This window comes from Colwellia sp. C1TZA3 (assembly GCF_007954265.1).
GTDB lineage: Bacteria > Pseudomonadota > Gammaproteobacteria > Enterobacterales > Alteromonadaceae > Cognaticolwellia.
This window is the reverse complement of sequence record NZ_VOLS01000001.1, coordinates 57672-222538: the sequence shown is the minus strand read 5'-3', so window position 1 is coordinate 222538 and position 164867 is coordinate 57672. Positions and strand designations below refer to the sequence as shown.

The following is a 164867-nucleotide window of genomic DNA, read 5'->3' as shown; positions in this document are numbered from 1 at the left end:
TAGTTAAAATAGCTCAAGGCTGTGTTGCTCTCAATCCCAATAGCCAGCTATTGCTCAATCGAGCGCCTTACCTTGAGTTATTTTTCCTGCGCACAACAAGATCACAAACTTAATGGAACTGGTATAATTTAACTTAATGAACGAAGCAGAAGGTAAGCTAATATGACTGACTATAAAGTAAAAAAACACCAAAAAAATCAAGGTGGTTGTGAATTGGGCCGTGGGGTTATTAAAGATAATTTTTTAGCAGCGGTTGTAACGTCAAGACGGTATAAACAGCAAATAGTTATCGCTAAAAAAGGTAAGGGTGCTTATCAAAGAACGCAAAAACATAAAGGACAAGAGTCCTATTTAATAGCGGCTTAAACCATCGGGTTATAACCATTATTAAATAGGGTTTTTAAGCTTTATCACGTTTACCTAACACTTATCAGTGAGTGTTAGCCATGAGCACTTACAGGTGAATTTTTCTCAAGACTTGATTGGATTTTTCAAGTTGACCTTGGTGTTCAAGTACTTGTGCAAAAGCCAGTAAGTCGACTTTATCGTATTGCTTCTTTTCTAAGTTGACTAAGCTATTAAATGCCTTCTCTGCTAACGACCATTGCTGTGAAGCCGTGGCAAAGTGAGCAACCAATGACAACCAAAGGGCATTTTGTGGCGCACTGTGTAAATGTTTTTGTGCCGCTGCCATTAACTCATCAGCTTGGCTAATAGGTAATGTTCTGACCGCTTTTAGTAAGTCAATTGCCGCCCCTTTCTTTATTATCGGTAATAACAATTTTGCTAAAGGTGCATTAACTTGGTTTTCTGCTAGGACCTGACAATAAGCAAGCACGACTGTTTCTGATTGCTTCACTTTTTTTGGCAGTTGCTGATAATAAGCCATCAAGGTATTATTATCATGTTGCTTAATCTGACTATTAAAGGCGCCATAAAATGCTTGCTGTTGCCATTGCGTAATAGTTTGTGGATTAATCGATTTTTGCTTTTCGGCACTATTCAGTTGCTTAATAACATAGTCAAAACGCTGCTCAATTAAGCTTAACTCTATTTCTAACGACAATAGTCGTGCGTCATGACCAATATGTTTATGGTGTTGATCAATTACAGCGCGTGCTTGTGGGTAATTATGCTGACCGATCAGTAATTTTATTTTAATTAATACCGCTTCTAACCCTGCGTCTTTTAAGCTGCTAGTTGTTTTTTCTAGCAAGGATAAATAGTGGTCGGTGTTTGGTTTTAACGCTTGTTTTTGCGCAGCATCTGCGGCAACAAGGTATGCGATATGCTCAAAAGATGATGTATTAGCTGATGATTTAGCTAATAAGTGCTCAGCTTGTTTATAATCACCTAACACGTAGGCTGCAATGCCTTTGTTAAAATCTTTAAGCGCACGCCGACGACTGGCAAAAGCAATTTTATTCCAAGCAGCAAAGCTAAAGTTTAGTCCACCACGGAAAAATTTAAGGCTAAGTAGTAAGGTAATAAAAACCAACGTTAACATGATAACGCCAGCAACCACGGTTGATTCTATAACCGTTTCGCCAAAAGATATTTGCATATAGCCAGGGTCACTAATCAGTGTTGGAGCAAGGGCGACTAATGAGATTATAAAAACGATAAGTATAATTATTTTTATCATTACGCGCCCTCTTGCTGATCAACATTAACCGGCTCAATGACAGTTTCTTTTAACACTTCAGCTGCACTAGGCTTTTCTTTTGAAGGTATCACAAAGTTCTTTTTACGAGCTAATAACTGTCTAACGGCTGCTAGCGAATCTAATCTACTTGGGTATTCAGCGCTAATAACTTCATTTTTTAGCTTTAGAATAATATTTGCAAAGTTCTGATTGCTGATATCTTCCATATCAAAATAATCTTTAAGCCAATGATTAATTTCATTTAGTGACTGCTGATAAACTTCTTGATTCATTTTACTGGCAGCCCATATGGCGGTTTGTAACTTTAAGTTCAAATTTTCACGTAAGTTTTGTGTAAACTCCGGGGACATTAATGGCTTTGAATCTGCTGATTTTTTACTGATGGTAAGAAATTTAGCAGTAATACTGTGCCATGTTTTGGCAAGGTTTTCCCGCCAATCACTGGCATTTTCTGTTAATTCAACATCAATTTCTTGGTCATTATTTGCTGAAATATTAGTCATTGCCAGTGGTAATTGTTTAGTTTGTTGAGCAAGTGTCATCAGTTTTAAAATAACGTTATCTGTTGCTAGTTTTGGTAGCAATTGTAGCTTGGCGATATCTTGTTGAATAATTTGGCGCAAGGCGAAAAACTGTGGGTCATTTAATTGCTCAATCCGCAAGTTGGCGTCATTAAGTAAGGCAATAGCGGCACTAGTTTCTTTTTCTAGCCACAAGCTTCTTGACGCTACTCGAATAAGGTACTCCGCTTCTTGTAACAACCAATCACTAGGTTGTTTCTGACCTAAACTTGCTACTTGCTGTTGTAATTGTGTAATAGTTTCACCGTGGATTTTTGCCAGATTATCACGTTGCTCAAGGCTTTTGTGCAGCGCGTTTAGCTCAGTTGCACTTGCTTGTTCACGTTGTAAAAATTGCTCAGCAATATGCTGTTTATTTTCTAACAATTGTTGCGAGATTTGCTGCTGATTCTCTACTAATTGGCGTTTTACAAGCTTATTGAGTTGCAAGTTATACTGAGCTTTTTGTTGTTCACTCCAATAATAGTGACCGGCACTGGCGGCAATAGCTAATAGTGCCATAATTAACGCCACAACCGCCGTTTTTGAAATTTTCTGTGTACTTTGCTTAGCACGAGTTACTGTGCTTTTTTCTGCTGGCGTTGCTGTGCGGTCAGTTTTTGACTTGTTTGAAGTGGTAGATGCGGTATTTTTCACAGGTGCGGTGCTCTTATCATGGTTTTTACTTGATGATGGCTGAGTCTGACGGGTGCTTTGTCCAGCCGTTGCCGTGCTTTTAGCTTCATTTTTATTTTGTGCTTTATCTTCAGGTATATAGGGAACTTTATCTGGCGTTTGTGCTGAAGATTTTTCGCTATCCTCAACTGTTGCCGGTTTATTCGAAGACACAGTTAATGGTGCGCTGATAGTACTTGAAGTAGACAAGTCGGCTTGATTTTCAATGTTGTCGTCAGCAGCTGAAGTATTATCAGCTTTGGTTTGCTCGGGTTTTTTTTTATCGCTCATGAACTGATCCCATCTTACATGTTGGCGCTAAGCATATTAAATATATTAGGCTAATATGCTGTTTATATCACTTGCTATGACTTAATTCCTGGCCATAGGCTAGCGCATTAATAATGGCAGTGGTATTGGCGCCATGGGCATTTATTACTCGGTTAATACCCATTTCTTCTGCTTTGAGCGCAATTCTATTACTTGCCACAATCCACAGACATTGCTCTTGCCAGTAATTGTCTGAATTATCAATTAAGCTTACTATGAATTCTAGTAAAGCGTTACTAGTGATTAAGATACAATTTATCTGCTGTTGATGCCATGTTTTGATGACTTTTGGCGAGCAGTTTCGCCAAACACGCTGATAACTTTCTAAATAATGTACTGAGGCGCCGCGCCGTCGCAAATCTTCTGCGATAAGCTCTCGGCCACCATCACCACGGACAATGAGCACGTCTTTTGTTTGCACGTTTTGTAATGGCTGCAACGCCAACAGACCCTCGCTATCGTGCTTTGTAGGGACCAAGGCGTTTATGCCTAAAGTTTTTAATGCTTGCTCAGTGGCAGCACCAACGGCAATAACCTCTTTTGTCGACCATAAGGATATGGGCATCAGTTTATTGGCAAACTCTACTGCCGCGACGCTAATAAATATCACCAGCGGGCGAGTTAGTTGACGTTGTAATGCGCGTAATTGCTCAAGGCTGGCACCGTCTTGATAATCAAAGCACGGTTGACAATAGCTTTGATACCCCTGTTGTTGCAGACAACCTTGCAGATCGCGCCCAGCTTTTTCAGGGCGCGTGATTAATATTTTAAGCTTATGCTTGGTCATACACCTGACGGAGAATTTTGCCGGCACCTTTAGCCAATAATTGCTCGGCTAGCTGGTTACCTAATTGCGCAGCTTCATTAATGCTGCCACGAATTTCGCTGGTTAATATTTCACTGCCGTCAACCGAACCAACTAAACCTCGTAAATATATTTCTTGATTTTCAAGTACAGCATAACTGCCAATAGGTACCTGGCAACCGCCTTCAAGCGTACGATTCATCGCACGTTCTGCCACTACGCGAATACGAGTTTCTTCACAGCCTAACGGGGCTAATAATGCTTTAATAGTGACATCATCAATACGACATTCGATACCAACTGCACCTTGGCCATTCGCCGGTAACATTACCTCTGGGGCAATATATTCGCGAATACGTTCAGGCATTTTTAAGCGAATAAGCCCAGCTGCAGCTAAGATAATGGCGTCATACTCACCATTGTCGAGTTTTTTAAGCCGGGTATTGACGTTACCACGTAGGTCGCGAATATCTAGATCAGGTCGCAGGGCCTTAATTTGACATTGACGACGTAAACTTGAGGTACCCACAATGGCACCTTGGGGTAAGTCGGCCAAGCTATTAATAGTGTTAGAGACAAAAGCGTCACGTGGGTCTTCGCGCGGACAAATAGTGTCTAGCCCTAAGCCTTCTGGAAACTCAACGGGCACATCTTTCATTGAATGTACGGCTATATCAGCACGATCTTCTAATATTGCCACTTCAAGTTCTTTAACAAATAAGCCTTTTCCACCCACTTTGGCGAGTGGCGTATCAAGAATAATGTCACCTTTGGTGGTCATGGGCACTAATTCAACATGTATACCCGGATGAAAATGCTCAAGTTTTGCCTTAACATATTCTGCTTGCCATAACGCCAGCGCGCTTTTTCGCGTTGCAATACGTACGGTTTTTTGGGTCATTTTAGTTACCTTATTTAATATTTATTGCTCAGTAATGACAATAGTTTCTTCTGCTTGTTTGCTAACCGCATTAGATAAAAACTGCCATAGCTCTCCGCCGCCACGTTTATCAAACCACTGATCATTTTCAAAGTGAAAGTGGTGGCCATTAAATTTTGTTGCTACCCAAATTTCACGTAAGGGTGCTTGCTTGTTGATGATGATTTTACTGGTGTTTTTAAAGGTGAGGGTTAACATCCCGCCAACACCTTCATAATCGATATCACAACCACAATTTTCGATGGCTTCTTCTATCGCTAGTAAGATGTTTTCTGCGGCTAAGTTGTACTGACTATCATTCATTAACTGTTCCTTTTTACTTGCGCTTTAAGATTGTTTACGCTTTGCTTGGTATTTGTTGGTCATGGCATTATAAAACGTCTATCATGGGAAAAAAATCGAATAAATCAATTATGCGTAAAGAAATTGCAATTATTTTTTTCAGTTTGCTTAGTTTAGCATTCATAACAGGCTGCGGCATTAAAGGTCCTTTATATCAAACTCCTGAGCAACAGCAAGAGAACTTACCAAAAACAAGCCAAGAAACTGATAAAAATAGTGATAAAAGCAGTTTAAAACTTTAGGAATAACGGCATTGGACTTTTTTAATCGTAAACAACATGCATTATACGCTGAGCAATGTCCGGTTGCTGAGTTAGCAAAGCAATACGGAACACCGCTTTATATCTATTCACGCGCGACTATTGAGCGCCATTGGCATGCTTTTGATCAAGCGGCTGGAGAACGCCCACATCTGGTTTGTTATGCTGTTAAAGCCAATAGTAATATTGCGGTTTTAAATGTCATGGCGCGTTTAGGGTCAGGCTTTGACATCGTCTCAAAAGGCGAGTTGATGCGGGTGATTGAAGCCGGTGGTGATGCAAAAAAGGTAGTATTTTCAGGTGTCGGTAAAACCTCAGAAGAAATCACTTACGCGTTAAATCTGGGTATTTATTGTTTTAATGTTGAGTCAGCTGCAGAGTTAGACCGTATCCAATCTGTCGCAGAAGGGCTAAACAAAATGGCGCCGATTTCATTACGGGTTAATCCTGATGTTGATGCCGGCACCCACCCTTATATTTCAACGGGTTTAAAAGAGAATAAGTTTGGTATTAGTATTGAGCAAGCGCCTAAGTTGTATCAATACGCCGCCACCTTGTCCCATATTAATATTCAAGGGGTTGACTGCCATATTGGTTCACAGCTTACCGAAATATCCCCGTTTTTAGACGCACTCGATCGGGTATTAAAGTTAGTTGACGCATTAGCCGAACAAGGTATTACATTATCCCATATCGATGTGGGTGGTGGTTTAGGTGTTTGTTACGACGACGAGCAGCCGCCTCACCCTAAAGAATATGCTCAAGCGATTGCAGAAAAATTAACTGGTCGTGATCTAACGCTTATTTATGAACCCGGCCGTGCCATTATGGCCAATGCCGGTATTTTGGTGACTGAAGTAGAATACATCAAAGTCAGTGAAGAGCGTAATTTTGCTATTGTTGATGCGGCGATGAATGATTTGATCAGGCCGGCATTATATCAAGCATGGCAGGCGATTATTCCGGTTGAACAACGTGATGATGTCACCAGTGCGCAATACGATGTAGTTGGTCCAATATGTGAAACCGGTGATTTTCTCGGTAAAGATCGCACGCTGGCGATAAGTACAGGCGATTTGCTGGCGATACGCAGCGCTGGAGCCTACGGTTTTACCATGAGTTCAAATTACAACAGTCGGCCGCGTGCTGCTGAAGTGATGGTGGATGGTAGCGCAAGTTATTTAGTTAGAAAACGCGAAGCCTTAAGTCAATTGTGGCTGGGTGAAAGCTTATTACCTTTATAGTGTGAGATTGGATGTAGATGTTAGTCAATTTTTCTAAAATGCACGGTTTAGGTAACGATTTTATCGTCATCGATAATGTCACCCAAAATGTTTTTTTATCAAATGAGCAGATTAAACAGCTTGCCGATCGAAATTTTGGTATTGGTTTTGATCAAGTGCTCATTGTTGAACCTCCTTATGATCCAGATTTAGATTTTCATTATCGAATTTTTAATGCTGATGGCAGTGAAGTTGGGCAATGTGGTAATGGTGCACGTTGCTTTGCGAAATTTGTGCGTCTAAAAGGTTTAACCAATAAACATAAAATAAAAGTGTCAACGCAAGCAGGCAAAATGACCTTGTTTATTGAGCGTGACGGCAATGTCTCGGTCAATATGCCGGTGCCTCAATTTGAACCAGCGAAAATTCCGTTTACCGCGCAAAAAGCAGAAGGTACTTATATTCTGCGTAGTGATGACGAAACCGTGCTTTGTGGTGTGGTATCAATGGGCAACCCGCACTGCGTGTTAACGGTAGATAATGTAAAAGAAGCACAGGTAGCCCTATTGGGCGAAGCTTTGTCACTGCATGAACGTTTTCCTCAACAAGCAAATATTAGCTTTATGGAAGTGGTTTCACCTGAATATATTAAACTGCGAGTTTATGAACGTGGTGCTGCTGAAACGCTCGCCTGTGGTAGTGGCGCATGTGCTGCTGTTGTTGTTGGCCAAATGCAAAAGAAACTTAATCGCCAAGTTTTAGTTGATTTGCCTGGCGGACAATTGAAAATTTTTTGGAAAGGCCCCGGTAATTCAGTCAAAATGACAGGTCCGGCTGTGCATGTGTTCGATGGGCAAATAAATCTATGAATGAAGATAAAAATAAAGTTATGCAAGCAAGTGAACAGACCCTAAAATCAGCTGACGAAATACAGCTAACCGATGAATTAATTGTTAGTTATTTGCAAGAACATCCTGAATTTTTTAATCGTCAAGCCGAGTTTGTTACTAGCTTAAGGTTGCCAGATCATCAACGCGGCGCTATCTCTTTAGTTGAGCGTCAATTGTTACAACAGCGGGAAAAAATTCATAATCTGGAAGAAGAGATCACACAATTACTGGTAATCGCAAACCAAAATGAACAATTATTTGCCTTATATAGCGATCTTTATTTACGTTTATTAGACTGCACAACCGCAGCAGAATTACTTGATTGTTTGCATCAGGCTACCACTCAGTTGTTATCGTTTGATGCCTTCAAAGTATGGTTAACAAAGCCTGCTGCGGTTAATCACAGTGCTTTAATTACTGATGATTGCGCAGAAATAATGGCCAGCCGATTAGATAAAGATGAATATTATTTTGGCCGCTTACAACAACGTGAACAAGCATTAATTTTTGCTCAAGCAAGCACAGGATCTGTGGTTTTAGTACGACTAACGCACAACCAAGAAGATATTGGTTTTTTAGCTATTAGTAGCCGAGATGCTGAGCATTTTGATCCACGTATGGATACTTTATTGCTCAACCAATTTAAAAAATTGGTAGCAAAACTTTTACATCAATATATCTATTAGGTGCAAACATTGTGAGATTTTATCGCCGATTACACCCTTTTCATGCGATTAGCTTTGATTTAGACGATACGCTGTATAGTAATCAACCGATTATGGTGGCGACTGATAAAAAGATGGTCGCTTATTTAAACAAAAGCTTGAGTGATTATGGCATTAATAGCCAGCTATATAGTTTTGATTTTAGCTTTTGGACGCCTTTTCGCCAGCAAGTTATCGCGCAATCACCAGAACTACAGCATGACGTTGGTTTGTTACGAGAAAAAACTTATTACCTAGGCGCACTGTCGCTTGGCCTAACGAGTGTAGAGGCTGATATTTTTGCCGCTACCGCTTTAGTGTATTTTATTGAACAACGCAGTAACTTTATTTTACCGCAACAGACCCATGATTTTTTAACTTTCCTTAAGGGTAAAATGCCGTTAGTGGCAATTTCCAATGGTAATGTTGATACGCAAAAAATAGGTATCGCAAAGTATTTTACCGAGCACTTTCATGCCTCGATTGCAAATAAATTAAAACCTGACCGCGATATGTTTGATAAAACCTGTGCGGCTTTGCAAATTTGTCCTGAACAACTACTACATGTCGGTGATTGTGGTAAAAATGATGTTTTTGGTGCTATTAATGCGGGCTGTCAAACGGTGTGGTTAAATCCATATAAAGTGGGCAAGCCGCTAAAAGTTCTCCCGACTCTTGCACTTGACAACATTGAGCAACTTGCCAAAATATTGACATAAATGATTGTATTTATTGCTTTAAACCCAGGAATTTAAAGTAATACTGTAAAAATATCGTCTTGAAAGAAATTAACCCTACGTTGATCATTGATTAGTCGACCTGGCATAAGGATAGCGTTATCAAAATAGTGCTGAACTTGCTATGATAGGGTTATATTTTCGCTTTTTGATTTTACCTTGCTATGGATGTTTCTGAATTACTTGAATCGTTGAACGATAAACAACGAGATGTTGTTGCTGCACCACTACAAAATATGCTGGTGCTTGCCGGCGCCGGTAGCGGTAAAACCCGGGTTTTAGTGCAACGTATTGCTTGGTTAATGAAGGTTGAACACGCATCTCCTCATAGTATTTTAGCCGTAACTTTTACCAATAAAGCGGCGGCTGAAATGCGGGCCCGTGTTGAACAAACCGTTGATGGCAATGTACACGGCATGTGGGTTGGTACTTTCCATGGTTTAGCGCATCGTTTATTGCGCATGCATTTTCAAGAAGCGAAATTGCCACAAAGTTTTCAAGTGCTTGACTCAGACGATCAGCTGCGCATGATTAAACGTATTGTTCGCTCGTTAGAGCTTGATGAAAAACGCTGGCCTCCCAAGCAATTTCTTTGGTATATCAATGGTAAAAAAGATGAAGGCTTACGGCCGCAACATATTGATAGCCAACATGACGTGACTGAAGAGCTTTTTGTTAAAGTTTATCGGGTTTATCAAGACACTTGTGACCGCGCCGGCTTAGTCGACTTCGCCGAATTATTACTTCGCGCCCATGAACTTTGGTTAAATAATCCCGAGTTATTACAACATTATCAACAGCGTTTTGCTCATGTTTTAGTTGATGAGTTTCAAGACACTAACGCGATTCAATATGCTTGGCTAAACTTGTTAGGCCGAAAAAGTGGCAATGTCATGATTGTCGGTGACGATGACCAATCTATCTATGGTTGGCGTGGCGCAAAGATTGAAAACATTCAACGTTTTTTACAAGATTTTGACGGCGCAAAAACTATTAAACTTGAGCAAAATTATCGCTCATCCGCCAATATTCTTAAAGCCGCTAATCAGCTGATTGACAACAATAATAATCGTCTAGGCAAAGATTTATGGACTGAAGATGAAGCCGGTGAAAAAATATCTATTTATACTGCATTCAATGAGATAGATGAAGCACGTTTTATTGCTGGACGCATTGCTGATTGGCAAAAAAATGATGGTTCACTTGATGATGTTGCGATTTTATATCGCAGTAATGCGCAATCGCGTTTAATGGAAGAAGCGTTAATTCAAGCGAAATTACCTTACCGGATATATGGTGGTTTACGCTTTTTTGAACGTCAAGAAATTAAAGATGCGCTGGCTTACTTACGATTATTAAATAATCGTGATGATGATGCCGCGTTTGAGCGGGTGATTAACACCCCAACCCGTGGTATTGGTAATCAAACGCTGAGTTTAGTGCGCGATGGCGCAAGAAGCTTAGAGTGTACCTTGTGGCAAGCCTGCCAACACATGGTGCAGAACAAAGAGCTTAAAGGTCGCAGTGCCAAGGTTATTCAACAGTTTATCAACGTCATTGATCAGTTAGAAGACGACTCAAGCAAGTTAAACCTTGACCAACAAGCCAACTATGTTATTCAACACTCAGGCTTAAAGGCGATGTATCAAGCCGAAAAGGGTGAGCGCGCAGAAGCGCGTATTGAAAACTTAAACGAGCTAGTTAATGCTTGTCAAACCTTTGAGGTTGACCCAGAGCTTGAAGAAGAGCAAAGCCCACTTACCGCCTTTTTAACCCACGCAGCGCTAGAGTCTGGTGAGTCACAAGCTGATGAGTATGAAGCTGCTGTGCAGTTAATGACTATGCACTCAGCTAAAGGCTTAGAGTTTCCATTGGTTTTTATTGCCGGTTTAGAAGAAGGTATGTTTCCTTCGCAGCAGTCGGTTGAAGATCATGGTCGCTTAGAAGAAGAGCGACGTTTATGTTATGTCGGTATGACCCGAGCGATGAAAAAGTTATATTTATGCCATGCAGAAAGCCGTCGATTGTATGGTCAGGAAAAAAATCACAAGCCAAGTCGCTTCCTCAGAGAACTACCTGATGATTGTACCGAAGCCATTCGCCTGCAAAATCAAGTGAAGAAACCCGTTACAACAGGGAAATTTTCCTCGGCCCTGACCTTAGAAACCTTTGGCAATTCAGGTTTTAAACTTGGCCAAAATGTTCGCCATAAAAAGTTTGGTGATGGTGTGGTATTAAACTACGAAGGTAGTGGTCCGCAAAGTCGTATTCAAGTTAACTTTGCCGACGTGGGTTGCAAGTGGCTTGTTGTTGCTTATGCGAACTTAGAAACATTGTAAATTTTCCAACCAGTACACAGTTAACCGCTGCAACAAGTTTAAGATAAGTTGCAACGGCCTAACCCTATGGCGGCTATTAGTGTTGTTTAAAATACATCTGGCAGATAAAACCGTCTAAGTTATCACCCTCTGCGCTCATGTTGTCTTATACCAGTTCCATTAAGTTTGTGATCTTGTTGTGCGCAGGAAAAATAATTCAAGGTAAGGCGCTCGATTGAGCAATAGCTGGCTATTGGGAGTGAGAGCAACACAGCCTTGAGCTATTTTAACTAGTACAAGTGAGTAATAACTTAATGGGATTGGTATCACTATGTTGAGGCTGCTTTTATTGCTCGTCTTCTCGCTTTTACTGAATCAAAACTAAATATTGCTAATGCGGTCCAGATACAGGCAAAAGTAATTAATTTAGCAAAATATAATGGCTCTTGGTAATAAAACGTTGCCAAAATAAACATGATGCTTGGGCCAATGTATTGAAAAAAGCCTAAAGCCGTTAAGGTCATACGTTTTGTTGCAGCAGAAAAGCATAACAAGGGCGCGGTAGTGACAATACCAGTACAAATCAAGAGCATATTTAATGAGATATCGTTGTCTAACATATTGGTTGTACTTGTTTTTAAAAACACTAACCAATAAATTAAGGCTATTGGTAGCATCATCAGTGACTCGATGAGTAACCCAACAAACGAGTCTAAAGGCATGGTTTTGCGTAATAAGCCATAAGTACCAAAAGTGGCGGCCAATGCTAATGAAATCATCGGTAGTGAGCCCACCATAAAGAGTTGAATCATCACACCGATAAAGGCGAGTCCAACGGCAAATAGCTGCCAAGGTCGCAAGCGTTCACCTAAAAATATAACCCCTAATGCGACACTGAAAAGTGGATTAATGTAATAGCCCAGGCTGGCATCAAGTAAATGACCATTGTTAACCGCCCAAATAAACATAAACCAATTTATGGCGAGCAGTGTCGCTGAAATGGTTAATCGCAGGACTATTTTCGGCTGAGTAATGGTGGCAATAAAATGGCGTGATCTTTTGGTAAGTAGTACCACTAAGATTAATAAAACCGTTGACCAGACCACACGATGTACTAAAATTTCATCAGCATTAATATGGTCTATTAATTTAAAATATAGCGGGGCGATACCCCACATAGTATAGGCACTAATGGCACTAATAATACCGCCACGTAAGGCAGTTTTTTCGGATATTGGCATGGAATAAATTATGGGTTGAGGTTGGTGAGATAATAACCATAATAGCATTGTTTAGCTAAACAACCCATGTTAATAATAGTGATGGCGACTGTTATCCCACCATGTAAGTGCCCGTACCAAAAGCAATATGGTCGCCTTTTTCATTATGCATCTCCATGCGAGCGACTGCCACCTTGCTGCCACTACGAATAATTTTTGCTGTCGCAATAAATTTCTCTCCACGTCCAGGTCTTAAAAAGTCGGTACGTAAATCAATTGTGCTTAAACGGCCCAAGCTTTGTGCAATTATCTCGGGTGATAATTCAGGCAATTGAGTGAGGATATTTGCCGCAGCAACAACGCTACCGGCCAGATCAAGCGCGGAAGCGGTAACGCCACCATGAAGGATTTTTTGTGCTGGATTACCAATTAGCTTGTCGTCCCAGACAATGCTAACAGCTGACTCTTGGCTATTAAATTGGGTAATTTCTAAGCCCAATAGTTTGTTAAATGGCATGGCTTGGTTCCAATATTGAGCAAGCTGCATAAACGTCTCTTCATGTGTCATAAGCTTTCCTTTTGGTCAGATGAGATAAAAGAATAACAATAATTACGCTGATATTGAAAATAAATCTCCCACAAAGGCGTTACTACGTTAAAATGTTGGCTGATTTCACCCAATGAAGATTGTCTGTTGCAAGCCACTTCCCCTACGACATTAACTGAAGCTCTTAAACATCATTTTGGTTATCAGAGCTTTCGTGCTGGCCAAGAAGAAATTATTAATTATGCACTTCAGGGCCGCGACAGCTTAGTGTTAATGCCTACCGGTGGCGGCAAATCAATGTGCTATCAGTTGCCAGCAACCTTAATGCCGGGTGTCACTATTGTTGTTTCGCCATTAATTGCGTTAATGAAAGACCAAGTTGATGGCTTAGTTAGGCAAGGTATATCAGCGGCTTATGTCAACTCTTCACTCGACACTGAGACTATTAATGATATATTTCGACGTTTAGGCCAAGGTGAAATAAAGTTACTTTATGTTGCCCCTGAACGGCTGAAAAATTATTATTTCATCCAAGGTTTATCGCAACTTAACATTAGTCTATTTGCGATTGATGAAGCTCATTGTATATCGCAATGGGGCCATGATTTTCGCCCTGCGTACACGCAATTACATCTGCTAAAGCAAAATTTTCCGCAGGTGCCTGTGATGGCATTAACCGCAACAGCGGACGTAACAACACGCCGAGATATTTTACAACAGTTGGCTTTGCATGATCCCTACATCCACCTTGATAGTTTTGACAGACCTAATATTCGTTTTACCTTAGCGGATAAATATCAAGGTGAGCAACAAGTTAGGGGTTATATTAGTAAACGTAAAGACGAATGTGGCATTATTTATTGCAATAGCCGTTGGCAAGTTGAAAAACTTGCAAAAAACTTAGCACAAACGGGTATTAACTGTGCGGCTTATCATGCTGGATTAGAGTCTGACATTCGTAATATTATTCAAGATAAATTTGCTAAAGACGATATTCAGATAGTGGTGGCAACAGTAGCTTTTGGCTTGGGTATTAATAAATCCAATGTCCGTTTTGTTATTCACTATGAGCCACCAAGAACAGTAGAGTCATACTATCAAGAAATAGGTCGTGCTGGCCGTGATGGTTTACCCGCAGAGGCGCTTTTTCTATATGATGAAAAAGACGTTGAACGCATTAATAAACGTATTGCAGAAGGTGAAAACGAACAACGTGTTAACGTTGAATTACAGCGTTTTCAGGCGATGCGAGGTTTTATTGATGCGCAAACCTGTCGGCGTAGAGTGGTATTAAATTACTTTGCCGAGTTTACTGAGAAAAGTTGTGGTAACTGTGATATTTGCTTAGATCCACCGAGTCAATTTGACGCTACAAAGGCAGCGCAAATGGTGCTTTCTTGTGTCTATAGAATCCAAGGAAATGGCGACGTTGAGCATGTTGTTGCAGTCTTACGTGCTGAACTCAATGATAAAATTATCGCACTGGCTCATGACAAAGTATCAACCTTTGGTATTGGCAGCGACAAAACGCCTAGCTATTGGTTTTCAATCGTACGGCAATTAATTCATTTAGGTTATTTACAACAAGATATCGCTGCCCAGTCGAATTTATGTCTAACACAAGCGTCCGGTGGAGTTTTAAAAGGACAACAGCCGTTGATGTTGGCCACTCCTCGTTTACAAAAAGCGAGCTATTGGCAGGGTAATAAACGCGATAAAGTCTACGATAGAGCGTTATTTGCTAAGCTAAGATCATTGCGTAAAGAAATAGCTAGTCTTGAAGACATAGCGCCGTTTATTGTCTTTAACGATGCCACATTAGCGGAATTGGCCAGAGTAAAACCTTTAACTTCAAGACAAATGCTTAATGTCAGTGGTATCGGTGACACTAAGCTTGCACGCTATGGTGAACCGTTTCTCTCTTTGATTAAACAGCACCAAAACTAAAGCCAAAGCGAGAAAAAGCTGCGAGAAAAGGCAGAAACAAAAAAAGCGCTTAACAGCGCTTTTTTAACCTAAAAAATTAAGGTTATTTAAGGCTTGAGTAGTATGCTGAAATGTTAGCAATATCGTCGTCAGATAGTCCCATTGCCATTGGGCCCATTACTGCGTTTTTACGTTGGCCTGATCTAAAGTTTTTTAATTGCTGAGCTAGGTAAGCTTCTTTTTGGCCGGCAAGGTTCGGATACATTGGAATAGCGGAAATACCCGCAGCACCATGACAAGCTGAACACATGGCAGTTTTTGCTTTGCCAGCAGCTGCGTCACCAGCGAATGCAGGTGAAGCCATCATAACAGTAGCAGCAATGGCTAAAGTAAATTTTTTCATAAATATTATCTCTCTTTGGTCAATAATTTTTAAAGGATCCTCAGTTGATTATATGTAAAAAGTATACGGTTGTCGTGGCTTTTTTTACGATCGTATCAGGATGAAAGTTTATCTAATATTTTGTGGCGCTAAGACAAGTTTTAAGCAACTGATTACTGTTAACTTAACTGAACTTAAACAAAGAAGAAAATTATATGCAGATAAAAAATAATATAGAAATTATCAATGTTGAAGAAATAAATCCGAGCACATTACAGCTCAGTTTTAATGTGGAGTGGACAATGGATTATAAAACCGCGGTTGTTGATTATGTTTTACTCAGTCTATCGGCAAAAGTATTAGAGGTTTTACAAGGTGCAGACCTGCATTGCTTAAGAATAAAGTATAGTGGCTATGAATTTTTACTAAACTTTGAAGAATACAGTCATGCTTGTTGGCTCGAGTGTATTACAGAGCAAGACCTAACTGGACTGCAGGAAATTAAGCTGCTGCTGTCATCAGGCTCTTAGTGAATGATCAGGGGGACTTTCATGAGACTTTCAGTAAATTTTTTAATAAACCATGATGTTAATTTAACAATATAAGGTTAAAAAGTGATGGAAAAAAATCTCGCCGTACTTATTAGTGAACTAACTAATACCAGTTCCATTAAGTTTGTGATCTTGTTGTGCGCAGGAAAAATAACTCAAGGTAAGGCGCTCGATTGAGCAATAGCTGGCTATTGGGATTGAGAGCAACACAGCCTTGAGCTATTTTAACTAGTACAAGTGAGCAATAACTTAATGGGATTGGTATAACACTCAGTGATTAATTAACTATGTGCGATACTAACGTGATTAGTTTGGCGCTTAGCATGATGGCTAATAAGTGCACGGGTTTGGCTGATAATGTTATTAGCACTTGTGGTGACATTATAATCACTGACCCCCATACTGAGGGTTATTTGCGGTAAGCGAGTACCTGACTTACTGCTAATAAACCTTAGTTTTTCTACGCTCTGTCGAATTTTTTCAGCAATTTCGCCGGCCATACTACGTTCAACATCAGGTAGCAAGATCAAAAATTCATCACCGGCAGATCTTATCGGTAAACCACTTTCATCAACATAACTGCTAATTTTATTGGCTATTTTTGTCAGTAACACGTCGCTGATCAGTGGGCCCAAACTTTCATTCATCTGTGAAAACTGATCAATATTAATCACTATCGCCGCCACCTGCTTATTGGGGTCAGCAGACAACCAAAGGTCTAAATGTTTTGCCATAGCTTTACGATTATATAACCCCGTTAAGGGGTCTAAATAAATTTCTTTTTTTACATCCTCTAATTCTAAGCGCAATGCCTCAGTTGACTGTGTTGATACCAGTAGTTGCTCAACAATTTTTTCTTGTTCGAGTTTGAACTGCTGTGTTGTCTGGCGGATTTGTTTAATTGCAATAAGTATTTCGCGTTTATCAGTAGAGTTTAAACGGGTAATATTATCATCCAGTTGAGTTACTAATTGCTTGGTACAAGAGGAAGATTGTTTACTGTTGGCTTGTAAATCGATTAATACTTCATCAATGTCGTCAATTAACTCACCTCGAAAGGCACTTTGCACTAAAATATATTGGTTGTATGTTTGTTCCAAAAAGAAATTATCAAGCCTTTTAACGCAAGCTAATTGTTTTTCAATGACGGCATTAAGTCGTTTTGAATGCTTATTAAGATAAGCGTAACTTACCGCGTAATTAATCGGCGTCGCCGCTATATGCCATAACTGTAATTGTTTTATCGCAGCATGCATTTTTTTTTCGGCTGTTACTATAGAATCATGGTACTTCATTATGCCAACCTTTGATCTACGGTATTTGCTAATAATAGCTGGAAAGCTATTCTGTAATAATTTTAGTGAAAGTACCACAATAAAAAGTATTAAAAACAACAATAAAGCTAATCATACTGGTCTACCTCTTACCTAGCTGGTTACAGGCAAGCCGATAAAGGCTTATCCTTCTTGGTAGTGATAGCACTGGCCTTTTTTTCTTTTTATCTTAAGCATTTATGGCGTTATCTTCAATGTAGACCTAGTTAAACCGATGTGTTTAATCAGCTAGGATGAACCTGTTCACCTTAGCCTTTCTTAACTTGTACAAACCAGTATTTTTAAGCGCAGTGGCTAATTTCTAAGTGAAATACCAATCTCATTAATTATTTGATCATTTCACCTGGTTAAAAAAACCGACTACTGCGTTATTTATTTAATAATTATAACAACTAGTTATTGAAATAAATGCCTTGTATTTGGTCGTTTTTCCTGTGAATAAAGTAGACCGCCTAATTAATGAAATTGGTATAAGCCCCCTGTGTCAGGATTGTTGTCGCCTCAATTAATTTTATAAATAAACAGGGGGCGGTAAGTTTAAATTAGTGGATTATCAAAGGTATTCAAGTCGATTTAAAGAAGCACGATTAGAAAATTATTGTGGCAGAGAAAACTTTTCTTTATAAATACTTATGTTTTGTTATGGTATTTAATTATTGAGTTTTCTATGTAAATTAATTGCCGAGATTTTATTATGAAAGTGTTATTAATCACCTTATTTGTACTATTTTTTGTTATGGCTTGTCAGTCGTCAAAGCTGCAAGTCAGCTTAGTAAACCATGATCTTGCACAGGTCATTAAAGACTATCAGGACTTTAAGAGCCAACAAAGCCCATTTAATCAAGATATTGCTGGCGAAACTAATCGCGAATTACCTGATTTATCGCCAAAGACTCTACAGCAGCAAGATCAAGATTTACGTGCTATTTATCAACGTTTAGCACAAGTTTCCGTTCAAGGTCTTCAGCAGGATGAGGTGATTAATCATGCGGTCTTGTCGTACACGATAAAAAATCAATTGGATAGTTATACCAATAAAGAGCATTACATGCCGCTAACGGCCGAGTCAGGTTTTCATGTTTGGATCAGTCGCATTAAAAGCCAAGCGAGTTTTAAAACAGAACAAAATTATCGTGACTATCTCGCTCGATTAGGCGCCTTACCAAGATATTTTTCTCAGCAAATTTATTGGATGAATAAAGGCATTGAAGACGGTATAACCCAACCTAAAATAGTCTTACAAGGTTTTGAAGAGTCGATTCAAGCTTTTATAAAAACAGACGCGAAGTTAAGCAGCTATTATCAGCCGTTTTTAGCGCTGCCTGAGTATTTTAGCCAAGCACTTAAGTTGGAACTACAAGCACAAGCTGCCGACATTATTTTAGCCCGTGTTATGCCAAGCTATCAAAAATACTATGATTATATGGTGCAACGTTACCAACCCAATGCGAGAACAAATATCGCTGCCAGCTCTTTACCTAATGGCGAAAATTATTATCTCAATCGGTTACAGCATTATACTACCTTGCCGATTTCAGTTGATGAGGTGCACAACACAGGTTTAGCAGAGGTGAAACGCATCAGGCTTGAGATGGATAATATTATTCAGCAATTAGACTTTACCGGCAGCTTTGCTGATTTTGTCCATTTTTTGCGTACCGATAAACAATTTTATGCCACCAGCCCAGAGGGATTGTTAAAAGAAGCCTCATTTATAGCGAAAAAAATGGATGCTCAATTACCTAAGTTATTTAAAATTTTACCACGCACACCTTATGGCGTTATTGAGGTACCCGCTAACATCGCCCCTAAATATACCACTGGACGATATTCTGGCCCATCAAGAGATGATCAGGCAGGTAATTATTGGGTGAACACTTATCGTTTAGACCGTCGACCCTTATATGTTCTAGAGGCGTTAACCTTACATGAAGCGGTACCAGGTCATCATTTACAAGGTTCAATTGCCCGAGAAATGCAGCACGTGCCTAAATTTAGAAATAATACTTATATCTCAGCGTTTGGCGAAGGTTGGGGGCTTTATTCCGAGTATTTGGGCTTAGAAGTGGGTTTTTATAAAAGCCCTTATAGTAACTTTGGCCGATTAACTTATGAAATGTGGCGTGCTTGTCGACTGGTGGTTGATACCGGTATGCATGCGAAAGGCTGGAGTCGCGAGCGAGCGATGAACTATTTAGCCAACAATACGGCCTTATCGCTGCACAATGTTAAAACTGAAATTGACCGCTATATTTCTTGGCCTGGCCAAGCCTTGTCTTATAAAATGGGCGAATTAACCATTAAAAAGCTTCGTAAAATGACTGAGCAAGCGTTAGGTCAACACTTTGATTTAAGAGAGTTTCATGATCAAGTTTTAAAAAACGGCTCGATGCCATTATCAATGTTAGAAAATGTAATTTTTGAATATGTTGCAGAAAAAAAGGCTAAACAGGACGAGTTATTAAGCGTAGATTAATGCAGCAATAAAAGACAGTAGCGACAGGTTGTTAGAAATAATAACGACCAGTTGATAACTTAAGATAAGCTATGTTTTCAGTATGCTCAGATTAGCTAAGCGAATAAAGTGACAAACTGAGCATAAAAGGCTACAAAGCTGATCTTATATTTACATTATTACATGGTATAAATTTCACCCTAAAAAATAGACAATTTTTAAGCCATAATAGGAAGTCAAGTTGCAATGAAGCGAATGCTATTGGGTATTTTAATCAGTTTTTGTGTTGCGCTTACTGGCCATACGGACTCAATTCGCAGCGATAAAAGCTATCGTCAATTGCTTGATGCTTATTATTTTCAAGATAAAGAGTTATTGATTACTCAAGATGTTGTTGACGTTGCACAAGCGGTGGTAAACAACGGTAATCAGTACAGCCATTACATGGTTGCCAAAGCATTTTCTTTATTGTCAGATGTGGCATTTAATCGCGGTAACTTGTCAGTAGCATTGCAATTTGCCCAATATGGTAGCGAAACAGAGCAGGCTGATGTCGATTTACAGCTAAACTTATTGTTGAAAGTTGCTCGCGGTTATTATGCACAAGGTAAATATATTCAGTTAAGAGAGACTGCCCAAAAAGCAGCATGGTTGGCTGAGCAAGCCAGTAATATGAATTATCATGTGCAGGCACTGGCTTATTCAGTGGTGGCTTATGCTTTAAATGATGACTATGCGTTAGCGGTAAAAGCGTTAACTAAAGTTGAAAATATACTGAGCCAAAATCGGCAAAGTGTTGATCAGATCACCCTCCTAGAAATTATTGCTGAAGCGCATTTCTATTTATCAGAATATAGTAATGCGGTAGAGCTGCTCAATCACGTATTACAATTACGTACAGATACCTCGAGAACAGCAGGTATTGCCCGCAGCTATTATTTAGTTGCGAATGCCTATTATCAATTACAACAATATGATGACGCTTATAATGCGTTTTGGCAGTCTCTACAATTTGCCAAACAATATAAATTGCCTATTCGCGCCGCCTATGCCGAACTGGGTTTAGGGCAAGTGTTATACCAGCAGCAGCAGTTTAAGCTGGCAAAAGCGCGTTTGCTTAATGCCCAAGCCGTTTTTAATCAGCATAATTTAGTCAGGTTTAAACTCTCCGCACAAATTGCTTTAGTAAAAGTCTTGTATGCTTTGGATAAGCCTACAGAAGCTGATGCTATGCTGCTATCTACTCAGTCTTTAGCCGAAAGTGTGGTGCTGTCACCACAGCAAATAGTCTTGTTTTTATTGCTGACAGACTACTACAGTCAACAAAAGCAATTTGAGCAGGCAATCGCAGCACAAAAGCATTATTTAACCTTATATCAAGCGTTATACCCAAAGGTCAGTGTAAAAAATTCATTGGCAGCTATCGCTACATTAGCCAGTAATAAAGCTAAAAAATTAGCCTTGAATTTAGCAGAAAAAAGCCAGCTGAGTTTGGTGTTTACTGAAAAATATAATCGCCAACAAAGGTGGATTATATTACTTGCTAGCATGCTAGGTTGTACGGTGATTTTTATCATTTATTTTTGCTTCCAAGAACATCGTAAGCGACTTAATCGTAGCTATGATGAAATAGAGTTACCTCAAACCTATTTAACACAAGCTGTTCAAACCAAACGTTGGTATCAACAGCAATATAAAGTGGCAAGAAAGTATCAATACAATATTTCAGTCGCTTATTTAAAGGTTGAAAACTGGCAGGAGCTCAGTTTTCGCTTTAATCGTAAAGTTTTAACTGATGTTAGCCTAGTATTAGCTATTATTATTAATGAAAACCTTGATGCGGAAGATTATGCCGGTGTTATCAGTGATGGGGAATACTTGTTTTTGTGTCCACATCAAACGCCTGAGCAGGTACTTATTAAATTTACCCGTATAAAGCAGGCAGTAAAAACTCGGTTTTTTGCTAACTTGGGCGATTATTCCGTTAATGTTATTTTTTCGATTGCTGCACCCAACATTCAGGATATTGATCCCTATGTTTTTCTTTCTCGATTGAGTGAATGTTCTGATAATAAGGAATAGCAGTATAATGCTGACTAGGTGTGGCCATTTATTTAATTATTATCGCTGCAGCTTATTAGACCAATCCCATTAAGTTATTGCTCACTTGTACTCGTTAAAATAGCTCAAGGCTGTGTTGCTCTCAATCCCAATAGCCAGCTATTGCTCAATCGAGCGCCTTACCTTGAGTTATTTTTCCTGCGCACAACAAGATCACAAACTTAATGGAACTGGTATTATTAATTAACTTGGTATTACACAACCATTGTCAATGACATCGCAAAACAGCCACGATTATTAATGGCTGTTGGTTATTTAAATAAGGGGTTGAACTAAGCTCTAATGATAACACTGTGCAAGGTATTAATTTCACCATCATCAGAAATTGTTGCGGTATTGTTGTCGCATAACAAAATTGCGATATTACCAGATTTAGTATGACGAATAAAAGATAGGTCATAACCAAATTGTGTCAGACTGCTGGTAGCAAATTTTTGCGCCAGCGACAATTTATCCCACAAGTTTGTTTGTTGCGGTGTATATTGGCGTCTTTCTAATAATATTTCTGGTTCAAAAACTGCGTGCACGATGGCCTCTTTTCTATATTGCTAAGACATAATGTTATAAATATCATGTATCTAGTTAAAGTAACATAGCTTATATTTTTTTTAATATCAATCATTAAGTTGTTACTGTTTGCTAACCATTTTATCGCTAGGCTAATATTATTTTTACTGATATTTTTTCAAAAGTGTAAGTTTAAAGATTTAGTACGTTATTTTTAAAGCGATAGCAGGTTATAATGCTTTTAATTAGTCACGATTAATTAGAGTTAAATTTTTATGAGTCAGGTATTAAAAGATCTTTCTGCGCTGTTAAAACTAGAAGTAATAGAGCAAGGTATTTATCGCGGTGAAAGTCAAGATTTAGGTTTTAAAGCGTTATTTGGTGGCCAAGTGATGGGGCAGGCATTATCAGCAGCACAAGAAACTGTGTCGGTAACCCATAATGTGCACTCATTCCATTCCTATTTTTTAAGACCGGGCGATGCCACTAAACCTGTGGTTTACCAAGTAGAAAACATTCGTGATGGCCGCAGTTTTAACACTCGACGTGTTAATGCTATTCAAAATGGTCAGGCTATTTTTTACATGACTGCCTCATTTCAGCAGCAAGAAGAGGGTTTTGATCACCAAGATGTTATGCCATTGGTGCCTGGTCCTGAAGAGCTAAAGTCATATACAGATTTTATTTTTGACCATCAAGCGTCAATTCCAGAAGAAATTCGTGGTAAATTTTTATCTGAGAAACCGATCGAAACAAGACCTGTAGAGCAGTATAACTGGCTAAAACCAGAAAGAACGGCTGCTAAGTGTCAGATGTGGATAAAATCGAATGGCAGCTTGCCTGATGATCTTCGTATTCATACCTATTTATTAGCTTATACCTCGGATTTTTCTTTTTTGCCAACCGCCTTATTTCCACATGGGGTAAGCTATTGGCAGCCAAATTTTCAATTGGCAACTATCGATCACTCGATGTGGTTCCATCGCCCATTTCGTATGGACGAATGGCTACTTTATTGTATGGATAGTCCGTCAGCGAGTAGTGGTCGAGGTTTAGTAAGAGGGCAAATATTTAACCGAGCAGGTCTATTAGTCGCCTCTACTATGCAAGAAGGCGTTATGCGTCAGCGTTAGCCTTGGCATTTTGCCAGTCGTAGCCACTGGGGTGTTGAAACACTCGTAAATGAAAAAGTGGCGCGGCAGCATATAGATGGTCGAATATATCCGCTTGTATTGCTTCATAGTTAACCCAATCTTGATCACGACTGAAAAAGTATAACTCCAGCGGCAAGCCGACCTCTGTTGCCTGTAGTTGCCTGACCATACAAGTCATTTCATGATGAACCTTTGGGTGTTGTTTTAAATAGGCGCTAATATAAGCTCGAAAGGTACCAATATTGGTTAACTGCCGAGTGTTTATAGCGGCGGCACTACCGCTTGCTACCTGTGTCGCTTGTTGACGAATTTCAGTTTTTTTTTCAGTAATATATCCCGTAATAAGTTGTACTGACTTTAGTGTTTCAAGTTGTTCGGGGTTATAAAATCGAATACTACTAAGATCAATAACGATAGCGCGTTTTATTCTTCTACCACCTGAGTTCAGCATGCCACGCCAGTTTTTAAATGAATCACTAGTTAAGGCATAAGTAGGCACTGTTGTTACAGTATTATCAAAGTTCTTCACCTTTACAGTATTGAGCCCTATTTCAATGACATCGCCATCAGCACCATATTTGGGTAACTCAATCCAATCGCCAGGGGCGACCATTTTGTTAGCTGAGATTTGAATACTGGCCACTAAGCCTTTAATAGTGTCTTGAAAGACTAAAATTAACACCGCAGTTAAGGCACCTAAACCACTGAGTAAATACAGTGGTGAACGGTCTAATAATAGCGAAGTTGCCAGTATTGTTGCTACTAAATAAACCACCAGTTTAATGACCTGTAAGGTCGAGTTTAATGGTAAATAGCGTTCGCTAGCTTTTTGTTGATAAAGACTATTGATCACATTAAGTACGGCACTAATACTGCGCGCAACCTGAAAGCAAATACCAATTTTTGCAAACACCATTAGAACAACAGCGAGCAATGACTCAGCATCTAGAAAAAAGGGTGTCAGTAATAACAATAATACAAAAGGCACCAGTAGTGAGATACGTGAAAATACGTGATGATCAAATAAGTGATCATCCCATGTGTTTTTTGATGTGCTAATTAATTTATGAATAAGTGCAAGCACATAGTTTTTTGCGATATAAAAGCTAACACTGCATAATAATAAAATTAATAAACAACCAATAATAACGCTACTTAACACTATGTATGGCGCATGAATGCCCTGTTCAGTTAACCATGAGGTGATTATTGCCTGCATTACATATCCTTTTTAGCTTGTGCTTCAAGCTGGATCATTTTTTTATCTTTATCAAGCCAAAGTTGGTTAACCCATTTCTGAAATTGAATTTTATAAGCCCGATCATTGACATAATCACCCTTGAGTGAGTCATCAATATCTTGAGTTTCAATGGCAATGTTTACTTGTTTAATCTTTCCTGACAAGAAGTCAAAGAATTTTGGTGCGCCATCAGGATAGTAAATAGTTACGTTAACCACTTTACTCAGGTTACCTTTCATTGCTTGCAGTACAAAACCAATGCCGCCAGCTTTTGGTTTTAATAGCCGTTGAAATGGCGAATTTTGTTGCTGGTGTTTTTCTGCTGTAAAGCGTGTGCCTTCAATAAAGTTCATTACACTAACGGGTTTGTGTTTAAATTTTTCACAGGCCTTTTTTGTGGTCTCGATATCTTTGCCGATAAGATGTGGGTTTTTCTTTAAAAAATGTTGGCTATAACGTTTCATAAAAGGAAAGTCGAGGGCCCACCAAGCTAAGCCAAGTAAAGGGACATAAATTAACTCTTTTTTTAGAAAAAACTTTAAGAAGGGTATTTTACCGTGTAACACTCGTTGTAATACTAGGATATCAATCCAGCTTTGATGGTTACTAATCACCAAGTACCAGTCTTTCATTTTTAACTTTTCTAAACCCGTGACATTTATTTTAGTTTTGGTGAATACTTTTTGAATAAAAGTATTGCAGAGCACCCAATTACTGGCCAACTGATCCAGTAAGTAACTAAAAAATTTTTGCCATTGACTTAACGGCACTAACGCCTTTAATAGCGAGCATATAAGTATGGGTATAAGCCAGAGTATAGTGTTGGCAATATACAAAATAACAGAGATACAGCCAATAATTGGGCCAGGTAAAAAATGTAGCATATAAAAAACCAAAACTTTCAAGACGATAATTACTGTTTATAATCTTAATGGGTTTTAGCCTTGTTTTCAGTAAAAATATTTAAAAACTTGTTGGATAGGTGATAAAAAACCTAGAGCAGCCTTATTTGTAGTGCAGCTTGAAATCGTGACGAAAGCTAAAAAAATAGTATTTAATACCAGCTTTGCCAAGCAAGGCTGACAGTAAGTTCAATAGATATTGGTGTTAGCAAAGAAAAAGTCAGTTGGATGAAAACGCATCATAAATTTATTACCAAGGGCTTTTGCTGAATAAATTACCATTTTAACATGGCAAAATAATAGCTTAGGGAAGTTAATTTCATAAAGCCTGAGAAAATAGCAGATATAGCTATAAATTAATTGCCAAGCAACTACGTTTCAAGGCAAGCTAAGTAAATAAAAAATAGGGGGTTATCATGAAGTTTAAACGTGTGGTGATAAAGGTTGGCAGTGCTTTGGTGGCTCCAGATGCCAAGGGCTGTAGCGGCAAGTATATCCTTGCCATTGCTCGCTTTATCAGCCAATGTCAGCAAGCAGGTAAAGAAGTTATTTTGGTTTCATCTGGCAGCGTTGCCGCGGGCAGAAGTTTGATTGCGCACGGCTCTCCTAACCCTTCAATTCCGACCAAACAGGCAATGGCTGCCGTTGGACAAATGAAAATGATGGCGAATTGGCAACGTTTTTTTGATCTGCCGTGCAGCCAGTTGTTGATAACTCACGGGGATTTAAAAGATCGTCAACGTTATATTAATATTAAAAATACCTTAAGAATACTACTAGCTAATGGTGTTATTCCTATTGTTAACGAAAACGATACGGTGGCAACAGAAGAGTTAAAAGTTGGCGATAATGATAATTTAGCAGCCTTGGTTGCCTTAGTCAGTGAAGCAGACAGTTTATTTATTTTAAGTGATGTTGATGGTGTATTTGAGGCAGATCCGCGCTTAAATCCACAAGCTAAGTTAATTCCTGTTATCGCTAAAATCGACCAGTCAGTTTATGCCATGGCTGGTGCCACCAATAATCCTATCGCTACCGGCGGAATGAAAACAAAAATTCAAGCAGCAGAAAAAGCAGTAGAAAATGGTATTGACACTTATATCTTAAACGGCAGTCGTGGCGAAGTATTTGAACAAATTTTACGTGGTGATAACCCAGGCACGCACTTTGTTGCTCAACATGGGGCAACACGGGCCCGTAAACATTGGTTAAAGCACACCTTAAAAAGCAATGGCATGGTGTTAGTAGACACTGGCGCTCTCAGTGCCTTAACCAAGCAAGGAGCTTCTTTATTGCCATCAGGAGTGACTAAAGTTAGCGGTGATTTTAAAGCCGGTGATTGTCTTGATATTTATGATGCTAAAAGTGGCCAGCAGATTGCAAAAGGCATTAGCCAATATAATGCTCGAGATTTACAGCGCATTAAAGGTTATAAAAGTGATGAAATTGCCGCTCTGCTAGGTTGCTGCCCAAGTCAGGTGGTTGTGCACCGTGACGATATGGTGGTGTTAATTGCACAATAATAGGATATTTTAGGTGAGGTAAAATCAGAGTCGAAAGACCCTGATTTAATGATTAATAGCGCTTTTAGCTTTTAATCCACATTACTCAGCGATATATGAACAGCAATAGTCGGCTAATTCACTGACTTTAACATCAAAGGACGCATTGGCTGGCACATTAAAAGCTTGATTAGCGGTAATGGTTTGCCAAGTATCACTGCCTGGCAATAGTACACTGAGCGTACCTTGCTGAATTTCCATTAACTCTTTTTCTGCAGTGGCAAAAGTATACTCACCGGGCATCATAATACCTAAAGTTTTAATCGAGCCATCAGCAAAAGTGACTTTTCTGCTGGTCACTTGGCCATCAAAATAAATACTGGCCACTGATGAAATACTGACGTTATTGAATTGTGTCATTAATCTTCCTTTTTATTCTTACTAAAACAGCACGTTCGCGCTGCATAAAAAAAACGGTATTGCCAAATGTGCCAACACCGCTTGTAATAAATGCTTTAACTATTAACTATTAACTATTTGCTTCAACTATGCGCTTCATATCAGTCATGTAGCCACGTAATTCTTTACCAATAGCTTCAACGCCATGGCTGCGAATAGCTTCGTTAACTTCGATTAAACGCGCGTTATCAACACCATTAGAGCTAGATTTTAAGCCTTCACCCAATTCTTCTAGGGTTAATTTGCTGGCAAAGTCTTCCAATAAAGGTACAGCAGCGTGTGAGAATAGGTAGTTACCGTACTCTGCCGTATCAGAAATAACCACGTTCATTTCGTATAGCATGTTGCGGGCGATAGTGTTAGCAATTAACGGCGTTTCATGTAGCGACTCGTAGTAGGCAGAAGCATTGATAATGCCTGAGTCAACCATAGCATCGAAGGCTAATTCAACACCGGCTTTAACCATAGCGACAACAAAAATGCCTTTGTCGTAGTATTCTTGCTCAGAAATTTCGGTATCGCATACCGGCGCTTTTTCAAAAGACGTTTCAGCGGTCTCTTCACGCCATTTTAATAGGTTAGCGTCACCGTTGTCCCAATCTGCCATCATACCTGCAGAGAAACGACCTTCGATGATGTCATCCATATGCTTTTGAAATAAAGGACGTAAAATCTCTTTTAACGCTAGAGACATATCAAAGGCTTTTATTTTCGCTGGATTAGATAAACGGTCCATCATGTTGGTGATGCCGCCGTACTTTAAACCTTCAGTAACACCTTCAATGCCGTATTGTAATAATTTGCGGGCATAACCTGCGTCAACACCTTGCGACAACAATTGCTTGTGACCCAAGATGGCTGCGGTTTGTAACATACCACAAAGGATAGTTTGTTCGCCCATTAGGTCCGACTTAACTTCTGCGATGAATGAAGACGCTAAAACACCAGCGCGATCGCCACCCGTCGCTGAAGCGTATGCTTTAGCGATAGCCCAACCATTACCTTGAGGATCGTTCTCAGGGTGAACAGCGATAAGTGTTGGCACACCAAAACCACGTTTGTATTCTTCACGTACTTCAGTACCAGGACATTTAGGTGCCACCATCACTACCGTAATGTCAGAGCGGATTTGCATGCCCTCTTCAACAATATTGAAACCATGAGAGTAAGCTAAAGAAGAGCCTTCTTTCATCAGTGGCATAACGGCACTAACGGCAGACGTGTGTTGCTTATCAGGTGTAAGATTTAACACTAAGTCGGCTTGTGGAATTAATTCTTGATAGCTACCTACAGTAAAGCCATTTTCGCTCGCCCACTGATAAGACTGGCGTTTTTCTGCAATGGCAGCGTCACGCAAGGCATAAGAGATGTTTAATCCGGAGTCACGCATATTCAAGCCTTGGTTAAGGCCTTGAGCGCCACAACCAACAATAACAATATTCCAATCTTTAATGAAATTACAACCATCACTAAACTCTGCACGATTCATGAAGCGACATTTACCCAGCTGTGCTAGTTTTTCGCGTAAACTCAAGGTATTGAAATAGTTAGCCATCTTGCTCTCCTGTACTTGGTTATTGACCAAGAAAATTAGTTAAGTGGTCAATTTGTTGACCTTAGCGCTATCATAGCGAAAATATATCGTTGCTTAAAATGATATATTTGCATTGTAGTGTTGCAATATTTGCAATACAGTTGCTTAGCGCTAGTTACCTTTAAGGATTTTTCGTGGAATTAAAGTCATTGCGGATGTTTGTTGATTTAGCAAAATCATTACATTTTGGCAAAACCGCTGAACTTCATCATGTCAGCCCTTCAACCTTAAGCCGAGTTGTCCAGCGATTAGAGCTTGAGTTAGGCAGTGCGTTATTGCACCGAGATAACCGTACTGTGGTGTTAAGTGAGGCCGGGAAACAGTTTTTACAATTTGCTGAGCAACAACTTGAGCAGTGGCAGTTACTACAACTTTCATTGAATCAAAAACAAGCTGAATTACAAGGGAAGTTGCATATTTATTGTTCTGTAACCGCGGCCTATAGTCACTTGCCACCATTACTTGAACGTTTTCGACAACAGCACCCGCTGGTTGAAATTATGTTAACAACCGGTGATGCCGCCGATGCATTAGAGCAAGTTGAAAAGCAAGCGGTTGATTTTGCTATTGCCGCTAAACCTGAGCAACTGTCACGCATTTTTACTTTTCACCATCTGGCAAAAATACCCTTGTCTGTGATCGCCCCCACCATGGTGTGTCAAGTTCAGCAGCAAATTCAGCAAGACTTTGTTTGGTCTGACATACCGATTATTTTGCCAGAGCATGGCCCAGCACGAAAACGTTTTGAATATTGGTTTCGTAAGAAGCAACAAGGTAAAGCCTATATTTACGCGACAGTTTCGGGTCATGAAGCCTTGGTCAGTATGGTGGCTTTGGGCTGTGGTGTTGGTATTGTGCCAAGAGTGGTAGTAGAAAATAGTCCGGTGAAAGATCGGGTGCAATATTTAGCAGATGTCGGTGCAATTGAGCCCTTTGACCTAGGTATTTGCTGTTTAAACCAGAGCAGGGAACAACCGCTGATTCAGGCTTTTTTTGATGCAATAAAGTAAAATTATCATACAATAATAAAGTAAGTAATTGTATGATAATTATTTATACAGCTTTTTGATCTAGTGATACAAATTTTATAAGGAAATAATAAAAATGTTCAAGTTGAGATGTCTATGCCTAAGTTTTTTATATTTTTTTTCACCTCTGTCTTTCTCTGGGGCCACCGAATGGATTGATTTTAAGTTATACCAATCCCATTAAGTTATTGCTCACTTGTACTAGTTAAAATAGCGCAAGGCTGTGTTGCTCTCAATCCCAATAGCCAGCTATTGCTCAATCGAGCGCCTTACCTTGAGTTATTTTTCCTGCGCACAACAAGATCACAAACTTAATGGAACTGGTATTAGTTAATGGCCATGTCAAAATTCCAGTAGCAGTATCAGGTATTGACGGTTACGCCATACTTGACACCGGTGCGCAAATTAACAGTATTAATAGTGCCTTTATGCAAAAAAATGGCCTTGGATTTAACACAGGAAAAAAAATTAAACTGCAGGGGGTTTATGGTACTAAAACCCGAAAAAATTATAATAATGTACTGGTTAATTTACTGGGCACTGAGTTTTTGTTAGATAATGTTGTTGAGAGTTTTATTGGGCATCATAGTGATCAGCTGCTGCTTGGTGCGGGTTTTTTCAGCAACTTTGTGGTGCAACTTGATTACCCAAAGAGAAAAATACGGTTAATTACCCATGACTTAATTGACATGCAAAAACTAGCCAATGTTAAAATGCAATATTGACAAATATTCACGACAGCCTATTGTTAATGTGCAACTTAATAATGAAAAATCTGTCTGGTTAGTGCTAGATACTGGTAATTCTGGCGGGCTAATGTTGAAAAGAACAGCGGCCAAGCATTTTGATTGGTTGAGTAAATTTGAAATAAAGAGTGGCATCTCTAATGGGGTTAATGCTTCAGGTCTTCATGAAGTATTTCGCCTGCCAGTAATGAAAATTGGTCCGTATGAATTAGAAAATGTACTCACTAGTGTGCCGGGTAAAGACCAATCAGCTAACCTTTCCTCTCAAGGTAGTCGGCTTGGCAGTCGTATGAAAGGGGAAAATATTAAAGGATTACTTGGCTATGATGTGCTTAAACATTTCATAGTTACCATTGACTACAAAGGTGGCCATATGCACATCGTTGCACCTTAAAGATTAAAAATGGCATGATTAAATAGCAATAGCATCGGTTAAATGGCGTAATATTCTATCCATAGCGCGATATGATAAGGCTTCAATTAAGTGCTTACGTTCGATGTGCTCGAGCGCTGCCATATCGGCCAGTGTTCTGGCGATTTTCAGTATTTTATGGTGAGCTCTGGTCGATAGATTGAGCTTTTCAATGGCTAATTCTAAAAATTCATTATCATCAGGGGTCAGTTGACAGAAGCTTCTGACTTCAGCACTACTGAGTTGTGCATTTGCTTTACCTTGGCGTAAAATTTGTTTTTGGTGGCAAATGCTAACCCGTTTCTGAATAGTGCTACTAGACTCACCTTTACCATCATCGTTCGCCCACATGCCTCGCGGTAACCTAGTTACTTCAATTTGAATATCAATACGATCTAAAAATGGCCCTGAAAGTCGATTGAGGTAACGTAAAACCTGCTCAGGTGTACTACGCTTGTCATTGTAAAAGCCGGTTGGGCTTGGGTTCATGGCGGCGACGAGTTGAAATTGTGCGGGGAAGGTTTGTTTGACCAATGCACGTGAAATAGTGACTTCGCCAGATTCCATCGGTTCGCGTAAAACGTCGAGCACTTTGCGCTCAAATTCGGGCAACTCGTCGAGAAAGAGCACGCCGTTATGGGCTAACGAAATTTCACCTGGCTGCGGATAACTGCCGCCGCCAACCAGGGCCGCTGAAGATGCGGTATGATGCGGCGCGCGAAACGGCCGTGTTAACCATGATTCAGGACTAATATCTTCATGGCAAATCGATTGTATAGCGGCACTGGACAACGCTTCTTGCTCGGTCATCGGAGGTAAAATGCCAGGCAAACGACTAGCAAGCATAGTTTTTCCTGTACCAGGAGGGCCAATAAATAGTAGGTTATGACGGCCACTAGCGGCAATTTCTAGCGCGCGCTTAGCTAATGGTTGACCGACAACATCGGCGATATCATGTTCACTCTTGGTTTTATATGCTTGTAATACTCTTGTTTGAACCAGTGGCAAGCTTTGTTGTTTTAGAAAGTGTGGAAAGAGTTGCTTTAAATGTGACAGGCTTAATATTTTTACTTGTTGTACCCAGCTCGCTTGTTCGGCGTTTACTGTCGGTATTACCAGTGTCCGGCCACTTTTTTTACAGGCCATTGCCATGGGTATTTCACCTATAATAGCGCGCAGTTCACCTGATAAGGCTAACTCACCAGCAAATTCATATTGGTTTAAATCTGCTTCAGGAAGTTGGGCAGCAGCGGCAAGAATACCTAAGGCAATAGGCAGATCGAAGCGGCCGCCCTCTTTGGGTAAATCAGCTGGGGCTAAATTTACTGTAATACGCTTAGCGGGAAATTCATAACCGCAATTAATAATGGCGCTACGCACACGATCTTTGGCTTCTCTAACCGATGTTTCAGGTAAACCAACGATATTAAAGGCTGGCAAGCCATTGGCTAAATGCACTTCTACCGTGACTAAGGGCGATTCAAGTCCGACACGAGCTCGACTGAAAACACAGGCTAAAGCCATAAAAATCCATTTTATTTTAACAATTAGTTACTATAAGCATAGCTAAGTAAAATTGTTTTAGCGAAAAATAAAGTGACTAAAATATACTCGTAGAGCAAAGACAGAATGACAGTTATAACTAGGAAAATAGTTTTCACTAAAAAACTCTAACAAAAATACTTGCGCTTGTTATTAGAGCTATGGTACTAATCTAATCACGCTAGAGCTTATTAGTACTGAAACTAATTAACTGACAGAAAATATAGATAAACATGAAAAATTATAGCTCAATGATTATTAACGTCCTCATCGTGGTGATTCTTAAATCGCCGCGGGGGTAATTGTTGAGCTAAAGAAAATAAAAAATCTTAAAATAACAAACCCCCCGCTCCGCAAGGACCGGGGGGTTTGTCGTTATTACACCGCGCGCAGCGCACAAGCATTATTAACTTTTGGGAGCATACTTGTACATCACAAGATAGTTACACGGTATTATGAAAATATATAACCAGTGAATAAAATGTGATCGCATAGTAGAACTAACACATGACAACTGAAAAGAAATTAACCGGCGCAGGCTTATTATTTAACGTGCTAGAGCAGCATGGCGTTGAGCATGTTTTTGGCTACCCTGGTGGCGCAATAATGCCAATCTACGATGCGCTGTATGATAGTAAAGTAGAACACTTTTTGTGTCGACATGAGCAAGGCGCTGCATTTTCTGCCGTAGGTTATGCCAGAGCATCGGGTAGAATTGGTGTTTGCTTTGCCACATCGGGCCCGGGCGCGACTAACTTGATCACCGGCCTGGCTGATGCCCTAGCAGATTCAATTCCTGTGGTTGCCATTACTGGGCAGGTAGCTACCGCGGCTATGGGCTCTGATGCCTTTCAGGAAATTGATATTTTCGGTTTATCACTTGCCTGTACTAAGCATTCTTTTCAAGTTACCGATATTAATGATTTAGAAAAGGTCCTACACCAAGCCTTTGCTATTGCGTTAGAAGGCAGACAAGGACCTGTATTAGTTGATATTCCTAAAGACATTCAAATTACAGAAGTTAATCGCTATTTAGATGAGTTAGTTAACTTGAAAAACAAAGTGAAATTACCACCGGCGAACGTTGGTAGTGCTATCGCTTTATTAAACCAAGCTAAGCAACCTATTCTTTATGTTGGCGGCGGTGTTGGTATGGCCAACGCCATCGATGAGTTACGAGACTTTGCCAAAATAACAGGTTTGCCGAGCGTTTCTACGCTGAAAGGCTTAGGCGCTATTGACCCTGAAGATGAAAATTACCTTGGCATGTTGGGTATGCATGGTACTAAGGCAGCGAATATAGCGGTACAAGAATGTGATTTATTGATTGCAGTAGGGGCGCGTTTTGATGATCGCGTTACCGGTAAGTTAAATGAATTTGCGCCGCATGCGAAAGTGATTCACTTTGATATTGATACCGCAGAAATTAATAAACGCAGAATTGCCGATGCGTCAATATTAGGTGATTTAAAGGTTAACTTACCTGCACTAGCCATTCCGTTAGCTATTACACCTTGGCAAGCGGTTTGTCAGGAGATGGATAACAACTTTGCTTGGGATTATAATCACCCAGGAGAGTCAATTTTTGCGCCTGCCGTGTTAAATGAAATTAGTAACAAGATGCCAAAAAATAGCTGCGTAACAACCGATGTTGGTCAACATCAAATGTGGGCAGCACAACATATGGTATTTGACGATCCAAGTAACTTTTTAACCAGCGCCGGTATGGGTACCATGGGCTTTGGTATACCTGCAGCAGTGGGTGCACAAGTGAGTCGACCAACCGACTGTATTATTGCCGTTTCAGGCGATGGTTCTTTTATGATGAATGTGCAAGAGTTGTCAACGATTAAGCGCTTTCAATTGCCAGTTAAAATCGTACTTATTGATAATGCCAAGTTAGGTATGGTGCGCCAATGGCAAGACCTATTTTTCAATGGCCGATTAAGTGAAACTGATTTAGCGGATAACCCTGACTTTATTATGCTAGCCAATGCCTTTGATATTAAAGCAAAAATGATCACCAAAAAGTCACAAGTAAGCGCCGCTATTGAAGAGATGCTTGAACACGATGGGCCTTATTTACTGCAAGTTAAAATTGATGCACAAGAAAATGTTTGGCCGCTTGTACCACCGAATACCGCTAACGATAAAATGATGGAGAGCAGCTAATGAATAACTATCAATTAATGATAACAGCGGATGATAAGCAAGTAGTACTTGAACGAATCTTACAAGTGACCCGCTATCGCGGTTTTTTAATCAGTGGCATGAATGCAAAAGTTAACACGGGCACCAACATAGGCACCATTGAATTATTGGTCAGAAGTGAACGTCCTATCGAACTTTTGGTTGATCAAATTAATAAACTGATCGACATCAAAGAAGTCAAGGTAGACAATAGCGCATCCTAGCAGTGCAGAGCACAATGTTAGATTAAAACCAATGACAACCACCAATATAGGTTAATTAGTTAAGCTATTTTTTAAAGTTAGCTGATTGATACGCATAAAATTTAGGAAAAAAAATGGCAAAAGTTAACGCAGAACTAATTTGGTTTAATGGAGAACTCATGCCGTGGCAAAATGCTACGGTGCATGTCATGAGTCATGCTCTACATTACGGTTCATCAGTATTTGAAGGTATTCGTGCTTATGATACCCACAAAGGCACTTGTATTTTTCGTTTAGAAGAACATATCGACCGCCTATTTGATTCAGCGAAAATTTATCGCATGAACATCCCTTTCACGAAAGCAGAAATCATTCAAGCGTGTAAAGATGCTGTGGTAAAAAACAATTTAAAATCTGCCTATTTACGGCCCTTAGCCTTTTTAGGTGATATTGGCATGGGTCTTCGCCCACCGATTGACGCCGTCGCCGATGTGATGATTGCCGCCTTTAGCTGGGAAGCTTACTTAGGTGCTGATGCTATTGAAAATGGGGTTGAAGTGGGGGTATCAAGTTGGAACAGACTTGCGCCTAATACTATGCCAACCGCAGCAAAAGCCGGTGGTAACTATTTGTCTTCACAGTTAATTTCTACTGAAGCTGCTCGCCATGGCTATGCCGAAGGTGTGGCTTTAGATGTGAACAACATGGTCAGTGAAGGCGCAGGTCAAAATTTATTTTTAATTCGCAAAGGCGTTATTTATACCCCACCAGGTACCGCTTCAATTCTACAAGGTTTAACGCGTGACACCGTATTTTTCCTTGCCAAGCAGTTAGGCTACGAAGTGCGTGAAGAATCAATTTCTCGTGAATCTTTATATCTCGCCGATGAATTCTTTATGTGTGGCACCGCAACTGAAGTGGTACCCGTGAAGTCAGTCGATGGTTTGCCGGTAGGTAATGGTGCCCGTGGTCCTATGACTAAAGCGCTTCAAGCCGCATTTTTTGGTATTTTTGACGGTAGTACCGAAGTGCCTGAAGGTTGGTTAGATAACGTAGAATAAGGTTTAATTCTCAAGCTAAGTAAAGCAATTAAATCTGTATTTAGTACTAGCTGAGTTCGCCCCCATACCATCAACGTTGGGGGCTTTAATTAGTTTGGCGATAGGCCCATATTAACCCAATGCTAGTCGCTCAAGTGAGCCGTGTTCGCTGGTTGATAAACGCTGAACAAATCCAAAAAATAATAGTTATTTTAAAAGCCCATTGTCGAGTGAATTTTTAACATAATTTTTAACATTTATTGCGCTTATTAATAGCCACATATATATAGGAACTAAGGTCATGCCAAAATTAAGATCAGCCACTTCTACTCAAGGCCGTAATATGGCTGGAGCTCGTGCGCTCTGGCGCGCAACGGGTATGACAGATGGTGATTTCGGTAAACCTATTATTGCTGTCGTTAATTCCTTTACGCAATTTGTGCCTGGTCATGTGCATTTGAAAGATATGGGCCAATTGGTTGCCCGTTCGATTGAAGGTGCTGGCGGAGTAGCAAAAGAGTTTAATACCATCGCGGTTGATGATGGTATCGCCATGGGTCATAGCGGCATGCTTTATAGCTTGCCTTCACGTGATTTAATTGCCGATTCAGTGGAATACATGGTAAACGCGCATTGTGCTGATGCCATGGTCTGTATTTCAAACTGTGACAAAATTACCCCAGGGATGTTAATGGCGGCAATGCGCTTAAATATTCCAGTCATTTTTGTTTCTGGTGGCCCGATGGAAGCGGGTAAAACTAAGCTTTCTGATCAAATTATCAAACTGGATTTAGTTGATGCCATGATTCAAGGCGCTGATCCATCAGTATCTGACGCGCAAAGTGACCAAGTAGAGCGTTCAGCCTGTCCTACCTGTGGTTCTTGTTCAGGTATGTTCACCGCAAACTCAATGAACTGCTTGGCAGAAGCGTTAGGGCTAGCACAACCAGGTAATGGTTCAATGCTAGCAACTCATGCTGATCGTGAGCAATTATTTGTCAACGCCGGTAAAGAGATTGTTAAGTTAAGTAAGCGTTATTATCAAGAAAATGACGAGTCAGCATTACCCCGCAATATCGCCAATAAAGCGGCTTATGAAAATGCCACCTGTTTAGATATTGCTATGGGCGGCTCGACTAATACTGTATTGCATTTAATCGCCGCAGCGCAAGAAGCTGATGTTGATTTTACCATGAAAGACATCGACCGTTTATCTCGTATCGTGCCGCAGTTATGTAAAGTGGCCCCTTCTACACCCAAGTATCATATGGAAGATGTACATCGCGCCGGTGGTGTGGTGTCTATTTTAGGTGAGTTAGCACGGGCTAATTTATTAACCACCAATATTAAAAACGTTTTAGGTTTAACGCTTGACGAAATGATAGCAGAGTACGACATTACTTTAACCAAGAACGAAAAAGTAAAAGAATTCTTTCGTGCCGGCCCTGCTGGCATTCGCACCACTAAAGCCTTTAGCCAAAGTTGTCGTTGGGATACCTTAGATGACGACCGTGCTAACGGCTGTATTCGTTCACTCGCTAATGCCTACTCCTTAGAAGGTGGTTTAGCGGTGTTAGGCGGTAACATTGCCCCTGATGGCTGTATTGTTAAAACGGCAGGGGTATCGGATGAAAACTTAGTCTTTACCGGACCGGCTCATGTATTTGAAAGCCAAGACGCCGCAGTCGCTGGTATTTTAGCTAAACAAGTCGTGGCTGGAGAAGTAGTCGTTATTCGTTATGAAGGGCCAAAAGGTGGGCCAGGCATGCAAGAAATGCTCTACCCAACAACCTATTTAAAATCGATGGGCTTAGGTAAAGCTTGTGCGTTATTAACTGATGGTCGTTTCTCAGGAGGGACTTCTGGTTTATCTATTGGTCATGTTTCTCCTGAAGCAGGCAGTGGCGGTACTATTGCCTTAGTAGAGCAAGGCGACATTATTCATATTGATATTCCTAATCGCGTTATTGAATTAAAGGTCAGCGCAGAAGAATTAAGCCAACGTCGCAATGCTATGAACGCTAAAGGTAAAAATGCTTGGAAACCTATTAATCGTATACGCCCGATCAGTTATGCGCTGAAAAACTACGCTATGCTAGCAACCAGTGCCGACAAAGGGGCTGTGCGCAATCGTGAATTATTAGATAGTAACTTCAATGGTGAAAATCAATGACTGATGCTGAACAAGTAGCCTTAGTTGAAGCACAGGCTATACAAGGCCAAGGCTTAGACTATTTACGCAAAATATTGCTTGCGCCAGTTTATGATGTGGCAATTGAATCACCGTTAACGCCATTCACTAAGTTGTCAGCACGTTTAGGCAATCAAATTTCACTTAAACGAGAAGATCAACAACCGGTACATTCATTTAAGTTACGTGGTGCCTATAATAAATTAGTTAACTTGTCTAAGCAGCAATGCTTAAACGGTGTTATTGCTGCATCGGCAGGTAATCACGCACAAGGCTTAGCATTAGCGGCTGATAAAATGGGTGTTAAAGCGACCATTGTTATGCCGATTACTACACCTGACATTAAGGTAGATAATGTTCGGCGTTTTGGCGCTGAGGTGCGTTTAGTAGGTAAGAACTTTAACGAAGCGCAACAAGCTGCCAGAGCTTATGCATTGGCTGAAAATAAAACTGTGGTGCCGCCGTTTGATGATGTTGATATTATTGCTGGCCAAGGCACGGTGGCAAAAGAGTTATTACAACAACACCCTCACATGGATGCGGTTTTTATTCCCGTTGGTGGTGGTGGTTTGTTGGCGGGCATGTCGGTTTACCTAAAACAATTACAACCCCATATTAAAGTTATTGGTGTTGAAGCTGAAGATTCTGCCTGTTTAAAAGCAGCATTTGCCGCCGGTAAACCGGTTGATTTGGCGCAAGTTGGCTTATTTGCTGATGGTGTGGCTGTTAAGCGCATTGGTGAGCATACCTTTGATTTAATTAAGCATTACTGTGACGACGTGATAACAGTTACTACAGATGAAATTTGCGCGTCGATAAAAGATATTTTTGAGCAAACGCGGATGATCGCAGAGCCTGCTGGCGCATTATCCTTAGCAGGATTACAAAAATATTGTCGTACTAGTCAAGGTGATGAGTCTTTAGTCGCTATTCTTTCTGGCGCTAATATGAACTTTCATACCTTGCGATATATTTCAGAACGTTGTGAATTGAGTGAGCAAAAAGAAGCTGTGTTTGCGGTCAAAATTCCGGAAGAAAAAGGTAGCTTTAGAAACTTTTGTAAGGCACTTTCAGGACGGGTGATCACTGAGTTTAATTACCGTTATGCCGATAACGCTGAGGTGGCAAGCCCAACACAACGTGCCAATATTTTTGTTGGTGTGCGCCTAAGTGGTGAAGCGACTGACCGAGAAAATCTAAGCCAAAGCTTGCAGCAACAAGGTTATGAGTTAGCTGATTTTACGGAAAATGAATTGGCTAAGCTGCACGTGAGATACATGATTGGCGGTAAAAATGAATTGTCAGCGCAAGAGCGTATTTTTCGCTTTCAATTTCCTGAATACCCTGGCGCGTTAGAGAAATTTCTAGATACTTTGGGTGAGCATTACAACATTACCTTGTTCCATTATCGTAATCATGGTGCAGCTTTTGGCCAGGTATTAGCAGGCTTTGAAGTACAAAAAACACAGGAAACTGATTTTTTTGCTCATTTAAAAACGCTAGATTATGAGTGGCAAGAAGAAACTGACAACCAGGCTTATCAAGCCTTTCTCACCTGATTTTTCCTTAGTGTGATTTTTGTAAAAAAGCAGCGTAAAGCTGCTTTTTTTTGTAATGTCGTATATTAGCTAGACTCTTAAATGAGCAGATAATTAATGGTTAGAGTAAAAAACTACGGCGTCATAAAATTTATAAGGTGAATAATACCAGTTCCATTAAGTTTGTGATCTTGTTGTGCGCAGGAAAAATAATTCAAGGTAAGGCGCTTGATTGAGCAATAGCTGGCTATTGGGAGTGAGAGCAACACAGCCTTGAGCTATTTTAACCAGTACAAGTGATCACTTAATTAATCAAATTGGTATAATACCAGTTCCATTAAGTTTGTGATCTTGTTGTGCGCAGGAAAAATAATTCAAGGTAAGGCGCTCGATTGAGCAATAGCTGGCTATTGGGATTGAGAGCAACACAGCCTTGAGCTATTTTAACTAGTACAAGTGAGTAATAACTTAATGGGATTGGTATAACATATAAAAAAGGAAATTTTATGTCAGACATTCAAGCCAATGTGCCAGAGCCAAGTACCTCTCCCAGCCCAATAATTGCAAACTTAGTACCGATTGCCATCAGCGAACGTATTGACGCAATGGATATTCTTAGGGGTTTGGCACTGGTTGGTATTCTCTTAATGAACATTGAGTGGTTTAACCGCGCCATGAGCAGTTTAGGTAGCCAAGACACCAGCTTAACCGGTCTAGACCATGCGATAGGCTGGCTAATTCGTTGTTTTGTCGAAGGTAAGTTTTATAAGTTATTTGCTTTGTTATTCGGCATGGGCTTTGCGGTGATACTGATTAGGGCGAAAGCGGCAGATCGCCCCTTTGGTGCTTGGTTTTCACGTCGTATGCTGGTTTTAATGGTCTTTGGTTTTCTGCATATGGTGTTTTTATGGGGCGGTGATATTCTTCATGATTATGGCTTTGCCGGCTTGTTATTGCTGGGTTGGGTGACCTTACTCAAAAAACCACAATTTCAGCAATATGATAATCCGAAATCATTTTTCAAACTTGCGGTGGTGTGGTTGTTGGTCCCTATTTTTATTTCTGTGTTAACCGGTATTGGTTTTGGGTTAAGTCATGATACTCAAGCCTTAACCGCCCAGTGGCAGGAGCAAATAAACGTTACTGAACGGGTTAAGGCAATACATTTAGCGCAGGCAGCATTAGATCAACAAGACAGTGACGCGCTAACAGCGACGACAGCAAAAAAATTAATAGCAGTAGAATCAACAATACCTGATATTAACGCTGTCGAGCAGCAGAGAGTGAGTGAGCTGACGGTGGATGTTAATACACAGCAATCAAGCTTGCCTTCAGATCCAACCTCAATCTCAAGGCCAGTAAAACCGACAATTGATAGCGCTGACGCCGTTGAAGAAGATCTCGAATTTTCTGCTCAAGCATCAATAGAATTGCAGGCGCAAGCAATAGTTGCTCAGCAAGCAGAAATGCAAACCGACGAGGCTGAAGAAATTACTGTCTTTACAGAAGGTAGCTATTGGCAGGCCACAGAGTTTCGTTTTGATTTTGCCTTATTTATGCTGACGTTTACCATCCCCTTTGCTTTTACTATGCTACTGCCGATATTTATTTTAGGCTATTGGTTAGTGTCTAGTTCGATAATGAAGCACTATCAAGAGCACGCTGGAGCTTTTAAAGTCATGGCCTATGTAGGTATTGGGCTAGGAACAGTATTGGAAGTGGGAGGTTTGTTAGTCGCCCAACACCCGGTTGCGAAGCAAGTGATGTTATTACAAGTGGTGGGTGAAACATTATTTCTTATTGGCCAGTTTGTCATGACGGTTGGCTATTTTGGCTTGATCATGGCTTTATTAACTCATAATAAATGGCACAAGCCTTTAGCCGTATTCATCCCCATGGGTAGAATGGCATTAACCAATTACATTATGCATTCAGTGATTTTAAGCAGTATATTTTATGGTTACGCGGGTGGCTATTTTGGTGCAATATCTCGGGCACCACAAATGTTAATTGTTTTCGCCATTATTGCCTTGCAACTAGGGTTTTCACGCTGGTGGTTAAATCACTACGCTTTTGGGCCATTAGAGTGGCTATGGCGCTGTTTATCTTATAAAAAGCTACAAACCATGCGTCTGTAATAAATACGCTGCTTTGTAAGGCCTTTAATTGCTTTAAGGCCTTACAAACAGTGCTATTGTGCTGCTAGTTTTACTTCTAATTCTGCAACTTTCGCTTCAAGATCGGTCAATTTAGCGCGGGTTTTAATTAACACTTGGGTTTGCACATCAAATTCTTCACGGGTTACTACGTCAAGCTGTGACAGTTTACGCTGCAAGACAACTTTAGTTCTATCTTCCATGTCATGGGCAAAATCTTTTAAGCCGGCAGGCATTGAATCAGTGACTTGTTTGGCGAGTTCTTCTATTTTTTTAGCGCTAATCATTAGAAAGTTCTTTTTTGGTAAACAATGTACTTATTGTAAGCGCTTTTGATCATAATATCTTCATTAAAGCCGCTAAAAAATTAGCTAACTAGACAGAAAGTTGATGTTGTCTTGCGATAAAAACAGGTAAAATCGACAGCCGACTATCTTATCCACCAATTGAGTCAAAGCGCAGCAATGAAACTAAACCCAGGTCAAAATGAAGCAAAAAAATATGTTGAAGGTCCATGCTTAGTACTAGCGGGGGCTGGCAGTGGTAAAACTGGGGTTATTTGTCAGAAAATTGCGTACTTAATTCAAAACTGTGGTTATAAAGCCAAGCATATTGCCGCGGTAACCTTTACCAATAAAGCGGCACGTGAAATGAAAGAGCGGGTGGTTAAAATGATGGATAAGTCACTGACCCGTGGCTTAACAGTATCGACCTTCCACTCCTTGGGCTTAGACATTATTCGTCGAGAATTAAAAACCTTAGGCTATAAGCCAGGCTTTACCTTATTTGATGACCAAGACAGCTTGGCATTATTAAAAGAGCTTACCCAAGAGCAACTTGATGGCGATAAAGATTTAATCAATAAATTGCAGATGATGATTTCCAATTGGAAAAATGATTTGTTACTGCCAGACGCCGCGATGAAACAAGCTAGCGATGCTGATGCTCAACTTTTTGCCGAATTTTATGCGCTGTATCAAAAGCATATGAAAGCCTATAACGCGCTAGACTTTGATGACTTGATCTTAGTGCCAACATTATTAATGCGTAATTACCCAGAAGTACGGACGCGTTGGCAGCAAAAAATTCAATATATGTTGGTAGACGAATACCAAGATACTAATGCCAGTCAATATGAATTAATCAAGCAAATCACCGGTCAGCAAGGCTTATTGACCGTAGTGGGTGACGATGACCAATCAATATACTCATGGCGCGGGGCTAAACCGCAAAACTTAGTGCTATTAGGTGAAGACTACCCTAATCTTAAGCTGATTAAACTTGAGCAAAACTATCGCTCTAGTGGCCGTATTTTAAAATGTGCCAATACGCTGATTGCTAATAATCCTCATGTTTATGATAAAGCGCTATTTAGTGAGCTCAATTACGGCGTTGAGTTACGGGTGCTACAAACTAAAAATGAAGACCATGAGGTTGAGCGAGTGGTGGGTGAACTAATCGGCCACCGCTTTTTAAATAAGAGTAAATATAAAGATTATGCGATTTTGTATCGTGGCAATCATCAGTCGCGCTTACTTGAAAAAGCGCTGATAACCAACCGTATACCTTATAAAATCAATGGTGGTACTTCGTTTTTCTCCCGCGCTGAAATCAAAGACATGATGGCGTTTTTAAGGGTGTTAGTAAATCCGGATGATGATAACGCCTTTTTACGGATTGTAAATGTCCCGCGCCGAGAAATTGGCCCAACAACTTTAGAAAAACTGGGTAGCTACGCCAATATGCGTCAAATTAGCATGTTTGCAGCCAGTTTCGAATTAGGCTTAGAGCAACATTTAGGTGGTCGCGGTCTGATCAGTGTGCAAAAATTTACCCATTGGTTAGTGGCAACAGCCGATCAGGCCGAGCGTGGCGATACCTCGGTGGTATTGCGCTCAATGGTACGTGAAATTAACTATGAAGATTGGTTATACGATAGTTCACCAAGTGCAAAAGCTGCTGAAATGCGGATGAAAAATGTTACTCAGTTGTTTAGCTGGGTAACACAAATGCTCGAAGGTGTAGAAGATGAAGAGCCAATGACTTTAGCGCAAGTCGTTACACGCTTAACTTTACGTGACATGATGGAGCGTAATGAGGATGAAGAAGACACTGACCAAGTTCAGCTGATGACTTTGCATGGCTCAAAAGGGCTAGAATTTCCTTATGTTTTTCTCATTGGTATGGAAGAAGGTTTATTGCCGCATCAAACCAGTATGGATGAGGGTAATGTCGAAGAAGAGCGCCGTTTAGCCTATGTGGGTATTACTCGGGCCAAGCGAGAGTTAATATTTACTTATGCGCGCGAACGGCGACAGTATGGCGAAGTTTCTCGCACAGAAGCCAGTCGGTTTTTACATGAGTTACCGCAAGATGATCTAAGCTGGGAATTGACGCAAACTAAGCAAAGTATCGAAAAAAAGCAAGCGACAGCAAAAATGGGTGTGGCGGGTTTACGTGAGATGCTAAAAGATAAAAAATAATATACACTAAAACTAACCTAGTTACATTTAGTTACATTGATTGGAATTATTTAAATGACTTTCTTGTTTTAAAAATCGATGGTTAAGTTCATATTTTCAATAAAATAATACTTACAGCAGGAAATAAAATGATGGAGCGTTCAGTATTAGAAAAAATGCTACTGATATTCAGTGCGTTTACAGTTATTATTATCTCACCATTTGTTTATTTACGCTGGCTTGATGGTGATCTTGTGATGGCGATTATTGATGCCACTATTGTGATTGTAACAGCTGCTTTTTTTGTTTTTGTTTATATTTCCAGAAAAGTTAACACGGCAAAGCTTTTATTATGCAGCTTTTTGGCGGTCACTATCGTGACCACTGTCGCTATTCGTGGTCAATCACATTTATTTTGGTTGTACCCTTCAATAATTGCCTTTTTTTATATGATACCCGCGCGACCTGCAGGTCTCATCTGTTTTGTTGCTATTGCGGTAATTGCTAGCACTTTATGGCCCACGATTAGTCTCTTAGAGTTTTTAACCATCAATTTCAGTCTATTTTTAACTGCTGTATTTTCTTATGTGATTTTTGACAACTACAGTAAAACCAACAGTAAGTTAGTTTTGTTAGCCAGCATTGATCCCTTAACTTTGTCGGGTAACCGCCGTGCTCTAGACATTAAGCTTGCAAAAATTTTAGTTGATCAAAAGAGAGTCCCCTCAAAAGTGTCGTTATTATTATTAGATGTCGATTACTTTAAAAAAATTAATGATAGCTATGGCCACGCAAACGGCGATACTGTGTTGGTCGAGTTGGTGGCATTGATTCAAAAACACAGCAGGTCACTGGATGATTTATATCGCTATGGTGGCGAAGAATTTATTCTTTTACCGTTAACAGTTAATCTAGCTGAGGCAAAACGAGTTGCTGAAAAGCTATGTGTTTTAATTGCAGGCACTATTTTCCCTAATGATATTTCAGTTACTGTCTCTATTGGTGTCGCACAATACCGAGCAGGTGAAACGGCAGAAGCTTGGATTTGCCGTGCAGACGCTGCGCTATATCTAGCAAAAGATAGTGGCCGAAATCGGGTGGTTGTAGAGGCAGAAGTTGCAGAGAACGATAGCTAGGGTATAGAGAGTTATCTATACCCTAGCTATCGTTATTGAGCTTGGTATTACTCTTTTATTTCTACAATGGCTTGGCGATTTTCTAAATGTAAACCGTTAAAAAATTTCAATAATGTGTCATCGTTACAGGCACGGAAGTGTTTATGTTCGGGTTTACGGAAAAAAGCACTCAGCTCATGTTTACTTAAGGTTAACTCAGCAGAATTGAGCAAGGTAATAATATCTTCAGCCTTTAACGCCAAAGCGATTTTTACTTTATTAAAGACAATATTGTTATTTATCGGCTGATTCAACTGCGCTTGCGCACCCTCTTTTGCTCCTCGACATTCGATGATTAAGCCATCAAGAAAACTCGCTAAAATGTTATCAGCGATACGAGCAAATGATTGTTCACCGTTTTTACGGAAAAAATTGCTAATTTCTTCATCAGTTTGTCGGCATTGTGCCAATTGAAAAATAGCCGCTATTTTTTCGTTGCTTAGGGTAAATATATAACGAATGTGATGTAAAACTTCGTTGTTAGTCATGTGTTTTCCTGTTGAATTCATTTGGTTTTTATTACTTAATATTTAACATAAAGTACTGGGTTCTGGCGCTGTATGTTGTAAGTTTTAAAGCTTATTAAGTAAAGCTAATGGTCAAGCAAATAATAACTGTGGCTATAATGGCCAATTTTGTTATGTGCTTGCTGTGTTTTTGCTGCTGCAACTGTATCTGTTGCAGGGTAATTAATTGCTGACGCTGCGCTGCTCGATTAGTTTTTAAGTAATCGTAGACTAAGTCAGGTATTTCCGGCAGCTTTTCATTCCAAAAGGGTAAGTTGTCTTTTACTTTCTTAACAACCGCTTTAATACCCATTTGTTCTTTAACCCATTTTTCTAAAAATGGCTTGGCTGTTTGCCAAAGATCTAAAGCGGGATAAAGCTGTCTGCCTAAGCCTTCAATATAAAGTAGGGTTTTTTGCAGTAATACTAGCTGGGGTTGTAATTCCATATTAAAGCGACGTGCGGTATTAAAAAGATTGACTAATACCTGACCAAAAGAAATTTCAGACAAAGGTTTATTGAAGATGGGCTCACATACTGTCCGTATGGCAAACTCAAATTCATCAACGCTAGTGTCACTGGGCACCCAGCCTGAATCAACATGTAATTGTGCCACTTTGCGGTAGTCACGGTTAAAAAAAGCAACAAAGTTTTCCGCTAAATAACGTTTATCTTCGCGATTTAAGGTGCCAACAATACCGTAATCAATGGCAATCCAAGTGGGGTCGTTAGGGTTTGTTGCATCAACAAATACGTTACCTGGGTGCATGTCAGCATGAAAAAAGCTATCTCGAAATACTTGGCTGAAAAATACTTCAACACCACGTTCAGCGAGTAGTTTCATATTAACATTTTTTGCCAGTAAGGCCTCAATGTCACCTACACCTATACCGTATATGCGCTCCATTACCATGACGTTTTTCGAACAGTATTCGCTGTAGATTTCTGGCACATAAAGCACCTGATCGCTATCTCGCCCTTGGCTAAAATTGCGTTTTAACTGCATAGCATTAGCGGCTTCACGGTTTAAATCTAATTCTTCTAACATGGTTTTTTTATATTCAGCGACAACTTCTAGAGGACGTAAACGTTTGCCATCGGGTAACCAACGAGCGACAATTTTGGCAAAGAGTGACATCACGTTCAGGTCAGCTATGATGGTTTCTGTAATGTTCGGCCGCAATACCTTTAACACTACTTCTTGTTCACCATCTTGCTGTAACAAGGTAGCGGTATGTACTTGAGCAATCGACGCTGATGCTAAAGGGCTGAGATCAAAATCTTTAAATTGTTGTGCAAAAGCTTCTGCGCCGATGGCCGCGATAATAATTTTTTCGGCGTCTTCGCCAGCAAAGGCAGCAACCTTATCTTGCAATAAGGTTAATTCATTGGCGAAGTCGTCAGGCAATAAATCTCGGCGGGTTGAGAGCATTTGGCCAAATTTAACAAATACCGGACCCAATGATTCTATCGCCATTCGAAAGCGCTGCGCCTTACTTATGTCTGGGTGTTTGTTTCGTAGCCAAAATAATGAGCTGCGTAATATTCTTAGATACCACGGCAGATATTTTTCAGGTAGAAGTTCATCAAGCCCAAACTGAAGAAAGGTTTTTACTATTTTGTATAAACGTTTACTGCTCACCACAGACCCTTATGATAATTTGCTTATGTGTTTAGTTAATTTATCAAGTCGTTGGCTTAAAGCACTAACTTGTTGTGCAACATCTTCAACATCATGATTAAAATAAGACATTTCAGCGGCTGTTATTATTAGGCGCTTCTGATCTATTAGCCATTCGCTGGCATCTACTTGAATTTTTGTCCTAGCAAAATTTAATTTATTTAGTAGCTTACGACCCAGTTGGCCTAATTTGTAGGCAGGAATATCACCAATACGTTTGGCTAACTCACTTTGCCAATCAATATCAAGTGTTTGCGCAATGTCGGCAAAGCGCTGCGCTACTTTTAAATCACCTTGAATATCGAGCTTGTCTTTCTTAATTAAATCAGTAAGTTGTTGTTCTTTTTTTAATTCAATTAAGCTGCTAATACTGGTGATTAAACAGCAATCGTTATGTTCATCATTACTGCTAACATGAATTTTTTCATCACTAACGGTAAAGCTTAAAGGAAATGGTAATTCGGCAAGTTTAATGGTGAGTGTTTTCTCAGATAACGGCTTTAAGGCCCGAATACCGTGCAAATTATAACCCAGAAACTGATTGATAACGGTTTCAAGCACTGCACTTAGGGTTTGAGCAAACATAAGTTGCTGACTAATAGTTTGAGGCATAAGGTTAAAACTTATAACCTTTATGCAAGGCTACAACCCCACCAGTTAAATTTTTGAAACTGGTTTGTTCAAAGCCAGCAGCATCCATCATGGTTTTCAGGGTTTCTTGATCAGGGTGCATACGAATAGACTCTGCTAAATACTGGTAGCTATCACCGTCTTTTGCCACTAACTCACCTATTTTAGGTAAGATGTTAAAAGAATAGAAATCGTAGGCTTTATTGACTATTTCATGTTCTGGTTTTGAAAACTCTAACACCAATAAACGGCCGCCAGGCTTGAGCACACGATACATAGAGCGTAATGCCATGTCTTTATCGGTAACATTGCGTAAACCAAAAGCAATGGTGATAATATCAAAGGTATTATCTTCAAACGGTAAATATTGCGCGTTGGCTTGCACGTATTCAATATTTTGCACTAAGCCACGGTCGCGCAATTTATCACGCCCAACATTGAGCATCGAGCTATTGATGTCTGCTAATATTACTTTACCTTCACGGCCAACAAGTTGAGAGAATTTTGCTGTTAAATCGCCTGTGCCACCAGCTAAATCTAATACTTTATTACCCGGGCGTACGCCACTGGCATCGATAGTAAAACGCTTCCATAAGCGATGGATACCGAATGACATTAAATCATTCATCACATCATATTGCTGAGCAACAGAATGAAACACGCTGGCCACTTTCGATTCTTTTTCATTTTTTTCGACCGTTTGAAAACCAAAGTGGGTCGTGTTTTCGTCACTATTGTCATTATTAATCGGATGATTTTGATCGTGTGAAGACATCATGATTTCGCTGTTAACTATAATTAAGCTTAGTTTACCGCATTTTTTTAGATTAATTAACACTTGAGATCATGGTAGTGGTTATTAATCAACTTGGTACAACATAAGTTTGGGATAAAAAAAGCTTTTTGGTAATTGATTTTCATCGCTATTTTTGTCGTTTAAAGGTCATAGATAAATGGCTTCATTTGTTTAAGCCCTTGGCATTAAGCATTAGAGTACTTTTCACGGTTGGCTAACCAGCGATTAATTAGGGCGTTTGCCTGCTCGGGGTATTTTTGCCATATCAGGTGAGCATCTTGTTGGACTTCTGGTATTAAGTGGGCATCTCGCTGCAGGTCAGCAATTTTTAGATCAGCTAGACCGGTTTGTTTGGTGCCAAGCAATTCACCAGGCCCGCGAATTTCGAGATCTTTTTGTGCGATAACAAAGCCATCATTGCTTTCCCTAAGTACTTTTAAACGTTTGGTTGCGGTTTTAGTCAAGGGTGCTTTGTACATTAATACACAGTGAGACGCCACTAAGCCACGACCAACACGGCCGCGTAATTGATGTAGTTGTGCTAGTCCTAAACGTTCAGGGTTTTCAATCACCATTAAACTAGCATTAGGCACATCCACACCCACCTCAATAACGGTTGTCGCAACTAACACGTCAAGTTCGCCAAGTTTAAAGCGCTCCATCACGGCTTGCTTTTCATCCGCCTTCATTCGGCCATGCACTAAACCAATTTTTAGGGTGGATAATTGTGCTTGTAAATACACCGCGCTATCTTCTGCGGCTTGGCATTGCAAGACCTCGGACTCTTCAATTAAGGTACATACCCAATAGGCTTGGCGGTTATCCTTGGTACAACCTTGACGAATGCGTTCAACCACATCATCTCGGCGACTATCCGGCAAGGCTACTGTAGTGATAGGGGTGCGTCCTGGCGGTAATTCGTCAATGACTGAAGTGTCTAAATCGGCATAAGCAGTCATCGCTAAAGTACGTGGAATAGGGGTTGCAGTCATGATCAACTGGTGTGGGTAATTACCTTGCCATGCGCCTTTTTCACGTAACGATAAACGCTGATGGACACCAAATTTATGTTGTTCATCAATGATAACCAGTGCGAGTTTGTTAAATATAACTTGCTCTTGAAACAAGGCATGGGTGCCAATAACCATTTGCATATTGCCATTTTCTATCTGCTCTAAAGCATGGCGTCTTGCTTTAGCTTTGGTTTTCCCCACCAACCAGCCGACTGAAATACTCAGTGGCCCAAACCATTTTTCAAAATTAATCGCATGTTGTTCCGCTAATATTTCTGTTGGTGCCATTAGGGCGACTTGAAAGCCTTGGCCAATAGCAGTTAATGCGGCTAACGCGGCAACCAGTGTTTTGCCTGAGCCGACGTCACCTTGTACCAAGCGCATCATCGGCATAGGTTTTAGTAGGTCGGTGCGTATTTCTGCGGTGACTTTGGCTTGTGCGCCTGTGGGTGAAAAGGGTAATGACGCTAAAAAGCTTTGCTCTAGTTGAGCATCTATAGCCAAAACAACGGCGGGGTGGTGATCATTGGCGGCGCGTAACTTCAACATACTGAGGTTATGGGCTAATAACTCTTCTTTAATCAACCTCAGTTGTGCGGGGTGTTTGCCATCTTCCATTAATACCACTGAGGTTTCTGGTGGTGGCCGGTGAATTAAGGCTAGCGCCTCAGCTAAGCTGTATTGTTGCTGGCTAATTTCAACCGGCAATAATTCTTCTACTTTGCCGCTTTGCAAATGCATTAACGCTTGCTCAGTTAGGTTGCGTAAAGAGATTTGCCTTAAGCCGTCGGTGGTTGAATAAACCGGTGTCAGGGTTTCTTCAGCAGCGGTTAATGCTTGATCTTGATCTAGGGCTTTATATTCTGGGTGTACCATTTCAAAGCCACGCATGCCGCGATTAACTTCACCATAACAGCGAATGTTGAGCCCAACAGCTAAGCTATTTTTTTGACTAGCAGAAAAGTGAAAAAAACGTAGATTGATACTGCCAGTGCCATCATTGATAGTCACTAGCATCATTCTGCGCTTGCCCTGTATGATCTCATTTTGGGTGACTTCGCCAATAATATTGGTGAAAAGTCCAGGCATAAGCGCACGCACCGCACTAACACGTGTGCGGTCTTCATAACGTAGCGGTAAATGAAAAAGTAAGTCTTGCAATGACACTAGACCAATTTTTTCCAATTTAGTGGCCATTCCAGGGCCGACACCTTTTAAGGTGGTGACGGGGATTTGGGCTAAATTAGTTAATGCTTCCGTTGCTCGAGGCACCGCAGGCTCCTTTGCCATTAGTTTAAAGTTTATGCGTCGTCTATTTTTTGCCAAGCATCTTGGGTCATTTGCATTTGTTGCCACCATTGCTCAGAGGCAACAATTTGCCCAGCCTCATCGATCGCAGGATAGGGCAAGCCTTTACGTTGGCAGGCGCTGGCAAAAATAGGATGGCCACCTTCAAATAATTTCTGTTGACGGCGTTGCTGGCTTATTCTGGGCTGTTGATATAAACCCGCCGCTTGACGCTGGCGTTGGGCTTCATACAAGACAACAGAACAAGCAACAGAAACATTTAATGACTGCACCATGCCCACCATAGGAATAACGATGTCTTGATCAGCCATTTCAAGGGCTTTAGCCGAGGCGCCAAACTTTTCTTGTCCAAGAATAATAGCGGTTGGCTTGGTGTAGTCAATCTCGCGAAAGTCTACGGCGGTAGCCGATAAATTTGTTACCAAGACCTGCATACCTTGTTTTTTTAACTCGATAATTGCGTCTTCAGTGCAATTGTAATTATGCACGTCTATCCAGTTTTGACTCCCCGCGGCACTGCCACCAGAAATACGCATGGTTTCATTTTTCCATACTGCGTGTACATCACTAACACCAACAGCATCTGCGGTGCGAACTACGGCGGCTAAGTTATGAGTTTTGTGCACGCCCTCCATACATATGGTTAAATCAGGTTGGCGCTGATCTAACATGCTGTTAATTCTTTGTAGTCTATCCGGAGTCATATACTGGTTCTAAGGTTGAGTAAAATATTGGCAAGCCTCTATCAGTGTTGCTTGCCGCTAGATAGTGTTACTGCTTAGCGTTAACTGTAATTGGGTAATTCCATAATACCGTCAATTTCGATGGCGACGTCTTTTGGCAACCGTGCTACTTGTACCGCAGCTCTTGCTGGATAGGGCTGTTGAAAATATTGACTCATAATTTCGTTAACTGTTGCGAAGTTGGCTAAATCTTGTAAAAATATATTCACTTTTACCATGTCATTGATATTGCCACCTGCCGCTTCACATACTGCAACAATATTTTTAAATACTTGTTGTGTTTGTTCAGCAAAGTCTTCAGAAACTATTTCCATAGTGGCGGGTACTAAAGGAATTTGACCTGACAGATAGACGGTGTTATTAACTTTTACCGCTTGGCTATAAGTACCGATTGCACTCGGAGCGTTTTCTGTATTAATAATTGTTTTCATAATTTTCCTAAGTTTTCCTATTTGTTACGGACAACACGTTGAACGTCGCCCATAACTTTAATTTTTCGGATTATTTTGGCAAGATGAACCCTGTTCCGACACGTGATTTCCATATCAATTAGGTACAAGCCAGACTCTTTCTCACCGGAATTGAGCGTGTGTACATTTGAGCCAGAACGGGCAACAACATTGGTTAAGGCGGCAAGTGCACCTTTATGATTGAGAATTTCGATACGTAATTTAGCAATAAAATCGCGGTCGATATCAGTATCCCACCGGACCGGGAACAAGCTACCTTGTTCATGACCTTTATTATTTCTACAGCCATGTTGGTGAACCATTAAGCCTTTACCTGGACTTAAATAAGCTAGAATAGAATCACCGGGAATAGGTCTACAGCACTTACCATAACTGACCATCATGCCTTCGGTGCCTTTAATGGGCATTTTATTCTTAGTTTTGGGTTGTATATCTGACTCGTCAGTAAATTCGTCTTTTAAACGTTTAGCGATACCTATACTTAGTGCATTGCCAAGGCCAATATTGATCAGTAAATCTTCAGTGGTTTTATTGCCAGTGTCTTTAACCACTTGGTTGAGTTTTTCTGCGGCAATATCTGCAAGTTTTGTCGCCCCAAGCGCGTGGCTAAGTAAGCGCCTACCTAAGGCAAGTGACTCGGTTTTTTCTTGCGAGCGCAAGTAAGTGCGAATTTGCAAGCGGGCTTTTGCGGTAACAACAAAGTTAAGCCAAGTCGCATTAGGTCGGGCAGCCGAAGAGGTGACCACTTCAATCGTCTGGCCTGAATCTAAGGGATGGCTTAATGGAAAGGGCTTACGTTCCACTTTTACGCCCACACATGAGTTACCCACGTCGGTATGCACTGCATAAGCAAAATCGACCGCTGTTGCCCCCATAGGCAATTCAATAATACGGCCGTCGGGAGTAAAAACATAAATTTCTTCTGGAAAAAGATCTGATTTTACATTTTCGATAAACTCAAATGAGCTACCCGCACTTTGTTGTAATTCTAATAAACTTTGCATCCAGCGACGTGCTTTCATTTGCGCTGTTGTGCCAGTGTCTTTGCCGTCTTGTTTATATAACCAGTGAGCCGCTACACCTTTGTCTGCCATTTGGTCCATATCGTGGGTACGAATTTGAATTTCAACCGGAATACCATGAGGGCCAATTAAAGAAGTATGTAGTGATTGATAACCATTAGTTTTTGGGATGGCAACATAATCTTTAAAACGTGATTCAATCGGTTTATATAGGTTATGGGCTGCACCTAAAGCGCGATAACAGTCATCGATTTTATCACCCACAATAACTCTAAAGGCATAAATATCCATCACTTCATTAAACATTAATTCTTTATTTTGCATTTTTTTATAGATGGAATAAAGGTGTTTTTCTCGGCCAATAACTTGGGCTTTAATGCCATTTTCCGCTAGGCGGCGGGTCAACTCTGCTTGGATATTGTTGACAATTTCTTTACGGTTGCCACGTGCTTGTTTTACCGCTGACTTTAATGCCCGTGAACGCATCGGATAGAGGGCTTCAAAACCTAAGGTTTCCAGTTCATTCTTGATGTCATGAATACCCAAACGATTAGCTATTGGCGCATAGATATCTAAGGTCTCGCGGGCTATTCGTCGACGTTTATCAGGCCGTAATGACTCTAAGGTCCGCATGTTATGGGTGCGATCGGCAAGCTTAATTAAAATAACACGAATATCTTGCACCATGGCCAAGACCATTTTGCGAAAGTTTTCCGCTTGCATTTCTTCTTTATTATCAAATTTTAGCTTGTCGAGTTTACTGACACCTTCAACCAGCTCTGCCACCGTATGGCCAAATAATTCGGCTAACTGGTCTTTGGTGGTAGCGGTATCTTCAATCACATCATGCAGCAAGGCTGCCATTAAAGTTTCGTGATCTAAATGCATTTTCGCAAGGTTAAGCGCAACCGCCACTGGGTGGGTTATATAAGGTTCACCACTTGAGCGCATTTGGCCGTCGTGTGCTTCACGCGCAACAATGTAGGCCTGCTTTAATAGGTCAATCTGTACTTTTGACAGATAACTTGATACGTGTTCTTTTAGTGGTTCAAAAAGGTACACTCAGTAATTCCTTAATGATGAGAGTGACTCAGATTTCAGTGATAAGTTTAGAATACGATTATTTTGTCGCTATGCCAATGTTTAAGCGCACTAGCATGGATTTTTATCATTAATTTACTAAAAAATGAACAGATAATAAAAAACGCGTAAATTACTGTGAGGTAATTTACGCGTTTTAATGTCGTCACTAACGTTAAACGTAAGTAAAAATTATTGGTTGCCACCGACAATGGCAGCAATCTTATCTAATTCTTCATCATCTTGTTGTACTTGCTCATGACGATCAGACTTGTCCATTACTGCAGTGGTAATAAGACCGGCTTCGATTTCACGCAAAGCTATTACTGTTGGTTTGTCATTTTCAGGGTCAACCAAGGGGTCTTTTCCACCCGTAGCAATTTGACGAGCACGACGAGATGCAATTAGCACCAAATCAAAACGGTTACCGACTTTATCTACGGCATCTTCAACAGTTACGCGAGCCATTTGGTCACTCCAGCAATTAAATTTATAAAATAGTCGCGTAGTTTACTTGATCTACGGGTAAGTAAGCAAGCGCTCTACGCTAATAATTCTTCGAATAAGCCTTGATGTTCGCTGGCTTGTTGGCTGCGCTTTAAACGCTGATTTTTTACGACGGTGGTCAAGTCTGCTAAGGCTTGCTCAAAATTATCGTTGATAATAATGTAGTCAAACTCTTGATAATGCGAACATTCTGTCTGTGCTTGTGCCATGCGCGTTTGAATAATCTCTTCACTGTCTTGGCCACGGCCACGTAAGCGCTCTTCTAATGCTTGTTTTGATGGCGGGCTAATAAAGATGGTAGTTACGTCTGGCTTTTTTATTCTAACTTGCTGTGCACCTTGCCAGTCAATATCAAGAAAAACATCAATACCTTGTACAAGCTGTTGATCTATAGCTATTTCACTGGTGCCATAAAAGTTACCAAATACGGCGGCATATTCGTAAAAGTGTTTATCAGCAATGGCACGCTTAAACTGCTCTTGACTAACAAAGTGATAGTGTTGACCGTCAACTTCACCGGGGCGGGGATCGCGCGTTGTGTGTGAAACAGAAACTTGCATGGGTCTCGGTGATGTTTGTTTAAGTAAAGCGGAGATTAAACTCGATTTACCTGCGCCACTAGGGGCAGATAGAATGAAAAGGTTGCCTTTAGTTGTCACAATTTATCCTTGGTAGCTGAGTAAATAACAGCTAATAGTAATGCCAATTACTATAATGAATTGAGCACTATTTCAATTGGCGTAGTCAATATTAATAGCGCGCACTATACCTAAAATTTAGTTTGTTTCCCATTAATTTGTCTTTGCAATAATAGGTGTTTGCTGATGAAATTAGTCAATATTGACAGAGCTTTACTGTTTGTTCTGCTCTAGATCGAGCAGGCTAAAGGCATTTCGATGGTCTTTTTTAACTAAATATAATCTTTCATCGGCTTGCTGCATAACTTGATCTACGGTGAGATTGTTATGTGGAATGACTTGTATAGCGCCAATACTCACCGAAACATGGCAACCAGTGTCAACCGCGTGGTGTTCAATAGCGAGCTCAGTTATGCTGTTAAGACAAATAGACAGCACGGTTGACGCCGTACAGCTTGTTACTACCGGGAAGTAAAAATGAAACTCCTCACCGCCACAGCGAAAAACAGCGCCATTATAATCGTATAAGTTACGTTTAATGGTTTGAGCAATTTTTCGTAAAACCACATCACCTTGTGGATGACCATAATGGTCATTATATTTTTTAAAGTGGTCAACATCGATAATACCATACACCATAGCACTTCGTGTTTGTCTGGCGCAGAGCCAACTTTCGTTGCTATCTTGTAGCCATTTTCGCCGATTCGGTAACTCGGTTAAGCTGTCAAATAAAGCAATATTTTTCAATAAGTTATTTTGACGGATGATTTCTAAATGGGTATTAACCCGCGCCCTAACAATACTATAATTAAAGGGCTTTTGAATATAATCACACGCGCCGAGCATTAAGCCTTTTTCTTCGTCTTCGACCTCTTGTAAACCGGTAATAAAAATCACCGGAATACTGGTTAGTTTAGGATGTTTTTTTAGCTTTTCCATAAGCTCAAAACCGTTTTCTTCGGGCATGAGTACATCAAGTAAAATAATATCAGGGTTTTCCTGCAAAGCGAGCTGAAAACCTTGTTTAGCACTTTTACAAGCGACCACGTTATAGTGATCTTTAAAAATAGATGCCAGTACTTTTAAGTTGATGCTTTCATCGTCAATACACAATAGCGTGTAGCTTTGTTCATGCGCCCTACGGCGTTCTTCCTTGTTGAGTGATTGCATTATATCTCTATACCCAAGCTACTTAGCGTTGCTTATTTTTTGCTCTAAGGCTAATAATGCCGTTAAAGCTTCATCAAAGTCAAAGTTGTTGACTAACTTTTCGATGTTAGCTATGTGTTGATGGTAGGGTGTTTCATAACCAAGTACCATTAATTGTTGGCTAATGTCTTGTGCTTGAATATTAGCAGATATTAAGCAAGGTTTTAATTTTGCTATAATTTTTTCCACTTTTTTGCTGTTAAGTTGTTGATCATTATTCGTTAATGTTAGCGGATGATAAATGTTATTTAATTGCTTAATAATAAGGTCTAAATCTGTGACCACTTGGTTGAGTTTTAATTCAATATATGGACCTTGATGATGAATTTCGTTTTCCAGGGCGTTAGCACTGGCCGCTAATTCATACGCGCCAATATATTGTGCGGTTGACTTTAGCGAGTGCGCGCTGCGATAGAGAACTTCTGTTTGCTTCAAGTTATAAAATTGCACCATGGCTGGTGCTAGTACTTGATAATTTAGGCAAAAATCATCAATTAATTCAGTATAAAGACTTTCTTTGCCTTGCAGGTTTTTGAGCGCGTCATCAACCGATAAAATGGTTGTTTGTCGAAATTTGGCTAATTTTTGCTGGCTGTCGCTCAATTGTGCTGAGCTAGCAGGCTTATGCTGCAGAGTAGCGTCTGGCTTAACTAAATACTGACGGAGTGTTTGATATAATAACTCTGGATCAATAGGTTTGGTGAGGTGTAGGTTCATGCCTGCTGCGATACTTTTTTCTATATCGCCTTTCATTGCGTGTGCGGTCATGGCAATAACGGGTAAGTCTTGTAATGTTAAAGTTTGACGAATTTCTTTTGTTGCCGTTAAACCATCCATCTCTGGCATTTGAATATCCATTAAGACTAAATCGAAAGCGTGAGTGGCCAACTTTTCTAAGGCAATAAGGCCATTTTCTGCACACTCAATGGTAATTTTTGTGTCAGCTAGAAACTCTTTTGCGACTTGTTGGTTGATCATATTATCTTCAACCAACAAAACGCTATAGGCACTTAAATTTGGGACTATCAGTTCTGGTTGGACGTTATCCACAATAATATGTTCGCTCTCTTTATTTAATAATTCAATAATGATGTTAGTTAATGTCGATGGGTTAATTGGTTTTTCAATAAATTGTTCAATACCAGTATTAATGGCTAAAGTTTTTGCTTCGTCTTTATCAAAGGCAGAAATCATTAAGATATGAGGCAGTTTTTTCTGTGTTTGTGCTTGAATATGTTTTGCTGCTTGGATGCCATCCATCTTAGGCATTTTCCAATCCATCATGACCATATCATAGGGGGTGTTATTTTGTTGTGCAGAAAGTACCGCCGCGACCGCTTGGGCACCATCTTTGACGCCATCGGCAGTAATTTTATTATAAGCTAAGGCTTCAATTAAGACCTTTCTGGCGATATCGTTATCATCGGCAACTAAAACTTTTAAGTTAGGTAGTACTTGTCGATTAATGGTTGGGACAATGTCAAGCGCGGGTTGAGCATGTTCAAAACTTGCGGTAAAGCTGAAGGTTGAACCAACATTGAGTTCGCTTTTAAGGGAAATTTCTCCATGCATCAGTTCAGCCAATTGTTTACTGATGGCTAAACCTAAACCCGTGCCCCCGTATTTACGGGTGACTGAATCGTCAGCTTGGGTAAACGATTGAAATAAGCCTTGTTGCTGTTGTTGGCTCATGCCTATACCCGTGTCGTGTACCGAGAATTTTAGGCACGTTGTTTGACTATTCTCACTGTGTTTTTCAATGCAAATATGAATAGACCCAGCATGGGTAAACTTTAAGGCGTTATTGGCCAAGTTCACGATAACTTGCTGTAAACGCAACGGGTCGCCCTTGATTATTTTTGGTACATCAGGCGCTATATCAATAACAAACTCTAACCCTTTTTCATGTACTTTATAGGTACAAACATTAACCACACGTTGCAGCATATCGTCTAGAGAAAACTCAATGTGTTCTAGGGTGAGTTTTTCGGCTTCTATTTTAGAAAAATCTAAAATATCGTTAATTAACCCTAATAATGATTTTGAGGAGTCTTGTATTTTGTCTAAATAATCTTGTTGTGTTACTGAAAGCTCGGTGCGCAAAGCGAGCTGACTTAAACCAATGACTGCGTTCATGGGGGTTCTGATTTCGTGACTCATATTGGCTAAAAAATTAGACTTAGCTTGGCTTGCTTGTTCTGCTTTAATTTTTTCTGCGGCTAATTCTTTGGTGCGTTGAAAAATTTGATCTTCAAGATTACGACTATAATTGACTATCAGCTGATACAGTTTGGCGTTATCAAACGAAATAGCAGTTTGATTGGCAAGCAACTGCAAAACATTCACCCGTTCATTGCTAAATACGCCTTCAACATCGTAATGCTCAAGATAGACAATGCCTTGTAAATTACCTTTGACGATGCTGGGAAAACAAAGTATTGATTTTGGCTGATGGTCTTCAAAGTAAGGATCAGATAAAAATTGCTCTTGAGCACTTATATGCGTTAAAACTTGCGCTTTTAGGGTACGTGAAACCAGGTTAATGATCGAGTAAGGCAATAGTTGCTGTTGGGTATTGGCCATACCATCACGAGATAAAGCAATTTCGATATTTAAAATCCCATCACTTTGCAATAATAAGGCGCCATTTTGAGCGCCGGCGTTTTCAATAATGATAACCATCATTCGGTGTAAAAATGCTGATAAATCTACTTCACCACTTAAGGTTTCAGAGGCTTTTAGTACCGAGGTAAGATCAAGCTCTTGAGCATTATTGTGTTGTTTATCACTTGGCAGGTTATCGCGGTCATGACGTTGTGCAATTAACAGTGATTGGCGTAAGGTTAATAATTGTTGCGCTTTATGCTTGGCCCCCCAGATTTGGTAGCCGTTAAATGCTTGTTGATAATATTCTGTTGCTAGCGATTTTTTATTGGCGGCTAACCAATAGTTACCAGCCAGTTCATTAGCAAGGGCAACATGATGATGCGCTAAGTGTTGCTTTGCTAGGATAATAGCTTGATCATAGTTTTGCCATGCGGCGCTGTCTTCTAATAAGCACTGTAATTCAGCTTGGATAAGTTTTGCTTTATGACGATAATTTTCGGGACTGTTATTGGCCCATTGCGTGATTAAATCAAGGCTAGTATTTATCTGTACAATATTTTCATGATAATGATTTTCTTGTGGCTCAGCGGCTTGATTATGACAATGCTGAGCACAGATTAGTGCGGCGTAAAAGTGAAACTCACCAAAATGATATAAAGAAACCACGGCATGTAGATAAGGCTGTGCAAGCAGCATTTGCGCATGAGCTTGAGCGATATTATTAAATAAATAAGCTTGGATCATCAGTGCTAAATGATAGGAAAATAACGTATTAATATTCTTAGTTTCTATAAGGGTAGGTAGTTGTAATTTCTCATTAAAATACTCACCCTGTAAGTTTTTTATGTCGGTATTTTCATCTTGAAAATTGTTAATTAACTGTTGCCACACTTGCATTATCACCTGTTGATAATGCTGTTTTTTGCTTTGCATTAACTCAGCATATCGTGCCATCATCTTTTTGCATATACTAAGTTCCTTACCACTGAATAAACTGTGCATGCTATGCAGTAGTGCACTGTTAAAAGCATACTCAACACTGCCGCACCCAATACCCTGATAAAAATTTTTTTCCAGTGGTTTTAAAGTTTCACTCAGTGGCGATGTCCAGTGAGTAATTGAGACATTATAGATGAACTCAACCTCTACATAAATAGGCTCAGAGGGGTATTGTAGATTGACTTTTTTTGCTAAAGCGGCAAAATCTGAGCCCGCTTTAAAGCGACTGAATGCTCCACATAATAATAGTCCATGGCTAACAAATACTTTCGCACTTAACGCTGAAAGCCCAGCAGTTAAACATAACTCAAGTGCCGTGTAAGCAATACGCATATAGGCTACAGGGCTTAATAAGTAAGCGGGAGTTTGAATGGCGTTAAGGATATCTAAGGCTAATAATTGACGTTTGTCGGTCATAGCTGGCAAATGAATCAGGTCGGTAATTTTTTCAGGTTTGTAATATTGCTCTATGGCTAAATAGTTTAGGGATTGGTCAGCTTGAGGTAGTGTAATCGCAATACCAGCTAATGTGGCGATACCCAAATCTAACGCTTTTTGCATTTGGTTTTGCGCAATAAGTGACAACACTTGAATTTTGGCAAAACGTGCTTGAGCAATAACGTCGTTAATTAGCGCAAAGTGTTGTTGAAAATGTAAATTACCTTGGCCGTAGTCTTGCAGGAAATACAGCGCATTGGCTTTGCCTAAGGTGATGCGAACGCTTAAAGCATATTCTTGCTGCCAGTAAAGTTTGCCTAAATAGTCTTCAGCCTGCTCAAAGTAATAAAGTGCACTATTGTAGTCATTTATTTCTAAAGATTTTTCGCCGGCAATATCATTAAAGTGTGCTAATAATTTTTCATTACCTTGTTCAATATATAAAGATGAGGCTAAGTTTAGATGCTCAATGTAATCAAAAACATTCTCTTCAGTTGCTGAGTTTTCTGGTGTTTTGGTATAGATAGCAGATATGAAATACTGCGCAACTTTGTAATGGATAAGTGCTTTTGCTACCGGATTAGTCAGCAAGTAAGCACTTTGTTGTATTTTATCATGCGCAAATTTAATTTGTTCTAATGCCTCCATTGACTGATTTTGTGAATAGGCAATAATTAAACCATCGGTAATTAAAGGCCGTAATGCTTGCTCAAGCTCTTGATTAGTTACGCCAAGCACCTGTGTTAATAACTTAACGGGGATAACGCTACCAATGCATGCTGCATGATATAATATGTTTTGACCTGCTTTTGAAACATGGGTTAAGCGTAAGGCCATTATTTCAACCACGTTGTCGGTTGCTGTAAGCTTGTGTGTTAGTTGCTCATCCCAATGCCAGTGATTTTGTTTATTTCTAGTTAATATGCCTTGTTCATTTAAAGACTTAATAAATTCTTTAATATAAAAAGGATTACCGGCAGTTTTCTCAATAACGATCTTAACTAAATGTTGTGTTTTTTCAGGCTTTAGTGACAGTGATGCGGCGATAAACTCTGTGATTGCGCGGGCATCCAGTGCTAATAAATTAATCTGCGTGTGAAAAGCCTGAGTTTGTTTTATAGCTTCTAAGAGTAAATTTAATGGCTGGGTAGCGATTATTTCATTGTCTCGAAACGCAATAATTAGCAGTAAATTAGTACTATATTTAGCCTTTACTAAATACTGCAACAATTGAATACTGGCGATATCAGCCCATTGCATATCATCAATAAAAATTGTTACAACGCTATTTTGCTGGCCAAAGGCTTGTAAAAAATTGACCAGCGTTGCGTTAAAACGATTGCGAGTTTCTGCTGCTGGCAATTCAGCAAGGGTGGGTTGTATGCCAAGAATAAGCGCAAGTTCTGGCACCTGTTCTATCAATAATTGGCCGTTACCTTGCAAGGCGGTTAGCAAGACTTTTTTCCAGTTGCTCAGGCTCTTTTCACTCTCACCCAGCAGTTGCTCAACAAGTTCGGACATCGCTTGAATTAGTGCAAAATAGGGGACGTTTTTTTTATATTGTTCATATTTACCTTGAACACAATAACCTTTTTTTTCAATGATCGGCCGATGTAACTCTTTAATAAGGCGTGATTTCCCCGACCCAGAGTGGCCACTGATCAAACAGATTTTACTGCTTTTATCTTGTTCAACCGCGTTAAAGGCTTGTAATAAAATATCTTGTTCTTGTTTACGCCCAAAAATAGCAGCTGAAAAAATAAGCTTATTACTAACGTCTTGTTTACCTAATGTAAATTCTCTAACCTTGGCGAACTTTTTTAAGTCGGTAGCGCAGTGAATAAAGTCTGCTTTAAGCCCAACAGCGGTTTGATAGCGTTGAGAAGGTTCTTTTTCTAATAACTGTGCCAGTATTTTAGCGACTGCTGCGGGTACGTCGGTATTGTATTGGTTGGCAAGTTTGGGTTTTTTGGCAATGTGAGCATGAACGAGTTCCATCTCATCAGCATAAATAAAAGGTAAGCGACCAGTAAATAAGTTGAATAAGCTTGCACCGATAGAGTAAAAGTCAGAGTAAACTTCAATGGCATGATTCATTCGGCCACTGGCTTCAGGTGCTAATGTTGCTAAATAAGGTCGTTCAACATTACTGTTGGTGGTTTTTTTATGCAGTGCAGATATTTTTGTCGCAAAACTTAAATCGTACAATAGTGGCTGAAAATTTTCATCAATATAAATATGATCAGGGCAAATGTTATTTACAATGAAACCGAGTTGATGTAGTTGGGCATAAAGTTCGCAAATATTGATAGAAATTTGTAATTTATTGGCCAATGATAGCGGGGTTAATGACAAGTCAGTCAGCGATTTTGTATGTGGTGGGAAAGGCAATAACGCGTAGCAATATTGCGCTTCGTCATAAATTTCAAGTGGCGCAACTAGTTGCTTAATGGGTAATTGATCTTGCAAGGCTAAACAACTTTTAAAGCGGACAAGTGCTTGGTTATTAGTTGTTTTTTTTAAGCGCTTAACTAAAAATTGTTGCTCTTTATCATTTTTGACAACAAATATTTTTACCAAGCTTGAAACTTCTTGCTGTTCTTTTACGAAGTTGTAGCCTTGAAAATCTATCATTTGCATTATACCAAGTTGATTACATGTAAGACATATTCAAATGTTGTTAATTTGGGATAAACAGCATACAAATTTTATTATAATATTTGATTTATTATTAGCTAGACTTGGGGGGGGTGAATGTTCGAGCGTTACTTCACCTTGTTTTAAATACTTAATTTGCTTTTATTGTTTGTGCTCAACTCGCGACTAAGCCTCAACGCTGTACTATTATTTAATCGGTTGGCTATGCATTCATCATTTGTTATGTAATTAGCTTAGCACCGCGATATTCAATGTACAGACGAATTAGTCATCGGAGCTAAAAAAGCTTCATTGTTACTACTTATACCAATCCCATTAAGTTATTGCTCACTTGTACTCGTTAAAATAGCTCAAGGCTGTGTTGCTCTCATTCCCAATAGCCAGCTATTGCTCAATCGAGCGCCTTACCTTGAGTTATTTTTCCTGCGCACAACAAGATCACAAACTTAATGGAACTGGTATTACACTAATGTTATAACACCGTATCTTTTTTATTTTAACCATTAAAAATGAACAGGTAATTAATCAACTGGGTATATAAAACGCCGTGTCTTAATTCTGCCAAGATTTAATCTGGTTAAATTTTACTTTAATTACGACACAACTTTTGTGTGGCAGCTGAATAAGCAACGGCCAATGCAGCAGTTGCTCGCCGTTTACTCTTTATTTATATGGCGGCACACAGTTCAATGTTATTACCGGCAATATCTTTTAAATAGAGTGAACGGCCCATCCCTTGTGCGCCATATCTTTCTTCAAATTCACCAACCTCGACACCTTTACTTGTAAGGTAGGATTTTAATTCGTTTTCATCGAATTTTTCTATTTGCAGGCAGAAGTGCTCAAGGTTGTTGCCGGTAGCTTGTGGCGCAGGACCACCAGCCTTACCTAAGGCGGCATTTACATCCACTATATCGATCAAAGCAGAGCCAGCACGGAGCTGAGTTAACCCGATATTATCTGGTAATGTGCGCTCTACCACACAGCCTATAACTTCGCAGTAGAAGTTAATAAGCGCCTGATATTTTACTGTGCGTAATACGATATGATCTATTGCTTTGGGTTTAATCATAAATATATCCTTTGATAAAACTTGTGGCACTAATGGCCATAGACGCCTGTATGGTTTTCGATGACGTAATGATTTCTTTCTGGTTTAGCATACTATACCCGTTACCTTTCTTGTTTTTCTTTTTTAAAGAGACTGATGCCGAAATTATGTTTAGTTTAGTGCCATTATCTGCCGAGGGGATGAGCTAAATCTGAAAAATACTTGCTAAGGAACTTTTAAAAATGCAGTGGTCTTTGGGAGTTATGTTGGTGGTGGTTGCGAGTAAAAGCGCAAAGCACTCTAGGCATTACGTTAATGCCTAGAGTGCTTTAACAATAACCTAGAGTACTTTTGCGATTGATTGCGCTAAGTAGTCGACGTTGCGATTAGCAATGCCGGCAATACTCATGCGGCTTGAACCCACCATATAAATACTGTACTCGTCTTGTAACTGTTGAACTTGCTCAGGGGTTATGCCTAAGAAAGAGAACATACCTTTTTGGCGAGGAATAAAGCTAAAGTCGCGTGTTACGCCATTTTCAATAAGCTTATCAACGAGTAGTTGGCGATTACCGTTAATGCGGTTACGCATTTCTTGCAGTTCACTGTGCCATTGGGCGCGTAATTCGTCTGAATGCAAAATGGTTTCTACTAAGGCCGCACCATGTGCTGGCGGCATTGAATAAATACAGCGCACAACACTGAGCAATACTGAATTAGCGATATCAACACTGTGCGAGCTTTCAGCAATAATTGAACAAGCGCCAATACGTTCACGATATAAGCCAAAGTTTTTTGAACATGAACTACAAACGATCATTTCTTTAACGCTATCAGCCATTAATCGTAAGCCGTAAGCGTCTTCGTCTAAGCCTTCACCAAAACCTTGGTAAGCCATATCAATAAGTGGTAAAAAGCCAATGTCTTTTGTTACTTCAACAATTTGTTGCCATTGCTCGTTGCTTAAGTCCATACCACTTGGGTTATGACAACAAGCATGTAGTAATACGGTATCATCGGCTTTAACTTCTTTTAAGGCTGCTAGCATGCCATCAAAATTAAGGGTTTTGTTTTCATAGTCATAATACGGGTAAGTTTTAACATTTAACCCTGCGGCTTGAAATACCCCAGTATGATTGGCCCATGTTGGGTTACTTACCCAAATCGTTGCGCCCGCTTTACATGAATTGATAAATTCAGCAGCGACACGTAATGCTCCTGTGCCACCGGGAGTAGAAACGGTGCGGGTACGATTTTCTAATAATACTTTATGGTGACCAAAAATTAATTTAGCCATTTCTTCGTTAAAAAGTGATGAACCTGTTGGGCCAATATAAACCTTGGTATCTTCGGTATCAAGTCGATGTTTTTCAGCAGCTTTTACACATTTTAAAATAGCAGTATGACCGGCTTCATTTTTGTAAACACCAACACCTAAGTCGATTTTTTTAGGATTTGAATCTTGACGATATTTAGCCAACAAGCCTAAAATAGGATCGGCAGGCAACGCTGATAAACGACCAAACATTTTGGGTGTACCTTTTACGAAGAGAGGGAGTTGAGCGATTGAACTCCGAGTTTGGAGTTGCGGCATTAATCCCTGTTATTAAAGGGCTAGCATAACGGCTATCAGGTTAAAATCAAAGCATAAAGATTAAAAAAATCTGCAGTAGATAAGCTAAAAAAATGGGTTGATAGCTGATGGCTACAGTTGGCGTATATGTAAAAAAATATACCTAGAGGATTGAATCAATTATGTTTTACTGCAAGGTTTAGCTTTTTTATTTATGTGGTTAGATTTAAATTTTTGGTCTTCGAAAATCCCACATGTTGGAATTTATAGCCAATATATTTAATCGCTGATTGAGAAAATTCATTTTTACGCCGATTTGTTAACTTACTGTTGCCGTAAAGCTAGATAATAAACATAGGTTTTGGAGCAAGGCGTTAGCTATCACTTTTAAGTGGTTACTGACGCCTTATAAAAAATAAGTGTTTTAAAATTTAGTGGTAATTGCCGCAATAAAACCGATAACACCACCAAAAATACCCCCCCAAACCACTAACCAACCTAAGTGCTCTTGGATCATTTTTTGCACAATTTCTTTAACTAATTGCGGCGTTAATTCGTTGAGGCGTTTTTCAATAATATCGCTTACCTTGTCGCGCATGCCGGCCATAATGCTTGGTTGCTCTAATTCTGCACGCAAAATGGCATTGAATTCTTCACTTTGGCTTATTTCAATAACCGATGCACGCATTTTTTCAATAAAGGGCTCACGCATCGGTTGTAGTGCTTCAGTGCCGCCTAGCATTGCTAACATGCCACCAAAAGAAGACTGTTCAATGACGATAACTAAATTATCAAAGGCAGGTGATAAGTCGACTTTATTAATAACCGGTGCAAGGTTAATTGCTGCGGCAGGGTTATCGTCACCGGCTAAAAAACGGTCAATATTTTCTTCAGTAAAAAATTGCTCCATCATTAAAGCGCGAATGGCAATTTTAAAGTCTTCAAAGCGTGCGGGAATAACCCCTGAACCATACAAAAAAGGCACGCGTTCAAACAACATATGAATAGCAAGCCAGTTGGTTATTGCGCCAGACAAGGCAAATAAACCTATGGTGAAAATAATATTGTTGCTGACCATGTAGCCAATAATAATAGCGATTAGGGCTAAAAAGTTGGTGATAAAACTCTTATTCACAAAAACTCCGTCAATGTTAAGGTCAGTTATACCAATTTGATTAATTAAGTGATTTACTTTTTCATGAGGAAAAATGGATAAATACAAGGCATAAAGTTTAGTCAGTAGTTATTCACCTTATAAATTTTATAACGCTGTAGTTATTCATTTTAACCCTTAAAAATGAGCAGGTAATTAATCAACTTGGTATTATTTAATTTTGCTTATGGTATCAATTGCCTGCGGTTGCGCCAATAATTCATTCGTTAAATACCATTATTGGTAAAAATATCAGCAAAGGGTATTTCTGCTGATTTGCTATTTACGGTGAAATATTAAACAATTGTTGATGTGGTCATATAAAAATAATACAGGGATTTCATGAAACTTCGTAAAATATTTTTAAGCCAAATGATGTTTTTTGGTAGCTTAGCTTTGTCGTTAAGCGGCACGGTTAATGCCGAGCAAAGTGTCCAAGAGCAAATAATGGCAAAAGTTGCTGCCGAAAACGCCATTAAAAATCAAGATGAATGGCGTACAGTCGCTCTTGAAAATATGGTATTGCTAACTCTGCCCCACGGCCAAGTGGTGATTGAATTAGCGCCGCAATTCTCGCCAAAGCATGTTGAACAGTTTATGCGTTTAACTAAGTCAGGGCATTACGACAGCAACAAGTTTTATCGAGTTATTGATGGTTTTGTTGCACAGGCTGGCCCCGAAGAAGACAACAGCGCTGATAGCTCAGTGCCTTTGTTAGCGCTTGAAGGTGAGTGGCCAACAGATAAAAACTGGTCGTTTACTTTAGTGCAAAAACAGGATTTATTTGCTGAACAAACGGGCTTTAAAGACGGTTTTGCACTGGCTCATAACCCGAGTGAAAATAGGGCATGGCTGACTCATTGTCCTGGCATTATTGCCATGGCACGTGGTAACGATGCCAATTCAGGCTCTAGCCACTTTTATATTACCAATGGCCAAGCGCCAAGGTATTTAGATCGTATTATGAGCATATTTGGTCGCGTAATTTATGGCATGAATCATGTGCAGGCGATAACACGCACCGCCACTATCGAGGGTGAGACTGAAGTGGCAAGTGCTGATTATACGCCTATTGTGTCGATGAAAATGATGGCGGATGTACCAGCAGCCAAGCAAATTCATTTAGCGGTGAAAAATACCGAAAGTAAATTATTTGCCACCAAGTTAACCGAGCGTATTAAACGTGATAATGCTTTCTTTTTTAAGAAGCCACCGCCGGTACTTGATGTCTGCCAAACCCCAGTATTAACGCGCTTACTTGCTCATGAGGAAACAGATAACCTCACTCGGTAAATAAGTCGTAAAACTGACTAGGCTGAATTATTTTAATCGCCATTACGGCTTAGTATTACGGCTTAGTATTACGGTTTAGCATTGCGTTGTTTATATAGCTCTTTTGCTTTACGGCCTTTGCGATAGAGTGCTGGCCGCAATGCCCTTCTAAGTTTTGGAAATAGATAAGACACGGTTGTTAGCCAGCCACTGGCTTTGGGTAATGATATTTCTGTTGCTTCACCGCGAGCAATGCTAACAATAGCATTGGCAACTTGTTGAGCAGTGCTCATCGCTTGTGAGAATACTATGTCTTCTACCTGATCTATTTCTGACATAATAAAGCCGGTATCTATTGGCCCAGGTGAGACTACGCCAACATATATCCCGGTACCTTTTAGTTCATCGGCTAACGAGTAAGTAAATGCTCGCAAGCCTGCTTTTGTCGCCGCGTAAGTCGCTGCGCCCTGCAACGGCGTTCTACCGGCTAGCGAGCCAACATTGACTATGGCACCGCCACCAGCTTGGCGTAAATATGGCAACATTAAGCACGACAATTGGATCGGCGCACGTAAGTTAATATCAACCATTTTTGCCAGATCATTTGCGTGGTTACGCTCTACGCCACCACGTTGATGAAAACCAGCATTGTTGATCAAAACATCAACTGAACCAAAAACCTGCGCTGCTTTGAGCAGCAGGTTTTCATTAGCGCTGGGGTCGTTAATATCCATGGCAATATTGATGACCGATGTTATCGTTGCTAGCTCTGCAGTAATTTTATCTAATGCGGTTTGTCCGCGAGCGACTAATACTAAATTTGCCCCTAAGTGGGAAAAAGTTCTTGCCGTTGCAGCACCGACACCGGCAGATGCGCCAGTAATGATGACTGTTTTACCTGTAAAATTATTATTCATCATGCTCCGTTCTCTTTTTATGGCTGCTGCATTGCGGCTGTATGGGTTTGGTGGTGTTGGTGATGTATGTATTTTGTTACAGACTATTGTCTAAATTAATACTAAAAATAGTGAAAAAACATCATCAATTTCATAAGATATCAGCATAACAACAAAGGGATTGATAATGAAAATAAAATATTTAGCAGTGGCGATTGTTGCCAGCTGCACGCTTTCGGCTTGTGTCGCCACCCAAACTAACCAGAATTCCACACCACAAAGTGCCGCCATTACCACCAATACCAACAAAGTATTCAGTCAAAATTATGTTTTTAAAGAATTAGACAATGGTTTACGCGTGCTGATTGTAAAAACCGATTACCCTGATCTGGTCTCTGTGCAAATTCCGGTCTCAGTTGGCTCTCGTGATGAAGACGAAGTGGGTAAAACCGGCTTTGCACATTTTTTTGAACATATGATGTTTAAAGGCTCAGAGCAATTTCCACAAGCGGTTTATGCTGATTTATTTAAAAATGCCGGTGTTGATAGTGGTGCTTACACCACTAACGATTACACCAACTATCATTTAGATTTCTCTAAAGATCATTTAGATAAAGTATTAGAGATTCAAGCCGATCATTTTAAAAATCTAACTTATACCGAAGCACAATTTAAAACCGAAGCATTAACAGTTAAAGGTGAATATTTAAAAAATAATGCTAGCCCTGTGCGTAAATTACTGGCGGCTGTGCGTAAAGAGGCCTTTGACACTCATACTTATAAACATACCACCATGGGTTTTTTTGAAGACGTAGAGGCTATGCCCGAGCAAGCGGCTTATGGCAAAAAATTCTTTAAACAATTTTATAAGCCGGAATATGTCTCGTTAGTTATTGTTGGCGATGTCGAGCCAGCAGCCACCATGGCAATGGTAGAAAAACACTGGGGTAATTGGCAAAGGGGTGATTTTGTTAATGACATTACGCCAGAGCCAAAACAACAGACGGCTAAATATGTCCATGAAAAGTTTGAGGGTTTACCAGGCCATTGGTTATTGGTGTCGTATAAAGGTACTGATTGGCAACCGAAGGACAAAGATCGTGCGGCATTAGATTTAATCTCAGAATTATACTTTTCTAATAACTCAGCGTTATATCAGGATCTCGTGGTTGATAAACAGTTGGCAAGCCAAATGTTTAATTACAATCCAGCGACAAAAGATGCCGGTTTACGCCACGTATTTATTAAAGTGAACGAAGAAAAAGATTTAGCGATTGTGCGTGATGCAATCAATCAAACTTACGCGCAAGCGCGCACTGAATTAGTTTCAACAGAAAAACTTGATAATTTAAAATCGAACTTAAAATATAGTTTCGTTAACAGCTTGGATTCTTCAGAGTCAATTGCCTCTACACTAGCGAGCTATATGCACTTTGATCGCGACCCAGAAACCATTAACCATCTTTATAACAGCTTCGATAATATCTCGGCTGATGATATTAAGCGTATAGCGAATAAATATTTTATTGATGATAACCGGACAACTGTTACGTTATCGGCGCTAGAGCAGGTGACCGGTTTTGAGCAAGAAGTTGCTTTAAATGCCGCAGTGGCAAAACGTGAAGCGCAAAAGACCCCACCGAGTAAAGCACAATTTGCGCTATTAGATAACACTAATGACTCACCCCTGATTGATGTTAACTTTTTGTTTTATACCGGTGCAGCAGCTGATCCCGCGGGTAAAAAAGGCGTTGCAGCGTTAATGGCAAGGATGTTGACCCAAGGGGGGTCGCAAACGCGCAGTTATAAAGTAATACAACAAGGTTTATATCCATTAGCTGGACAGTTTTCGTCTCAGCTAGATAAAGAAATGCTCTCGTTTACCGGTCGTGTGCATAAAGACAATGCTGAACTTTGGTATCAATTAATCAGTGATCAATTACTTAATCCAGGCTGGCGCGCAGATGACTTTAAACGTCTGAAAAAAGAGTTAATTGACGGTATTAAATCAGGACTTAAATCATCTAATGATGAAGAACTAGGTAAAGAAGTGCTTTATAGCGAACTCTATCAAGGTCATGTTTACGAGTATTATAATAGCGGCGACTTATCTGATTTAGAAGCTATTACCCTTGATGATGTAAAGGCTTTTTATCGCGCACAACTTACGCAGGCTAAATTGCATGTTGGTATTACTGGCGCACTGCCAAGTGATTTAAAAGCACAATTGTTGAGTGATTTTTCAACCTTACCTGTGGGTGATGAAAAACGTTTAAGTATTGCAAAAGCGCCGGTGTTAAAAGGGCATCATGCGACTATCGTTGAAAAAAATGCGCAATCAACCGCGGTTTCATTCGGTTTTCCAATCGACACTATCCGTCACGATAAAGATTGGGCCGCGCTATGGTTAGTGCGTTCATACTTTGGTGAACACAGAAGTTCAAACAGCTATTTGTATCAACAAATACGCCAAGCACGTGGTATGAACTACGGTGATTATTCATATATTGAATATTTCCCACGGGGCATGTACCAAACTAAGCCCGATGCAAACTTAGGCCGTTCAAGTCAAATCTTCCAAGTATGGTTACGGCCATTACGTTCAAATAATGATGCCCATTTCGCTACACGCGCCGCTTTATATGAATTGGACAACTTGATTGAACAAGGTATGAGCGAAAAAGACTTTCAAGCAACGCGTAATTATTTAACCAACTATGCGCCACAACTGGTAGCCAGCCAAGATCAACAATTGGGTTATGCCTTAGATAGTGAGTTTTATCAAACGGATGAATTTGTTAAGTATGTGCGGGAACAATTTGCAAAACTATCTTTAGCTGATATTAATCGAGTGATTAAAGAGAACTTACAAACTGATGATATTCATTACGTCTTTATTTCAGGTGACGGCGAAGACATGAAAAAACGCTTGTTGTCAGAGCAAGTTTCACCATTGAAATATAATGCTGAAAAACCGGTTGAGTTATTAGCAAACGATAAAATTATCGAAAGCTATAAGCTAAGTTTACCAAGCAAAAATGTTGAAGTAATCGCGGTTGATGCGGTATTTAAATAGTTTTATTTACCTAATAAAATTAACAGTAGACCTTCATTTTATTAGTTAACTTCATCAGTTAATTATTTTAATGAAACACCACGCTGGCCGTGGTGTTTTTATGTACAGGATGTACGGTATTTCATGGATACATGGATACATGGGTGCAAAGGAGCGTGTATATGTATGGTATACCGCGGGTGCAGGGTACACAGGAGCGGGTATATGCAAGACAAGTGGTAGTATTGGCTTTTATAATGTTATTTATTCATGCTTAATTGATACAATGACTTATTCTCGTTCATCTGCCATTCATTTTTCCTTGGTATGATGAAAACAAGTTAGTTCAATTAGTATTATTTTCTTTAAGGTCTTATTTATGCAGTTAAAAAAATCCATCATCAGTTTAGTGGTTCTTTCCTTAGCGTTCAGTGGTTGTGCAAGCACTAATAAAGAAAAAGGTGCCGCTATTGGCGCGATTACTGGCGCGATTATCGGTAAGTCGACCAGTAACCATAAGAATAAACGTGCTGTTTGGGGTGCTGCCATTGGTGCACTTGCTGGGGTGGCTATTGGCGATTATATGGATAAACAAGAACAAGAGTTTCGTGATGAATTATCAGGCTCAGGTATCGAAGTGGTACGCGAAGGCGATAATTTACGTTTAATTATGCCAGCCAATATCACTTTTGCAACTGGCCAAGCTTATATTACTACTGGATTTTACAATACCTTGGACGCTATCGCACGGGTGTTAAATAAATACGAGAAAACCTTGTTAAGTATTGAAGGCCATACTGATAGCCAAGGTGCAGCACAGTTTAATCAAGACTTATCTGAGCAACGTGCCGGCAGCGTTAAGCAATATTTAACCAATCAAGATATTATCGCTAGTCGTTTAAAGACCATAGGTTATGGTGAATCTCGATCGGTGGCTGATAACATGAACGCCAATGGCCGGGCACTTAATCGCCGAGTTGAAATTCAAATCATTCCAAAGCAAACATAGCCCAAAGCAAACATAGCCCAAAGCAAACATAGCCCAAATTATTAGGCCAAAAGTAAGATAAAATACCGCGTAATGTCGCGGTATTTTTCAGTTTAGCGTATCGCAAACTCAATAGGTTAGTTTCTTTTGGTTTCATCAACCATAGCTTGCTGTTCAAACAATAGGTTTTTATCAAACGATAATTATCCCAATGGATTCATAAGTTAGGCTGATTGGTATCACTAGCCTAGCAAGGTGTTTCGCTATACTATGATGGTTAAATGAGTGTTTGGTTTTTTGCATTTTTACGTTAACACCGCCCTTTATCGCCAGTTATTGAAACGATAGTACAACTTATGAAAACAAAATTAATTACCCGAGCGGGTTATGTTTTATTACAACAAGAGTTAAATAAACTGTGGCGAGAAGATCGCCCAGAAACTACCCGTAAAGTATCATGGGCGGCAAGTTTAGGTGACCGTAGTGAGAATGCTGACTATCAATACAATAAAAAGCGTCTGCGTGAAATAGACCGCCGTGTGCGTTACTTACGTAAAATACTTGAAGAGCTAAAAATTGTTGATTACGGCGCGCAGCAAGAAGGCAAAGTATTTTTTGGCGCTTGGGTGAGTTTAGACAATGACGATAATGAAACGCTAAAATTTCGTATTGTTGGCCCAGAAGAGATCTATGGTCGCAACGATTTTTCCTCAATCGACTCACCTATTTCACGCGCCTGTTTAAAAAAAGTAGTTGATGACGAAGTAGTAGTGAAAACACCGACAGGTGACAAGATTTGGTACGTTAGTGCTATTGAGTATGAGCAATAATGCTATTGATGAGTTTTAAACAAAAAAGCCAGCTTAACGCTGGCTTTGTTTTTCTATTTTTTGGCTAATATTACTGCGCTATTTTTACACGAATTTTGTTTTTTGCGATCTTAGTTTCATGTAGATTAGATAAAGCTAATTTTGCTTCTTTTTCATCTGGCATTACCACAAAAGCGAAACCTTTTGATTTTGCCGTTTCTTGGTCTAAAACTAAGTTACATTCAGTGACAGTGCCATGAGCAGAAAAGAGAATACGGAGTTCCTGTTCGGTTGTCGTACGAGAAAGGTTGCGAACTAAAAGTTTCATAATTGACCATAGGTATGTGATTGCGACCATAATTATCTCATAGTTTGGCAATAGACCAAGCTATTTTCTGTATTTGGGCAAAATAACTTAGGTATAATCGATGCATTGCTACAAGGTTATTGTGCAGCATTTTAAATATTTTGATAATGACGGCTATTTATCTAGATGTTAATTTAATGCTTAGCTTACAAAATCAATTGCTGCAATGGTATGTTTTCACCCCGTTCGCTTACCTGCGCTAAGAGTAATTCAGCGGTTGCAATAGCGTCATTTAGCGCGTTGTGGGCATAGTGCTCAGGTAGATCGTACTTTGCCCGTAAGGCTAAAAGCCTTAACTCAGAGGGATCGTAAGCGACATCTCTTTTATCGAGTCTTCTTTTAGCAACCACTAAGGTATCTATAATGGGAAATGGTGGCGCCATACCATAGAGTTCAAGACAAGCCTGTCGCAAAAATTGTCGCTCAATACGGGCAAAGTGCACTAACATGACTCTACCTGCAAGGCGCTTAAGTAACTGTTCTACAACCTCCGCTAAGGGTTTTCCTTGGTCTTTTTGGTCATCAGTAATTTGGTGAATGGTAACATTATTGGCTTTTAAGCTGCCTTTAGTGTTAATAATTTGATGATAACTGCTGCCAAGCTTTATTTGATTATTGCTTAACTCTACGCAACCCACACTGAGCAATTTATCTTGTACGGCATCTAAACCCGTGGTTTCAAAGTCTACCGCTAAAATGGGGATATGATTCAACGGAGTGTAAAGTGGTGGAAAAGGTACACTGAGAAAGTCGCGCAATGGCCCTGCAGGTGCTTTTTTTAGCATACGTTTACGTTGTGCTTCTAAGCCGACTAGCCAGCGAGTTAATGGATGATGGTTTAACATGATAAATGGCTATCGCTAATAGGTTGATTGACGGCTGTCTTGCATGGTTTTAATCACTTTAAAAGCATCTTTTAAGTGTTCACGCTCGAGTTTAGATATTTCTTTTGGTGACAAATAGTTATTGGGTTGCTGTCCTTGTTGTAATTTGTTGGCTTGGTGCATCATGCGCAGCATGCTTAAAAATTCATAGGCATCAATAAGGTTTGCTGCCGATGCTTTGGTTAATGAAGGTGTTCCGGCGGCCTGTTTTAAGCGCTCTATGGTATTTACCGAAGAAATTCCTTCAGATAATGCATAAATGCGGGCCAGATCAACTATTGGGGCGATACCGTTGTGTTTTAAATCCAGTGTGGCTTTATTCTCACCATCTTGAATTAAAACAAAATCACGGAAAAAACCCAGTGGCGGTCTTAAATTTAAAGCATTACGCGATAAGTGCGCAATGAATAGTGTGCTACTTCGGGTTTTTTTTAACATTTTTACCCGTACCTGCTCGAGTAAACTGCTCTCGCCATAAACGGTGATTAAGTCAAAAAAAGTACTGCAATGAATTAATGCCTTTGGCTCTGGTGTGTTAATCCACTGAGCAAAATATTGTGACCATTTTTTCTGTGTTTGGCACCACTGTGGGTTTGTCGCCATGACATTACCCGGACAATAAATAAAACCACAAGCCGCTAAGCCATCAGAAACAAAAGTGGCCAGATCTTTAAACCAGTAACCGTGCTGTGGTTGCATGTCGTTTGAGATGATCAGGGCGTTGTCTTGATCTGAATGGGCAAATTGCTCTTGTCTACCTTGTGAGCCTGCAGCTAGCCATGCGTAAGGCACGGGTGGTGGCCCTAATAATTTTTCTGCCATTTCAATTAATCGGATGGTGAAAGCCATGGTAATGGCACTAATGCTTTTGCCGACATGATCAGCGGTAGTACCTAATTTTGCCATACGAATTTGCAGTTTAGGTATCATGCTACTGATTTCGGTGAGTTCGTCGACAGATTTTGCTTTATGAATAACACTGGTAATGTTGACAGCATTTTGCCCTTCGTTATTCATTAAATCCGTCACTGTGACCATGCCTTTGAGTTCGCTATTGGCGGTGACAGGTAAGTGATGTATATGTTTTTGTGTCATCATCATTAACGCATCATAGGCGGTACTTTTAATATCGATTGTCGTCATGTCGTCGGTCATAATGGCGCTAACAGGTTGGTCAATACCTAAGCCTTGCGCCACACAGCGACGGCGAATGTCTTTGTCGGTTACTATGCCAAGTAGTTGGTTATTTTGTATGATAACTAAACATGAAAAACCTTGTTCGGTCATCAAAATAGCCGCTTGTTGAATACTGGTGTCAGGACTTACGGTAACAACAGGGTCATGACAAAAATGAGCGATTGAACTATTGAGTAATGAAGAATTTAAAATAGCATCTTCATTAACTTGCAGCATTTTCTTGTTAAGGCGTTGCTCAGACGTTTGCTGAAAAAATGCCAGCACATCGGGATATTCATTGACCAGCTGGTGGAAATTATTATAGTTAATACTGTAGAGCAAGGTATCTTCATCAGAGGTGACTTTGGCCTTATCATTATTATTTAGGCAAAAAGCCGTACAAATATCACCTTCACTATACTTACCCAATAACTCTTTATTTTCAGTAGTATAGCTTAATGCCCCTTTGCGCAATATATAGAGATTTTTTTCTACAATACCCTCGGGTGGTAGCGACTGGCCACGACGCACATAGCAAATACTGATCTCTTTAACGACTTGTTCAATGATATTACTCGGCAATAAATCCATCGGAGGAATCGCTTGTATAAATTCACTGATTTCGATTAAGGCTGAGTCCATGGCAATATCTCCAATAAGTATCCTTAGTGTATTTAGAGGAATTGTAGCGCTTAAGTCAACTGTTTCACCTGTGTTCTAGACTAAAGTTTAATATGAGAGTCGAAAAAAGCTTGGTAGTGTGTAGCCTAGAGTAGGTTAAGTATTCATTTATCCACGTTCGCTTGTGCTAGCGGGTCGAATTAATAGTCAACCTTACTTTAAACAACGGGTATAAAGCGTATAAAAATCATAAAACGCTGTGCCTATTAAGCTAAACAGGTTTAATAGGAATAATTGCTAGGAGAGAATGATGGAAGGTAATGCAACATATTGGTCAGAGAATCTGCGCCTAATATTTATAAGTCTTGCTATTTGGTTCGTGGTTTCATTTGGTTTTGGTTTGCTTCTTGTTGAGCCATTAAATGAAATACGTCTAGGTGGGTACAAGTTAGGTTTCTGGTTTGCACAACAAGGTTCGATTTACACATTTGTCGCTTTAGTTTTTTGGTATACCAAAAAAATGAACGACCTTGATAAAAAATATAACGTGGAGGAATCATAATGGATGAGTTAAAACTCTATACATACATTGCTGTGTTCGGTTCTTTCGCCGTTTACTTTGGTATTGCTTGGTGGGCGCGTGCAGGTTCAACGAGTGAGTTCTATGTCGCTGGTGGTGGCGTTACGCCAATGCAAAATGGTATGGCTATCGGTGCCGATTGGATGAGTGCTGCGTCATTCATTTCAATGGCTGGTATGATCTCATTTTTGGGTTATGGCGGTTCTGTATTCCTAATGGGTTGGACCGGTGGTTATGTATTACTCGCTATGTTACTCGCACCTTATATGCGCAAACACGGTAAATTTACTGTACCTGAGTTTATTTTTGATCGTTATTATTCGAAAACTGCACGTGTTGTTGCGGTTGTTTGTTTAATTATTGCGTCATTAACTTATATCATTGGCCAAATGAAAGGTGTGGGTGTTGCTTTCTCTCGCTTCCTAGAAGTTGATTACGATTTAGGCTTATACATCGGTATGTTCGTTGTTTGGGTTTATGCTGTACTTGGTGGTATGAAAGGTATTACTTACACGCAAATAGCTCAGTACGTGGTATTGATTTTTGCTTACACCATCCCCGCTGTGTTTATTTCACTGCAGTTAACGGGTAACCCTATTCCGCAATTAGGTTTAGGTTCTACGCTAGCTGACGGTAGCGGTGTCTATTTACTTGATAAGTTAGACCTTGTTGTAACAGAGTTGGGCTTTAAAGAGTACACCACTGACAACATGGGTGGTTCAGTAAACATGTTCGCATATACCTTGTCACTGATGATTGGTACTGCGGGTTTACCTCACGTTATTATGCGCTTCTTCACTGTGCCTTCAGTAAAAGCGGCACGACAGTCAGCGGGTTACGCATTAGTTTTCATCGCTTTGTTATACACAGTTGCTCCTGCAGTTGGCGCGATGGCACGTTTAAACTTAATGAACACTATTGAACCAGCAGCGGGTCAAAACCTTGTTTATGCTGAACGTCCTCAGTGGTTCAAAGATTGGGAAAAAACGGGTCTATTACAATATGAAGAAAAAAATGGCGATGGTAAAATCCAATACACTGCTGATAAAGCAACCAATGAAATGGTTAAAGTTGACCGTGACATTATGGTATTGGCTAACCCAGCAATCGCTAACTTACCAAACTGGGTCATTGCGCTAGTAGCAGCAGGTGGCTTAGCCGCAGCATTGTCTACCGCAGCCGGTTTATTATTAGCGATATCCTCCTCTATTTCCCACGACTTAATGAAGGGGATATTAACGCCTGATTTGTCAGAGAAAAACGAGTTACTGGCAGGTCGTGTTGTCATGACAATATCGGTTATGGTTGCAGGCTGGCTGGGTTTAAATCCGCCTGGTTTTGCCGCAGGAACGGTTGCGTTAGCCTTTGGTTTAGCTGCGTCATCAATATTCCCAGCGTTAATGATGGGTATATTTGCTAAGAAAATGAGTGGTACTGCAGCGGTTACAGGTATGATTGCAGGTATCGGTGTAACTATGCTGTATGTATTCCAGCATAAAGGCATTATGTTTATTCCTGGTACTTCATTCCTTGGTGACATGGGTCCTAATTGGTTCTTTGGAATTTCACCAAATGCCTTTGGCTCAGTTGGTGCTTTTGTTAACTTTGCAGTAGCGTTCGCTATGTTAAAAGTAACAGGTCCAGCCCCAGCTCATATTCAACAAATGGTTGAAAACTTCCGTACACCACATGGTGGCGTATCGGTAGCACATGATCACTAAATAGTTTTGCAACTACTTATGGATTGACGACTTAAAGCCCTATTTAATTTCTATAAATAGGGCTTTTGTATTTTTTATTAAGATATAATACTTGTTGAATTAGGTCAGTAGTCGATTATTGATTTTAATAGGTATAATGATTAAATAGAGACTTGCCTCAGCAGGATGACGACGTAAAACCATGCCACATCAATAGATGCGCTATTATTGCACAGGAAAAACTAACAAGTGCATGAAAACGTCGATGCAACTGGTACAACATAAATTGAAGGATACGTTATGAACAAACACACTAAAACAGCTATTATAGTTGCCCCTATCCTGACTATTTTAGGCTTTGCATTAGCTGACTTATGGGAAGAGAATAGCGCTAGTCAAACACGTGCATTTAAATTGCTTCCCTTTGGGCATTGTGATGTTATTAATCAAAAATGTATTTTGAAGTCAGGCGAATTTGAAGTCAATATTTATGATGAAGCGGGCATGACCACATTAAATACTACTTTTCCACTTGATAGCGCGACATTCTTTATAGTCGATCGCGACAATAAGGCGAGTGCCTATCCACTAGGCATGATTGACAGCCCTTATTACTGGAAGAGTCCAACGCCATTACGCAATAATATTAGTGATAAAGGTGATAAGCAAAAGTTACGGGTTATTGCTAACATTAAAGGTGGACAGTACATTGCCGAGTTTTATAGCCAAACAGTCAATTAGTAGCACTATTTAACTGCGTGGCAATACTGAGAAATAGTGGCTAGCCTCAATCATGTTTAATTGCCTCTGAAGCGAGTATCTTAAGGTGATTTAGGTATAATCAGATGATTAATATCAGTTGTAGAGAAATGTTATGTTTCCAAATTGGCAATTAGCAGGCTTAAGTTTTGCTTATATAGGTTTGCTGTTTTTTATTGCTTATGTCGGAGATAAGTATCGCCATAAATTATTACGAAAAAGCCAAGCGATAATTTATGCGTTAACTTTAGGCGTTTATTGTACCTCGTGGAGTTTTTTAGGCACCACTGGGCAAGCGTCGAGTAATTTTATCTCACATTTACCGATATATTTAGGGCCGATACTCCTCTTCCTATTCGCTTGGCCATTCATTCAACGCATTATTCGCGTTAGTTTAAAGTTAAATCTTACTTCAATCGCTGATTTATTAGCGGCTCGCTTTGGTAAGTCGCATAATCTAGCGATTTTAGTAACCATAGTGGCGTTAGTGGGCACCATGCCTTATATTGCGCTGCAATTAAAAGCCATTGTTTATACTTTTCAACAGCTGCAAGCGGAGCAAAGCCTAGCCAATTGGCATTTTGGTTTAATCGTTAGTTTGGTCTTAGCTGGTTTTACTATTGTATTTGGTGTGCGTAATATCGATGTAACTGAGCGTCATCCGGGTGTCATGCTCGCGATAGCTTTTGAATCTTTGGTTAAGCTGTTTGCTTTCCTTGCTGTTGGCATTTTTGTTACCTATGTACTCTTTGATTCGCCAATGGAAATTTGGCGCCAATCGTCCACTACTCTGCATCTTGAAGAGCAACTCAACTTCCCTAATGTTATGTCAATGTTCGCTATGTTAGTGATCACCATGGCGGCATTTTTATCATTACCACGACAGTTTCAGGTCATGGTGGTTGAACTTAAAGATGAAAAAGATACTTGGCTGAGTCGCCGAATTTTTCCACTTTATTTGTTAGTGTTTGCAATTTTTGCTGTGCCATTAGGGCTAGCGGGTCATTTACTATTAGGCGATAGTGTTCCGTCTGATGCTTACGTACTGTTTTTACCTTGGTATCAGCAACAGCCTTGGTTAACCTTATTAACCTTCTTGGGGGCAATATCTGCTGCTAGCTCTATGGTGATTATTTCTTCTATTGCTTTGAGTACCATGCTCAGTAATGAAATTGTTTTTCCTTGGCTATATCGGGCAAATAAACATCATGAAACAGATTATGACAACTTTCGTTTGCGACTATTAACTATTCGTAAAATTTTGATTTTATTTGTTATTCTGCTTGGATATGGTGTTTTTTTGATGACCTCACCAGATACATTAAGTTCTTTAGGTGAAATAGCGTTTGGTGCTTTTGCCCAATTAACACCAGCATTAGTCGCTGCTTTTTATTGGCGTAGAGCCACTTTAACTGCGGTTTATGGTGGCATTGTGATTGGTTTTGGTGCTTGGTTAACGCTGAACTTTCTGCCACAGTTTGGCCTTTATCCAAACCCATTTGAAGGAGGGTTTCTACCGGCTAATTCCATGGCAAGTTTGTTGTCTTTATCAGCCAATATCATTGCCATGTGGTTACTGTCTCATGTTAGTCGTCAAAGTGTGCAAGAGCGTATGCAGGTATCCTTGTTTATGGAATACCAAGCGCCAAAAGTTTTACAGTTACAGCGCAATAAGCAAATTAATTATCAAGAGCTTGAGTTATTACTCTCGCGCTTTGTTGGTGAAGAAAAATCCAGCGCTAGCTTTATACAATTTCAGTGTTCAACAGTAAAAACACAAATGAGTAATGTTGCGTATAACCAGAAATTATTGCAGCACACTGAAAATACCTTAGCGAGTGTAATGGGGGTATCGTCTGCGCGTTTAGTCCTATCTTCGGCGTTGGATGGGCGTGATATTGCTTTAGATGAAGTGGCAGTATTGGTGGAGGAAGCGTCGAGTCAACGCCAGCAATATAGTCAAGACTTATTGCAAAGTGCGATCGAAAATGCCAGTGAAGGGATCTCCATCGTTGATAGTGATTTAAACCTTGTTGCTTGGAATAAAAAGTATGTTGATTTATTTAGTTACCCAAGTGAGCTAATTTTTCAAGGCAGTCCAGTCAGTGATTTAATTCGTTTTAATGTGCTTCGAGGTTTATGCGGTGTTGGTAAGGTTGAGCAGCAAGTGAATAAGCGTCTTACGCACCTACGCAATGGCAGTCCGCATAGTTCTGAACGAGAAGATAGTAACGGTAGAGTCATACGCATTGAAGGTAATCCACTGCCAGGTGGTGGTTTTGTTATGCTATTTTCGGATATTACCGTCTATCGTCAAGCGGAAAGAGGCTTAATTGAAGCGAATGTTGATTTGGAAACTCGGGTGCTTGAGCGCACACAAAAATTAGAGCAAACCAATGATGCCTTAGCTTTAGCACGTGAAAAAGCTGAGCAATCGCATATCAAAAAAAGTTTATATTTAAAGGCTTGTAGCCATGACTTAATGCAACCATTAGAAGCTGCACGCCTATTTACCTCGGCTTTAGCTAGCCAAGGTAATTTAACGGCAACGCAACAACGACAAGTAGACAATATTGACCACTCTTTAAAAGTTGCCAATGATTTAGTAGCAGATTTAGCAGAAATTTCGCGCATTGAAAGTGGTAATATAAAACTTAATATCAGCTGTTTTTCAGTGAAATCTTTATTTGATGATCTTGCTAAAGAATTTTCTGCCAGTGCTGTGGAACACAAGGTAGATTTTCGAGTACGTGCTAATTCGTTGTGGTTACGTTCAGACCGAAATTTATTGCGCCGAATTTTGCAAAATTTAATTGGCAATGCCTTTCGTTATGCCAGTCCAGGTAAAATATTGTTAGGGGCACGCGCGAAAGGAAATATTGTTGATATTCAAGTGCTAGATAATGGTCCGGGTATTCCTGAAGAAAAACAAACCATGGTCTTTGAGCAATTTACTCAATTAGATAATCAGCAGAGTTCATCAGCAGGAGGCTTAGGCTTAGGGCTGAACATTACCCAAAGTTTAGCTAAACTATTGGGTCATCCTTTAGCGCTGAGCTCGCAAGTGGGGATGGGCTGTAAATTTACTGTTGGGGTTGAACGAACTCAAGCACAACGAGAATTGGCCGCTGCAAAACCTGTGGTTAACTTAGGCTTAAGTGACGTTACGGTTATGTGTATCGATAATGACCCCGATGTATTGAGTGGTATGGTTGAGTTATTATCAGTATGGGGTTGCAATGTATTGGCCGCTGATTCATATCATCAAGCACGGTCAATTTTTGAAGATCATAAAAACGAGATCGACATATTGTTGGTTGACTATCAACTTGACGGTGACTTTAACGGTATTGCGTTAATTGCAGAGCTAAGAGAGTTGAGCAGACACTACGTGCCTGCGGTGTTAATTACCGCAACCACAGATAGCAATCTTGAAGAAAAAGCTCTAGTAGCAGATATTGGCTTTATGCGTAAGTTGATTAAACCTGCCGCGCTTAGAGCAATGATGAGCGCAATGTTAACGAAAAAAATGCAAGAAAAATATTTGCAATAATGGCCAGTTGGTTAAGCTTAATAATGATAAGTCGAGGTTATTTAAGCTTAGGTCATGACACACTAACAATCTTGCAATTGTACGTCAGAAATATCAAGTTGAGCAATAACGATAACCGCTTGTGTGCGGTTACGAACATCAAGTTTACGAAATATTGCCGTGGCATGCGCTTTAATGGTCGCCTCTGAGACATTTAAATCATAGGCAATTTGTTTATTAAGTAAGCCTTGGGCGAACATCATTAAAATTCTATATTGTTGCTGAGTCAGACTAGCAACGCGCTCTGCGATATTGTTATTGTCTTGCATTGGTGACGATTCACTGTAGGCCTCGGGTGTCCAAATATTACCTAATAATACCTGTTGAATGGCACTATAAATGTCATCAACCGGGGTCGACTTTGGAATAAAGCCTGAAGCACCATAGCCCATAGATTTATGTATGGTTTCGTGATCTTCGTGAGCCGATACCACTACAACTGGTATTTGTGGAAAATGATTACGTACGTGGATCAAGGTATTAAAACCATGTGCACCGGGAATATGTAAATCGAGTAAGAGTAAGTCGCTGTCGTTATTATCGCGTAGTTGCTGCTCTAGTTCAGCTATAGTTTGTGCTTCCAACCAATGTGTTTGCGTTAACTTTAACTTTAATGTGCCTAATAACGCTTGCCTAAATAATGGATGATCGTCAGCTATTATAATTTTTTCTGGCTGAATCATGTCGTTATTTCCTTTGTAAAATTTATAGGATGCCAACCTTATTTTAGGTTGTTTACAATTAGTTGTTCATTAGACTTTAGTCTAATGAACAACTAATACCAGTTCCATTAAGTTTGTGATCTTGTTGTGCGCAGGAAAAATAACTCAAGGTAAGGCGCTCGATTGAGTAATAGCTGGCTATTGGGATTGAGAGCAACACAGCCTTGAGCTATTTTAACCAGTACAAGTGAGCAATAACTTAATGGGATTGGTATAATATATGGCTTGATAGGGTCGGTACGAAAATCATGATCAGTTGCTGAATTCTTCTGCGGCACCATATCCATATGAGCTTGTAAAATAACGCCCTTTTTATTTTCCATACCTGCTGTAGCGGGTTTTTTAATAATGAGGTTGCCGATAGCGTCTTCTTTAACACTTAGTCCGAGTTCAGTTGCCCAAGCTTGGATCCAAAACGATATTTTTTGCTCATGTTTTGATGAGTGTGGAATGCTACAAATTTTATCAAAAATGCGCCATAACTTGTTTGGTTGTAGTTGTGCTAATGTGCTCAATAAAGCTCCTTAAAATTTTTATTTGCCAAGGAAAATTGACTTATCGTTGTAACGATATTTTTTCAACAAAGCTCTATTTATCGGCCATTAAAAATTGCCATTGCTCATTAAAATCATTACTGGGTTTTTTGGTAAAGTCAGAGCGGACATATTGATTAATTTTACCCTCAGCATAGGCCATTAAAATATTGGCCAAGGCCTGTTCTGAAATAGTGAAGCCCTTGCCTTCACGCAGCTTTCGCTCACGTAAAACTTGCTTAAATTGTGACTCAAGCTTTTCAAAAAATTGATTAACACGAGCGCGTAGACGTTCGTTTTCACCCATTAGTGCATCACCAGCAAGAATGCGGCACATGCCTGGATTACGCTCAGCAAAAATAAGTAATACGTGTAAAATATGATGGCAACGGATCAGGGCTTCCTTGTGATCAGTTAATATCAGGTTTACGCGAGAAAAAATGGATTCTTCAATAAACTCTATCAAGCCTTCAAACATCCGAGCTTTTGATGGAAAGTGGCGATAAAGCGCCGCTTCAGAAACACCCACTTCGGCGGCAAGTTTTGCTGTGGTGATCCGTTGCCCTGCACTGGTTTGTAGCATATGAGCAAGACATTCTAAAATTTGTTGTTTACGATTAGGTTTTTGAGTTGCCGACATAAAACTGATTCTCTATTTTTATTATATTTTTAGCCGTCATAGCATCAAATTAGTAAATTACTTTGATGCTATGACGGCTAAAAGATTAGCGTGATTGTATAGCGTTATTCAGCTGATTTTCAACCATAAAATCAGCAGATCTAGATTAATTCTTTAATCGTGAACTTTGCCGTGTTTGCTGAATATGCTGGACTAATTGCTTGGCAAGCTCATTTTTACTCATTAAAGGTAAAACTTTTTTATCACTGGCGGTAAACACCGTTAAAGCATTGCTGTCACTGTTAAAGCCTTGGCCCGTTGTGGCAACATTATTTGCGGCGATCATATCAAGATTTTTACGGGCTAATTTATCACGGGCATAATGCTCAATATTTTGCGTTTCAGCGGCGAAACCGACGGTAAAGGGTTTATTTTTTAGTGCGGCAACATCAGCGACAATGTCAGGATTTTTGATCAGATTAAGTTGCATGGTATCGTGAGATTTTTTAATTTTTTCACTGGCGATATGGTCAATACGGTAGTCAGCCACAGCAGCACAAGCGACAAAAATATCGGCATCAGATGCGAGCGCTAAAGCCTGTTGATGCATTTCTGTGGCACTAGTTACCGCTATTTTTTGGCAACCTTGCGGGGTAGCTAAGTTAACCGGCCCTGAAATAATGGTAACCTCTGCGCCAAGGCTTTGCGCAGCACTGGCAATGGCAAAGCCCATTTTTCCTGAACTATGATTAGAAATATAACGCACCGGGTCAATCGCTTCGCGTGTTGGCCCCGCGGTAATTAACCATTTTTGCCCAGTTAAAGATTTTGGCTGATTTAAGTTGATGTTATTATTATTTATTTTTTCGATTGCTTGGCAAGTTAATTCAACCAACTCAGCCACGTCTAACATCCGGCCTAAGCCGACATCACCGCAAGCCTGTTCGCCAGCACCTGGGCCAAAAATGGTGTAGTGCCATGACATTAAGGTTTGCATGTTTTTTTGCGTGGCTGGGTTATGCCACATTTGTTGGTTCATTGCCGGTGCAATAGCAACCGGTGCTGCGGTCGCTAAACAAAGCGTGGTTAATAAGTCATTTGCCAACCCAGCGGAAATTTTAGCGATAAGGTCAGCTGTTGCTGGCGCAATTAAAATAAAATCAGCCCATTTCGCCAGTTCAATATGGCCCATAGCTAACTCTGCTTGCGTATCTAATAAACTACTTGATACTGCATTGGCGGAAACCGCTTGCAAGGTTAATGGCGTAATAAAGGCTTGAGCGCCTTCTGTCATCACAACACGTACATCCGCACCTTTATCTTTTAATCGACGCACTAGCTCTGGCGTTTTGTAGGCGGCAATGCCACCACTGATACCCAATAGGATTTTTTTACCCTGAAGAATCTGCATAAACTGCTAATATTAATAACGACAATGGGCGATAAGATAGCATTATCGCACTTTTATTAAAATCACTTTGCAAGGATGCACCTATGTTAAAAGACTGGCCAGACTGTGAAAAACCCCGAGAGAAGTTATTACACCTTGGCGCAAAAAGCTTAAGTGATGCCGAACTGTTGGCAATATTCTTACGTACAGGCGTTAAGGGCTGTCATGTTGTTGACCTGGCAAGAAATTTATTAAAAAGTTTTGGCAGTATTTCGCAAATATATCAAGCGGGATTAGATGACTTTTGCCAGCACCATGGCTTAGGTGTTGCAAAATATGTTCAGCTACAAGCATGTTTGGAAATGTCGACACGCTATTTAGCCGAGCAAATGCAAATGGGGCAGGCGTTAACGTCTTCACTGAGTACACAGAACTTTTTAAAAGCTGAACTACGTCATGAAACCCGAGAAGTATTCGCTGTGCTGTTTTTAAATACTCAGCATCAAGTGATAAAATTTGAACGGTTATTTCACGGTACTATTAATGCTGCTGCAGTTTATCCACGCATTGTGGTTGAGACCGCACTAAAATATCAAGCGGGTGCGGTTATTCTCGCGCACAATCATCCTTCGGGTATTGCTGAGCCAAGTATTGCCGATAATCAAATTACTAGCCGATTGGAGCAAGCACTGGCATTAATTGATATAAAAGTACTTGATCATATTATTGTCGCGGGTTGTCATTGTTATTCGTATGCGGAACATGGCCGAATGATTGAATAATGTGTGGTTATTTTAGTAAGCTACTTCAGCCATTAAATAATACTTTGCCTGACAAGTAAAAAACCGCATCACAGAAGAGCGTTTTCGTTTTGGCAGATTAACCTTGAGTAAAACAATAATAGCACAACGGCAAGCAATGCCACTTGATACTCAATTAGTTAAGTTAGCTATTATACCAATCCCATTAAGTTATTGCTCACTTGTACTCGTTAAAATAGCTCAAGGCTGTGTTGCTCTCAATTCCAATAGCCAGCTATTGCTCAATCGAGCGCCTTACCTTGAGTTATTTTTCCTGCGCACAACAAGATCACAAACTTAATGGAACTGGTATTATTCACATTTTGACCAATGAACTGAGTAAAAAAGATCAAAAATAAAGATCAGACAAATGCTTAGCGGCTAAAATAAGCTAAAAATGTGCTATTAATATTCGATTAGAACGATAATAGCTCATGAAACGCTACATTTAGGTCAATTATTCAATCTAAGTTATTGAATTGTAATGTCTTTCAAAACTATTCACTTTAAAGGTGATTAATACTGGTATTCATTTTTCACTTTCACTATAATATGCCACCTTTTTCAGGATCCCGAGGCGACGGTCTTGGGGAAATACAGCACGACCTGAAATTAATTTTGGAGTACTCATATGTCTAAAGTTTGCCAAGTAACAGGCAAAAAGCCAATGGTTGGAAACAACCGTTCGCACGCAAGAAACGCGACTCGTCGTCGTTTTTTACCTAACCTTCAAACTCACCGTTTTTGGGTTGAGAGTGAAAATAGTTTCGTTAAATTACGTTTAACTCCGAAAGGAATGCGTATTATCGATAAAAACGGTATTGATGCAGTATTAACTGATATCCGTGCCCGTGGCGAAAAAGTTTAAGGAATTGCAATGCGCGATAAAATTCGTTTAGTTTCTAGTGCTGGCACTGGCCATTTTTACACTACTGACAAAAACAAAAAAACTATGCCTGAAAAGATGGAGATCAAAAAGTTCGATCCTCGCATCCGTCAGCATGTTATGTACAAAGAAGCTAAAATCAAGTAATTGATACTTCTTATTTAAAAACCCGGTTTATGCCGGGTTTTTTATTGCCTAAAGAAAATTGCTCAGTTAAGCATAGGGCAAATAAAAAAGGATAAAGCGCTTAATGCGCTTAATGCGCTTTATCCTTTTTTTTTGTTTTTAGACTAGTTTATGATTGCTGTTGTTTAATCCAGTCCATGGTTAACTCTTCAAGTAATGCCATTGGTAAGCTGCCATTTTTTAGCATTTGATCATGAAACGCTCTTACATCAAACTTATTGCCTAATACTTGTTGCGCTTTTGCCCGTAATTGACGAATTTTAAGCTCACCAATTTTGTATGACAAGGCTTGTGCTGGCCAAGTAATATAGCGGTCAATTTGGCCAATAACATCAGCCATGCTTAAGGCGGTATTGTCGGCTAAATAATCAATCGCTTGTTGGCGAGTCCAACCTTTGGCATGAATGCCTGTATCGACCACTAAGCGACAAGCACGCCATGCCTCGTAGGTTAAGCGGCCAAAGTCACTGTATGGGTCTTGATAAAAGCCCATTTCTTTACCTAAGCGTTCAGAATATAGCCCCCAACCCTCACCATAGGCGGCGTGGTATAAAGTTTTACGAAACTCGGCCATATCAACTTCTTGGGCAATAGCACTTTGAAAGTGATGCCCGGGCTCTGCCTCATGAAAGGTTAATGCCTCTAAGGTATATAAAGGTTGGCTTTTTAAATTTTTAGTTTCTAAAAAGTAGGTGCCTGATGTGGTACCACTACCATCGGAGGCCACATAGTAAGCACCGCCGTTTGGACTTGATTTAATGTCAAAAGTTGAACGCGGTAATACTGAAAACCATTTTGGTAATTGTGCAGCCATTTTACGGGTGATATAGCTGGCTTTTTCTAACATGTCCATCGCACTGTCGGTGTAAAATTGCTTATCGGTGCGTAAAAATTTAATGAAGTCTTTAAATTCACCTTTAAAGTCGACCGCGGTAATAATTTGCTGCATTTCTGTGCGAATGCGACTGACCTCATCTAGACCTATTTGATGAATTTCATCAGCCGATAAATCGGTGGTGGTGTAATACTCGATTAAGTATTGGTAGTATGCTGCGCCGCCTTCGACACTACTAATGCCAGCAGTGGTTCGACAGTGGGTCATATATTCTTTGGTAAAAAAATCATAAAAATCTTGGTATTCGGGTAAAACAGTATCTTTAATTAAGGTTTTTACTTGCTGGCGATATTGCGCTTGCTGTGCGGCTGAAATTGCTTTGGGCATATTCAGCATAGGTGCATAAAAAACACTGTTTTGTACATCGGCGACTAAATGCTTACTGATTGATTTTTCATAGCCTTTAAAGCTTTCGCAGTAATGGGTATGACCTAAGACAACGGCTTGTTTTAGGTCAACTATATGTGCTTGGTTATAACGTGGGTAATCAGCGAGACTGATTAAATAATTACGATAGTCTTGTTCGGTTAAAAATGACATGTTGGCTGGAGCGCCGGCAAAGTAACTATGAAAGCCTGAATAATAGGTTAATGGATAAAGGTGATCTTGAAATTGATAACTTTTTGCTTCTGCTTCGCGTTCATATTTAAATAAGCGATAGCTGACCTGATCAGCACCTGAGAGTTTATTAACATCAATACTGTCAATACGGTTGAGTAATTCATTATTGTATTTTGATCGACGTTCGCGGCCATTTGCTGACATTTCAGGTAACTTACCCTTCATGCGAAAGGTATCAGGGTCTTTTCGAAAAAATACTTGTTCTTGATTTGCCGTTTGCCAATGCTCATCGAGTAACTGTTGAAACTGTTCACTGTTTTGGTTGGCAAAGGTGCTGGTTGTGTTAAATAAGCTACAGAGTAACAATACGCCAACACTTAATGGTTTTAGTTTCATACAAAGCCTTAATTTTGGGGTGGTATTATTGCTATTAGTGTAAAGCTATATTCTAATAAGCTCAATTTTTTGTATGATGAAAATAATAGGCAGTACTGAGGTGTAATATGATCAAATTATCAAAAACTGGCTGGAATAACGTTATTATTATCGTGGTCATGGGCTTTATTTTATTGATTAACGCGACGAATAAAAAAATTTATTCGTCTGATGAAAGCACTGAGGCTACTAGCCATCAAGATATTGCCTTAGTTGGAGCGCAAAACATTATTTTAACACTCAGCATTAATAATGTCGTCACTATTGAGCGGATAGGCCGCACGTGGCGGGCAATACCGGCTAATATTTCTGGCCAAGCATTAGCACAAATGATGATGTCTTGGCAGCAAAGTAGTGGTGAGGCGATGGCTCAAGCACCGGTAGTTGATCGACAATTCTCCTTGGATGTAAAGCTCGACATTGCGGGCAAAGCACGACCATTAGCGTTAAGTTTCTATGCCACAGAGCAGCAATTATTAATTTTTAATCAAACATCAGCACAGTGGCTTGTTATGCCGATAGCTCTGTATGGGCAATTATTTCCAGCAGAAATTTTTGCTAATTAACTAGCGTTAATTTATTCACCTTTAACCTTAACCTTAACCTTAGCCAATGCAGTAGAGGCAGTAAATTTATGAGAAGATGTGCAATTTTATCCATGGACAGTTTGGCAGGCTTTGAAGCCTATGATTGTTTGATTGATCAGCCAATGCTTGCTTTAGGCTGGCAAACCGAAGTTATTTCCTGGCGTGATAGCCGGGTAAATTGGTCAGACTATGCCGCAGTTATTATTCGTAGCCCATGGGATTACCAAGATGACATGGAAAGTTTTCTCAAGGTTCTGTCGGCTATTGAGCAATCAAGCGCTCAGTTAGAAAATAGCTTGAATGTGGTGCAGTGGAATATTAATAAAAGTTACTTAAAAAGCTTAGCAGCAGAGCAAGTAACGATTGTACCGACATTATGGCCACAGGCTTTTGACGCTAATAATATGGCAGGATATTTCAGCCACTTTGCTACTGAGCAAATAGTTTTAAAGCCGCGAGTCAGTGCCAACGCCGACAATACATTTTGGCTAACAAAAGCCAACTACCAAGATAAAGTGGCTGAGCTAAGTCAAGCGTTTACTAGCCGAGAGCTAATGGTGCAACCTTTTATGACTGCAATTTGCCAAGAAGGTGAATTTTCGTTGTTTTACTTTAATGGCCAGTACAGTCATACAATATTAAAAACCCCAGCCCAAGGTGATTTTCGTGTTCAAGAAGAGCATGGTGGCGGCTTATTATCGGTAATGCCTGAACCCTCATTATTAGTAGCAGCGAATAATACTATGCAAGCTATCAGCAAGCTCCATGGTGAATTACTCTACGCACGTATTGACTTTGTTCGCCATCAAAACACCTTTGCCCTGATGGAAGCGGAGTTAATTGAACCTTCGCTTTATTTTAATATGGACGATGCCTCAGCTCAGCGTTTTGCTGCAGCTTTTGATATCCGTATGACAGCGCTTGAGGTTAAGTCATAAAGTACTGGGCAATAAAAAAGAGGCCGTAGCCTCTTTTTTATGTACCGGATGTCACGATCACATGGTTGTGAAAGCGTGGCGAAGCACGTTATACCAATCCCATTAAGTTATTGCTCACTTGTACTAGTTAAAATAGCTCAAGGCTGTGTTGCTCTCACTCCCAATAGCCAGCTATTGCTCAATCGAGCGCCTTACCTTGAGTTATTTTTCCTGCGCACAACAAGATCACAAACTTAATGGAACTGGTATTATTAATTTATTTTAAGGTTAATAAATGATTTACCAGCTTAATATAATCTTGTTCAAAATTGTTTCTATCTAAACCCGCTGGATCAACACGGTATTTACCATTAACAATCACGGTAGGTACTGCCGTTAAAGCGCCTTTATTCGCAAAATAGTCTTGCTGCTTCTTCATTGCATTTGCTTTGCTAACTACGCCAAAACTTTTCATTAACTTATCAAATTTTTCACCATCAGCACCGTTTAGTACGAAAACATTTCGGATATCTTTTTCTGAAGTAAATACTGCTTTTTGGATATGGATGTAATTAAATAATGCGCCAATAATTTTCTTCTCTAAACCCATTTTATGGGCAACAACAACCGCTTTACTGAGCATTTGTTGTACTTTAGGTGAAGCGGCACGTAAAAAGTCAACATGGTTCATTTCAAAGTCAGCATCTGCTGGTATTGATGTTTTTAATGTCGCCATAAAGGGTTCAAATTTAAAACAATGTCCACAATAAAAAGAGAAAAATTCACGCACTTCTGATTTTGAGGAAACGTCCTCATTCACTGTAGTGTAATGCTCACCTTCAGTATAATCTGCGGCGAATGAGAGTACGGGTAATAACATTAAAGCGAATAAGCTCACTAACTTCTTCATAAAATAAAACTTCCTAATCATTAATAAATCAAAATCAATCGCACCATGCCTGCTTAATAAGCGAGCAAGCTTAGCGGCGGTTGCTGTAATGCTGACATTTGCTCTTTAAGCATCAAAATTTGTTGTTCCCAATATTTCTCAGTATTAAACCACGGAAAATTATGAGGAAAAGCAGGATCTTGCCAACGTTTACATAGCCAAGCCATATAATTAACTACTCGCATAGTACGCAATGATTCAATTAAAGGCAATTGATTGGTTTCAAAGCTATAAAATTCATTGTAGCCAGTTAATATGGTATCAAGTTGTAATAACTGTTGCTGGCGATCACCACTAAGCATCATCCAAATATCTTGTACAGCAGGTCCCATACGACAATCATCAAGATCTACAAAGTGCGGCCCTTTATCGGTCCACAAAATGTTACCGGCATGACAATCACCGTGCAGGCGAATTTGTGAAGTAGGTCGGTATTGCTGACTTGCCATAGTGATCACTTGTTCTAAAATAGTGAAAAAAGGCAAGCTTAAGCTAGTAGGCACAAAGTTAGATTGTTCAATAATAAGTTGTGCTTGCTGGAGCATTTCTTCACTACTAAATGTCGGTCGTTCGCTAAAGTCTTTTTGAGCGGCAACGGCGTGAATTCGTCCTAAAAACCGGCCCATCCACTCGAGTTGCTCTAAGTTATCAACCTCAAAAATTCGGCCACCACGACAAGGAAATATCGCAAACTGATAGCCTTTGAATGAAAATAAAGACTCGCCATCAATTTTCATTGGTGCTACCAAGGGCAGCTCGCTTGCGTCTAATTCAAAGGAAAAATCATGCTCTTCCCTAATTTGTGCTTCTGTCCAGCGTTGTGGACGATAGAACTTAGTCACATACTTGGTTTTAGCCATATCATGAAATTGATAAACTCGATTTTCATAACTGTTTAAGGCTAGCAAGCCACTATCAACCGTTAAGCCTGTACTTTCCAAGCCATCTAGAATTAAATCGGGTGATAGTGAGGTAAAATCAAATACTGACATTAGCGTTTATTAAAGAAGCGGCTTTCATGTTCAAGCTTGACCTCATCCTTCTCTGATACTAATTCAATCACAAAACTTATATCTGTCATATAGCTTTCTAATTCGTCAGGGTCAACCGAAAGGCTAATCGGTAAAGTATAGACTTTAGCCGCTTTAACAAGTACTTCCTGATCGCCGTTCCATTTAGTGTTGTTGATACCCTTTACTGACAGGCGATAACGGTTATCTTTTTGTGACTTATTGAGAATCTTTAGGGTGTAAACATTTTCAATATCACCATTGAAGTTCTCTTTGGCTAACTCATTTCTATCACGAATAATTTCCATCGATACCGGCACTCTGTTGACCATTTCTAAAACCAATAAGCTGGTCATCACAAATAATACCAGGGCATAACCAATAAGTTTAGCACGAACAAAGTGGACTTTTTTACCTTCTAATTCATGCTCAGTGGCATGACGAATTAAGCCTTTATCATACCCCATGCGATCCATAACATCGTCACAGGCATCAACACAAGCACCACAATTGATACATTCATATTGTAAACCATTACGAATATCAATGCCGGTAGGGCAAACCTGAACACATAAATTACAGTCAATACAATCACCTAAGCCAATATCTTTTGGCACGTCTTTTCTGGTACGTGGACCTCGGGTTTCACCACGTTTGGCATCGTAAGAAACGGTTAAAGTGTCTTTATCAAACATCGCGGATTGAAAGCGGGCATATGGGCACATATGTAAACACATAATTTCTCGCATCCAGCCGGCGTTACCGTAGGTACAAAAAGCAAAAAACCATACTGTTGCTGCCAAGGCAAATGAGGCATTAAAAGTGAAAAAATCAACAAATACCTCGCGCATAGGGGCAAAGTAACCGGCAAAGGTTAGTGCGGTTAAAATAGAAATTAAGCCCCAGCAAAAGTGTTTTAGCGTTTTACGCCAAAACTTATTGATATCCATTGCTTGGCTATCGAGTTTTTTACGTTGGTTGGCTGTGCCTTCTATTTTTTCCTCAAACCAGATAAATATGAAGGTCCAAACGGTTTGAGGGCAAAGGTAACCACACCAAACTCTGCCTAAAAAGGTGGTAATAAAGAACAGCAGAAAGGCACTAAGAATTAAGAGCCACGCCAATAGTGTGAGATCTTGTGGCCAAAGCGTGACACTCCATAGCGTAAAACGTTGCTCGCCAATATCAAACAAGATCGCTTGGTGGCCGTCATATTGTAACCAAGGTAAACCAGCAAATAGCGCTAAAAAGAAAAAATTCATTTTTTTGCGTAGCTTTTGAAACACACCTTTTACTTTGCGAACATAGATTTGGTCACGAGGTTTATACGTATCGCTTTTGGCGGGCTGATGAATTTGAACATTTTTAATCGGAATATGCTGACTAACGTTAATGTTTTTATCTTTTGATTTCAAAGCGGATCCTTTATGTTGGTAATGCCGGATAATTATAACGGATTCGTACTGATTACCCATCAAAAAAATAGCATAATATTGCTTTGTTAGTACGAAATTGATTACTCTAGCGCTATTAGCATAACATTTAGCTTAAGGAAGCAATAATACCACTTGTGGTTAATTAAATAACCACAACGAGTTGTTGATTATTTGTACGCAGATATGATTATAAGGCAAGAGATGAAAAAATTATTGATCTTGATTGTGGCTAGCGCGTTATATTTTCATTATTATCCTAATGAAAAATTAAACCGCTGGATATTTGAGCAAAAACAAGTCGTACTGAGTTATTTTTCAGCGGCGACTGACACCAAAATAGGTTTAAAGTCAGATAAAATATATCAAGATTTATCACGAGATTTTAGCCAATTTAATCGCCAAGAAATAGCTTACGTGGCAGAAATCACCAGCAGCCGTGAAAAAGTAAAAAAGTTTAATGAGCAATATTGTAAAAGTAAAAAACAAACACCAAAACTACATCGCGATAATTTAACTAAAGTGTGTCGAGCCATCAGCCAATACAGCAACTTATTATAATGAGTTGCTGCAGCCCATTGCTCAATGGGCTGCGACTGTTTGAGTTAGCACGGCTATACAACAGCAAGGTAATCAAGATGATAACAAGGTGTGCTAATCGCCTTTTTAGAGCCTAATCGCAATAATTACGCTGAAAGCCTAGCTAATAATTTAGCAAAACTATTTGCACTGTCTTGCGCTAAGGTATGTTCTGAGCCGCGGATCACCCAATGACCATTGACCATCACATCTAAAACAGGGTTACCTTGGCTAGCAAAAATAACACTGTCGAGTAAGTGAATATCGTCATGGGCAAATAAACGTAATTGGCTGTCATCCAAAACCAATAAATCAGCTTGCTTGTTAATGGCTAATGCACCGGTATTACTGTTAGTGCTTTGTGCACCACCAGTAGCAGCTTTTTGCCATAAATTAAGCCCAACAGACTTTTGCTCGCTGGTGGCTAACAGGGCGCGTTGTTGCTTACTTAAGCGCTGAGCATATTCAAGCCAGCGTAATTCTTCGATTGGATTGACTGAAATATGGCTGTCTGAGCCAATAGCAAAGGTGCCATTGTCCAGCAAAAATTCATCAGTTGGGAAGATACCATCACCTAAATTAGCTTCTGTGGTAGGGCAAATGCCGGCTACAGCTTGGCTCGCAATAATCCCTTTACGCTCTTGTTCATCGATATGGGTGGCGTGAATTAAACACCAATGCCGGTCTAAATCTGCATTATTGAGTAACCACTGGACTGGTCGTTGACCATAATGAGCCAGACAGTCTGCTACTTCTCTTTGCTGCTCGGCAATGTGGATATGAATCGGCGCTTGTGCATCGAGTGCTCGAACATGCTCAACAGCCGCTAAGAGCGAACTTTTATCCACTGCACGTAAAGAATGTGGCGCAATACCGACATTGCAATTAGGCTGTAATTTGGCCAGCGCAAAACAATCAGTGACTAAGTCATTAAATTGTGCCACTGAATTAATAAAGCGCTTTTGTCCGTCAGTAGCGGCCTGTGGGCCAAAACCACTGAACCTATACAATACCGGTAATAATGTTAAGCCGATACCTGATTGCTCAGCCGCAGCAAAAATAGCTTGGGCCATTGTGGCTAGGTTTTGATGGTTTTGGCCATCAATATCATGATGAAGATAATGAAACTCAGCAACTCGGGTGTAACCCATTTTCAACATTTCAATATAAAGTTGGCTAGCAATCACTTGGACATCTTCTGAGCTTAACTGTCCCAAAAACTTATACATAACATTGCGCCAAGTCCAAAAACTGTCTTGACCTTCGCTGCCTTGTTCACTAAAACCGGCAAAAGCGCGTTGAAAAGCATGAGAGTGACAATTGACCATGCCAGGAATAACCACACCATTAGCACGCTCAGCGCCTGTGACATATCCTGCAGTAATATCAGTGATCACGCCTTGTTCAATCGTCAACGTTTGCTCGTTAGCCCAACCATCAGCTAATAAGATTTTTTTAGCAAAAAGTTTCATCTATTCACTCCCTTACTCAGTCGCTTGTTTGGTGTTGACAGTTGCTTTAATGGCAGGAAAATTTATCAGCGTGTTAACCAGTGCAGCAAGTTTGGGTTGTACCTGCAATGCTAAACTTTGGTTATAAGTCATAGCTTGCTCATCCATATAAGTGTGCTGCGATAGCTCTAATTGAATAGCATGAAAATTATCATGAGGTTGACCGAATGCTCGCGTAATATAGCCGCCTTTAAAGCGACCATTACAAACCATAGTGTAAGGTGCGTAATCTATATCCACTAAAGCCGCCATAAGTTCAGGCGCACAACTTTTGCCATCGGCATTACCAAAATTAAAATCAGGTAATTGACCTTGAAAAAATCTTGGTACATGTGAGCGAATAGAATGAGCCTCAAGTAAAACCGCTCGACCAAATTCAGTTTTTATTGCTTGCATGGTTGACGCTAAGGCCTGATGGTAAGGTTGCCAATAATATGCAACGCGCTCGGTTATTTGTTCCGCACTCGGTGCACAGCCTGCTTGATATAAAGGCGATAAATCAAATGCGGTGGTGGGGCAAAGCTCGGTATTATTTGCACCTGGGTATAAATCAATACCATCAGGATCACGATTTAAGTCAATAACATAACGGTTATATTTAGGGATTAATAGATAGGCGCCAAGCTCTTTTGCAAAGGCGTATAAACGATCCATAGCCCAGTCAGTATCGGCAGCTTCACGGCCTTTAGCGGTCATCATTTCAGCAATATCTGCGGGTATTTCTTCACCATTGTGTGGCATGCTGATTAGTAAAGGCACAGAGCCTTTAATTAAGGTGTAACTGTTTGACATGAAAACCTCTTAAATTGTATATACAACTTTACTGGGCTTAATTTACCACTTTGATGATAAAACAGGAAATTATTTCTATTTATAGCATCAAGTTCATTGAGCTGAACTTTGCTAAATTGACAAATATAGCTAGTTATACCAATTTGATTAAATGTATTGATGCCAGTGGTTAAAATTGCTTATTATGAGTGGCTACTTTTATCTAGTGATTTTATTAATCGCTTTTATCAATCATGATGTACAATATTAATCACTTTATTTAAAGTCGTACTTATTCAATAATAACGATATAGTCAGTGACAACATTATTTTAGAAATTATAAACGGAGCCATTATGTTAGAAAATAAAGAGCAACAAAAAGTCCCTAACGTTACTTTCACATTAAGAGCAAATGACGAGTGGACAACGCGCACTAGTGACGAAATTTTTAATGATAAAACGGTAGTGGTCTTCTCTCTACCCGGTGCTTTTACACCAACCTGCTCATCTTCACATTTACCACGTTATAATGAATTAGCACCTAAACTCTTTAAAAATGGTGTCGATGAAATTATTTGTATGTCAGTGAATGACACTTTCGTGATGAATGCTTGGGCACAACACCAAGATGCAGACAACATTAGCTTTATTCCTGATGGCAACGGCGAATTTACTGACGCCATGGGCATGTTAGTTGATAAAGCTGCCATTGGTTTTGGTAAACGTAGCTGGCGTTATGCGATGTTAGTTAAAAATGGCATCATTGAAAAAATGTTTATTGAACCTGATTTACCCGGCGACCCATTTGAAGTATCTGACGCCGATACCATGTTAAATCATATTAACCCGTCAGCCTGTCAAACTTCAGCGGTTATGGTTTTTAGCAAGCCAGGTTGCCCACATTGCAAAAAAGCAAAAGCATTGTTAAACGAAAAAGGCCTAACATTTGAAGAGTTAGAAGTGGGCAAAGATGTTAACTTGACGATGTTTAAGGCGATAACTAATGCAGACACCGTACCGCAAATTTTTATCGACGGACAACATATTGGTGGCAGCGAAGCATTGGCAGCGCAATTGAGTTAATCGTTGAGCAAGCGCAAGGCGGTTGCATTTCGTAGAACGATTAAAAAAACGACGCCTTAGCGTCGTTTTTTATTTTTGGTTTTCGTCACCAATAGTATCATTAATCCCGTTGGCATTAGCTTACGCCATGATAGAATAGCGCCTAAAACCACTAAGGCGAAAAATATGGATCACCAACCCTACAACCCATTGCACGGCGTAACATTAAAAGTTATCGTGACGCAATTAGTCGATCATTTTGGTTTTGATTATCTTGGTAAAGAAATAAAAGTTCGCTGTTTTACTGATGATCCTAGCATTAACTCAAGCTTGAAATTTTTAAGAAAAACCCCTTGGGCCAGAGAAAAGGTTGAAGCACTTTATATTCAACACAAAACCAAGCTTGACGACGAAGTCGACTCTGCTTGAAATAGCATGGTATATAGCACAAAAGTATTGAACAACATGGCAAGAAAATGCCAGACTGCTGAAATATAATCATAATAACGTCTACAGCATGAAAAACACCCATCATTATATTCTTACTTGGCAGTGCCCTGATACCTCAGGTGTGCTGGCAAAAGTCAGCCAGAGTTTATTCGAACACGGGGCCTTTATTACTGAAACTAGCCAATACAGTGACCCCTATACCGAGACATTTTTTTCACGCATTGCTTTTGATGATCGAGAACTGACCGTCAGTTTTGCAGCCTTCAGTCAAGCCATTGATTTATTAGCAAAACCGTTAAATATGCATTATCAACTGAGAGAAAGAGAGAACTTTCCTAATGTGGTGATTGCGGTGTCAAAAGATGACCACTGCTTAGTGTCGCTATTAACGAAATGGAAAGCCGGTGTGTTACCGGTTAATATTGTCGCGATTACCTCAAACCATCAAAATTGTCAGGCACTTGCCCAGTGGCATAACGTTCCCTTTCACCACTTGCCGGTTAATAAAGACAATAAAGCCCAGCAAGAGCAGGCATTATTAGCTATTTATCAGCAATATAATGGCGACTTATTAGTACTTGCCCGTTATATGCAAATATTGTCAGACCAGCTTTGTTATAACCTACGTGGCCAAGCGATTAATATACACCACTCTTTTTTACCAAGCTTTAAAGGCGCAAAACCTTATCATCAAGCCCACAAACGTGGTGTTAAAATCATCGGTGCTACAGCACATTATGTCACCGCTGACCTTGATGAAGGGCCGATTATTGTCCAGGAAGTGAAGCCGATTAATCATGGTTTTACTATTGAACAAATGGTGCATCTCGGCCACGACTTAGAAGCTATTGCCTTATGTAATGCCGTGAAAATGCATGCTGAGCAACGCATTTGTATCAATAAAGATAAAACGGTTATTTTAAGTTAATAGCAATTGAAGTCGTCAGTCGCTAAGGCTTATTTTCAAGCTGTTTTATTGGGTTAACTCTGCTACATTGGAGCACAAATATCTTGTCAACATTTGTGCGCTAATATGATCCAATATCAAATTTCCCCTCTGAACCCAAATAGTCATTTATTTGAGGTGTTATTGTCATTTAAAAGTACCCCAGGCCAAAGCTACACTTTGTCTTTACCCGCCTGGCTACCCGGCAGTTACATGATCCGCGATTTTGCCAAGAACATTACGGAAATCAGCGCGTTTGATAGCAATGAGCAAGCGATTAGCTTAAGTAAAGTTGATAAACAAACTTGGTCATTGCAGGCCAGTAATGATCAAGTTCAAGTGCGCTATCAAGTGTTCGCTTTTGACTTATCAGTACGCACGGCTTACCTAGATAGCCAGCGCGGATTTTTCAATGGCAGCTCAACCTTTTTGCAAGTACAAGAGTTAAGCGAACAAGCATGTAAGTTAGTAATTGCACCCTCAACGTTAGCTGAACATAGTCAGTGGCGAGTGGCGACGGGCTTAACACGAGCGAAAGCAACAGAAAAATACCAATTTGGTGAATATATTGCTGATAATTACCAGCACTTAATTGACTGCCCAGTCGCTATTGGTGACTTTGACAGCACTGAATTTACGGTCGAAGGGGTAGTGCACCATTTAGTATTTACCAGTAAACACTATGGCGATACTCAGCGTTTGGCTGCTGATATTAGTAAATTGTGTCAACATCATATTAGCTTATTTGGTGAAGCACCTTTTCAAGAGTATTGGTTTATCACTCATTTACAAGCGCACGGTTTTGGTGGATTAGAACACAAAAACTCCACTATTTTACAAGCCAGTCGCTTCGATTTACCCAACCCTCAACAAGCAGCAACAGAGCTAAATGAGAATTATAAAACCTTCTTAAGCTTGTGTTCACATGAATACTTTCATGCTTGGAATGTTTGTCGGATAAAACCAAAAGAATTTGTGCCTTACAACTTACAACAAGAAAGTTATACCCAACAGTTATGGGCCTTTGAAGGCATAACATCTTACTTTGATGACTTTTCACTTTTTCGTACTGGCTTAATTAACTTTGAAGACTATTTAACACTATTAGCGAAAACAGCCACGCGGGTTTATCGCGGTGTCGGTGAATTAAAACAAAGCGTCACCGCTTCAAGCTTTGACGCTTGGACCAAGTTTTACCAGCAAGGCCCTGATGCGGTTAATAACATTGTTAGTTACTATACCAAAGGAGCGTTAATTGCTTTATGGTTAGACTTAACCATTCGCAGCAAATCAAACAACCAATATAGTTTAGATACCTTAATGCGAGAGTTATGGATTCACTTTGGTCGCACTAATATCGGTACCAGTGAAGAAGACTTTATCAACATTGCTAACCTGCTATGTGGTGAAGATATTTCATCAAGATTTAAACAGCATTTATACAACAATGAGCGTATTGATCTAACCGCTGAGCTAGCAACGTACGGTGTTGAATTACAAAAACAAAAATTCAAAAAATTAAACAGTGTAGAAACTACGTCTGCAGTGCATTACCACGCTTATTTAGGTGCACAATATAAAGCACAAGCGCTTGGCTTAACCATTACGCAAGTACTGGAACAGTCACCGGCCGCAAAAGCAGGTTTAGCGGTTAATGACACACTGCTCGCGATAGATAAAATCAAAGTAACTGAGCAATCAATACAAGCCATACTTGATCATCACCCTGCAGGGCGTGAGTTAACTTGTGATTTCTTTCGTGATGACCAATTGCTAAGCGCAACATTGCAAGTGATTGACTCGCCATTAGCGGGTATCGCCTTTAAAGTTGTCGATAATAACTTAGTGAAAGCTTGGCAGGATATTATTCCTAATGGATAAATTTGCTTTGTAAACTTGTCCTGTAAATGAAAGCGTACGTAATTACTGACAACATTTAGTGATTAAACTCGCTAGAAAATTAGCGCGCCTTATCAAGTTATGGTAAAAATTAACTCAATTCGAGAGCCGTTTAACTGCTAACTTAACTTTAACTTAAGTAATAATATTATGATTAATGTAAAACGTTTACACCATGTGGCCTATCGCTGTAAAGACGCGAAAGAAACGGTTGATTGGTATGAAAAACATTTAAATATGGTACTGACTGTCGCCATTGCAGAGAATGAAGTGCCATCAACAAAAGCCCCAGATCCATACATGCATATATTTTTAGACGCAGGTATGGGCAATGTGTTGGCTTTTTTTGAACTCCCTAACTCTCCTGAAATGGGCCGTGATGAAAACACCCCGCAATGGGTACAACATATTGCTTTAGAAGTTGAAGACGTTGACGCCTTGGTTTCAGCAAAAAATGACTTGCAAGCACATGGTTTAGACGTTTTAGGCCCAGTTAATCATGGTGTATTTAGATCTATTTATTTCTTTGATCCCAATGGCCACCGCTTAGAATTAGCGGCGGACATAGGTACGGTTGAGCAATATGCTGAACTTAAACGGGTAGCACCATTGATGGTTGAAGAATGGTCAACAACTAAAAAAGCACCAACACATGCGGCTTGGTTGCATCAACTAGACGACTAATACATAAAATAGCGCTACAAGTCTCTATTAACGAAGAGTTTCGTAATTAGGGAGCAAAAAAAAGCTCTACATTTGCCCGATCTTGTTGACATAAAGTAAGGTGATTTTTTGTTAGAAAATAAAGCTACATTTATTAACAAATAATTACAACTAAAAACAATGACTTGCTAAACATTAGACTTTAGTGCAATAAATAAACGAAAAAATAGCTTGAAGCTTTACTCAACTCACGTACAGTGTGGCTAGCTACATAGATAGCACTCGACAAAATGGATAGTATTTGCATGGAAAGCAAGAAGCGTTAACTAACGCAGTATATTATTTAAAATAGGGATTGTTTACTAAAACTCAGGATGAGTACTGAAATATTTTGCCCAAAAGGGCATCAGGGATAAGACTAAAAAAGTGTCAGGATGACCGAAAAAAATAAAACTTAGCACAAACAATAACAATAATAATATTGAAAACTATAAAATTCACATGGATTGTAACAAAAGGCTAGGACAGCCATTTAAGAATCGGAACTATAGATGCTGGCTTATGTCACATTTTCTCCAAAAGCGACGTTATTAACGTCGCTTTTTTTCTTTCTGTCGCTGTTTAGTGTAGAATGTCGTAAAATAAAAGCAATTGTTTATTATTTTAAGTTATTACTATGTCTCGTACTAAAAAATCACGCAAACCCGGCACCGGTTCTCTTGGCATCGTTAAAGATGACAAAAAAAAACTAGTCGAACCAACACCTCGCAGAGCCAAGAAAGCAAATGGTAAAGCAGCGGGTAATCGCCAAAAAGAAGCCAGCCCTACTATTACTAATGGCCAGAATTCTGCCAAAAATAAAGATCCTCGCATTGGTAACAAAACACCTATTGATTTAGGTAAGCAAGTGGCGGCACCGATTAAAACCAAACCAGCTAAAAAGGTTCAAGACAACTCACCTATTGCCGCAATTCGTGCAGTTGAAGTTAGTGAGTCATTAGCCGAGCAATTAAGCCGTATTGAACAGGACGCTAGATTGCTTGAAATACTTGAAATGCAAGATGCTGACGCAACACTAACGCCTGAAGATGTTAGCTATTTCAATACGCTAATGGAACAGCATGAAAAAATTAGTCAAGCATTAGGCCTTGATGATGAAGATGAGATTGTAGCACCCAATAAAAAGTCAGACTCTGAAGATGACTTATGGGATAAGTTCGATAATAGTGATTTATCAAAATTTGAATAGGAGTATTTAATGCTATCCAACCCTTGGATATACCTAGCTTTATTAGCTATCGTTATTATTGGTGTATTAGCAGCAGTAGCCACTAGGTTGCTACGCCAATTGAAACAACAAAAGCTTGAGCAAGAGCAGAAAAAAATAGATCAACAACAAGCCCTGCAACTGCATGATAAAAAAATTATCTCCAGTGTTATTATTATTGTGCGCGCGATGAAAGAAGAACAATGCGACATCGGAGAAGGTTGTTGGCGCTTAAGTGTATTGCTAGATTCATTAAAGTTAAGCCAAGACTTAAATGTGCAATTTCCAGCAGTATTTAAGTTTTATGAAGCGATAAAACATATGCCTATTTTAGCGGCACGTAAAAAACTTGATAAACAGTCTCGGATGAGACTTGACTTAGAGCGCATGAAACTTGAGGCAGAAATGGCCGAAGATATTCGCCAAGATATCGAATTACTGCACCAATACGCTAATGAACGAAATAGCATGCTGAGTGAGTCGCCAGTTTAACTTAGCTTCAAATAATAAGACGGTTAGTTTGCAGCTAACCGTTCACCCCCTGTAGTCATTAATCAAATCAGTGATAAATACCGATAAGTGACAATGATGCCGTTAGCATTGAGCCTGATCAATGTTTGCGCGGCTAGTTTATCTATAATAGTGTCAAATAGATAAACTGGAATGCTTATGCAAGCAGCTCAATTTTTTGATAGCGTACTCTTAAAAAAATATAATACTAATGGCCCACGCTATACCTCATACCCAACCGCCTTAGAATTTCATGATCAATTCAAACATGAACATTTAAAGCAAGCGATAATCGCATCACCGAACCGTGAATTGTCTTTGTATGTGCACATTCCTTTTTGTCACAGTCTTTGTTATACCAGTTCCATTAAGTTTGTGATCTTGTTGTGCGCAGGAAAAATAACTCAAGGTAAGGCGCTCGATTGAGCAATAGCTGGCTATTGGGATTGAGAGCAACACAGCCTTGAGCTATTTTAACCATTAAAAATGAGCAGGTAATTAATCAACTTGGTATTACTACTGTGGCTGTAATAAAACTATTATCCGTCACCGTGATAAAGCTGATATTTACCTTGAGTTTCTTGCACAAGAAATTGCCTCTAAAGCCACATTATTTAAAGACTATACCGTTAAGCAACTACATTGGGGCGGTGGTACACCCAGCTTTTTACGAGATGAACAAATGACCAAGCTAGTGGCACGGTTAAAAGAGAAGTTTACCTTTGCAGAACAAATCGACATGAGTATTGAAATAGACCCACGTGAAATTGAAATGAACCTAGCTGAACATCTTTATAGCCTAAGTTTTAATCGTTTAATACCAATTTCATTAATTAGGTGGTCTACTTTATACCCAGGAAAAACGACCCAATATAAGGCATTTATTTTAATAATACCAGTTCCATTAAGTTTGTGATCTTGTTGTGCGCAGGAAAAATGACTCAAGGTAAGGCGCTCGATTGAGCAATAGCTGGCTATTGGGAGTGAGAGAAACACAGCCTTGAGCTATTTTAACTAGTACAAGTGAGCAATAACTTAATGGGATTGGTATAACTCGTTGTTCATGACAATATGCTCCTGCATTGTTTAATAAGCTGCATCCATGCAGCCATAATGAGTAAATAAATAACGCCGTAGTGGATTGTTTTGACCAGGTGAAATGATCAGATAATTAGTGAGATTGGTATTAGTTCTCTAGTTTCCCTAAACTAAATCTATGTTCCGCGCTGAAAAATACTAATTCAGTGCCGTTACCATTGTTGTCTTCACGGGCTAAATCTACCCATTGATAATAAACATTACGATGCACCTTCGCCTGCAAATTTCGTCTGACCGTGACATATAAACCACCATCTTCAGTGATTTCTAATGTATGCTCAGCATTTAAGGTAAAGCTGTCATCTAAATTAGTGGTCACTTGCATACTGGTTTTTTGCTCATCTAACCATTGCCATTGGGTTAAAATAAATGGCGCATCAGCAACCACAATGCCAATTTTTTCGACAGGTGTGACTAAAAAATAGTTGTCATCTTCTTTTTTTAATACTGAGGCAAAGAGCTTAACCAAAGACAAACGTTTAAAGGCTGTACCGTTGTAAAACCAACTGCCATCTGATTTTATCTCTAAATCTATATCACCACAAAAAGGAGGATCCCATAACTCAACTGGCGGCATCTTTTTCACATGACCTTGTTGCGAATCGGAGATTTGGGCAGAAATTTTTTCTAATGACATAATAGTTATCCTAATTACTGACTTTATCTAATGGTAGCAAGTTAACAGTAAAACTTAAAATAGCCAGATAAATAAGCGTTTTTATCCGCTTATGTGCAGTATCTAAAATCATTAAACGCTAGAGTAGTTAAATTATCGCCTAATTTAACTACGCTCTATAACTTTATTTTTCGTTAACGAATTAAATGATAGCGATACTAACTAATCATTATTTACCCACACCGTAAAATTCAATAAAAGTGAGTGAAAAAACAATATTTTACTTGTCATGCCACTATAAAATGCAATACAATCCTCGCGCCTTACCACTAGGCGCTTTCAGTAATATCAGTGGTGGCTATAGCTCAGTTGGTAGAGCCCCGGATTGTGATTCCGGTTGTCGAGGGTTCAAGTCCCTTTAGCCACCCCATTCTTCCCCTTTAAAATCAAAGCCTCTGGGCAATCATCTACTATAATTAGCACTTTCTGATAACTGCTCCTGTGCATATTCTGTGAGTATTTGAAGCTAATTAGGTCTAATCTACTACACGTATATCCAACTTCTAGCGCATATCCTCACCATCGACCGGAACTGATTAACTTTGCCTGATTAGGGAGTTTACTGTCTGGTTCCTGTGCTGTTTTCAAAAAGTAGATATGCAATGTAGCTATAACAGCCAAAAGAGTATGCTTAAAGAAGTGCCTATGTAAGAATGGTAAATTATTACATCGATACTTTAATGCATCACAAAAATTAGGGATGATTTATGACTGTTGGTTCAAAGTGGTTTAAGTTTGACTTCCACAACCATACTACAGCTTCTGATGACTATCAGGACAATACAGTTACAGATAGAGAATGGTTACTAGCTTATATGCGTCAAGGGGTTGATGCTGTAATCATCAGTGATCACAATACAGCGGCTAAAGTAGACCCTTTAAAAAATGAATTACTTGCAATGCAACGGGATTTTTCTACAGGGGAGCTTCCTGACTTTAAACCTTTGGTCATATTTCCCGGAGTAGAGCTAACAGCTACAGGTGACGTACATATATTAGCCATCTTTGATCAAGATAGTACCACTACTGATATTGAACAATTAATTGGGCAATGTAACGGTGGGGAAAGTATACAAAGAGGCGCACGGAATCACGAACTTGTTTTACAAAATACTGTTACCCAAATCATTGGTAATATTAATAGAAACCCTCATGCTATCAGTATTCTTGCGCACATAGACTCAAGAAAAGGAATACTTGAAACCACTAACCAAACTGAGCTAGAAGCAGCTTTCAATGCGAAGCCAAATGCAGTTGAAATTAAAGGTGAGCTATCTGAAATAACAGATGGTACAAGTCGTCGTTTAATTAGCCAGATTTCAAAAGTAAGAGGGTCAGATGCGCATCGCCCTGATAGAGCTGGTACTCGTACATGTTGGCTTAAAATGTCAGAGTTGAATTTTGATGGTTTAAAGATCGCATTACTTGATCATAAAAGCTGTGTACTTCTGGACTCTGAACCACCACAAGTACCTGCGATGCACCTTACTAAGCTTCAAATAAAAACCCGTCTATGTCGTGAAGATGGAGGGGAAGCAGTATTACTTGAACTTAGCCCTTTTTATAACGCTATTATAGGTTCACGTGGAAGTGGAAAATCAACATTGATTGAGAGTATTCGTTTAGGAATGCGAAAAGACCAAGATCTACCTGAAACTATATCAGATCAAATAAGTAGTTTTAAAACTGTTGGTGAGGGAATGAGTTCAGATTCTTCAATTGATTGTTTTTATAAGAAAAATGGCACAGACTACAAGCTTAGCTGGCGCGTGGGTGATATTACATCATTACAAGTCTTAAGCGATGGTATCTGGGAGGATGATACAAATTGGTCTAATGATAGGTTTAATATTTCTATTTTTAGTCAGAAAATGCTTTATCAATTGGCTTCAGATCAAGGTTCATTTTTAAAAGTATGCGATGAAAGTACTTTTGTAAACAAGCGCGCTTGGAATGAGAAAAAGGAACGACTTGAGAGAGAATACAAAAATGAACGTATTAAGTTACGAGGCTTATTAAGCGAAAAATTGTCTGAGTCTGCTTTACAAGGTGAGTTAATTGACGCAGAACGAGCAATTGATCAGCTAAAAGATAGCTCTTACTATGGTGTAAGAACCACCTTGAATGAACTTGAGTCAAAACTAACACAAATAGACCAAAAATTTCAGGATGAAAATACTATTCTTGAAAGTGTTCTTAGTTCTTTTCCTGAAATTCAAGAAGTTGAACAAAGTGCTTTAGAAGTTGCTGAAGGCCAATCTGATACAGAAACTACTGAACAAGAACAGATCGCCCCTGAATACACATCATTTCTTGATCAATTTGATACGATAAAAGAACTATTTAAAGCACAAATTGTAACGGCTATAGAAACTGCCCAAACCAGTCTAGATCAATTACAAACTGACCAATACGTTACGACTTTAAAAGCTAATATCTTAATTGCGCGTCAACAAGTTGATACAGAAGCTGAGAGACTCCGTACAGAAGGCTTAGACCCTGAAACATTAAATGCACTTGTACTACAAAAAAATAGGATAACAGCCGACTTGCTGGTATATCAGGATCTTGATTCAAAAATCATCACATCAGAATCTGAAGTATCTAGGTTAGCAGATGAAATGTTAGAACATCGTAAAGATCTAACTTTACAAAGAAATAATTTCATTGAATCACTTGAACTTGATGGTTTACAAATAAAAATATTGCCATTAAATGCAAGGCAAGATCAAATAATAAGTGGCTATCAAAGTGCTACAGATATCAGTTCATTTAATGATCGCATATATGATTCAGAAGCAGGAACAGGTATTCTCAAAACATTTATCGAACACCCTACGTTTTCACCACGTCAAGTTGATATTGATATGAAATATCAATATTTAGATGAATTAAAAGAACTTCATAGAGAAGTGTCTGCTAACAACTTAACTAACGCTAATCATATTCATGGCTCCCTAAGAACAAGAGTTTCGTCTTTATCAGATGAAGCTATAGATAAGTTATTTTGTTGGTTTCCAGATGATGGTATCCAAATTCGCTACAGAGCATTAAGCGGTAACATGGAAAATATAGAAACAGCATCACCAGGACAAAAAGCAGCTAGTATGCTTGAGTTTCTATTATCTTATGGAGATGACCCTCTTATACTGGATCAACCTGAGGATGACTTAGATTGTTTAATGTTAAGTAACAGTGTTATTCCAGCAATAGTAACGAATAAACAACGAAGACAGCTTTTAATTGTTTCACATTCTGCACCTATCGTTGTTAATGGGGATGCTGAGTATGTGATATGTATGAAACACGATTCGCAAGGATTACGCTCTAATATAAAAGGTGCTCTTCAAGAACAAACAGTTAAAGATAATATTTGCAATCAAATGGAAGGTGGGGAAACAGCATTCCGCTCTAGATTTAACAGGATATTGAGTTAACCGTAGCGCTAACGTAACTCGTGAACTGAATCTAAAAATCGGTTCATGATTTATACTTTTTATTACAAAAAAATGATCTTTGAAAGTTTTAAGAAAACATAACGTCCAAACGCCCAACATGCCCGTTAGAAAGAGTTGGCTAACTAATAAAGTTAGCCTGTATTTTATATTTTAATTAATCATCCAAGATAAAACCAACAATCCCCCCAACAGCAACACCTATTACGATGCCTTGTGGACCAAATCGTGCGCCTATCAATGCACCAGTCGTTGCTCCTTTCATAGCGCTATCTGAAATGTTATTACTCATTCAATTATTTTCCTTAGTTTTTGTAGTTCATACTGACAGCCGAATATTTAATACGTTTTCCAGTGAAGATTATTTTAGGTAAGTAAGTCATTACACCATTAAATTTAATGGCGTAATGACCACTCAGTTTTAATGGACCACTTGCTGTAGCTAACCCCTGCCCATAAAAGGGCGTGTTGGGCGTTTCATTTATAGATAAAAACAAACAGGTGCTGTAAGCTGGTATTATTAAGTGACCATTAGGACTAGATTATGCAATCAAAATTTTCAGAAGATGTCATTCCATTATCAGATCTTAAAATCAATCCGGGTAAGGTAGTTAATCATGCTAAAGATTCACATCGACCGATATTAGTAACAAGTCGTGGCCGTGGTATCGCTGTTGTTCAAGGCTTAGATGATTATGAAAAAGCGATTGAAGAACTCGCTTTTACTAAAGCGATAGCTAAAGGCATGTTAGATATTAAAGAAGGTAATAAATCTAGTCTCAACGATGTTAAAGCAAGGCTTGGTTTATCTTTGTGAATATTGAGTTTTCAGAATCTGCTATATATGATTTGGAGGACATCATAATATATTACACGGAGCAACAAGTACCGCTTGTTGGCGAGAGTGTTATTTCTGCAATAATCGCTCATATTGAAACATTACCTGCTAACCCTAAAATAGGCAGACAGGTACCTGAGTTTGCTATGTCATCAATCAGAGAGTTAATTCATTCTCCCTTTCGTATCGTTTATGTATTAAACGATACGAATATTCAAATAATCAGGGTGTGGCGAAGCGAAAGATTAATGCAATTACCATAAAGTAATCTGGTGCTATTCTGTGAGTTTACCAAACCAATTGATTACGTTTTATTCCAAGGTATAACATGAGTAACAAACGTAGGTTCTAACGTTATACAGCTTAATGGAACTGGTATAATACGCTGCATCCATGCAGCGATAATGATTGAATAAATAACTATCATTAAACGCTGCTATTTTATGAGCCATTAAGTACGATTAGATAGTAAAGGTGCTTATTGCTTGATATAACTAGATGTTTTAATAAGGATGTCTTTATTATGATTTCATTATCCGCAGAGCAATGCCGTGTTATTGGTGTGATGCTAGAAAAAGAAACCACCACACCTGAGCAATGTCCGCTTTCTATCAACAGTATTACTTTAGGCTGCAATCAAAAAAGTAACCGTGACCCTGTGATGTCACTGGCAGAAAATGAGGTGCAAAACGTCGTTGATGAACTGGTACAAATGAATCAGTTAATGCTTGATCACCAAGCTTCAAGCCGAGTAAATAAATACTTTCACCGTTTCTGTAATACTGAATTTGGCAATTTACAATTTTCAGCTCAGCAAAGAGCCATTATTTGCCTGTTATTCTTAAGAGGACCCCAAACGCCGGGAGAATTAAGAACACGTACTAATCGTTTAGCTGATTTTGCCGATGTCAGTGAAGTTGAAACGGCCTTAAATCAATTACAAAACCTCAACAATCAAACCCTGGTCAAAAAACTCGAACGAGAGCCAGGCAAGCGCGAATCACGCTATGTACATTTATTCTCAGACCTTGACGAAAGCGACTTAGCTGAATCAAACGTTACTCAAGCAGAAAATATTGCCTCAGCCAGTGATCATCAATTAACTCAGAGAGTAACGGCGTTAGAGCAACAAGTGGCTGCATTAACAGCACAAATGGCCTGTTTAACTGAGCTGCTTGAAGACAAGTGATGATTAATTAAACGCAGTGTGGAGTCAGTCTAGCTAACACTTATACTTGATTCAATTCTTTTGATTATTATTGCAGATGCACTAATCCAGTATCGTCACGTTCAAAACCATGACAGATATAGCCGCTTGGTGGGCGTTTTTTCTTGGCAACTTGATGGAAATGCTCGAAGCCGACTGAAAAGGCAAATGGGTTGGCGTTGTAGTCGGCATAAGATTGATCACTGCCGTTTTTTGCTTCTCTGGCGCCAGCAGTGAATGAGCTTAAAAAGTCATCTCTGTTATTGAGCAAAATGCTGGAGGCGCCACTGGTGCCTTCAACCAGTTCAATTGCACCGAGGGCAATATACTTATCAACAACTACGTTATTGAAGACACCATAGTATTGTTCAGTTTCTTTATCATAAGCCACAGGTGAGTCATCGGTGGCTTCCATTAAAGAGACAAATAACTCTCTTACTTTTTTTGAAATCATAAACTATTCCTTTTCAAGCCGTATTTGCGTTGTCAGCTTAGACCTAAGCTTTAACGCTTGTTTGCTATTACAAAGCTTTCATTAATTTACACGGCGATGCTGTGCGTATTGCTATAGCGTAAGGCGAACTTTAGCGGGTTAAGTTGATACCAGCCAACTTAGCCCACATTGCGCTTAGCTAATGACTATATTAACTGCCTAATATTTTAAGTGGTAGCGACAACGCGTCATTGCCTGTTTGGCCCACTAGCCAAATAATGGCAGATAGACTCCCAACGGTAACGACATACCATAATGCGGATACAATTTGTGCATAGCGATTAAGTGGCAGTAACTGGCTTAAATGCCGGCGTTTGTATTCAAAAAATATTTCTATGCTACCAATAGCCAGTAAAAATCCTAATAGCGCTAAACCAAAGTAATAGCTGAGATAAATACCCAGTGCTGCGCCTAATGCACAAGCGACTAAACCTACTTTAGAATTGATCGAAAAAGCGATACTTTTCAGAATATGGCCACCATCTAACGGCAATATGGGCAATAAATTAAATAAATTGAGCAGGGCATTAAATACTGCCAAGCCGGCTAGTATTTCTATATCGGTCAGCCAATAACCCACTAAGCAGGCGAGAGAAAGTATTAAGCCAAAAAAGGGTCCCATAATTGAAATAACAATATCTTGCCAACGGGTATTAATTTTGTCATCGCTCAACGCTAAACCGCCGACAAATGGGATGAGATATATGCCTTTAGTTTTCAAACCAAAGTATTTCATCGCTCTGATATGACCATATTCATGAAAAACGAGGCAAAGAATAAGTGCAATGGCAAACTCAATAGAGAACAACCAGCTATAAGCCGCTAAACTGCCGGCAGCAAACAGCACTTTAATCACCTTAGCACTTTTCAATAGCTTTAAGCCAAGGCCGGCCATACCGACTAAACTAAATTTAATCGGTTGTTTTTCACCTTGGATAATTTGACGTTGTTCTATGTCTTTTTCATGAAGGGTATTGTCGTGTAACAGCTCATTACTGACTAACAGTTGAAATTGCAGCGCAAAAGGTTGCCATTGCAGTGAGCCATTTAGCTCAACAGGTAATTCGCCTTGTTCACTTTGTAGGGTAAATTTATGTGAAAATGACTCACTGTCGGCATTAGCATTAATTTGTGAGACACATTGCTCATCCCAAAATAGTTGCTGCCATCCTGCCATTGATCCTTCTAATCTTAGTGTTTTTCCTAGACATTCTACTTCTAATAATTGCAATTAATTAACTCAGCATATAAAACCTTGCCCGATTATCGCTATATTTGCAGCAGCATCAAGGTTTATTGACAAAACATTCACTACAGTTCATGTTTTTAAAATGTTTGGAGGCCATTTATTTGGCTCTGTTGTCGTTAATTTTTGGCGCCTTAGATAGTATTAACTTGGTTATTGATATTTTTTCCATCAGGTTAATTGCCTGTTTAATGGTTGAAAGACTGAAGTCTGACCGACAAAAAAATAGCCCAACGCTATATTATTATCCGTAAAAGCAATTTTAGCTAAAAGACTTACCTTTTCCCTAAGCATCGACCGTACTGTGGGGTAGAGCCATTTATTTTTTATTGATCAGTTCGTGTTACCGCTAAAACACTGGTGACTAGGTAATCAATATGTTGCTCTGGAATTGATGCCAGATTAATGCGTCCGTTATTCAAACCGTATATGGCATATTGCTCTCTGAGTATTTCCATTTGCTCTGCTGTTGCGGGTAACATGGAAAACATGCCTTCTTGAGATAAAATATAATCAAAATAATTATCGCCTGAGTGTTGACGAAAGGCCGCACAAAGCTTTGCTCTTATGGCTTTAATTTTAATATTTATCTGTGCAAGTTCATCCGACCAAACTTTGCTCAGCTTGGGGCTTTTAACAATGGTTTTTACAATTTCAGCGCCGTTAGACGGGGGCACCCAATAAGTGGTTTTACTCATAATAGCGAGTTGAGCTTGTGCCTTGTCTGCTTCCTCTGCTGTTGGACTTAGAATATAAGCCGCGCCAACTCGATCACTGTATAAACCGAAGTTTTTCGAACAACTTACGCAAAGTGCTAGGCGTTCAACCGTATTGGCGATAGTCAGTAAGCCGGCAGCATCCTCATTTAATCCGTCAGCAAAGCCTTGATACGCGGTGTCGATTAAGGGTAAAAAGCCAGTAGATTTTGCTAGCTGGGCAATTTGCTGCCAATGTTGCAATGTTAAACGCAACCCTGAAGGGTTATGGCAAGAGCCGTGCAATAGCACAACATCATTTTTGCCTAATGCTTCAAGGATATTGAACATACCAATTTCATCAAGCATCATGGTTTTTTTGTTAATAAAAGGGTATTCCTCATAAGCCAAATCGGCGGCTATAATGGTTGGAATATGGTTAGCATAGGTTGGATCACTTACCCAAATTTTGGCCTCAGGGTTGGCGAGCTTAATTAAATCTAATATAGCTCGTAAGCCGCCACTGCCGCCCGCTGTTTGAATGCCATTAACGAAGCCATTTACTGTTTGGTTTGCAAACACCATCTCTTGTAGTAGTTGCACATATTCAAGATCACCTTTTGAACCAACATAGCTTTTATTTCGACCGGCATTGGCGAGCTGTTGATCGGCTTGCTTTACTGCTTGCATTAGCACAACCTTGTCATTGGTATCTTTATAAATACCTACGGTTAAATCAATTTTAAAAGGCCTTTCATCTTTAGATGAACGCGCCATTAAATCTATAATTTCGTCAGCAGCAGGTAGGGGAATATTGTCAAACATGAGCTCTCTTTAATTAACTAATAAATAATAACGTAATCGAATACATTGAATACGGGATTATACGCTATTATCTGTGAAGATTTCTGCTAGGGTTACAATGCAAACCCCCATGTAAAGTATTAGCTTCGATAACTGCATCGGTTAAGCTCAAGGCAGAAAGTTGATAGTCATATTATTCAACTTTTCCATAAATTTAATAAACACCAAAGGCTGATACATTAAGTACCAGTCTTTAAGTTTAGCTAAAGCACATTGATGTTGATCAGCACTTCGCCATGCTAAACTTTCAACTCAGAAAAACTAGCTGAATGAGATGTTACGATTTATGCTGGTTAAGTTATTCAGTTTCAGAATACCCAGACCAAATATCGGCATTGATTGTGGCTTTCTTTTTGCGTTTTTTCTTACCGCTGCCTTCAGGCGCAGCCATGGGCTTACTTTCAGCTAATAGTTCGGCTAACAGTTGCTCATTGATCACCTCATCAACTTCAAAACCCTCAACTTGCTCACGTTCAAGGCGAATTTCATTCTTCTTTTCGATGACCTTAAAGTGATGATAATCTTCATGATCGATAAGTGATATCGCTAAGCCTACTTCGCCAGCACGGCCACTTCTGCCGATACGGTGCATATAGTCTGATGGACTTCTAGGTAAATTAAAATTGATCACCACAGGCAGCTTTTCAATATCTAGACCACGGGCAGCAATATCAGTGGCAATGAGTACTTCAATCTCGCCAGCTTTAAAACCGTCAAGCACTCGACTACGTTCGCCTTGGCCTTTATCGCCATGAAATACAGCAGCGGTAATGCCACGTTTAGCCAATTTCTCAGCTAAATGTTCACAGTGGTGTTTGGCATTGACGAAAATAAGCGCCTGTCGCCATTGCTGTTGCTGAATTAAATGCGCTAACACCGCTGTTTTTTCGCCCTGGTTAACAGTAAAAACCCGTTGTACCAAGGTACTGGCATCGCGACTTTGTAATTGTATTTCAATTGGGTTGTTAAGCAGTTCTTGGGTTAATGCCTTGACTTGCTCAGGGAAGGTCGCTGAAAACAATAAGGTTTGCTTTTTCTTCGGCAATAAAGCTAACAGTGCAGAGAGTTCTTCAGTAAAGCCCAGGCTTAACATTCTATCGGCTTCATCAAGTACTAAGGTGTTGACCTTATCGAGCTTAATCGCATTACTTGAAATTAAATCCAGTAAGCGACCTGGTGTTGCGACTAAAATATCACTGCCACCACGTAAGGCCAGCATTTGAGTATTAACGGAGACACCACCAAAAACTGCCACAGTTTTAATTTTGCCGTTAAAATGCACAGCATAAGATTTAATGCTATCAGCCACTTGCTTGGCAAGTTCACGGGTAGGCACCAAAATTAAGCCAATAACATAGTTACCTTTGCTGCTATTACCCGCTAATGATTTTTCAGTGTGCGATTGCAAAGCAAGTTGCTGTTGCTGTATTTTTTGCAATAGCGGCAAGGCAAAGGTGGCGGTTTTACCCGAGCCAGTATTTGCCCCGGCAATTAAGTCACGTCCGGCTAATACACTTGGAATAGCTTGCGCTTGAATGGGCGTGGGCTGTTGATATTCCAGCTCAGTTAATCGGGCTAACAAAGGTGGAATAAGGCCAAGTTCTGTAAAGTTGGCTGGTGTTGTGACAGAGGTCATTAATATAAAGGGCCCAAAGCTAAGGTAATAACCTGTTATTTTAGCCTATTTCTGCTCTGTTAAGTTAGTGAAATTGATCTAAAGAGTGGCGTAATGTTATTGAGTTTTATTTAAGGTAAGCACAGTGCGAGTTTGACTCGACATTGTGACGATAGAGTCAAGGAAGATAAAATGATTTGTCTTAGTACATGCGCTTTTAAGAAACCCAGGGATAGCAACCATCGGCACAATAAAACTGATTTACTGTCAATTGAAGATACATTTTGCTTTTAAAGCAAAGGCACTTCAACATGAGTCAATTTTTGCCGATGGTATATTTACATTTTTATTGTGGGATTTCAGCGTTTAGGAAATCTTCCTGATGTGCATCACCCGTTGAATTGCTTAAATTAGCATTAGTCTCACTATTGTTAAGTAACCAATCTCTTGTCTCAGCAAAAGCACTCCCGTCAGGGTGTAGTGAGATGGTTTCTAAATAAAGTGCTAAAACACCAGCAACGTGAGGAGCTGCCATAGAGGTACCACTCATGGTTGTTGTTCCGCCACCACTTTTGGTCGATAGTATATTTACTCCAGGTGCTGCAATAGCCACTGGCGCAGATTGGTGCTTAGTCCAGTTTGCTGCTCCATTGCCCCAGTTCGAAAAGCTGGCCCAATCATCATTTATATTGGTTGCACTTACTGTGATCACTGCGTCGTCATAGGCTGCAGGTGTAGCTTGGTCAGCATTTTCACCATCATTTCCTGCTGCTACAGCAAAAATTACGCCTTGATTTTTAGCATTACAGATAGCGCGATGAAAGTTATCGTTACCAACAAAACCGTTGTTTGTACAAGTGCCAGTTTTAGTTCCACTACCACCTAAACTCATGTTAGCAACTACAGGTACAGCTAAAGACGCAGCCTGTTGTGCTACCCAGTCAATGCCAGCAATAACACCTGAATTAGAACCACTGCCCGCCGCATTTAATACTTTAACTGCGTGCAAAGTCACCGCTGGTGCAACGCCAATAACATCTAAATTATTATCTAACGCGCCAATAGTGCCAGCAACGTGCGTACCATGGCCTTGGTCATCATCCCAACTATTTGCACAGTCTAAGCCGAGACACATTTCCACACTATAGCCATTTGATATATTGCTAGCTAAGTCATCGTGGTCAGAATCTATACCGGTATCAATAACATAGACATGAACACCCGCACCAGTATTTTCAGTGGTATTAGCACCAATTCGGCTCACTCCCCAAGGGCTTTGCTGCTGATCTGTTTGACAACCAAATAAAACGTTACAGGCAGCTATTTGATTTGAATTGCTTTTGGTTGCGTGTACGTTGCCATCTACTGAAACACTTAAAACGCGTTGATCCTGATTTAGTTGTTCTAGCATGCCCGTTGGAACTGTCGCAGAAAAACCTTTAAAAACATGACTGTAAGTGTACTTGCTGGTTATAGCGTAATCCTTGATAAACTCAGAGACACTAGCGATTTGGTTAGCATTAAGGCTAACAATGATATGACTTAATAGGGCATCTTCTGCAGCAACCGCAGGCAGTGCAATACAAGAGGAAATCATTAAACTTATTAATTTTTTTTTCATTTTGGCTCCACATAGCATTAAGTTTCTTAAGTTACTCTAAGATTGAGCAGTTAATTTTTATTTCTATAAGATATAAAAATATGTTGTTAACAATGTAGAGTCTAGATACCGGTTAGGCCATCAGGGAAAACCCCTATCTTTTATAATAATAATCCCCTATTGCTTCAGTTGAATTTTATGAAATCACAACTAAATATCTGTTTTACTGAATAAAAAAAGCTTTTTAGAGAAGATGCTATTGAAGATGTTTGTCTCGAGTGCAAGTGATATCTAGGTTATTAATCTTGTTAGCCCAAAAAATTTATTAGCATGGGCACCATAAGCTGCATTGAAGGTTTTAAGTCTCAGTGGTATTATTCGTATGAAATATGAGTAATCCGCAATCAGTAGCAAACCCTGAAAGTTCTATTACTGTACTTAATACTTTTATCCTGTTGAAAAGATATAACGACTTAACTTTTCAACTTACCCATCTATTTGAGTTCTTAATAATTAAAACCTTATGGCTAAAAACACGTTTACACCTGAGTTACTTGAACAACACTTTACCAAAAATGAATGGAAAAAAGGCACGAGAATTTTTCAGGCTAAAGGTATTAAAACCTGTGCTCTTGATGGTGACACAATTCGTGGCGTAGTTTTTAGCGAGCGCTCTCGCCAGGTAGGGTATTTAACACGGTTAGTTTTTGAAGAAAAACAGGATGATATTGCTAGTTATTGTGACTGTTATATTGGTCGTGATTGTAAACATGGCGCCGCTTTAGCGCAGTATTTTGTTGATGAACACTTTGATCACAATAGTATCGCTTCATCTGAAAAAATAGTGGATAAATGGTTGACCCGCTTTCAAGCCCAGCCAAGCAGATATCAACCTAACAGCCAACAAAAGTCGTTATTGTACTTTTTAAAGCCCAACAGTTACAACGACGATGATTATTTTACCTTAGGGATTAAATCAGCTCGACCAAAAAATAGTGGTGGTTGGAGTCATGCGCTTGGCAGTGAATATTCTGCCAGTTCGTTAATTAATAGTGCCTATGCGACGAACGAAGATGTTGGGGTGCTAACCGAGCTTATTCGCACCAATCAATATGGCGATAACATTAAATACTTTGATTTATTTGCCCGTATTATAAAAACTAATCGCTGCTTTTGGCAGACAAATTATGACTTGAACGACGCGATTACCTTAGGCAAACCTTTAGAAGCGCAATGGCAGTGGCTAGCATTGGGTAACCATTTACATACCTTGCAGCTGGTTTTTATGCAGCCATCAAGCAGTATTCTTATTATCAAAGCACAACCGTTGTGTTATTACGATGAAGAGCAAAATTGTTTTGGGGAAATTAATACCAATACTCAATGTGATTTTGAAGCCGACTTACTCAATTCACCTATTTTTGAAGAAGACAAACTACCTTGGGTAATGAGTAAGCTGTCAATGTCATTAGGTGATGCGGTGCAGCGCTTGCCGAAACCAAAAACAGAATTCTCTCAAGAGTTAACTAAGCCTGAAGTGCATTTGCACTTCTCTACGCCTGCAGAAGCTAATCCACAGTCAGGTTTTGTACGGGTTAATTTCTCTTATCAAGGTAATTTAGTTAATCCGCATAATGACAGTGTCACAGTTTCACCTGTTAACCTAACGGACAGTGACGGCGCTAGTAAGGTAAAGCTTTATCGAGACTTATCTTTTGAACAAACAGTTATTGATAAACTGACGACGTTAAAGTTTAACGCTCAGCCTAAGCCCAAGCGTTACACTTTTACCAATGAAGACTATTTGAATAAAGACAAAGTGCCTAAGTTTTCAATGCTAATGCAAGGGCGCTATACTTGGCATCACTTTTTACATCAAGAATTACAAGTACTTAAAGATTTAGGCTGGCATATTAGCTTTGCGGATAATTTTTATTATAAAGCACTGTCCACCGATAGCATATTTGATGCTGAAGTAATTGAAACTGATGATCATGATTTTTTCTCATTAGGGTTAAACTTAACCATTGATGGTAAGAAAATGCCGGCGTTTCCTATTTTACTAGGTGCCATTGAACAGCTACCTAAATCAGTATTATTTGATCGTGATAAAGCTGATGGCGACAAAGTGGGTAGCGAAAAAACACAGCTTATTGCCCCTGACTCACCTATTTATGTTGATTTAGAAAATGGTGACTTTGTTGCCTTGCGTTATCAAAGCGTACAGCCAATATTAAAACAATTTATTGAACTGTTTATGCCCAATGCCTTAAATAAAGATGGCACGATGGAGTTATCACGCTTTCAAGGACATCAAACACTATCGATGTTAGATGACCAAGGCATGATAGCAACAGGCACCAGTAAGTTAAGATCATTGGCTGATAAACTGAAAAACTTTCAACAAGTTACCACCGTGCCTGTACCCGCAGGTTTAAACGCCACGTTAAGAACTTATCAGCATCAAGGACTAAATTGGTTACAATTTTTACGCGAGTATCAATTAAACGGTATTTTGGCAGACGATATGGGCTTAGGGAAAACCATTCAAGCCTTAGCGCACTTACTGGTTGAAAAACAGCAAGGTCGACTTAATAAGCCGGTATTAATTGTAGCGCCCACCAGCGTAATTTTTAACTGGGCAAATGAGATAGAAAAATTTACCCCGCAACTTTCATATCAAGTATTACATGGTAGCAAACGTCAGCAGCACTTTGATTGCTTTGACCGGGGTGAAGGCGGTGAAAATCCAGTTGATATTATCATTACCAGCTATGCGTTAATCATTAAAGACTTAGAACATTATTGTGACCAACACTTTTATTACCTTATTCTTGATGAAGCGCATTATATAAAAAACACTAAAACTAAATTATATCAAGCGTTTATGACACTGAAGGCGCAGCATAAACTATGCTTGACGGGCACGCCTATGGAAAATCATTTAGGTGAGTTTTGGGCGCAATTTAATTTTTTATTGCCAGGATTTTTAGGCGGACAAAGACAATTTACCAAGCTTTTTAGAACCCCAATAGAAAAACATGGTGATCATGAACGTAAGCAGCTATTAAACCAGCGTATTAAACCGTTTATTTTACGCCGAACTAAAGACAAAATAGCCACAGAGTTACCACTAAAAACTGAAATAATTCAAAAGTTACGTATTGAAGGTAAGCAAGCTGAGCTCTATGAGTCAGTACGCTTGGCTATGGACAGTCGCTTAAAAGATATTATTGCCGATAAAGGCTTAAAACGTAGTCAGATAGAAGTTTTAGATGCATTATTAAAACTAAGACAGGTATGTAATCATCCTAAGTTGTTATCACTTGATGGTGCTAAAAAGGTCAACCAATCGGCTAAGCTTGATTATTTAATGGAAACGCTGCCAGAGCAAATTGACGAAGGCCGTAGAATATTAATATTTTCACAGTTTACCAGTATGCTGGCTTTGATAGAGGCAGAGTTGATTGAAGCGAATATTGGCTATGTTAAATTAACCGGTTCAACCACCAAAAGGCAAGAGGTCGTTGATAAGTTTCAAGGCGGTGAAGTGCCGGTATTTTTAATTAGCTTACGAGCGGGCGGTGTCGGCTTAAACTTAACTGCAGCCGATACCGTTATTCATTTTGACCCTTGGTGGAACCCAGCGGTAGAAAACCAAGCCACAGATAGAGCGTACCGTATTGGCCAAGACAAACCAGTTTTTGTGTATAAATTGATTATTGAAAATTCAATAGAAGAAAAAATTCAAAAAATACAACAAAACAAAGCCGAGCTTGCAAAAGCCTTGTTATCTGAAGAAGTCAGTGATAATAAATTGAGTTTAACCGATGATATTTTAAGTTCACTGCTTGCACCGCTAAGCTAGCCTAAAAGATAATACCCATTAAATTAATGGGTATTATTTTGCCGCGAAAATACAGCAACCACCTCGCTTAAATAGCTCAAGCTAATAACTGAAGATACTGCATACCTGATGACGAATATAGCCAGAATAACAGCGCTAAATTAATTATTACCGTGCTCCAAAAAACATTTTTGAAGGTGTTTTTTGAGGATTTATGCCGAATAATTTGTTGTGCAAGAGCTGCACCTGGCCAACCGCCTATTAAAGCAAGAATATGCAAAGTGCTTTCTTGAATGCGCCATGCACCACGTTGTGCTTTTGATTTATCGACCGCATAACTGAGAAAAGTTAAAAAACTCAAACCTATATAGAGAGACATTAATTTTTGTGGCAGATAGCCCAAAGTAAAAGTGATCATGACGGTGGCTAAAAAAATTAGCGAGAGATAAATAGGATATGGATTGATTTTTTTAGGCTGCTTTTTCTTAAATTTTTCACCTAAGAAGGTAGCATCACAAGCGCAGTATCGACCCGCTTTATCTTTGGTGATTGAAAAAGTAATTATGTCACTAATTTGCGGTATTCTATTGCTATTAGCAAAAGCAGATTGATGAATAAAGACCTGACTGACAACATCATTGGGGGCAATAAAGCCAAAAGCTTTATCAGCATGCCATTTTGTTAACTTCCCTTTAAAGCGCATTGTGTTGTTTCCCTTCTACTTTGCATCTTCCTGATGAGTTATACCAAGGTGGCTAATGAATTGGCTAATTTGATCTTCAACTTGGTCTTCAATTAGATTTTCAATTGGGTATGTAATTCAGTATTCATTATAGCTATGTCGTAACTATCTCATAACATTAAATAAAATGCCAGACAGTAGCTTAGTTTTTTAGTGGTTAAAATTACAACATAAAACTTTATCAAAAATTATTAAATTCGCACGCTAGCGTCGCTTTTATGATTGTCATACCATGGTGCTATATTCTCTTTAATAACGGTTATTTATGCGCCTTAGTTTATTTTTTTTACTTTTTATTCTGGTCACTTTTCACTCTGCTGCCCAAACACCCTTGAATTTTTTTAATCTCGATAAAGTGCCTGAATTAGGCAAAATGACCAACTTTAACGCTAGCGCTTTGTGTGATGTCGCGAAAGCAACGCAGCGTTATTTAACAACATTTTCAGCGGACAAGTTTGCTGTGCACGCAGGTAAAGTATTCGATCACAGTGTAACGCTGGTGAGGGTAGAAAAAACGCTAGCATTTATTTGTCAAACTTATCGTGAAGATGTGCGAGCAAAGCGCCATAGTCGATTGCATGATGAAAGCTTTTTAACCGCAAATTTTGACTTTTATCGTTGGACGCCAGATGTAGCTACGGCAAAAAAAATTGCACTAAAAAGCACTCATGCCAGAAAAACTAGTATGTTAAATGCCATTTCTAGTGAAAAAATATTTCTAACTAAATATTACACTAAACTATTAACCGCCAGCGCAGTTAAAACCTCAGTCTATAATCAAGCACTTTATGCGCTGCCTTATGATGAATTAGCTTTAACACTAACCGAAGCCAATAACGACCTAACAATTACCCGTCACCAATATACCCGCCAAGACATTATTGCTGGCGCTTTAACAGAAAAAAAATTAGCTAAGGCGTTAATTTGGCTAACTGAGGAAGCCTTACATGATGTGTTATTACAAGGTACCGGTGTGGTTGATGTTAATGGCGTGCGACGCTATTTTAATGTTCATCGTAATAATGGTATTGCTTATGACTATGCCATAGGTAAACGTGAACAAGCACGTTATTGGTATTTTGCAGAGGTACCTAGCATTATGGGTTATGGCAAAACACTTGAGAGTAAAATAGCGCTGAAACCACAGGTTTCTTTTGCTGGTAATGTGGCAGAGCTTGGTTTAGGTAAGTTGTTTATGGTGAGTTATCTGCAGGCGGATAAAAAAATATCACGCTTAGGTGTGCTCGCTGATCAAGGTGGCGCCTTTGATAATAATCTTTTTCAGCTCGATCTATTAACTGATAGTTATTATGGTTGGCAAGATTATCATCAAGCCAATAAGCACTTACCTGATTACGCTAAAGCCTGGTTAATGTTAATGAAGCCATAATAGCCCACTAATGCTAATTTATACTTACAATTATAAGCTTGCTTGACGCCGTTATTATTATATTAAGAACTTTGAATTTGATATAACGCCAATAAATGCTTTATATTAATTAGGAATGATAAATAATACAAATGATATTGATTCCCATTCAACTATGTGATTAAATGCCTGCAATCAAACTAATTGTTTCTTTTATAGGCTTATCCATGCAAATTTCTTCTCTTTTTCAACCCGCGTTGCTCGCGCTATCTGTCGCTAGTGCTATTTTAAATATTGCTGTTGCCGATGATGATATGGAACATTTAACTATTTTTGGTAATGACCAATCAGTTAATGATGTACCTGGCAGTGCTCATATGATTTCTCAGGCAGAATTAGAGAAATTCGATTTTACCGATATTATGCGTACCTTAACATCAGTGCCGGGTGTTTATGTTTTAGAAGAAGATGGTTACGGTTTACGTCCAAATATTGGTATGCGCGGTACCGGCCAAAACCGTAGTGAAAAAGTGACTATTATGGAAGATGGTGTTTTAGCTGCACCTGCGCCGTATTCAGCACCTGCAGCGTACTACTTTCCAACCGCGGGTCGTATGCAACAAATTGAAGTGCTAAAAGGCACATCAAGCGCAATGTATGGTCCACGCACTACCGGCGGGGTGATAAACATGCTCTCTCGTACCATCCCTGAAGCAGCATTAGCAGGACAAGTTAATTTAAGTGCTGGCCAAGACGGTTTTGCTAAAGCTCATGCCTATGTTGGTGGTGCAGGTAAAAATGTTTCGTCAGTGGTGGAAATATTTCGTTATCAAGCGGATGGTTTTAAAACGGTCAATCATACGGGTGATGATACCGGCTTTGTAAAAAATGACATCATGGCAAAAATGATGATCAACAGTGATACTGATGCAAAATATTATCAAGAATTAGAATTTAAATTAAAATATTCAGATGAAAATTCAGATGAAACCTATATGGGTTTAACTGACGCTGATTTTAACACCAATCCATATTCTCGCTATTCTGCATCACAGTTAGATAATATGGATACTGAGCATAAACAGTTGCAAATTAACCATCATATTCAGTTGTCTGATCGCTTTAATTTAGGCACATCAGCTTACTATAATGAGTTTAGCCGTAACTGGTATAAAACCAGTAAAGTTAATGGTAAGAGCTTAAGCAGCGGTGCCATCAATGATGCTGCTGCGTTCGATAATGGTACCTTTAGCGATGAAGAAATCAGTGTCGATGTTAAAGCCAACAATCGTGCCTATCAATCAAAAGGCATTCAAACGGTATTAAATGCTGACTTTGGCGCACATCAAGTTAAATTTGGTGCCCGTTACCATGAAGATGAAATGGACCGCTTTCAATGGGTTGATAACTATACGCTCGACAATAGCTATGAAATGAACTTGATCAATGCTGGTATCCAGGGTACGAATTCTAATCGTATTGATTCAGCAGAGGCGATAGCTTTATTTGTGCATGATGAATATAGCGTGGGTGATTTCATTATCAATGCCGGTTTACGTTACGAAGATATGACTATTTCCCGTAAAGGCTGGGCAAAAGGGGTTATCGATAGAAAGGCACCTTTAAAGAAAGATTTGAGCAATGACGTTGAGGTGTTGTTACCGTCTTTAGCCGTAACTTACCGTATTAACAATGATTTAATTATTATTGGTGGCGTACAAAAAGGCTTTGCGCCGCCGGCACCTGGCAATGATAAAGCAGAAAATGAAGAAAGTATTAACTATGAACTGGGCTTTCGTTACAACCAGCAAGCATTCAACGGCGAAGCCTTATTTTTCTATTCTGATTATGAAAATATGCACGGCAACTGCACTGCGAGTCAAGGTTGTGATGAAGAAAATATTGGCAACCAATATAATGCTGGTGAAGTAAAAGTTTCTGGTTTAGAAGTTAAAACCGGTTATGAGTTTTTTGCTGGTGCATTAAGTATTCCGGTTGATTTAACTTATACCTTTACCAGCACAGAGTTTCAAAACTCTTTTCAATCAGGTTTAGACACTTGGGGCAATGTGAACGCGGGTGACGAATTATCTTATGTGCCAGAAAATCAGTTGCAACTTAGTGTTGGTTTGGTTGGCGAGCAATGGCGTAGTGATATTTTAGTACGTTATGTTGATGAAATGCGCACTACTTCAGGCCAAGGGGCAATTACTGAAGGCGAGTCAATTGACAGCCGTACTGTTGTTGACATGGCCGCTCATTATAATCTTGCTGATAATCAAGAGATTACCTTAAATATTGATAATTTACTTGATAAGCAATATATGGCGACACGTACACATGGCTCGATTATGGCAGGTAAACCACGCAGTTTAACGCTAGGTTACAAGTATAGCTTTTAAGTTACTGCGACCCTTGTTTTAAAAGCGAGCCACTGAGCTCGCTTTTTTGTTTGGTTAAAGCAGGTGATACTGGTTAAAATGAGTCAACATTGGCCATAATACCAAGTTGATTAATTATCTGCGCTTTTTTTATGAGGAAAAAGGTAATCACTTAATTAATAAAATTGGTATAAGTTATTGTTAATAAATGGCTTTTGTCTTTGGTTAGATGATTGAGGCTAAGTTTGTACTCGGCTATAAATAAACCAGATTAAATAGCAGGTTATGATCTGTTGAGTGCGACCAAACGGATTGATTTTCGCTAAGGCGCCAATAAAAAATTTAACTAACTTACTGCAGCAATAATGCGTTAATTTCTTGTTGATAAGCTAATTTTTTCTCTTGATTAAAGCCCACGTGTGCGCTGACGATTTGGCCTTCTCGGTTAATAATGAAGCTGCTGGGCATGCCCTTTAATTGGTACTTTCTTGCAATGGTGCCTTTAGGGTCATAAATAACTGGGAAGTTAGCCGGTATTTGCGCTAAAAATTCATCGGCTAATACTCGACTATGATCTAAGTTAATACTAAGGATGACTAAGCCTTGTGCTTGATACTGTGCGCTTAAGTTATTCATCCAAGGGAATGATTTACGGCAAGGAATACACCATGAGGCCCAAAAATCAACATAGACAACCTTACCTTTTGCGTTGTCAAGTTGCTGATCTAGTGACTCAATAGCACTTAGGTTAGTACTTAGGTTAATCTCTTCGCTAGCCCATAGTGGGCTAGAAAAAGTCAGTAGTATAATGAAAAGAAGCATGTTTTTAAATTTTAGTCTCACGATATAGTCAACATTATTAACACATATTTTAGACATTTAACCACGTTAAGCGGTATTAGCAAAGTGTCGTTATTGTTTAATAGACTTATCAATGGCAACATTGCTGGGTTTTTAATAGTCGAATGAAGTAGTCAAGCTAGGGAATACCTTATGATCATCAAAATATTGAATCAGAAAAAGACATCTTTTTTCTTTGCTAGCCTGCTGACTATGTTGGTCAGTACGCCGCTACAAGCTGCGCAGAGCCAATCACTTGAGATGAAGCAATGGTTAAAGGCACGCTTTGGCGCTCAACATCAGGCACTCATTCCCATTGTTGCGGTGGCAGATATGCTTTATAGCTGCCAACAGCAGAAGCAAAAAGGTGAAAATTTAACCATTAAAGCCTTAATTACCCAATTGGATAAAAATACTTTAGCGGAGCAACTCATCACTTGTTTGGCTGGTGAGTCACCTAAGTCAAATATTGCATTAAATTATGCTTTGCAGGGCTGTTTTCATGAGCAATTTAATCACTTATCTTTAGTAGAAAAGCAGCAAAAAATGGCTTTAGTGAGACAGACTATTGCCACGCTTTCAAGGAGTGAACGACAAAAAAGCTTTACCCAATGTGTTACTGATCAAGCGATTCACTATTTGCGTTAGCGATGGTACTGATACTAAATTGCTTAACATGATTACTGAGGTGGTTTTTTGCCATCAACAAATGAGCTTGGTAGTATTTCGACCCCAACCCAACGGCCAATTTTTATCACTAGAGGTATAGTAATAGGAGCAAAGGGCAGAATAGCGAAAATACCAATGCCAAGGCCCTTTAAAATATCAATAAACTGTTGGTTGGCAATGCGCATTTCTTCGGCACTTGCTTCACGCTTAGTGTAGCGCTTGTATATACTGAGCATTGCTCTGGTTTCTATTCTCTCTTGAGCTAAGGCTATTTTCACCTTAACCATACTGCGCTTAAGCTGGACAATATTGCGCCTTTTACTGATGCGTAAAACACGTAGGGGTACTTTGTGAAAATGGATCCAAATACTCATTAGCATATTCTGCCACAATAAGACCAGTTTCACTAATTATCTGGTCTACTTTACACCCAGGAAAAAAAGCCAAATACAAGGCCTTTATTTTAATAACTAGTTGTTCATGACAATATGCTACTGCATTGTTTAATAAGCTGCATCCATGCAGCGATAACTATTAAATAAATAATACCAAATTGATTAATTATCTGCTCATTTTTAACCAGTATAAATGAGCAGATAATTAGTGAGATTGGTATCACTAGCCAAAGTAATACCAGTTCCATTAAGTTTGTGATCTTGTTGTGCGCAGGAAAAATAACTCAAGGTAAGGCGCTCGATTGAGCAATAGCTGGCTATTGGGATTGAGAGCAACACAGCCTTGAGCTATTTTAACTAGTACAAGTGAGCAATAACTTAATGGGATTGGTATAAGTCATTCAATTAAAGACATGCCGCCTGTAGTTAGGTTGATCAGTGCCAGTGTGGCATATCAGTTAAGCTGTCATTTGCTTTGTTTTACTAGGTAGCGTTGTGGTCAATAATTAATTTAAATGATAAAATTTACATAATATATACTTTAAATAAGCTTTATTGTAACATCGTTTGTGATAGATACGATAAAGTTGAGACGGAACAGGTTTTTATATTTCAAGTAAGCTGATTTATAGTTAACCTTTATTAAAAATAAAAATGGAACAAGTATGATGGGATATGAAACACCGAAAATTTTGGTAGTTGATGATGATATGCGTTTACGTGCCTTACTAGAGCGGTACTTAGTTGAACAAGGGTTTGTTGTTCGCAGTGCGGCAAACTCAGAGCAAATGGATAGATTACTCGAGCGGGAAAATTTTCATCTATTAGTACTCGACTTAATGTTACCAGGAGAAGATGGCTTATCTATTTGTCGCCGCTTACGCCAAAACTCTAATGATATCCCAATTGTTATGTTAACAGCCAAAGGTGATGAAATAGATCGTATTATTGGCTTGGAGCTTGGCGCTGATGATTATATGCCTAAACCGTTTAACCCACGTGAATTATCAGCTCGTATTAAAGCGGTGTTACGCCGTCGAGTGCAAGAAGCTCCCGGTGCCCCCTCACAAGAAGAAAATGTTATTGCCTTTGGTGATTATAAGCTTAATCTCGCCACTCGTGAAATGGTTAAAGGTGATGTTAACATGCCATTGACTAGTGGAGAATTTGCGGTATTAAAGGCACTGATCACCCACCCTAGAGAGCCACTATCACGTGATAAGTTAATGAACTTAGCGCGTGGCAGAGACTATTCTGCTTTAGAGCGCAGTATTGATGTACAAGTGTCACGCTTGCGTCGTATGTTAGAAGAAGACCCAGCAAAGCCACGTTATATTCAAACGGTTTGGGGTTTAGGTTATGTATTTGTTCCTGAAGGAAGGTCGGTTGGATAAATCTGCTAAAATGCATTGAAAATAACACTAAGCTAGTAAAAGTCTATGAAAATATTGCCGCGCAGTGCCTTTGGTCAAACGGTGCTCTTAATTGGTGTTTTGCTGTTAGTAAACCAAGTCGTATCATTTATATTGATGTCGATATATATTATTCAACCCAATGCGCAACAGGTTAACCAGCTATTAGCAAAACAAGTACGTGTTGTATTTATCGATATCGCTGATGAAGCAATAAGCCCCGCTATGGGTGAGGCGTTTCAGCGAGAAACCGGTATTGGTGTTTATCGCGAAGCTGCAGCGATGAAACTGGGTTTGCAACAGGCGGTATATTACGCTTTTCGTTCTGATGAAATGTCTAGCTTATTAGGTGGTCCAGCAGAAGTGAGGATTTCTCAAGGTGACGAATATCTATTTTGGATTCGCCCACCCCAAGCGCCGGAATACTGGATTAAAATCCCTATTAATGGCTTAAGAGAAGAAAGTTTTTCACCCCTTATTTTCGTGCTAATAATTTTAGGTATTTTGAGTGTGATGGGCGGCTGGTTATTTGTTCGGCAACTTAATCGTCCGTTAGCTGCATTACAACATGCGGCCCATGATGTAGGTCGTGGTGACTTTCCTGAGCCATTAACAGAAATAGGTACCACTGAAATTGTTGCAGTAACTCGGGCTTTTAACCATATGTCGAAGGGCATTAAGCAACTAGAAGACGACCGAAATTTATTGATGGCAGGTATATCTCATGATTTACGCACACCCTTAACACGTATCCGCTTAGCCACCGAAATGATTGCTGAGGATGAATTTTTAAAAGCTGGTATTGAAGGTGATATTCAAGACATGAATACCATCATAGACCAGTTTATTGATTACATTCGCCATGATAGTAAAGATAAAGCTGAGTTAAGTGATATCAACCTCTTGATCGACGAAGTGGTGCAGTCTGAAAGTATTTTAGAACGAGAAATTATTTTTACTGCCCAGCCGCTACCTAAAGTTCCGCTGCGTTATGTTGCTATGAAGCGAGTATTAGCAAATTTAATTCAAAATGCCCTACGTTACTCCGATGGTAAGACTACTGTAACTAGTTCATTTAATAAAGATAAACAAGAGGTTTGTTTTTGTGTTTTTGATGAAGGCCCAGGTATTGCTGAAGTGGATATTGAACGTTTATTTCAGCCTTTTACGCAAGGTGATGAAGCAAGAGGCACTGGCGGTAGTGGCCTAGGTTTAGCTATTATTAAACGTATTGTTGATACCCATGGTGGCCGGGTTGAGTTGTCTAATCGAGTAGCAGGAGGGTTAAAAGCGAAAGTTTGCCTACCTATTAGCCATGGCTAGTCAATTTTATTGAGTTTGAAAATAGTAATTATTAAAAAGCCGTCATAGTTATGACGGCTTTTTATTTTATTGTAGTGCTGATTGAATTAGAGTTTAGGACCTGCCGCCACTAACGATTTACCGTTGTCGGTATCAGTAAACTTATCAAAATTATTGACAAAACGAGTGGCTAAGTTTACGGCTTTATCCTGCCATTGTGCTGGCTCAGCATAAGTATTACGTGGGTCTAAAATACCATCATCAACTCCGTCAATGCTGGTTGGAATATCTAAGTTGAACAAGGGTAAAACTTTTGTCTCTGCATTATCAATTGAGCCATCTAGAATCGCATCAATAATAGCACGCGTATCTTTAATTGAAATACGTTTACCTGTGCCATTCCAACCGGTGTTAACCAAGTAGGCTTCAGCACCAACCGCTTGCATACGATTGCGAAGCACTTCAGCGTATTGTGTTGGGTGTAGACTTAAAAACGCGGCGCCAAAACAGCTTGAAAATGTTGGTGTCGGCTCTGTTATACCACGCTCAGTGCCGGCAAGTTTTGCTGTGAAACCTGATAAGAAGTAATACTCTGTTTGTGCAGGGGTTAATTTAGCAACAGGTGGTAGGACACCAAAAGCATCAGCCGTTAAGAAAATAACTTTTTTCGCATGACCGGCACGAGAAACGGGTTTAACGATATTATCAATATGATTAATGGGGTAAGAAACACGGGTATTTTCAGTTTTCGAATTATCGTCAAAATCAATCGTGCCTTTTTCATCAACCGTAACATTTTCTAGTAAAGCGTCACGACGAATAGCATGGTAAATATCAGGTTCATTCTCTTTACTTAGGTTGATGGTTTTTGCGTAACAACCGCCTTCAAAGTTAAAGACACCGTTTTCATCCCAGCCATGTTCGTCATCACCAATAAGTTGGCGTTTAGGATCAGTTGATAATGTGGTTTTACCCGTACCAGAAAGGCCGAAGAAAATCGCTGTGTCACCATCTTCACCAACGTTAGCACTACAATGCATTGAGGCTATGCCTTTTAGCGGGAGAAAGTAGTTCATCATTGAGAACATACCTTTTTTCATTTCGCCGCCGTACCAAGTACCACCGATAAGTTGTACTTTTTCAGTTAAGTTAAAGGCAACAAAGTTTTCTGAATTTAAGCCTTGTGCTTGCCAATTTGGATTGGTGGTTTTTGCGCCATTCATCACAATGAAGTCAGGTTCGTAATCTTCTAATTCTGCATCAGTAGGGCGAATAAACATATTTTTAACAAAATGTGCTTGCCAAGCTACCTCAGTAATAAAGCGCACTTTTAAGCGAGTATCTTCATCTGCGCCACAAAAGGTATCAACAACAAATAAACGTTTGCCGGATAACTGCTCAGTTACTAAGCTTTTTAGACTAGTCCAAGTCTCTTGGGTCATGGGCTTATTGTCATTTTTACCTTGATCTGACCACCAAACAGTATCGCGCGTAGTATCGTCACGAACAATATATTTATCTTTAGGTGAGCGGCCAGTAAAAATGCCAGTATCAACTGAAACCGCGCCGAGTTCGGTAACGACACCTTTATCAAAACCACAGAGATCAGATCTTGTTTCCTCAGCAAAGAGCAACTCATAAGATGGATTGTAAACTATCTCAGCAACATTACTGATGCCGTATGAAGATAAATCGATTGAGTTTTCTAAAGCTGCCATTGCGAATTCGCTCCTAAAGGTATGACGATTTTTTAAATGATTAGTTTCGGTGTTCCGAGTTTGGAAAACAATTTTAGGCGATCAATGAACAAAACGAAAGTGTTTTTTCTTTCGTTGTGAAAGTTTTCATACTAACTTTCATTAATTTTTAAGCAAAGACCTTTATGATGAAAAATAATTAATGAAAAGGTTATGGGTAAATACAGCGAAGTTCCTCTTTGTATTTAATAAAAACAAAGAGTTATGGGTTTTAATTTGTTGACTGACTGGTCAGGAAGGCATCACTTAAACTGTGTTGTAAAAGTAATATAAAATTTGAATATGTTCTAAAAAATTGCGAATAAAAACAAATTTTCCATTCGCAGACTTTCCTAACGAAACTTTTAGTAATGATGGTTAAATTTTTTATCAGAAAACATCGGGCTGTCAAAGTCAGTTCGAAAGCTCACACAAGCTATGTTTAATCGAATATTCCATCTTCACTGTTTGTCTCTGAACCACCATCAAGAATTTGACTGCTAATGTCTTGACTAATGTATTCAGTAGGCGCTGTGCCTAATTCAAAATATTCAAACCGACTTGATCTATCGGTTTTTGTGCTTAATTTACCTGATACTTTATCTATGCGAACTGACATCAAAGCTTCTGGCTGTTCAAAAGGCTCAACAGGAAGCTCTGCGAGTGCCACTTTCATAAAGTTTATCCAAGCGGGCTGAGCTGATTTAGCACCAAACTCTTTACCCGTGGTTTGCTCTTTACCTAAGTTGCTGTTGTAGGTTGTTTGACCCAGTTTACGGCTGGGGTTGTCAAAGCCTATCCACGATGTTGTGACTAATCTGCGACTATAGCCAGAGAACCAAGCGTCTTTTGCTTGATTGGTGGTGCCTGTTTTACCCGCAATATCTCTACGTTTAAGTGCTCGTCCACGAAAGCCAGTACCTTGCCAAAAAGGTTTTATGTTCCAGTCCGCACCCCAGATGGCTGAGTTAAGTGCTTCGGTCATTAAAAAGGCATTTTGAGCACTAATAACACGCTGAGCTTTATTAACTGTTTTTGGTGCCAGCTGGTTATCTTCAGCCACCGCTGAGTCATAGTTTTCGAGCATATCAATCTTGCCAGCGATGTCATCAAAAATATCATTCTCTTCTGTAGTAATTTTTGTTATGGCCTCTTCGCAACGATCACATGCTATAGCCGGATTGGCTTGAAATAAGACCTTGCCAAATGAGTCTTCAATACGTTCAATTAGGTAGGGTTGAATTAAAAACCCACCATTAGCAAAAGTAGCGAAGCCAGTCGCCACTTCCAACGGCGTTAAAGATGCCGAACCAAGTGCTAAAGACTCGTTACGCGGTAAATCATCAGGATCAAAACCAAAAGAGGCTAAATAAGGAATAATTTTATCTAGGCCAACATCTCGAAGTAAACGCACTGCGATAACGTTTTTCGACTGTGCTAATGCTAAACGCAGTCGAATTTCGCCATTATAAACCGGTGGCGAATTTTTTGGACGCCAGACCACGCCTGAGCTTCTATCCCACTGGTTAATTGGTGCATCATTGACTATCGATGCTAACGTATAGCCGCTGTCTAACGCTGCTGAGTATATAAAAGGCTTAATGTTAGAGCCGACTTGGCGTTTTGCTTGGGTAACACGGTTGAATTGGCTATGCTCAAAACTAAACCCCCCCACAGCCGCTTTTATGGCGCCATTATCCGTCGCTAGCGAGATCAGTGCTGAACTGACATCGGGTAATTGGCTTAGGCGATAGCCAGATTCTGTCGCAGCAACCATAACAACATCACCGAGTGTGAGTACATCACCAGCTGTGACGGGTGGCGATGCTTGCTTGTCATCATTAATATAAGCTCGTGCCCACGATAAACCCTGCCAGCTAATTTGTACTTCAGAGCCATCTTGTAATTTTACTTGTGCAGCCCGCTCAAAGGTTGCTGTAACAACCGCAGGTACCAATGAGTGATAGCTCGACATAGAAGCGAGTGCTTTTATCACTTCGTCGTCACTTATTGGCGTACTTGCAACAGTGTTTAAGTCATCTATACCCGTAGCTTGAGCTTTATCATCAACAGGGCGTAAAGTGCTAAGAGGGCCGCGATAACCATGGCGTTGATCGTAAGCTAAAATGTTGTTAACCACCGCTTGTTGAGCGGCATATTGCAGACTTGAGGTGACGGTAGTAAAGACTTTATAACCACCAGTATAGGCGGCTTCTTTGCCAAAACGATCGATCATTTCTTGATGGGCCATCTCGGCGATATAAGGCGCGCTCAACTCAATTTCCGCACCATGTTTAATGGCAGTAATCGGTTCTTTGTTTGCTGCTGATAACTCTTCAGCACTGATATAGTCAGCGCTATACATACGCTGCAATACCACTGTTCGTCGTTGCATTGCTCGATCTGGCCGACTAATTGGGTTCATGGTTGAGGGCGCTTTTGGTAAACCGGCTAATACCGCTATTTGTGCTAAAGTCAGTTCCTTAGTTTCTTTACCATAATAGACCTGTGCGGCGGCACCAAAGCCGAAAGAGCGATGGCCTAAGGAAATTTTATTCATGTAGAGCGTAAGAATTTCATCTTTGGTTAACAGGCTCTCAATATGGAAAGAAATAAATATTTCGCGAATTTTTCGGACATAGGTTTGTTCACGAGTTAGAAAAAAATTACGTGCTACCTGCATAGTGATGGTACTTGCGCCACCTTTGTTTTGTCCGGTGAGTTGTCCTAAAATAGCTCGACCCATACCAATAGGATCAACGCCAAAATGGAGATAAAAGCGGTCATCTTCAGTGGCTAAAATGGCATTGATTAACTGCTGTGGCATTTCTTCTAAGGTAAGGGGAATACGTTTCTTTTCACCAAATTGGGAAATTAGTTTACCGTCAGCACTAAAGATTTGCATTGGCGTTTGCCATTGTAAATCTTTTAGTGATTCTACACTGGGTAAATTTGAACGCATCGACAAGTAAATTCCGGCCAATACCAAAATTCCAGCAAATACCAATACAACACCCGTTTTTAACAGGTTTTTTATAGAAAACACAAAAAAAAGCTCAATAAAAGTTATAAAATTAGAAATAATAGTACTAGTATATCCTGTAAAAGCATGTGATAAATGAGTTTATGCCAATTTTTTATCTAATATTGTAAAAATAAAATGTTCTAGAAGGATTCTATGTTAAGTAGTTTATGGAAAAAAAAGACCACTTTAATGGTTGGGATTGACATTGGTTCTCACTCTATCAAAGCGATTCTACTAAACCAAAATGATAATGGCTATGTGCTTGAAACTGTTGCGATTGAGCCGATGCCAAGAGGAGCTATTGTTGATAGAGAAATCCAAGACATTGATGCTGTTGGTAAAGTTATAGCAAAAATACGAAAAAAAATTTCCTCGTCTGTGCGACAAGCCGCGTCTGCGGTATCGGGACAAACGGTGATCACAAAAATAATCTATATGGATGTAGCATTAACCGAGCAAGAGTTGGCTAGTCAGATAGAAATTGAAGCTGATAGTTTAATTCCCTACCCCCTTGATGAAGTCAGCTTAGATTTTGAGTCACTGGACATTAATGAATCAGACCCGAGTAAAATGAACGTTTTACTCAGTGCAGCGCGTACAGAGTCTGTCGAAGCAAGAGTTGCTGCATTAGAGGCGGGTGGTTTCGACACTAAAGTTATTGATGTTGAGTCTTACGCCATTAGTCGCGCCTATGATTTAATCTTAAGACAATTACCTGACGATGCAGCTAACAAAGTCATTGCTACCGTCGACTTGGGCGCAACCATGACCTTATTTTCGGTCACTGAGTCGGGTAATCATATTTATAGCCGTGATCAACTATTTGGCGGTGAACAATATACGCGTTCTATTGTTTCTTATTATAATAAATCCTTTGAAGAAGCAGAGTTGGCGAAATTAACTGATGATCTGCCACCTAATTATACCTTTGAAGTTTTAGCACCTTTTCATACCGTATTAGTGCAACAAATTCGTCGTGCAATTCAAATGTTTTTGACCACCAGTGGTAAAGCAAAAGTCGATTACCTGGTTATTTCTGGCGGTAGTGCTTTAGTAGAGGGCGTTAAGCAACTCTTATCAGAAGAACTGGGTATTCATACGGTAGTAGCTGATCCTTTTGCTGGCATGGAAATTTCGAGTACGATCAATCAAAAAGCGTTAGCTAAAACAGCACCACGCTATATGGTGGCAGCTGGTTTAGCATTAAGGAGTTTTTCCCCGTGGCATATATAAATCTATTACCATGGCGCGAAGCAGCTGAAAAAGCCCGACAACGAGAATATTTTACCTTGCTGACCCTAGTTGCAGTAGTGGCATTGTTCATCGTGTTTTCAGTGAATCAGTTTTATCAAATGCGTATTGATGGTCAGAATACCCGTAATGAATTTTTACAAAATGAAATTCAAGTACTGGATCTACGAATTGCGAAAATAAAGTCGCTTAATAAAAAGAAAAAAGAGCTTAAAAAGCGCACCAGTGTTGTTGAGCAACTGCAACGTAGTCGTAATGTTGTGACCCAGGTGTTAGACGAAATAGCTAAAGTAGTCCCCAATGGAATTTATCTTACCCGTCTAGAAAAACAAGATAATAGCTTAAATATTATTGGTAAAAGTGAGTCGAATAATCATTTAGCTAACATGATTAGGGAGATTGAACGCTCTGATCTATTTGAAGACGCGATACTTGAGTCAATTACTTCAAACGATGCAAAAAGTAAATTATTAAGTGATTTTAAAATGCGTGTCCGCATTAAAGGTTTGATTAATTTGAATGAACCGACTGAGCGAGGAGCACCATAATGAACTTTGATTCATCAGCATTTATGGCGCAATTTGAAGGCTTAGAGCTTGATAATATTGGCCAATGGCCAAAAGCAGCTAGAATAGTATTATCAATATTTTTAGTGGTTTTAGTCTCAAGTTTGGGTTATGTGTTAATGATCAGTGACCAAATTAAGCAACTTGAACGTGTGACGGCACAAGAGATAACCTTTAAGCAAGAATACCAAGCTAAATATCATGTAGCCGCTAATTTAGAAATATTTGAACAGCAAATGATCGAAGCAGAAGCGCTGTTTGCCAAGCAGTTGAAAAGTTTACCTGAAAGCCATGAAACGCCAGGCCTGCTAGATGACATTACCTTTGTCGGTACCACTACCGGACTTGATTTTGTTAAATTAAATTGGCAGCCAGAAATAGAGCAAGAAATTTATGTTGAGTTACCCATCGATATTGAAGTGTTAGGCTCTTATCATCAATTTGGTGAATTTGTCAGTCGAATTGCTGGCTTACCGCGTATAGTTACCCTGCATAATTTTGACATTCATATGAAAAACCAAGCTTCGGGATATTTAAAGTTAAAACTTCAAGCTAAAACCTACCGTTATCGGGAGGCAGACAAATAATGAAAAAATTTATTATATTAAGTGCTGTTTTACTGACCGGTTGTTATAGCAACACCGATGATTTGCAACAACATATTGCTGATGTCCAAGCGAGCAGCTCTAGTACAATAGAGCCAATGCCTAAAGTGATAGTTTTTGCTCACTTTGATTATTCGGCAAATATACTTCGTAGCCCGTTTGATGTGCCAAAACCTGAAGCTATTCAAGAAAAAATTCAACAAATGTCAGGCTGCTTAAGTCCAGATCCGCGTCGAAGAAAGCAGCCTTTGGAGAAGTTTTCATTAAGTGATTTAGTGATGCGTGGCACCTTAGGTGAATTAGGTGTTACTTGGGCACTGCTTGAGGCGTCTGACAATACCTTGCACAGAGTTGCGGTTGGTAGTTATGTCGGTTTATATTATGGGCGAATTACCACGGTAAGCCAAGACAATGTAAAAGTATTAGAATTAATCCCAGATGGTGCAGGTTGCTGGGTGGAACGTGAAACTGTCGTTACCATGACACAGGCAAGTGCAGAGGGGCAAAGGAAGTAATGTTGCTATTTAATAAAATAAAAAACGATAATCTTATGACACATTGTAAAAAAATAAAGTTAATGACGGTCGCCTATCTATGCATGCTATCTACTTTTTCTTGGGCGAACGAATTAACAGGCATTAGCTATAACACCATTCAAAATAATGAAATTGAATTGGTATTCGAGCTATCAGATAAAATGGTTGTGCCACCAAAAGTGACCACGTCAATGACGCCGGCACAAGTAAAAATAACCTTTGATGCTGAGCAATTTAATCCTGCGATAGCGACTACACTGATTGAGCATGCAGGGGTAAAAGATATCACTGTGCAAAAAGTGGCTGGTAAAGTTGTTGCCAATGTAAATTTGCAGCATTTATCAATTTTCGACGTTATCCAAAAAGATAATACCTTTGCTTTAACTTTAAACACCGGCCGGGTAAATAACGCGGTAACGCAGCTAATCCCCCTTGGACATGGTTTTATAAATCAGATAGATAATATTGATTTTAAACGTGGTCAGCAAAATGAAGCACAACTTTTGGTTAAGCTTATCGATAGTAAGGTGGCTGTCGATGTCAGTGATAAACTCGGAAAACTTTATATCGAATTTCATAATACTGAAATTCTAGAAGATCACATTTATAAATTAGATGTCACTGATTTTGGCACACTGGTTACCGGTATTGAAACCTTTAAAGAAGGACGTAATGCGCGCCTAGTGGTTAATATTGACGGACCGTTTGAATATAAGCATCAACAGTTTAATGATGTGTTTTCATTGACAATAAACGCTAAAATCAAAGAGGACGGTTACCTAGGCGAAGAAGAAAATTTTAGTGGTAGGGCAATATCATTAAATTTTCAAGATATTTCGGTACGCACTGTCTTGCAAATTATTGCTGATTATAACGGTTTTAATTTAGTGACCAGTGACACGGTTGTCGGTAATATTACCTTGAGATTAGATGGCGTACCTTGGGATCAAGCGCTTGACATTATTTTAAAGGTCAAAGGCTTAGACAAACGCATGCAAGGCAATATTCTTATGGTTGCGCCCAGTGATGAATTAGCCGCTCGAGAAGCACGTGACTTGCAGGCCCAGCAACAAGTTGAAGAACTAGCACCGTTATATTCTGAATATGTGCAAGTTAACTATGCAAAAGCCGCTGAATTTGCTGAATTAATTAAAAATGAAGACAACAGCATCTTATCTACGCGCGGCAGTGTCAGTGTTGATGAAAGAACCAACACCTTACTGCTCCGCGATACCGCTAAAAGTATCGAAGACATTAAGCGTATGGTCTTGGTATTAGACATCCCTGTTCGCCAAGTGATTATCGAATCTCGTATGGTGACAGTAAAAGATAACATTAATGAAGAATTAGGTATTCGCTGGGGCGTAACAGACTCTGATGGTGAGTCTTCAACATCAGGTACTTTGTCAGCTGCTGGAAATAGCTCCATTCCTTCACTAAGTGAACGATTAAATGTAAATCTACCGGTAGCAAACCCAGCGGGCAGTATTGCTTTTCAAGTTGCCCGCTTAGCTGATGGTACTATTCTTGACCTTGAATTAAGTGCGATGGAAAAAGAAAATAAAGGCGAAATAATTGCCAGTCCGCGCATTACAACGGCAAATCAAAAAGAAGCTTATATAGAGCAAGGTGTGGAAATTCCATACCAAGAAGCTGCATCAAGTGGTGCTACATCAACACAATTTAAAAAAGCGGTATTAAGCTTAACGGTAACACCGCATATTACCCCTGATGATAGAATTATTTTGGACTTGGTGGTAACGCAAGATACGGTGTCTGATCTTTCAAATGGCACGGCACCTGCTATCGATACCCAGAGAATAGGTACGCAAGTTTTAGTGAATAATGGCGAAACCATCGTACTGGGTGGAATTTATCAACAACAAATTATTAGTTCAGTGTCAAAAGTACCTGTTTTGGGCGATATTCCCTATTTTGGTTGGATGTTTAGGAATAGCAGTAACTTTAATGAGAAAAAAGAACTGCTAATATTCGTTACACCACGCATAGTTACCGAAAGATTTTAAGTTAATTTGCCTGTAAGGTGGTGTTTTCATCTTACAGGCTTGCAATTTGTACCCAACAATTGCGATAATTGCGCCCTTGAAATTTTCGAGAGAGGTTCTCTCTTACCTGTTCACGTAATAAATAAACGAGTATTAATTAATCTAATGGCAGAAAAACGTAATATTTTCCTTGTAGGCCCAATGGGCGCAGGCAAAAGCACCATTGGTAGAGAATTAGCGGATAAGCTACATCTAGAGTTTTTTGATTCAGATCAAGAAATCGAACGTCGTACTGGTGCAGATATCGCGTGGGTTTTTGATCTTGAAGGCGAAGAAGGTTTTCGTATCAGAGAAGAGTCAGTTATTGAAGACTTAAGTGAAAAACAGGGAATTGTTTTGGCTACTGGTGGTGGATCTGTGATCAGCGCTCAAGTACGTAATCGCTTGTCAGCACGCGGCATTGTAGTTTATCTAGAAACAACCATAGATAAACAAGTTGCTCGTACTCAAAGAGACCGACGTCGTCCGCTACTACAAACTGATGAAGAACCGAGAACAGTACTTGAAAACTTAGCTGTAGAGCGTAATCCGTTATATGAAGAAATTGCCGATGTTATCGTGCAGACGGATGACCAAAGTGCGAAAGTTGTTGCAAGTAAAATAGTTGAACGCTTGGACTTTTAAACGACATATCTATGACAACACTTCAGGTTAAACTGGGCAAACGCAGTTATCCAATCTACATAGACAGCGGACTATTAGCAAATAGTGAACTGTTGTCTAGTCATATCCGCAGTAAGCGTGTCTGTATTGTCAGTAATGACATCGTTGCACCACTTTATTTAGAGCAAATGAAACATAGCCTCAGCGGTTTTGAGCTTGATGAAGTGATATTACCTGATGGTGAAGCGCAGAAAAGCTTAGCAAATTTTGAACGGATAATGTCACATCTGCTAGCGGGTAATCACGGCAGAGATACAACCTTAATCGCGCTAGGTGGCGGGGTGATTGGTGATATCACAGGCTTTGCTGCCGCGTGTTATCAGCGTGGCATTGATTTTATTCAAATACCCACTACTGTACTGTCTCAAGTTGACTCTTCAGTGGGTGGAAAAACAGCCGTTAATCATCCTTTAGGCAAAAATATGATAGGCGCGTTCTATCAACCTAAAGCGGTATTTATTGACCTAGCAAGCCTATCAACTTTACCGGTTAGAGAATTTAATGCTGGCATGGCTGAAGTTATTAAGTACGGTATATTAGGTGATGGTGATTTTTTTACTTGGCTTGAACAGCATATTGACGCAATAAAAGCGGGTGAAAATAAGATTTTAATGCAGATGATTGAACGTTGCTGTCAATGCAAAGCCAACATTGTTGCTGAAGATGAAACAGAAACCGGTGTGCGTGCTTTATTAAATCTAGGACATACCTTTGGCCACGCTATTGAAGCTGACCAAGGTTACGGTAATTGGTTACATGGTGAAGCTGTTGCTACTGGCATGGTACTTGCTGCTAAGTTATCAGTAACAATGAATTTGCTTGAAGTGTCAGATCTTCGTCGTATTGAAACTTTACTGTCTGCCTTTGATTTACCGTTAATTGCACCAGAAAATATGGGTTTTGATGAATTTATTTGTCATATGCGTCGCGATAAAAAGAACTTAGCCGGAAAGCTACGTTTTATTCTTCCAACCGCTATTGGCCAATCTGAAATCAATGACGAGGTTAGTGAGCAACACCTTCAACAAATTCTGTAATTTTATTCAGCATAGGTGAAGCATGTCAGCGTTAATGAAAAATATTGGCATATCTAATGATAATACCAGTGTCACTAAAATTAGTGCCTACGCACGCATAGACTATATTCTACGTTTTTCAAAACAAGCTATTTTAGTTATCGACGAAAGCGCTGAACAAAACGCTCCTATTTCCAGCCAGTTTCTAGCCAGTTTACCAGAGCAGCATAATGCTGCCTATATCTCACTTTCTGCCCAGTTTAATAATATTCAAATTCGTTGCCGTATAATCGAACAGTTATATACGGGTGAATTATTTGACCCAGAAATATCGTTAGCCGTTAGTGTGATTAATTTAGCGAAAAAATCGCAGCAGAGTATTAGTATTGTGCTCGACAGTGCTCAGCATTTATCATTGCAGTTATTTCATGAGCTATCACAACTAGCCGCTATCGCTAAAAAAGCCAATTTGATGGTTAATATTGTGATGTTTGGCTCCGCACATGCGGGTAAAACTGTGGCGAATAATAAAAGCTTATTTGACAATAAACTGACATTATTATCGGCACAATCAGGGCAACTCCTGTCAACGACATCGGCAATATTTAAAAACACTCGGCCAAAATGGCATTTTATTAATCAAAATAAATGGTTAATTGGTGCTTTAGTCTTTTTACTTGGCCTAGCCATCTTGGTGGTTAATTTATTACAGTTAGACAGTTTTAATTTTTCAAGACTAGTCATCGCTAACAAGCAAGCAGACATATCATTAACCGAAGTATTAGCAAAACCGCAAACCATGGTATTAGCTATTAATCGTGCAGAGATTGCTGAGCCTGAAACTAAAACTAAAACTAAAACTGAAACTGAAAGTACTAAGCTTGCCGCCAGACCTAAAGATATTTATTCTTCGTTAATCAATCCATTACCAGTGTTGCCGAAAAAAGTGCCAGCGTTACCGGCATCGCCTGCTGATGTTATATCTGCAATAACAGCAGAAAGTGCAAATAGTCTAGCAGCCACTGGTACAGTGTTTAAGCCTTTAGCGAGTCGGCGTAAAGTACAGGCGATAATAGAGCAGAATAAATTAGCTAATCAAGTTACCGTCAACAATGATTACTACAGTAATAACCTTGGTTATGTTATTCAATTAGCCGCCTATAGCGATGTGAAATTGCCAAGTACATTATTTGAGGATTTAACGACAATCGACTATCAGGTTTATCAGCGTTTATTAAATAATAAACCGCTAATAGTTATCACCAGCTCTGTGTATGCAGATAAATCAGCGGCACAGTCTGCCTTAGCAGGGTTACCAAAATCGTTATCAGCACGGCAACCCTGGATAAAGCCAGTTACAGTTATTAATAACGAAATCAATGTATTTCTGCTCTCCCAATAAAGGCTAATTCAGGATACAATCCCCGCTTACTTTTCAGATGCTCAGTATCTGTTGCTAAATTTTTGGATTTGTAGGTGCTATGAAGAAAAAACATCGAGCTTTTTTAAAATGGGCGGGTGGTAAATACGCACTAACCGATGTCATAAATTCTATTTTACCAAAAGGAAATCGTCTGATTGAACCTTTTGTTGGCGCCGGTTCTGTGTTTCTAAATAGTGATTATGACGAATATTTACTTAATGATATAAATCAAGATCTGATCAATTTATATCGTATTGTGCAGCGAACACCAGATAAATTTATCGCTGATGCTCGTCGATTTTTTTCACCTGAAAATAATCAGGCAGAAAGTTACTATCAACTGCGAAAAGACTTTAATGCCAGCTCAGACCCTTACTTTAGATCGCTAGTGTTTCTCTACATGAATCGCCATGGCTATAATGGTCTATGTCGATACAATAAATCTGGCGGTTATAATGTACCTTTTGGTCAATATAAACGTCCCTACTTTCCTGAAGCTGAGCTGCATTATTTTGCCGAAAAAGCGGCAAAAGCGGTCTTTATTTGTGATGGTTATCGACAAACCTTTGCTCATGCGAAATCAGGCGATGTGATTTATTGCGATCCTCCTTACGTGCCGCTAAGTAAAACAGCGAGCTTTACCAGTTATTCAGGTAACGGCTTTGGTTTAGATGAACAAGCTGATTTAGCTAATGCGGTAGAAGAAGTGACCAAAAGTCGCCAGATATCAGTATTGATCAGTAATCACGATACTATCTGGACGCGAAAAATATATCAGCATGCAAAAAAACATCATGCTATAGAAGTGTCTCGAACCATTAGTCCAAAAGGTAATAACCGTAATAAAGTGTCAGAGTTACTCGCGCTTTATTAAGTAATGGCCACTAAAGCAATTAAAATGGGTGTATCTACTTACATCAAGTGATGCTTAATAGTTAACAAAAGATAAGATAAATCAATGTTTTAAGGTGAAGTTATAAGCCCTTATTTTTAATGATGTTTAACGTTTAGTTCACCGGTACTGAAACTTTGCTGTACTAACTAGGTAAAATGAAACTAACAATGGCAATTAATGTGGCAATAAATAACACCACGGCAATTAAACCAGCAATAACGAAATGACTAAATTTACCTTGAGTAAAGTCTCGTTCCCTATTCTTATCACTTTGCACGCCAAAAAATGCTGCGCCAACACTTTTGAGTGTTTCTTTAAAGTTGCTTGAAGCCATTACTATCCTTAATTGCCAAAGTGGCAAATTTGTATATTACCTTAGGGTCTAGTCAGTATGTTCTAATGCACAGTCTCGATCAAGTGCTGCTAATATAACCGTATTTTTTAAGGTTTTGTCTCGCCAGTTACTTTAGTATTGACATTTTAACGAATTTGTTCAATGTTAAGCAGTATTATCGATTGTTAACTCACCCGATTGCGCAAGCAAGTACTGAAAAACTTCACTTGATTAGCACGACCACAATCAAATGAATATATTCACTATTTAGTGAGCTCAATAGCAATCTACTCACATCACAAAATGCATGAAATATAGCTGATATACTTACACATTTAGTTTGTTCTAAGCTGGTTACTTAAGCGTTAGAATGACCGCACTATTATTTTAATGGCTATTACAGATACGAATGGAACTCATGTTGAAAAATTTCTCTGGTGATACTAAGTTTACTGCAAAGGTCAAAATTTTATTAATTAAAATTTACGGACCTAGTCCTTTAAAAGATTCTGTCTTGGAAAGGGCCATAGCATTTTACGAGCTAGAGTCGCTCTCACAAGGCAAAGTTAATGTCCTTAAAAATGAAATGACCAAGTTAGTACAAATTGATAGTGACAAAAGCAACAAGAAACTTTTTAACCTTGAACGTGAACAGCAAGTATACTTAAAATCGATAAGTGCAGAGCGTAATGAACGCGCGCAACATTTACAGCAGATCTGTCGAGATATCCTCGAACTATGTGAAGGTGAAAGTCTGGTTGAAACTAAGCGCAAATCAGCAGAGCTATTAGGCACTATTCAATTATTATTGCCGACTGAAGGCAGTAAAGTAGCTGTTGAAAACGAGCGCAGTAAACCTTTGTATAGAGCTGTACTGGCTTTAAGGTTGCTAGATCAAGCTTGCTTAAAAAATCCTTCGTCAGCAGACGCTTTAACACAAGAATTAGCTGACATAGTGGCTGTTGATTTTAATGAATTACGTAATGGCAGCGCAGAGGCCTTTCGCCAATTTGCCGATGATGTGAAAATCCCGGTGATAATGGCTGCCATACTACAAGATATTGGCCATTATCATCCTAAGGCACAGAACATCATAAAAGGTCTTGACGGCAAGTTAGACCATTTTCGTACTTTACAGGTTGCAGAGCGTAAGGCCTTATTACAGATTAACTATCGTGAAACCACTAAGTATCTTCTCAATGGTATTGGTGCGGTAAATTATCTAGGTGACTCTGTTGCTGAAAGAGAGGCTTTCGCGAGTACACAAATCAAAACCTTGCGTTTTGTTAAGCAACTGCTAATGAGTAGTGTCCAACCGAAGTTAGGTGTGGGTAATCTATTAAAAATACCCCAAATATATACCAGCATTGTCTTATCAACTAAAGATAATTATAACTACAAACTATTACCGAGAGTATACCAAGTCTTATATAAAAATGCTGAGCGAGGTCGTTGTAGTCGCAGTGTTGTTGATGCTTTATATCAAATTACTGGCGATTTTCCACAAGGATTTGGGGTGATATACATGCCAAATGATGTTTACCAGGAAGCTCGCTACGAATATGCGATAGTCACTCAGCTCTATCCTGATAAACCTAATGAACCTAAATGCCGTGTAACCTCTAGACACCTGACCTTTATTGGCCATGGCCATGACTTGGTAGTAAAAAAAAGCAATAACTTATACTTTGTAGAAACAGCGCAAAATTTTTCCAGTATGAGCAAAGCGCGGCTAAATGAAATTCTGTCATTGTTGTCATCAAACTATCTTGAACGAAAAGAACTCGATTTATTGCCACGTTGTTGGCAACCAGTGGAATACTTTTCCAACAAAGTTAACCAAAAACTCTGGAGTCGTGCCCGCTAAGCATAAATAGGGTCTACATTAGCGGGTAAGCTTAATTTTATTTCGCCAACTGCCTTTTTTGACTTATTAAAAGTTAAAAACAGTAATGATGAATAACTTTAGTCAGTAACAGCTCAGTTTTTGTAATTTCACTATGGGCTAAATATTCATTAGGTTGATGTGCCTGATCAATTGAACCTGGGCCCATAACAATAGTTTGACAACCCAATTGTTGAATAAATGGTGCTTCTGTTGCGTAATTTACCGCGCAACAAGTATGGCCAGAAATTTTTTCAGCGGTCAGGACTAATTCACTTTCAGCTGTTTGTTGAAAACTGGGTGAACTCGGGTCAAGCTCGTCTATGGTCAGTCGTCCGGGATATTTTTCAGCAATAGGCTGCAAAGCTTTTGCTAACCACGCCACTAGTTCTTCATCTTTCATACCAGGTAAAGAGCGCATATCAATATCAAGCTCACAATGACCACAAATTCGATTCGCATTGTCACCACCTCTAATAGCTCCTAAATTCATTGTCGGTGTTTGAACATCAAAAGCTTCATTTTGATAGCTTAGGCTGAGTTTTTCTCTAAGTTTGAATAATCCACTGATCACCTGATGCATTATTTCAATGGCGTTAACCCCGCTTGCTGGTTTGCTTGAATGTCCAGCCTGGCCCTTAATGCTAATTTTATGAGACATATGGCCTTTGTGCATCACCACCGGCACTAAATTTGTTGGCTCACCTATAATAGCAACGTCAGGTTTTATTATTTCACTGTTAGCAAAAAATCGTGCGCCAGCCATGGTGGTTTCTTCATCGGCAGTCGCTAAAACGTATAACGGCTTCTTTAATGAACTTAGGTCAATGTGTTGACAAACTTGCAAAATAAAAGCAAAAAAACCTTTCATGTCACAGCTACCCAGGCCAAAAAGTTTATTATCGTTATCCGTGATTTTTAGTGGATCTGATAACCAACTGTTTTCATCAAAAGGCACGGTGTCGCTGTGGCCTGCAAGTAATAAGCCCCCTACGCCGGTACCTAATTTAGCTAACATATTAAACTTACCTTTAGTGTCTGGAACCGCTTGGATAGTGACAGTAAAGCCTAAGGTTTCAAACCAAGCTGACAGTAAATTTATTACCCCTTCATTACTTTGATCCCAGCTCGATTGCGAAGAGCTAATACTTGGCTGGGCGATTAATTGGCTAATGGCTTGGGTAAAATTGGGGAGTTTTTTATTTAGCTTTTTCATTATATTTAACAACCTAGATTATTTTTGGGTAATTATGCCGATAAGTTGCATAACTATTTATATGGTGGTACTTTAGCAACACAATGTAAAGAGCCTAATTCAACCATACTATGAAAATGTTTATAATGTATCCAACGAAGCGACGACAATAGCGTCAAATATTAGTTCTGTAAGTCTCGATTTTCTAGATAGTGATATGTTTTTGGTCATAAAGCTAGAAAATAATGGGTTGAAGCTGAATAGAATTGCAAAATTCACGCATAAATAGTACCGTGAATTTTGATTTCTAATCGTAAGCAAAATGGTAAGTAAATGAACGTCATAGTTATTGGTGCAAGTGGGTATGTTGGTGCTGAATTAATTGGCTTATTAACCCAGCATAATAAAATATCAATTCAACATTTATTGGTGTCTGAAAACAGTACGTCTAGTGGTAAAACTTTTGCACAATTACATGCTCGTTGGCAAGGCGTTTGTGATTTGTCCCTACAGCCATTTTCTGCACAATGGTTTGAGCAATATATTACTACTCCTGAGCATAACATTGATGCGGTATTCTTTGCCACACCACATGAGTTCAGTGCGCAATGGGCCCAAGCCTTTATTGAGCAAGATATTAAAGTATTCGACTTGTCGGGTGGCTTTCGTTTAAAAGACGCGAAACAATATCCCGTGCATTACGGTTTTGAACATCAAGCGTTAAATGCCCTACAGCAGGCGCAATATGGTTTAGCCGAATGGCAAGCTGCTGAGATTGCTACCAGCCATTTAATTGCTGTGCCAGGTTGTTATCCCACCGCCAGTTTATTAGCGTTAAAGCCCATCACCAATAATGGCCTGCATCAAGAAAATTCATTAGTTGTAGTTAATGGTATCAGTGGCGTCACTGGCGCTGGTCGTCAGGCGTCATTAGCGACAAGTTTTTGTGAAGTGAGCTTAACTCCATACAATATTTTGCAGCACAGGCATCAGCCCGAAATTAGTCAAGAAGCTAACGTTGAAGTGATTTTTAATCCGCATTTAGCGCCCTATAAACGCGGGCTATTAGTGACGGTGACCTTACAATTAAAAGCTGGGGTTACTGCTGAGCAAGTTGACAATGTCTTTGTGCAAGCCTACCAAGATACGCCACTGGTAAGAATAGTAAACACTTGGCCTAAAATAGATAATGTTGCCCATACGCCATTTGCAGATGTACATTGGTTAGTTGATGAAGAAAAACAGGTGGTGGTAGTAAGTTGCGCTATAGACAACTTGTTAAAAGGTGCGGCGTCACAAGCCATACAATGCGCTAATATTAGCTTGGGCTTGCCCAGCCAATATAGTTTATTAAGCGCAGGGAACTGTTTATGAAAAAGCCTGTGGTGATTAAAATTGGCGGTGCTATTTTAGATGGCTACAATCAAGGCAATAGCTCTGCCTTAGCTGCATTGTTAACGGTAATTGCCAGTTTAAAAGATCAACCGGTAGTGATTGTCCATGGTGGCGGTTGTGTGGTTGATGAGATGCTGGCCCAAGCAGGATTTGTTACTGAAAAAAAACACGGTTTACGGGTGACACCGAAAGCGCAAATACCGATTATTAGTGGTGCGCTAGCCGGTAATGTTAATAAAGCTATTGTGGCGAGAGCGGCTAGTTTAAAACTACCCGCTGTTGGTTTGTCACTTACTGATGGCCAAATGGTGCAGTGTCAATTAAGCCCATTAGCGTTAGGACAAGTGGGTGTACCTAAGCCCTATAGTAGCGCGCTACTAGATACGCTATTAAAAGCAAAATTTTTACCTATTGTTTCATCCATTGGTGCTCTAGGTAATGGCGACTTAGTGAATGTAAATGCTGATGATGCCGCGGTAGTGATATGTCAGTTGCTTAATGCTGATTTATTGCTGCTAACTGATGTTAATGGCGTTAAAGGCGCAACGGGCGAGTATTTAAGTTCACTGAACGCTCAGCAAGCAGAACAACTGATTAAAAGTGGTGTTATTGCCGGCGGCATGACCGCTAAGGTAAACGCGGCATTGCGAGCGGCGAATCAGTTACGACGAAGTATCGCGGTTGCCAGTTGGCAATCGCCAGAGCAAATTGTCGATTTGCTCAACGGTGTCAGTATTGGCACTCGTATACAACCTACGGGTTGTTAATTTCATATAAGCCATTTCAGTGGGCATAAGACCAGCTGTTTACCCGTTTCGCACAGGATTAAAGATTGATGAACTTACCACATTTCTTGGCTGATGATCAGCTAAATAAAGAACAAATACTCGACTTGATTGCCTTAGCACGTGATATAAAACAGCAACCAAAAAATTACGCTCAGGCCTTGGCAGGTAAGTCAGTCGCAATGATTTTTGAAAAGCCCTCGTTAAGAACCCATGTTAGTTTTGATATTGGCATTAATAAATTAGGTGGTCATGCCCTGTATTTAGGCCAACAAAATGGTAAATTAGGTGAACGTGAGCGCGTTAGCGACTATGCTAAGAACCTTTCTTGTTATGCTGATGCTATTGTTGCACGTGTTTTTAGCAACGATTCGATAGACCAATTGGCTCAACATGGCAGTGTCCCGGTGATTAATGCGTTGTGTGATGTCTATCACCCATGCCAAGCATTGGCTGACTTTGTCACCTTAGCAGAAAATTTTTCTGAGCTGAGCAAAGTAAAACTTGCCTATATCGGTGACGCGAACAATGTTTCGAACTCATTGATGTTGATGGCGGCAATCTTGGGTGTTGATTTTACTTTAGTCTGCCCAGCAGGGTATGGTCCGGATGAACAAATATATAATAAAGCCGTGAGCTTTAGTGCAGCATCAGGAGCTAAATTCTTGTTAACTCATGATATAGCTGAACTAGGACAACAAGATGCTATTTACACTGACACTTGGATATCTATGGGTGATAATGCCAATGTTGCTGATATATTAGCGACCTTTAAACCGTATCAAGTAAATTATCAAGTAATGGCAGCTGCAGGGGCGAGTATTGTCATGCATTGCCAACCAGCGCATCTTGAAGAAGAAATTACCACCGAGTTGTTTGATAGCGAAATGTCAGTGGCTTTTCAATCAGCTGAAAACCGCATGTGGGCACAAAATGCAGTGTTAGTGACTTTACTAACAGATTAATGCCGCTGTTGTTATGAACAGGTAAAGCAAATTAAATTTAAAAACTATTTCAAACTAGCCAATTATTCATTGTTGGTTAGGCCGATAATAAAAATTATTAAGGAATTAAATCATGGCGTTAGCCGAAAAAAAAGACATTAAAAAAGTAGTATTGGCCTATTCAGGTGGTTTAGATACTTCAGCTATCATCCCGTGGTTAAAAGAGAATTATGATGGCTGTGAAGTGGTGGCATTTTGTGCTGATGTGGGGCAGGGCGAAGAAGAACTTGTCGGCATTAAAGAAAAGGCCATCGCATCAGGCGCTTCAGAGTGCTATGTAGTTGACTTAAAAGAAGAATATGTAAAAGACTATATTTACCCTATTATCAAAACCGGTGCGGTTTATGAAGGCCAGTATTTATTAGGCACGTCAATGGCACGGCCAGTGATTGCCAAAGCTCATATCGAAATTGCTTTAAAAGTTGGCGCTGATGCGGTTTGTCACGGTTGTACCGGTAAAGGTAACGACCAAGTACGTTTTGAAGCCTGTTTTGCTGCCTTAGCACCACAGTTAACGGTTATTGCCCCTTGGCGTGAATGGGATATGGTTTCACGCGAAGACCTATTAGATTATTTAGCTGAGCGTAATATCCCTTGTGCGGCATCATTAACTAAAATTTATAGCCGTGACGCTAATGCTTGGCATATATCGCATGAAGGTGGCGAGCTAGAAGACCCTTGGTGTGAGCCTTCAAAAGAAGTGTGGACTATGACAGTTGACCCTATGGACGCACCCAATGAAGCGGGCAAAGTCATGCTCAGCTTTGATAAAGGTGAGTTAGTTGCTGTCGACGGCGAGCCAATGTCAGCCTATCAGTCATTAATGTATTTAAACGAAAAAGCCGCTGCACATGGTGTTGGCCGTATCGATATTGTCGAAAACCGTTTAGTTGGTATGAAGTCTCGTGGTTGTTATGAAACCCCAGGTGGTACCGTTTTAATGGCGGCTTACAAAGGGCTAGAGTCATTAATATTAGATAAAGAGTCATTAAAGTATCGCGAATCTGTTGGTCATGAATTTTCACATGTTATTTATGATGGTCGTTGGTTTACACCTCTGGCGAAAGCGCAACTTGCCTCTGCTGCCTCTTTTGCTGAAAAAGTAACCGGTGATGTGGTGGTCAAACTTTATAAAGGTATGGCACAAGTGACTCAACGTCGTTCACCAAACAGCTTGTACTCAGAAGCGTTTGCTACCTTTGGCGCTGATGATGTTTATGACCAAAAACATGCGGAAGGTTTTATTCGTTTGTTTAGCTTATCAAGTAGAATTACCGCACTTAAACAAGCAGACTCAGTAATTACTGCAAAAAAATAAAGGTAGAGGAATTTAGTCATGGCATTATGGGGTGGACGCTTTAAAGAGCAAGCCAGTGTACAGTTTAAAAAGTTTAATGACTCTTTACCTGTTGATTATCGTTTGGCAGTGCAAGACATTGTTGGGTCTATTGCATGGGCTGAAGCATTAACCACGGTTGATGTGTTAAGCCAAGCAGAGTTTCAGCAATTAAAAGCAGCGTTGTTAGAATTAAAAGCTTCAGTTGAAGAAAATCCAAAGCAAATTTTAGCGTCTGACGCAGAAGATATTCATAGTTGGGTGGAAATTAACCTGATAGAAAAAACCGGTGATTTAGGCAAAAAGTTACATACCGGTCGCAGTCGTAATGACCAAGTAGCCACTGACTTAAAACTTTGGTGTAAAGAAACTGGCAGTGATTTACTTTATGCTTTAGTGAATTTACAACAGGCGGTATTAGATCTGGCTGAACGTGAACGTAATACGGTATTGCCCGGCTATACCCATTTGCAACGCGCCCAACCGATAACTTTTGGCCATTGGTGTTTGGCTTATGTAGAAATGTTTAACCGTGATATTGGTCGCCTAAAAGACGCCTTATATCGCGCTGACACATCACCACTAGGTTCAGGTGCCTTGGCCGGTACAGCGTATCCGATTGACCGTGAGCTACTTGCCCATAATCTTGGCTTTCGCAGTGCAACACTGAATAGTTTAGATGCGGTTTCAGACCGTGATCATGTCATTGAATTATTATCCACCGCTAGTATTAGCATGATGCATTTATCGCGTTTTGCTGAAGACTTGGTTTTTTACAATTCAGGTGAAGCCGGTTTTGTAGAAATGAGCGATTTAGTTAGCTCAGGTTCGTCATTAATGCCCCAAAAGAAAAACCCAGATGCCTGTGAATTACTGCGCGGTAAAGCAGGGCGAGTGATGGGTTCACTCACCGGTATGATGATGACTATGAAAGCTTTGCCACTGGCATATAATAAAGACATGCAAGAAGATAAAGAGGGCTTATTTGATGCCCTTGATACTTGGCAAGAATGCATGCAAATGGCAGTGTTAATTGCTGAAGGCTTAACGGTCAATCGTGCGCGTACTTTAGCCGCGGCTCAGCAAGGTTACGCGAACTCAACCGAGCTTGCTGACTATCTTGTTAGTAAAGATATTCCCTTTCGAGAAGCCCATCATATTGTTGGTGAAGTGGTGTTGGCGGCCATCGATGCTGGACATGCGTTGGAAGATTTTTCGATTGCACAATTACAAAAATTTAGTGACAAAATTGAACAAGATGTCTACCAACACTTATCGATTGAATCTTGTTTAGATAAGCGAGATGCCATCGGTGGCACTTCGCCTCAGCAAGTCGAAAAAGCCTTAGCAGAAGTTCAGTCAGGTAATATTTTAGCTGATAACCAAGACACCTTAAACACCCAAGTTTTAGGCGCGCCGAGTAAAACACAAATTAACTTGACCTTAAAACAAGTAAAACAACGTTTAAATGCCCAACGTGCCGCAGCCATGTCGGTGCGAAGAGCAAGAATGTCAGATATTGACAGTATCTCGGCTTTGGTCGATTACTGGGCCGAGCGCGGTGAAATACTGCCACGCAGTCGCGATAATATTATTCACGCGGTACAAAATTTTGTTGTTGCTGAAGTTGATGGAGCTGTAGTGGGCTGTGCGTCACTTTATATCTACCAAACAGGTCTTGCCGAGATCCGTACCGTGGTGATTGATAAAACCGCCCATGGTCAAGGTCAAGGGCAAGCACTGGTGCAATATTTATTAGAATTTGCTCATCAAATGCAACTGCAAAAAATTATTGTGCTGACTTATATTCCAAACTATTTTCAACAGTTAGGTTTTAACTTAATTGATAAAAATTCTCTAGCAGACAACATCATAGAAGACAGTGAGCAAAGCCCTCATAAAGACCCTGCCGATGAAGTTGCTATGGAATATATTGTTAATCGTTGTGCTGAAAAAGTTTAGCCACTTTAATGTTTATAGCCACTCAACCCTAAGTTGCCCAAATCTATATTTTGGGGTTGAGCGGGTATTTATAAGTTATCTATAAGTTATACATAAGCGATAAATATTAGTGATCAGATGTCATGAATAGTAATGAAGATAATGTAAAGTGGTTTAGGAATGCAGCGCCCTATATAAATGCGCATCGTGGTAAAACCTTTGTCTTGATGTTTGGCGGCGAAGCTGTTCAGCACGCAAATTTTGCCAATATCATTCATGATATTGCTTTACTAAGAAGTTTGGGTGTTAAGTTGGTCCTGGTGCATGGTGCGCGTGTGCAAATCGAAGAACGGCTCAAAGCTCGTGCCCTACCACAACAAATTGAAGGTAATATACGTATTACTGACGCCGACACCTTGATGGCGGTAAAAGACGCCACGGGTTCGTTGCGTATTCATATTGAAGCGTTGTTAACCATGGGCTTAGTTAACTCGCCGATGCACGGCGCGCAAATTCGGGTTAGTACCGGTAATTTTGTTATTGCTAAGCCCATTGGTGTGCGTGATGGTATTGATTTTAAGCATACCGGTTTGGTGCGGCGTATTGACGCGGAAGGTATTAATACTCAATTAGATTTTGGTTCAATAGTGTTGTTGTCGCCGGTGGGTTATTCATCAACCGGTGAAGTGTTTAATTTAGCGCTAGAAGATGTGGCAGCAAAAACTGCGATAGCGTTAAAAGCCGATAAACTGATCACTTTAACTGAGCAAGCGGGCTTACTTGATAAAAAGGGCGCTTTAATTCGAAGTTGTGGTGTGGCGACGGTCAGCCAATTACTTGCTGAGCAAGATGATCATGTTCAGCAGTTACTGTTAAAAGCGATTATACAATGTGGCAAACAAGGGGTTGAGCGTTGCCATAGTGTTAGTTACACCAGTGATAGTGCTTTATTGCAGGAGCTATTTACCCGTGATGGCGCAGGAACTCTAATTGCCAAAGATCACCAAGAACAATTGTCAGCGGCTAGTATTGATGATGTCGGCGGCATAGTAGAGTTAATTGCGCCACTGGAAGCAGAAGGTGTGCTGGTTAAACGCTCGCGCGAGTTACTCGAAATTGAAATCGACCGCTTTACCGTGATTAAAAAAGAAGATGTGATTATCGCTTGTGCGGCACTTTATCCTTACCCAGAGGCAAGAACAGGTGAAATAGCTTGCTTGGTTATTCACCCAGATTATCGTGGTGGTAATCGTGGTATTCGTCTTATTCAAGCACTAGAACAGGCGGCGAAAAGACAGAACCTTACGTCAATTTTTGTCTTGACCACTGTGAGTGCACACTGGTTTATTGAACAAGGCTATAGCGAACAAGCTATTGATAAGTTACCAGAAGGTAAGCAGGAAATGTATAATATTCAGCGTAAGTCAAAGGCGTTTACTAAGCTTATTTGATCACCTTTGTAAATTTAATAGTAAAAGCAACCACATGGTTGCTTTTTTTATGTCTATAAATCCAGGAGTTATACCAGTTCCATTAAGTTTGTGATCTTGTTGTGCGCAGGAAAAATCACTCAAGGTAAGGCGCTCGATTGAGCAATAGCTGGCTATTGGGAGTGAGAGCAACACAGCCTTGAGCTATTTTAACTAGTACAAGTGAGCAATAACTTAATGGGATTGGTATAACTACTGACTAAATTTTATGCCTTGTATTTAGCCATTTTTCCTCATGAAAAAGGTGATCACTTAATTAATCAAATTGCTATTAGACGAGTAAATTATTTATAATAATAGGTAAATTTGAGTTATAAACTTCTCTCGGCGCGCTGCCATTGTTTACGGTCAGCGTATTCAGTACGGTAATTCAGGCAGAATATAATGACAAACTGGCTATTTATACCAATTGGCTGGCGAAGTGCTACGGTGTTAGTGAGCGATGTTGTTGGCCAATTTTAAAATAATTTAAGTATTGCTGCTACTGTTGGTACTGAGCGAGTTAAAATATCCTATGAGACTTTTTTGGCGCAGTTGTGACAGGACATTAAAACCAAGCGAGAACAAATATTCGCAGGTCTTAAAATGTTGCAACAGCTTGATGCACCCCTCGAAGGTATGATGATTAACCACAGTGAAAATATCGCTACCGATAAATATCATAATAAATATTACACTGAAGGTAATAATATCATTAATCTTTCCGCAAGAAAGCGTGGTTAACTGTAGCTAATAGAGTTTATACGGTGGCTGTTTTTGCGTACAATAGGGCAAATTTTTTATAGTCACTGTTATGAAAACACGCGCTAACTTTCCTTTACAAGCATTTAATAGCTTAAACGTGCCAGCTGTTACCGCTGAGATATTTCTCCCATCTACCGTTAAAGAACTGTCTGAAATAACCACGGATAAAGCGCTTAGGTCTTATATTCTTGGTGAAGGCACAAACACCTTGTTTTGTCAGGCAAAGGCACCGACGATTATTAAACCCAGGCTAATGGGTATTGAGGTCACTGAAAATGATGAATATTTTCAGGTCAGCGCCGCTTGTGGTGAAAATTGGCATAATTTGGTTTTGTTTTGCATTAGTCATGCTATATATGGTTTAGAAAATTTGGCCTTAATTCCCGGTAGTGTCGGTGCCGCGCCGGTACAAAATATTGGTGCTTATGGTATTGAGGTGAGTGACTTTATTGAGCGTGTTACTTGGTATGATTTTGCCGAAAAAAAGTTGGTGGATTTTAGCAACGCAGCGTGTCAATTTGGTTATCGTAACAGTATTTTTAAACAGGCATTAAATGGCAAAGGCATTATTACCCATGTGCATTTTTTATTACCAAAAGCCTGGCAGCCGGTTGACAGTTATCAGGGCTTAAACACTATTATCTCTCCGGTAACCCCACAGGCCATCATGGCAAAGGTTATACAGCTGCGTCAGACAAAATTACCTGATCCTAAACTACTGCCTAATGCGGGCAGCTTTTTTAAAAATCCGCTCGTTACTGAAGATTTTTTTCATGCTTTACAGCAGCAGTATCCGAAAATACCTTATTATCGACAACAAAGTGGTGAGATAAAATTAGCCGCGGGTTGGCTGATTGAGCAAGCAGGTCTTAAAGGCTTTCGTGACGGGGGCGTCGGTGTGCATGAAAACCAAGCCTTAGTGATCATTAACTATGACAGTAAGCATGGTCAGGATATTGTCGCGTTATCAGTCTATATTCAGGAAAAAATTATGGCTAAATTTAATCTTCACTTGATACCTGAAGTTAGGTTTATTGGCGCTGATGGTGAGCTAAGTCATACTAATAGAGGGTGTCAGTAATGAAAGCAATTCGTGAACAGTTGATTAAAAAGCTGGTTAAAGGTGAGTTTTTGTCAGGGCAAGTCATAGGTGAAGAACTCGGCGTTAGTCGCGCGGCTATTTCAAAGCATATTAGTGCACTACAAGAAATGGGCTTTGATATTTTCAGTGTTACTGGCAAAGGTTATCGCTTAGCCGAACCCATTGAACTGCTCAACGAAAGTCTTATAGTTGCAGAGTTGGCCGAGCAAAACACTAGCGCCAAGGTAGAAGTTCATAACTTAATCGACTCAACTAATAGTTATTTAATGCGCCGTTTGCCAAACCAAAATGTTGTTGGGCAAGCCTGCATTGCTGAATATCAAAGTGCTGGGCGAGGGCGCAGGGGCCGAAAATGGATTTCACCTTTTGGCTCACATATTTACTTATCTATGTATTGGTATTTAGAGCAAGGCATGTCAGCAGCCATGGGCTTAAGTGTGGTTGCGGCACTGGCAGTGAGTGATGCAATAAAGGCCCTTTATCAGGTTGATGTTGAATTAAAGTGGCCAAATGATATCTATTTTAATGGCGTTAAACTTGCGGGCATCTTAATTGATCTCGAAGGTCAAGCGATGGAGCCTTGTCATTGCGTTATTGGCATTGGTCTCAATATTAAAATGCCAGCTAAGAGTGCGGTATTGGTCGATCAACCCTGGATTGATTTGTCGAGTGCTATTGGCGTTGATATTGATCGAAATATTTTAGCTGCTAACATCATTGCAGCTTTGCTTAGACGCTTAAAAGTACATAGCGAAACAGGCATCAATACCATGGTTGCTCAGTGGCACACACAAGACTTTTACTTTAACAAACCGGTGGCTTTGATTACTGGCGAAAAAGTGACTCGGGGTATTTGTCGTGGTATTAACGGCCAAGGGGCATTGATGTTAGAGGTTAATGGCCAAGTAAGTCCAGTATACGGTGGTGAAGTTAGCTTAAGGGCTAGGTTATGAGACTGTTAGTTGATGTCGGTAATACACAGGTAAAATATGTTTTTCAAACTCTTGGGAGCTCTGCACCACTTTCTGAGATTGTTTATCTCGACTATCACGCTTTTCAAACGCAGTTATCACAAGGTAAATTTTCACAGGTTAGCGAAGTTATTCTTGCTAACGTGCATGGTAACGAAGTGTACGATGCGATCGAAAAGTGGGTAGCACGCTATAATATTGCTTTTGTACAAGTACACAGTACAGCAAATGCCTTTGGTATATCTTCGTCGTACCAGCAGCCAGAAAGTTTAGGCGTTGATCGTTGGCTGGCTATGATAGGGGCAAAACAACTTTATCCACAACAAAATATACTGGTTATTGACGCAGGCACGGCGACAACCGTTGATCTGTTAGCGGCTAATGGCCAGCATTATGGTGGCTGGATCATGCCGGGTGTACAAACGCTATTTGATAGTTTATTAACCCGCACCACTAAAATTATTGCTACACCTAAAGTTACCGCAAGTATAGCTTTTGGTCAGGACAGCTCAAGTTGTTTGAACCATGGCAGTTGGGCCATGACCATAGGAGCGATTAAAGAAGCTATTATTCAAGCAAATAGTTTATTAACACTCGACAAGGTACTGATAACCGGTGGCAATGGCGAACAAATTGCTCAGCTACTGGCTGAACACTGTCAGCTTGAGCCAAAGTTAGTTTTTCTTGGTTTAAGCTGTTTTTAAGCGAGTTCGGGTAAGTGTTTATAGTTAAAAATTTGTGATTGTGGGTAAAAAACCATCAAACGCATAAAAACATGCTTATTTTTTGCATTTTGCTGTTGCAAGCACGAAAACATTACTCTAGAATTCGCACCACTTAATGTAGTGCCGACTTAGCTCAGTTGGTAGAGCAACTGACTTGTAATCAGTAGGTCGCCAGTTCGACTCCGGCAGTCGGCACCATTAATACATTACTTGTAATGTGACATTAAAATTTGGAGGGGTTCCCGAGTGGCCAAAGGGATCAGACTGTAAATCTGACGGCTCAGCCTTCGGTGGTTCGAATCCACCTCCCTCCACCATTTTAACAGAGATAATCTGATAGAATTTAGCGGGTGTCGTATACTGGCTATTACCTCAGCCTTCCAAGCTGATGAAGCGGGTTCGATTCCCGCCACCCGCTCCAGTCTTTATAAAGAAATGCTGATATGGCTCAGTTGGTAGAGCGCACCCTTGGTAAGGGTGAGGTCGGCAGTTCGAATCTGCCTATCAGCACCATTTCTTTAGACCTTCTATAGATTAATCAATGTTGACTAAAAATTAATAGATTTAATCTACCCAGAGGTACTTTAAGATGGCTAAAGCAAAATTTGAACGTTTAAAACCGCATGTTAACGTTGGTACTATCGGTCACGTCGATCACGGTAAAACAACTTTAACAGCCGCTATCTCTGCGGTATTAACTAAAGTTCACGGTGGTGAAGTTAAAGATTTCGCCCAAATCGATAACGCCCCTGAAGAACGTGAACGTGGTATTACCATTAACACTTCTCACATCGAATATGATACTGCTGCACGTCACTATGCACACGTAGATTGTCCTGGTCACGCCGATTACATCAAAAACATGATCACCGGTGCTGCACAAATGGATGGCGCTATCTTAGTAGTTGCTGCTACAGATGGTCCTATGCCACAAACACGTGAGCACATCTTGTTATCACGTCAAGTTGGCGTTCCTTTCATCATAGTATTCATGAACAAATGTGATGTTGTTGATGATGACGAATTATTAGAATTAGTAGAAATGGAAGTGCGTGAACTTCTTTCTGAATATGACTTCCCAGGTGATGATTTACCGGTAATTCAAGGTTCAGCACTTGGCGCTCTTCAAGGCGACGAGAAATGGGAAGCGAAAGTAATCGAACTTGCTGATGCATTAGATAACTACATTCCAGAGCCAGAGCGTGCAATCGACGGTGCATTCATTATGCCTATCGAAGATGTATTCTCAATTTCAGGTCGTGGTACGGTTGTAACAGGTCGTGTTGAACGCGGTATTGTTAAAATTGGCGATGCAGTTGAAGTTGTCGGTATTCGTGACACACAAACATCGACTTGTACGGGTGTTGAAATGTTCCGTAAATTGCTTGACGAAGGTCGTGCAGGCGAGAACTGTGGTGTACTTCTTCGTGGTCTTAAGCGTGAAGACGTTGAACGTGGTCAAGTACTATGTAAGCCTGGTTCAATTTCTCCTCATACTAAGTTTGAGTCAGAAGTTTACGTACTAAGCAAAGATGAAGGTGGTCGTCATACGCCATTCTTTAAAGGCTACCGTCCACAGTTTTACTTCCGTACAACGGATATTACTGGTGCAGTAGAGCTTCCTGAAGGTGTTGAAATGGTTATGCCAGGCGACAACTTGAAGTTTGTTGTCGAGCTAATCAACCCAGTTGCGATGGACGAAGGTCTACGCTTCGCTATCCGTGAAGGTGGTCGTACGGTTGGTGCTGGTGTTGTATCTAAAATTATCGCTTAATTTTAGTCTCCACTAATACTTAAAAAGACGCTTTGGCGTCTTTTTTGTTTTGTGGACTTATTTTAGTGAAGTGTAAGTAGGTTAATAGATGCGGGTGTTGTATCTGCTTTTACCTTAACGAGTTATTGCTTAGTTTTAGTCTCCACTAATACTTAAAAGGACGCTTCGGCGTCTTTTTTGTTTTGTGGCTTAGAAGCTAGATTTGAGTGGGAATACTATTTATAAAAGCCAATAAGTAGGGTGAAAAAGCAAGGCTGTTGCAGCATCTACTTAAAACTCGAAAATAGTCCTTGAGTAAAATATTTTGATTAGTATAATAGCGCCTCACTTCTAGAGTCTCTCTTAATTCCCAAACAACTAAGAATCACTCGGTAAGTGTAAGTACAGATTGAAGGGGTATAGTTCCAATTGGTAGAACAGCGGTCTCCAAAACCGACGGTTGGGAGTTCGAATCTCTCTACCCCTGCCATATTTGAGTAAAGTGCTTATTAGTTAAATAATAGGGGCTTTAGATTTTAACCTCGATTATATCGGGGTGCTTTGTCTTAGATTAGACACGTAATTACAGGTAGTAGATATGAATGCAAGTACTGAAACTGAACCAAGTGGTTCATTTGATTTTTTAAAGTGGAGCGTAATCGTTTTGCTTTTGGCTGGCGCTGTTTTTGGTAATTACTTTTTTGCTGAACAATCAGTTCTCGTTCGCGCCATAGCGGTAGTTGCTGCTATTGTTATTGCAGGGCTTATTGCTATGCAAACAGTCAAAGGTCGTACTGCTGTAGCATTTGCTAAAGAGTCTCGCACTGAAGTACGCAAAGTGGTTTGGCCAACACGTCAAGAAGCCGTGCAAACAACGGGTATAGTATTAGTAGCAACATTAATTATGTCTTTATTGCTTTGGGGTTTAGATTCAGTTCTGTTCTGGGTAGTTGGATTAATTACTGGATTAAAAGTAGGTTAAGGTACCGTCATGACTGAAGAAATTACAATTACAGATACGCCTGAAAAAAATAACAATCCTAAATTACGTTGGTATGTAGTCCAAGCGTTCTCTGGTTATGAAGGTCGTGTACAAAAAACACTAGTTGAGCATATTGGCATTCATGGCTTAGAAGAAAAGTTTGGTGATATACTTGTGCCGACTGAAGAAGTCATTGAGATGCGTGCTGGGCAAAAACGTAAAAGTTCACGTAAATTCTTTCCAGGCTATGTTTTGGTTCATATGGAATTAGACGATGAATCATGGCATTTAGTTAAAAGTGTGCCACGT

The 164867-nt window shown here is 39.7% G+C and carries 138 protein-coding genes, 6 tRNA genes and 1 pseudogene (1 of these 145 only partly in view); 86 read left to right on the top strand and 59 right to left on the bottom strand.

The window, feature by feature from the left end:
• The first annotated feature begins 162 nt into the window (after window positions 1–162).
• Entirely contained in the window at window positions 163–366 is a 204-nt protein-coding gene (arfA, locus tag ESZ39_RS00985; RefSeq protein WP_146877922.1) for an alternative ribosome rescue factor ArfA, read from the top strand.
• An 88-nt stretch (window positions 367–454) separates the two neighbouring features.
• On the opposite strand, the gene ESZ39_RS00980 is transcribed toward arfA, so the two are convergent.
• The 5 genes from ESZ39_RS00980 to cyaY all read right to left on the bottom strand — a co-directional run bounded on the left by ESZ39_RS00980 (window position 455) and on the right by cyaY (window position 5279).
• Window positions 455–1645, bottom strand: coding sequence for a heme biosynthesis HemY N-terminal domain-containing protein (locus ESZ39_RS00980; RefSeq protein ID WP_146877921.1), 1191 nt, complete (start codon window positions 1643–1645; stop codon window positions 455–457).
• Window positions 1645–3192, bottom strand: a complete 1548-nt coding sequence (locus ESZ39_RS00975) for a uroporphyrinogen-III C-methyltransferase (protein ID WP_146877920.1) — start codon at window positions 3190–3192, stop codon at window positions 1645–1647. The genes ESZ39_RS00980 and ESZ39_RS00975 overlap by 1 nt, the downstream gene beginning before the upstream one ends.
• A 67-nt stretch (window positions 3193–3259) precedes the next feature.
• Window positions 3260–4018, bottom strand: a complete 759-nt coding sequence (locus tag ESZ39_RS00970) for a uroporphyrinogen-III synthase (protein WP_146877919.1) — start codon at window positions 4016–4018, stop codon at window positions 3260–3262.
• Window positions 4005–4937: a hydroxymethylbilane synthase gene (gene hemC, locus ESZ39_RS00965; protein ID WP_146877918.1), complete on the bottom strand. Its 933-nt coding sequence runs from the start codon at window positions 4935–4937 to the stop codon at window positions 4005–4007. The genes ESZ39_RS00970 and hemC overlap by 14 nt, the downstream gene beginning before the upstream one ends.
• Before the next feature lie 21 nt (window positions 4938–4958).
• Window positions 4959–5279: an iron donor protein CyaY gene (cyaY, locus tag ESZ39_RS00960; RefSeq protein ID WP_146877917.1), complete on the bottom strand. Its 321-nt coding sequence runs from the start codon at window positions 5277–5279 to the stop codon at window positions 4959–4961.
• An 83-nt stretch (window positions 5280–5362) separates the two neighbouring features.
• Between cyaY and lptM the strand changes: the two genes are divergently transcribed.
• The 6 genes from lptM to uvrD all read left to right on the top strand — a co-directional run bounded on the left by lptM (window position 5363) and on the right by uvrD (window position 11471).
• Window positions 5363–5560 carry an LPS translocon maturation chaperone LptM gene (gene lptM, locus ESZ39_RS00955; RefSeq protein ID WP_146877916.1) on the top strand — a complete coding sequence of 66 codons (198 nt, stop codon included), beginning with the start codon at window positions 5363–5365 and terminating at the stop codon, window positions 5558–5560.
• Window positions 5561–5571: 11 nt separating this feature from the next.
• Window positions 5572–6822: a diaminopimelate decarboxylase gene (gene lysA / locus ESZ39_RS00950; RefSeq protein ID WP_146877915.1), complete on the top strand. Its 1251-nt coding sequence runs from the start codon at window positions 5572–5574 to the stop codon at window positions 6820–6822.
• Between the two features lie 17 nt (window positions 6823–6839).
• The gene (dapF, locus tag ESZ39_RS00945) at window positions 6840–7670 is read left to right on the top strand and encodes a diaminopimelate epimerase (RefSeq protein WP_146877914.1); all 831 of its coding nucleotides are present in this window, start codon (window positions 6840–6842) and stop codon (window positions 7668–7670) included.
• The gene (locus ESZ39_RS00940; RefSeq protein ID WP_223270188.1) at window positions 7667–8377 is read left to right on the top strand and encodes a DUF484 family protein; all 711 of its coding nucleotides are present in this window, start codon (window positions 7667–7669) and stop codon (window positions 8375–8377) included. Before dapF ends, ESZ39_RS00940 begins: the two co-directional genes overlap by 4 nt.
• Before the next feature lie 11 nt (window positions 8378–8388).
• Window positions 8389–9114 (top strand): HAD-IA family hydrolase, encoded by a 726-nt coding sequence (locus tag ESZ39_RS00935; protein ID WP_146877913.1) that lies wholly within the window; start codon window positions 8389–8391, stop codon window positions 9112–9114.
• A gap of 182 nt (window positions 9115–9296) precedes the next feature.
• Window positions 9297–11471 (top strand): DNA helicase II, encoded by a 2175-nt coding sequence (uvrD, locus tag ESZ39_RS00930; protein ID WP_146877912.1) that lies wholly within the window; start codon window positions 9297–9299, stop codon window positions 11469–11471.
• A 308-nt stretch (window positions 11472–11779) separates the two neighbouring features.
• On the opposite strand, the gene rarD is transcribed toward uvrD, so the two are convergent.
• Together rarD and ESZ39_RS00920 are read right to left on the bottom strand one after the other, a co-directional pair.
• Window positions 11780–12691: an EamA family transporter RarD gene (gene rarD, locus ESZ39_RS00925; protein ID WP_146877911.1), complete on the bottom strand. Its 912-nt coding sequence runs from the start codon at window positions 12689–12691 to the stop codon at window positions 11780–11782.
• A gap of 91 nt (window positions 12692–12782) precedes the next feature.
• A complete protein-coding gene (locus ESZ39_RS00920) occupies window positions 12783–13238 on the bottom strand; it encodes a thioesterase family protein (RefSeq protein ID WP_146877910.1) in 456 nt (151 codons plus the stop codon).
• A gap of 123 nt (window positions 13239–13361) precedes the next feature.
• Between ESZ39_RS00920 and recQ the strand changes: the two genes are divergently transcribed.
• The gene (gene recQ / locus ESZ39_RS00915) at window positions 13362–15164 is read left to right on the top strand and encodes a DNA helicase RecQ (RefSeq protein ID WP_411266847.1); all 1803 of its coding nucleotides are present in this window, start codon (window positions 13362–13364) and stop codon (window positions 15162–15164) included.
• 82 nt (window positions 15165–15246) lie between these two features.
• Here recQ and ESZ39_RS00910 read toward each other — a convergent pair whose 3' ends face one another.
• On the bottom strand, window positions 15247–15546 hold the full coding sequence (locus ESZ39_RS00910; RefSeq protein ID WP_146877908.1) for a c-type cytochrome: 300 nt from the start codon (window positions 15544–15546) through the stop codon (window positions 15247–15249).
• A gap of 194 nt (window positions 15547–15740) precedes the next feature.
• Between ESZ39_RS00910 and ESZ39_RS00905 the strand changes: the two genes are divergently transcribed.
• The gene (locus ESZ39_RS00905; RefSeq protein ID WP_146877907.1) at window positions 15741–16055 is read left to right on the top strand and encodes a DUF3630 family protein; all 315 of its coding nucleotides are present in this window, start codon (window positions 15741–15743) and stop codon (window positions 16053–16055) included.
• A gap of 302 nt (window positions 16056–16357) precedes the next feature.
• Here the strand turns inward: ESZ39_RS00905 and ESZ39_RS00900 are convergent, their stop codons facing one another.
• Window positions 16358–17371, bottom strand: a complete 1014-nt coding sequence (locus tag ESZ39_RS00900) for a GGDEF domain-containing protein (protein WP_146877906.1) — start codon at window positions 17369–17371, stop codon at window positions 16358–16360.
• A 733-nt stretch (window positions 17372–18104) separates the two neighbouring features.
• Here ESZ39_RS00900 and ESZ39_RS00895 point away from each other — a divergent pair.
• Both ESZ39_RS00895 and ESZ39_RS00890 read left to right on the top strand, forming a co-directional pair.
• On the top strand, window positions 18105–19886 hold the full coding sequence (locus ESZ39_RS00895) for a DUF885 domain-containing protein (protein WP_146877905.1): 1782 nt from the start codon (window positions 18105–18107) through the stop codon (window positions 19884–19886).
• A gap of 225 nt (window positions 19887–20111) precedes the next feature.
• On the top strand, window positions 20112–21947 hold the full coding sequence (locus tag ESZ39_RS00890; RefSeq protein WP_146877904.1) for a hypothetical protein: 1836 nt from the start codon (window positions 20112–20114) through the stop codon (window positions 21945–21947).
• Between the two features lie 311 nt (window positions 21948–22258).
• Here the strand turns inward: ESZ39_RS00890 and ESZ39_RS00885 are convergent, their stop codons facing one another.
• Window positions 22259–22513 (bottom strand): hypothetical protein, encoded by a 255-nt coding sequence (locus ESZ39_RS00885; RefSeq protein ID WP_146877903.1) that lies wholly within the window; start codon window positions 22511–22513, stop codon window positions 22259–22261.
• A gap of 255 nt (window positions 22514–22768) precedes the next feature.
• Here ESZ39_RS00885 and tesB point away from each other — a divergent pair, with 255 nt between their 5' ends.
• On the top strand, window positions 22769–23626 hold the full coding sequence (tesB, locus tag ESZ39_RS00880) for an acyl-CoA thioesterase II (RefSeq protein ID WP_146877902.1): 858 nt from the start codon (window positions 22769–22771) through the stop codon (window positions 23624–23626).
• Here the strand turns inward: tesB and ESZ39_RS00875 are convergent.
• Both ESZ39_RS00875 and ESZ39_RS00870 read right to left on the bottom strand, forming a co-directional pair.
• Window positions 23610–24866 (bottom strand): mechanosensitive ion channel family protein, encoded by a 1257-nt coding sequence (locus ESZ39_RS00875; RefSeq protein ID WP_146877901.1) that lies wholly within the window; start codon window positions 24864–24866, stop codon window positions 23610–23612. The genes tesB and ESZ39_RS00875 overlap by 17 nt on opposite strands.
• Entirely contained in the window at window positions 24866–25771 is a 906-nt protein-coding gene (locus ESZ39_RS00870) for an acyltransferase (RefSeq protein ID WP_146877900.1), read from the bottom strand. Before ESZ39_RS00870 ends, ESZ39_RS00875 begins: the two co-directional genes overlap by 1 nt.
• 434 nt (window positions 25772–26205) lie before the next feature.
• Between ESZ39_RS00870 and proB the strand changes: the two genes are divergently transcribed.
• The gene (gene proB / locus ESZ39_RS00865; RefSeq protein WP_146877899.1) at window positions 26206–27312 is read left to right on the top strand and encodes a glutamate 5-kinase; all 1107 of its coding nucleotides are present in this window, start codon (window positions 26206–26208) and stop codon (window positions 27310–27312) included.
• A gap of 81 nt (window positions 27313–27393) precedes the next feature.
• Here the strand turns inward: proB and ESZ39_RS00860 are convergent, their stop codons facing one another.
• Window positions 27394–27711 carry a pyrimidine/purine nucleoside phosphorylase gene (locus ESZ39_RS00860; RefSeq protein WP_146877898.1) on the bottom strand — a complete coding sequence of 106 codons (318 nt, stop codon included), beginning with the start codon at window positions 27709–27711 and terminating at the stop codon, window positions 27394–27396.
• A 109-nt stretch (window positions 27712–27820) separates the two neighbouring features.
• Window positions 27821–29305 carry a ketol-acid reductoisomerase gene (gene ilvC, locus ESZ39_RS00855; RefSeq protein ID WP_146877897.1) on the bottom strand — a complete coding sequence of 495 codons (1485 nt, stop codon included), beginning with the start codon at window positions 29303–29305 and terminating at the stop codon, window positions 27821–27823.
• Between the two features lie 173 nt (window positions 29306–29478).
• On the opposite strand from ilvC, the gene ilvY reads away from it, so the two are divergent.
• The 3 genes from ilvY to ESZ39_RS00840 all read left to right on the top strand — a co-directional run bounded on the left by ilvY (window position 29479) and on the right by ESZ39_RS00840 (window position 31512).
• Entirely contained in the window at window positions 29479–30354 is an 876-nt protein-coding gene (gene ilvY, locus ESZ39_RS00850; protein WP_146877896.1) for an HTH-type transcriptional activator IlvY, read from the top strand.
• A gap of 332 nt (window positions 30355–30686) precedes the next feature.
• Complete coding sequence (locus tag ESZ39_RS00845; RefSeq protein ID WP_146877895.1) at window positions 30687–31097, top strand: aspartyl protease family protein; 411 nt, start codon at window positions 30687–30689, stop codon at window positions 31095–31097.
• On the top strand, window positions 31078–31512 hold the full coding sequence (locus tag ESZ39_RS00840; RefSeq protein WP_146877894.1) for an aspartyl protease family protein: 435 nt from the start codon (window positions 31078–31080) through the stop codon (window positions 31510–31512). Before ESZ39_RS00845 ends, ESZ39_RS00840 begins: the two co-directional genes overlap by 20 nt.
• A gap of 18 nt (window positions 31513–31530) precedes the next feature.
• Here the strand turns inward: ESZ39_RS00840 and ESZ39_RS00835 are convergent, their stop codons facing one another.
• On the bottom strand, window positions 31531–33054 hold the full coding sequence (locus tag ESZ39_RS00835; protein ID WP_146877893.1) for a YifB family Mg chelatase-like AAA ATPase: 1524 nt from the start codon (window positions 33052–33054) through the stop codon (window positions 31531–31533).
• Between the two features lie 525 nt (window positions 33055–33579).
• Here ESZ39_RS00835 and ilvG point away from each other — a divergent pair.
• The 6 genes from ilvG (at window position 33580) to ESZ39_RS17915 (ending at window position 42372) form a co-directional block, all read left to right on the top strand.
• Window positions 33580–35244 carry an acetolactate synthase 2 catalytic subunit gene (ilvG, locus tag ESZ39_RS00830; protein ID WP_146877892.1) on the top strand — a complete coding sequence of 555 codons (1665 nt, stop codon included), beginning with the start codon at window positions 33580–33582 and terminating at the stop codon, window positions 35242–35244.
• Entirely contained in the window at window positions 35244–35486 is a 243-nt protein-coding gene (gene ilvM, locus ESZ39_RS00825; RefSeq protein ID WP_146877891.1) for an acetolactate synthase 2 small subunit, read from the top strand. Before ilvG ends, ilvM begins: the two co-directional genes overlap by 1 nt.
• Before the next feature lie 113 nt (window positions 35487–35599).
• Window positions 35600–36526, top strand: coding sequence for a branched-chain amino acid transaminase (locus ESZ39_RS00820; protein WP_146877890.1), 927 nt, complete (start codon window positions 35600–35602; stop codon window positions 36524–36526).
• Window positions 36527–36806: 280 nt separating this feature from the next.
• Complete coding sequence (gene ilvD, locus ESZ39_RS00815) at window positions 36807–38678, top strand: dihydroxy-acid dehydratase (RefSeq protein WP_146877889.1); 1872 nt, start codon at window positions 36807–36809, stop codon at window positions 38676–38678.
• Complete coding sequence (gene ilvA, locus ESZ39_RS00810) at window positions 38675–40255, top strand: threonine ammonia-lyase, biosynthetic (RefSeq protein ID WP_146877888.1); 1581 nt, start codon at window positions 38675–38677, stop codon at window positions 40253–40255. The genes ilvD and ilvA overlap by 4 nt, the downstream gene beginning before the upstream one ends.
• A 485-nt stretch (window positions 40256–40740) precedes the next feature.
• Window positions 40741–42372: a DUF418 domain-containing protein gene (locus tag ESZ39_RS17915; RefSeq protein WP_223270187.1), complete on the top strand. Its 1632-nt coding sequence runs from the start codon at window positions 40741–40743 to the stop codon at window positions 42370–42372.
• Window positions 42373–42425: 53 nt separating this feature from the next.
• On the opposite strand, the gene ubiK is transcribed toward ESZ39_RS17915, so the two are convergent.
• Window positions 42426–42677 carry a ubiquinone biosynthesis accessory factor UbiK gene (gene ubiK, locus ESZ39_RS00800; protein WP_146877887.1) on the bottom strand — a complete coding sequence of 84 codons (252 nt, stop codon included), beginning with the start codon at window positions 42675–42677 and terminating at the stop codon, window positions 42426–42428.
• Between the two features lie 177 nt (window positions 42678–42854).
• On the opposite strand from ubiK, the gene rep reads away from it, so the two are divergent.
• Window positions 42855–44873, top strand: a complete 2019-nt coding sequence (gene rep, locus ESZ39_RS00795) for a DNA helicase Rep (RefSeq protein WP_146877886.1) — start codon at window positions 42855–42857, stop codon at window positions 44871–44873.
• 128 nt (window positions 44874–45001) lie between these two features.
• Entirely contained in the window at window positions 45002–45988 is a 987-nt protein-coding gene (locus ESZ39_RS00790; protein WP_146877885.1) for a GGDEF domain-containing protein, read from the top strand.
• Window positions 45989–46035: 47 nt separating this feature from the next.
• Here ESZ39_RS00790 and ESZ39_RS00785 read toward each other — a convergent pair whose 3' ends face one another.
• The 15 genes from ESZ39_RS00785 to ESZ39_RS00715 all read right to left on the bottom strand — a co-directional run bounded on the left by ESZ39_RS00785 (window position 46036) and on the right by ESZ39_RS00715 (window position 68091).
• The gene (locus ESZ39_RS00785; protein ID WP_146877884.1) at window positions 46036–46515 is read right to left on the bottom strand and encodes a DUF1456 family protein; all 480 of its coding nucleotides are present in this window, start codon (window positions 46513–46515) and stop codon (window positions 46036–46038) included.
• A 94-nt stretch (window positions 46516–46609) separates the two neighbouring features.
• Complete coding sequence (gene ubiB / locus ESZ39_RS00780) at window positions 46610–48175, bottom strand: ubiquinone biosynthesis regulatory protein kinase UbiB (RefSeq protein ID WP_146877883.1); 1566 nt, start codon at window positions 48173–48175, stop codon at window positions 46610–46612.
• A 9-nt stretch (window positions 48176–48184) separates the two neighbouring features.
• A complete protein-coding gene (locus ESZ39_RS00775; RefSeq protein WP_146877882.1) occupies window positions 48185–48826 on the bottom strand; it encodes an SCP2 domain-containing protein in 642 nt (213 codons plus the stop codon).
• Window positions 48827–48830: 4 nt separating this feature from the next.
• A complete protein-coding gene (gene ubiE, locus ESZ39_RS00770) occupies window positions 48831–49619 on the bottom strand; it encodes a bifunctional demethylmenaquinone methyltransferase/2-methoxy-6-polyprenyl-1,4-benzoquinol methylase UbiE (protein ID WP_146877929.1) in 789 nt (262 codons plus the stop codon).
• 206 nt (window positions 49620–49825) lie between these two features.
• Complete coding sequence (gene recG / locus ESZ39_RS00765) at window positions 49826–51925, bottom strand: ATP-dependent DNA helicase RecG (protein ID WP_223270186.1); 2100 nt, start codon at window positions 51923–51925, stop codon at window positions 49826–49828.
• 29 nt (window positions 51926–51954) lie between these two features.
• A complete protein-coding gene (trmH, locus tag ESZ39_RS00760) occupies window positions 51955–52665 on the bottom strand; it encodes a tRNA (guanosine(18)-2'-O)-methyltransferase TrmH (protein WP_146877880.1) in 711 nt (236 codons plus the stop codon).
• 80 nt (window positions 52666–52745) lie between these two features.
• Window positions 52746–53135 (bottom strand): RidA family protein, encoded by a 390-nt coding sequence (locus tag ESZ39_RS00755; protein WP_146877879.1) that lies wholly within the window; start codon window positions 53133–53135, stop codon window positions 52746–52748.
• Between the two features lie 17 nt (window positions 53136–53152).
• Complete coding sequence (spoT, locus tag ESZ39_RS00750; protein WP_146877878.1) at window positions 53153–55258, bottom strand: bifunctional GTP diphosphokinase/guanosine-3',5'-bis pyrophosphate 3'-pyrophosphohydrolase; 2106 nt, start codon at window positions 55256–55258, stop codon at window positions 53153–53155.
• A gap of 210 nt (window positions 55259–55468) precedes the next feature.
• Window positions 55469–55744, bottom strand: a complete 276-nt coding sequence (rpoZ, locus tag ESZ39_RS00745) for a DNA-directed RNA polymerase subunit omega (protein WP_146877877.1) — start codon at window positions 55742–55744, stop codon at window positions 55469–55471.
• Window positions 55745–55818: 74 nt separating this feature from the next.
• On the bottom strand, window positions 55819–56442 hold the full coding sequence (gene gmk, locus ESZ39_RS00740) for a guanylate kinase (RefSeq protein ID WP_146877876.1): 624 nt from the start codon (window positions 56440–56442) through the stop codon (window positions 55819–55821).
• Between the two features lie 192 nt (window positions 56443–56634).
• Window positions 56635–57591, bottom strand: a complete 957-nt coding sequence (locus ESZ39_RS00735; protein WP_146877875.1) for a diguanylate cyclase domain-containing protein — start codon at window positions 57589–57591, stop codon at window positions 56635–56637.
• Window positions 57592–57609: 18 nt separating this feature from the next.
• Window positions 57610–64308: a response regulator gene (locus tag ESZ39_RS00730; RefSeq protein ID WP_191321672.1), complete on the bottom strand. Its 6699-nt coding sequence runs from the start codon at window positions 64306–64308 to the stop codon at window positions 57610–57612.
• A 691-nt stretch (window positions 64309–64999) separates the two neighbouring features.
• On the bottom strand, window positions 65000–65404 hold the full coding sequence (locus tag ESZ39_RS00725) for a VOC family protein (RefSeq protein ID WP_146877873.1): 405 nt from the start codon (window positions 65402–65404) through the stop codon (window positions 65000–65002).
• Window positions 65405–65723: 319 nt separating this feature from the next.
• Entirely contained in the window at window positions 65724–66911 is a 1188-nt protein-coding gene (locus ESZ39_RS00720) for an amino acid aminotransferase (RefSeq protein WP_146877872.1), read from the bottom strand.
• A 469-nt stretch (window positions 66912–67380) separates the two neighbouring features.
• Window positions 67381–68091 carry a DUF445 domain-containing protein gene (locus tag ESZ39_RS00715; RefSeq protein WP_146877871.1) on the bottom strand — a complete coding sequence of 237 codons (711 nt, stop codon included), beginning with the start codon at window positions 68089–68091 and terminating at the stop codon, window positions 67381–67383.
• Between the two features lie 360 nt (window positions 68092–68451).
• On the opposite strand from ESZ39_RS00715, the gene ESZ39_RS00710 reads away from it, so the two are divergent.
• Complete coding sequence (locus ESZ39_RS00710) at window positions 68452–69402, top strand: peptidylprolyl isomerase (protein ID WP_223270185.1); 951 nt, start codon at window positions 68452–68454, stop codon at window positions 69400–69402.
• 68 nt (window positions 69403–69470) lie between these two features.
• Here ESZ39_RS00710 and ESZ39_RS00705 read toward each other — a convergent pair whose 3' ends face one another.
• Entirely contained in the window at window positions 69471–70301 is an 831-nt protein-coding gene (locus tag ESZ39_RS00705; protein ID WP_223270184.1) for an SDR family NAD(P)-dependent oxidoreductase, read from the bottom strand.
• A gap of 163 nt (window positions 70302–70464) precedes the next feature.
• Between ESZ39_RS00705 and ESZ39_RS00700 the strand changes: the two genes are divergently transcribed.
• The 3 genes from ESZ39_RS00700 (at window position 70465) to greB (ending at window position 75150) form a co-directional block, all read left to right on the top strand.
• Window positions 70465–73353, top strand: coding sequence for a M16 family metallopeptidase (locus ESZ39_RS00700; RefSeq protein ID WP_146877870.1), 2889 nt, complete (start codon window positions 70465–70467; stop codon window positions 73351–73353).
• A 358-nt stretch (window positions 73354–73711) separates the two neighbouring features.
• Window positions 73712–74341, top strand: coding sequence for an OmpA family protein (locus ESZ39_RS00695; protein WP_146877869.1), 630 nt, complete (start codon window positions 73712–73714; stop codon window positions 74339–74341).
• 335 nt (window positions 74342–74676) lie between these two features.
• Window positions 74677–75150, top strand: coding sequence for a transcription elongation factor GreB (gene greB / locus ESZ39_RS00690; RefSeq protein ID WP_146877868.1), 474 nt, complete (start codon window positions 74677–74679; stop codon window positions 75148–75150).
• Window positions 75151–75220: 70 nt separating this feature from the next.
• Here the strand turns inward: greB and ESZ39_RS00685 are convergent, their stop codons facing one another.
• The 3 genes from ESZ39_RS00685 to ESZ39_RS00675 form a co-directional block, all read right to left on the bottom strand.
• Window positions 75221–75457 (bottom strand): RNA recognition motif domain-containing protein, encoded by a 237-nt coding sequence (locus tag ESZ39_RS00685; protein ID WP_146877867.1) that lies wholly within the window; start codon window positions 75455–75457, stop codon window positions 75221–75223.
• A gap of 185 nt (window positions 75458–75642) precedes the next feature.
• Window positions 75643–76341 carry an exonuclease domain-containing protein gene (locus ESZ39_RS00680; RefSeq protein WP_146877866.1) on the bottom strand — a complete coding sequence of 233 codons (699 nt, stop codon included), beginning with the start codon at window positions 76339–76341 and terminating at the stop codon, window positions 75643–75645.
• Window positions 76342–76356: 15 nt separating this feature from the next.
• Window positions 76357–78198, bottom strand: a complete 1842-nt coding sequence (locus ESZ39_RS00675; RefSeq protein ID WP_146877865.1) for a putative nucleotidyltransferase substrate binding domain-containing protein — start codon at window positions 78196–78198, stop codon at window positions 76357–76359.
• A 289-nt stretch (window positions 78199–78487) separates the two neighbouring features.
• On the opposite strand from ESZ39_RS00675, the gene ESZ39_RS00670 reads away from it, so the two are divergent.
• The 4 genes from ESZ39_RS00670 to ESZ39_RS00655 all read left to right on the top strand — a co-directional run bounded on the left by ESZ39_RS00670 (window position 78488) and on the right by ESZ39_RS00655 (window position 84769).
• Window positions 78488–78739 (top strand): DUF4212 domain-containing protein, encoded by a 252-nt coding sequence (locus tag ESZ39_RS00670; RefSeq protein WP_146877864.1) that lies wholly within the window; start codon window positions 78488–78490, stop codon window positions 78737–78739.
• Window positions 78739–80478, top strand: coding sequence for a sodium:solute symporter family protein (locus ESZ39_RS00665; RefSeq protein WP_146877863.1), 1740 nt, complete (start codon window positions 78739–78741; stop codon window positions 80476–80478). The genes ESZ39_RS00670 and ESZ39_RS00665 overlap by 1 nt, the downstream gene beginning before the upstream one ends.
• Window positions 80479–80757: 279 nt before the next feature.
• Window positions 80758–81198, top strand: coding sequence for a hypothetical protein (locus tag ESZ39_RS00660; RefSeq protein ID WP_146877862.1), 441 nt, complete (start codon window positions 80758–80760; stop codon window positions 81196–81198).
• Window positions 81199–81331: 133 nt separating this feature from the next.
• A complete protein-coding gene (locus ESZ39_RS00655; protein WP_146877861.1) occupies window positions 81332–84769 on the top strand; it encodes a PAS domain-containing hybrid sensor histidine kinase/response regulator in 3438 nt (1145 codons plus the stop codon).
• Window positions 84770–84831: 62 nt separating this feature from the next.
• On the opposite strand, the gene ESZ39_RS00650 is transcribed toward ESZ39_RS00655, so the two are convergent.
• The 4 genes and pseudogenes from ESZ39_RS00650 to coaBC form a co-directional block, all read right to left on the bottom strand.
• On the bottom strand, window positions 84832–85491 hold the full coding sequence (locus tag ESZ39_RS00650; protein WP_146877860.1) for a response regulator: 660 nt from the start codon (window positions 85489–85491) through the stop codon (window positions 84832–84834).
• Window positions 85492–85745: 254 nt separating this feature from the next.
• A pseudogene (locus ESZ39_RS00645) lies at window positions 85746–86045 on the bottom strand (cytosol nonspecific dipeptidase); the annotation flags it as partial.
• Between the two features lie 73 nt (window positions 86046–86118).
• Window positions 86119–86703, bottom strand: a complete 585-nt coding sequence (gene slmA / locus ESZ39_RS00640) for a nucleoid occlusion factor SlmA (RefSeq protein WP_146877859.1) — start codon at window positions 86701–86703, stop codon at window positions 86119–86121.
• 145 nt (window positions 86704–86848) lie between these two features.
• Window positions 86849–88093 carry a bifunctional phosphopantothenoylcysteine decarboxylase/phosphopantothenate--cysteine ligase CoaBC gene (coaBC, locus tag ESZ39_RS00635; protein ID WP_146877858.1) on the bottom strand — a complete coding sequence of 415 codons (1245 nt, stop codon included), beginning with the start codon at window positions 88091–88093 and terminating at the stop codon, window positions 86849–86851.
• 83 nt (window positions 88094–88176) lie between these two features.
• Here coaBC and radC point away from each other — a divergent pair, with 83 nt between their 5' ends.
• The 3 genes from radC to rpmG all read left to right on the top strand — a co-directional run bounded on the left by radC (window position 88177) and on the right by rpmG (window position 89905).
• A complete protein-coding gene (radC, locus tag ESZ39_RS00630; RefSeq protein WP_146877857.1) occupies window positions 88177–88854 on the top strand; it encodes a RadC family protein in 678 nt (225 codons plus the stop codon).
• A gap of 649 nt (window positions 88855–89503) precedes the next feature.
• Window positions 89504–89740: a 50S ribosomal protein L28 gene (rpmB, locus tag ESZ39_RS00625; protein ID WP_146877856.1), complete on the top strand. Its 237-nt coding sequence runs from the start codon at window positions 89504–89506 to the stop codon at window positions 89738–89740.
• Window positions 89741–89749: 9 nt separating this feature from the next.
• A complete protein-coding gene (rpmG, locus tag ESZ39_RS00620) occupies window positions 89750–89905 on the top strand; it encodes a 50S ribosomal protein L33 (protein WP_070375415.1) in 156 nt (51 codons plus the stop codon).
• A gap of 148 nt (window positions 89906–90053) precedes the next feature.
• Here rpmG and ESZ39_RS00615 read toward each other — a convergent pair whose 3' ends face one another.
• Window positions 90054–91796: a DUF885 domain-containing protein gene (locus tag ESZ39_RS00615; RefSeq protein ID WP_146877855.1), complete on the bottom strand. Its 1743-nt coding sequence runs from the start codon at window positions 91794–91796 to the stop codon at window positions 90054–90056.
• Between the two features lie 107 nt (window positions 91797–91903).
• Between ESZ39_RS00615 and ESZ39_RS00610 the strand changes: the two genes are divergently transcribed.
• Together ESZ39_RS00610 and ESZ39_RS00605 are read left to right on the top strand one after the other, a co-directional pair.
• Window positions 91904–92401 carry a hypothetical protein gene (locus tag ESZ39_RS00610; RefSeq protein ID WP_146877854.1) on the top strand — a complete coding sequence of 166 codons (498 nt, stop codon included), beginning with the start codon at window positions 91904–91906 and terminating at the stop codon, window positions 92399–92401.
• 68 nt (window positions 92402–92469) lie between these two features.
• Window positions 92470–93360: a RimK family alpha-L-glutamate ligase gene (locus tag ESZ39_RS00605; protein ID WP_146877853.1), complete on the top strand. Its 891-nt coding sequence runs from the start codon at window positions 92470–92472 to the stop codon at window positions 93358–93360.
• A 256-nt stretch (window positions 93361–93616) separates the two neighbouring features.
• Here ESZ39_RS00605 and ESZ39_RS00600 read toward each other — a convergent pair whose 3' ends face one another.
• From ESZ39_RS00600 to ccoG, 3 genes are read right to left on the bottom strand one after another with little or no spacing between them, the layout of a single operon-like run.
• Window positions 93617–94249 (bottom strand): thiol:disulfide interchange protein DsbA/DsbL, encoded by a 633-nt coding sequence (locus ESZ39_RS00600; protein WP_146877852.1) that lies wholly within the window; start codon window positions 94247–94249, stop codon window positions 93617–93619.
• Between the two features lie 53 nt (window positions 94250–94302).
• Window positions 94303–95280, bottom strand: a complete 978-nt coding sequence (locus tag ESZ39_RS00595) for a serine/threonine protein kinase (RefSeq protein WP_146877851.1) — start codon at window positions 95278–95280, stop codon at window positions 94303–94305.
• A complete protein-coding gene (gene ccoG / locus ESZ39_RS00590) occupies window positions 95280–96713 on the bottom strand; it encodes a cytochrome c oxidase accessory protein CcoG (protein ID WP_223270183.1) in 1434 nt (477 codons plus the stop codon). Before ccoG ends, ESZ39_RS00595 begins: the two co-directional genes overlap by 1 nt.
• A 222-nt stretch (window positions 96714–96935) precedes the next feature.
• On the opposite strand from ccoG, the gene ESZ39_RS00585 reads away from it, so the two are divergent.
• Window positions 96936–97292, top strand: a complete 357-nt coding sequence (locus ESZ39_RS00585; RefSeq protein WP_146877849.1) for a hypothetical protein — start codon at window positions 96936–96938, stop codon at window positions 97290–97292.
• A 125-nt stretch (window positions 97293–97417) separates the two neighbouring features.
• Here ESZ39_RS00585 and ESZ39_RS00580 read toward each other — a convergent pair whose 3' ends face one another.
• Both ESZ39_RS00580 and hutG read right to left on the bottom strand, forming a co-directional pair.
• Entirely contained in the window at window positions 97418–98782 is a 1365-nt protein-coding gene (locus ESZ39_RS00580; protein WP_146877848.1) for a formimidoylglutamate deiminase, read from the bottom strand.
• A 12-nt stretch (window positions 98783–98794) separates the two neighbouring features.
• Complete coding sequence (gene hutG, locus ESZ39_RS00575; protein ID WP_146877847.1) at window positions 98795–99613, bottom strand: N-formylglutamate deformylase; 819 nt, start codon at window positions 99611–99613, stop codon at window positions 98795–98797.
• A gap of 334 nt (window positions 99614–99947) precedes the next feature.
• Between hutG and ESZ39_RS00570 the strand changes: the two genes are divergently transcribed.
• The 9 genes from ESZ39_RS00570 (at window position 99948) to ESZ39_RS17910 (ending at window position 107306) form a co-directional block, all read left to right on the top strand.
• Entirely contained in the window at window positions 99948–100676 is a 729-nt protein-coding gene (locus ESZ39_RS00570) for a glutathione peroxidase (RefSeq protein ID WP_146877846.1), read from the top strand.
• Window positions 100677–100841: 165 nt separating this feature from the next.
• Window positions 100842–101084 (top strand): VF530 family DNA-binding protein, encoded by a 243-nt coding sequence (locus ESZ39_RS00565; RefSeq protein WP_146877845.1) that lies wholly within the window; start codon window positions 100842–100844, stop codon window positions 101082–101084.
• A gap of 88 nt (window positions 101085–101172) precedes the next feature.
• Window positions 101173–102033: a formyltetrahydrofolate deformylase gene (purU, locus tag ESZ39_RS00560; RefSeq protein ID WP_146877844.1), complete on the top strand. Its 861-nt coding sequence runs from the start codon at window positions 101173–101175 to the stop codon at window positions 102031–102033.
• Between the two features lie 105 nt (window positions 102034–102138).
• On the top strand, window positions 102139–103932 hold the full coding sequence (locus ESZ39_RS00555) for a M61 family metallopeptidase (protein WP_146877843.1): 1794 nt from the start codon (window positions 102139–102141) through the stop codon (window positions 103930–103932).
• A 168-nt stretch (window positions 103933–104100) separates the two neighbouring features.
• On the top strand, window positions 104101–104634 hold the full coding sequence (locus ESZ39_RS00550; protein ID WP_146877842.1) for a VOC family protein: 534 nt from the start codon (window positions 104101–104103) through the stop codon (window positions 104632–104634).
• 655 nt (window positions 104635–105289) lie between these two features.
• Window positions 105290–105862: a Der GTPase-activating protein YihI gene (yihI, locus tag ESZ39_RS00545; RefSeq protein WP_146877841.1), complete on the top strand. Its 573-nt coding sequence runs from the start codon at window positions 105290–105292 to the stop codon at window positions 105860–105862.
• A gap of 9 nt (window positions 105863–105871) precedes the next feature.
• On the top strand, window positions 105872–106372 hold the full coding sequence (locus tag ESZ39_RS00540; RefSeq protein WP_146877840.1) for a DUF2489 domain-containing protein: 501 nt from the start codon (window positions 105872–105874) through the stop codon (window positions 106370–106372).
• A gap of 177 nt (window positions 106373–106549) precedes the next feature.
• Window positions 106550–106816, top strand: a complete 267-nt coding sequence (locus ESZ39_RS00535; protein WP_317615699.1) for a hypothetical protein — start codon at window positions 106550–106552, stop codon at window positions 106814–106816.
• 256 nt (window positions 106817–107072) lie between these two features.
• The gene (locus ESZ39_RS17910; RefSeq protein WP_223270182.1) at window positions 107073–107306 is read left to right on the top strand and encodes a hypothetical protein; all 234 of its coding nucleotides are present in this window, start codon (window positions 107073–107075) and stop codon (window positions 107304–107306) included.
• 270 nt (window positions 107307–107576) lie between these two features.
• Here the strand turns inward: ESZ39_RS17910 and ESZ39_RS00525 are convergent, their stop codons facing one another.
• Window positions 107577–108125: a DUF1285 domain-containing protein gene (locus ESZ39_RS00525; protein ID WP_146877839.1), complete on the bottom strand. Its 549-nt coding sequence runs from the start codon at window positions 108123–108125 to the stop codon at window positions 107577–107579.
• Window positions 108126–108458: 333 nt separating this feature from the next.
• Here ESZ39_RS00525 and ESZ39_RS00520 point away from each other — a divergent pair.
• Window positions 108459–108534, top strand: a tRNA-His gene (locus ESZ39_RS00520).
• Window positions 108535–108871: 337 nt separating this feature from the next.
• The gene (ppl, locus tag ESZ39_RS00515; protein ID WP_146877838.1) at window positions 108872–111601 is read left to right on the top strand and encodes an anti-phage protein Ppl; all 2730 of its coding nucleotides are present in this window, start codon (window positions 108872–108874) and stop codon (window positions 111599–111601) included.
• 175 nt (window positions 111602–111776) lie between these two features.
• On the opposite strand, the gene ESZ39_RS18220 is transcribed toward ppl, so the two are convergent.
• The gene (locus tag ESZ39_RS18220; protein ID WP_262984475.1) at window positions 111777–111911 is read right to left on the bottom strand and encodes a hypothetical protein; all 135 of its coding nucleotides are present in this window, start codon (window positions 111909–111911) and stop codon (window positions 111777–111779) included.
• A gap of 252 nt (window positions 111912–112163) precedes the next feature.
• Here ESZ39_RS18220 and ESZ39_RS00510 point away from each other — a divergent pair, with 252 nt between their 5' ends.
• The 3 genes from ESZ39_RS00510 to ESZ39_RS00500 all read left to right on the top strand — a co-directional run bounded on the left by ESZ39_RS00510 (window position 112164) and on the right by ESZ39_RS00500 (window position 113646).
• Window positions 112164–112436, top strand: coding sequence for a type II toxin-antitoxin system Phd/YefM family antitoxin (locus ESZ39_RS00510; RefSeq protein WP_146800359.1), 273 nt, complete (start codon window positions 112164–112166; stop codon window positions 112434–112436).
• Window positions 112433–112720, top strand: a complete 288-nt coding sequence (locus tag ESZ39_RS00505) for a type II toxin-antitoxin system RelE/ParE family toxin (RefSeq protein WP_146877837.1) — start codon at window positions 112433–112435, stop codon at window positions 112718–112720. The genes ESZ39_RS00510 and ESZ39_RS00505 overlap by 4 nt, the downstream gene beginning before the upstream one ends.
• A 260-nt stretch (window positions 112721–112980) precedes the next feature.
• Window positions 112981–113646 carry a YceH family protein gene (locus tag ESZ39_RS00500; RefSeq protein WP_146877836.1) on the top strand — a complete coding sequence of 222 codons (666 nt, stop codon included), beginning with the start codon at window positions 112981–112983 and terminating at the stop codon, window positions 113644–113646.
• Between the two features lie 67 nt (window positions 113647–113713).
• Here the strand turns inward: ESZ39_RS00500 and ESZ39_RS00495 are convergent, their stop codons facing one another.
• The 5 genes from ESZ39_RS00495 to ESZ39_RS00475 all read right to left on the bottom strand — a co-directional run bounded on the left by ESZ39_RS00495 (window position 113714) and on the right by ESZ39_RS00475 (window position 120198).
• Window positions 113714–114118 (bottom strand): hypothetical protein, encoded by a 405-nt coding sequence (locus tag ESZ39_RS00495; protein ID WP_146877835.1) that lies wholly within the window; start codon window positions 114116–114118, stop codon window positions 113714–113716.
• Between the two features lie 190 nt (window positions 114119–114308).
• On the bottom strand, window positions 114309–115388 hold the full coding sequence (locus ESZ39_RS00490) for a site-2 protease family protein (protein WP_146877834.1): 1080 nt from the start codon (window positions 115386–115388) through the stop codon (window positions 114309–114311).
• 341 nt (window positions 115389–115729) lie between these two features.
• Window positions 115730–116923, bottom strand: a complete 1194-nt coding sequence (locus ESZ39_RS00485; RefSeq protein ID WP_146877833.1) for an aromatic amino acid transaminase — start codon at window positions 116921–116923, stop codon at window positions 115730–115732.
• 337 nt (window positions 116924–117260) lie between these two features.
• Window positions 117261–118598 carry a DEAD/DEAH box helicase gene (locus ESZ39_RS00480; RefSeq protein WP_146877832.1) on the bottom strand — a complete coding sequence of 446 codons (1338 nt, stop codon included), beginning with the start codon at window positions 118596–118598 and terminating at the stop codon, window positions 117261–117263.
• A 325-nt stretch (window positions 118599–118923) separates the two neighbouring features.
• Entirely contained in the window at window positions 118924–120198 is a 1275-nt protein-coding gene (locus ESZ39_RS00475; protein ID WP_146877831.1) for a S8 family serine peptidase, read from the bottom strand.
• Between the two features lie 502 nt (window positions 120199–120700).
• Here ESZ39_RS00475 and ESZ39_RS00470 point away from each other — a divergent pair.
• Entirely contained in the window at window positions 120701–124045 is a 3345-nt protein-coding gene (locus ESZ39_RS00470; RefSeq protein WP_146877830.1) for a DEAD/DEAH box helicase, read from the top strand.
• 76 nt (window positions 124046–124121) lie between these two features.
• Here ESZ39_RS00470 and ESZ39_RS00465 read toward each other — a convergent pair whose 3' ends face one another.
• Window positions 124122–124727, bottom strand: coding sequence for a cold shock and DUF1294 domain-containing protein (locus ESZ39_RS00465; RefSeq protein ID WP_146877829.1), 606 nt, complete (start codon window positions 124725–124727; stop codon window positions 124122–124124).
• 304 nt (window positions 124728–125031) lie between these two features.
• Here ESZ39_RS00465 and ESZ39_RS00460 point away from each other — a divergent pair, with 304 nt between their 5' ends.
• The gene (locus ESZ39_RS00460) at window positions 125032–126156 is read left to right on the top strand and encodes an MltA domain-containing protein (RefSeq protein ID WP_146877828.1); all 1125 of its coding nucleotides are present in this window, start codon (window positions 125032–125034) and stop codon (window positions 126154–126156) included.
• A gap of 206 nt (window positions 126157–126362) precedes the next feature.
• Window positions 126363–128537 (top strand): TonB-dependent receptor family protein, encoded by a 2175-nt coding sequence (locus ESZ39_RS00455; protein WP_146877827.1) that lies wholly within the window; start codon window positions 126363–126365, stop codon window positions 128535–128537.
• Between the two features lie 330 nt (window positions 128538–128867).
• Here ESZ39_RS00455 and ESZ39_RS00450 read toward each other — a convergent pair whose 3' ends face one another.
• Window positions 128868–129395 (bottom strand): TlpA disulfide reductase family protein, encoded by a 528-nt coding sequence (locus ESZ39_RS00450; protein WP_223270181.1) that lies wholly within the window; start codon window positions 129393–129395, stop codon window positions 128868–128870.
• 114 nt (window positions 129396–129509) lie between these two features.
• Between ESZ39_RS00450 and ESZ39_RS00445 the strand changes: the two genes are divergently transcribed.
• Window positions 129510–130004 (top strand): hypothetical protein, encoded by a 495-nt coding sequence (locus ESZ39_RS00445; protein ID WP_146877826.1) that lies wholly within the window; start codon window positions 129510–129512, stop codon window positions 130002–130004.
• A gap of 32 nt (window positions 130005–130036) precedes the next feature.
• Here ESZ39_RS00445 and ESZ39_RS00440 read toward each other — a convergent pair whose 3' ends face one another.
• On the bottom strand, window positions 130037–130399 hold the full coding sequence (locus tag ESZ39_RS00440) for a hypothetical protein (RefSeq protein WP_146877825.1): 363 nt from the start codon (window positions 130397–130399) through the stop codon (window positions 130037–130039).
• 686 nt (window positions 130400–131085) lie between these two features.
• Between ESZ39_RS00440 and ompR the strand changes: the two genes are divergently transcribed.
• Both ompR and envZ read left to right on the top strand, forming a co-directional pair.
• Complete coding sequence (gene ompR / locus ESZ39_RS00435; RefSeq protein WP_146877824.1) at window positions 131086–131814, top strand: two-component system response regulator OmpR; 729 nt, start codon at window positions 131086–131088, stop codon at window positions 131812–131814.
• A gap of 45 nt (window positions 131815–131859) precedes the next feature.
• Window positions 131860–133155 carry a two-component system sensor histidine kinase EnvZ gene (gene envZ, locus ESZ39_RS00430; protein ID WP_146877823.1) on the top strand — a complete coding sequence of 432 codons (1296 nt, stop codon included), beginning with the start codon at window positions 131860–131862 and terminating at the stop codon, window positions 133153–133155.
• An 86-nt stretch (window positions 133156–133241) separates the two neighbouring features.
• Here envZ and pckA read toward each other — a convergent pair whose 3' ends face one another.
• Complete coding sequence (gene pckA / locus ESZ39_RS00425; protein ID WP_146877822.1) at window positions 133242–134852, bottom strand: phosphoenolpyruvate carboxykinase (ATP); 1611 nt, start codon at window positions 134850–134852, stop codon at window positions 133242–133244.
• A 460-nt stretch (window positions 134853–135312) separates the two neighbouring features.
• On the bottom strand, window positions 135313–137916 hold the full coding sequence (locus ESZ39_RS00420) for a penicillin-binding protein 1A (RefSeq protein ID WP_223270180.1): 2604 nt from the start codon (window positions 137914–137916) through the stop codon (window positions 135313–135315).
• A gap of 132 nt (window positions 137917–138048) precedes the next feature.
• Here ESZ39_RS00420 and ESZ39_RS00415 point away from each other — a divergent pair, with 132 nt between their 5' ends.
• The 9 genes from ESZ39_RS00415 (at window position 138049) to ESZ39_RS00375 (ending at window position 146895) form a co-directional block, all read left to right on the top strand.
• A complete protein-coding gene (locus ESZ39_RS00415) occupies window positions 138049–139128 on the top strand; it encodes a pilus assembly protein PilM (RefSeq protein WP_146877821.1) in 1080 nt (359 codons plus the stop codon).
• On the top strand, window positions 139116–139694 hold the full coding sequence (locus ESZ39_RS00410; RefSeq protein WP_146877820.1) for a PilN domain-containing protein: 579 nt from the start codon (window positions 139116–139118) through the stop codon (window positions 139692–139694). The genes ESZ39_RS00415 and ESZ39_RS00410 overlap by 13 nt, the downstream gene beginning before the upstream one ends.
• A complete protein-coding gene (locus tag ESZ39_RS00405; protein WP_146877819.1) occupies window positions 139694–140299 on the top strand; it encodes a type 4a pilus biogenesis protein PilO in 606 nt (201 codons plus the stop codon). The genes ESZ39_RS00410 and ESZ39_RS00405 overlap by 1 nt, the downstream gene beginning before the upstream one ends.
• Window positions 140299–140832 (top strand): pilus assembly protein PilP, encoded by a 534-nt coding sequence (locus ESZ39_RS00400; protein ID WP_146877818.1) that lies wholly within the window; start codon window positions 140299–140301, stop codon window positions 140830–140832. Before ESZ39_RS00405 ends, ESZ39_RS00400 begins: the two co-directional genes overlap by 1 nt.
• On the top strand, window positions 140832–142880 hold the full coding sequence (locus tag ESZ39_RS00395; RefSeq protein WP_146877817.1) for a type IV pilus secretin PilQ: 2049 nt from the start codon (window positions 140832–140834) through the stop codon (window positions 142878–142880). The genes ESZ39_RS00400 and ESZ39_RS00395 overlap by 1 nt, the downstream gene beginning before the upstream one ends.
• A gap of 144 nt (window positions 142881–143024) precedes the next feature.
• A complete protein-coding gene (gene aroK, locus ESZ39_RS00390; RefSeq protein ID WP_146877816.1) occupies window positions 143025–143543 on the top strand; it encodes a shikimate kinase AroK in 519 nt (172 codons plus the stop codon).
• 11 nt (window positions 143544–143554) lie between these two features.
• Complete coding sequence (gene aroB / locus ESZ39_RS00385; RefSeq protein WP_146877815.1) at window positions 143555–144619, top strand: 3-dehydroquinate synthase; 1065 nt, start codon at window positions 143555–143557, stop codon at window positions 144617–144619.
• A 22-nt stretch (window positions 144620–144641) separates the two neighbouring features.
• Window positions 144642–146000: an SPOR domain-containing protein gene (locus ESZ39_RS00380; protein WP_146877814.1), complete on the top strand. Its 1359-nt coding sequence runs from the start codon at window positions 144642–144644 to the stop codon at window positions 145998–146000.
• Window positions 146001–146079: 79 nt separating this feature from the next.
• Window positions 146080–146895 (top strand): Dam family site-specific DNA-(adenine-N6)-methyltransferase, encoded by an 816-nt coding sequence (locus ESZ39_RS00375; protein WP_146877813.1) that lies wholly within the window; start codon window positions 146080–146082, stop codon window positions 146893–146895.
• A gap of 163 nt (window positions 146896–147058) precedes the next feature.
• Here ESZ39_RS00375 and ESZ39_RS00370 read toward each other — a convergent pair whose 3' ends face one another.
• Window positions 147059–147250 (bottom strand): DUF2970 domain-containing protein, encoded by a 192-nt coding sequence (locus tag ESZ39_RS00370; protein WP_146877812.1) that lies wholly within the window; start codon window positions 147248–147250, stop codon window positions 147059–147061.
• 418 nt (window positions 147251–147668) lie between these two features.
• On the opposite strand from ESZ39_RS00370, the gene ESZ39_RS00365 reads away from it, so the two are divergent.
• Complete coding sequence (locus tag ESZ39_RS00365) at window positions 147669–149117, top strand: hypothetical protein (protein ID WP_146877811.1); 1449 nt, start codon at window positions 147669–147671, stop codon at window positions 149115–149117.
• 73 nt (window positions 149118–149190) lie between these two features.
• On the opposite strand, the gene argE is transcribed toward ESZ39_RS00365, so the two are convergent.
• Entirely contained in the window at window positions 149191–150351 is a 1161-nt protein-coding gene (gene argE, locus ESZ39_RS00360) for an acetylornithine deacetylase (protein ID WP_146877810.1), read from the bottom strand.
• Between the two features lie 312 nt (window positions 150352–150663).
• On the opposite strand from argE, the gene argC reads away from it, so the two are divergent.
• From argC to nusG, 18 genes are all read left to right on the top strand, one after another.
• The gene (gene argC, locus ESZ39_RS00355; RefSeq protein WP_146877809.1) at window positions 150664–151704 is read left to right on the top strand and encodes an N-acetyl-gamma-glutamyl-phosphate reductase; all 1041 of its coding nucleotides are present in this window, start codon (window positions 150664–150666) and stop codon (window positions 151702–151704) included.
• On the top strand, window positions 151701–152492 hold the full coding sequence (argB, locus tag ESZ39_RS00350) for an acetylglutamate kinase (protein WP_146877808.1): 792 nt from the start codon (window positions 151701–151703) through the stop codon (window positions 152490–152492). The genes argC and argB overlap by 4 nt, the downstream gene beginning before the upstream one ends.
• A 68-nt stretch (window positions 152493–152560) precedes the next feature.
• Complete coding sequence (locus tag ESZ39_RS00345; protein WP_146877807.1) at window positions 152561–153475, top strand: ornithine carbamoyltransferase; 915 nt, start codon at window positions 152561–152563, stop codon at window positions 153473–153475.
• Between the two features lie 112 nt (window positions 153476–153587).
• Window positions 153588–154832 (top strand): argininosuccinate synthase, encoded by a 1245-nt coding sequence (locus ESZ39_RS00340; RefSeq protein ID WP_146877806.1) that lies wholly within the window; start codon window positions 153588–153590, stop codon window positions 154830–154832.
• An 18-nt stretch (window positions 154833–154850) separates the two neighbouring features.
• Window positions 154851–156812 (top strand): argininosuccinate lyase, encoded by a 1962-nt coding sequence (argH, locus tag ESZ39_RS00335; RefSeq protein ID WP_146877805.1) that lies wholly within the window; start codon window positions 154851–154853, stop codon window positions 156810–156812.
• 122 nt (window positions 156813–156934) lie between these two features.
• On the top strand, window positions 156935–158242 hold the full coding sequence (gene argA, locus ESZ39_RS00330; protein WP_146877804.1) for an amino-acid N-acetyltransferase: 1308 nt from the start codon (window positions 156935–156937) through the stop codon (window positions 158240–158242).
• 624 nt (window positions 158243–158866) lie between these two features.
• Window positions 158867–159004: a hypothetical protein gene (locus tag ESZ39_RS17680; protein ID WP_191321671.1), complete on the top strand. Its 138-nt coding sequence runs from the start codon at window positions 158867–158869 to the stop codon at window positions 159002–159004.
• Between the two features lie 70 nt (window positions 159005–159074).
• Window positions 159075–160106, top strand: coding sequence for a UDP-N-acetylmuramate dehydrogenase (gene murB, locus ESZ39_RS00325; RefSeq protein WP_146877803.1), 1032 nt, complete (start codon window positions 159075–159077; stop codon window positions 160104–160106).
• On the top strand, window positions 160106–161080 hold the full coding sequence (birA, locus tag ESZ39_RS00320; protein ID WP_146877802.1) for a bifunctional biotin--[acetyl-CoA-carboxylase] ligase/biotin operon repressor BirA: 975 nt from the start codon (window positions 160106–160108) through the stop codon (window positions 161078–161080). Before murB ends, birA begins: the two co-directional genes overlap by 1 nt.
• Complete coding sequence (locus tag ESZ39_RS00315) at window positions 161077–161802, top strand: type III pantothenate kinase (protein WP_146877801.1); 726 nt, start codon at window positions 161077–161079, stop codon at window positions 161800–161802. The genes birA and ESZ39_RS00315 overlap by 4 nt, the downstream gene beginning before the upstream one ends.
• Window positions 161803–161945: 143 nt before the next feature.
• Window positions 161946–162021 (top strand) — tRNA-Thr (locus ESZ39_RS00310).
• A gap of 34 nt (window positions 162022–162055) precedes the next feature.
• A tRNA-Tyr gene (locus ESZ39_RS00305) sits at window positions 162056–162140 on the top strand.
• Window positions 162141–162169: 29 nt separating this feature from the next.
• A tRNA-Gly gene (locus tag ESZ39_RS00300) sits at window positions 162170–162244 on the top strand.
• Window positions 162245–162260: 16 nt separating this feature from the next.
• A tRNA-Thr gene (locus tag ESZ39_RS00295) sits at window positions 162261–162336 on the top strand.
• A 76-nt stretch (window positions 162337–162412) separates the two neighbouring features.
• The gene (tuf, locus tag ESZ39_RS00290) at window positions 162413–163597 is read left to right on the top strand and encodes an elongation factor Tu (RefSeq protein WP_146877790.1); all 1185 of its coding nucleotides are present in this window, start codon (window positions 162413–162415) and stop codon (window positions 163595–163597) included.
• Between the two features lie 392 nt (window positions 163598–163989).
• Window positions 163990–164066 (top strand) — tRNA-Trp (locus tag ESZ39_RS00285).
• Window positions 164067–164174: 108 nt separating this feature from the next.
• Window positions 164175–164558, top strand: coding sequence for a preprotein translocase subunit SecE (gene secE / locus ESZ39_RS00280; protein WP_146877800.1), 384 nt, complete (start codon window positions 164175–164177; stop codon window positions 164556–164558).
• A 9-nt stretch (window positions 164559–164567) separates the two neighbouring features.
• Window positions 164568–164867: the 5' portion of a transcription termination/antitermination protein NusG gene (gene nusG / locus ESZ39_RS00275; protein ID WP_146877799.1), read on the top strand. The gene runs 279 nt beyond the window's last position; only the first 300 of its 579 coding nucleotides appear in the window; its start codon is at window positions 164568–164570; its stop codon lies beyond the right edge, outside the window.

What these genes read in the sequence shown, in the direction of transcription:
- ESZ39_RS00480 (WP_146877832.1), bottom strand. Translation starts at nt 118,598, where the DNA reads ATGACCTCTGTCACAACACCAGCCAACTTTACAGAACTTGGCCTTATT.
- rpmB (WP_146877856.1), top strand. Translation starts at nt 89,504, where the DNA reads ATGTCTAAAGTTTGCCAAGTAACAGGCAAAAAGCCAATGGTTGGAAAC.
- ESZ39_RS00400 (WP_146877818.1), top strand. Translation starts at nt 140,299, where the DNA reads ATGAAAAAATTTATTATATTAAGTGCTGTTTTACTGACCGGTTGTTAT.
- ilvA (WP_146877888.1), top strand. Translation starts at nt 38,675, where the DNA reads ATGACTGATGCTGAACAAGTAGCCTTAGTTGAAGCACAGGCTATACAA.
- purU (WP_146877844.1), top strand. Translation starts at nt 101,173, where the DNA reads ATGAAAAACACCCATCATTATATTCTTACTTGGCAGTGCCCTGATACC.
- ilvM (WP_146877891.1), top strand. Translation starts at nt 35,244, where the DNA reads ATGAATAACTATCAATTAATGATAACAGCGGATGATAAGCAAGTAGTA.
- ESZ39_RS00595 (WP_146877851.1), bottom strand. Translation starts at nt 95,280, where the DNA reads ATGTCAGTATTTGATTTTACCTCACTATCACCCGATTTAATTCTAGAT.
- ESZ39_RS00670 (WP_146877864.1), top strand. Translation starts at nt 78,488, where the DNA reads ATGGAAGGTAATGCAACATATTGGTCAGAGAATCTGCGCCTAATATTT.
- ESZ39_RS00725 (WP_146877873.1), bottom strand. Translation starts at nt 65,404, where the DNA reads ATGATTAAACCCAAAGCAATAGATCATATCGTATTACGCACAGTAAAA.
- rpoZ (WP_146877877.1), bottom strand. Translation starts at nt 55,744, where the DNA reads ATGGCTCGCGTAACTGTTGAAGATGCCGTAGATAAAGTCGGTAACCGT.
- ESZ39_RS00540 (WP_146877840.1), top strand. Translation starts at nt 105,872, where the DNA reads ATGCTATCCAACCCTTGGATATACCTAGCTTTATTAGCTATCGTTATT.
- ESZ39_RS00980 (WP_146877921.1), bottom strand. Translation starts at nt 1,645, where the DNA reads ATGATAAAAATAATTATACTTATCGTTTTTATAATCTCATTAGTCGCC.
- ESZ39_RS00870 (WP_146877900.1), bottom strand. Translation starts at nt 25,771, where the DNA reads ATGCTACATTTTTTACCTGGCCCAATTATTGGCTGTATCTCTGTTATT.
- ESZ39_RS00495 (WP_146877835.1), bottom strand. Translation starts at nt 114,118, where the DNA reads ATGATTTCAAAAAAAGTAAGAGAGTTATTTGTCTCTTTAATGGAAGCC.
- ESZ39_RS00685 (WP_146877867.1), bottom strand. Translation starts at nt 75,457, where the DNA reads ATGAAACTTTTAGTTCGCAACCTTTCTCGTACGACAACCGAACAGGAA.
- ESZ39_RS00415 (WP_146877821.1), top strand. Translation starts at nt 138,049, where the DNA reads ATGTTAAGTAGTTTATGGAAAAAAAAGACCACTTTAATGGTTGGGATT.
- ESZ39_RS00940 (WP_223270188.1), top strand. Translation starts at nt 7,667, where the DNA reads ATGAATGAAGATAAAAATAAAGTTATGCAAGCAAGTGAACAGACCCTA.
- ESZ39_RS00615 (WP_146877855.1), bottom strand. Translation starts at nt 91,796, where the DNA reads ATGAAACTAAAACCATTAAGTGTTGGCGTATTGTTACTCTGTAGCTTA.
- ESZ39_RS00445 (WP_146877826.1), top strand. Translation starts at nt 129,510, where the DNA reads ATGATCATCAAAATATTGAATCAGAAAAAGACATCTTTTTTCTTTGCT.
- hemC (WP_146877918.1), bottom strand. Translation starts at nt 4,937, where the DNA reads ATGACCCAAAAAACCGTACGTATTGCAACGCGAAAAAGCGCGCTGGCG.
- radC (WP_146877857.1), top strand. Translation starts at nt 88,177, where the DNA reads ATGTTAAAAGACTGGCCAGACTGTGAAAAACCCCGAGAGAAGTTATTA.
- ESZ39_RS00370 (WP_146877812.1), bottom strand. Translation starts at nt 147,250, where the DNA reads ATGGCTTCAAGCAACTTTAAAGAAACACTCAAAAGTGTTGGCGCAGCA.
- ESZ39_RS00380 (WP_146877814.1), top strand. Translation starts at nt 144,642, where the DNA reads ATGTCAGCGTTAATGAAAAATATTGGCATATCTAATGATAATACCAGT.
- rpmG (WP_070375415.1), top strand. Translation starts at nt 89,750, where the DNA reads ATGCGCGATAAAATTCGTTTAGTTTCTAGTGCTGGCACTGGCCATTTT.
- lptM (WP_146877916.1), top strand. Translation starts at nt 5,363, where the DNA reads ATGGGAAAAAAATCGAATAAATCAATTATGCGTAAAGAAATTGCAATT.
- ESZ39_RS00895 (WP_146877905.1), top strand. Translation starts at nt 18,105, where the DNA reads ATGAAAGTGTTATTAATCACCTTATTTGTACTATTTTTTGTTATGGCT.
- ESZ39_RS00555 (WP_146877843.1), top strand. Translation starts at nt 102,139, where the DNA reads ATGATCCAATATCAAATTTCCCCTCTGAACCCAAATAGTCATTTATTT.
- ilvC (WP_146877897.1), bottom strand. Translation starts at nt 29,305, where the DNA reads ATGGCTAACTATTTCAATACCTTGAGTTTACGCGAAAAACTAGCACAG.
- ESZ39_RS00735 (WP_146877875.1), bottom strand. Translation starts at nt 57,591, where the DNA reads ATGCAATCACTCAACAAGGAAGAACGCCGTAGGGCGCATGAACAAAGC.
- pckA (WP_146877822.1), bottom strand. Translation starts at nt 134,852, where the DNA reads ATGGCAGCTTTAGAAAACTCAATCGATTTATCTTCATACGGCATCAGT.
- ilvD (WP_146877889.1), top strand. Translation starts at nt 36,807, where the DNA reads ATGCCAAAATTAAGATCAGCCACTTCTACTCAAGGCCGTAATATGGCT.
- rarD (WP_146877911.1), bottom strand. Translation starts at nt 12,691, where the DNA reads ATGCCAATATCCGAAAAAACTGCCTTACGTGGCGGTATTATTAGTGCC.
- ESZ39_RS00755 (WP_146877879.1), bottom strand. Translation starts at nt 53,135, where the DNA reads ATGAAAACAATTATTAATACAGAAAACGCTCCGAGTGCAATCGGTACT.
- slmA (WP_146877859.1), bottom strand. Translation starts at nt 86,703, where the DNA reads ATGTCGGCAACTCAAAAACCTAATCGTAAACAACAAATTTTAGAATGT.
- ESZ39_RS00840 (WP_146877894.1), top strand. Translation starts at nt 31,078, where the DNA reads ATGTTAAAATGCAATATTGACAAATATTCACGACAGCCTATTGTTAAT.
- ESZ39_RS00730 (WP_191321672.1), bottom strand. Translation starts at nt 64,308, where the DNA reads ATGATAGATTTTCAAGGCTACAACTTCGTAAAAGAACAGCAAGAAGTT.
- ESZ39_RS00375 (WP_146877813.1), top strand. Translation starts at nt 146,080, where the DNA reads ATGAAGAAAAAACATCGAGCTTTTTTAAAATGGGCGGGTGGTAAATAC.
- ppl (WP_146877838.1), top strand. Translation starts at nt 108,872, where the DNA reads ATGACTGTTGGTTCAAAGTGGTTTAAGTTTGACTTCCACAACCATACT.
- ESZ39_RS17680 (WP_191321671.1), top strand. Translation starts at nt 158,867, where the DNA reads ATGTTGCAACAGCTTGATGCACCCCTCGAAGGTATGATGATTAACCAC.
- aroK (WP_146877816.1), top strand. Translation starts at nt 143,025, where the DNA reads ATGGCAGAAAAACGTAATATTTTCCTTGTAGGCCCAATGGGCGCAGGC.
- ESZ39_RS00465 (WP_146877829.1), bottom strand. Translation starts at nt 124,727, where the DNA reads ATGCGCTTTAAAGGGAAGTTAACAAAATGGCATGCTGATAAAGCTTTT.
- rep (WP_146877886.1), top strand. Translation starts at nt 42,855, where the DNA reads ATGAAACTAAACCCAGGTCAAAATGAAGCAAAAAAATATGTTGAAGGT.
- tuf (WP_146877790.1), top strand. Translation starts at nt 162,413, where the DNA reads ATGGCTAAAGCAAAATTTGAACGTTTAAAACCGCATGTTAACGTTGGT.
- ESZ39_RS00475 (WP_146877831.1), bottom strand. Translation starts at nt 120,198, where the DNA reads ATGAAAAAAAAATTAATAAGTTTAATGATTTCCTCTTGTATTGCACTG.
- ESZ39_RS00660 (WP_146877862.1), top strand. Translation starts at nt 80,758, where the DNA reads ATGAACAAACACACTAAAACAGCTATTATAGTTGCCCCTATCCTGACT.
- ESZ39_RS00905 (WP_146877907.1), top strand. Translation starts at nt 15,741, where the DNA reads ATGCAGATAAAAAATAATATAGAAATTATCAATGTTGAAGAAATAAAT.
- ESZ39_RS00610 (WP_146877854.1), top strand. Translation starts at nt 91,904, where the DNA reads ATGATCAAATTATCAAAAACTGGCTGGAATAACGTTATTATTATCGTG.
- ESZ39_RS00835 (WP_146877893.1), bottom strand. Translation starts at nt 33,054, where the DNA reads ATGGCTTTAGCCTGTGTTTTCAGTCGAGCTCGTGTCGGACTTGAATCG.
- greB (WP_146877868.1), top strand. Translation starts at nt 74,677, where the DNA reads ATGAAAACAAAATTAATTACCCGAGCGGGTTATGTTTTATTACAACAA.
- ESZ39_RS00605 (WP_146877853.1), top strand. Translation starts at nt 92,470, where the DNA reads ATGAGAAGATGTGCAATTTTATCCATGGACAGTTTGGCAGGCTTTGAA.
- ESZ39_RS00365 (WP_146877811.1), top strand. Translation starts at nt 147,669, where the DNA reads ATGTTGAAAAATTTCTCTGGTGATACTAAGTTTACTGCAAAGGTCAAA.
- ESZ39_RS00450 (WP_223270181.1), bottom strand. Translation starts at nt 129,395, where the DNA reads ATGTCTAAAATATGTGTTAATAATGTTGACTATATCGTGAGACTAAAA.
- ESZ39_RS00500 (WP_146877836.1), top strand. Translation starts at nt 112,981, where the DNA reads ATGATTTCATTATCCGCAGAGCAATGCCGTGTTATTGGTGTGATGCTA.
- ESZ39_RS00700 (WP_146877870.1), top strand. Translation starts at nt 70,465, where the DNA reads ATGAAAATAAAATATTTAGCAGTGGCGATTGTTGCCAGCTGCACGCTT.
- cyaY (WP_146877917.1), bottom strand. Translation starts at nt 5,279, where the DNA reads ATGAATGATAGTCAGTACAACTTAGCCGCAGAAAACATCTTACTAGCG.
- ESZ39_RS00455 (WP_146877827.1), top strand. Translation starts at nt 126,363, where the DNA reads ATGCAAATTTCTTCTCTTTTTCAACCCGCGTTGCTCGCGCTATCTGTC.
- trmH (WP_146877880.1), bottom strand. Translation starts at nt 52,665, where the DNA reads ATGACTCCGGATAGACTACAAAGAATTAACAGCATGTTAGATCAGCGC.
- ESZ39_RS00340 (WP_146877806.1), top strand. Translation starts at nt 153,588, where the DNA reads ATGGCGTTAGCCGAAAAAAAAGACATTAAAAAAGTAGTATTGGCCTAT.
- ESZ39_RS00920 (WP_146877910.1), bottom strand. Translation starts at nt 13,238, where the DNA reads ATGACACATGAAGAGACGTTTATGCAGCTTGCTCAATATTGGAACCAA.
- ESZ39_RS00585 (WP_146877849.1), top strand. Translation starts at nt 96,936, where the DNA reads ATGAAAAAATTATTGATCTTGATTGTGGCTAGCGCGTTATATTTTCAT.
- argC (WP_146877809.1), top strand. Translation starts at nt 150,664, where the DNA reads ATGAACGTCATAGTTATTGGTGCAAGTGGGTATGTTGGTGCTGAATTA.
- ESZ39_RS00900 (WP_146877906.1), bottom strand. Translation starts at nt 17,371, where the DNA reads ATGAAGTACCATGATTCTATAGTAACAGCCGAAAAAAAAATGCATGCT.
- argA (WP_146877804.1), top strand. Translation starts at nt 156,935, where the DNA reads ATGAATAGTAATGAAGATAATGTAAAGTGGTTTAGGAATGCAGCGCCC.
- yihI (WP_146877841.1), top strand. Translation starts at nt 105,290, where the DNA reads ATGTCTCGTACTAAAAAATCACGCAAACCCGGCACCGGTTCTCTTGGC.
- ESZ39_RS00695 (WP_146877869.1), top strand. Translation starts at nt 73,712, where the DNA reads ATGCAGTTAAAAAAATCCATCATCAGTTTAGTGGTTCTTTCCTTAGCG.
- ESZ39_RS00315 (WP_146877801.1), top strand. Translation starts at nt 161,077, where the DNA reads ATGAGACTGTTAGTTGATGTCGGTAATACACAGGTAAAATATGTTTTT.
- ESZ39_RS00345 (WP_146877807.1), top strand. Translation starts at nt 152,561, where the DNA reads ATGAACTTACCACATTTCTTGGCTGATGATCAGCTAAATAAAGAACAA.
- ESZ39_RS00525 (WP_146877839.1), bottom strand. Translation starts at nt 108,125, where the DNA reads ATGTCATTAGAAAAAATTTCTGCCCAAATCTCCGATTCGCAACAAGGT.
- ESZ39_RS00785 (WP_146877884.1), bottom strand. Translation starts at nt 46,515, where the DNA reads ATGACTAACAACGAAGTTTTACATCACATTCGTTATATATTTACCCTA.
- hutG (WP_146877847.1), bottom strand. Translation starts at nt 99,613, where the DNA reads ATGTCAAACAGTTACACCTTAATTAAAGGCTCTGTGCCTTTACTAATC.
- ESZ39_RS17915 (WP_223270187.1), top strand. Translation starts at nt 40,741, where the DNA reads ATGTCAGACATTCAAGCCAATGTGCCAGAGCCAAGTACCTCTCCCAGC.
- ESZ39_RS00680 (WP_146877866.1), bottom strand. Translation starts at nt 76,341, where the DNA reads ATGTTAAACCATCATCCATTAACTCGCTGGCTAGTCGGCTTAGAAGCA.
- ESZ39_RS00565 (WP_146877845.1), top strand. Translation starts at nt 100,842, where the DNA reads ATGGATCACCAACCCTACAACCCATTGCACGGCGTAACATTAAAAGTT.
- dapF (WP_146877914.1), top strand. Translation starts at nt 6,840, where the DNA reads ATGTTAGTCAATTTTTCTAAAATGCACGGTTTAGGTAACGATTTTATC.
- ESZ39_RS17910 (WP_223270182.1), top strand. Translation starts at nt 107,073, where the DNA reads ATGACCAAGCTAGTGGCACGGTTAAAAGAGAAGTTTACCTTTGCAGAA.
- ESZ39_RS00570 (WP_146877846.1), top strand. Translation starts at nt 99,948, where the DNA reads ATGTTAGAAAATAAAGAGCAACAAAAAGTCCCTAACGTTACTTTCACA.
- ESZ39_RS00970 (WP_146877919.1), bottom strand. Translation starts at nt 4,018, where the DNA reads ATGACCAAGCATAAGCTTAAAATATTAATCACGCGCCCTGAAAAAGCT.
- ESZ39_RS00890 (WP_146877904.1), top strand. Translation starts at nt 20,112, where the DNA reads ATGAAGCGAATGCTATTGGGTATTTTAATCAGTTTTTGTGTTGCGCTT.
- ESZ39_RS00535 (WP_317615699.1), top strand. Translation starts at nt 106,550, where the DNA reads ATGCAAGCAGCTCAATTTTTTGATAGCGTACTCTTAAAAAAATATAAT.
- ESZ39_RS00910 (WP_146877908.1), bottom strand. Translation starts at nt 15,546, where the DNA reads ATGAAAAAATTTACTTTAGCCATTGCTGCTACTGTTATGATGGCTTCA.
- ESZ39_RS00550 (WP_146877842.1), top strand. Translation starts at nt 104,101, where the DNA reads ATGATTAATGTAAAACGTTTACACCATGTGGCCTATCGCTGTAAAGAC.
- ESZ39_RS00820 (WP_146877890.1), top strand. Translation starts at nt 35,600, where the DNA reads ATGGCAAAAGTTAACGCAGAACTAATTTGGTTTAATGGAGAACTCATG.
- ESZ39_RS00485 (WP_146877833.1), bottom strand. Translation starts at nt 116,923, where the DNA reads ATGTTTGACAATATTCCCCTACCTGCTGCTGACGAAATTATAGATTTA.
- ESZ39_RS00440 (WP_146877825.1), bottom strand. Translation starts at nt 130,399, where the DNA reads ATGAGTATTTGGATCCATTTTCACAAAGTACCCCTACGTGTTTTACGC.
- ilvG (WP_146877892.1), top strand. Translation starts at nt 33,580, where the DNA reads ATGACAACTGAAAAGAAATTAACCGGCGCAGGCTTATTATTTAACGTG.
- envZ (WP_146877823.1), top strand. Translation starts at nt 131,860, where the DNA reads ATGAAAATATTGCCGCGCAGTGCCTTTGGTCAAACGGTGCTCTTAATT.
- ESZ39_RS00665 (WP_146877863.1), top strand. Translation starts at nt 78,739, where the DNA reads ATGGATGAGTTAAAACTCTATACATACATTGCTGTGTTCGGTTCTTTC.
- proB (WP_146877899.1), top strand. Translation starts at nt 26,206, where the DNA reads ATGAAGTTTAAACGTGTGGTGATAAAGGTTGGCAGTGCTTTGGTGGCT.
- ESZ39_RS00975 (WP_146877920.1), bottom strand. Translation starts at nt 3,192, where the DNA reads ATGAGCGATAAAAAAAAACCCGAGCAAACCAAAGCTGATAATACTTCA.
- ESZ39_RS00860 (WP_146877898.1), bottom strand. Translation starts at nt 27,711, where the DNA reads ATGACACAATTCAATAACGTCAGTATTTCATCAGTGGCCAGTATTTAT.
- murB (WP_146877803.1), top strand. Translation starts at nt 159,075, where the DNA reads ATGAAAACACGCGCTAACTTTCCTTTACAAGCATTTAATAGCTTAAAC.
- aroB (WP_146877815.1), top strand. Translation starts at nt 143,555, where the DNA reads ATGACAACACTTCAGGTTAAACTGGGCAAACGCAGTTATCCAATCTAC.
- secE (WP_146877800.1), top strand. Translation starts at nt 164,175, where the DNA reads ATGAATGCAAGTACTGAAACTGAACCAAGTGGTTCATTTGATTTTTTA.
- ESZ39_RS00580 (WP_146877848.1), bottom strand. Translation starts at nt 98,782, where the DNA reads ATGAAACTTTTTGCTAAAAAAATCTTATTAGCTGATGGTTGGGCTAAC.
- ESZ39_RS00600 (WP_146877852.1), bottom strand. Translation starts at nt 94,249, where the DNA reads ATGAAGAAGTTAGTGAGCTTATTCGCTTTAATGTTATTACCCGTACTC.
- argE (WP_146877810.1), bottom strand. Translation starts at nt 150,351, where the DNA reads ATGAAAAAGCTAAATAAAAAACTCCCCAATTTTACCCAAGCCATTAGC.
- ompR (WP_146877824.1), top strand. Translation starts at nt 131,086, where the DNA reads ATGATGGGATATGAAACACCGAAAATTTTGGTAGTTGATGATGATATG.
- argH (WP_146877805.1), top strand. Translation starts at nt 154,851, where the DNA reads ATGGCATTATGGGGTGGACGCTTTAAAGAGCAAGCCAGTGTACAGTTT.
- ESZ39_RS00875 (WP_146877901.1), bottom strand. Translation starts at nt 24,866, where the DNA reads ATGCAGGCAATAATCACCTCATGGTTAACTGAACAGGGCATTCATGCG.
- ESZ39_RS00650 (WP_146877860.1), bottom strand. Translation starts at nt 85,491, where the DNA reads ATGATTCAGCCAGAAAAAATTATAATAGCTGACGATCATCCATTATTT.
- ESZ39_RS00845 (WP_146877895.1), top strand. Translation starts at nt 30,687, where the DNA reads ATGGAACTGGTATTAGTTAATGGCCATGTCAAAATTCCAGTAGCAGTA.
- ESZ39_RS00790 (WP_146877885.1), top strand. Translation starts at nt 45,002, where the DNA reads ATGATGGAGCGTTCAGTATTAGAAAAAATGCTACTGATATTCAGTGCG.
- ESZ39_RS00395 (WP_146877817.1), top strand. Translation starts at nt 140,832, where the DNA reads ATGTTGCTATTTAATAAAATAAAAAACGATAATCTTATGACACATTGT.
- ESZ39_RS00775 (WP_146877882.1), bottom strand. Translation starts at nt 48,826, where the DNA reads ATGCCTCAAACTATTAGTCAGCAACTTATGTTTGCTCAAACCCTAAGT.
- ESZ39_RS00510 (WP_146800359.1), top strand. Translation starts at nt 112,164, where the DNA reads ATGCAATCAAAATTTTCAGAAGATGTCATTCCATTATCAGATCTTAAA.
- ESZ39_RS00675 (WP_146877865.1), bottom strand. Translation starts at nt 78,198, where the DNA reads ATGGACTCAGCCTTAATCGAAATCAGTGAATTTATACAAGCGATTCCT.
- ESZ39_RS00470 (WP_146877830.1), top strand. Translation starts at nt 120,701, where the DNA reads ATGGCTAAAAACACGTTTACACCTGAGTTACTTGAACAACACTTTACC.
- ESZ39_RS00710 (WP_223270185.1), top strand. Translation starts at nt 68,452, where the DNA reads ATGAAACTTCGTAAAATATTTTTAAGCCAAATGATGTTTTTTGGTAGC.
- birA (WP_146877802.1), top strand. Translation starts at nt 160,106, where the DNA reads ATGAAAGCAATTCGTGAACAGTTGATTAAAAAGCTGGTTAAAGGTGAG.
- ubiE (WP_146877929.1), bottom strand. Translation starts at nt 49,619, where the DNA reads ATGTCTTCACACGATCAAAATCATCCGATTAATAATGACAATAGTGAC.
- arfA (WP_146877922.1), top strand. Translation starts at nt 163, where the DNA reads ATGACTGACTATAAAGTAAAAAAACACCAAAAAAATCAAGGTGGTTGT.
- coaBC (WP_146877858.1), bottom strand. Translation starts at nt 88,093, where the DNA reads ATGCAGATTCTTCAGGGTAAAAAAATCCTATTGGGTATCAGTGGTGGC.
- ESZ39_RS00720 (WP_146877872.1), bottom strand. Translation starts at nt 66,911, where the DNA reads ATGTTTGGTCGTTTATCAGCGTTGCCTGCCGATCCTATTTTAGGCTTG.
- ubiK (WP_146877887.1), bottom strand. Translation starts at nt 42,677, where the DNA reads ATGATTAGCGCTAAAAAAATAGAAGAACTCGCCAAACAAGTCACTGAT.
- ESZ39_RS00655 (WP_146877861.1), top strand. Translation starts at nt 81,332, where the DNA reads ATGTTTCCAAATTGGCAATTAGCAGGCTTAAGTTTTGCTTATATAGGT.
- ESZ39_RS18220 (WP_262984475.1), bottom strand. Translation starts at nt 111,911, where the DNA reads ATGAGTAATAACATTTCAGATAGCGCTATGAAAGGAGCAACGACTGGT.
- ESZ39_RS00460 (WP_146877828.1), top strand. Translation starts at nt 125,032, where the DNA reads ATGCGCCTTAGTTTATTTTTTTTACTTTTTATTCTGGTCACTTTTCAC.
- ESZ39_RS00405 (WP_146877819.1), top strand. Translation starts at nt 139,694, where the DNA reads ATGAACTTTGATTCATCAGCATTTATGGCGCAATTTGAAGGCTTAGAG.
- tesB (WP_146877902.1), top strand. Translation starts at nt 22,769, where the DNA reads ATGAGTCAGGTATTAAAAGATCTTTCTGCGCTGTTAAAACTAGAAGTA.
- ESZ39_RS00705 (WP_223270184.1), bottom strand. Translation starts at nt 70,301, where the DNA reads ATGATGAATAATAATTTTACAGGTAAAACAGTCATCATTACTGGCGCA.
- uvrD (WP_146877912.1), top strand. Translation starts at nt 9,297, where the DNA reads ATGGATGTTTCTGAATTACTTGAATCGTTGAACGATAAACAACGAGAT.
- argB (WP_146877808.1), top strand. Translation starts at nt 151,701, where the DNA reads ATGAAAAAGCCTGTGGTGATTAAAATTGGCGGTGCTATTTTAGATGGC.